Source organism: Bradyrhizobium sp. JHI2711 (genome assembly GCF_056156565.1).
The window spans coordinates 670037-892674 of the sequence record NZ_JBPZPT010000001.1 but is presented as its reverse complement, the minus strand read 5'-3'; the positions used below and the strand labels follow the sequence as shown (position 1 = coordinate 892674).

General features: G+C 64.3%; 216 protein-coding genes, 5 tRNA genes and 1 pseudogene (2 of these 222 running past the window's edge). 143 read left to right on the top strand and 79 right to left on the bottom strand.

Annotated features, from left to right (window positions below; genetic code table 11):
• Positions 1-753 carry the end of a DUF3971 domain-containing protein gene (locus ACTEK7_RS04285; protein ID WP_225146738.1) on the top strand. Its footprint begins 3054 nt before the window's first position, so 753 of the gene's 3807 nt are visible here — the last part of the coding sequence; its start codon lies off the left edge, out of view; the stop codon is at positions 751-753.
• Positions 754-918: 165 nt separating this feature from the next.
• On the opposite strand, the pseudogene ACTEK7_RS04280 reads toward ACTEK7_RS04285, so the two are convergent.
• The 4 genes and pseudogenes from ACTEK7_RS04280 to tyrS form a co-directional block, all read right to left on the bottom strand.
• Positions 919-2612 (bottom strand): annotated as a pseudogene (locus ACTEK7_RS04280) (methyl-accepting chemotaxis protein).
• Positions 2613-3001: 389 nt separating this feature from the next.
• Positions 3002-3412, bottom strand: coding sequence for a DoxX family protein (locus ACTEK7_RS04275; RefSeq protein WP_036000011.1), 411 nt, complete (start codon positions 3410-3412; stop codon positions 3002-3004).
• Positions 3413-3640: 228 nt separating this feature from the next.
• Positions 3641-4900: an MFS transporter gene (locus tag ACTEK7_RS04270; RefSeq protein WP_225146792.1), complete on the bottom strand. Its 1260-nt coding sequence runs from the start codon at positions 4898-4900 to the stop codon at positions 3641-3643.
• 97 nt (positions 4901-4997) lie between these two features.
• Positions 4998-6248: a tyrosine--tRNA ligase gene (gene tyrS / locus ACTEK7_RS04265; protein WP_225140345.1), complete on the bottom strand. Its 1251-nt coding sequence runs from the start codon at positions 6246-6248 to the stop codon at positions 4998-5000.
• A gap of 158 nt (positions 6249-6406) precedes the next feature.
• Here tyrS and ACTEK7_RS04260 point away from each other — a divergent pair, with 158 nt between their 5' ends.
• The 3 genes from ACTEK7_RS04260 (at position 6407) to ACTEK7_RS04250 (ending at position 8638) form a co-directional block, all read left to right on the top strand.
• Positions 6407-7510 (top strand): anhydro-N-acetylmuramic acid kinase, encoded by a 1104-nt coding sequence (locus ACTEK7_RS04260; RefSeq protein WP_225146741.1) that lies wholly within the window; start codon positions 6407-6409, stop codon positions 7508-7510.
• Positions 7511-7608: 98 nt separating this feature from the next.
• Complete coding sequence (locus tag ACTEK7_RS04255) at positions 7609-8304, top strand: glutathione S-transferase family protein (protein ID WP_225146742.1); 696 nt, start codon at positions 7609-7611, stop codon at positions 8302-8304.
• Between the two features lie 10 nt (positions 8305-8314).
• The gene (locus ACTEK7_RS04250) at positions 8315-8638 is read left to right on the top strand and encodes a DMT family transporter (RefSeq protein WP_225146743.1); all 324 of its coding nucleotides are present in this window, start codon (positions 8315-8317) and stop codon (positions 8636-8638) included.
• A 106-nt stretch (positions 8639-8744) separates the two neighbouring features.
• Here the strand turns inward: ACTEK7_RS04250 and ACTEK7_RS04245 are convergent, their stop codons facing one another.
• A complete protein-coding gene (locus ACTEK7_RS04245) occupies positions 8745-9392 on the bottom strand; it encodes an alpha/beta hydrolase (protein WP_035999994.1) in 648 nt (215 codons plus the stop codon).
• Between the two features lie 338 nt (positions 9393-9730).
• Positions 9731-10576 (bottom strand): LytTR family DNA-binding domain-containing protein, encoded by an 846-nt coding sequence (locus ACTEK7_RS04240; protein WP_474808490.1) that lies wholly within the window; start codon positions 10574-10576, stop codon positions 9731-9733.
• 194 nt (positions 10577-10770) lie between these two features.
• On the opposite strand from ACTEK7_RS04240, the gene ACTEK7_RS04235 reads away from it, so the two are divergent.
• The 9 genes from ACTEK7_RS04235 to ACTEK7_RS04195 all read left to right on the top strand — a co-directional run bounded on the left by ACTEK7_RS04235 (position 10771) and on the right by ACTEK7_RS04195 (position 19626).
• Positions 10771-11961, top strand: a complete 1191-nt coding sequence (locus tag ACTEK7_RS04235; RefSeq protein WP_225146745.1) for an acyltransferase family protein — start codon at positions 10771-10773, stop codon at positions 11959-11961.
• Positions 11962-12013: 52 nt separating this feature from the next.
• Complete coding sequence (locus ACTEK7_RS04230; protein WP_225146746.1) at positions 12014-13153, top strand: cysteine desulfurase family protein; 1140 nt, start codon at positions 12014-12016, stop codon at positions 13151-13153.
• A 113-nt stretch (positions 13154-13266) separates the two neighbouring features.
• The gene (gene sufB / locus ACTEK7_RS04225; protein ID WP_036022921.1) at positions 13267-14763 is read left to right on the top strand and encodes a Fe-S cluster assembly protein SufB; all 1497 of its coding nucleotides are present in this window, start codon (positions 13267-13269) and stop codon (positions 14761-14763) included.
• Positions 14764-14895: 132 nt separating this feature from the next.
• A complete protein-coding gene (sufC, locus tag ACTEK7_RS04220) occupies positions 14896-15648 on the top strand; it encodes a Fe-S cluster assembly ATPase SufC (RefSeq protein WP_035999976.1) in 753 nt (250 codons plus the stop codon).
• A 12-nt stretch (positions 15649-15660) separates the two neighbouring features.
• Entirely contained in the window at positions 15661-16965 is a 1305-nt protein-coding gene (gene sufD, locus ACTEK7_RS04215; protein WP_225146747.1) for a Fe-S cluster assembly protein SufD, read from the top strand.
• Entirely contained in the window at positions 16962-18209 is a 1248-nt protein-coding gene (locus tag ACTEK7_RS04210; RefSeq protein ID WP_036022923.1) for a cysteine desulfurase, read from the top strand. The genes sufD and ACTEK7_RS04210 overlap by 4 nt, the downstream gene beginning before the upstream one ends.
• The gene (locus ACTEK7_RS04205) at positions 18206-18577 is read left to right on the top strand and encodes an SUF system Fe-S cluster assembly protein (protein WP_018641712.1); all 372 of its coding nucleotides are present in this window, start codon (positions 18206-18208) and stop codon (positions 18575-18577) included. The genes ACTEK7_RS04210 and ACTEK7_RS04205 overlap by 4 nt, the downstream gene beginning before the upstream one ends.
• Positions 18578-18626: 49 nt before the next feature.
• Positions 18627-19037 carry a HesB/IscA family protein gene (locus ACTEK7_RS04200; protein WP_074447904.1) on the top strand — a complete coding sequence of 137 codons (411 nt, stop codon included), beginning with the start codon at positions 18627-18629 and terminating at the stop codon, positions 19035-19037.
• A gap of 166 nt (positions 19038-19203) precedes the next feature.
• On the top strand, positions 19204-19626 hold the full coding sequence (locus tag ACTEK7_RS04195) for a TfoX/Sxy family protein (RefSeq protein ID WP_057029081.1): 423 nt from the start codon (positions 19204-19206) through the stop codon (positions 19624-19626).
• 88 nt (positions 19627-19714) lie between these two features.
• On the opposite strand, the gene ACTEK7_RS04190 is transcribed toward ACTEK7_RS04195, so the two are convergent.
• The 3 genes from ACTEK7_RS04190 to ACTEK7_RS04180 form a co-directional block, all read right to left on the bottom strand.
• Positions 19715-20782 carry a GGDEF domain-containing protein gene (locus ACTEK7_RS04190; RefSeq protein ID WP_036033560.1) on the bottom strand — a complete coding sequence of 356 codons (1068 nt, stop codon included), beginning with the start codon at positions 20780-20782 and terminating at the stop codon, positions 19715-19717.
• Positions 20783-20946: 164 nt separating this feature from the next.
• Positions 20947-22455: a DEAD/DEAH box helicase gene (locus ACTEK7_RS04185; protein ID WP_035999958.1), complete on the bottom strand. Its 1509-nt coding sequence runs from the start codon at positions 22453-22455 to the stop codon at positions 20947-20949.
• 300 nt (positions 22456-22755) lie between these two features.
• Entirely contained in the window at positions 22756-23721 is a 966-nt protein-coding gene (locus ACTEK7_RS04180) for a helix-turn-helix domain-containing protein (RefSeq protein ID WP_225146748.1), read from the bottom strand.
• A gap of 201 nt (positions 23722-23922) precedes the next feature.
• On the opposite strand from ACTEK7_RS04180, the gene ACTEK7_RS04175 reads away from it, so the two are divergent.
• The 4 genes from ACTEK7_RS04175 (at position 23923) to ACTEK7_RS04160 (ending at position 28622) form a co-directional block, all read left to right on the top strand.
• Positions 23923-25437 (top strand): caspase family protein, encoded by a 1515-nt coding sequence (locus tag ACTEK7_RS04175; protein WP_225146749.1) that lies wholly within the window; start codon positions 23923-23925, stop codon positions 25435-25437.
• Between the two features lie 378 nt (positions 25438-25815).
• A complete protein-coding gene (locus tag ACTEK7_RS04170; RefSeq protein ID WP_225136016.1) occupies positions 25816-26247 on the top strand; it encodes a hypothetical protein in 432 nt (143 codons plus the stop codon).
• 211 nt (positions 26248-26458) lie between these two features.
• Entirely contained in the window at positions 26459-27676 is a 1218-nt protein-coding gene (locus ACTEK7_RS04165) for an FAD-dependent oxidoreductase (RefSeq protein WP_225136018.1), read from the top strand.
• A gap of 178 nt (positions 27677-27854) precedes the next feature.
• Complete coding sequence (locus tag ACTEK7_RS04160) at positions 27855-28622, top strand: outer membrane protein (RefSeq protein ID WP_036022935.1); 768 nt, start codon at positions 27855-27857, stop codon at positions 28620-28622.
• 110 nt (positions 28623-28732) lie between these two features.
• Here ACTEK7_RS04160 and ACTEK7_RS04155 read toward each other — a convergent pair whose 3' ends face one another.
• The 4 genes from ACTEK7_RS04155 to parE all read right to left on the bottom strand — a co-directional run bounded on the left by ACTEK7_RS04155 (position 28733) and on the right by parE (position 33170).
• Entirely contained in the window at positions 28733-29503 is a 771-nt protein-coding gene (locus ACTEK7_RS04155; protein WP_225146750.1) for an SDR family NAD(P)-dependent oxidoreductase, read from the bottom strand.
• Between the two features lie 21 nt (positions 29504-29524).
• Complete coding sequence (locus ACTEK7_RS04150) at positions 29525-29710, bottom strand: hypothetical protein (RefSeq protein ID WP_036000069.1); 186 nt, start codon at positions 29708-29710, stop codon at positions 29525-29527.
• A 193-nt stretch (positions 29711-29903) separates the two neighbouring features.
• Positions 29904-30686 (bottom strand): outer membrane protein, encoded by a 783-nt coding sequence (locus ACTEK7_RS04145; RefSeq protein ID WP_057029089.1) that lies wholly within the window; start codon positions 30684-30686, stop codon positions 29904-29906.
• Between the two features lie 441 nt (positions 30687-31127).
• Positions 31128-33170, bottom strand: a complete 2043-nt coding sequence (gene parE, locus ACTEK7_RS04140; protein WP_035999934.1) for a DNA topoisomerase IV subunit B — start codon at positions 33168-33170, stop codon at positions 31128-31130.
• 274 nt (positions 33171-33444) lie between these two features.
• Between parE and ACTEK7_RS04135 the strand changes: the two genes are divergently transcribed.
• On the top strand, positions 33445-33975 hold the full coding sequence (locus ACTEK7_RS04135; RefSeq protein ID WP_035999932.1) for a DedA family protein: 531 nt from the start codon (positions 33445-33447) through the stop codon (positions 33973-33975).
• Positions 33976-34028: 53 nt separating this feature from the next.
• On the opposite strand, the gene ACTEK7_RS04130 is transcribed toward ACTEK7_RS04135, so the two are convergent.
• Complete coding sequence (locus ACTEK7_RS04130) at positions 34029-35024, bottom strand: MBL fold metallo-hydrolase (protein ID WP_035999929.1); 996 nt, start codon at positions 35022-35024, stop codon at positions 34029-34031.
• Between the two features lie 391 nt (positions 35025-35415).
• On the opposite strand from ACTEK7_RS04130, the gene ACTEK7_RS04125 reads away from it, so the two are divergent.
• Together ACTEK7_RS04125 and argC are read left to right on the top strand one after the other, a co-directional pair.
• Positions 35416-36081: an FMN-binding negative transcriptional regulator gene (locus tag ACTEK7_RS04125; RefSeq protein WP_225146751.1), complete on the top strand. Its 666-nt coding sequence runs from the start codon at positions 35416-35418 to the stop codon at positions 36079-36081.
• Complete coding sequence (gene argC / locus ACTEK7_RS04120; RefSeq protein ID WP_036022938.1) at positions 36078-37061, top strand: N-acetyl-gamma-glutamyl-phosphate reductase; 984 nt, start codon at positions 36078-36080, stop codon at positions 37059-37061. The genes ACTEK7_RS04125 and argC overlap by 4 nt, the downstream gene beginning before the upstream one ends.
• Positions 37062-37177: 116 nt before the next feature.
• Here the strand turns inward: argC and ACTEK7_RS04115 are convergent, their stop codons facing one another.
• Both ACTEK7_RS04115 and ACTEK7_RS04110 read right to left on the bottom strand, forming a co-directional pair.
• Complete coding sequence (locus ACTEK7_RS04115; protein ID WP_225146752.1) at positions 37178-37576, bottom strand: MAPEG family protein; 399 nt, start codon at positions 37574-37576, stop codon at positions 37178-37180.
• Between the two features lie 122 nt (positions 37577-37698).
• On the bottom strand, positions 37699-39507 hold the full coding sequence (locus tag ACTEK7_RS04110; protein WP_225146753.1) for a PHA/PHB synthase family protein: 1809 nt from the start codon (positions 39505-39507) through the stop codon (positions 37699-37701).
• A 254-nt stretch (positions 39508-39761) separates the two neighbouring features.
• Between ACTEK7_RS04110 and ACTEK7_RS04105 the strand changes: the two genes are divergently transcribed.
• The 7 genes from ACTEK7_RS04105 to ACTEK7_RS04075 all read left to right on the top strand — a co-directional run bounded on the left by ACTEK7_RS04105 (position 39762) and on the right by ACTEK7_RS04075 (position 45784).
• Positions 39762-40037, top strand: a complete 276-nt coding sequence (locus ACTEK7_RS04105; protein WP_035999913.1) for a hypothetical protein — start codon at positions 39762-39764, stop codon at positions 40035-40037.
• Between the two features lie 228 nt (positions 40038-40265).
• Positions 40266-41486 carry an LL-diaminopimelate aminotransferase gene (locus ACTEK7_RS04100; protein WP_035999902.1) on the top strand — a complete coding sequence of 407 codons (1221 nt, stop codon included), beginning with the start codon at positions 40266-40268 and terminating at the stop codon, positions 41484-41486.
• A 28-nt stretch (positions 41487-41514) separates the two neighbouring features.
• Positions 41515-42831, top strand: a complete 1317-nt coding sequence (locus ACTEK7_RS04095) for a homoserine dehydrogenase (RefSeq protein ID WP_036022941.1) — start codon at positions 41515-41517, stop codon at positions 42829-42831.
• Positions 42832-42975: 144 nt separating this feature from the next.
• The gene (glpX, locus tag ACTEK7_RS04090; RefSeq protein ID WP_036022942.1) at positions 42976-43977 is read left to right on the top strand and encodes a class II fructose-bisphosphatase; all 1002 of its coding nucleotides are present in this window, start codon (positions 42976-42978) and stop codon (positions 43975-43977) included.
• A gap of 168 nt (positions 43978-44145) precedes the next feature.
• On the top strand, positions 44146-44865 hold the full coding sequence (locus ACTEK7_RS04085; RefSeq protein ID WP_225136022.1) for a haloacid dehalogenase type II: 720 nt from the start codon (positions 44146-44148) through the stop codon (positions 44863-44865).
• Positions 44866-45279, top strand: coding sequence for an ASCH domain-containing protein (locus tag ACTEK7_RS04080; protein ID WP_225136024.1), 414 nt, complete (start codon positions 44866-44868; stop codon positions 45277-45279).
• A complete protein-coding gene (locus ACTEK7_RS04075; RefSeq protein WP_225146754.1) occupies positions 45260-45784 on the top strand; it encodes a DUF4269 domain-containing protein in 525 nt (174 codons plus the stop codon). Before ACTEK7_RS04080 ends, ACTEK7_RS04075 begins: the two co-directional genes overlap by 20 nt.
• 62 nt (positions 45785-45846) lie before the next feature.
• Here the strand turns inward: ACTEK7_RS04075 and ACTEK7_RS04070 are convergent, their stop codons facing one another.
• Positions 45847-46818, bottom strand: a complete 972-nt coding sequence (locus ACTEK7_RS04070; RefSeq protein WP_225146755.1) for an MBL fold metallo-hydrolase — start codon at positions 46816-46818, stop codon at positions 45847-45849.
• A 218-nt stretch (positions 46819-47036) separates the two neighbouring features.
• Positions 47037-47702 carry a GntR family transcriptional regulator gene (locus ACTEK7_RS04065; protein WP_225146756.1) on the bottom strand — a complete coding sequence of 222 codons (666 nt, stop codon included), beginning with the start codon at positions 47700-47702 and terminating at the stop codon, positions 47037-47039.
• A gap of 116 nt (positions 47703-47818) precedes the next feature.
• Here ACTEK7_RS04065 and ACTEK7_RS04060 point away from each other — a divergent pair, with 116 nt between their 5' ends.
• The 8 genes from ACTEK7_RS04060 (at position 47819) to ACTEK7_RS04025 (ending at position 55684) form a co-directional block, all read left to right on the top strand.
• Positions 47819-48613, top strand: coding sequence for an enoyl-CoA hydratase/isomerase family protein (locus ACTEK7_RS04060; protein WP_225146757.1), 795 nt, complete (start codon positions 47819-47821; stop codon positions 48611-48613).
• A gap of 9 nt (positions 48614-48622) precedes the next feature.
• Positions 48623-49882: a CaiB/BaiF CoA transferase family protein gene (locus ACTEK7_RS04055; RefSeq protein ID WP_225146758.1), complete on the top strand. Its 1260-nt coding sequence runs from the start codon at positions 48623-48625 to the stop codon at positions 49880-49882.
• A 52-nt stretch (positions 49883-49934) separates the two neighbouring features.
• A complete protein-coding gene (locus tag ACTEK7_RS04050; protein ID WP_225146759.1) occupies positions 49935-50927 on the top strand; it encodes a tripartite tricarboxylate transporter substrate binding protein in 993 nt (330 codons plus the stop codon).
• A 177-nt stretch (positions 50928-51104) separates the two neighbouring features.
• The gene (locus ACTEK7_RS04045) at positions 51105-51587 is read left to right on the top strand and encodes a tripartite tricarboxylate transporter TctB family protein (protein WP_225146760.1); all 483 of its coding nucleotides are present in this window, start codon (positions 51105-51107) and stop codon (positions 51585-51587) included.
• Between the two features lie 12 nt (positions 51588-51599).
• Positions 51600-53138 carry a tripartite tricarboxylate transporter permease gene (locus tag ACTEK7_RS04040; protein ID WP_057029102.1) on the top strand — a complete coding sequence of 513 codons (1539 nt, stop codon included), beginning with the start codon at positions 51600-51602 and terminating at the stop codon, positions 53136-53138.
• The gene (locus tag ACTEK7_RS04035; RefSeq protein WP_225146761.1) at positions 53135-54139 is read left to right on the top strand and encodes a 4-hydroxythreonine-4-phosphate dehydrogenase PdxA; all 1005 of its coding nucleotides are present in this window, start codon (positions 53135-53137) and stop codon (positions 54137-54139) included. The genes ACTEK7_RS04040 and ACTEK7_RS04035 overlap by 4 nt, the downstream gene beginning before the upstream one ends.
• A gap of 136 nt (positions 54140-54275) precedes the next feature.
• Complete coding sequence (locus ACTEK7_RS04030; RefSeq protein ID WP_074447910.1) at positions 54276-54491, top strand: hypothetical protein; 216 nt, start codon at positions 54276-54278, stop codon at positions 54489-54491.
• Positions 54492-54622: 131 nt separating this feature from the next.
• Positions 54623-55684: a glycosyltransferase family 4 protein gene (locus tag ACTEK7_RS04025; RefSeq protein WP_225146762.1), complete on the top strand. Its 1062-nt coding sequence runs from the start codon at positions 54623-54625 to the stop codon at positions 55682-55684.
• Between the two features lie 188 nt (positions 55685-55872).
• Here the strand turns inward: ACTEK7_RS04025 and ACTEK7_RS04020 are convergent, their stop codons facing one another.
• A complete protein-coding gene (locus ACTEK7_RS04020; protein WP_225113566.1) occupies positions 55873-56949 on the bottom strand; it encodes a methyl-accepting chemotaxis protein in 1077 nt (358 codons plus the stop codon).
• Between the two features lie 286 nt (positions 56950-57235).
• Between ACTEK7_RS04020 and recJ the strand changes: the two genes are divergently transcribed.
• The 3 genes from recJ to ACTEK7_RS04005 all read left to right on the top strand — a co-directional run bounded on the left by recJ (position 57236) and on the right by ACTEK7_RS04005 (position 60865).
• Positions 57236-59077 carry a single-stranded-DNA-specific exonuclease RecJ gene (gene recJ, locus ACTEK7_RS04015; RefSeq protein ID WP_225146763.1) on the top strand — a complete coding sequence of 614 codons (1842 nt, stop codon included), beginning with the start codon at positions 57236-57238 and terminating at the stop codon, positions 59075-59077.
• An 83-nt stretch (positions 59078-59160) separates the two neighbouring features.
• The gene (locus ACTEK7_RS04010) at positions 59161-59970 is read left to right on the top strand and encodes an SDR family NAD(P)-dependent oxidoreductase (protein WP_225146764.1); all 810 of its coding nucleotides are present in this window, start codon (positions 59161-59163) and stop codon (positions 59968-59970) included.
• Between the two features lie 97 nt (positions 59971-60067).
• A complete protein-coding gene (locus ACTEK7_RS04005; RefSeq protein ID WP_225146765.1) occupies positions 60068-60865 on the top strand; it encodes an aldolase in 798 nt (265 codons plus the stop codon).
• A gap of 39 nt (positions 60866-60904) precedes the next feature.
• Here the strand turns inward: ACTEK7_RS04005 and ACTEK7_RS04000 are convergent, their stop codons facing one another.
• Positions 60905-61789: a LysR substrate-binding domain-containing protein gene (locus ACTEK7_RS04000; RefSeq protein ID WP_225146766.1), complete on the bottom strand. Its 885-nt coding sequence runs from the start codon at positions 61787-61789 to the stop codon at positions 60905-60907.
• A 108-nt stretch (positions 61790-61897) separates the two neighbouring features.
• Here ACTEK7_RS04000 and ACTEK7_RS03995 point away from each other — a divergent pair, with 108 nt between their 5' ends.
• Positions 61898-62587, top strand: a complete 690-nt coding sequence (locus ACTEK7_RS03995) for an FMN-dependent NADH-azoreductase (protein WP_225146767.1) — start codon at positions 61898-61900, stop codon at positions 62585-62587.
• Positions 62588-62637: 50 nt separating this feature from the next.
• On the opposite strand, the gene ACTEK7_RS03990 is transcribed toward ACTEK7_RS03995, so the two are convergent.
• Positions 62638-63867 carry a lytic murein transglycosylase gene (locus ACTEK7_RS03990; RefSeq protein WP_035999838.1) on the bottom strand — a complete coding sequence of 410 codons (1230 nt, stop codon included), beginning with the start codon at positions 63865-63867 and terminating at the stop codon, positions 62638-62640.
• A 193-nt stretch (positions 63868-64060) separates the two neighbouring features.
• On the opposite strand from ACTEK7_RS03990, the gene ACTEK7_RS03985 reads away from it, so the two are divergent.
• Entirely contained in the window at positions 64061-64312 is a 252-nt protein-coding gene (locus ACTEK7_RS03985; protein WP_035999836.1) for a hypothetical protein, read from the top strand.
• A 35-nt stretch (positions 64313-64347) separates the two neighbouring features.
• Here ACTEK7_RS03985 and ACTEK7_RS03980 read toward each other — a convergent pair whose 3' ends face one another.
• Complete coding sequence (locus ACTEK7_RS03980; protein WP_035999832.1) at positions 64348-64866, bottom strand: MarR family winged helix-turn-helix transcriptional regulator; 519 nt, start codon at positions 64864-64866, stop codon at positions 64348-64350.
• Positions 64867-64920: 54 nt separating this feature from the next.
• Here ACTEK7_RS03980 and ACTEK7_RS03975 point away from each other — a divergent pair, with 54 nt between their 5' ends.
• Both ACTEK7_RS03975 and ACTEK7_RS03970 read left to right on the top strand, forming a co-directional pair.
• Positions 64921-65400: a carboxymuconolactone decarboxylase family protein gene (locus ACTEK7_RS03975; protein ID WP_225146768.1), complete on the top strand. Its 480-nt coding sequence runs from the start codon at positions 64921-64923 to the stop codon at positions 65398-65400.
• A gap of 21 nt (positions 65401-65421) precedes the next feature.
• Positions 65422-65925 (top strand): cupin domain-containing protein, encoded by a 504-nt coding sequence (locus ACTEK7_RS03970; RefSeq protein ID WP_225146769.1) that lies wholly within the window; start codon positions 65422-65424, stop codon positions 65923-65925.
• A 29-nt stretch (positions 65926-65954) separates the two neighbouring features.
• On the opposite strand, the gene ACTEK7_RS03965 is transcribed toward ACTEK7_RS03970, so the two are convergent.
• The 3 genes from ACTEK7_RS03965 to efp form a co-directional block, all read right to left on the bottom strand.
• Entirely contained in the window at positions 65955-66941 is a 987-nt protein-coding gene (locus ACTEK7_RS03965) for a DUF808 domain-containing protein (protein WP_035999800.1), read from the bottom strand.
• 80 nt (positions 66942-67021) lie between these two features.
• Positions 67022-68623 (bottom strand): M23 family peptidase, encoded by a 1602-nt coding sequence (locus ACTEK7_RS03960; RefSeq protein ID WP_225146770.1) that lies wholly within the window; start codon positions 68621-68623, stop codon positions 67022-67024.
• Between the two features lie 45 nt (positions 68624-68668).
• Entirely contained in the window at positions 68669-69235 is a 567-nt protein-coding gene (gene efp, locus ACTEK7_RS03955) for an elongation factor P (protein ID WP_028136595.1), read from the bottom strand.
• 162 nt (positions 69236-69397) lie between these two features.
• On the opposite strand from efp, the gene epmA reads away from it, so the two are divergent.
• From epmA to ACTEK7_RS03940, 3 genes are all read left to right on the top strand, one after another.
• Complete coding sequence (epmA, locus tag ACTEK7_RS03950; RefSeq protein WP_225146771.1) at positions 69398-70450, top strand: EF-P lysine aminoacylase EpmA; 1053 nt, start codon at positions 69398-69400, stop codon at positions 70448-70450.
• Positions 70447-71541, top strand: coding sequence for a lysine-2,3-aminomutase-like protein (locus ACTEK7_RS03945; protein ID WP_225146772.1), 1095 nt, complete (start codon positions 70447-70449; stop codon positions 71539-71541). The genes epmA and ACTEK7_RS03945 overlap by 4 nt, the downstream gene beginning before the upstream one ends.
• 68 nt (positions 71542-71609) lie before the next feature.
• A complete protein-coding gene (locus tag ACTEK7_RS03940; RefSeq protein ID WP_035999808.1) occupies positions 71610-71864 on the top strand; it encodes a hypothetical protein in 255 nt (84 codons plus the stop codon).
• A gap of 62 nt (positions 71865-71926) precedes the next feature.
• Here ACTEK7_RS03940 and ACTEK7_RS03935 read toward each other — a convergent pair whose 3' ends face one another.
• The 6 genes from ACTEK7_RS03935 to ACTEK7_RS03910 form a co-directional block, all read right to left on the bottom strand.
• Positions 71927-73012 carry a 3-deoxy-7-phosphoheptulonate synthase gene (locus ACTEK7_RS03935; protein ID WP_057029112.1) on the bottom strand — a complete coding sequence of 362 codons (1086 nt, stop codon included), beginning with the start codon at positions 73010-73012 and terminating at the stop codon, positions 71927-71929.
• 234 nt (positions 73013-73246) lie between these two features.
• Entirely contained in the window at positions 73247-73825 is a 579-nt protein-coding gene (locus ACTEK7_RS03930; RefSeq protein ID WP_035999772.1) for an HdeD family acid-resistance protein, read from the bottom strand.
• A gap of 70 nt (positions 73826-73895) precedes the next feature.
• Complete coding sequence (locus ACTEK7_RS03925; RefSeq protein WP_036022963.1) at positions 73896-74936, bottom strand: PrsW family glutamic-type intramembrane protease; 1041 nt, start codon at positions 74934-74936, stop codon at positions 73896-73898.
• A 294-nt stretch (positions 74937-75230) separates the two neighbouring features.
• Positions 75231-75473: a hypothetical protein gene (locus ACTEK7_RS03920; protein WP_036022964.1), complete on the bottom strand. Its 243-nt coding sequence runs from the start codon at positions 75471-75473 to the stop codon at positions 75231-75233.
• Between the two features lie 97 nt (positions 75474-75570).
• On the bottom strand, positions 75571-76197 hold the full coding sequence (locus tag ACTEK7_RS03915; protein WP_036022965.1) for a pilus assembly protein PilZ: 627 nt from the start codon (positions 76195-76197) through the stop codon (positions 75571-75573).
• A gap of 149 nt (positions 76198-76346) precedes the next feature.
• Complete coding sequence (locus ACTEK7_RS03910) at positions 76347-77144, bottom strand: hypothetical protein (RefSeq protein ID WP_474807517.1); 798 nt, start codon at positions 77142-77144, stop codon at positions 76347-76349.
• On the opposite strand from ACTEK7_RS03910, the gene ACTEK7_RS03905 reads away from it, so the two are divergent.
• Positions 77143-77580 (top strand): hypothetical protein, encoded by a 438-nt coding sequence (locus ACTEK7_RS03905; RefSeq protein ID WP_225146773.1) that lies wholly within the window; start codon positions 77143-77145, stop codon positions 77578-77580. The genes ACTEK7_RS03910 and ACTEK7_RS03905 overlap by 2 nt on opposite strands.
• A gap of 653 nt (positions 77581-78233) precedes the next feature.
• Here ACTEK7_RS03905 and ACTEK7_RS03900 read toward each other — a convergent pair.
• Positions 78234-78308: transfer RNA gene (locus tag ACTEK7_RS03900), tRNA-Glu, on the bottom strand.
• 226 nt (positions 78309-78534) lie between these two features.
• Here ACTEK7_RS03900 and ACTEK7_RS03895 point away from each other — a divergent pair.
• From ACTEK7_RS03895 to ACTEK7_RS03885, 3 genes are read left to right on the top strand one after another with little or no spacing between them, the layout of a single operon-like run.
• Entirely contained in the window at positions 78535-78789 is a 255-nt protein-coding gene (locus tag ACTEK7_RS03895; protein ID WP_057029117.1) for a PilZ domain-containing protein, read from the top strand.
• A gap of 48 nt (positions 78790-78837) precedes the next feature.
• Positions 78838-79086 carry a hypothetical protein gene (locus ACTEK7_RS03890; RefSeq protein ID WP_225146794.1) on the top strand — a complete coding sequence of 83 codons (249 nt, stop codon included), beginning with the start codon at positions 78838-78840 and terminating at the stop codon, positions 79084-79086.
• Positions 79087-79091: 5 nt separating this feature from the next.
• Complete coding sequence (locus ACTEK7_RS03885) at positions 79092-79259, top strand: hypothetical protein (protein WP_036022969.1); 168 nt, start codon at positions 79092-79094, stop codon at positions 79257-79259.
• Between the two features lie 128 nt (positions 79260-79387).
• On the opposite strand, the gene ACTEK7_RS03880 is transcribed toward ACTEK7_RS03885, so the two are convergent.
• Both ACTEK7_RS03880 and ACTEK7_RS03875 read right to left on the bottom strand, forming a co-directional pair.
• On the bottom strand, positions 79388-80026 hold the full coding sequence (locus ACTEK7_RS03880; protein ID WP_225140725.1) for a glutathione S-transferase family protein: 639 nt from the start codon (positions 80024-80026) through the stop codon (positions 79388-79390).
• Positions 80027-80392: 366 nt separating this feature from the next.
• Complete coding sequence (locus tag ACTEK7_RS03875) at positions 80393-80845, bottom strand: VOC family protein (RefSeq protein ID WP_225146774.1); 453 nt, start codon at positions 80843-80845, stop codon at positions 80393-80395.
• 392 nt (positions 80846-81237) lie between these two features.
• Between ACTEK7_RS03875 and ACTEK7_RS03870 the strand changes: the two genes are divergently transcribed.
• Both ACTEK7_RS03870 and ACTEK7_RS03865 read left to right on the top strand, forming a co-directional pair.
• Positions 81238-81456, top strand: a complete 219-nt coding sequence (locus ACTEK7_RS03870) for a hypothetical protein (RefSeq protein ID WP_225147897.1) — start codon at positions 81238-81240, stop codon at positions 81454-81456.
• 245 nt (positions 81457-81701) lie between these two features.
• The gene (locus ACTEK7_RS03865; protein ID WP_225147898.1) at positions 81702-82151 is read left to right on the top strand and encodes a hypothetical protein; all 450 of its coding nucleotides are present in this window, start codon (positions 81702-81704) and stop codon (positions 82149-82151) included.
• A 129-nt stretch (positions 82152-82280) separates the two neighbouring features.
• Here the strand turns inward: ACTEK7_RS03865 and ACTEK7_RS03860 are convergent, their stop codons facing one another.
• From ACTEK7_RS03860 to ACTEK7_RS03840, 5 genes are all read right to left on the bottom strand, one after another.
• Positions 82281-83216: an AlbA family DNA-binding domain-containing protein gene (locus ACTEK7_RS03860; protein ID WP_225147899.1), complete on the bottom strand. Its 936-nt coding sequence runs from the start codon at positions 83214-83216 to the stop codon at positions 82281-82283.
• 9 nt (positions 83217-83225) lie between these two features.
• Entirely contained in the window at positions 83226-83948 is a 723-nt protein-coding gene (locus ACTEK7_RS03855) for a hypothetical protein (RefSeq protein ID WP_225147900.1), read from the bottom strand.
• Between the two features lie 207 nt (positions 83949-84155).
• Positions 84156-84950: a hypothetical protein gene (locus ACTEK7_RS03850; RefSeq protein WP_225147901.1), complete on the bottom strand. Its 795-nt coding sequence runs from the start codon at positions 84948-84950 to the stop codon at positions 84156-84158.
• Positions 84951-85344: 394 nt separating this feature from the next.
• Entirely contained in the window at positions 85345-86940 is a 1596-nt protein-coding gene (locus ACTEK7_RS03845) for a tannase/feruloyl esterase family alpha/beta hydrolase (RefSeq protein ID WP_225147902.1), read from the bottom strand.
• A gap of 279 nt (positions 86941-87219) precedes the next feature.
• Positions 87220-87879: an NAD-dependent epimerase/dehydratase family protein gene (locus ACTEK7_RS03840; RefSeq protein ID WP_225147903.1), complete on the bottom strand. Its 660-nt coding sequence runs from the start codon at positions 87877-87879 to the stop codon at positions 87220-87222.
• Positions 87880-88106: 227 nt separating this feature from the next.
• On the opposite strand from ACTEK7_RS03840, the gene ACTEK7_RS03835 reads away from it, so the two are divergent.
• Together ACTEK7_RS03835 and ACTEK7_RS03830 are read left to right on the top strand one after the other, a co-directional pair.
• Entirely contained in the window at positions 88107-88307 is a 201-nt protein-coding gene (locus ACTEK7_RS03835) for a hypothetical protein (RefSeq protein ID WP_225147904.1), read from the top strand.
• A complete protein-coding gene (locus tag ACTEK7_RS03830) occupies positions 88307-88570 on the top strand; it encodes a hypothetical protein (RefSeq protein WP_225147905.1) in 264 nt (87 codons plus the stop codon). The genes ACTEK7_RS03835 and ACTEK7_RS03830 overlap by 1 nt, the downstream gene beginning before the upstream one ends.
• Before the next feature lie 82 nt (positions 88571-88652).
• On the opposite strand, the gene ACTEK7_RS03825 is transcribed toward ACTEK7_RS03830, so the two are convergent.
• Together ACTEK7_RS03825 and ACTEK7_RS03820 are read right to left on the bottom strand one after the other, a co-directional pair.
• A complete protein-coding gene (locus ACTEK7_RS03825) occupies positions 88653-88805 on the bottom strand; it encodes a hypothetical protein (protein WP_157783960.1) in 153 nt (50 codons plus the stop codon).
• Between the two features lie 58 nt (positions 88806-88863).
• Positions 88864-89055 carry a DUF3072 domain-containing protein gene (locus tag ACTEK7_RS03820; RefSeq protein WP_225147906.1) on the bottom strand — a complete coding sequence of 64 codons (192 nt, stop codon included), beginning with the start codon at positions 89053-89055 and terminating at the stop codon, positions 88864-88866.
• A gap of 98 nt (positions 89056-89153) precedes the next feature.
• On the opposite strand from ACTEK7_RS03820, the gene ACTEK7_RS03815 reads away from it, so the two are divergent.
• From ACTEK7_RS03815 to ACTEK7_RS03795, 5 genes are all read left to right on the top strand, one after another.
• Entirely contained in the window at positions 89154-89387 is a 234-nt protein-coding gene (locus ACTEK7_RS03815) for a hypothetical protein (RefSeq protein ID WP_036022975.1), read from the top strand.
• Positions 89384-89608 carry a hypothetical protein gene (locus tag ACTEK7_RS03810; protein ID WP_085974320.1) on the top strand — a complete coding sequence of 75 codons (225 nt, stop codon included), beginning with the start codon at positions 89384-89386 and terminating at the stop codon, positions 89606-89608. Before ACTEK7_RS03815 ends, ACTEK7_RS03810 begins: the two co-directional genes overlap by 4 nt.
• A gap of 502 nt (positions 89609-90110) precedes the next feature.
• Positions 90111-90680: a DUF1236 domain-containing protein gene (locus ACTEK7_RS03805; protein ID WP_225147907.1), complete on the top strand. Its 570-nt coding sequence runs from the start codon at positions 90111-90113 to the stop codon at positions 90678-90680.
• Positions 90681-90791: 111 nt separating this feature from the next.
• Positions 90792-91223 (top strand): DUF2934 domain-containing protein, encoded by a 432-nt coding sequence (locus tag ACTEK7_RS03800; protein ID WP_474807503.1) that lies wholly within the window; start codon positions 90792-90794, stop codon positions 91221-91223.
• A gap of 546 nt (positions 91224-91769) precedes the next feature.
• Positions 91770-91976 (top strand): hypothetical protein, encoded by a 207-nt coding sequence (locus ACTEK7_RS03795; protein ID WP_036022978.1) that lies wholly within the window; start codon positions 91770-91772, stop codon positions 91974-91976.
• A gap of 86 nt (positions 91977-92062) precedes the next feature.
• Here the strand turns inward: ACTEK7_RS03795 and ACTEK7_RS03790 are convergent, their stop codons facing one another.
• Together ACTEK7_RS03790 and ACTEK7_RS03785 are read right to left on the bottom strand one after the other, a co-directional pair.
• Positions 92063-92365: a hypothetical protein gene (locus tag ACTEK7_RS03790; RefSeq protein ID WP_225147909.1), complete on the bottom strand. Its 303-nt coding sequence runs from the start codon at positions 92363-92365 to the stop codon at positions 92063-92065.
• Between the two features lie 115 nt (positions 92366-92480).
• Positions 92481-92972 carry a hypothetical protein gene (locus ACTEK7_RS03785; protein WP_225147910.1) on the bottom strand — a complete coding sequence of 164 codons (492 nt, stop codon included), beginning with the start codon at positions 92970-92972 and terminating at the stop codon, positions 92481-92483.
• 272 nt (positions 92973-93244) lie between these two features.
• On the opposite strand from ACTEK7_RS03785, the gene ACTEK7_RS03780 reads away from it, so the two are divergent.
• From ACTEK7_RS03780 to ACTEK7_RS03770, 3 genes are all read left to right on the top strand, one after another.
• The gene (locus tag ACTEK7_RS03780) at positions 93245-93541 is read left to right on the top strand and encodes an HU family DNA-binding protein (RefSeq protein WP_008558895.1); all 297 of its coding nucleotides are present in this window, start codon (positions 93245-93247) and stop codon (positions 93539-93541) included.
• A 402-nt stretch (positions 93542-93943) separates the two neighbouring features.
• A complete protein-coding gene (locus tag ACTEK7_RS03775; RefSeq protein ID WP_260347228.1) occupies positions 93944-94078 on the top strand; it encodes a hypothetical protein in 135 nt (44 codons plus the stop codon).
• A gap of 496 nt (positions 94079-94574) precedes the next feature.
• Positions 94575-94772: a hypothetical protein gene (locus ACTEK7_RS03770; protein ID WP_249788245.1), complete on the top strand. Its 198-nt coding sequence runs from the start codon at positions 94575-94577 to the stop codon at positions 94770-94772.
• Between the two features lie 13 nt (positions 94773-94785).
• Here the strand turns inward: ACTEK7_RS03770 and ACTEK7_RS03765 are convergent, their stop codons facing one another.
• On the bottom strand, positions 94786-94911 hold the full coding sequence (locus ACTEK7_RS03765) for a hypothetical protein (protein WP_036045606.1): 126 nt from the start codon (positions 94909-94911) through the stop codon (positions 94786-94788).
• A gap of 77 nt (positions 94912-94988) precedes the next feature.
• Positions 94989-95231, bottom strand: a complete 243-nt coding sequence (locus ACTEK7_RS03760; protein ID WP_225141873.1) for a hypothetical protein — start codon at positions 95229-95231, stop codon at positions 94989-94991.
• Between the two features lie 270 nt (positions 95232-95501).
• On the opposite strand from ACTEK7_RS03760, the gene ACTEK7_RS03755 reads away from it, so the two are divergent.
• Positions 95502-95786, top strand: coding sequence for a hypothetical protein (locus ACTEK7_RS03755; RefSeq protein WP_036045604.1), 285 nt, complete (start codon positions 95502-95504; stop codon positions 95784-95786).
• 98 nt (positions 95787-95884) lie between these two features.
• On the opposite strand, the gene ACTEK7_RS03750 is transcribed toward ACTEK7_RS03755, so the two are convergent.
• On the bottom strand, positions 95885-96049 hold the full coding sequence (locus ACTEK7_RS03750; RefSeq protein WP_167361660.1) for a hypothetical protein: 165 nt from the start codon (positions 96047-96049) through the stop codon (positions 95885-95887).
• 252 nt (positions 96050-96301) lie between these two features.
• On the opposite strand from ACTEK7_RS03750, the gene ACTEK7_RS03745 reads away from it, so the two are divergent.
• The 5 genes from ACTEK7_RS03745 to ACTEK7_RS03725 all read left to right on the top strand — a co-directional run bounded on the left by ACTEK7_RS03745 (position 96302) and on the right by ACTEK7_RS03725 (position 99604).
• Entirely contained in the window at positions 96302-97063 is a 762-nt protein-coding gene (locus ACTEK7_RS03745) for an SIR2 family NAD-dependent protein deacylase (RefSeq protein WP_225147912.1), read from the top strand.
• Positions 97064-97261: 198 nt separating this feature from the next.
• On the top strand, positions 97262-97924 hold the full coding sequence (locus ACTEK7_RS03740; RefSeq protein WP_157284234.1) for a cold-shock protein: 663 nt from the start codon (positions 97262-97264) through the stop codon (positions 97922-97924).
• Positions 97925-98039: 115 nt separating this feature from the next.
• Positions 98040-98525 carry a DUF192 domain-containing protein gene (locus tag ACTEK7_RS03735; protein WP_035999663.1) on the top strand — a complete coding sequence of 162 codons (486 nt, stop codon included), beginning with the start codon at positions 98040-98042 and terminating at the stop codon, positions 98523-98525.
• A 92-nt stretch (positions 98526-98617) separates the two neighbouring features.
• Positions 98618-98694: transfer RNA gene (locus ACTEK7_RS03730), tRNA-Pro, on the top strand.
• 715 nt (positions 98695-99409) lie between these two features.
• Positions 99410-99604 (top strand): hypothetical protein, encoded by a 195-nt coding sequence (locus ACTEK7_RS03725; RefSeq protein ID WP_036027955.1) that lies wholly within the window; start codon positions 99410-99412, stop codon positions 99602-99604.
• Positions 99605-99616: 12 nt separating this feature from the next.
• On the opposite strand, the gene ACTEK7_RS03720 is transcribed toward ACTEK7_RS03725, so the two are convergent.
• Entirely contained in the window at positions 99617-100789 is a 1173-nt protein-coding gene (locus ACTEK7_RS03720) for an OpgC domain-containing protein (RefSeq protein WP_225147913.1), read from the bottom strand.
• 253 nt (positions 100790-101042) lie between these two features.
• Here ACTEK7_RS03720 and ACTEK7_RS03715 point away from each other — a divergent pair, with 253 nt between their 5' ends.
• A complete protein-coding gene (locus ACTEK7_RS03715) occupies positions 101043-101348 on the top strand; it encodes an ETC complex I subunit (RefSeq protein WP_024337795.1) in 306 nt (101 codons plus the stop codon).
• A 37-nt stretch (positions 101349-101385) separates the two neighbouring features.
• On the opposite strand, the gene ACTEK7_RS03710 is transcribed toward ACTEK7_RS03715, so the two are convergent.
• Positions 101386-101784: a hypothetical protein gene (locus ACTEK7_RS03710; protein ID WP_225147914.1), complete on the bottom strand. Its 399-nt coding sequence runs from the start codon at positions 101782-101784 to the stop codon at positions 101386-101388.
• A gap of 182 nt (positions 101785-101966) precedes the next feature.
• Here ACTEK7_RS03710 and ACTEK7_RS03705 point away from each other — a divergent pair, with 182 nt between their 5' ends.
• A complete protein-coding gene (locus ACTEK7_RS03705) occupies positions 101967-102461 on the top strand; it encodes an Lrp/AsnC family transcriptional regulator (protein ID WP_225147915.1) in 495 nt (164 codons plus the stop codon).
• Between the two features lie 45 nt (positions 102462-102506).
• On the opposite strand, the gene ACTEK7_RS03700 is transcribed toward ACTEK7_RS03705, so the two are convergent.
• Complete coding sequence (locus ACTEK7_RS03700) at positions 102507-103535, bottom strand: AraC family transcriptional regulator (RefSeq protein ID WP_128261788.1); 1029 nt, start codon at positions 103533-103535, stop codon at positions 102507-102509.
• A 111-nt stretch (positions 103536-103646) separates the two neighbouring features.
• Here ACTEK7_RS03700 and ACTEK7_RS03695 point away from each other — a divergent pair, with 111 nt between their 5' ends.
• From ACTEK7_RS03695 to ACTEK7_RS03680, 4 genes are read left to right on the top strand one after another with little or no spacing between them, the layout of a single operon-like run.
• Entirely contained in the window at positions 103647-104819 is a 1173-nt protein-coding gene (locus ACTEK7_RS03695) for an isovaleryl-CoA dehydrogenase (RefSeq protein ID WP_225147916.1), read from the top strand.
• A gap of 24 nt (positions 104820-104843) precedes the next feature.
• Positions 104844-106448: a carboxyl transferase domain-containing protein gene (locus ACTEK7_RS03690; protein WP_225147917.1), complete on the top strand. Its 1605-nt coding sequence runs from the start codon at positions 104844-104846 to the stop codon at positions 106446-106448.
• A 4-nt stretch (positions 106449-106452) separates the two neighbouring features.
• Positions 106453-108456 carry an acetyl/propionyl/methylcrotonyl-CoA carboxylase subunit alpha gene (locus tag ACTEK7_RS03685; RefSeq protein WP_225147918.1) on the top strand — a complete coding sequence of 668 codons (2004 nt, stop codon included), beginning with the start codon at positions 106453-106455 and terminating at the stop codon, positions 108454-108456.
• A 1-nt stretch (position 108457) separates the two neighbouring features.
• Positions 108458-109369 (top strand): hydroxymethylglutaryl-CoA lyase, encoded by a 912-nt coding sequence (locus ACTEK7_RS03680; RefSeq protein ID WP_225147919.1) that lies wholly within the window; start codon positions 108458-108460, stop codon positions 109367-109369.
• Positions 109370-109478: 109 nt separating this feature from the next.
• On the opposite strand, the gene ACTEK7_RS03675 is transcribed toward ACTEK7_RS03680, so the two are convergent.
• The 4 genes from ACTEK7_RS03675 to ACTEK7_RS03660 all read right to left on the bottom strand — a co-directional run bounded on the left by ACTEK7_RS03675 (position 109479) and on the right by ACTEK7_RS03660 (position 113351).
• Positions 109479-110405 carry a dihydrodipicolinate synthase family protein gene (locus tag ACTEK7_RS03675; protein ID WP_225147920.1) on the bottom strand — a complete coding sequence of 309 codons (927 nt, stop codon included), beginning with the start codon at positions 110403-110405 and terminating at the stop codon, positions 109479-109481.
• A 73-nt stretch (positions 110406-110478) separates the two neighbouring features.
• Complete coding sequence (locus ACTEK7_RS03670; protein ID WP_225147921.1) at positions 110479-111459, bottom strand: TRAP transporter substrate-binding protein; 981 nt, start codon at positions 111457-111459, stop codon at positions 110479-110481.
• Between the two features lie 18 nt (positions 111460-111477).
• Positions 111478-112743 carry a TRAP transporter large permease gene (locus tag ACTEK7_RS03665; RefSeq protein ID WP_225140745.1) on the bottom strand — a complete coding sequence of 422 codons (1266 nt, stop codon included), beginning with the start codon at positions 112741-112743 and terminating at the stop codon, positions 111478-111480.
• Positions 112743-113351, bottom strand: coding sequence for a TRAP transporter small permease (locus ACTEK7_RS03660; protein WP_225147978.1), 609 nt, complete (start codon positions 113349-113351; stop codon positions 112743-112745). Before ACTEK7_RS03660 ends, ACTEK7_RS03665 begins: the two co-directional genes overlap by 1 nt.
• Positions 113352-113578: 227 nt before the next feature.
• On the opposite strand from ACTEK7_RS03660, the gene ACTEK7_RS03655 reads away from it, so the two are divergent.
• Entirely contained in the window at positions 113579-114262 is a 684-nt protein-coding gene (locus tag ACTEK7_RS03655; protein ID WP_036027964.1) for a GntR family transcriptional regulator, read from the top strand.
• Between the two features lie 103 nt (positions 114263-114365).
• Here ACTEK7_RS03655 and ACTEK7_RS03650 read toward each other — a convergent pair whose 3' ends face one another.
• From ACTEK7_RS03650 to ACTEK7_RS03640, 3 genes are read right to left on the bottom strand one after another with little or no spacing between them, the layout of a single operon-like run.
• Positions 114366-115724, bottom strand: a complete 1359-nt coding sequence (locus tag ACTEK7_RS03650; protein ID WP_035999621.1) for a TRAP transporter large permease — start codon at positions 115722-115724, stop codon at positions 114366-114368.
• Positions 115721-116275: a TRAP transporter small permease gene (locus tag ACTEK7_RS03645; protein ID WP_225147922.1), complete on the bottom strand. Its 555-nt coding sequence runs from the start codon at positions 116273-116275 to the stop codon at positions 115721-115723. Before ACTEK7_RS03645 ends, ACTEK7_RS03650 begins: the two co-directional genes overlap by 4 nt.
• Entirely contained in the window at positions 116272-117294 is a 1023-nt protein-coding gene (locus ACTEK7_RS03640) for a TRAP transporter substrate-binding protein (RefSeq protein ID WP_225125469.1), read from the bottom strand. Before ACTEK7_RS03640 ends, ACTEK7_RS03645 begins: the two co-directional genes overlap by 4 nt.
• Before the next feature lie 327 nt (positions 117295-117621).
• On the opposite strand from ACTEK7_RS03640, the gene ACTEK7_RS03635 reads away from it, so the two are divergent.
• A complete protein-coding gene (locus ACTEK7_RS03635) occupies positions 117622-117867 on the top strand; it encodes a pentapeptide MXKDX repeat protein (protein WP_036027965.1) in 246 nt (81 codons plus the stop codon).
• 115 nt (positions 117868-117982) lie between these two features.
• Here the strand turns inward: ACTEK7_RS03635 and ACTEK7_RS03630 are convergent, their stop codons facing one another.
• Positions 117983-118330: a DUF6481 family protein gene (locus tag ACTEK7_RS03630; RefSeq protein WP_036027966.1), complete on the bottom strand. Its 348-nt coding sequence runs from the start codon at positions 118328-118330 to the stop codon at positions 117983-117985.
• Between the two features lie 264 nt (positions 118331-118594).
• Here ACTEK7_RS03630 and ACTEK7_RS03625 point away from each other — a divergent pair, with 264 nt between their 5' ends.
• From ACTEK7_RS03625 to ACTEK7_RS03615, 3 genes are all read left to right on the top strand, one after another.
• The gene (locus ACTEK7_RS03625; protein ID WP_035999592.1) at positions 118595-118831 is read left to right on the top strand and encodes a hypothetical protein; all 237 of its coding nucleotides are present in this window, start codon (positions 118595-118597) and stop codon (positions 118829-118831) included.
• A gap of 76 nt (positions 118832-118907) precedes the next feature.
• Positions 118908-119144, top strand: coding sequence for a hypothetical protein (locus ACTEK7_RS03620; protein WP_225147923.1), 237 nt, complete (start codon positions 118908-118910; stop codon positions 119142-119144).
• A gap of 172 nt (positions 119145-119316) precedes the next feature.
• Positions 119317-120075 carry a hypothetical protein gene (locus ACTEK7_RS03615; RefSeq protein WP_225147924.1) on the top strand — a complete coding sequence of 253 codons (759 nt, stop codon included), beginning with the start codon at positions 119317-119319 and terminating at the stop codon, positions 120073-120075.
• A gap of 283 nt (positions 120076-120358) precedes the next feature.
• Here the strand turns inward: ACTEK7_RS03615 and ACTEK7_RS03610 are convergent, their stop codons facing one another.
• A complete protein-coding gene (locus ACTEK7_RS03610; RefSeq protein WP_035999590.1) occupies positions 120359-120520 on the bottom strand; it encodes a hypothetical protein in 162 nt (53 codons plus the stop codon).
• 163 nt (positions 120521-120683) lie between these two features.
• Here ACTEK7_RS03610 and ACTEK7_RS03605 point away from each other — a divergent pair, with 163 nt between their 5' ends.
• Positions 120684-120875: a hypothetical protein gene (locus ACTEK7_RS03605; RefSeq protein ID WP_225147925.1), complete on the top strand. Its 192-nt coding sequence runs from the start codon at positions 120684-120686 to the stop codon at positions 120873-120875.
• A gap of 282 nt (positions 120876-121157) precedes the next feature.
• Here the strand turns inward: ACTEK7_RS03605 and ACTEK7_RS03600 are convergent, their stop codons facing one another.
• Positions 121158-121385, bottom strand: coding sequence for a DUF2171 domain-containing protein (locus tag ACTEK7_RS03600; RefSeq protein WP_025036201.1), 228 nt, complete (start codon positions 121383-121385; stop codon positions 121158-121160).
• Positions 121386-121499: 114 nt separating this feature from the next.
• On the opposite strand from ACTEK7_RS03600, the gene ACTEK7_RS03595 reads away from it, so the two are divergent.
• Together ACTEK7_RS03595 and ACTEK7_RS03590 are read left to right on the top strand one after the other, a co-directional pair.
• Entirely contained in the window at positions 121500-122783 is a 1284-nt protein-coding gene (locus ACTEK7_RS03595) for a PLP-dependent aminotransferase family protein (RefSeq protein ID WP_109143820.1), read from the top strand.
• A 124-nt stretch (positions 122784-122907) separates the two neighbouring features.
• The gene (locus ACTEK7_RS03590) at positions 122908-123084 is read left to right on the top strand and encodes a hypothetical protein (RefSeq protein WP_225136774.1); all 177 of its coding nucleotides are present in this window, start codon (positions 122908-122910) and stop codon (positions 123082-123084) included.
• 79 nt (positions 123085-123163) lie between these two features.
• Here the strand turns inward: ACTEK7_RS03590 and ACTEK7_RS03585 are convergent.
• Positions 123164-123240, bottom strand: a tRNA-Arg gene (locus ACTEK7_RS03585).
• Between the two features lie 420 nt (positions 123241-123660).
• Here ACTEK7_RS03585 and ACTEK7_RS03580 point away from each other — a divergent pair.
• From ACTEK7_RS03580 to ACTEK7_RS03555, 6 genes are all read left to right on the top strand, one after another.
• A complete protein-coding gene (locus ACTEK7_RS03580) occupies positions 123661-128856 on the top strand; it encodes an alpha-2-macroglobulin family protein (protein ID WP_225147926.1) in 5196 nt (1731 codons plus the stop codon).
• Between the two features lie 5 nt (positions 128857-128861).
• Positions 128862-131033 (top strand): penicillin-binding protein 1C, encoded by a 2172-nt coding sequence (gene pbpC, locus ACTEK7_RS03575; RefSeq protein WP_225147927.1) that lies wholly within the window; start codon positions 128862-128864, stop codon positions 131031-131033.
• 50 nt (positions 131034-131083) lie between these two features.
• Positions 131084-132826, top strand: coding sequence for an ArnT family glycosyltransferase (locus tag ACTEK7_RS03570; RefSeq protein ID WP_036027969.1), 1743 nt, complete (start codon positions 131084-131086; stop codon positions 132824-132826).
• Between the two features lies 1 nt (position 132827).
• Positions 132828-133673: a phosphatase PAP2 family protein gene (locus ACTEK7_RS03565; RefSeq protein ID WP_225147928.1), complete on the top strand. Its 846-nt coding sequence runs from the start codon at positions 132828-132830 to the stop codon at positions 133671-133673.
• Positions 133674-133749: 76 nt separating this feature from the next.
• A complete protein-coding gene (locus tag ACTEK7_RS03560; protein WP_036027971.1) occupies positions 133750-134487 on the top strand; it encodes a glycosyltransferase family 2 protein in 738 nt (245 codons plus the stop codon).
• Positions 134484-134822, top strand: coding sequence for a lipid-A-disaccharide synthase N-terminal domain-containing protein (locus ACTEK7_RS03555; protein ID WP_025036223.1), 339 nt, complete (start codon positions 134484-134486; stop codon positions 134820-134822). Before ACTEK7_RS03560 ends, ACTEK7_RS03555 begins: the two co-directional genes overlap by 4 nt.
• A 65-nt stretch (positions 134823-134887) precedes the next feature.
• Here ACTEK7_RS03555 and metC read toward each other — a convergent pair whose 3' ends face one another.
• A complete protein-coding gene (gene metC, locus ACTEK7_RS03550; protein WP_036039383.1) occupies positions 134888-136072 on the bottom strand; it encodes a cystathionine beta-lyase in 1185 nt (394 codons plus the stop codon).
• A 397-nt stretch (positions 136073-136469) separates the two neighbouring features.
• Between metC and ACTEK7_RS03545 the strand changes: the two genes are divergently transcribed.
• The 7 genes from ACTEK7_RS03545 to ACTEK7_RS03515 all read left to right on the top strand — a co-directional run bounded on the left by ACTEK7_RS03545 (position 136470) and on the right by ACTEK7_RS03515 (position 148046).
• Entirely contained in the window at positions 136470-137486 is a 1017-nt protein-coding gene (locus tag ACTEK7_RS03545; protein ID WP_036027973.1) for an amino acid ABC transporter substrate-binding protein, read from the top strand.
• A gap of 25 nt (positions 137487-137511) precedes the next feature.
• Positions 137512-138717: an amino acid ABC transporter permease gene (locus ACTEK7_RS03540; protein WP_036027974.1), complete on the top strand. Its 1206-nt coding sequence runs from the start codon at positions 137512-137514 to the stop codon at positions 138715-138717.
• Positions 138714-140234 carry an amino acid ABC transporter permease gene (locus tag ACTEK7_RS03535; protein WP_225147929.1) on the top strand — a complete coding sequence of 507 codons (1521 nt, stop codon included), beginning with the start codon at positions 138714-138716 and terminating at the stop codon, positions 140232-140234. Before ACTEK7_RS03540 ends, ACTEK7_RS03535 begins: the two co-directional genes overlap by 4 nt.
• Positions 140235-140245: 11 nt before the next feature.
• On the top strand, positions 140246-140983 hold the full coding sequence (locus tag ACTEK7_RS03530) for an amino acid ABC transporter ATP-binding protein (protein WP_035999552.1): 738 nt from the start codon (positions 140246-140248) through the stop codon (positions 140981-140983).
• A 92-nt stretch (positions 140984-141075) separates the two neighbouring features.
• Positions 141076-143307 (top strand): O-linked N-acetylglucosamine transferase, SPINDLY family protein, encoded by a 2232-nt coding sequence (locus ACTEK7_RS03525; RefSeq protein WP_225147930.1) that lies wholly within the window; start codon positions 141076-141078, stop codon positions 143305-143307.
• 112 nt (positions 143308-143419) lie between these two features.
• The gene (locus tag ACTEK7_RS03520) at positions 143420-145690 is read left to right on the top strand and encodes an O-linked N-acetylglucosamine transferase, SPINDLY family protein (protein WP_225147931.1); all 2271 of its coding nucleotides are present in this window, start codon (positions 143420-143422) and stop codon (positions 145688-145690) included.
• 118 nt (positions 145691-145808) lie between these two features.
• Entirely contained in the window at positions 145809-148046 is a 2238-nt protein-coding gene (locus ACTEK7_RS03515) for an O-linked N-acetylglucosamine transferase, SPINDLY family protein (protein WP_225147932.1), read from the top strand.
• A 61-nt stretch (positions 148047-148107) separates the two neighbouring features.
• On the opposite strand, the gene ACTEK7_RS03510 is transcribed toward ACTEK7_RS03515, so the two are convergent.
• Positions 148108-149142 carry a cysteine synthase A gene (locus ACTEK7_RS03510; RefSeq protein WP_035999544.1) on the bottom strand — a complete coding sequence of 345 codons (1035 nt, stop codon included), beginning with the start codon at positions 149140-149142 and terminating at the stop codon, positions 148108-148110.
• 639 nt (positions 149143-149781) lie between these two features.
• Here ACTEK7_RS03510 and ACTEK7_RS03505 point away from each other — a divergent pair.
• The 7 genes from ACTEK7_RS03505 to ACTEK7_RS03475 all read left to right on the top strand — a co-directional run bounded on the left by ACTEK7_RS03505 (position 149782) and on the right by ACTEK7_RS03475 (position 160203).
• Entirely contained in the window at positions 149782-151266 is a 1485-nt protein-coding gene (locus tag ACTEK7_RS03505; RefSeq protein ID WP_225136749.1) for an efflux transporter outer membrane subunit, read from the top strand.
• A complete protein-coding gene (locus ACTEK7_RS03500; RefSeq protein WP_035999538.1) occupies positions 151256-152659 on the top strand; it encodes an efflux RND transporter periplasmic adaptor subunit in 1404 nt (467 codons plus the stop codon). Before ACTEK7_RS03505 ends, ACTEK7_RS03500 begins: the two co-directional genes overlap by 11 nt.
• A 37-nt stretch (positions 152660-152696) precedes the next feature.
• Positions 152697-155846 carry an efflux RND transporter permease subunit gene (locus ACTEK7_RS03495; protein ID WP_225147933.1) on the top strand — a complete coding sequence of 1050 codons (3150 nt, stop codon included), beginning with the start codon at positions 152697-152699 and terminating at the stop codon, positions 155844-155846.
• On the top strand, positions 155846-158947 hold the full coding sequence (locus ACTEK7_RS03490; protein ID WP_225147934.1) for an efflux RND transporter permease subunit: 3102 nt from the start codon (positions 155846-155848) through the stop codon (positions 158945-158947). Before ACTEK7_RS03495 ends, ACTEK7_RS03490 begins: the two co-directional genes overlap by 1 nt.
• A gap of 36 nt (positions 158948-158983) precedes the next feature.
• Positions 158984-159724 (top strand): tRNA-uridine aminocarboxypropyltransferase, encoded by a 741-nt coding sequence (locus ACTEK7_RS03485; RefSeq protein ID WP_036027982.1) that lies wholly within the window; start codon positions 158984-158986, stop codon positions 159722-159724.
• Between the two features lie 84 nt (positions 159725-159808).
• Positions 159809-159882, top strand: a tRNA-Cys gene (locus ACTEK7_RS03480).
• A 174-nt stretch (positions 159883-160056) separates the two neighbouring features.
• Positions 160057-160203 (top strand): hypothetical protein, encoded by a 147-nt coding sequence (locus ACTEK7_RS03475; RefSeq protein ID WP_167361661.1) that lies wholly within the window; start codon positions 160057-160059, stop codon positions 160201-160203.
• A gap of 79 nt (positions 160204-160282) precedes the next feature.
• Here the strand turns inward: ACTEK7_RS03475 and ACTEK7_RS03470 are convergent, their stop codons facing one another.
• Positions 160283-160492, bottom strand: a complete 210-nt coding sequence (locus ACTEK7_RS03470) for a hypothetical protein (RefSeq protein WP_036027983.1) — start codon at positions 160490-160492, stop codon at positions 160283-160285.
• A 264-nt stretch (positions 160493-160756) separates the two neighbouring features.
• On the opposite strand from ACTEK7_RS03470, the gene ACTEK7_RS03465 reads away from it, so the two are divergent.
• The 6 genes from ACTEK7_RS03465 to ACTEK7_RS03440 all read left to right on the top strand — a co-directional run bounded on the left by ACTEK7_RS03465 (position 160757) and on the right by ACTEK7_RS03440 (position 168315).
• A complete protein-coding gene (locus ACTEK7_RS03465) occupies positions 160757-161017 on the top strand; it encodes a hypothetical protein (RefSeq protein ID WP_025036239.1) in 261 nt (86 codons plus the stop codon).
• Between the two features lie 457 nt (positions 161018-161474).
• Positions 161475-162359: an ABC transporter substrate-binding protein gene (locus tag ACTEK7_RS03460; RefSeq protein WP_430516861.1), complete on the top strand. Its 885-nt coding sequence runs from the start codon at positions 161475-161477 to the stop codon at positions 162357-162359.
• A gap of 186 nt (positions 162360-162545) precedes the next feature.
• The gene (locus ACTEK7_RS03455) at positions 162546-164168 is read left to right on the top strand and encodes an amino acid ABC transporter permease/ATP-binding protein (RefSeq protein WP_225147936.1); all 1623 of its coding nucleotides are present in this window, start codon (positions 162546-162548) and stop codon (positions 164166-164168) included.
• 43 nt (positions 164169-164211) lie between these two features.
• Positions 164212-165453, top strand: coding sequence for an acetamidase/formamidase family protein (locus ACTEK7_RS03450; RefSeq protein ID WP_225147937.1), 1242 nt, complete (start codon positions 164212-164214; stop codon positions 165451-165453).
• Between the two features lie 134 nt (positions 165454-165587).
• Entirely contained in the window at positions 165588-167918 is a 2331-nt protein-coding gene (locus ACTEK7_RS03445; RefSeq protein ID WP_225147979.1) for an acetamidase/formamidase family protein, read from the top strand.
• A gap of 13 nt (positions 167919-167931) precedes the next feature.
• Positions 167932-168315 (top strand): RidA family protein, encoded by a 384-nt coding sequence (locus tag ACTEK7_RS03440; RefSeq protein WP_225136736.1) that lies wholly within the window; start codon positions 167932-167934, stop codon positions 168313-168315.
• A gap of 105 nt (positions 168316-168420) precedes the next feature.
• Here ACTEK7_RS03440 and ACTEK7_RS03435 read toward each other — a convergent pair whose 3' ends face one another.
• Positions 168421-168978: a hypothetical protein gene (locus ACTEK7_RS03435; RefSeq protein WP_225136733.1), complete on the bottom strand. Its 558-nt coding sequence runs from the start codon at positions 168976-168978 to the stop codon at positions 168421-168423.
• Between the two features lie 423 nt (positions 168979-169401).
• On the opposite strand from ACTEK7_RS03435, the gene ACTEK7_RS03430 reads away from it, so the two are divergent.
• The 7 genes from ACTEK7_RS03430 (at position 169402) to ACTEK7_RS03400 (ending at position 176008) form a co-directional block, all read left to right on the top strand.
• Positions 169402-170562, top strand: a complete 1161-nt coding sequence (locus ACTEK7_RS03430) for a PspA/IM30 family protein (protein ID WP_225147938.1) — start codon at positions 169402-169404, stop codon at positions 170560-170562.
• 10 nt (positions 170563-170572) lie between these two features.
• Positions 170573-171232 carry an OB-fold-containig protein gene (locus tag ACTEK7_RS03425; RefSeq protein WP_225147939.1) on the top strand — a complete coding sequence of 220 codons (660 nt, stop codon included), beginning with the start codon at positions 170573-170575 and terminating at the stop codon, positions 171230-171232.
• 23 nt (positions 171233-171255) lie between these two features.
• The gene (locus ACTEK7_RS03420; RefSeq protein WP_225147940.1) at positions 171256-172950 is read left to right on the top strand and encodes a flotillin family protein; all 1695 of its coding nucleotides are present in this window, start codon (positions 171256-171258) and stop codon (positions 172948-172950) included.
• Positions 172951-173157: 207 nt separating this feature from the next.
• Positions 173158-173526: a hypothetical protein gene (locus tag ACTEK7_RS03415; RefSeq protein ID WP_036027987.1), complete on the top strand. Its 369-nt coding sequence runs from the start codon at positions 173158-173160 to the stop codon at positions 173524-173526.
• A 137-nt stretch (positions 173527-173663) separates the two neighbouring features.
• Positions 173664-173738, top strand: a tRNA-Asn gene (locus ACTEK7_RS03410).
• 711 nt (positions 173739-174449) lie between these two features.
• Positions 174450-175526 carry an AI-2E family transporter gene (locus ACTEK7_RS03405; RefSeq protein ID WP_225147941.1) on the top strand — a complete coding sequence of 359 codons (1077 nt, stop codon included), beginning with the start codon at positions 174450-174452 and terminating at the stop codon, positions 175524-175526.
• A gap of 26 nt (positions 175527-175552) precedes the next feature.
• The gene (locus ACTEK7_RS03400; RefSeq protein WP_035999460.1) at positions 175553-176008 is read left to right on the top strand and encodes a potassium channel family protein; all 456 of its coding nucleotides are present in this window, start codon (positions 175553-175555) and stop codon (positions 176006-176008) included.
• Between the two features lie 49 nt (positions 176009-176057).
• Here the strand turns inward: ACTEK7_RS03400 and ACTEK7_RS03395 are convergent, their stop codons facing one another.
• A complete protein-coding gene (locus tag ACTEK7_RS03395; protein ID WP_225147942.1) occupies positions 176058-176741 on the bottom strand; it encodes a helix-turn-helix domain-containing protein in 684 nt (227 codons plus the stop codon).
• 304 nt (positions 176742-177045) lie between these two features.
• Here ACTEK7_RS03395 and ACTEK7_RS03390 point away from each other — a divergent pair, with 304 nt between their 5' ends.
• Together ACTEK7_RS03390 and ACTEK7_RS03385 are read left to right on the top strand one after the other, a co-directional pair.
• Positions 177046-177669, top strand: a complete 624-nt coding sequence (locus ACTEK7_RS03390; protein WP_036039437.1) for a response regulator transcription factor — start codon at positions 177046-177048, stop codon at positions 177667-177669.
• A gap of 170 nt (positions 177670-177839) precedes the next feature.
• The gene (locus tag ACTEK7_RS03385) at positions 177840-178208 is read left to right on the top strand and encodes a response regulator transcription factor (protein ID WP_225125442.1); all 369 of its coding nucleotides are present in this window, start codon (positions 177840-177842) and stop codon (positions 178206-178208) included.
• A 14-nt stretch (positions 178209-178222) separates the two neighbouring features.
• Here the strand turns inward: ACTEK7_RS03385 and ACTEK7_RS03380 are convergent, their stop codons facing one another.
• From ACTEK7_RS03380 to ACTEK7_RS03370, 3 genes are all read right to left on the bottom strand, one after another.
• Positions 178223-178807, bottom strand: a complete 585-nt coding sequence (locus ACTEK7_RS03380) for an invasion associated locus B family protein (RefSeq protein WP_225147943.1) — start codon at positions 178805-178807, stop codon at positions 178223-178225.
• Positions 178808-178932: 125 nt separating this feature from the next.
• Complete coding sequence (locus ACTEK7_RS03375) at positions 178933-179817, bottom strand: alpha/beta hydrolase family protein (protein ID WP_225147944.1); 885 nt, start codon at positions 179815-179817, stop codon at positions 178933-178935.
• 11 nt (positions 179818-179828) lie between these two features.
• The gene (locus tag ACTEK7_RS03370) at positions 179829-181517 is read right to left on the bottom strand and encodes an aspartate:alanine exchanger family transporter (protein WP_036028021.1); all 1689 of its coding nucleotides are present in this window, start codon (positions 181515-181517) and stop codon (positions 179829-179831) included.
• A gap of 132 nt (positions 181518-181649) precedes the next feature.
• Between ACTEK7_RS03370 and ACTEK7_RS03365 the strand changes: the two genes are divergently transcribed.
• From ACTEK7_RS03365 to ACTEK7_RS03350, 4 genes are all read left to right on the top strand, one after another.
• Positions 181650-182330, top strand: a complete 681-nt coding sequence (locus ACTEK7_RS03365; protein WP_035999481.1) for a YoaK family protein — start codon at positions 181650-181652, stop codon at positions 182328-182330.
• A gap of 173 nt (positions 182331-182503) precedes the next feature.
• Complete coding sequence (locus ACTEK7_RS03360) at positions 182504-185257, top strand: decarboxylase (protein ID WP_225147945.1); 2754 nt, start codon at positions 182504-182506, stop codon at positions 185255-185257.
• A 17-nt stretch (positions 185258-185274) separates the two neighbouring features.
• The gene (locus tag ACTEK7_RS03355) at positions 185275-186975 is read left to right on the top strand and encodes an aspartate:alanine exchanger family transporter (RefSeq protein ID WP_035999441.1); all 1701 of its coding nucleotides are present in this window, start codon (positions 185275-185277) and stop codon (positions 186973-186975) included.
• Between the two features lie 15 nt (positions 186976-186990).
• Positions 186991-187431 (top strand): hypothetical protein, encoded by a 441-nt coding sequence (locus tag ACTEK7_RS03350; RefSeq protein WP_035999439.1) that lies wholly within the window; start codon positions 186991-186993, stop codon positions 187429-187431.
• Between the two features lie 163 nt (positions 187432-187594).
• On the opposite strand, the gene ppk2 is transcribed toward ACTEK7_RS03350, so the two are convergent.
• Together ppk2 and ACTEK7_RS03340 are read right to left on the bottom strand one after the other, a co-directional pair.
• Positions 187595-188395 carry a polyphosphate kinase 2 gene (gene ppk2, locus ACTEK7_RS03345; protein ID WP_109143802.1) on the bottom strand — a complete coding sequence of 267 codons (801 nt, stop codon included), beginning with the start codon at positions 188393-188395 and terminating at the stop codon, positions 187595-187597.
• Positions 188396-188412: 17 nt separating this feature from the next.
• Entirely contained in the window at positions 188413-188865 is a 453-nt protein-coding gene (locus ACTEK7_RS03340; RefSeq protein ID WP_035999435.1) for a hypothetical protein, read from the bottom strand.
• 164 nt (positions 188866-189029) lie between these two features.
• On the opposite strand from ACTEK7_RS03340, the gene ACTEK7_RS03335 reads away from it, so the two are divergent.
• The 8 genes from ACTEK7_RS03335 to ACTEK7_RS03300 all read left to right on the top strand — a co-directional run bounded on the left by ACTEK7_RS03335 (position 189030) and on the right by ACTEK7_RS03300 (position 197001).
• Positions 189030-189455, top strand: coding sequence for a hypothetical protein (locus ACTEK7_RS03335; RefSeq protein ID WP_035999432.1), 426 nt, complete (start codon positions 189030-189032; stop codon positions 189453-189455).
• A complete protein-coding gene (locus tag ACTEK7_RS03330) occupies positions 189448-190683 on the top strand; it encodes an HlyD family secretion protein (RefSeq protein ID WP_036027994.1) in 1236 nt (411 codons plus the stop codon). Before ACTEK7_RS03335 ends, ACTEK7_RS03330 begins: the two co-directional genes overlap by 8 nt.
• Positions 190684-190901: 218 nt before the next feature.
• Positions 190902-192794, top strand: a complete 1893-nt coding sequence (locus tag ACTEK7_RS03325; RefSeq protein WP_225147946.1) for a sensor histidine kinase — start codon at positions 190902-190904, stop codon at positions 192792-192794.
• A 92-nt stretch (positions 192795-192886) separates the two neighbouring features.
• Positions 192887-193282: a hypothetical protein gene (locus ACTEK7_RS03320; protein WP_474807445.1), complete on the top strand. Its 396-nt coding sequence runs from the start codon at positions 192887-192889 to the stop codon at positions 193280-193282.
• Positions 193197-193832: an ABC transporter substrate-binding protein gene (locus tag ACTEK7_RS03315; RefSeq protein ID WP_345944081.1), complete on the top strand. Its 636-nt coding sequence runs from the start codon at positions 193197-193199 to the stop codon at positions 193830-193832. The genes ACTEK7_RS03320 and ACTEK7_RS03315 overlap by 86 nt, the downstream gene beginning before the upstream one ends.
• Before the next feature lie 112 nt (positions 193833-193944).
• Entirely contained in the window at positions 193945-195645 is a 1701-nt protein-coding gene (locus tag ACTEK7_RS03310; protein ID WP_225147947.1) for a DUF3300 domain-containing protein, read from the top strand.
• Positions 195642-196559, top strand: a complete 918-nt coding sequence (locus ACTEK7_RS03305) for a DUF2950 domain-containing protein (protein WP_225125430.1) — start codon at positions 195642-195644, stop codon at positions 196557-196559. Before ACTEK7_RS03310 ends, ACTEK7_RS03305 begins: the two co-directional genes overlap by 4 nt.
• Positions 196560-196566: 7 nt before the next feature.
• On the top strand, positions 196567-197001 hold the full coding sequence (locus tag ACTEK7_RS03300; protein WP_225147948.1) for a hypothetical protein: 435 nt from the start codon (positions 196567-196569) through the stop codon (positions 196999-197001).
• 21 nt (positions 197002-197022) lie between these two features.
• On the opposite strand, the gene ACTEK7_RS03295 is transcribed toward ACTEK7_RS03300, so the two are convergent.
• Positions 197023-197541 (bottom strand): GNAT family N-acetyltransferase, encoded by a 519-nt coding sequence (locus tag ACTEK7_RS03295; protein ID WP_225147949.1) that lies wholly within the window; start codon positions 197539-197541, stop codon positions 197023-197025.
• A gap of 153 nt (positions 197542-197694) precedes the next feature.
• Between ACTEK7_RS03295 and ACTEK7_RS03290 the strand changes: the two genes are divergently transcribed.
• From ACTEK7_RS03290 to fabI, 4 genes are read left to right on the top strand one after another with little or no spacing between them, the layout of a single operon-like run.
• Entirely contained in the window at positions 197695-199923 is a 2229-nt protein-coding gene (locus ACTEK7_RS03290) for a DUF3141 domain-containing protein (RefSeq protein WP_057029173.1), read from the top strand.
• Between the two features lie 29 nt (positions 199924-199952).
• On the top strand, positions 199953-200915 hold the full coding sequence (locus ACTEK7_RS03285) for a phosphate acetyltransferase (protein ID WP_035999408.1): 963 nt from the start codon (positions 199953-199955) through the stop codon (positions 200913-200915).
• Between the two features lie 5 nt (positions 200916-200920).
• A complete protein-coding gene (locus ACTEK7_RS03280; RefSeq protein ID WP_109145805.1) occupies positions 200921-202135 on the top strand; it encodes an acetate/propionate family kinase in 1215 nt (404 codons plus the stop codon).
• Positions 202132-202920: an enoyl-ACP reductase FabI gene (gene fabI / locus ACTEK7_RS03275; RefSeq protein ID WP_225147950.1), complete on the top strand. Its 789-nt coding sequence runs from the start codon at positions 202132-202134 to the stop codon at positions 202918-202920. Before ACTEK7_RS03280 ends, fabI begins: the two co-directional genes overlap by 4 nt.
• A gap of 18 nt (positions 202921-202938) precedes the next feature.
• Here fabI and ACTEK7_RS03270 read toward each other — a convergent pair whose 3' ends face one another.
• Together ACTEK7_RS03270 and ACTEK7_RS03265 are read right to left on the bottom strand one after the other, a co-directional pair.
• Positions 202939-203538 (bottom strand): hypothetical protein, encoded by a 600-nt coding sequence (locus ACTEK7_RS03270; protein ID WP_225140824.1) that lies wholly within the window; start codon positions 203536-203538, stop codon positions 202939-202941.
• Positions 203535-204461, bottom strand: a complete 927-nt coding sequence (locus ACTEK7_RS03265; RefSeq protein ID WP_225147951.1) for an alpha/beta fold hydrolase — start codon at positions 204459-204461, stop codon at positions 203535-203537. The genes ACTEK7_RS03270 and ACTEK7_RS03265 overlap by 4 nt, the downstream gene beginning before the upstream one ends.
• A 132-nt stretch (positions 204462-204593) precedes the next feature.
• Here ACTEK7_RS03265 and ACTEK7_RS03260 point away from each other — a divergent pair, with 132 nt between their 5' ends.
• Together ACTEK7_RS03260 and ACTEK7_RS03255 are read left to right on the top strand one after the other, a co-directional pair.
• Positions 204594-207101 carry an alpha/beta hydrolase gene (locus tag ACTEK7_RS03260; protein ID WP_225147952.1) on the top strand — a complete coding sequence of 836 codons (2508 nt, stop codon included), beginning with the start codon at positions 204594-204596 and terminating at the stop codon, positions 207099-207101.
• Positions 207102-207110: 9 nt separating this feature from the next.
• Entirely contained in the window at positions 207111-207995 is an 885-nt protein-coding gene (locus tag ACTEK7_RS03255; protein WP_109143791.1) for an alpha/beta fold hydrolase, read from the top strand.
• Between the two features lie 196 nt (positions 207996-208191).
• On the opposite strand, the gene ACTEK7_RS03250 is transcribed toward ACTEK7_RS03255, so the two are convergent.
• From ACTEK7_RS03250 to ACTEK7_RS03240, 3 genes are read right to left on the bottom strand one after another with little or no spacing between them, the layout of a single operon-like run.
• Positions 208192-208650 carry a MaoC family dehydratase gene (locus ACTEK7_RS03250; RefSeq protein ID WP_036039469.1) on the bottom strand — a complete coding sequence of 153 codons (459 nt, stop codon included), beginning with the start codon at positions 208648-208650 and terminating at the stop codon, positions 208192-208194.
• 12 nt (positions 208651-208662) lie between these two features.
• Positions 208663-209313: a 3-oxoacid CoA-transferase subunit B gene (locus ACTEK7_RS03245; RefSeq protein WP_225125424.1), complete on the bottom strand. Its 651-nt coding sequence runs from the start codon at positions 209311-209313 to the stop codon at positions 208663-208665.
• 4 nt (positions 209314-209317) lie between these two features.
• Positions 209318-209965 (bottom strand): CoA transferase subunit A, encoded by a 648-nt coding sequence (locus ACTEK7_RS03240; protein WP_035999395.1) that lies wholly within the window; start codon positions 209963-209965, stop codon positions 209318-209320.
• A 458-nt stretch (positions 209966-210423) separates the two neighbouring features.
• On the opposite strand from ACTEK7_RS03240, the gene ACTEK7_RS03235 reads away from it, so the two are divergent.
• From ACTEK7_RS03235 to ACTEK7_RS03215, 5 genes are all read left to right on the top strand, one after another.
• The gene (locus ACTEK7_RS03235; protein ID WP_035999393.1) at positions 210424-210603 is read left to right on the top strand and encodes a hypothetical protein; all 180 of its coding nucleotides are present in this window, start codon (positions 210424-210426) and stop codon (positions 210601-210603) included.
• Between the two features lie 142 nt (positions 210604-210745).
• Positions 210746-211408 carry a protein-L-isoaspartate O-methyltransferase family protein gene (locus ACTEK7_RS03230; protein WP_036028010.1) on the top strand — a complete coding sequence of 221 codons (663 nt, stop codon included), beginning with the start codon at positions 210746-210748 and terminating at the stop codon, positions 211406-211408.
• A 204-nt stretch (positions 211409-211612) separates the two neighbouring features.
• Positions 211613-212998 carry a TolC family outer membrane protein gene (locus ACTEK7_RS03225; protein ID WP_035999388.1) on the top strand — a complete coding sequence of 462 codons (1386 nt, stop codon included), beginning with the start codon at positions 211613-211615 and terminating at the stop codon, positions 212996-212998.
• Between the two features lie 303 nt (positions 212999-213301).
• The gene (locus ACTEK7_RS03220) at positions 213302-214066 is read left to right on the top strand and encodes a PopZ family protein (protein WP_057029343.1); all 765 of its coding nucleotides are present in this window, start codon (positions 213302-213304) and stop codon (positions 214064-214066) included.
• A gap of 151 nt (positions 214067-214217) precedes the next feature.
• A complete protein-coding gene (locus tag ACTEK7_RS03215; protein WP_225147953.1) occupies positions 214218-217094 on the top strand; it encodes a valine--tRNA ligase in 2877 nt (958 codons plus the stop codon).
• 92 nt (positions 217095-217186) lie between these two features.
• On the opposite strand, the gene ACTEK7_RS03210 is transcribed toward ACTEK7_RS03215, so the two are convergent.
• Positions 217187-217789: a DNA-3-methyladenine glycosylase gene (locus tag ACTEK7_RS03210; protein WP_036028025.1), complete on the bottom strand. Its 603-nt coding sequence runs from the start codon at positions 217787-217789 to the stop codon at positions 217187-217189.
• A 130-nt stretch (positions 217790-217919) separates the two neighbouring features.
• Between ACTEK7_RS03210 and lipA the strand changes: the two genes are divergently transcribed.
• The 3 genes from lipA to ACTEK7_RS03195 all read left to right on the top strand — a co-directional run bounded on the left by lipA (position 217920) and on the right by ACTEK7_RS03195 (position 220292).
• Positions 217920-218876, top strand: a complete 957-nt coding sequence (gene lipA / locus ACTEK7_RS03205) for a lipoyl synthase (protein WP_036028026.1) — start codon at positions 217920-217922, stop codon at positions 218874-218876.
• 6 nt (positions 218877-218882) lie between these two features.
• Positions 218883-219353: a type II toxin-antitoxin system RatA family toxin gene (locus ACTEK7_RS03200; protein WP_027542754.1), complete on the top strand. Its 471-nt coding sequence runs from the start codon at positions 218883-218885 to the stop codon at positions 219351-219353.
• 156 nt (positions 219354-219509) lie between these two features.
• A complete protein-coding gene (locus ACTEK7_RS03195; RefSeq protein ID WP_050996038.1) occupies positions 219510-220292 on the top strand; it encodes a mechanosensitive ion channel family protein in 783 nt (260 codons plus the stop codon).
• 6 nt (positions 220293-220298) lie between these two features.
• Here ACTEK7_RS03195 and ACTEK7_RS03190 read toward each other — a convergent pair whose 3' ends face one another.
• Positions 220299-220907 (bottom strand): CinA family protein, encoded by a 609-nt coding sequence (locus ACTEK7_RS03190; RefSeq protein WP_035999375.1) that lies wholly within the window; start codon positions 220905-220907, stop codon positions 220299-220301.
• A gap of 3 nt (positions 220908-220910) precedes the next feature.
• Positions 220911-222092 carry a bifunctional 2-C-methyl-D-erythritol 4-phosphate cytidylyltransferase/2-C-methyl-D-erythritol 2,4-cyclodiphosphate synthase gene (locus ACTEK7_RS03185; protein ID WP_035999374.1) on the bottom strand — a complete coding sequence of 394 codons (1182 nt, stop codon included), beginning with the start codon at positions 222090-222092 and terminating at the stop codon, positions 220911-220913.
• A gap of 277 nt (positions 222093-222369) precedes the next feature.
• Between ACTEK7_RS03185 and dusB the strand changes: the two genes are divergently transcribed.
• Positions 222370-222638 carry the 5' end (the start) of a tRNA dihydrouridine synthase DusB gene (gene dusB, locus ACTEK7_RS03180; protein WP_085968735.1) on the top strand. 733 nt of this gene lie beyond the right edge of the window, so the window shows 269 of its 1002 coding nt (coding positions 1-269); the start codon lies at positions 222370-222372; its stop codon lies beyond the right edge, outside the window.

Genomic DNA, 222638 nt, shown 5'->3' with positions numbered 1-222638 from the left:
GCGTTCACGCTGAGCGGCAAGATCGGCCGCGACACGCCTGTCGCTGCCGACCTGCGCGGCGGCCGTGCCCAGGGCAATCGCGAGGTGATCTACCTGCAGACCAACGACGCCGGCGCGCTGCTGCGTTTCACCGACACCTACACCAAGGCGGTCGGCGGCCAGATGGTGGTGGCGATGGAGCCGCCGTCTTCCGAGCCGAACGCCGCGCGCGAGGGCCTGATCAATGTCCGCGACTTCACCGTGAAGGGCGAGGCGCAGCTCGAACGCGTTGCCGCCGGCGCGCCGAACGGGACCGGGAATGGCGTCTCCTTCAGCGCACTTCGCGCCGAGTTCACGCGGCAGAACGGTGCGCTCACGGTCCGTGACGGCGTGGTCAAGGGGCCGATGATCGGTGCCACCATCGAGGGCTCGATCGACTATCCCGGCAACCAGGTCTGCATGAGCGGCACCTTCGTGCCGATGTACGGCGTCAACAACATCTTCGGCCAGATCCCGCTGTTCGGCATCTTCCTCGGTGGCGGCAACAATGAGGGGCTGATCGGCGTGACCTACGAGGTCGTCGGCACGCCAGCCGCGCCCGTGATGCGCGTCAATCCGATCTCGGCGATGGCGCCGGGCCTGTTCCGCAAGATCTTCGAGTTCAACACCGGCAAGCAGAACTCGCCGTTCGAGGAGTTCCCGTCGCATTCGAACGACGGCTCGACCGGATCGACGCGCCAGCTGTCGAGCGGTTGCACCCTCGCGCGGCGGTAGTCCCCACATTCCCAGGTGCTCGTCATGCCCGGGCTTCCCAGGTTTGTCCCGGGCATCCACGTTCTTCGTGCGGCGCGGCCAAAAACGTGGATGGCCGGGACAAGCCCGGCCATGACGAATGTGGCGATGCTTTCGCGCCAAACGTTTTGAGGCTGGAGCGGGGCGTCAGGCCGCGCGCACGCCCTTCAGGAATGTTCCGACTTCGCCGGAGAGCTGCTCGGCCTGCTTGGAGAGGTTGCTGGCTGCTGCGAGCACCATGCCGGCAGCGTTGCCGGTCTCGTTGGCTGCGGTGGAGACGCCGCCGATATTGGTGGTGACCTCCTTGGTCGCCTCCGCGGTCTGCGAGACGCTGCGGGCGATCTCGGCGGTGGCGGCGCCTTGCTCCTCGATGGCCGCGCCGATCGAGGTGGCGATGCGGCTGACCTCCTCGATGGTGGCGGTGATGCCGCCGATCGCATCGACAGCTTCCTTGGTGGCGCCCTGGATCTGGGCGATCTTGTCGCCGATCTCGCGGGTGGCTTCCGCGGTCTGGCTCGCCAGCGACTTCACCTCGGAAGCGACCACGGCAAAGCCGCGGCCGGCTTCGCCGGCGCGGGCGGCCTCGATGGTGGCGTTGAGCGCGAGCAGGTTGGTCTGCGCCGCGATGTTGGAGATCAGCTCGGCGACATGCTCGATCTGCTGGGCGCCGTCCGAGAGTGCGCGCACGATGGTGTCGGTGCGGCGGGCGCTGTCCACCGCACGTCCCGTGACCTCGGCCGATTGCGCGACCTGGCGGCTGATCTCGGTGATGGAGGAGGAGAGCTCCTCGGCGGCGGAGGCGACGGTCTGGACGCGCTGGCTGGCCTCATTGGCGGCCGAGCCGACCACGGCGGCGCGGCGATTGGTGCCTTCGGCGGTCGACGACATCGACTTGGCCGTGGTCTCCAATTCACCGGAGCCGGAGGCCATCAGGCCGACGAGCTGGCCGACGGAGGCATCGAAGCGGTCGGCAAGGGCGATCAGGGCCTCGCGCTTCTCCTGCTCGCTGCGGGCCTTGGCCGCGACCTGCTCGGCCTCCAGCGTGCGGGCCGTGAGCGCGGTCTGCCTGAGGATTTCGAGCGTCTCGGCCATGCGGCGATCTCGTCGCCGCGGTCGGTCTCCTCGACCGGCTTGTCGATGGCGCCTTCGGAAATCGCCTGCATGCGGTTCTTCTGACGGTCGAGCGCGCCGAGCACGTCGCGGGCGATCAGCCAGGACAGCGCCGCCATCAGCAGCATCAGGCCGATGCCGATGGCGCCAAGCTCCAGCGTCAAGGCGCGCACATCGGCGTCGATGTCGTCGACATAGAGGCCGTAGCTGATGATGACGTTCCAGGGCGCGAATTTGCGCGCGAACACGGTCTTGCGGACCGGCTCGGTCTGGCCGGGACGGGGGTAGAGATAGGAGGTGACGCCGCCCTGCGCAGTCTCGCTGCCGGCCTTGATGATGGCGTCGGCAATCAGCACGCCGTTTGAATCCTTGGCGCCGGTGATCTTGCCTTCGAGCTGCTGGTTGGCGCCGTTCACGACCAGGGAGCCGTCCGGATTGTAAACCACCGGATAGCCCTGGTTGCCGTTGAAGTTCATGCGGCGGCCGCGCTGGTGGAACAGGCTCTTGGCCTCGGCCGGCGTCAGCTTGCCGGCGGTCACTTCGTCCTGGAGCGCTTGGGCGTAGTTGTAGAGGAGTTCGACGGCGGTCCGCATCTGCTGGACGCGGTCCTCCATCATCCGGCTCTTGCTGAGCACGGCCGATACGCCGATGATGGCTGTGACCGTGAGAGCCGCAAGGCAGACCATGCTGGCAAGCTTGGTACGGATCTTCAGATGACTCAGCAGTTTCATCACAGCCCCTACGGAATGGTTGTTATTGCTCGCACCGGTAGCATGAAGTTCTTACCAATCATGAATGGAGGCATGCGGCGGCCTGCCGCGCGGACAGCGCAGGCGCGTGCGCAATCGTGCAGGCAAATCGCCTTGCCGATGGGCTCCAGTCGTTCCGCGAGAAGGGAATCGGTCTTGGGTTTTGGCAGCTAGACCGTCTGGACGGACCTGCAATGAATCGATTCGTTCATCGCATCATCATGTCTCTGCTGCTCGTCGCGGCCCTCGTTCTGATCTGGAATGTGCTGGGGACGCGCTGAGACGGCACCGGAGATCTGCCGGCGCCATCCTCGTGCTTAGCGGATGAGATGTGCTTCAGCGGGGCGCGGATGCGCCCGCCGGTCCGGCGGCTATTTCTTGCCCATCGCTGCGTCGACGCTGACCGGGCCTCCGCCCGCCGCCGAGAGATACAGGCAGGCGAAGCAGAACAGGATCGCCAGGGTGCCGTTGTTCAGCAGCGGCAGGAAGATCGGCGTCTCGCCCCTGAACATGTGGCCCATGAAGTAGGCGAAAGCCATTTCACCGGACAAGATGAAGGCTGCGAGGCGCGAGAACAGGCCGATCATGAGCAGCCCGCCAAGCACCAGTTCGAGCGCACCGGCGGCGCCGTAAAGCGACATCAGCTCGACCTTGGCGAACATTGGGACAGCCGGAAACTTGAACAGCTTGGCGACGCCGTACTGGAACAGCAGCAGGCCGGTGATGAAGCGAAACAGGCTCAGGAGAACCGGTTGAAAGCGAGTGAGATAAGGAAAGTCCATTGGTTTGCCCTCCATCCAATGCTGGACCCAATGCTGCGACTTGGACCGCATTCGCTTCCGCCTCGCAAGCCACCAGCATCAATTCAGCGCTGACATTTTCGTCATGTCGGACAAAACACCGCAAGGCGCCGCCACCAGCTGCACGCGACCCTCTTTTTTGCACGTTCGCCTCGCGCTCGTCCGTAGGATTCCGGTGAAACCAGGGTGTGCAGGTTACGTCGGGGAGACCTACTCCCGCAAAGCAGGGACGACCAGGAACGGAATCATTCCGAGGATCACGCTCGCAAGTGCGAAGACGAGCAGGAGATCGTAGCCGTGCGTGGCATCGTGGATCAGGCCGCCGCTCCATGAACCGAAGGCCGAGCCGAGGCCGCTGCCGATCGAGATCGTGCCGAAGATGGTGCCGACGCGTTTGCCGCGAAAGATCTTCATGGCGGTGGCGCTGATCAGCGGCCCGCGGGAGCCCATCATGCTGCCGAAGCAGACGACGAAACCGGTGAGCAGAATGACGTTCGGATAGTACTGCAGCAGCCAGAGCAGAACGATGCCGAGAATCGAGATCGCGTAGCTGAGCAGCACCGACGGCCGCCGTCCGATCAGGCCGTCGAGCGCGGAGACGCCGAGCATGCCGAACACCAGCACGATTCCGGAGAAGCCCCAGGCGGTCGCGGCCTGGAGCGGCGGAAAGCCGGCGTCGATCAGATAGGCCACGATCTGCGCCGCGATCGCATACATGCCGACCGCGGTGAAGAAGAAGGTCGAGAACAGCGCCCAGAATGCGTGGTGGCGCATCGCGCTCGCAAGCGTCCAGCCGCTGTCGACGAAGTCAGGATCGCTCTTCTTGGCGACGTGCGGCGAGCCGGCCGCGAACATGCGCCAGGGCAGCAGCAACAGCGGCGCCAGCAGCCCGAGCGCTGCAAAGCCGAACAGCTGATAGGTCTCGCGCCAGCCGAGATGATCGATCAGAAGCTGCGATGCCGGCAGCAAGGCCAGCACGCCGCCGCCCATCGCCGAATAGACCACCGCCATGGCGGTCGGCAGCTTTGGTCCGAACCAGCGACCGAGCAGGATCGAGTTCGGCACATTGCCGATGAAGCCAACGCCGATGCCGACGCAGATGCCGATCGAAAGCTGGAATTGCCAGAGCGCGTGCGCATGGCTCGCGATCAGAAAGGCCGAACCGAGCAGGAGCAAGCCGAGCGCATAGACGAGGCGTGGCCCGGAATGATCGAACAGGCGCCCGACCAGGGGTGCAGTCATGCCGCTGACGAGCCAGGTGAGGGAGTAGATCGAGACGGCCTGGGCGCGATCCCAGCCCAGGCTTTCCGAGATCGGCTTGAGGAAGACCGTGAAGCTCTCGCTCAAGCCCCGGCCAAGAACAGCCAGCGTGAAGCAGAGGCCGAGCACGACGAGTGCGGTGCGCACCGCGTCCCGCCGGGTGACTACGGCGCTATCCTTGCTCGCTTCCTTGGGCGTGTTCTGGTCCATTGCCGTCAGGGAGCGCGCATCCGTGCGCCATGACAAGCAGCGAAAAGCTCATGCGCCTATGCAGGCTTGATGAGGACGTGCTTCTTCCGATTCACTATCAATCGGAGCCTAGCGTCAGGATTCCTCTCTTCCTTTTCCCTGTGCTTAGCAACACGCGTCCGTCGTCATCGAAGTCTTCCCTCCGTAGGCGATATTGCGGATCGGTCACAACACGACCACCAAGGTTCATTGCGCCGTCCTTGATGTATTGACGAGCCTGAGCGTTTGAGCTCGAGAAACCAAGCTGCGTATTTGCTGCAGGCAGGGAGTCGCCAACCGAGACGATCAATACTGGAAGGTCAGTCCCGAAGCTTCCATATTCGTAGGTCTCCTGTGCTGTGCGTTCTGCTTGCTCTGCGGCAGACCTTCCATGCATCAACGCTGTGGCTTCCCTAGCCAAAATCTTCTTTGCTTCGTTGATCTCGGCGCCTTCGAGACTTGCAAGGCGGGCGATGTCGGTCTGGCGTAGAGTAGTGAAAAGTTTCAAAAACCGTACAACATCCGCGTCTTCGGTGTTGCGCCAGAACTGGTAATATTCGTACGGCTTGAGCATATCGGCGTTCAGCCAAACCGCTCCAGATGCAGTTTTTCCCATCTTGGCGCCAGATGCAGTCGTTAGTAGAGGGCACGTTAAGGCGAACAGTTGAGGTGTGCCCATTCGTCTGCCAAGTTCAATACCGTTGACAATGTTTCCCCATTGATCAGAGCCTCCCATTTGCAAACGGCAGTCGTAACGCTTGTTGAGCTCAACGAAATCGAACGCCTGTAAGATCATGTAGTTGAATTCGATGAAGCTCATCTCTTGGTCTCGCTCCAATCTGAGCCTAACAGAATCCATCGCGAGCATTCGATTGACAGAGAAATGCCTCCCGACGTCGCGCAGCATTTCAATCCAGTTTAGTCGAGTCAGCCACTCAGCATTATCTGGCATGATCGCGTCTCTGGGGCCGGATCCGAATCTGACAAACTCAGGTCTGAATGTGCGGCGGATAGCGTCCTTGTTTGCTTCGATTTGCTCATACGTGAGCAGCTTTCGCGTTTCATCTCGCCCAGAAGGATCTCCAACTCGAGTGGTGCCGCCTCCCATCAGCGTGATTGGCCGATTTCCATACTCCTGCAGCCAATGGAGCATCATTATTGATAGTAAGTGGCCGACGTGGAGCGAGGGCGCTGTGCAGTCATAGCCGACGTAGGCGGTCAGTTCCCCCCGCCTCGCCAAGTCATCCAATGGTTCAACCGGCGCTGAGATTTGATGGATAAAGCCGCGCCACTGCAGCTCTCGCAGAAAATCTGATTTAAATTCAGTCATTTGTGTGCGACTCGGATAGTTCCAAGTTTACGGTGATTGCCGCAAGTTGCGGAACCCTTGCTCCTCGGGCTCCGGCAGTCTAGCTCGCTGTGGCATTATAAGATGTACTTGGTTGATACAAGTCACGCGTCCAGCAGCGACGTCGAGGCGCGCTTAAGATGATGTTGACGGCACTCGGTTTGATGAGCGGCACCTCGCTGGACGGGGTGGATGTCGCGCTGATCGAGACCGACGGAAAGCAGGTGAAGGCGTTCGGGCCGTCCGGTTACCGGCCCTACGGCCCGGCCGAGCGCAACCTGCTGCGCCAGGCGCTGAGCGAGGCCGTGCATCTGCAGCAACGCGACGCCCGCCCGGGCAGTCTGGGCGATGCCGAGCGTGCGGTGACGCAGGCCCATGCCGAAGCGGTCGCGGCCTTCCTCGCCCAGAATCGGATGAGGGCGGAGGACGTCGACATTGTCGGCTTCCACGGCCAGACCGTGCTGCACCGGCCCGAGAGGCGGCTAACGGTGCAGATCGGCGACGGGTCGGCGCTCGCAAGGGCCATCCATATTCCGGTGATGCACGACTTCCGCGCCGCCGACGTCGAGGCCGGCGGGCAGGGCGCCCCGCTCGTGCCGGTTTACCACCGCGCGCTCGCCCATTCGTTGGAGCGCGAAGGGCCGACCGTCGTGGTTAATATCGGCGGCGTCTCCAACATCACCTATATCGACGGCAACGATGCGTTGATTGCCTGCGACACCGGGCCCGGCAACGCGTTGTTGGACGATTTCATGTACCGCACCATGAACCAGGCGTTCGATGCCGAAGGAAAGTTTGCCGCGCTCGGTAAGGTCGATGAGACCTGGATCGCGCGGGCGCTGGAGCTGCCGTTCTTCGCAAGTCCGCCGCCGAAATCGCTCGACCGCAACGATTTTGCGGCTCTGCGGCTCGGCGACGTGCTGCCTGCCGACGGCGCGGCGACGCTGACTGCCTTCACCGCGGCCGCGATCGCCCGCATCATTCCGCTGTTGCCGCGGCGGCCGCGCAGCTGGATCGTCTGCGGCGGCGGTGCCCGCAACCTCACCATGCTGCGGATGCTGCGGGAGCGGGTGGGCTCGGCCAGTGTCGAGGCCGCCGAAACGCTCGGCTGGGCCTCCGACGCCATCGAGGCCCAGGCCTTCGGCTTTCTCGCCGTCCGCGGCATGAAGGGGCTGCCGCTGTCTTATCCCGCGACCACGGGCGTGCCGATGCCGATGACCGGCGGGGTAATCGCGCGACCGTGACGATCACGCTCGGTTGATGCAATTGCATTGATCTTGACGAGTGGATGCAGATGCATCTATATTGGATGCAATTGCATCTAACCGTCGGGATCGTTGCCATGACATCGTCGCTTAATACGCCCGCTTCACTGAAACTGATCAGCCACAAGCTTTGTCCCTACGTGCAGCGCGCGGTGATCGCGCTGAAGGAAAAGGGCGTGCCGTTCGAGCGCATCGACATCGATCTCGCCAACAAGCCGGACTGGTTCTTGAAGCTCTCGCCGCTCGGCAAGGTGCCGGTGCTGGTGGTGACGACGGAGCAGGGCGAGGTCGCGCTGTTCGAGAGCAACGTGATTTGCGAATACATCGAGGAAACCCAAGGCGGCGCGAAGCTGCATCCGGTTGACGCGCTGAAGCGCGCCGAGCACCGCGCCTGGATGGAGTTCGGTTCGGCGATCCTCGGCGACCTCTGGGGCTTGGAAACCACGACCGATCCGGCGATCTTCGAGAGCAAGCGCCAGGCACTCGCGGCAAAATTCGTGCGGGTCGAGGCCGCGCTCGGCGCGGGCCCGTACTTCGCCGGCGAGGCGTTCAGTCTGGTCGATGCGGTGTTCGCACCTGTCTTCCGTTACTTCGATCTGTTCGACGAACTGACCGAGCACGGCATTTTCAACGACGTGCCGAAGGTGCGCGCCTGGCGCGCCGAGCTCGCAAAGCGCCCGAGCGTGCGCAGCGCGGTCGGGGCGGATTATCCGCAATTGTTGCGCGCCTTCCTCATTCGCCACGACGCGCATCTGCTCAAGCTCGCGGCGTGAGCCCCGTCCGATGTCGCAATCCCTTGCTTGGCTCATGCTGGTGATCGCGGGCCTGCTCGACGTCGGCTGGGCGATCACCATGAAATATGCCGAAGGCTACACGCGCGCCGGCTGGAGCATCGCCTCGCTCGTGCTGCTCGCCGCCTTCGTATTCCTGCTCGGGCGCGCCTTGAAGGTGCTCGAGGTCGGCGTCGCCTATTCGGTGTGGACCGGCATTGGCGCGGCTGGCACGTTCCTGATGGGCGTGGTGCTGTTCGGCGAGAGCTTGAGCGCGATGAAGCTTGCCGGCATCGCGCTCGTCTTGACGGGGATCGTCGCGCTCAAGCTGGCTTGAGCCGCGAACTCAGCCCGTAGCCCGATGGAGCGAAGCGCAATCCGGGTCTTCTTCCGTGGATAGAGTCTCCCGGATTTCGCGTCGCTCCATCCGGGCTACAGAGTTTTCACCGCACGTTGGCGAGGCGCATGTCGAGATAGGCCGTGATGGTTTCCATCAGCGGCTCGAGCTTGGAGTCGAAGAAGTGGTTGGCGCCGGGGATGATCTGCTGATCGATCACGATGCCTTTCTGGGTCTTCAGCTTCTCGACCAGCGTGTTGACGTCCTTGGGCGGCACCACCGCATCCTTCTCGCCATGCACGATCAGACCTGAGGACGGGCAGGGCGCGAGGAACGAGAAGTCGTAGAGGTTGGCCGGCGGCGCGATCGAGATGAAGCCCTCGACCTCGGGGCGGCGCATCAAGAGCTGCATGCCGATCCAGGCGCCGAAGGAGAAGCCGGCAACCCAGCAGGCGCGCGCCTCGGGATTGATGGTCTGCGCCCAATCGAGCGCGGCGGCCGCGTCGGACAATTCGCCGGTGCCGTGGTCGAACGCGCCCTGGCTGCGGCCGACGCCGCGGAAATTGAAGCGCAGCACCGAGAAGCCGCGATGGGCGAAGGCGTAGTAGCACTGGTACACGATCTGATGGTTCATCGTGCCGTGGAACTGCGGATGCGGATGCAGGATCATCGCGATCGGCGCATTCTTCTGCTTGGCCGGGTGATAGCGGCCCTCGAGGCGGCCGGCGGGGCCGGTGAAAATGACTTCAGGCATCGATGATCTCTGATCTAAGTCCCTTGGAGGTGATCCCTGCGCAATCGTCCGATTGTGGCTCTCGCAGCGTTGCCGCCGACGAGAGCACGGATGAAGGGTGGAGAGGCGCGCCCTCGGATGATGCGCGAGTGGCGCGCAGGTGAACTGACGCGCGCTTCTAACACAAGGCCAGGGTCAAAAAGCAAGCTTCTTCGACATCTCTCAATCAGCTCAAGAGCTTAGCCAGTCATTGCATTGTCATCTCTGGCTTGCCTGCCGCGACCTGGACCTGCCTGAATCAACCGAAGCACGGCAAGAGCCGGCCGTCCTGCCGAAGGGCGCTATCCAACTCATTGAAATCACGATTGTTTAGGGGGCGCCTGGGGGCTTCCCGCCGGGCCGGTTCGGCTTCCGAGCAAGGCGACCGCCGGCCGGTAGCGCCGGCTGCCGCCGAGCGTCTGGCCGTTGTCGAAGGCGAGCTCGAAATCCCCTGATGGCTTGAGGTCCACGCCGCGCACCCGGTCGAGATTGGCGAGCTTGGTCCGGTGGACGCGAACGATGGAAAAGCGCGCCAGCTCGCTTTCCGCCGCCGCCAGCGTCCCCCGGATGAGGTGCTGGGTGCCGTCGGCGAGGCTGTATTCGATGTAGTTGCCGGCGGACGCGACCCAGAGGATATCGCGCGGCACCACGCGAATGCGGCTGGTGCCGTCGCGCACCCAGATCAGATCGGGGGACGATGGCTGCGGCGGGGTGGGCGGCGCCGACGATGCGACTGCCGCGCTCTTCAGCTCACGCCGGCTTTCGAGCAGCCAGATCGTGGCGGCGATCAGAACAAAGGCCACGGCGTCTTTGCGGAATTCATACAGGACCGTCGCGAGCGAGAAACGGAAATCGTAGGCGCCGCCGGCGAGCCAGAGCGCGAGCTTCCGCACCCAGACCATGCCGGTGATGTGGAGGGTGGAGAAGCCGAGCAGGGCGATCGCCCCGATGGCCGCCTGGGCGGCGAGGCCGGGTGTCCGGCGCATGCGGCGGACCGCCAAAACCAGGATCGGCAGCAACAGCAGGATGACGGCGATGCTCGACATCTCCCAGAACAGCCGCCGGCCGATGTCGTAGCTGTCGCCGCGCCAGGCCGCGTCCTGGGCGAACGAAAACGCATTGACGATTCCGATCACGAGCGCGACGGCCGCAATCGCTGCCAACATCATCCGATCGCCGCTGCTGATCCCGAAATAGCCGCGACTCGTCCCAGCTGCCGGCGGCTCATCCCCTCGTGTCCGATTCTGATCCCAAACCGGCTCGACGCGCGCCGCAGGCGGAGCATTTTCGGTGTCAGCCATTTTCGTGTCAGTCCTGGCCCCAAAACCGCGTTCGTCGTCCCGTCAAGGAGCAGAATACCATGACAACACCACAGCAATCCCAAAGCTCTGAAAGGCGTATCGACCTGGATTGGGTGCGGATTTTAGCCTTCGCGCTGCTCATCTTCTACCACGTCGGCATGCTCTACGTGTCCTGGGGATTTCACATCAAGAGCGCGCACCGTCTGACGTGGCTGGAACCGGTGATGCTCTTCCTCAACCCATGGCGGCTGTCGCTGCTGTTCCTGGTGTCAGGGGTTGCCACCCGCTTCATGCTCGGAAAGTCCAGCCTCGCCTCGCTTGCCGGTGCGCGATCGGCGCGGCTCCTGATCCCGCTGATCTTCGGCATGCTCGTGATCGTGCCGCCGCAGGCCTATCTCCAGATCGCCGAAAGCCTCGGCTATCCCGCCGGCTTCTTCGATTTCTACGCCAGGCACTACTTCGCCTTCGGCGCGCAATTCTGTCCGAAGCCGTGCATCGTGTTGCCGACCTGGAACCACCTCTGGTTCGTGGTCTATCTGTGGGTCTACACCATGGCGTTGATCGGCGTGCTCGCGTTATGGCCGGCCGGAGCTGACTGGCTTGGCCGAAAGCTGGCTCGTGCGCTCACCGGCCCATGGCTCCTGATCGCGCCCTGCCTGCTGTATGCGGTCTGGCGCCTGGTGCTGTTCCCGGCTTTCCCATCGACACACGCGTTGTTCGGGGACTGGTACAACCACGCGGACCACGCCACGGCCTTCCTGATCGGTTTCCTGCTGGCCAAGCAGGAGGGGATCTGGCGCGAACTCGAGCGCCAACGCTGGGCAGCCCTGCTGGCGGCGGCCGCCTGCTTCGTTGCCTTCATCCTGGTACGCGCCGGCCTGTTTGCGCCGTCGCCCATGCTGAAGTGGTTCGCCGCCTCGGCCTATGGCTGTTATCAGTGGCTCGCGATCGCCGTCGTGCTGGGCTTTGCGCGGCGCGCCTTCACAGCCGACAGCCCGGCGCGGCGCTATCTGACCGATGCGATCTTCCCATACTACATCGTGCATCAGACCGCGATCATCGTGATTGCGCATCAATTGCATGGCAGCGGTCTGTCGGCCGGCATCGAAGCGTCCATTGTCATCGTCGGGACTGCGCTCACATGTGTGGCGACCTATGAGATCGTCCGGCGCGTTGCCTGGCTGCGGCCGCTGTTCGGGTTGCGCGCGGTGCCGCCAAGTGTTGCGAGGATGGAGCAGCAGCCGGCCTGACGAGCGCACGCCCTCCGATTGGCCGGACGACAAAAGGTGCTAAGAGGGCCAGATGCCGAACCGTGTCTACCTCGACTGGAATGCGACCACGCCGCTGCGCCACGAGGCGCGGGCGGCGATGGTCGCGGCCTTCGACCTGGTCGGCAATCCATCCTCGGTCCATGCCGAGGGGCGGGAGTCGCGGCGGCTGGTCGAAGAAGCCCGCGCGACACTCGCCGCCGCGGTCGGAGCGCAGCCGCGCAACATCGTCTTCACCTCCGCCGGAACCGAGGCCAATGCGCTGGCGCTCTCGCCGGGTTTGCGGGGCCCGTCCGGCGGACCCGTCGAGCGGCTGCTGGTCTCGGCGGTTGAGCACGCCTCGGTGCTGGCCGGCGGCCGGTTCCCGGCGGACAAGATCGGGCTGATCCAGGTCACGCGCTCCGGCGTGGTCGACCTCGATCATTTGAAGGCGCTGCTGAAGGGCGGCCCGCCAGCCCTGGTCTCGATCATGGCCGCCAACAACGAGACCGGCGCCCTTCAGCCCGTCACGGAGGCTGCAACCATCGTCCACGAGGCCGGCGGCCTGCTGCATGTCGACGCGATCCAGGCGCTTGGCAAAATACCGTTCGATATCAATTCAGTAGGCGCCGACCTTGCGACCTTTTCTGCGCACAAGATCGGCGGCCCCAAGGGGGTCGGCGCCCTGGCGATGGCGAATGGGATAAGCGGCCTTGAGCCGGTGCTGCGGGGCGGCGGACAGGAGTTCAGCCGCCGGGCCGGAACCGAGAACACTGCCGGGATCGCCGCCTTTGGCGCGGCGGTGAAGGCTGCGCTTCAGGCTCTGCCGGAAGATGTGAAGCGTATGGCAAGTCTCAGAGATCGCTTGGAAAATGGCGTCCGCGACGTTCCCGGCACGACAGTCTTTGCGAAAGACGTGGCACGGTTGCCGAATACCGTCCTTTTCACCGCACCAGGCCTCAAGGCCGAAACCGCCGTGATCGGCTTCGATCTGGAGGGCGTCGCGGTGTCTTCCGGCTCCGCCTGTTCCTCCGGTAAGGTCCAGCCGTCTCACGTCCTGTCGGCGATGGGCTATGATCCCGTAGTGGCCCAAGGAGCGGTGCGTCTCAGTCTGGGCTGGTCCACGGAACCGGCGGACATCAATAGGGCGTTAGAGGCTTGGCGAAAGCTTGGTAATACCCTACTTAAGGGTTGAGCGATGAAACACGGCTTGAACGGTTCTAAGCCCGTGCTTTCCGCAGAGAAATATCGTAATACTCGTCCGAGTTTGATCCACCGCGGTCCTTGAAACCGCGAGCGGAGGATGGAATGCCAGCCGTACAAGAGACGGTCGAGCGCGTGAAGCGCATCGACGTCGACCAGTATCGTTATGGGTTTGAGACCCTGATCGAGTCCGAGAAGGCCCCCAAGGGGCTGTCGGAAGAGATCGTCAAATACATCTCGCAGAAGAAGAACGAACCCGACTGGATGCTCCAGTGGCGGCTCGAAGCCTATCGGCGCTGGCTGACCATGCAGGAGCCGACCTGGGCCCGCGTCGACTATCCCAAGATCGACTTCCAGGACCTCTATTACTACGCGGCGCCGAAGCCGAAGAAGACGGTCTCCTCGCTGGATGAGATCGATCCGGAGATCCTGAAGACCTACGAGAAGCTCGGCATCCCCTTGCGGGAAGTCGCCATGCTCGAAGGCGTCGAGCCCAAGCCCGGCGAGGAAGATCCGGCCCGCCGCAAGATCGCGGTCGATGCTGTCTTCGATTCGGTCTCGGTTGCGACCACGTTCAAGGCTGAGCTGAAGAAGGCCGGCGTGATCTTCATGCCGATCTCGGAAGCCATACGAGAGCACCCCGAGCTGGTGCAGAAATATCTGGGCTCGGTGGTTCCGACCTCGGACAATTTCTATGCGACGCTGAACTCGGCGGTGTTCTCCGACGGCTCGTTTGTCTACGTGCCGCCGGGCGTGCGCTGCCCGATGGAGCTGTCGACCTATTTCCGCATCAATGAGCGCAACACCGGCCAGTTCGAGCGCACGCTGATCATCGCCGACAAGGGCTCCTACGTTTCCTATCTCGAAGGCTGCACCGCGCCGCAGCGCGACGAGAACCAGCTGCATGCCGCCGTGGTCGAGCTCGTCGCCCTCGACGATGCCGAGATCAAGTACTCGACGGTGCAGAACTGGTATCCCGGCAATTCCGAAGGCAAGGGCGGCATCTACAATTTCGTCACCAAGCGTGGCGACTGCCGTGGCGCCAACTCGAAGATCTCCTGGACCCAGGTCGAGACCGGCTCGGCCATCACCTGGAAATATCCGAGCTGCATTCTGCGCGGCGACAATTCCCGTGGCGAGTTCTACTCGATCGCGATCTCGAATGGCTATCAGCAGGTCGATAGCGGCACCAAGATGATCCATCTCGGCAAGAACACGTCGAGCCGGATCATCTCCAAGGGCATCGCCGCCGGCAAGTCGCAGAACACCTATCGCGGTCTCGTCACCGCGCACCGGAAAGCGACCGGCGCGCGCAACTTCACCGCCTGCGACTCGCTGCTGATCGGTGACAAATGCGGCGCGCACACGGTGCCATACATCGAGGCCAAGAACTCCTCGGCGACTTTCGAGCACGAGGCGACGACCTCGAAGATCTCCGAGGACGTGCTGTTCTACTGCATCCAGCGCGGGCTCAGCCAGGAAGAAGCGGTCGGCCTCGTCGTCAACGGCTTCGTCAAGGACGTGCTGCAGCAGCTGCCGATGGAGTTCGCGGTGGAAGCGCAGAAGCTGATCTCGATCTCGCTCGAAGGGTCGGTCGGCTAGCTCGGACCTCGTCCTGAAGAGGCCGCGCAAGCGGCCGCCTCGAAGGATGGATACCGGAAAGATTGCTGGCCTCAATCCTTCGAGACGCGCCCGCGGCGCTCCCTGGGATGAGGGGATAGATGGAAAAACATTATGGCTTTGCTTGAAGTGAAAGACCTCAAGGTTCGTGTCGAGGAGCGTGAGATCCTCCACGGGCTGACGCTGACCGTGAACGAGGGCGAGGTGCACGCGATCATGGGGCCGAACGGCTCCGGCAAGTCGACGCTCTCGCACGTCATCGCCGGCAAGCCCGGCTACGAGGTCACCGACGGCCAGATCCTGTTCAGGGGCGAGGACCTGCTGGAGATGGATCCCGACGAGCGCGCCGCCAAGGGCGTGTTCCTGGCGTTCCAATATCCGGTCGAGATCCCCGGCGTCACCACCATGAATTTCCTGCGCACGGCGCTGAACGCGCAGCGCAAGGCGCGCGGCGAGAGCGAGCTGATGGTGCCGGACTTCCTGAAGAAGGTCCGCGAAGTCTCGAAGTCGCTGAACATCCCGCAGGACATGCTCAAGCGCGGCGTCAATGTCGGCTTCTCCGGCGGTGAGAAGAAGCGCAACGAGGTGCTGCAGATGGCGCTGTTCGAGCCGAGCCTGTGCATCCTCGACGAGATGGATTCCGGCCTCGACATCGACGCGCTGCGGATCGCGGCCGACGGCGTCAACGCACTGCGCTCGCCGGGACGCGCGATGGTCGTCATCACCCACTATCAGCGGCTGCTGAACTACATCGTGCCCGACGTCGTGCACGTGATGTCCAGGGGGCGTGTCGTGAAGAGCGGCGGCAAGGAGCTGGCGCTGGAGCTGGAAGCCTCCGGCTATGCCCAATTCGAGGATGCCGCGTAAGGAATTTCTAAGATGAACGTTGCTGTGGCAAAGACCGGGAGCGGCCGCGCGGTGAGCGATCTCTTCGCCAGCGCCGAAGGCCGCCTGCCGGGTTCGCCTGACGTGATCGCGGCGCGCCGCGAGGCGTTCGAGACCTATGAGCGTCTCGGTCTGCCGCACCGCCGGATCGAGGAATGGAAATACACCGATCTGCGCGCGCTGGTCGGCGAGGTGCTGCCGCTGGCGGCCGTGCCCGATGCGACCGCGCTGAAGCGCGCCGCGGACGCGGTCAAGGCGCATGCCATCGCGGGCGCCCGCAAGCTGGTCCTGGTCGACGGCGTGTTCGCGGCTGAGCTTTCAGACGTGAAGGCGCTTGCGTCCGAGGTCGGCTTCAAGACTCTGCGCGAGACGCTGGATAAGGATGCCGGTCTCCTCAAGACCGCGTCCACCGATGCCGTGATCGCGGTCAACGCGGCGCTGGCGACCGACGGCGTGGTGCTGTCGATCGCGGATGGAACGCAGCTCTCTGCGCCGATCCAGATCATCCATGTTGCGACCGCCGCATCTGCCTCGGCTTTCACCCGCTCGCAGGTGGCGATCGGGAAGGGCGCCCGCGCCACCATCATCGAGAGCTTCGTCTCCGCCGGCGCTGCGGCCTACCAGGTCAACGACGCCGTTATCATCTCGGTCGGCGACGACGCCGACGTCGCGCATATCCGCCTGATGGACGATGCCGCCGATGCGGTGAACATCACCTCGCAGTTCGTTACCGTCGGCGCCAACACCAAGCTGAACGTCTTCAACATGACCAGCGGCGCTGCGGTCAGCCGCTTGCAGGGCTTCATTACGCTGGCGGGCGAGGGCAGCGAGCTCTCGGTCAACGGCGTCAACCTCCTGAAGAAGACCGAGCACGGCGACACCACGCTGGTGGTCGACCATGCCGTGCCGAACTGCGTCAGCCGCGAGATCTTCCGTGCGGTGATCGACGACCGCGCCCATTCGGTGTTCCAGGGCCGCATCATCGTCCGTCCCGACGCGCAGAAGACCGACGGCAAGATGATGACGCGCGCGCTGCTGCTCTCGGACGAGGCCGAGGCCGACAACAAGCCCGAACTCGAGATTTTTGCCGACGACGTCTCCTGCGGCCACGGCGCCACCGCCGGCGCGCTCGACGACAGTCTGCTGTTCTACCTGAAGGCCCGTGGCCTGCCGGAGAAGCAGGCCCAGGCGCTGCTGATCCAGGCCTTTGTCGGCGAGGCGATCGAGCAGATCGCCGATGATACTTTGCGCGAGCACGTGATCGGCATCGCCGAGCGCTGGCTGGAGCGGCGGTCATGAGCACGCATCCGGCGGTCAAGAACGGCGCCTATGACGTTACGCGCGTGCGCCAGGATTTTCCGGCGCTCGCCATGCAGGTCTACGGCAAGCCGCTCGTCTATCTCGACAACGCCGCCTCGGCGCAGAAGCCGAGTGCTGTGCTCGACCGCATGACGCAGGCCTATACATCCGAATACGCCAACGTGCATCGCGGCCTGCACTACCTCGCCAATGCCGCGACCGAAGCCTATGAGGGCGGCCGCACCAAGGTGGCGCAGTTCATCAACGCTGCGCGCACCGAGGAAGTCATCTTCACCCGCAACGCGACCGAGGCGATCAACCTGGTCGCGTCTTCGTGGGGCGCCCCGAATATCGGGGAAGGCGACGAGATCGTCATCTCCATCATGGAGCACCATTCCAACATCGTGCCCTGGCATTTCCTGAGGGAACGCCAGGGTGCCGTGATCAAATGGGCACCGGTCGACGATGAGGGTAATTTCCTCATCGACGAATTCGAGAAGCTGCTGACATCGAAGACCAAGCTGGTCGCGATCACGCAGATGTCGAACGCGCTCGGCACCATCGTGCCGGTCAAGGACGTCGTCAGGATCGCCCATGCCCGCGGCATTCCGGTGCTGGTCGACGGCAGCCAGGGCGCGGTGCATCTGCCGGTCGACGTCCAGGATATCGGCTGCGACTTCTACGTCTTCACCGGTCACAAGGTCTATGGTCCGACCGGCATCGGCGTGCTCTGGGCCAAGTACGACCATCTCGTCGCGATGCGCCCCTTCAACGGCGGCGGCGAGATGATCCGCGAGGTCTCGCGCGACGTCGTCACCTATGGCGATCCCCCGCACAAGTTCGAGGCGGGCACGCCGGCGATCGTCGAGGCCGTCGGCCTTGGCGCCGCCATCGACTACGTCAACTCGATCGGCAAGGAGCGCATCGCCGCCTACGAGGCCGACCTCACCGCCTACGCCCAGGAGCGCCTGCGCGAGATCAACTCGCTGCGGCTGATCGGCACGGCGCGGGGAAAGGGCCCCGTGATCTCCTTCGAGCTCAAGGGCGCGCACGCCCACGATGTCGCCACCGTGATCGACCGCCAGGGCATCGCGGTGCGCGCCGGCACCCATTGCGTCATGCCGCTTTTAGAGCGGTTCAACGTGACGGCGACATGCCGGGCCTCGTTCGGCATGTATAATACGCGGGAAGAAGTCGATCATCTGGCACAGGCGCTGCTGAAGGCGCGGGATTTGTTTGCATGAGTGACACGGCCGAAATCAAAGCCAATCCGATGGAGACCCATTCGGCATTGCCGCCGGAGGAGACCGAGCGGCTGACCCGCGAGATCATCGCCGGGCTCAAGACCGTGTTCGACCCGGAAATCCCCGCCGACATCTACGAGCTCGGCCTGATCTACAAGGTTGAGATCAAGGACGACCGTTCCGTGGACGTGCAGATGACGCTGACGACGCCGAACTGTCCGGCCGCCGGCGAGCTGCCGACCATGGTCGAGAACGCGGTGGCGAGCGTGCCCGGCGTCGGCGTGGTCGACGTCAAGGTCGTCTGGGAGCCGCCGTGGTCGCCGGAACGCATGAGCGACGAGGCCCGCCTCGTGCTGAACATGTGGTGACGCCCTCGGGCCGCATTGAATTCGCTCCGCAACGGACCACATAGACAACATGACCCAGATTTCGTCAGGCTCGACACCAGCATCCACTCCGAAGCCGCGGCGCCCGCGCCCGCAGGTGATGCGGCTGACGGATGCCGCTGCCCAGCGCATCACCGAGCTGACCCAACGCGCGGACTCGGAGATCGTGGGCTTGCGCGTCGGCGTGAAGAACGGCGGCTGCGCCGGCCAGTCCTACACGGTCGAATACGCCCACGACATCCGCCCGACCGACGAGGTCGTCGAGGACAAGGGCGTCAAGATCCTGGTCGATCCCAAGGCCGTGCTGTTCCTGCTCGGCACCGAGATGGACTACAAGGCCGACAAGATGCAGGCCCAGTTCGTCTTCAACAATCCCAACCAGGTCTCCGCCTGCGGTTGCGGCGAATCGGTCGAGTTGCGGCCGGCAAAGATCGACGGGTAGACTTTCCAGCGTCACTGCGAGGAGCCCGCGACAAAATTGCGAGCAATTTTGCGCTGGCGACAAAACAATCCAACCTGCCTCCGCGGCGGAAGTCTGGATTGCTTCGCTTCGCTCGCAATGACGGAAATGCTATGAAGGCTCACTTGCTTGCGCAGGGAAGCCTCCGATGGACCGCGAATTCCTGATCGACCTGTTCGCTGATTTCGGCCCGGTCACCATCCGGAAAATGTTCTCCGGCTACGGCATCTCCGCCGACGGCGTCAATTTCGCGCTGTCGCTGCGCGCCGGCCTGTTCTTTCGCGCCGACGAGACGACCATTCCCGACTTCGAGGCCGAAGGCTCGAAGCCGTTCCAGTATTCGACCCGCGCCAAGACCGTGGTTGTGAATTCCTACTGGGAGCTGCCGGCGCGCCTGTTCGACGATTCCCAGGAGCTTGCGCAATGGGCGAGGGCGGCGCTCACTGCCGCCCAGCGCGCCAAGGTGAAGAAGCGACCGAAGGCGAAGAAGGCGGCGGCGAAGAAGAAGGTTGCGCCGAAGAAGGGTGTGGCGAAGAAGGTTGCCGGGAAGGCGATGCGTAGGGTGGGTTAGCGCAGCGTAGCCCACCACTTCATACACCTTGATAGACAAGAGGTGGGTTACGCTGCGCTAACCCACCCTACAGATGCGAGGATGAACGTCACGCCACCCGGCTGTGGCTCTCGATCGCGAATTCCGGATCGGCTTCGCAGATCACGCGGTTGCGGCCGTTGCGCTTGGCGGCGTAGAGGCAGGCGTCGGCACGCTCGATCAGCGCGTCGGTGTCGTCGCCCTCCCTGAGCATGGAGACGCCGACGGAGATGGTGACGCGGCCGAGGATCTCGCCGGTCGATTTCTTCTTCAATTCCTTCGCCATCACGGCGCGGCGAATGTGGTCGGCCACCGTCAGTGCCTGGCGCATCGCGGTGTTGGGGAGAACGACCGCGAATTCCTCGCCGCCGTAGCGCGCCGTGATGTCCTGGCCCTTGATGGTCTGCTTCAGCGAAAGGCCGACGAGCCGCAGCACCTGGTCGCCGGTGAGATGGCCGTAGGAATCGTTGAACGACTTGAAGTGATCGATGTCGAACAGCAGCAGCGACAGCGGCTCGCCCGAGACGAGCGCGCTCTGCACTGCCATGCCGATCATGCGGTCGAAATATTTGCGATTTCCCAGGCCCGTGAGCGGATCGGTCAGGCTTTCGGCGCGGATCGCCTCCAGGCTCTGCTGGAGATTGCTGATCTCGTTCTTCGACAGCGTCAGCCGGTCTTCGAGCGCCTTGTTGGTCTCGCGCATCTCGCTGGTGGAGCGCAGCAGCGCCTCGACGATCGCCTTGACCTGGTCGCGGTTCTCGGCCGACGACAGTTTCTCGGTCGCATCCGACAGACTGGTATCGTAGGCCCCGGTCATGCCGAGCGCCTCGCCCAACACCTTCACGACGTCGTCGATCTCGCCGACGACGCGCGCGCCGACCTTGTCGATGCGGTCGGTGGTCTTGATGTGGGAGAGATAGGTCTCGTAGATCTGCTCGAGATCGGCCTCGGTCAGCTTGCCGCTGCGCGCCAGCGTCTCATTGATGATCTTGTTGAGCGGTGCGTTGTAGCCGGTGGCGTAGACGTACCAGATCTCGTAATTGCGGGGAATGGCCGTCTGTCGAAGCGATCGGATCTGACCGAGCGCCACCTCGGCGAACGCCAGGGTGCGTTCGTGTTCGTCGAGTACCTTGATCACTGAACATCCCCACAGCGGCCGACGCGCCATCGACCGCAGCAATCCTTAAATTATGTTCGTAGGCTAACGGACGATCGTGAACGCCCCGTAAATATACGTTCGCGGGGCATCCAAAAAATTGTAGATCGAGGATCTTCAACCGAAATCTGGCGCGCCAGCGCGCTTCAGGCGCCGGCGGGGGAGCGCACCGGCCGCAGAAGAAACGCCGGCAGATGCGAGTGATCGCCCGGCTCGCTGTCGATCTCGCGCTGGCGGCGCGGCTCGGGACGGCCGATCGAGGGCACATGCGACGAATTCGCTTGCGGGCGCACACCATTGCGCGGCTCGGATGATTGCCTGGCTTCGCGCGGAGGCCGTGCCTCGCGTGCCGGCCTCGCCTCGGGAGCCGCCCGTGCCTCGCCACGCGCCTCGCGCGGCTCGTGGCTGCGCTCGCGGTCATGACCGCGCCGCTCGCCGCGCTGCGGCTTGCCGCGTCCGCCGCGTGAACGCTCGCGGCCGCGCTGCTCGCGCGGACGCTCGCCTTGTTCGCCCGCTTCGGCGTGGACGTCATAGTCGCCTTCGGCGCGCGGAATGCTCTGGCCGATCAGCTTCTCGATCGCGGCCATCGACTTCTGGTCGAGCGGTGTCACGATCGAGATCGCGGTGCCGGTTCGGCCGGCGCGGCCGGTGCGGCCGATGCGGTGGACGTAATCGTCGGCGTGGTGGGGAACGTCGAAATTGAAGACGTGGCTGACCTCGGGAATGTCGAGGCCGCGGGCGGCGACGTCGGAGGCGACGAGGAGGGGCAGCTCACCCTTGCGGAACTGGTCGAGCGCGGCCATGCGGGCCGGCTGGTCCATGTCGCCGTGCAGGGCACCGACGCTGAAGCCGTGCTTCTGCAGCGATTTGTGAACGATCGCGACCTCGCGCTTGCGATTGCAGAAGATGATCGCGTTCTTGAGGTCCTTGGCCTCGCGTAGCAAACGGCGGAGCAATTCGCGCTTCTCGTGCGCCTCGCGGCCGGCGGGCACCTGGGCTTGCGTAACGGTGACGGCGGTCGTGGCGGGCTTGGAGACCTCGACCTTCTGCGGATTGTGCAGGAAGGCTTCGGTGATGCGCCGGATTTCCGGCGGCATGGTCGCGGTGAAGAACAGGGTCTGCCGCGTGAAGGGAACGAGCTTGCAGATGCGCTCGATGTCGGGGATGAAGCCCATGTCCAGCATGCGGTCGGCTTCGTCGATGACGAGCAGTTCAACGCCGGTGAGCAACAGGCCGCCGCGCTCGGTATGGTCGAGCAGCCGGCCGGGGGTGGCGATCAGCACGTCGACGCCGCGCATCAGCTTGGCATCCTGGTCGCCGAAGGAGACGCCGCCGATCAGGAGGGCGACGTTGAGCTTCTGGCCGGCGCCGTAGCGGTCGAAGTTTTCCTTCACCTGGGCCGCCAGCTCGCGGGTTGGCTCGAGGATCAGCGTGCGCGGCATGCGCGCCCGGGCGCGGCCCTTTTCGAGGATGGTGAGCATCGGCAGCACGAAGGCCGCGGTCTTGCCGGTGCCGGTCTGGGCGATGCCGAGCACGTCCTTGCGTGCGAGGACGTGGGGGATCGCCTGTTCCTGAATGGGGGTGGGGGTGGTGTAACCGGTGGCCGCCACTGCGGCGAGGACTTTTTCGGACAGTCCGAGATCTGAAAAGGACATTGAGCCTCTGGTCGAAACCGCCGTTCGGAATCGAGGGTAATAAGGCTGTCGCGTTCCACCCCGAAACGGCGCGCTCTCGAAGAAGCTGGGGGTGCTGACTCACGCGGACAAAGCGCAAGGCTCAGGAATCGCTCTTCGATCTGAGCCGCGTCGACCCGGAACATAGGCGGGAATTGGCCAAAGTCAATGGAGCGGGCGCGGGAAGAGCCTAAAAAGCCTGAGGTTTTTGCCCAAATCACGGGCGCGGCTGGGGTTTTCCCCCGAGCCCCCTCCGCCTGGCCGCAACCGCCAAGACAGCAGCTAACGGCCGTCCGTGCCTTTGGCCCGGAAATCACCTGGGGCCATGCCATAGGCGGCGTTGAACACCCGGTAATAGGTCGCCAGGCTCTCGAAGCCGCACGACGACGCGATGTCGGCGATCAGCCGTTCCGGCGCCTCGCGCAGCAGGCGGCGGCTCTGTTTCAGGCGCTCGTCGGTCACCGTCTGGGAAAAGCTCTTCTCTGCCATCTCGAACAGCATGTGCAGGTGACGAACGGAGACGCCGAGCAGGTCGGCCACCATGGCCGGCGCAAGATTGGGGTCCTGAAGGTGGCGCGCGATCAGCCGCTGGGACTGCGAGAGGCGGGCGGTCCGCAGTGCCTCCTGTCCCCGCCGGCTGCCGGGCCGCACGACGCCGCGCTCGATCAGCGCCAGATGGGCCAAAGCCTGGACCAAGGACGCCTGGACGGCAGAGGCCGTATCGTCCGTGGCGATTTCGTTGAGATCGGCAAAGCAGGCCGCGAGCAGGGGCGCCAGGGCCGGATCGTTGAAGGTCCGGGGCGCTAGATCGCGCATGCGCTTGTCCTGCACCGGGATGTGGCTCACGGGGATCTTGAGGATCCGCAGGTGGAAGCCCCCGGTGCCCAGCGGGGCGGTGCGGTACGGCAGGTCGGTATGGCTGGTGGCGAAGCTGCCATTGGCAATGGCAAAGTCGCTTGCGCGCATGCCGCCGAACCAGCCGCCGCTGCCGAGCTGTTGGTAGACGCAGATCGCCTCACCCGGGGCATAGGCGATGTCCGACGTGCTGCGCTCGACCGCGTAGGGCGAGGCCTTCAGCTCGACGAGGCCGGCGCCGCCCAGCTTACGCAGCGAGAATTCGCCGAAGAAGTCCGCGCGCCGCTCGCGCGCGAGCTCGGCGGTGACACCGAACAACCCCTTGGCGCGCACCTCGCGCCAATAGTCGAAGCGATCCTTCGGGTCGACCTCGTCCGTACACCAGTGCAACACGGCAGCCCCTCGCTTCCGGCGAAATTGTCCAAAAGGAAACAGATTCCAGCGGAATCGGCCATAGTCGGATCGTACAATCGGAGCCCCGGGGTCCTTGAACCGTCGTCAGGTCTGGGCCGACTATCACACAGCGGCAGGGGGTCCCATGAACTGCCGTTCGAAGATCGGCGGCAGGGCCGGTTCTGCAACGGGAAATTTGCGATGACGCGTCGGCTTTTCAGAATTCTGGCGGCCCTTGGCCTCGCGGCGGGCCTGAGCGGTTTCGCAGCGCCCGCCTGTGCCGAGAAGCGCGTTGCGCTCGTCGTCGGCAACAACGACTACAAGAACGTGCCAAAGCTGCTCAAGGCGGTCAACGACGCCCGCACCATGGGCGACACCTTGAGGCAGCTCGGCTTCTCGGTGATGGTCGCCGAGAACCAGAGCCGTCAGCAATTCTCCGAGACGCTGCTCGCTTTCGACAAGGCGATCGAGCCCGGCGACACCGCGTTCTTCTTCTATGCCGGTCACGGCTTCGAGATCGCGGGCCAGAACTATCTGCTGCCGACCGACGTGCCGGCGGCGACCGAAGGGCAGGAGGAACTGGTGCGCGACGCCTCGATCCTGGCCGACCGCATCGTCGAGCGGCTGCAGAACAAGAAGGCGCGGACCTCGATCCTGGTGTTCGACGCCTGCCGCAACAATCCTTTCGAGCGCAAGGGCACCCGAGCGGTTGCCGGCGCCGGCGGGCTCGCGCCGATGACCCAGTTGCCGGAGGGCGTGTTCTCGGTGTTCTCCGCGGGTCCCCGCCAGACCGCGCTCGATCGGCTCTCCAATGACGACGCCAATCCAAACTCAGTGTTTACGCGCACCTTCGCCAAGGAGCTGCTCAAGCCCGGCGAGAATCTGGTGCAGGTGGCGCAGCGTACCCGCCGTGCCGTCAGCGAGCTCGCCGACACCGTGAAGCACAGGCAGGTGCCGGTCTATTTCGACCAGATGGTCGACGATGTCTTCCTCAGCGGCCTCGCCAAGGACACCGCCGCGCGTTCGGACGATCCGCCGCCCACGAAGCTTGCGGCGCTACCGCCGGTGTCGGTGCCGCAGATGCCCAAGGAGGAGACCCTCAACGCGCCGATCGCGAGCTTCTCGCGTCACAATGGCGGCTGGAGCGTGACCTTCTCTTTCGCTGATCCGACGCTCGGCATTTCCTGGCGCATTGCAGGCACGGGCGATTTCCGCGAGACCGGGTTCATCGACACGCTCGATCCGCGCACCCGCAAGCGGATGCCGAACCCGTCGATCGAGCTGCCGCCGGATGCGCAGGCTGGCACGATCGAGGTCCGTTATGTCGATCAGTCCGGCGACATGCAGGGCCCGTTCCCGATCAGGTTCGATCCCGAGGCCGCGCTGATCCGCGACCAGCGCAAGATCCTCGACATGACCTCGACGAGCTGGCTGTCGTTCCGCGAGTTCAACGGGCTGCTCGTCTACTACACCCATCTCGTCTCCTACCGCTGCGCCATCCGCGAGGTGCGCATCGGCGTCGACAGCGCCGTGCCCAACCAGGTGCTGAAGATGCCCCCCTGCGACATGCGCGACCCCAGCGCGGTCAGCGCCGGCATGCCGCTCTACATGAAGCTCGCGCCAAGCACGAAATCAGTCTCGGTGGAGCTGACCTATCGCGACGGCAGCGTGTCGGAGATCAAGAGCTTCAGGAGCGCGAACCGGAGTAATAATTGACGTCCTGTTCGATTGTGACGGGATGATCTTGCGCAGCGGCCGAACTTAAATCGGACAAGCCAAGGTGAAAGTGCTAGAGCCGGGAATGACAAAATTCCTTATTGTCGCGCTCCTGACGACGCTTCCGGTTCTGGCTCAAACGAATCCAGTTCCCACAGCCCCACCTCTCACCGATCGCGAACGCGTCCAGGCGGACCGCGCGAAGGCTGCCGAGGATGAGAAGGGGGCTCCGGCCACGCGACCATGGGATCGCGACGCCGATGGCAAACGGCCGTGGGACCGCAAGTCGCCAAAGTCCTGAGACGCGAAGCTCGCTTCCCCCGCGGAAGGAACAACTCCTGCCGGGCTGGATTGTCTGCCAAACCAGGGAGACGATCCATGATCCGTAAATCCATCCTCGTCACGATCGCTTGTGCTGCGCTTTCGACGGCCGCCCTTGCTCAAGGAGGCGGTGGTGGCGGAGGCGGTGGTGGTGGCGCAGGTGCGGGTGCCGGTGCCGCGGCAGGCACGGGGACCGGCGGAGCCAGCGGCGGATCTGCGGCCTCATCGGGTGCCGGAATGGGGACGTCACCTAGCAGTGCCAATTCCGGGCCGTCGGCTCCCTCCGGCATGGGAACGCAGGGCACCACCACAGGCGCCAACATCAACACCAATAACAGCCCGACCAATCCCAACGTTCAAGCGCCGACTGCCGCCGGCAAGTCGCCCACGGCAGCTCAGGCCGAGCGAAACATGGGTGCGGGGCGTGCTCCGAATGGGGTGCCGATCGGCAGTCCGGGGTCCGGGACCAGCAACGAGGATCAGAAATAAACGAACGCGATTGTCACGGAAGGCCCGCACGAAGCGGGCCTTCCATTTGGCGCCGGTCTGCTGCTCCCAACCGGCATTGATCCACCTGCGCGCTGCATAATTAGGACTGTCTTTGACCTGAATCGCGCTAGTATCGGCGGACATCGCTTCATCGATACTCACCTCGCGGTTCGCGTCTGCAGTGACACCCAACCCACAATCTGACAGGACCATGAAAGTCCGCTGCTGCATCGTCGGCGGGGGACCTGCCGGCATGATGCTCGGTTACCTTCTGGGACGCGCCGGCATCGACGTCGTGGTGCTGGAGAAGCATGCGGATTTCTTCCGCGACTTCCGCGGCGATACCGTGCATCCGTCGACGCTTGAAGTGATGGATGAGCTCGGCCTGATCGACGGCTTCCTGAAGCTGCCGCACCAGCGCCTGCAAAAGATGGACGGCCTGTTCGGCGGCACGCCTGTGCGCATTGCCGATCTCAGCCGGCTCCACACCAAATACCCCTTCATCGCCTTCATGCCGCAATGGGACTTCTTGAATTTTCTGCGCGAGGCGGGCAGGCGCTTTGCCTCGCTCGAGGTGATGATGAGCACGGAGGCGATCGATCTGATCCGCCGCGGCGAGACGATCGCCGGCGTGCGGGCGAAGACGCCTGAGGGCATCATCGACATCGAGGCCGATCTCACCATCGCCTGCGACGGCCGGCATTCGACGGTGCGCGAGCGCGCCGGCCTTAGCGTCGAGGAGATCGGCGCGCCGATGGACGTGCTGTGGTTTCGCGCCGGCCGCAAACCCGACGAAACCGAGAACGTGTTCGCGCGGGTCGAACCCGGCAAGATGATGATCACCTTCGACCGCGGCGAATATTGGCAGTGCGCCTATGTCATCGCCAAGGGACAGTACGATGCGGTGAAGGCGAGGGGACTTTCGGCGCTGCTCGACGACGTCGTGCGCATGGCGCCGATCCTCCGCTCCGGCATCGCCGAGGTGAAGAGCTTCGACGACGTCAAGCTGCTCACCGTGGCGATCAACCGTCTGACGCGCTGGACGCAGCCAGGCCTGTTGTGCATCGGCGATGCCGCCCATGCGATGTCGCCAATCGGCGGCGTCGGCGTCAATCTCGCCGTGCAGGATGCGGTTGCGACCGCGAACCTCCTGGCGGACAAGCTGCAGCATGGCTGCCCGTCCGAGCACGAGCTCGATGCCATCAGGCGCCGTCGCGCGTTCCCGGTGAAGATGACGCAAGCTATGCAGGTGGTCGTGCAGAACAACATCATCAGTGGCGCCTTGCAGGGCGGCGACCGGCCGCTGAAGGTGCCGCTGGTCGTGCGCCTCATCACCGCGCTGCCATGGCTCCAGGGCATTCCAGCGCGCCTGCTTGCGCTCGGCGTGCGGCCCGAGCACGTGCATTTGCGCGCCGCGCCGCAATCCTAGCGGAGGACTTCGGTAGGGATAACGCGGCGTGAATTCGCGCGCGATGCGTTGCACGCTTGCAACATCGCCATCGGATTCACGGCGCGATGCGGGCCCAACCGCCACGTTAACCGTGTTGATTTCAATTTTAGTAAGAGCCGTCTGTGACCGTGCGTCCATCAAGGACACGGGGTGTACCATGCGTAATAAGTTGATTGCCGCCTTTGCCTGCACGACGGCTCTGGTTTCGACCGGCGCGGCCTCCGCCGCCGATCTCGGTGCGCGCTACACGAAGGCGCCCGCCTATGTCGAGCCGCTGTTCAACTGGACCGGCTTCTATGTCGGCGGCCACATCGGTGGCGCATGGACCAACCAGCAGTTCATCAACAACGGCACCGGCGCGGCGTTCGGCGATCTGCTGCCGGGAGAGGGCTATCGCCAGCGCAACGCGGGCGTCATGGGCGGCGCGCAGATCGGCTACAATTGGCAGGCCAACAATTACGTGTTCGGCGTGGAAGGCACGATTTCGGGTCTCGACAACAAGGGCTCGTTCACGAACACCGTGTTTGGCGCCGCGGATGACGTGTTCTCCTGGCGTACCAACGTGCTCGCGACCGTGGTCGGGCGCGCCGGCTTCGCCGTGCAGAACAACCTCTTCTACATCAAGGGCGGCTATGCCGGCGCGAACAACCGCCTCTCGGTCACCGACACCGTCGGTGTGGCGACGGGCTCGGGCGGACAAACCCATTGGGCCAACGGCTGGACCGTCGGCGCCGGCTGGGAATACGGCGTCACCCGCAACTGGATCGTCGGCCTCGAATACAATTACGCGGCCTTCACCAGCCAGACCTATCAGCTCGGCGGCACCTCCGGAAACTACACCTTCGATGCCAAGCCGCGCGACATCCAATGGGCCGTGGTGCGCGCGAGCTACAAGTTCGACGCACCCACCATCGCCCGCTACTGAGCACGTCGACGCAACGCGACCAACGATCAAGAAAAGCACTGCTCAATTCAAAAGCCCCGGCGTCGTCCGGGGCTTCTTTTTTGCGTTGTTGGATGGCGGGCAGGCCGGCTTCAGGCCATCACCGAGAATCCGCCGTCGACCGGGATCGCCGTACCCGTGACGAAATTCGACGCGGGCGACGCCAGGAACACGGCGATGCCGGCGAAGTCGTCGATGTCGCCCCAGCGCCCCGCAGGCGTGCGCGCCAGCACGCGCTCGTGCAGCCCCGAGACCTGCTGTCGCGCGCCGCGGGTGAGATCGGTGTCGATCCAGCCCGGCAGGATGGCGTTGACCTGGATGTTGTCCGGCGCCCAGGCATTGGCGCAGGCGCGCGTATACTGCACGATGCCGCCCTTGCTGGCCGCATAGGCGGTCGCGAAGCTCGCGCCGAAGATCGACATCATCGAGCCGATGTTGATCACCTTGCCGTTGCCGGACGCCTTCAGCGCCGGATAGGCCAGCTTCGAGCACACGAAGGCGCTGGTGAGGTTGGTGTCGATCACCTTGTTCCACTCGTCGAGCTCGAGCTCGTGCGGCGGCTTGCGGATGCTCATGCCGGCATTGTTGACGAGGATGTCGATGCGGCCGAACTCGCTGACGACACGGTCGATCATGGCTGCGACTGCCGCCTGGTCAGTCACGTCGGTGGCGACGGCGATCGCCTTCACGGCGCGCTGCCTGAGATCGGCCACGGCGGCGGCGGACTTGCTCTCGTTGCGTCCGACCACGGCGATGTCGGCGCCGGCATCGGCGAGGCCGCGCGCCATGCCGAGCCCGATGCCGCCATTGCCTCCCGTGACGATCGCGACCTTGCCGCGGAGATCGAACCGGCTGGATGTCATGCTTGGATTCCCTGAGTTCTTCTATTGGTTGCTCTGCCAGATCAGCACCAGCCCGAACCCGGCCATGGCTGCGCCATAGCCGGCCCAGTGCAGCTGGTTGACCATGAAGCTCGATCGCGGCCACGGAACCGTGCCCGTGCCCTGTCCGATCCAGAGCAGCCCGAGAGCGGTTGCAAACAGGCCTGCCACCAGCAGAAATCTGCGCATGCCTTCCTCCCATCGGTCCGCTTCTGTCGCCCTCCACGGCATCAACGACTGCCGCAGCCACGAAAACTTGCCGACAGACTAGCCGTAGCTCTGGTACGGACACAATGGGCCGTGGCCGCAAGGACGCTAGCTAGGCCCAAAACGAAAAAGCCCCGGCGATGCCGGGGCTTTGACGCTTGATCGTGAGATCAGATCAGTACTTCGCGACGACCGGACCGGTCCAGTTGAAGCGGTAGACCAGCGAGGTCGAGATCGTCTGGTTCCAGCTGTTGGCGCGGACGCTGTTGATGGTCGGGAGGTCGCCGATATCGGTGCGGATAGCCTCAGTCTTGGCATTGTAGAAGGCCGAACGGTACTCGGTCTTCATGAACCAGCCGGGCGAGGTGATGCCGAAGATGTTCAGGCTGTTCTCGACGCCGCCGCCGATGAACCAGCCGTGACGATCGTAGCCATTGAGGTGAACACCGGCCGGGGTACCGCCGAGCGTCGTGAAGTTGGTGCGGCCGAAGTGAGCGCCGGAGTAACCGCCGTTGACGTAGGAGAGAACGTTCGGAGCGACCAGCCAGCCGAGGCGCACGCCCGCGGCCCAAGAGGTCTCCAGCTTCTGGTTACCAGTGATGTCGAAGATCGGATCCTGGATGGTGGAGCGGATGCTGCCGAACTGAGCGTCGCCAAACACACCGGCGACCCAGGTGCCGCTGAACTGCCAGTCGTAACCAGCGCCGACCGTACCAAACCAACCGGAACCGCCCTGACGCTGGGTGATGGTCAGCGGGGTACCCGTGGCGGTGTCGACAATCTGCTGGTCAGCATTGGAGAGGCCGCCGCCGCCGCCGCCGAAGACGTAGAAGCCGGTCCAGTTGGCGACGGGCGCCGGCATCGGGGCCTTCGCGTAGGGACGGGCGCCCAAGTCGGCAGCCGAGGCCGTGCCGGTCATCGCCGCAACCGCGGTCAGAGCGAGCAATGTCTTCTTCATTTTAAATCCCCAAACCTTGTCGGCGCGAGCGCACTGAAGTCCGTGTCATCTGATGACCGGACTATAGACGGTTCTTGCCGAAATGCTGTTGCCGGACAGGCACAGTCGCCGGAAAACGCCGGTGTGGGGGTATTTTGCGGCGGCCTCGCCCAGATCTAGAAAAATTGTTATGTTTCAAGGCCTTGACCGAATTCTGGCGACTCGATTTTGAGTAAGGTTTCGTTAGCAAATTCGGTTTTGTCCGAGACGGAGGCAATCCTGCTCCCGGCCGCAGCATCCGCTGAGTCGCTGGCCGAGTCGCCGCGAGACGAATCCGGAAAGCAACGAAGATCCCGGCAGCACACAAGGCAAACTGGTCCGAAACGGCGGCCGCTGCCCCAAAGACACAGCCCCGGCTTTGGGCCGGGGCTGCGTTGGCGTGCAGCCGGTTTGGTTGCCGCCTCAAACGTCCAGCAGCTCGTCGCTGGCAAACTCGGCCTTGTCCGAGATGAAGGCAAAGCGCGCCTCGGCCTTGGTGCCCATCAGCCGCTCGACCGAATCCGCCGTGGTGTCGCGGTCGTCGGCCAGCAGCACCACCTTGAGCAGCGTCCGCCTGGCCGGGTCCATGGTGGTCTCCTTGAGCTGCGCCGGCATCATCTCGCCGAGCCCTTTGAAGCGGTTCACCTCGACCTTGGCGTTGGCGTTGAACGCGCTCTTGAGCAGCGCCTCCTTGTGCGCGTCGTCGCGGGCGTAGACCGACTTGGAGCCGTGGGTCAGCTTGTAGAGCGGCGGCACCGCGAGGAAGAGATGTCCCTCGTCGATCAGCCGCGGCATCTGGCGATAGAAGAAGGTGATCAGGAGCGAGGCGATGTGGGCGCCGTCGACGTCGGCGTCGGTCATGATGATGATGCGCTGATAGCGCAGATCCTCCTCGCGATATTGCGCGAGCGTGCCGCAGCCGATCGCCTGCACGAGGTCGGAGAGCTGCGCATTCGCCGTCAGCTTGTCCTTGCCGGCGGAGGCGACGTTGAGGATCTTGCCGCGCAGCGGCAGCACGGCCTGGGTCTTGCGGTCGCGCGCCTGCTTGGCGCTGCCGCCGGCCGAGTCGCCCTCGACGATGAACAGCTCCGAGCCCTCGGTGCCGGCATCGGTGCAGTCGGCGAGCTTGCCGGGCAGGCGCAGCTTCTTGCCGGCGGTCTTGCGCGCGGTCTCCTTCTCCTGCCGCCGCCGCAGCCGCTCCTCGGCGCGGTCGATGACGAAGTCGAGCAGCCGGTTGGCCATGTTCGGATTGCCCGACAGCCAATGGTCGAACGGGTCCTTCATCGCCTGCTCGACGATGCGCTGCGCTTCGGCGGTGGCGAGGCGATCCTTGGTCTGGCCCTGGAATTCGGGCTCGCGCACGAAGACCGAAAGCATCACGGCGGCGCCCACCATCACGTCTTCCGAGGTGACGGAGGCGGCGCGCTTGCCCTGGCCGACGCGCTCGGCGTGATCCTTCAAGCCGCGCAGCAGCGCGCTGCGCAGGCCGGATTCGTGGGTGCCGCCGTCGGGCGTCGGCACGGTGTTGGTATAGGAGGAAAGGAAGCCGTCGGCATCCGCGGTCCAGGCCACCGCCCATTCGCAGGCGCCGTGCGCGCCGTTGCGTCCCGACTTGCCGGAGAAGATGTCCGGATGCACCAGCGTGTCGGCGTGGATCGCGGCAGCGAGATAGTCCTTGAGGCCGCCCGGGAAGTGGAACGTCGCTTCCGCCGGCACGTCCTCTACGCCTTTGAGCAGCTCGGGCGCGCAGTTCCAGCGGATTTCGACGCCGCCGAACAGGTAGGCCTTCGAGCGCGTCATCTTGAACAGGCGCTGCGGCTTGAACGCGGCCTTCTGCCCGAAGATGTCGGTGTCGGGCTTGAAGCGCACGCGCGTGCCGCGGCGGTTGTTGACCTTGCCGAGGTCCTCGAGCTTGCCCTTGGGATGGCCGCGCTCGAAGGTCATGCGGTAGAGCTTCTGGCTGCGCGCAACCTCGACCTCGAGACGCGAGGAGAGGGCGTTCACCACGGAGATGCCGACGCCGTGCAGACCGCCCGAGGTCTCGTAGACCTTGCTGTCGAACTTGCCGCCCGAATGCAGCGTGCACATGATGACTTCGAGCGCCGACTTCTTCGGGAATTTCGGATGCGGATCGATGGGGATGCCGCGGCCGTTGTCGGTGACGGTCAGGAAACCGTCCGCACTCAGCTCGACTCCGATGAAGGTCGCATGCCCGGCCAACGCCTCGTCCATCGAATTGTCGATGACTTCGGCGAACAGATGATGCAGCGCCTTCTCGTCGGTGCCGCCGATATACATGCCGGGCCGGCGCCGCACCGGTTCCAGCCCCTCGAGCACCTCGATGTCAGCTGCCGTGTAATCGGCTTCCCCGCCACTGCGCGGCGCCGCCTTGACGGCTGTGCGGGGCTTCGGCTCGTCACCGCCGAAGAAATCGTCTTTTGCTTTTGGCTTCAACTGCTTGGACATATATCTTGATGGGTTTTGAGGGCCGCAGAAGCGGCGAATCGGTTAAGCCGACTATGCCACTTCTGACTTGGAAACGTTACCGTAGGGCGGACTGGGCGCTGTGGGTTGGGAGCGAATCCGGGCGATTTTACGCCGCAGCCTCGCCATTTCCCGGCAATTTGACGTGCCGGCTTGGTGATGTCTGGGTTTTGTGACTTGATGTCACACAAGTCCTTGGCTTACCAGTCCTTTTCATCGAGCAGCACCTTGAGACGGGGCGGGAAGGCTATTTTGGATGGAGCAGTTTGCGCACGCCCTCACTGACTTCGTGCGCGTTCACCAGGCTTGGGCAGCGCCAATCGTGTTCGTGCTGGCCTTCGGAGAGTCGCTCGCCTTCATCTCGCTGCTGGTCCCGGCCTGGGGCGCGCTGGTGGCAATCGGTGCGCTGATCGGGGTCAGCGGCATCAACTTTTTTCCGGTCTGGATTGCCGGCGCCCTCGGCGCGGCGCTGGGTGACTGGGTCTCCTACTGGTTCGGCTATCGCTACAAGGAGAAGGTCGCCGAGATGTGGCCGCTCTCGCGCTATCCGGGACTGCTCCCCAGAGGCGAGGCTTTCGTGCGCAGCTGGGGCGTCCCCAGCATCTTCATCGGGCGCTTCTTCGGACCCCTGCGCGCCTCGGTGCCGCTCGCGGCCGGCATCTTCGAGATGCCCTATTGGACCTTCCAGGCTGCAAACTTCGTCTCGGCCCTGATCTGGTCGGCCGTGCTCCTGCTGTTCGGCGACGTGCTCGCCAAGATCATGGAGTGGATCTGGCGGGTGATCTGACCGGGCAACGGGGCCGCCCGGTCAGGGCGTCAGGCCAAGCCTTCTAAGCAAGCCTACAGCGATGCGTTCCAGATCGCGGGGATCCAGCGATATCCGGAGCCGTCCTTCTCGACCCGGACGAGACCGGGGAAGGCGGCGTGGAAGGCCTGGATCGGCATCTTCTCGGCAATCGCCATGTCGTAGAGCTTGCGGCGCGTCTGCTGGGCCAGCGGCTTGTCGACGTCGGATGCGATGTTCCATTCGGGATGCTTCACGAACAGGAACGCTGCGCCCGCGGTGATATCCACCTGCACCAGCACCTTCTCGGCGCCGGAGGCGACGATGAAGGAATTGTGGCCTGGCGTGTGGCCGGGGCTCGCCACCGAGGTGATACCGGGCGCGACCTCCTTGCCGGCCTCATATTGTGTGACCTTGCGGCCCAGGGCATCGAACACGCGGCGAATGTTCTTGAAATTGTTCTCGAGGATCGGATTGCCCATCCCCTTGCTCATCTCGCCGTCATCCATCCAGAACTTCCATTCCACCGCCGGAACCATGATCTCGGCATTGGGGAAGGCGGGCTTGTTCTCGGCCGCCAGCAGGCCGTTGATGTGGTCGCCATGGAAATGGGAGATGATGACGGTATCGACCGCCGCGCGGTCGATGCCGGCGGCGGCGAGATTGTTCTGGAATTGGCCGACCTTGCCCTTCGACTGCGTGAACTGGTCGGGACCGAGCCCGGTATCGATGACGACGAGCTTCGGTCCGGTGTTGACCACGACCGGGTTGAAGGTGTGGGTGACCTTGTCGGCCGGCAGGTGGTGCTCGGCGAACACTTTGTTGATGTCATCCTTGCTGGCGCCGGCGGCGTAATTGTCGGTCAGATTGACGGTCGCAACGCCATCGCAGACCACCGTGACCTGGTGGGTGCCGACATTGTAGCGATAGAAGCTCGCATTCTGCTTCTCGGCCAGCGGCGCGGCGGCGCCCGCGGGCGAAATCTTCACGAAAGGCAGGAGCGCCGATGCGGCGGCGCCGGCTAGCGTTGCGCGACGAGTAATCTCGGTCATGGTGATGTCCTGAGGCTGGGTGCGAACGGCTCGGGGCCGGCGAAGAGGTTGTGTCCCGCCGGTCGTTCTCGAAAACCCCTACTTCTAGTGGAAATTCCACGGCGGGCCGATGACATCTGTGCGCGTCCTGCCGTCGCGCGTGCGGCATCGTGCCGTCCCACTGAACCGATTTGCTCTTGACCATGGAACCAGCTGCCATTATAGCCGCGCGCCATGATCAACGCCGCGACCATTCTGTTCGCCCGTCGCCGCCGCCGCAGCTTAGCGGTTTGGGCGGTCGATCGCGTTTGAGATCATCGTCTTTGCCGCTGGACCCGATCCGCGGCATCCTCTCTCCTGTCAGCGCGATCTGATCCGGCGGCCGCCTTAGGAGGCCCAGCAGGAGACCACGATGTACACGCCACCCTTTTTCAAGCAGGACCGCGCCACGAGCCTGAAATTCGCCGAGGAGCGCGGCTTCGGCACGATGTGCGCCTTCGACGGGAAGCGGCCGATCGCCTCGCCGTTGCCGTTCTATTTGACCTATGCCGCAGACGGCACGCCGCAGGCTGCCTTTCATCTCGCCCGTCACAATCCACTGCTAAAGCTGGCGGGCGGCGAGGCGTCGTGGCTGCTCGCGGTCAACGGCCCGGATGCCTATGTATCGCCGGACTGGTACGTCTCGCCGGATCAGGTTCCGACCTGGCTCTACCAGTCGGTGCATCTGAGCGGGCCGGTTCGGCTGTTGTCGGATGACGAGCTGGCGGTGCAGCTCGAGACGCTCAGCGCCAAATTCGAGAGCTGGCTGTTGCCGAAAAAGCCGTGGACGTCGGCCAAGATGACGGCGGGTCGGCTGGAGACGATGAAGAAAGGGATCGTTGGGCTGGTCATGACCGTTGAGGAGGTCGAAGGCAGCTTCAAGCTGAACCAGCACAAGTCGGAGGCCGATTATGCAGCGATCGCGAATGCGCTTGACGGCGGCGATGCCGATGCCAAGCGGATCTCACAATTGATGCGGCGGGCAAGGCCGCAGGTTTTCGCAGACGACACGAACATGCTCGAAGGGAGCGCATCATGAGCCTCGCTGACACCACCAAAGCTCCGGCCACCAGCGCGGCAAAGAAGCCGGCCACCGTCTTCGTCGATGGCGGTTCCGGTACCACCGGCCTCGGCATCAATGAGCGGCTGAAGCTCCAAAGCGACGTCGCGGTGAAGACCATTGCCGACGACAAGCGCAAGGATCCCGCGGCCAAGAAGGCGCTGATGGAGGAGGTGGATCTCGTCATCCTCTGCCTTCCTGACGATGCCGCCAAGGAAACCGTTGCCCTGGTCGACGGCATGGGGGCTCACGCGCCGAAGGTGCTGGATGCCTCGACCGCCTACCGGGTCGCGCCGGACTGGGCTTACGGCTTTGCGGAGCTGACGCCGGACCAGGCCGGCAAGATCAAGGCCGCGAAGAAGGTCTCCAATCCCGGCTGCTATCCGACCGGCGCGATCGCGCTGCTGCGGCCGATCGTCGATGCCGGCCTGCTGCCGCCTGATTATCCCGTCACCGTCAACGCGGTGAGCGGCTATTCCGGCGGTGGCAAGTCGATGATCGCAAGCTTCGAGGATGGCAGCGCCCCGTCCTTCGAGCTCTACGGCCTCGGCTTCGAGCACAAGCATCTGCCGGAGATGCAGCTCTATTCGAACCTGACGCGGCGGCCGATCTTCATTCCCTCGGTCGGCAACTACCGGCAGGGCATGCTGGTCTCGGTGCCGCTCCAGCTCGACACGCTGCCGGGCAAGCCCGGCGGCGCCGACCTGCAAGCCGCGATGGCAAAGCGTTACGCCGGCTCGAAATACGTCAAGGTGATGCCGCTGCAGAACGAGGCGAGCAAGGGCGGCCGGCTCGAGCCGGAGGCGCTCAACGAGACCAACATGCTCGAGCTCTACGTCTTCGCCAGCGACAAATATCACCAGGCGCTATTGGTCGCCCGGCTCGACAATCTCGGCAAGGGGGCATCCGGCGCAGCCGTGCAGAACATGCGGCTGATGCTCGGCCTGCCGGAGGAGTGAGGCAGGCCTCTATCCTCCGTCATTGCGAGCGAAGCGAAGCAATCCAGAGCTTCCACCGCGGAAATAGTCTGGATTGCTTCGTCGCAAGGGCTCCTCGCAATGACGTGGAAAGTGCTTCAAACCAATCCGAAGATCGCCAGCACCAGCACGGCCTGGGCGAAGAAGCCGACGGTGAAGGCGAGGGTGCGGAACACCGGAATTCCGAGCGCATAAACGATGATGTGCGCGATGCGCGACCAGAAATAGACGGCGCAGGCGAGCACCGTCCATTTCGTGGAATAGTCGATCGCGTTCAGGATCAGCACCAGCGGGGCGAAGATGACGAGGTTCTCGACCGCGTTGTCATGGGCGAACATCAGCCGGTTGGCCCACTCCGCCTGCGGCTTGTCGCCGCGCGAGGGGTTGGCCATGGCACCGCTCAAACCGCGAACCTGGCAGCGGTTGATGATGTAGGGAACCCACAGAACGCCCGTCAGGATCACCGTCAGTGTCAGCCAGAACAATTCGCGTGTCATAGTGCCGGTCCCCTGAGTCGTCGCTGGATTGAGGCTAGAGCATGATCCGGAAAAGTGAGTAGCGGTTTTCCGAAAAGATCATGCTCAAACAATTAGTCTATACGAAAGCCCGCCGGATTCCGCTATGCGCGAACTCTGACATAGCTGCCGGGCGCGTCCTCGATCGGCGGGAATGCTTCGCTGCCGACCGCACGCGCCGGGACTTCCTCGGGATCGAGCCCGCCCAGCCACTCCCGCCAGTCCGGCCACCACGAGCCCTTGTGCTCCACGGCGTCTTTCATCCACTGCGCGACGTTGACGTTCTTGATGTTGTCGTTGGTCCAATACTGGTACTTGTTCGCGGCCGGCGGATTGACCACGCCGGCGATGTGGCCCGAGCCGGACAAGACGTACTTCACCGGGCCGCCGAAGAACTGCGAGCCGTAGAGCACCGATTCCGCGGGCGCGATGTGGTCCTCGCGGGTGGCGAGATTGTAGACCGGCACCTTCACCTTGGAGAGATCGAGCAGGGTGTTGTCGAGCGCCATCGTGCCGGTGGAGAGCCGGTTCTCCAGGTAGCAATTGCGCAGGTAATAGGAATGGTTGGCCTGGGTCATCCGTGTCGCATCGGAGTTCCAGTGCAACAGGTCGAACGCGCTCGGCTGCTGGCCCTTTAGATAATTGCTGACCACGTAGGACCAGATCAGGTCGTTGGACCGCAGCATGTTGAAGGCCATGGCCATCTTCGAGCCTTCGAGCACACCGGCCGTCTTCATGTCCTGCTCGATCGCGGCGATCTGCTCCTCGTCGACGAACACGAGCAGATCGCCGGCATGAGTGAAGTCGACCTGGGCCGCGAAGAACGTCGCGGACGACACGCGCTGGCGGCGCTTCTCGGCGAGCCAGGCCAGCGTGGTCGCGAGCATCGTGCCGCCGACGCAATAGCCGGCGGTGTGCACCTTCATCTCGCCGGTGATCTTCTCGATCACGTCCATCGCCGTGAGTGGGCCTTCCTTCATGTAGTCTTCCCAGCCCTTGTTGCCGAGCCGCTTGTCGGGATTGACCCATGAGATCACGAAGACGGTGATGCCCTGGTCGACGCACCACTTGATGTAGGATTTCTCCGGCTTCAGATCGAGGATGTAGAACTTGTTGATCCAGGGCGGCACGATCAGGAGCGGGGTGCGCAGCACCTTCTCCGTCGTCGGCGAATACTGGATCAGCTGCATCATCTCGTTCTGGTAGATCACCTTGCCCGGCGTCGTCGCCATGTTGATGCCGACGACGAGATTGTCCGGATTGGACTGGCGGATCTTCAGCATGCCCTTGCCGGCGGCGATGTCCTCGGCCAGCATCTTCAGGCCGCGCGCGAGGTTCTCGCCGCTGGACGCCACCGTCTCGCGCAGCACTTCGGGGTTGGTCAGCACGAAGTTCGACGGGGAGAGCGCGTTGGTGACCTGCTGGACGTAGAACTCGGCCTTGCGGCGCGTGTGCGGATCGAGCCCTTCGGCGTCGCGCACCAGCTCCTGCGCCCATTTGGTCGTGAGCAGATAGAGCTGCATGACGAAGTCGAAGAACTGGTTCGACTTCCATTCCGGATCGGCAAAGCGCTTGTCGCGCGGCGAGGGCGCGATCGCGGGCTCGGCGTCCTGACCGGCCATGCGACGCACCGCCGAGCCCCACAGGTCGAGATAGTCCTTGGCAAGCTTGGTCTGGAGATCGGACGAGCGGGACGTGTCCGACAGCCAATATTCGGCGACCGACGTGAACGTCTTGACGACCTCGGCAAGCTCGGCCGGCGGGCGGTCCTGCACCTCGCCGCTCTCGCGCGGCTTGAGATAGGCGGCGAGCGCCTTGCCGCCGCTCTCCATCGCCCGCGCGACGTTCATCGCAAAGGCTTCGGCGTCGAACTTCGTCTCGGGTTTCGGCGTATCGGTCGTGGCCATACTCATGAGCAGAACAGTAACGATTCATTCCGTATTCGTCACCGCGAAGCTCGCATGTTTGACGTTAAACACTCTCGAAGATGTGTTGCACTGCGACAAATCTTCTTGGTTCCGTCACAATGGAGCCGCACGGCTCGGCTTGTTGGGCATCGGTTGTTTTCTCGCTCGCACCATTTGGGCAGCAATGGTTTGAGCTTGGGCACGGTCTTGGGTAAGCTTGCCCCGGGGCCGTGCATTGGGACGAGTAGGGGATTTCCCAAGTGTTGGCGTTGTGGGACCTGCAAAAGACGCTGCCGATCTGCGGCGCGGTGCTGATCGCGGCGCTCGCCCTGGGCGGGTGTTCGAGCCAACTCGCGGATCTGGCGCCCGCGGATGCGCCGCCGCGTACCAGGGAGCCCGGGAGCTATCTGCCCGTGCACGATCTGCCGCCGGATCGCGATCAGGCGATCATCCCGCTGGAGCAGCGCGCCAAGATCGAGGCCGAGCTCGCCGCCGCGCGCGATCGCCAGGCCGCTGCCGCCAAGGACGCCAAATAGGCCCGTGGCCGCGAGACTGCCAACGTAATCGCTGGCGCCTCCGCTTTGCCGTGCTAAAAGACCTCGGTTCAGCCTGGAGTCAGGGCGAACGACTTCAATCTTCGTTGCCGACGATTGCTCTAAGTATTTGATTCTGAGTAATTTTCGCGATGGAGCCTGAGTGCTTTCGTGCCGGCCCTCGCGGCCTGTCGATTCTGTCCTGACCGGTTGCCCGGAGCCCAGAGAGCCATGGAAGAATTTTACCGCATTCGCCGCCTTCCGCCTTACGTGTTCGAGCAGGTCAACCGGGCCAAGGCGGCTGCGCGCAATGCCGGCGCCGACATCATCGACCTCGGCATGGGCAATCCGGACCTGCCGGCGCCGGCGCATGTGCTGGACAAGCTGAAGGAGACGCTCGGCAAGCCGCGCACCGACCGCTACTCGGCCTCGCGCGGCATCCCCGGGCTGCGCCGGGCCCAGGCCGCCTATTACGCCCGCCGCTTCGGCGTGAAGCTGAACCCCGACACCCAGGTCGTGGCGACGCTGGGTTCGAAGGAAGGTTTCGCCAATGTGGCGCAGGCGATCACCGCGCCGGGCGACGTCATCCTCTGTCCGAACCCGAGCTACCCGATTCACGCCTTCGGTTTCTTGATGGCGGGCGGCGTCATCCGCTCGGTGCCTTCGGAGCCGACGCCGCAATTCTTCGAGGCGGCGGAGCGGGCGATCGTGCATTCGATCCCCAAGCCGCTCGCGCTCGTCGTCTGCTATCCCTCGAACCCGACCGCCTATGTCGCGAGCCTCGACTTCTACAAGGACCTCGTCGCCTTCGCGAAGAAGCACGAGATCCTGATCCTGTCCGATCTCGCTTATGCCGAGGTCTATTTCGACGAGAGCAACCCGCCGCCCTCGGTGCTGGAGGTGCCGGGCGCGATGGACTGCACCGTCGAGTTCACCTCGATGTCGAAGACCTATTCGATGGCCGGCTGGCGCATGGGCTTTGCAGTCGGCAATGAGCGCGTGATCGCCGCGCTCGCCCGCGTCAAATCCTATCTCGATTACGGCGCCTTCACGCCGGTGCAGGTCGCGGCGACCGCCGCGCTGAACGGCCCCGACGATTGCATCAAGGAGATGCGCGACACCTACCGCAAGCGCCGCGACGCGCTGGTGGAATCGTTCGGCCGGGCGGGGTGGGAAATCCCGGCGCCGGAGGCCTCGATGTTCGCCTGGGTGCCGCTGCCGGAAGCCTTCCGCAGCGTCGGCAGCATGCAGTTCGCGACCCTGTTGGTGGAGAAATCCGGCGTCGCGGTCTCGCCCGGCGTCGGCTTCGGCGAGCATGGTGAAGGATATGTCCGCATCGCCATGGTGGAAAACGAGCAACGGATCAGGCAGGCCGCGCGCGGCGTCCGCCGCTTCCTTGAAAGCGGCATCGAAACGTTGCACAACGTGGTTCCTCTCGCCAATCGGCGGTAATTCTCTTCTGCAGGTTTTCTGAAGTATCATGGTCGCACCGCTGAAAGTGGGCATAGCGGGGCTCGGCACCGTGGGTGCCGAGGTTATCCGTTTGATCGAAACACAGGCGCGCGTGCTCGCAGGGCGCAGCGGCCGGGGCATCCGCGTGGTTGCGGTCACAGCGCGTTCGAAGGCGAAGAAACGCGGCATCGACCTGCGCGGCTTCGATTGGGCGAAGGACCCGATCGCGCTCGCCACGCATCCGGAGGTCGATTGCTTCGTCGAGCTGATGGGTGGCGCCGGCGATCCCGCGCTGTCGGCGGTGGACGCTGCGCTCGGTGCCGGCAAGTCGGTCGTCACAGCAAACAAGGCGCTGCTCGCCAAGCACGGCCTCAAGCTGGCCAAGGCGGCTGAAAAGCACGGCGGTGCGCTGAATTTCGAGGCAGCGGTCGGCGCCGCGATCCCCGTCATCAAGACGTTGCGCGAAGGGCTTGCCGGAACCGGCGTCAACCGCGTCTACGGCATCCTCAACGGCACCTGCAATTACATCCTGACCCGGATGGAGCAGGAGGGCCTGTCCTTCGCCGAATGCCTCAAGGATGCCCAGCGGCTCGGCTATGCCGAGGCCAATCCGTCCTTCGACGTCGACGGCCACGATACCGCGCAGAAGCTCGCCATTCTCGCCAGCCTCGCTTTCGGCACGAAAGTTGCTCAAAGTGCGGTGTATGTCGAAGGCATCTCCTCCATCGCGCCGGAAGATCTTCGCGCCGCCGACGATCTCGGTTATCGGCTCAAACTGCTCGGCGTTGCCGTTCGCACCGCCAAGGGCATCGAGCAGCGCGTGCATCCGACCATGGTGCCGAAATCCTCCTCGATCGCGCAGGTGATGGGTGTCACCAATGCGGTCACGATCGATGGCGAAGGCATTCCGCCGATCACGCTGGTCGGCCCCGGCGCGGGCGGTGCCGCGACCGCATCCGCCGTCGTCGCCGACATCGCCGACGTCGCGCGCGGCATCCGCGCCAATCCGTTCGGCCGGCCGATCGGGCAGCTGCGCGACACCAAGAAGGCGCCGATGGAGCGCCACGAGGGCGGCTATTACATTCGCCTGCTCGCCCGCGATTTCCCCGGCACTGCGGCCGCGATCGCGACGCGGCTTGCCGAGCAGAAGATTTCGATCGAGTCGATCGTGCAGCGTCATCCCAATGGCGGCGCTGCGCCCACTGACGGCAAGGCTGTCCCGGTGCCCGTCATCCTGATCACCTATGCCACTCACGAGGATGCCGTGCGCCGTGCGCTCGCCGCCGTGCAGAAGGACAAGGTGATCAGCGGACGGCCGCAGGTGATCCGGATCGAGAAGAACTAGAGCATGACCTCGGAAAAGTGTGAGCGGTTTTCCGGTAAGGTCATGCTCAAGCCATAAGGCGGTCGTTCGTTCGAACGAACACCGGGCGTTGTGAGTTGATGCGGGCGGAGATTTCCGTCCCAAACGTTTCGAAGGAGTAAGCCGATGTCGACCCATATTGAAGTCCCCCCGCACGCCTTGCTCGAGCGCATTCTCACGCTGGAGATCGTGCGGGTGACGGAGCGGGCGGCGGTGTCGTCGGCGCGGTTGCGCGGCCACGGCAACGAGAAGGCGGCCGACCAGGCCGCCGTCGACGCCATGAGGCGCGAGCTCAACAAGCTGCCGATCCAGGGCACCATCGTGATCGGCGAGGGCGAACGCGACGAGGCGCCGATGCTCTATATCGGCGAGCAGGTCGGCCTCAAGGCAGGTCCCGAGGTCGATATCGCGGTCGACCCGCTCGAAGGCACCACGCTGTGCGCCAAGAACATGCCGGGCTCGATCGCCACCATGGCGATGGCTGACGGCGGCACGCTGCTGCACGCCCCCGACGTCTACATGCAGAAGCTCGCGATCGGCCCCGGCTACGACAAGGGCGTCGTCGATCTCGATGCCTCGCCGGCCGACAATGTCCGTCGCCTCGCCAAGGCCAAGGGCGTGAAGCCCGAGGGCATCACCGTTCTCGTGCTCGACCGTCCGCGCCACGCCGACATCATATCGAGCGTGCGCTCGACCGGTGCGGCCGTACGCCTGATCACCGACGGCGACGTCGCCGGCGTCATCCATTGCGCCGACCCCGACAACACCGGCGTCGACATGTATCTCGGCACCGGCGGTGCACCGGAAGGCGTGCTCGCCGCCGTGGCGCTGCGCTGCATCGGCGGCCAGATGCAGTGCCGCCTCATCCTCGATTCCGAGGAGAAGCGCGAGCGCGCCGCCAAGATGGGCGTCAACGATCCCAAGATGATCTACGGCATCGAGGACATGGCACGCGGCGACTGCCTGTTCGCCGCCACCGGCGTCACCACGGGCTCGCTGCTGTCGGGCGTCAAGTTCCGCAAGGACGGCGTGATCGAGACCGAGACGGTGGTGATGCGCTCCGTCACCGGCACCGTGCGCTACATCAAGGCCGAGCACCGCGAGCTGGCGAAGTTCCATCTGGATTGATCCAGGCAACAGCAACTGCCGTCATTCCGGGGCGACGGGACCGCGCGAAGCGAGCGGCCCGGAGAGCCCGGAATCCATCGGGCGGCAGACTCCGACGCGAAATGGATTCCGGGCTCGATGCTGCGCATCGCCCCGGAATGACAACAAGAACAATCCGAGGAAGCGCCCATGCCCGATCTCTCCGTCGTCAAAGCCCTCGTCTTCGACGTATTCGGCACGGTCGTCGACTGGCGCACCAGCCTGATCACCGACTTCATGTGGTGGGGAAAGCAGCGCGGCATCAGCGCGGATTGGACCGCGCTGGTCGACGGCTGGCGCGGCATGTACATGGCCTCGATGGACGACGTGCGCCAACATCCCGAGCGCGGCTACGTCATGCTCGATGACCTGCACCGCCGCTCGCTGGAGCAGCTGGTCGATCAATTCGCGATCAAGGGCCTCACCGACGCCGATCTCGATTACCTCACCAAAGGCTGGCACCGCCTGCATCCCTGGCCCGACAGCGTCACCGGCTTGACGCGGCTGAAATCTAAGTTCGTGATCTCGCCGCTCTCGAACGGCAACGTCGCGCTGCTCACCAACATGGCGAAGTTCGCCGGCCTGCCGTGGGACCTCATTATGTCGGCCGAGCTGTTCGAGCACTACAAGCCCGATCCGGAAACCTATCTCGGCGCAGCAAAGCTGCTCTGCCTCAAGCCGGAAGAGGTGATGATGGTCGCGGCCCACAATGGCGATCTCGCTGCCGCCCAGAAGAACGGATTGAAGACCGCCTTCGTGGCGCGGCCGACCGAATACGGCCCGCTTCAGAAGGTCGATTTCGAAGCAACCGGCAAGTGGGACATCGTCGCGAAGGATTTTGGCGGCATCGCCGATAGGCTCGGCTGTTAGGTGGGCAAGGGGATTCCCGAGCCGTATCAGCATCTGCGAACCTTCGCGTTCGGCGACAGTCCCGCGCTGGCCGACGAACTAGTCGAGCTCGTCGCCAAGGGCATCAAGACCGCGACGTGCAGCACCGAGGACGAGCCGAACACCTCTACGCCCGGTGAGCGCTGGGTCGTGCTCGACGGGCGAGGAGAGCCGCGCTGCGTCATCGAAACCATCGAGGTGACATACCGGCGCTTCAACGAGGTCGATGCAGCCTTTGCACATGACGAGGGAGAAGGCGACCGGAGCCTGGCTCATTGGCGCCGTGCCCATCAATCCTATTTCGGCAGGCTCGGGCGCTATAGCGACGACATGATGCTGATGTGCGAGCGTTTTCGCCTGGTCGAGGTCTTCGGCGATGCCGAGACCGATCGATAGCTACGAAGCCGCGATCGGCAGTTCGGGATTGCTCGACGAGCTGCGGGAGTTCGATCCACGCGTGGTCGGGACGCTGCCCTTGGGGCTCGCGACGACGACGAGTGACATCGATGTCGTCTGCCACGTTCTCGACGCGGCAGCTTTCGCCGAAGTGGTCTGGCGACGATACCGCTCGTGTGACGGGTTTGCGCTCTATCAATGGTGCTCCCGCCGACGGCCGGTGGTCGCCCGCTTCGAGTGGGACGGCTGGCCGTTCGAGCTGTTCGGCGATCCCAGGCCGGTCGATCAGCAGGAAGGCTGGCTGCACTTCGAAATCGAGCGGAGATTGCTCGCGCTCGACGACGGGCGTCTGCGCAAAGCCGTGGCCGACCATAGGGCGCGCGGGATGAAGACCGAGCCCGCGTTTGCCGCCGCGCTCGGCATTGCCGGGGACCCGTATTCCGCATTGCTTGCATTGGGCCGTGAGAGCGACGCCCAGCTGCGGGCCCGCCTGGAGTGCCTGTAAGGTTCGCCGCGTGGGACCGCACAGATCCGGGCGGCTCGCGCCGCCCGGATCTGAACTGACGGCTACAACGTCATCTGCATCGGTTGCGGATAGTAGCGGAAACCATCTCCGGCTTTGGCGACATGGCCATAGCCTGGCCAGGCGAAGTGATAGGACATCACCGGGATCTTGTTGGCGGCCAGCATCGTCAGCAGCTTGACGCGCGACTCCGCCGCCTGCTTCGGGTCGGAATCGTAGGAGAACTCCATCCGTGGCTTCTCCAGCAGCAGCACCGAATGGTGCGAGAGATCGCCGAGGAAGGCGAACGACTTGCCGGCCGACGTCACCATGAAGATGGTGTGGCCGACGGTGTGGCCGGGGGCCGCGATCGCCTGCACGCCGGGCAGGAATTCCTCGCCATCCCTGAAGAATTTGATCCGATCCCGGACCGGCAGCAGGTTCTTGCGGGCGTGGATGACGAAATCCTTGGCCGCGCTGCCGAGCTTGCCTTCGTCGGTCCAGAAGTCGAAATCGCTCTGGGCAATGTAGACTTGCGCGTTGGGGAACAGCGGCTTGCCGCCCTCGTCGACGATGCCGCCGATATGATCGATATGGGCATGCGAGCACACGACGGCATCGATGTCGCCCGGCTTGATGCCGGCCTCCGTCATGCTCTTCTGCTGCCGTCCGGTGCTGGCGCCGAACATCTTCGATGAGCCCATGCCCGTGTCGAACAGGATGAGCTTGTCACCGGTGTTCACGATCGGAGAGTTCTGTTCGAGCACGACATTGTCCGGCGACAGGAAATTGTCGGTCAGCATCTTCTTGACCTCTTCCTTGGGAACGCCGGTGAAGGTCCCGGAGGGATCGCCGAGCGGAAGCGGTCCGTCGGATACCACGGTCACCTCGGCATCGCCGAGAATGAAGCGGTGCCAGTAGGGCGTCTGGGTGCCGAGCTTGGGCGCCCGCGCCATCGCGCTGCTGCCGAGCATGGCGCTGGCGCCGAGACCGGCCCCGAGTGCGAGTAGGGACCGACGCGAGACATCGAATGTCATTCTTTTCCTCCGCTTTCGTCTTTTGTTTTGCGCAATCGTTGGCGCGGTAAGCGGCCGCCTGATCGGCCACGTGGCCGGAGGGCGGCGGAAAGCATGCTGCGCCGGTTGCGACAAGCTAGCAAGTGGAATTACCCGGTACGGCACGCTGAACGAGAACGATAGCCGGAGCGCGAAAGCGACGTGCAAAGGCAGGCTGCGCCAAGGCGCGGAATTGCGCTTTACGCAATTCTCAACGTGACGTCATTGCCTTCCGTCTCGGCAAAGCCCGCCTGCAGCACCTCTTCGCGCTTGTGACGCAGATGCGCACGCAGGATGTGGGCGAGCCCGACACCGTCGCGGCGCTGAAGCGCGTTCAGGATTGCCTCGTGCTCCTTCACGGCGAGCGCCCAGCGCTGCGCCGTCATCGGCGTGACATAGCGCGCGCGCCGGATGCGCGCGGTCACCGAGGCGTAAAGCCCGGCGAGCACAGGATTTCCCGCTGCGGTCACGATGGCTTCGTGAATGGCGCGATTGCCACGGTAGTACTGGATCAGTTCGCGCTCGCGATAATGCTGCACCATGTCCGCATGTGCGGCGGCGATCGCATCGATCTCGGCGTCGCTGATGCGCTCGCAGGCGAGTTCGCCCGCGAGAGCCTCCAAGCCCTGGCAGACCTCGAACAGGTCGCGCATGTCCTTGTCGGTCAGCTTTGCTGCCCGCGAGCCGCGATGCGGCAGCAACTGCACGAGCCCTTCCGCCGCCAGCACCTTGAGCGCCTCGCGCAGCGGCGTCCGCGAGATCTCGAGCCGCTCGCACAGCTCGCGCTCGGGAATCCGCGCGCCCGGCGGGATTTCGCCGTCGAGCAGGATGGCGCGGATGCGGTTGACGACCTCGTCGTGAAGCATGGCTCTGAGCTCAGTTTTGAATGCAAAACTGAACTTATACGCCCATATGGCCAAGTTCCAGCTTGAAAATCCAAAGTTTTGCATTCAAAAATGCAAAAACAGAAAGGTATGAGGAAATGGACCTGCAAGTGGCGGCAGAAGACCTCGTGTTCGAGCGCGACGGCGGCATCGGGCGGATCACCTTCAACCGTCCGCAGGCCCGCAATGCCTTCACGTTCGCCATGTACGAGCGGCTTGCCGCGATCTGCGAGGAGGCCAACCGCGACCATGACATCAAGGTGTTGGTGCTGCGGGGGGCCGGCGACAAGGCCTTCGCCTCGGGCACCGACATCAATCAGTTTCGCGAATTCAGGACGCCGCAGGACGCCATCGACTACGAGAACCGTATCGACCGCGTTCTGACCACACTCGAGCAATGCCGGGTCCCCACGATCGCGGCGATCAACGGGTTCTGTACCGGCGGCGGGGCGGGCATTGCCGCGGCCTGCGACCTCCGCATCGGCACAAAAGCTGCGAAGATCGGATTCCCCATCGCCAGGACGCTCGGCAATTGCCTGTCGATGTCCAATGTCAGCCGTCTCACCGCGCTGATCGGCGCCGCGCGCGTCAAGGATCTCATCTTCACTGCGCGCCTCGTCGACGCCGCGGAAGCCGCAAGTGTCGGGCTGCTCGGTGAGGTCGTCGACGATCTCGCCGCCCTTGAACGACGCGCCGACGAGGTGGCCCGGCTCGTCGCGAGCCATGCGCCGCTGACGCTGAACGCGACCAAGCAGGCTGTCAGCCGTCTGCAGCGCCGGCTGACGCAGGACGAGGGCGAAGACCTCATCCTGATGTGCTACACGAGCCAGGATTTTCGCGAAGGGCTCGATGCTTTCCTCAACAAGCGCGCGCCGCAATGGCGCGGCCAATAGGACGAGCCGATGCAAAGCGATCCATCGCAATCCACCTCTCGCCGTTCCGGACCGCTGGCCGGTCTCAAGGTCATCGACCTCACCCATGTCATGGCAGGTCCGACCTGCACCTTGATGCTCGCCGACATGGGCGCCGACGTCATCAAGATCGAGAAATGGCCGAACGGCGACGACACCCGCCATTCGGTGCCGCCGAAGATCGGGGACGAGGCGGCCTCCTTCCTGATGATGAACCGCAACAAGCGCGGCATCGTGCTGGACCTGAAGACCGACGGCGGCAAAGAGGTGCTGCGCCGGCTGATCGCCGATGCCGACGTGCTGGTCGAGAACTTTGCGCCGGGCGCGATGGAGCGCCTCGGCTTCGGCTATGAGGCGCTGCACGCGGAATTCCCGGCGCTGATCTATTGCTCGCTGTCGGGCTTCGGCCGCACCGGCCCCTACAAGCATCGCAGGGGGTTCGATCTCGTCGCGCAAGCCATGAGCGGCATCATGAGTTTTACCGGCGAGCGGCCCGACGGTCCGCCCGTCAAGTGCGGCCCGCCGCTGTCGGACATCACCGCCGGCCTGCTCGCGAGCATGGGCATCCTGGCCGCCTACACCCATCGCCTCAAGACCGGTGAAGGCCAATGGGTCGAGACCTCGCTTTATGAAGCCGCCTTGGTGCAGACCTATTGGCAGTCGACCATCGCGCTCGCCGCGGGCACCGCGCCGCGCGCGATGGGCTCGGCGCATCCGCTCAACGCGCCGTACCAGGCGTTTGAAGCCTCGGACGGCTGGCTCGTGGTCGGCGGCGCCAACAAGAAGCATTGGCTGTTGATGCTGGAAGCGCTCGGCGCGAGCGAGCTCGCCGACGATCCGCGCTTCGTCACCGGTGCCGATCGCATGGCCAACCTGAAGGAGCTCGAAGCCGTCCTCAGCGAACGCTTCCGCAAGCAATCGCGGGCGCATTGGCTCGCGGCGCTGGACGAGAAGGGCGTGCCGTGCGGCCCCGTGCACGACATGCTGGAGGCGCTGAGCGATCCGCAGACGCTGGCGCGCGAGATGGTCGTCGAGGTCGAGCACTCCACGCTCGGGTCCGTCAAGACGATCGGGCTTCCCATCAAGTTTTCGGAGACCCCGGGCAAAGTGCGATCAGGCGCACCGGTCTATGGAGAGCACACGAAAGAGGTTCTGGCCGAGCATGGGTTCGACCAGTCACGAATCGAAGCGCTCGAAAAAGAAGGCGCAATTGTCTCGGCCCTGGAAAGACGCGAGGAACACGTCGCCTGACCGGACGTCGATACGACAACAACAAAAGACAAAAAATCAGCTGGAGGAAATCATGGGTCGGACGTCAACATTTCTGCTCTCCGCAGCCGCAGCCGTGCTCGCCGGCACCATGCCGGCGCTCAGCGCCTGGCAACCGCAAAAGCCGATCGAGTTCGTGGCCACCGCCGGCCCCGGCGGCGGCACCGACAATCTCGCGCGCGCGGTGCAGAACATCATCACCAAGCACAAGCTGATCGAGCAGCCGATCGTCGTCGTCAACAAGAGCGGCGGCAGCGGCGCCGAAGGCTATGTCTACGGCAAGGCCTCCGCCGGCGATCCCTACAAGGTGATCTTCGGCACCTCGAATGCCTGGCAGCAGCCGCTCGTCTCCAAGGTCGCCTTCAACTACACCGATCTCACGCCGATCGCGGCGATGGCGCAGGACGAGTTCCTGCTCTGGGTCAAGCAGGACGCACCGTACAAGACCGCGGGCGATTATCTGAAGGCGGCCGCAGCGGGCGAATTCAAGATGGGCGGCGCGCAGTCCAAGGACACCGACGAGGTGCTGACGCGCATGATCGAGAAGGCCGGCAAGGTCAAGCTGACCTATATCCCGTTCAAGAGCGGCGCCGAGACCGCCGTGCAGCTCGCCGGCGGACACCTCGATTCCCACGTCAACAACCCCAGCGAAAGCCTCGGGCAATGGCGCGGCAGCACGCAGCGCCCGCTCTGCGTGTTCAGCCCGAAGCGGCTGCCGCAGGGGCCGAAGGTCACCGCGACGGAAGGCTGGGGCGACGTTCCAACCTGCGTCGAGCAGGGCCTCGACATCGACCAATATGAGCAGCCGCGTACCGTGTGGCTGCCCGGCAAGGTCACGCCGGAGCAGGCCGCGTTCTATGTCGACCTCATGAAGAAGGTGCAGGCGACGCCGGAGTGGAAGGACTACATCGAGAAGACCTCCCAGGTCGACACGTTCCTCACCGGTGCCGAGCTCGAAAAATTCATCAAGGAGGACCTCGAGCGCATCAAGCAGGTCGCGGGCGAGCAGGGCTGGCTGGTCAAGTGAGGCCGAGGATGCGCTTCGATCGCGCCGTCACCTGCAGCCGTAGTCCTCATCCTGAGGGCCCGCCGGAGGCGGGCGTCTCGAAGGATGGCCGCGGGTGCGATGTCGCCTGGAGCCGTCCTTCGAGACGCGCGCCAAAGCGCGCAGCTCAAGACGAGGACTGTTTCGCCGGAGCCGCCCATGATCTCCCGTCGCGCGCTTGAACTTGCGACCGCCGTGCTCACCGGCAGCTTCGGCGTGGCCGTCGTCGTCTCCAGCCTCGACAACGGCATCGGCTGGTCGAGCGCAGGCGTGGACGCCGGCACATTCCCGTTCCTGACCGGGACCATCGTCGTGCTCGGCAGCCTCTACAATCTGGTGCGAGGCGTGGTGCCGGCCGCGACGCTCGCAAACGTTCCCATCGCGATCACGTCGATCGAGCTGCGCCGGCTCGCCGGCCTGTTCGTGCCGGCTGCGATCTTCGTCGCCGCGATCCCGCTCGCCGGGATGTACGTCGCCTCCGCTCTCTATGTCTTCGCGGTGCTGGCGATCCCCCGGCATCAATCGGTGCCGCGCGCGCTCGCCATGGCAGGAGCCACGGCGCTCGCGCTCTACCTCGTGTTCGAGCGCATGTTCCAGGTCAGCCTGCCGCGCGGCGCGCTCGCTTCCGCGCTCGGGTTCTGAGGGAGCGGCGGGATGGACAATCTCCAGGAGCTCCTGCACGGCTTCACCATCGCGGTCACGGTGCCGCATCTGGTCCTGATGGTGGTCGGCGTGCTGCTCGGCATTCTCGTCGGCGTCTTGCCGGGGCTGGGCGCGCCTAACGGCGTGTCGCTGCTCCTGCCGCTCACCTTCGGCATGCAGCCGGTCTCGGCCATCATCCTGCTCTCCAGCATGTATTGGGGCGCGCTATTCGGGGGATCGGTGACCTCCATCCTGTTCAATATCCCGGGGGAGCCGTCGTCGGTGGCGACCACCTTCGACGGCTATCCGATGGCGCGCGACGGCAGGCCGACCACCGCGCTCGCGACCGCCTTCGGTTCGGCGGCGTTCGGCGCGCTGGTCGGCGTCATCCTGATCACCTTCCTCGCCTCCTGGGTGGCGCAGGCTGCGCTCGCGTTCGGGCCGGCCGAGTATTTTGCCGTCTATTTTCTCGCCTTTGCCAGCTTCGTCGGCATGGGCGGTGCGGCGCCGATCAAGACCGTCGTGGCGCTGGCGCTCGGCTTTGCCATCGCCGCCATCGGCATCGACACGGTCTCCGGCAGCGTGCGCCTCACCATGGGCGTGGACGAACTCGTCAAGGGCGTCAGCTTCGTCGTGGCGGTGATGGGCCTGTTCGGCATTGGCGAACTGCTTGTCGCCGTCGAGGAGGAATTTCACGCGCGCGCCGTCTCGTCCAAGATCGATTGGCGCGAGGTGTTTCGCGCCGTCGGCCGCCTGCCGCGGCACGGCGTCGCCCTGCTGCGCAGCGCCGCGATCGGATGCTGGATGGGCATCACGCCGGGCGGCCCGACCGCGGCCTCCTTCATGAGTTACGGTATCGCGCGGCGCTTTTCACGGCGCGGCCGACATTTCGGCACGGGCGAGGTCGAAGGCATCGTCTCGCCGGAGACGGCCGATCATGCCGCCGGGACCAGCGCGCTGCTGCCGATGCTCTCGCTCGGCATTCCGGGCTCGGCAACCGCGGCCGTGATGATGGGCGGGTTGATGATCTGGGGCCTCAATCCCGGGCCCATGCTGTTCGTGGACCAAAAGGATTTTGTCTGGGGCCTGATCGCCTCGATGTATGTCGGCAACATTGTCGCCGTCGCCCTGGTGCTGCTGACGGTCCCGGTGTTCGCCGCCCTGATGCGGATTCCCTTCGTGGTGATCGCGCCGCTGATCGTGATCATCTGCGTCGTCGGCGCCTATTCGGTGTCGAACTCCTATCTCGACGTCGTCATGATGCTCGGCTTCGGGGTCGTCGGCTATCTCTTCAAGAAGCTGTTCTATCCGCTGGCGCCGCTCGTGCTCGCGATCGTCATCGGCGACAAGGCCGAGGACGCCTTCCGGCAGTCGATGCTGATCTCCAAGGGATCTCTCGGCATTTTCTTTGCGAACAAGCTGGTGACGTGCCTGATCGTGGGCGGCATCGCGCTGCTGCTGCTTCCGCTTCTGTTGCAGCTGCCGCGGCTCTGGCGCAAACCTGCGTCGCCCGCCACCGATGCGCCAGTCCAGGAAAGGGCAATCATATGACCGCAAAGCCGCTGATTGTGCTGGCCATGGGAGATCCAGCCGGCATCAGCCCGGAGCTGACGGCCAAGCTCGTGGCGCAGGACGACATCCGCGCGCGCTGCCGGCTCGTCGTCATCGGCGACCGCCGCATTTTCGACGAGGGCGCGCGCATTGCCGGCGTCAAGCCGGAGCTGAAGATGCTAGAGCAGGGCGCCGATATTCGCGCAGCGCAGGAAGATGCGCTGTTCGTCGATCTCCGCCACCTCGACCCCAGAGAGGTCGAGCCGAAGAAAGCGACCCTTGCCAGCGGAAAATTTGCGCTGGCCAATTACAGGCATGCGCTCGAGCTCGGCCGCGACGGCCATGTCGACGCGGTCTGCTTCACCCCCTTTAACAAGCAGGCGATGCGCCTTGCCCGTGCCGAGTACGACGACGAGATCGCGTTCTCCGCCGAGGTCGTCGGTCTCAACACGCCGGCAAGCGAATTCAACGTGCTGGACCGGCTCTGGAACGCACGGGTCACCTCGCACATCCCGCTCAGGGACGTCGCTGCGAAGCTATCCGGCGAACGCATCCATCGCGCGCTCAGACTAACCGATTCCTGCATGCGCAACGCCGGCTTTGCGCGGCCACGCATCGCGGTCGCAGGCCTCAACCCCCATGCCGGCGACGGCGGCAATTTCGGCCGCGAGGAGATCGACGTGATTGCGCCGGTGGTCGCAGCAAGCCAGAGCGAGGGCATTGCCGCGGAGGGACCGTTTCCGGCCGACACCGTGTTCCTGCGCGCCAAGGCCGGCGCCTTCGATGCCGTGCTGACGATGTATCACGACCAGGGCCAGATCGCGATGAAGCTGATGGGTTTCGATCGCGGCGTGACCTTGCTCGGCGGCTTCCCGTTCCCGATCTGCACGCCCGCGCACGGCACCGCCTACGACATCGCGGGTCAAGGTATCGCATCGATTGGCGCCAGCCGCGCGGCGTTGCTGCTCGCCGCGGAGATGGCGGCGCGTCGTCTCGGCTGAACTTGCACGCGCGAAGGGAGCGACCGCTGATTGCGCTCGCCTTGCGCGCAGACTTAGACTTTAGGGAAAAACTGGAAACTTCCGCCGTCGCGAGGAGTTGGCGCCCCATGAACATCTTCCACGTCGGAGCTGGAACATGGTCGACGACAGCCCGCTACGAACAGCGGTGGACACCGCTTGGTGCGTGTACCTTGCCCGGCATCGCAGCGTCGATGCAGCGGATGGCCGTCGTTGCCTGCTCGAGCGTCATCTGCAAGGGAGGCGGGAAGCGCGCGAGAGTAACGGTGATGCCCAGGAACTCGCAGCATTCGGGCTTGCCTATCTCGAGCGGCTTTCCGATGACGAATGTTGAGGGTCATCGAGGGCGGTATCTGTCGGCTGGCTAGCGCGAGCGCAAGGCCGGATTGGACCTTGCTCGCGATTTCGAACCTTCTGTCTGCGGCCATCGTGCTGATCGTGCGTTCAGCGATATAGCGAGCTCCAATGCGTATCGCCCAGCTGGCTCCGCTTGCCGAAAGCGTCCCTCCGAAGCTCTACGGCGGCACCGAGCGGGTGGTAGCCTGGCTTGTGGATGAGCTTGTCGAGCTCGGTCACGACGTCACGCTGTTTGCCAGCGGTGACTCCCGAACGAGAGGCAAACTCCACCCGGTATGGCCACGCGCGCTGCGTCTCGGCCGGAAGGGCGCCGATCCGAACGCAGCCTGCGCGATGCTGCTGGAAGCGATCGCGAGACGAGCCAACGACTTCGACGTGATCCACGCCCATCTCGACTGGCTTCCGCTGCCGTTGCTCAGTCGCGTTGGCGTACCGTTCCTGACGACCATGCACGGCCGCCTTGACTTGCCTGGCTTGCCTGACGTGGTTCGGCAGTTCCCAGAAGCATGCTTCGTGTCGATCTCGGATCACCAGCGCCTGCCGCTTCCGGATGCGAAATGGATTGGGACGATCCAGCACGGGCTGCCGTCGGAGCTGTTGGACCCATCCTATGAGGAGGGATCCTATCTGGCGTTTCTTGGCCGTCTCACGGAGGACAAGGGTCCGGAGGACGCCATCCGCATCGCGCACGCAGCCCGGATGCCTCTTCGCATCGCCGCGAAGATTCCACGCGCCGAGACTGCCTACTTCAGGAAACACCTTGCGCCCCGGATCGACGGCGAGATGATCCAGCTTATCGGCGAAGTCGACGACGTGAGGAAGCAATCATTCCTTGGCGGAGCAGCCGCTCTGCTATTTCCGATCGCTTGGCCGGAGCCTTTCGGGCTGGTCATGATCGAGGCGATGGCGTGCGGAACGCCCGTGATCGCCTATCGCTCCGGCTCTGTCCCTGAGGTCATCGAGCACGGCCTAACCGGCTTCATCGTCGAGAACGAGGAGCAGGCGGTCAAGGCGGTCGGCGAATTGGGCAAGCTGGATCGAAGGAGAGTGCGCGCCCGCTTCGAGGAACGCTTCACCGCATACCGAATGGCGCGCCAGTACGAAGATCAGTACCGCAAGCTGGCTGCCGCGGCAGCTCGGAAGGTCAACACGCAAATGTCGGAAAGGTGAAGGGAGGCGGCGATGTCGCTGTGCTAGATCGCCACGCCCAATGAGGTGTCGCCGAGCCGGATTCCTTCTGTTTTGCCCGACGTGTCAAAGAATCTTCGCGCGTGCAAAAACAGCGAGGTAAGACAACCCCTTGGCTACTGTGCATGGGGTTGTTTTCGCGAGTTTTGATCGAGGCGGGCCCGCTCGCCTCACGCGCCGCAGACGATCACGCCGTACCAGCCGAGCCCGCGATAGGTCTCGTAGCCTGGGGTGGCATGGAACGCGACCAGTGTGCCCGTGCGTTCCTGATAGAAGCCGGAGCGCTGGCCGTTCAGCGACAGCGAGATGCGTTCGCTGAGGATGCCCTGGCCGTCGGAGGCCGCGATCACGCGAAAATTGGAATCGACGAGCAGCACGCGCGCCTTGTCGCTGTCGCCGACGCGCACGCCCTGCACGATGGCGCGGGCCTGCGGCTCCCAGTCGAAATGGATGGCGAGCACCCCGATCGGTGCGCCATGAGCCTGGCCGCCGGCGCGGACGCTGGCGCAATAGGTCGCGACCTGCGCATTGCCGAGCAGCGGCTGGTTCTCGACGTCGCCGGCGACATAATCGTCGCCGGAGCGAAGGCCTTTCGCATCGCGAAACCATCTGGTGTGGGCGACGTTCTGGCCGACGACGCGGAAGCGGTCGGCGCGGCCGTTGGCGATGACGTTGCCGTCGAGGTCGCAGAGCCAGAGATCGAGATAGACGGTGTAGGCCCCGAGGATCACGCCGAGGCGCTGCGAGGCATGGGAGACGGCCGCAGCACTGGGCGAGGCCGCGCAATCGACCACGGCGGAATCGGTCGCCCACCAGCGCACATCGCAGGTGCGTTCGTAGAGATTGCGGTCGATCAGCTCGATCGCGTTGAGCGACAGGTCGACCATGCGCTCGCCGCGGGAGCGCTGGCTCATGCGGTCGATCGAGGCGACGAGATCGCCGGTGCGTTTGGTCAATTGGGTCTCGAGCTCGCGGGCGATGGTCTCGACCTGCTGGCCGACGCCGCGCACCTCCTGCGCCACCACCGCAAAGCCCGCGCCTTGCGCGCCGGCGCGCGAGCTCTCGATCAGCGCGTTGAGCGCCAGCATCTTCATCTGGTTGGTGATCTGCTGGATCGACTTGGTCTTGTCGACCGCGATCTGGTTGACCTCGGCGGTGAGACGGTTGATCAGCGCGGAGATGTCGGAATCATCGTCCGCGGGCTCGGTGGCGATCGGCTTGGCTTTCAGACCCAGCGCAGCAGACATCGGGGACTTCCCTTGGCAATGAGGTCTGATCTGCAATGAACCCGGAACAACGACTTACAGATCGAATACGATTCTTTTTCGAGGATTCCGCCTAACGCCTGCTTAATTTGCTGTTTGACGGGATGCCTAAATGATAGTCAGTGCGCCCGTCGGGGCGGCCATCCACCGCTTTGTGCGGCCGGACCGTTGCAAATCCGTCCCGGATGCCGACCAATCCCCTGAAGCCAGTGACTCTGCGTTCGCGTGACCGCCTGGCCCTTCGAGTTCCCCAACATCTGCCTCTGTCATGACGCCGCCAGCCACCGCCTTGCCTATCGAAGCGCCCCAGGCCTTCCTGGGCGTGGCGCGCTCGCTCACCGACAAGCTGTGGCGCGACCGGCTTGATGCCCGCGGGGCAGCCCAGGCGCTCGCCATCGTGCAGCGGCACCAATTGCCGGAACTGCTGGCGCGGGTACTGGCGGGCCGCGGTGTCGACATCGACGCGGTGTCCGACTTTCTCGATCCGACCATCCGAAAGCTGCTGCCGGACCCGTTCACGGTGACGGAGATGGAGGCCGCTGCCAAACGCATTGCGGATGCCGCGACCAAGGGCGAGAAGGTTGCGATCTTCGGCGACTACGACGTCGACGGCGCGACCTCGGCGGCGCTGCTGGCCTGGCATCTGCGCCATTGCGGGCTCGATCCGCTGATCCATATTCCCGACCGGATTTTCGAGGGCTATGGCCCCAACACGGAAGCGGTGCGCGCGCTCGCGGCCAAGGGCGCCACGCTGCTGATCACAGTCGATTGCGGCACCACCAGCATAGAGCCGCTCGCCGAGGCCAAGCGCCTCGGCATGTCCGTGGTCGTGATCGACCATCACCAGGCTGGCACGGAGCTGCCGGTGGTGGATGCGCTGGTCAATCCGAACCGGCTCGACGATCTCTCCGGCCTCGGTCATCTCGCCGCCGTCGGCCTCGTGCTGGTGACGCTGGTGGCGGTCAATCGCGAGCTGCGCCAGCGCGGCTTCTGGACCAGCGAGATGCCCGAGCCCGATCTCCTGGGCATGCTGCATCACGTCGCGCTCGGCACCGTCGCCGACGTCGCGCCGCTGATCGGTCTCAACCGCGCCTTCGTCGCCAAGGGGCTGATCGCGATGCGGCGGCGCGACCATGTCGGCCACACCGCGCTGATGGACGTGGCGCGGCTCAATGGCCCGCCGGAGGCCTGGCATCTCGGCTTCATGCTGGGCCCGCGTGTCAATGCCGGTGGCCGTATCGGCCGCGCCGATCTCGGCGTGCGGCTGCTGCTCGAAGGCGACAGCGTCGAGGCAGCGCGGATCGCGGCCGAGCTCGACCGTCTCAACAGCGAACGTCGCGTCATCGAGCAGGCGGCGGAAGCCCAGGCCGAAGCCGAGGCGCTGGCCTCGATCGGGCTGGAGGACAAGCTCGCCGTCATCGTCACGGCCTCGGAAGGCTGGCATCCCGGCGTGGTCGGCCTCGTTGCCTCCCGCCTGAAGGAGAAGTTCTCGCGGCCGGCCTTTGCCATTGCGCTGGAGCCGGGGGGGATCGGCACCGGCTCGGGCCGCTCGATCGCCGGCGTCGATCTCGGCAAGGCGGTGCGGCAGGCGGTCGCCGACGGCATCCTGCTCAAGGGCGGCGGCCACGCGATGGCCGCGGGCGTGACGCTGCGCAAGGAGAAGCTCGCCGAATTCCGCGCCTATCTCGAGACCGCGCTGGCGCGCGACGTCGCCGAGGCGCGCCACGTCAACGAGCTCTATATCGACGGCGCAGTCACCGCCCGTGCGGTGACGCCGGAGCTTGCGGCGACGCTCAATCGCGCCGGTCCCTTCGGCAGCGGCAATCCGGAGCCGGTGCTGGCGCTGCCGGCGCACCAGCTCGTGTTTGCCGACGAGGTCGGCCAGTCGCATCTGCGCCTGCGCTTCAAGGCGGGCGACGGCGCCATCGTCAACGGCATCGCGTTCCGTTCAGTCGGCCAAAAGCTCGGCAATGCGCTGCTCGCCAATCGCGGCCAGCAGATGCATGTCGCGGGCTCGTTGTCGGTCGATCGCTACCAGGGCGCCGAGCGCGTGCAATTCCGTGTCGTCGACGTCGCGCTACCGGATCAGGGGCCATCCGTGATTAGATGATGCATGATCCGGAAAAGTGCGAAGCGGTTTTCCGACAACGATCAAGAGACAACGGTTCCAAACAACAAAAAAGGGAGTGAGGGATGGCAGGGCAGGTTGAGGGCAAGGTCGCATTGGTGACGGGCGGCGCCTCCGGCATTGGCGAGGCTACCGTCGAGCTGTTCGCACGCGAAGGCGCTACGGTCATCGCGACCGACATCGATGAGCTGAGGGGCCCCGAGCTGGTCAGGCGCATCACCAGGGAGGGCGGCAAGGCGATCTTTCTGGAGCAGGATGTCACCAGCGAAGAGTGCTGGATCGAGATCGTCGCCGAGATCGCAAAGCGCTTCGGCCGGCTCGACGTGCTCGTCTCCAATGCGGGTATCGGCATTTCGGTGCCGTCGATCGTCGACATGACGCTCGCGGACTGGCGCAAGCAGAATGCGATCAATCTCGATGGCGTGTTTCTTTCGGTGAAGCATTGCCTGCCCCTGATGCGCAAAACCGGCGGCGGCTCGATCGTCATGATGTCCTCGCTCGCCGGCCTGCGCGGCTCGCCCGGATTGTCGGCCTATTCGGCGACCAAGGGCGGCGTGCGGCTGTTCGCCAAATCCATTGCGATGGAGTGCGCGGCGGCGGGCGACGGCATCCGGGTCAACTCGGTTCACCCCGGCATCATCGACACCCCGATCTGGGGCAAGATCCCGACGGGGGCGGCCGGCGCCGGCCAGAACGCCCCGATCGATCCGGAGGAGCGCGCCAAGGTGGTGACGCCGCTTGGTCGTGCGGGCCAGGCGGCGGAGATCGCCTCGGGCGTGCTATACTTGGCTTCCGATGCCTCGCGCTACGTCACCGGCAGCGAGCTCGTCATCGACGGCGGCATGAATGCCGGCGGCGTGCCGCGGCGCGCTTGAGCTGCGCAGGGCAGGGTGGCGGCCGCAGGGGCTGACGCGCAGGCGCAGTCCCTGTACAACACTGGGCAGCTCCCGACCGAAAGAGGTGTCCTTCGCCATGGCGCACAGCCTTCACGCTTCTTCACCCGCGCCCGCGCCATTCCGTTCCAACCGGCCGGATCTCGCCACCGACGCGATCCGCACCGCGCGCGAGGATCTCGCCGCCTGCTTCCGCATGGCCGCGCGCAACGGCTTTGAGGAGGGCATCTGCAACCACTTCTCGGCCGTGGTGCCCGGTCATGACGATCTGTTCCTCGTCAATCCCTATGGCTACGCCTTTCGCGAGTTGACCGCGTCGAAGCTGTTGATCTGCGACTTCCACGGCAACGTGCTCGACGGCGAGGGCGTGCCCGAGGCGACCGCGTTCTACATCCATGCCGAGATGCACAGGCTGCTGCCGCGCGCCAAGGTCGCCTTCCACACCCACATGCCCTACGCGACAGCGCTGTCGATGATCGAGGGCGAGCCCCTGATCTGGGCTGGCCAGACCGCGCTGAAATTCTACGGCCGCACCGCGGTCGACCGCGACTACAACGGCCTCGCGCTCGACAGCCGCGAAGGTGCCCGCATCGCGTCCGCCGTCGGCGATGCCGACATCGTCTTCATGAAGCATCACGGCGTGATGGTGCTGGCGCCGACCATCGCGGAAGCCTGGGACGATCTCTACTATCTCGAGCGCGCCGCCGAGGTGCAGGTGCTGGCGATGTCGACGGGGCGGAAGGTGCTGCCGGTCGATCCCGCCGTTGCGGCGGAGACCTACAGGCAGATGCGCGAGGGCGATACCGAATCCGCCCGGCTGCATCTCGCCGCGATCCGGCGGCAGCTCGATGCGGAGGAGCCGCAATATCGGCACTGACCACGATGTCATGCCGCGGCGCGCGAGCTGCGCTGCGTATCAGCGGGCCGCGTCGAACTCTGACTTCAGCCAGTGTCGTACAGCCTCGACCGGCTCGGTGAGCGGCCGGTTGCGGCTGCGGACCAAGTGCAGCGAAGAGCCTTCCAGCTCCGGCCCGAATGGTGCGACCAGCGTTCCCTGCGAAAGTTCGTCGGCGACGAGCACAAGACTGTGCAAAGCGACACCGGCGCCGGCGACGGTTGCCTGGATGGCATGGGTTTCATCGCTGAAACGCACGCCGGCGCGCGCATCAACGTCGTCAATGCCGGCCGTCTTGAACCAGCGCCGCCAGGTCGGATTTCGGGCATCACGACGGTGCCAGTCGAAATGTAGCAGCGTTGCTGAGCGCAGGTCGCTCGGTCTTCGGATGCCCAAGCGCGGACTGACCACCGGTGCGAAACGATCGACCGTGAGAGGCTCGGCAATCAGATCGGGATAAGGACCGGAACCGTAGCGAAGTGCGAGGTCCGCGGTCGAATTGAGATCGGCCACCTCCAAGCTCGCAAGCAATGTGAGATCAATGTCGGCTCTGCTCTTTCGGAGCCCAGCAAGACGCGGCACCAGCCATTTGGCTGTGAAAGCCGGCGTCGCCGAAAGTGTGACCACCGCCCGGCGTCGCTTCCGGCTCAATCCCTCCAGAACACGCGCAAACGCATCAAAGCCGTCGCGCAGGACCGGAAGCAGGACCTGACCTTCCGCGGTGAGCAGAACCTGCCGCGTCCGGCGCTCGAACAGGCTGACCCCGACCGTCTGCTCCAGCTGTCGCACCTGATGGCTGATCGCGGTCGGCGTGACGTGAAGCTCATCGGCGGCGCGCTTGAAGCTGAGGTGACGTGCCGCCGCTTCAAATGCACGCAATCCCGCCAGCGGAGGAAGCCTTCTCATCGCGAACTCAAGGATGAATGCAGTTCATCCATAGGCTGAGCAACTTTCGTTTGTCAACGACGGGACCTGAACCGATCTATTGGGCAAATAGATGAGAGGAGTGCTGCAATGCAACTGCTACAAATCGATTCAAGCGCGCGGTTCGAGCCTTCAGATGCAAATCCGCGCGGTTCGCACACCAGGCGTCTGACTCAGCGTTTCGTCCAACGATGGCTACAGTCGCGGCCGGGGGATCGCGTCGTCAGCCGCGACCTCGGTCGCTTCGCACCGAGTCCGGTGACGGACGACTGGGTCAAGGCGGCCTTCGCGAAGCCCGATCGGCGCGAGCCATGGATGAGAGAGGCTTTGGCGGAAAGCGATGCGCTGGTCGACGAGTTGCTCACAGCTGATCTGATCGTCGCGGGCGTGCCAATGTACAACTTCGGTGTGCCAGCGCAGTTCAAGGCATACATAGATAACCTTGTTCGGGTCGGACGCACATTCGGCTTCGACCGATCATGTCCGGACAATCCATATTCGGCGCTGCTTGCGGGCATGGACAAGCGTCTTGTCCTGCTCGGCTCGCGCGGAGACTACGGGTACGATCCGGGCGGGCGCATGGCCGCCGTCAATCATGTCGAAGGAGCCGTCCGGGACGTGTTTGCCTTCATCGGGATCACGGCCTTCCACAGCATCGCAGTCGAGTACGACGAATTCGCCGACGAACGGTTGCAGGCGTCGATTGCCGCGGCCGAGCGTACCGTGGATGACCTCGTCGACGAGCTGCTGAAGCTGACAGAACAGCGAAACGCGGCTTAAGGGTCGGCTGCAGCTGCGGCGAGGCGCCAGCGCCGGCGCTTCCGGCCGTGCTAGTTGGTTTGCCGCAGCTTGGCCAGCACCTTCAGCCCGCCGTAGCCATCGGCTGGCGCGATCCCGACTTTCTGCTGAAACTCCTTGACTGCCTTCATGGTGTCGTTGCCGACCCGGCCGTCGGTGCCGCCCGTGTCGAAGCCGGCCTTGGTCAGGCGCGTCTGCATCTCCTGCACTTCGGCGAGCGTCAACGCACGCTCGGAGCCCGGGAAGGGCTGGATGAAGGGCGGAGCTCCCAGGCAGCGATCCCCGAGATGGCAGATCGCCAGCGCGTAGTTCATGGAAGGGTTGTAGCTCTTCACCGAGTAGAAATTCGGCCCGAGCAGGAAGGTCGGCCCGCCCGCAACCGGCGTCCACATCTGCGCGGATGCGTTGGGCTGCGGAAATGGTTGGCCGTCGGCACGCGTCACGCCGGCCGCTTGCCAGGCCGCATAGGTCCGACTGCCGCTCATGTTGGCGGGCGCGCGCACCTCGTAGCCCCAGTGCTCGCCGCGATGCCACTTGCCACGATTGACGAGATACTTTGCCGTCGAGCCCAGCGCGTCGTCGGGCTTCCCGAATGGCGAGACCTTGCCGTTGCCGTCATAGTCGATGCCCACATTGAGCCAGACCTCCGGCATCCATTGCGAATGGCCCATCGCGCCGGCCCATGATCCGCGCATGTCCTCAGGCGTGGACCAGCCCTTGTCGACGATGCGCAGTGCATTGATCAGCTCGGTCTCCCAATAGGCCTTGCGGCGCGGCTCGTTCCAGGCGAGCGCGGCGAGCGAGGGAAACACCGGCCTCATGTGGTTCTGCTGCACCAGCGGATCGCCATAGGCGGACTCGACGCCCCAAAGCGCCAGCAGCGTGCCGCGCTCGACCCCGAAATCGCGCTCGATGCGGGCGAACAGCGCCTCGTTGTTCTTCAGCGCGATCTTGCCGTTGATGATGCGCCAGTCCGAGACGCGGCGGTTGATGTACTGCCAGACCTGCTCGCGGAATTCGGGCTGGTTGCGCATCTGCGCGAACACGCTCATGTCCGGTTCGACCCGTCCCATCGCGCGCTGCCATGTTGCGGCGGAAATACCTTTTGCCATCGCGCGCGCACGAAAGCTCTCGCGCCATTCGTCGAAGCCGGGAGGCGCGGCGAGAGCGCGGGTGGGAAGCGCGAGCAAAGCGGCTGCACCGAGCGTCGACTGGAGCAGGGCGCGGCGTGTGTGACGGGGCGAGGAATCAGTGTGCTTCATGGGCACATTGTAGCCGGAAACATGGCACGCGTGAGTCGGTTCCGAAACGGCCGCGTGCGTCAACTCGGCCCGACCCCGTCGGTCGTTCCCACCGGAACAAGTGCCGCACTCCCGCATTCCCTCCACGCCAGGACGAGGAGAAGAGCCGGCCGTGGCGGGCCGTCCTTCCTGTTCATCGAAGCATCGGGGTGGAATGAAGATACGCACACATGCCGAAAGCCATATCGTCGAACTCGACGACGGATCGCAATGGAAGATCTTTCCCGGCGACCTCGCGACGACGCTGAGCTGGAAGCCCGAAACCGATCTGCGTCTGGAGCCGAGCGGTGAGCGGGTGAATTCGCACGTGCTGGTCAATCCCGCCGACCAGACCCGCGTGCGGGTGATCGCGGCCGACGAGAGCTGGCCGGACGGCGCAGTCAAGAACGCCTTGAAAGGCGGGTAGCACCAAGGGCCACGATAGCCGCGAATGCCGGCCGCCTAGTCCTCCTTAAGGTCAGCCGCGATTCCGGAAAGCCAACGCCGGATCGTGGTTTCCGCCTTTGAATCCAAATTGCGAGCGAGGCGCTTCTCCAATTCGAGCACACGCTGCCGGCACGCCTTCAGAAGCGTCGCGCCGCGCGGCGTCAGCGTCCATTGCTGGATGCGGCCGTGAACGGGATGAGGCGTCATCGCAATCGCGCCGTCGCGTTCGAGATTGCGGATGATGACGCCGACAGTCTGGGGCGTCAGGAAGGTGAGGCGGGCGACATCGGCTCCCGACAGGCCCGGATAGGCGTTCAGCATCGTCAGCACCGCGAATTGCGGCGAGGTCACGCCGAGATCGGCGAGCGTGCGTTCCATCGTCAGCCGAACGGCGGCGTGGGCTTGGCGCAGCAGGTAACCGAGATAGCCTTGCTCGCCGCGCTTGCCTTCGCCCGGTGCTGGAACGTGCACCGCACCGGCTGCAACGGCCTTGGGTCCCGATTGCGATTTCGTGACATTCGTCTTGCGCGACATATAAGTGCTCTTATAAGATGTCCGTGCTCTTATAATATGCCGAGGTGAATGGCAATGTCACACGCCCGCAGCGAATATGAAGATTTCAAGCGGATCGCGCCCGATGCGTTTGATCTGGTGCTGGCGCTGGGCCAGCTTGCGGCCAAGGCCGGCCTCGACAAGCAGCTGCTCGAGCTGGTCAAGCTGCGCGCCTCGCAGATCAACGGCTGCGCGTTCTGCGTGCAGCATCACGTCCTGCTGTCGGAACGGATCGGCGTTCCCCTCGACAAGCTTCATCTGCTCGCGGTCTGGCGCGAGGCGCCGATCTTTTCGCCGCGCGAGCGGGCTGCGCTCGCCTGGGCCGAGGCGCTGACCTGTCTGCCGGACGGCGTCAGCGAGGAGGTCTACATGGAAGCGTCCGGCGAATTCTCCGAGACTGAACTGACGTACCTGACCTCGGCGGTCGCCTCGATCAACGTCTGGAACCGGTTTGGCGCGGCGTTTCGCTGGACGCCTGCACAGCGGCCGGCGGCCGCCGTTGCAGCTTCGTCCTGACGGAGAGAGGGGAAAATCACGATGACAGCCATGAGCCTTTCGGCCCTGCAGTACCCGTTGCCGTCACGTTCGACAGCGTTCGCCGTCATCGCAGGATTAGTCTGCGCGCTGGCAATCGGCAAAGCTCTGCCGGTGACGATCGACAGCGTGTCCAGCGCCCTCGCGCCGCTCTGCGCGACGGCGGCGGAAGGCTCGCCGCTCGACAAGGTCGAGCCGATCGGCTCCTACGCGCTTCCGAACGTGCCCGGCAAGCGCGTTACCATCGTGCGCGTGTCCTATGGTCCAGGCGGGTTTTCGCGGCCGCATCGTCACTCCGGCTCCGTTACCGCCTACATCACCAAGGGCGAGATCCGCTCGCAGCTCGGCGGCGGCCCGGTCGAGACGTTCGGCGTCGGCCAGTCCTTCTTCGAACCGCCAGGCTCGACGCATCTGGTCTCGGCCAATGCCAGCATGACCGAGCCGGCGGAACTGATCGCGGTGTTCGTGGCGGATGAGGGCGCGCAACTGACGACGTTCCTGGAATAGGCTGCGCGCATCATCCGCAATGGCCGTGCTCAGGCCGATCGCGATCGCCTCAACCGCTTCCAGGCCGGCGCGAGTCCGTATTGGACGACCGGAATGGCGACTGCGCCGACGAGCAGTCCAAGCGCACCCGAGATGGCTGCCTCGACCGACCATTCGACGATGCCGGCAACGGATGGAAGGAGATGTGCGGCAGCCTCGGTTATGGCATGGACCGTGTGGCCGATCGCGGGTGGGCCGTACTTCTCGATGCCGTGCAGGATGATGCCACCGCCGACCCAGATCATGGCGGCGGTGCCGATCGTGCTCAGCACCGCCAGGAAAACGGGCATGCCGCGGACGAGCGCGCGCCCAAGCAATCGGATCGCGCCGCCGGCGAGCGAGGCGCCGTCGAACCGCGCGAGGGCGATGCCGGCATCGTCCGCTTTCACGATCAGGGCCACCACGCCATAGACACCAACGGTGATGAAGAGGCCGACCAGCGCCAGCACCAGCGCCTGCGTCCAGATGCTGCCCGCCGGGAGGGCCGCCAGCGTGATCGCCATGATCTCCGCCGACAGGATGAAATCCGTCTTGATGGCGCCAGCGACCTTCTCGTCCTCGACCGACTGGGCATTCAACGCAATCGGCTCGAGCTGAGCTTCGTGCTGGTGCGCATGATGCGGCATCACGGCTTCGAGTACCTTTTCGGCGCCTTCATAGCAGAGAAAGGCGCCGCCCAGCATCAGCAGCGGCGTGACCGCAGCGGGAAGGAAATAGCCGAGCAGCAGGGCAATCGGCAGCAAGATCAGCAGTTTGTTGCGTAGCGATCCGACCGCGATCTTGCCGACGATCGGCAGCTCGCGTTTCGAAGCGAAACCGATGACGTAGTTCGGCGTGACCGCCGCATCGTCGATGACCACGCCAGCGGCCTTTGTGCCTGCCTTGGCTGCCTGGCTAGCGACATCGTCGAGCGAGGCTGCAGCCACCTTTGCGATCCCCGCGATATCGTCGAGAAGACCGATCAGTCCGACACTCATCAACCCATCCTTCTTCGTTCGAGCGGGGGAGTGCGCGACCAGATGCGTCCTGCCCGCTCCAGCAACGAACCAGCACGCTGTCAGTTCTCCTCGCCGCCCGCTCCCTCGCGCAGGTCAGGCTTGAGCACGTCTTCCGGCAGCGCATGGGCCACCGGCTGCGCCGTGACCGCGATCTCCGGGCCGATCTCGCGGCCGCGCGCGCGGATCAGCCGTTCATAGGCCGAGACCAGCGTCGCGTAGGGGCTGACCCAGATCCAGCCATCGCGGGTGAACACCTGGACGTCGAAATGCAGGTGCATCGAGGTGCCGGCGGGACGGTCGAGGTAGTTCGAGATCACGCCGATCTTCTCGCCTTCGGTGACGATGCGGCCGTTGATGACGCCATCGGCGTTCATCGCATGCGGATTCATGTGCATGTAGCGGAAACGGATGTGCTCGGTGCAGCTATTGACCTGTAGCGTTGCGGCCTGGTCCTTGGCGCCACGGATAACGATCGCGTCACGCACGGCGACGACGCCGCGCCGCTTGGAATCGCAGGGCTCGCGGGCTTCGCCGGGTGGCGGGCAGTCGGCGGCGCGGATGTCCTCGCCCTGGTGGCCGTAACCTCCGCCGCATTGCCACACCTCGAAACTACGCGACTCGCAGAAATTGTCGCGCCAGGGATAAGCGGTCGGGCCTTCGCTCTTGTCGCGCTTGCCGAAGGATTGGGAGCGCACGAAGGCGGGCGCCTTCTCCAAGGGAAAGCGGATCTGGGCATAGGCCATGGCGTCGGGATGACCGCCCTGCTTGCGGTAGCCGGTGTTCGGAATGATGTCGCCGCTCGGCCGGTAGCTGAAATCCGGTGAACGCACCGCGGGCCGGTCGATAATGTTGGAGGCAACGTCCGCCAGGGGCCGCATGCGCTGGCCCCCTGCGACGCGCAGTGCCTTGAGGAAGCGCTCGGCGACTGGATAGGCCTCCTTGCAGGCGAGCCGCCGTGGCCTCGCGACACTGTCGAGGCACTGGATCGAGACCACATAGGCGGCGCCGAAGCGGGTGAAGGCGTAGCGCACATAGCCTTCCCGGATGAACCTGCGTAGATCCGGGTAGGTTGCGGCGAGCGGCTTGACTGGCTCGCCCTTGCCCCCGGCCGGATCGGCGATGTCGTAGAGCAGCGCCGAGCCCGTGATCTGCACCTCGACAGGCCTTGCGTAGACCCGGCTCGGCATGCCGTCGCCGGCACCCGGATCGAGCGAGAAGGTCGCGCTGTAGCCGGCAGGACCGGCATCGAACATGTCGGCGGGATTGAAGTCGCCCTGGTAGCGCGACAGCGCGAGCGTCGCCGGCGCGCCGCTACGCTGCGCATCGAGATACGCGGCGGCGTCGAACGGCAGCAGCACGGGGACGGGACTTCGGGTAATGCCGGTGAAGAAGCGCGAGGAGACCGCGTTGAGCTGCACCAGTGCCGGCATCGCGCGCGGATCGTAGCGCGGCACCGAACGACGCGGTGCGAAGATGAAGTCGCCCGCAATTTGCGGACGGCTGTTGATCTCGCTGCGAAGCTGGTCGAGCGCCGCGCGCCACTCGATGCGCAGGGCCGTCAGCGAGGGGCTGCGGAATTCATCCGCAGCGATCGGTGCAGCAACGAGGAGCGACGGCAACGCCAGGAGAAGCGAGACGAAGCGGAGACTGTTCCTGCCCACTGCTTCGCCCCCCGGCGGTACCTGTTCCGATCCTCGATGGCTCGTTTAGTCCTTAGCACGCTCGGAGTAGGAGCCGTCTTCGGTCATCACCACAATGCGCGTGCCGACCGAGATGTGCGGCGGCACGGTGGTGCGCACGCCGTTGGACAGCACCGCCGGCTTGTAGGAGGAGGAGGCGGTCTGGCCCTTGGTCACCGGCTCGGTCTCCACCACTTCCAGCGTCACGCGCTGCGGCAGTGCGATCGACACCGGATTGGTGTCATGCATCGACAGTTTGACGGTCATGTCCGGCTGGAGATACGCGGCCGCGTCGCCGACGACGTCCTTGGAAACCTGAACCTGGTCGTAGGTCTCGGGGTTCATGAAGTGGTAGCCATCGCCATCTTCGTAAAGGAAGGTGTAGTTGCGCTCTTCGATGGTGGCCTTTTCGACCTGGTCGGTGGTCTTGTAGCGTTCCGAGATCTTTACCCCGTCCGAGATTCGGCGCATTTCGATCTGGCTGACCGGGGTTCCCTTGCCGGGATGGATGTTCTCGGCGCTCACGACGACATAGAGCTTGCCGTCTTGCTCGATCACGTTGCCCTTGCGAATAGAACTGGCGATGACTCTCAAAGCTGTATTTCCTGCTTGCTTGGCCCGGCACCAGCCAGGACGTGGTCGAATTGCTGGGGGACTTGGGGCCTCAATTCGGACCTCGGCACCCGTTTCGGGCCGCAACATACTGATTTTGCCGTTGGATGCCAGCATTTTGCTGCCGGCTGGGGCGGTCGGTTGATGGCTGGGGACAAGCCGATGTCGCCGTTTTGGTCGCCCGCGCGCCACCTCGACCGACGGCCGTTCCTCCAGGCTAGGGGCGCCGTGACCGGAGCTTTGCGGGGGTTTTTCGCCGAACAGGGGTTTGTGGAGGTCGAAACCTCCGTTCTCCAGGTCTCTCCGGGCAATGAGACCCATCTGCACGCCCCCCGGACCGAGATCATGCGGCCCGACGGCAGCCGGGCCAGCCGATACCTGCGCACCTCGCCCGAATTCGCCTGCAAGAAGCTGCTGGCGGCGGGCGAGACGCGGATTTTCGAGTTCGCACGGGTGTTCCGGGACCGCGAGCGCGGCGACCTGCATCTGCCCGAGTTCACCATGCTGGAATGGTACCGGGCGGGAGCGCCCTATGATGCCATCATGGCCGATTGCGTCGTCGTGATCGCCCGGGCGGCGCAGGCGACCGGGATCGGGACCTTCTCCTTCCGCGGCCGAACCGCCGATCCCTTCGCCGAGCCGGAGCTCTTGACGGTCGCAGGCGCCTTCGCGCAGTTCGCCGGCGTCGACCTGCTGTCGACAATCTCGGGCGGCGAGGGTAACCGTGCGGCGCTTGCCGAGGCGGCAGCCGGGAAGGTCCGTGTCGCCGAGGATGACACCTGGTCCGACATCTTCAGCAAGGTGCTGGTCGAGCACGTCGAGCCACATCTGGGGCAGGGGCGTTTGACCATCCTGTTCGAATACCCATCTCCAGAGGCGGCGCTGGCGCGGGTGAAGACGGACGACCCAAGGGTCGCCGAACGTTTCGAGATCTATGCCTGCGGCGTCGAGCTCGCCAACGGCTTTGGAGAGCTGACCGATGCCGGGGAGCAGCGCAAACGCTTCAAGGAATCCATGACGGAGAAGCAGCGCCGCTATGGCGAAGCCTATCCGCTCGACGAGGATTTTCTGGCGGCGGTCGCCGCAATGCCGGAGGCGAGCGGTGTCGCGCTCGGCTTCGACCGGCTGGTGATGCTGGCGAGCGGCGCCACACGAATTGATCAGGTGGTGTGGACACCGCCTGCGGATGAGAGATGACAAAGACGAACCTTGCACGCACTCTGCGCGAACCTGCCGAGCTGGTAGCCGAGGGCCTGGTCCCCGCATCGGCGCTGCCGGCGCTCGAACGCGTCGCCGCGCGCTATGCCGTGGCGATCACGCCGGATCTGGTCGGGCTGATCGACGCGACGGATCCCGACGATCCCATCGCGCGGCAATTCGTTCCTGTTTCGGCCGAGCTCGAGGCGCAGCCGGGCGAGAATGCCGATCCGATCGGCGATCACCCGCATTCGCCGGTGGCGGGAATCGTGCACCGCTATCCCGACCGGGTGTTGTTCAAGCTCGTGCACGTCTGCGCGGTCTATTGCCGCTTCTGCTTCCGCCGCGAGATGGTCGGGCCCGGCAAGGAGAATGCGCTGTCGGAGAGCGCCTATCGCACCGCGATCGACTACATCCGGTCGCATGACGAGATCTGGGAAGTGATCCTGACCGGCGGCGATCCCCTGATGCTGTCGCCCCGGCGGATGAGCGAGATCACGGCCGACCTTGCGGCCATCGATCACGTCAAGATCATCCGTCTCCACACCCGTGTCCCGGTGGCCGAACCCGCGCGCGTCAGCGCGGAGATGGTTGCAGCCCTGAAGGTTGCGGGCGCGGCCACCTGGGTCGCGGTACACGCCAATCACGCGCGCGAACTGACGGGGGCCGCGCGCGATGCCTGCGCGCGGCTCGTCGATGCTGGAATTCCCCTGGTGAGCCAGTCCGTGCTTTTGCGCGGCGTCAATGACGACATCGCCGCTCTCTCGGATTTAATGCGAGCTTTCGTCGAATGCCGGATCAAGCCCTATTATCTGCACCACGGCGATCTCGCCCCGGGAACGGCGCATCTGCGCACGACGTTGGCAGAGGGGCAGGCCTTGATGCGGCAGTTGCGCGGGCGGGTGTCGGGCCTGTGTCAGCCGGACTATGTCATCGACATTCCCGGCGGTGCCGGCAAGTCGCCGGTGGGTCCGAATTACGTGTCGGCGGTGAAAAATACCGCAAACGAGACAAGTGAAGCGGAATCAGAAACGCGCTATCGTATCGTCGACTATTGCGGCGACGTTCATCTCTATCCGCCCGAGGCATGAGTGGCGATGGCATCGACGCTGACTTGAGTGCTGGGCTTGGACGCTGATTTGAGAATGGAGAAATGGACATGACGAAGATCATGCTGGCAGTATCGCTCGTGGTCTTGCTTGGCGGCGCGGCTGTTGCGCAGACCGGCGGCTCCAAGGGATCGACCTCAAGCGGCGCATCGTCCGGGTCGGTGTTGCCGGCGCCGGTCGGTCATCGCCAGCCGCGTGCCAGCGATGTGCCTAGCGAGAAGAATCTGAGCGATCCCAACGATCCGCTCAGCAAGGAAAACCAGGCGCTCGACAAGAAGATCAAGAGCATCTGCCGCGGCTGCTGAGGCTTTCACCTCTCCCCGTCGGGGAGAGGTGAGGAATGAGCCATCCCAAGCTCGGCCATCCGTCAGGCTGATCGCTCGTGCAGTCCGGCGCGCCGGATGTTGCGGCGGATTTCGACCGCGTCGGCGAGCTGCTCGAGCGTCTTCGACGTCGTTGCCCAGTCAATGCAACCGTCCGTGATGCTCTGCCCATAAGTGAGCGGCTTGCCCGGTACGACATCCTGCCGGCCGGCGACGAGGTTGCTCTCGATCATCACGCCCATGATGCGGCTCTCGCCGCCCGAGATCTGACGGGCGATATCGGCCATCACCAGCGGCTGGTTCTCCGGCTTCTTGCTCGAATTGGCATGGCTGGCATCGACCATCACCAGCGGGGCAACGCCGGATTTGGTCAATTCGTTGCAGGCCGACGCAACGCTTGCCGCGTCGTAGTTCGGCTCAGCTCCGCCGCGCAGGATGATGTGGCAGTCCTCGTTGCCGGCGGTCGAGGCGATCGCCGAGCGGCCGAGCTTCGTGACAGCCATGAAATGATGGGGATGCGAGGCTGATTTCACCGCGTCGGCCGCGATCCGCACATTGCCGTCGGTGCCGTTCTTGAAGCCGACCGGGCAGGACAGGCCCGAAGCCAGCTCGCGATGGATCTGGCTCTCGGTCGTGCGCGCGCCGATCGCGGCCCAGGAGACGAGGTCGGCGATGTATTGCGGCGTGGTCATGTCGAGGAACTCGGTGCCGGCGGGCAGGCCGAGATTGTTCACCGCCGCGAGCACGTTGCGCGCGAGCCGCAGCCCCTTGTTGATGTCGAAGCTGCCGTCGAGGTCGGGATCGTTGATGAGGCCCTTCCACCCGACCGTGGTGCGGGGCTTCTCGAAATAGACCCGCATCACGAGCTCGAGCTGATCGGCGAGATCCTCGCGAAGCTTTGCTAGCCGCTCGGCATAGTCGAGCGCCGCCTTGGGATCATGCACCGAGCAGGGGCCGACGACGACCAGAAGGCGGTCGTCCTGATTGCTCAGGATGGCATGGATGGCGTTGCGCGCGGCCATCACCACACGCGTCGCGGTGAGCGTGCGCGGGACTTCCCGCATCACCTCTTCCGGCGTGCTCAGCTCTTTCAGTTCGCGGATACGAAGATCGTCGGTCGTGCTCAGCACGGCGGGCTCCTGTCTGTTCTAGAACCTGCCGGCAATAAAAAAGCCGCCAGGTCGGGCGGCTGTTCGGACGTTTGCTGCAATGTTTCAGATTGAGCGCGATCCTCCCGCCGCCAGCGAGCTGTCGTAGCTAAAATACCAAAAATAGCTGGTGGCGACGGTGATCATGGAAAGGCCATATAGCGTGCCGCTGGCGCCTTGTCACCCCCCAATCAGAATGTGGAGCGACGAGGCGCCTCAGGTGTTGCCATTGCGTGCCGCCAGCGCCATGCCGATCAGGGTGGCGCCGCCGAACAGCAGGTTGATGCCGACGAGGACGCCAATGGCCCACTCCGCCGAGCTCGGCAGTCCCGTGATCACCATGAACGAGATCGCGATGTCGACGAGGCCCGAGATCAGCAGCCACGACCAGCGGCCGCTGAGCTCACGGCGGTGCTCTAGCGCGTACATGATGGTGGCGACGCCCTCGGCGAGGAAATAGGCGCCGAGCACGATGGTCAGCGTCAGCACGGCCTGCATTGGCCGGGCCAGCAGCAGCAGGCCGGTGAGCACAGCGAGCGCAGCCGAGATCAGCGACCACCAGAAGCCCGGCGTGCTGCGCGCCCAATAGGTCGCGATCAGTCCGCCGATGCCGCCGATCAGGAACATCCAGCCGAGGAAGATCGCAGTCGCAAGGCTGGCGAGCGGCGGCAGGACGAGCGCGGCAATGCCGAGGACGGCAAGCAGGATCCCTTCGAACAGAAAAGCCTTCCAGTGCGCCTTGACCGCCTGGTTCATCTCGGACTGGAGGCGGGCAAATTCCTCGGGCGATGTCATCGTCTGGCTCCGGAACGAGAGGATTGCGTCCCAATCTAGTGGGCCTGTCGCGCGTTCGCCATGCGTTGGATCAAGTGCCGCCGGGCGCCGACGAAAAGCCTTCCGCGTTGGTGCGAATGCGGTTGCGGCCGAGAATGTAGATAGCCGATGTGACAATCAGAAGCGCAAGGCCGAGCAGGATCGAGACGAAACCGATCGGAATCAGCGCCAGCGTCAGGTTGCGCTCGGGGTTGATCAGCCAGTGATGGATCGAGGTCAGGACGAAGGCGAGCCCGACGAACCCGATGCCGCCGCCGGCGAGCAGCAGCGCCCACATCCGGCGCAGCTGGCTGAGCCGCTCGCGCGCGACATCGGTTCGCGGCGCGTGGTGGCGCGCGACGCGCCGGACCAGGCGGATGGCGAAGGCGATCGAGCCGAAGCCGATCAACAGGCTCGCAGCGCCCAACCACATGCGGAGTGTCGGATCGAGATCGGGCATGCGCTGGAGCGTCAGCAGCGGGAAGTCGAAGGCCGTATGAAGCGCGAGCGGGCCACCGAAGATCAGCAGCCGGCTGGAGAGACGGGCCCAATCGCGATGGTGGCGGTTTGCGCCAAGCGCCGTGCCCGCGCGCGCGATGGTCAGGTAGGCGCCGGCGATGATGCCGAGCGCGCCGTGGAACGGCACGGTCAGGACGCTGCGCAGCGCGGCAAGCGAGCGCCACATGTCGGCGTGCTGGACCAGGTAGGCGAGATTCTCGTAGGCGGCGAAGCCGAGGCCGACCGCGGCGCCGTAGACCACGGTGTCCATCGGATTGGCAAAGGTGCGTCGCTTGGTCGAGGAGACCAGCACGATGGCGAGCACCTTGACGGCTTCCTCGGGCAGCGCGACGCCGAAGATCGAATGCATCGCCAGCGCCGCCCAGGGATCGTCGGGGGCGGCGATCATCTTGGCGAAGGGGGCGCGGGCGAGGCCCAGGAGCGAAATGCTCGCCGCCCCTAACAGGAATGCGGTCCAGACCTGGGCCGGCGGCCCCGGGCGTTCCTCGGCAGCGATGACGAGCCAGAGCAACAGCAGCGCCGGGGCGATAGCGGCAGTTCCGATGACGGTGGGGAGCGCTTCGATCAGGTACATTGGCGCCGAAAATAAGTTCCCTTGATCCGCTTATCTACGTTCTCCGATGCGACCATGTGTCATGCGCCGGCTGTCGGCTCCCTGAAGGTGCGCGACAGCTGCCGTTCATCCGGGCTCATTGTGGGGAGTAGAATACGAGCGCAATCAATCGCATGATGGCAGAAGCTCGCCAGTCACCGCAACGATTGCCCGGTGCGCTGCGGATCGAGATTTGCAAGCGAGCTCAAGGAAATGCGCGGGATTCCTCGATTCCTGGCGCATCTGCGCAGCGTGCCGGCTGCTGGCCTTGTCTAGTCAGTGCGTCGTGATCGCGGGCGGCGCGTCGGGTGCGACGTCGAAGGCGCCGAGATGGAATTCCTCGCCAGCGGACTCATGTGACCCGGAACGCTGCGCCAGCAGCGTGAACGCGGCGCGCGGGTATCGTTTCCAGATTTCGAGATCGCCGGCGGTGATGGTGAGCCAACCGAACGTGTACATGTAGCGTCCGGGCTCGGTGACCCGGCCGACCCTGTCCCAGGTGATCTTGTCGACTGCCATTCGGTCCCCCGATCGCAAGTCTGCAAAATGACGTCCGGCCCGAGGCACAGACCTGCAAAAGCTGATCCGGCATTGGGGCCGCTATAGGGCGGCGAATTCAGGCCGACTTCAGCAAGGGCGCGCGGACGATCAGGCGGACGAGGTCGTCCCGGTCCAGCTTTTCGGCGAATTTGACCGCAAAGCCGTGCTCGAACTTGCGGATCACCCGCCCGACACAGGCGCCGACCGCAAGCGGGGTTCCGACCACCGGATCATACTCGGAGGACACCGCGACGCCGGCCGTCGAGACGTCGATGATGAAGCACGGATGGCAGCTGCCGTCCGCGAGGGTCAGCACGGTGTGCGAGACTTGCGGAACGAAACGCGCGTCACGCCGCAGGTCCCGAACATTGACATCCTTCTGCTTCTTCTCGAGCCAGGTCAGCTTTTCCGACATCCAGGCGCGCCGCGCCCGCGTCATCTCGAGCTCCATCAGGAAGCCCGCCTTCAGCGTCGCGCTGATGGTGCCCTGGAATTCGCCGAAATCCTCGAAGTAGGAGGTCAAGCGCTCGCCGACCTTGCCGACCACGGGCACGTCCACGATCATCCGGAACGGCGAGACGCGCTTGGTCCGGCAGGCGAAGCTGCGGAGCTTGCCCTCGCAATCGTACCAGCGGGGCAGCGAGTAGCTGCCGCTGACCGTAACATCCACTGCTCGCTGCCTCAGGAAGTCTGCGACGGACATGAGCGCTGACCGGGGGTTCGGGTGATTGCCGTAGTTCCACGGTAGCGAGCAAATTCTAAGCAAATGATACTGCTGCCTAATAGCTGGGGTGAATTTTCGGTAAATGGCGCGGGTCGGCAGAGCAGCGGGAAGCGCGGCATAAGCGACGGCTAGCGAAGTCCGAACAGCACCAGGATAGCCAATGCGGCAAAGGCGAACTGGATCATCGTCCATATCAGTCCGTTCGGACGGATCTCCCATCGCAGGCGCGGCAATGCGTGCCGCAGCGCGAGCCCGGTCAATGCTTCGACGAGGGCGAGCAGAATGGCAATGCCGGCCAGGGAAGACCATGACTGGGTCGGAGGCAGCCAAGACGCGAGCCAGGCGGGAACCGAGGCTTTCAGGGGGCCGAGCAACGCGAACCATCCGAACCAGAATACAAAGCGCTTGACGATGTCCTGGCCGATCATTTCGGGCTCGAGGCGGATACCGATGCTTGCCAGCGCGCTTTCGATGCGCTCGCCATCGGTCAGGAAGAGAAAGGCACCGAGGTAGAGCGGAACGCGCGAATGGAAGAGCAGGGCGATGACACCGAACAGCACGATGTAGCCGAAGGCATCGCCGAGAATGTCAGCGACGGCCTGGCCTGACCGCTCCGGCGAGGGCGGCGTCAACGCCGCTTGGCGCTCCGGCAGTGATTGGATGTGGGCCATGTGCGCGAGCATCTTGGCGCGCCGGTCCGGCGCATGCTGGCGCGGGTGGCGCAGCCATGTGGGAAGCGCCGGCATCTGCGATGCGTCTGCAATGTCGGCTTTGAGCTGCGGCATGGGCCTCGACCGGTTACGACCTGACATTGGTCGGAGACGAGGGGCGAGGAGGTTCACGCTGCCGCGGCGGCTTTGCGCCTCTGGCGCCCTAGCGGAATCGAACCGCTCACTCCACCGTGAAAGAGATGAGAATAGGTCCATGGCCGTCCACCTCCGTAAAAATAGACATCGACAAGGCACAAACGAAGCTCAGGAAGATCCGCGGGCAGTGGCAAAGGAGAAGCCCATCACCCCCGCTGGCATCACGCGGCGCCGCAACGCCGCCAAGCGTCGGCGGCTACGCCTCCGGACACCGTTGGAGCGGCTCGACGCCGACGGCGCGTCGTCAGCGCTGAACAACAACCGGCGCCTGTTGTGGCTCGCGATCGAATGGGGATTGGAGCCAGCTCCTAAGGTCGGTCCCGCGCCCAGCGCCGAGCTGTGCGACTACTGCCGGAAGCACGGGATCAACTTCGACTGGATGCTCGACGGCGATCTAAAGGGCCTCAAGAGGACGATCGACGAACGCCGAGGGCACCAGAGGGCTGAGCGAGCCCTTTGGCGAGGTATGTCCAGCTCACGCCTGAGCACCAGCTGATCGTGACGGCCGAGATCAACCGCATCCTGGCGGAGCGCGACTAATGAAGCGCCATTGAGCAGGGCCCGCCGGTTCACGCTGGCGGGCCGTTCGTTTCGGGCATTTCCACGTGGAACAACCGGCCATTTGCAATGGAACCGGAATTAACATATGATATTTTTATTACAGTTTAGATTATTACAGTTCAGAGTTGTGTTCATTGAAACAGATTGCACCCCAGGGGCTCTGTCGGCGCCCCGCTCTCGTCACGCCTGAAATGGTTGCACTCGCGATCCTCGGGGGTCTGGCCCTGCTTGCTGTGCTTTGGGGGTGGTCGAGCCCACGAGTTGAAACGCCCCAGCACGTGGTCACAAAGCCCAATCCTCCTGATTGCTACTCAATCGGCAACAGGGTAGCCGCTGGCTGCTTCGAAAAAAAATAAATGAGCGATGCCGGCGGCTTGCCTCGCGGCGACCGCAGGTTGCACAGGAGGCGCGACCGGCCGCGGCTGATGACGCACCGCCCCGGGCTCAGGCGGTAAGCACGATGGCCCGCCGGTTCACGCTCGCGAAGCGGGGCGGCGATCGAGCCCCACGTCCATGGGTGTTCGCACGGGTTTATTGGCCACACATTGGACACGGCGGCAGAGTGGATCTTTGAGTGATTGATTTTGCTGGCGCTCCCTAGCGGAATCGAACCGCTCTCTCCACCGTGAAAGGGTGGCGTCCTAACCGATAGACGAAGGGAGCAAACGCAGGGCCCTGCCGATTGTCCCGGCACGGCCGCTGGCCGGCCGAACAGGGCCCGGCGGCTTGCAGCGGGCGAACGTATAGTGGCCTTTGCGCTCCCGGGCAAGCCGTTCGGGAAAGGTCTTTCGGGCCCGGTGGATAGCCCCGGGGCGCGGGATCATTCGGAGGCGATTTCAACGGTTTGTTAGCGTTCCCTGCGTAGCGCTGGACGGGGAGAATTTTGCCGATGCCACCGCCGAAGAAGCGCGCAGCCCGCAAGCTGCTGTCGCAGCACGCCTGGATCACGCTGGACGGCGGCTTTGCCGCGCGGCACTGCCTGGTCCAGGACATCTCGGATTCGGGCGCCAGGATCACCCTCGACGAGGACGCGAGCCAGCTTCCCGGCGTGATCCGGATGGCCTTTGCACGCGATGCGCGCACCGGGCGGAGCTGCCAGGTGGTCTGGCGCCGCGGCAAGTCGGCCGGCGTCAAGTTCCTCTAGCCGCGGCCGGCGATGGCGCGCGGGTCCGGTCCGGGCTACAAGGCGGCGATGCGCACGCTGCTTCTCATCCTGCTTTCCTTGTTGGCCACGTCCGCGACCGCGGCTGAGAGCCTGCGCCTGCCGCCTGCCGAGCCGCCGCAGGCCGGCAAGGCACTGCCGCTGAACGGCAGCACGGCCGGCAAGGCGAGGGCAGGCGCCTGCGCCGCCTACGGCCGGGGCTTCGTGATGGCCGAGGGCACCGGGACCTGCGTCAAGCTCGGTGGCTCGACCAGCGTCGACGCTGGCATCCGGCGCTGAAGCCCATGCCCGCGGATCTGGTGCGGCTCGACATCATCGTTCCCGTGCTGATGTATTGCGCGCTGCTGTGGTGGGTCGGCCGCGGCCTCAGCTGGACCGCGCGGCTCGCCACGGCTGCCGTGACTCTGGTGCTGATCGTCGTCGTGCTGCTGGTCGAGCGCGGCTGGCGCTAAAGCCTGAAACAAAACCGCGAAAACAACCCCATGCACAGTAGCCGTCAAGCGCGGCGGTGACGCCGCGGGAAGCGCGCCTAAACGCGGATTCCCCGCGCGATCGCCGCAGCTTAAGGCGCGCGAGGGGCTCACGACATCGGCGGTGCGACGAATTGCGCAAATCCCGGCCGCTTGCCGAGCTCGGCGAGCCAGCGGGTGAGGTGCGGCTGCGCCGGCCGGCTGATGCCCTCGACCCCGAGCCAGCGCCGCGCATAGGATCCGATCGCGATGTCGGCGAGCGTGAACGCATCGCCCTCGATGAAGCGGCGCGTGGCGAGCAGGCGGTCGGCGATGGCCCAGACCTCGGCGGCAGCATCGGCATCGCGCTGCACCTGGATCATATCGCGCTCGGCGGGTGCGGTGCGCACGATGCCCCAGAACACCGGGCGGTCGACCGGCTGCACCGTCGACAGGGTCCAGTCGAGCCAGCGGTCGACCGAGGCGCGCTGCCTCGGCGCCTCGGGATAGAGCGGCGTTCCGCGGCCATGCGCGAGGCAGAGATAGCGCATGATGGAGTTGGACTCCCACAGCACGAAATCGCCCTCGACCAGCGTCGGGATCCGCGCGTTGGGATTCATCGCCAGATAATCGGCCTCGCGCGTCTTGCCGTATTGCATGCCGGCATCGATGCGCTCGTAAGCCAGGCCGAGCTCGGTGCAGCACCACAGCACCTTCTGCACATTGACCGAATTGGCGCGGCCCCAGATCGTCAGCTTGGTATCGGCCATGAAGCTCTCCCCGCGGCATTGTTCGGTGTCGTAGCCTGGATGGAGCGAAGCGCAATCCAGGGCTGACAGTCCCGGATTACGCTTGCGCTCCATCCGGGCTACAGCTGCGGGTGATAGCGGAATTCGGCGCGCCGAGCGATGCGCGATTGCATCGTGCCCCTCATGCAAAAAGCTCCGCACGCGGCGGAGCTTTCATTGCAAAGTTCAAACTGACGCTCAGCGGCCGAAGAACAGCCACAACAGAATGATCACCGGGATCGGCACGCCAAGCATCCACAGCAACAGCCCTCTCGCCATCGCATCCTCCTCCAATCAGTTTCGTGAAAGGAGAACGCCGGGCGAGGGGCCTTGTTCCGGCCGGCGCGCTTACCAATGGCCGGTGTTCGGCATCGAGACCCACGGCTCCTGCGGCGGCTTCGGATCGCCCTTCTGCAGCAGCTCGATCGAGTGCAGGTCCGGAGAGCGGACGAAGGCCATGTTGCCGTCGCGCGGTGGACGGTTGATGGTGACGCCCGCCTTCATCAGCTTCTCGCAGGTGGCGTAGATGTCGTCGACCTCATAGGCGAGATGGCCGAAGAAGCGGTCCTCGCCATACTTCTCCTCGTCCCAATTCCAGGTGAGCTCGACCAGCGGCGCCCCACGCGTCGGCGGCTGCTTCTTGAGGGCATCGAGATCGTCCGCCGAGCACAGGAACACCAGCGTGAACCGCCCCTTGTCGTTCTCGATCCGCCGCACCTCCTTCAAGCCGAAAGCATCAACATAGAATTTCAGCGCGACATCGAGATTGCGCACGCGCAGCATGGTGTGGAGGTATCGCATGGGTGGGGCTCCCTGGGGGTGGAGGGTTTTGTCTTGGGCCGGGACGGCGGAGGAGGGATAGCAGGAAATGGGGAGGAGGGGCAGGGTGTTGCGTGTCAGCTCTTCAGGGGGCTTCGGGTGGTCAGTGCAGAATCTGGCCATGATGCAGTTCTCTCGTGATGCCGGCGTCTGTCCGCATGAGACCTAACGACCCTCGAGTGGGTGGTGTGGGGATAGCGCCCCAGGGGCGGGGCGATCGTTGAATGCAAGTCCACGGTCTGTGGATTTGCGGGGATAAACTAGACGTCGCTTTAGCTGTGAATAGGTCGAATAACTCGGATAAAGCGGCCAAATGACTGACCATCTGAAATGAGGTGCGTATCCATGGAGGTAGTGAGGCCATGGAGATTCGTATGAAGGATTATTTGAAACGCTGGTGGGACGGGAAGTATGTTCCGCCGCAGAACGACCCCGGCAGTTCGGTCATCTTCGTGCAGGGGAGCTACAGGCGCCACTGTACGTCGAAGCTGGCTCACGTTATCGCCGAGTTCTACCTCAAGCACTGGCAGTGGTGTTTCAGCGCGGCCTTCGCCGTCGCGGGGCTGGTCATCGCTGCTCTCAAGCTGCCGTAGCTTTCAATACTCCCGCACGCGAAGCGCCAGAAACACCATACCGCCAGCCCGGTGACGCACACCGCCACCAGCCGAACGAGGTTGGCGGCAGACGTTGCCCGCTCGGTGATGCGTCCCCAAAAGTCGATCTCTCCATTAGATTTAGGCCGGCAGTTAGTCAAAGGGTATCCTTTCTCCGTTTTGGATTGACCGACCTGCGGCGAACAAGCTTTGGTGTTGCTCATCGCTGGGGGGAGCCAATGAGAATGCAAGGGCCGGAAGTTTACGAGCTGTCGTTCACACCTACCGAGTTCACGGTGCTTTGCGCAAGGGGCACAAACCATTTCTCCGGCATCGCAACCAACGATCTGCCGAAACTTTACATCGCCAGCATCGACAAGAAGCCGATTTATGTGGGATTGACCAAGCAAAGCATCCGCAATCGGCTGCGTCTCGGCTGGAATGCCCAAGGCGAGGGTGGTTATCACGGGTACGCTTGGCGACATGGCAACGACAAAGCTACGCTGAGCGTCTGGTGCCATATGGATGCCGTTGACCGCAACGAGCGTGATATCGAGACGGTCGAAGCCGAAGTGGTTTTCCTGATCCGCTCAGCAGGGCAGTGGCCGGCATTTCAGACAGAGATCCACTTCCATCCTTCGACCGATATTCATCGGCAGGTGGCGGCTGATGTTTTGCGGCACTATCAGCTTTAGCCTTGGGCTGGTTGTCTTTCGCCGAGGTGCGGATTTCGTGACAGTGCATACTCAACTCAAACGGCAGTTTGGGAGTTTAGTGCACTGTCACCGTTATCCCGAGAGTGGCTACCTGATAGGGACTATCGACTAAGCTGTCCAAGGCTCCCAACTGAGGGTGAGTGCGTTCCCGCGTTTAGCGATATATCCTGTCGATATGGTGCTGTAGCCAGGCGTGGCAACTTCGACTCCGATACGGTAACTCATGTCGTCTGAACGGTGGGCGAGAGGGATTGCGATACTTGTTCCATTGCCCAAGCGGAATGTCTTTTCTCTAAAGAGGGGAAGGTGGTGAGGAACCACTAAGGCAAACTGGAGCTGCCTTATTTTTTTGCCGTCGGTAGTTGTGGTTTCGTCGACTGAGGTCCCCCCGCTCGATACAACGATGAGCCCTTCGTCAAGAAAAAGACTGACGTGAGTATAAAGGGCTGGGGCCGTAGAGCGATTTCCAATCCTTAAGTTCAAGGGAACGGGTCGGGAATGGGTGTCATTCGCCGACCACGAGATTATCTTCGGACGACTTGAGAACCAGATTTCCACGTAAGGTTCGGGAGTTGTGGCTCGATTTATTGCTTCGCGGATTTCGTAGTCTTCCATAATGTCGATGCGGAAGTTGCGGCGCCGGTAATACCTGCCATCCTTAGCTTGATGGACTGTTTTGGAGGCCGGGATAGTCAGAACGATGTAGTTATCGCCGTTTCCCGCCGGAACAACTTCTATTTTCAAGCCTCCAACAGGCGGCTTAATGTTCTGCTGGATAACCTGCTCAAACCAAAGACCGTCGAACGGCTTCGGCGAGACTCCGGCATCAAGCCCGGACGGCAGATGATCCTTCTCCGTCATCCCATAGACAATCTGCCCGCCGTTTGCGTTCGCCATGGCAGATACATCCTTCGCCATCTCGGCCTTCTTGCCGTCCGTGTTGTCGACGGAGCCGGATGCCTTGTATTCTAGGGCACTTGTCTCAGTAACTTGGTTGGTGTGGAGAGCCTCCAGATCAGCTCGAGTTTCCAGCTTGAGCGGCATCCCAAAACCTCATTCAGGCCGTTTTATCGTTCCAAAGATGACCTCTACGCACTCCTTGCATTCGACTAAGTCGGGAGTTGCCATGTTCACCTTCAGAGTGACCGGCTTTAACTTCATGTTATCCAGCACTTCCGATAATCGGTAGGCGCACGTAAATGCTGGACCGGTATCCTGCCCGACGTTGATGGTGACGCCGTCAGGAAACGCCGATTTGCTGTTGCGTCCACCCTCTAGATGCCAGCTGCCCAACCTGAGCAATGGGGGAATTTCGTTCGTCAGCTGTTGCGCGGAGTTGTCATTGGGTTTTGAGAACAGGCGACCTTCACAGTGCTTACCGCTGCCCACGTTGGCCGTTTGGCTATGAAGAATGTTCGATATGTGCCATCGCTTCGCGTCATCTAAACCAAAGAAGTTGCTGGCGGGACTGGGAGTAGCCGACTTTGGAACGGAGTTGAGTTGTCGTAGTGACTCCTGATAACGACGCTCCAACTCCCTGTACTGTTCCTCAGAAACATACCTATCCTGGCTTTTTTCCATCGGTGACCAGAGCGAACGTAGAGTGCTCGTAGCAACTCCCGTGGACAGAGCCGCAATTATCACCGATGCGTTGCGTGCCCATACGTCAACCTTCTGACTTCGGACCCAGGTCGGAATTCGATGAAGCCTGAAGAACTCGGCCCACCTGAGGAGGTTTGTTTTGGTGTCTTCTGGGGGCGTGCGTCCCATGGCCATTATGAGGCTCAACAGGGCTATGACACTCGCGACAACGGCTATCGAGGTTCTCAAATCGAGTGAAGACGGGTCGCTCATCGGTGTCCCTGCGATCGGAAATATATCGTTACGGTGACAGTGCACTCAATTCGCATTGTGCGCAAAACGCGCCCCGAACCGGACGGCGAGATCCGACAGTTTTGTGCACTGTCACCGTAATCCGGGAGTTCATGCATAGAATATCAATTCAATGAGGCGATCCCATTGGCTGACTGAACTCGGTTGAGGTTGCGCGCATATCTGGCGGAGCGCATTTTCGAAACTTCGAATCTTTGCCTTTCCTGCTGCGGGCGTACCTGTTTCGGCCGTCCAGATGCAGACCCCGGCTAGGTAGAGCGATATGAGCCACTTATCAGATTTGCCTTCCTGCTTTACTCCACGATCCACTTCGGGAGGCCATCCGCCGCCCGAGGAACTGTTCCCACGTGAAACAAAAAACATTCGCTTTTGAAGATTTAGGTGGACGCGAGCTCCTCGTCGGGACGAACGGAAGGACATAGCGCACAAGAGAACCAGCATTGGCACCGCCAGCACGGCATGGACGGTGGCGCCTACGATAAAGGATAATCCGAGGCTCAGGCCCAATCTAGGAAGTAGAACGGAGGGCTGCACAGTAGCTCTTCCACACTCGCGGAGTGTTAGCCGGACGCCCGGGTCGTAGTCCAAAATCCTCAAGCCGGGCGGAAACGGCAACTCGATTTCGCTCGGGCCTTCAAGTTGCGCATCTTTGGGCGGCGACGCTGGAATCTCTTCTCTTCCATGTGGCGGGTTCGGTGGTTCATCCAGCGGCGTTGATATGGGTGTAAGGACCTCGCGAACCTCGTCTTCGTCCGGCTTTGGCTTCGGCGGAAATCGCCACGCCAAGACGGCGACGAGTATTGAAACCATAGAAACCAGAACTCCACAGGCAGCGATAAAATCAGCTTGATTCAGCCCGAATGACGCACCAAACTTTTCGAACAATGCAGCCCCCTATGCTTCCGACATTATCGGGCCGCTTACTCGGCCTTTCAAGTCTTGGTTGCATTGTGTGGCCGTTGAAGCCGATGACGCGGTTCGCTGACTCAGGGCGATTTTCGGATTACGCTTAAATCGCGGGGTTATCAGCCCTATAGACCACCATTACGGTGACAGCCTGCTATTATGGCCATTACGGTGACATTGCACTCAATTGCATCAGCCGCCACCATTCGAAGTCTCTGCAAAGATGAATTGAGTTTACAGTCACCGTCGTTCGATGCGCGACGTTCTGAGCACGCTTCGGTGAGAGCGTGCTGGCATTGTCATGGTCCTGCCGCGTGCGCCGATCCTTGGCATCGAGTTCTACGGTGCGCATCTGGCCCGCGCACATCTCTCCCTACTTGCACTCAAAACTCGCCGCGCTCTCCGGATCGCCTTGGCCCTTGTACCGCGCAAGTTGCGGATAGGCGCACAGCGGCCGGCTGCGGCCGGGGAAGGCTGGTCCCGTCGCGACCACCGCGTCGGGTGCCTTGCCGTCTTCCACCCAGTTCACGACCGCGCTGAGGAGATCGAAACGATCGAGCGCTACGCCGCTCGAGCAGTGACCCATGCCGGGCACCAGGAAGGCCCGGCTCGATTTCTCCCGCACCAATTCCATGCCGCCGGAATCCGCGGCCATGCGCTCGTAGTAATTCACGGTGTCGTTCGCCGAGAACCAGGGATCGCTCACACCGTGGTAGAACAGCAGCTTGCCGCCATGGCCGAAGTAGCTCGAGAGGTTGGTCCAGTAGGCGGTGTTGGTGAGGCGATCCATCCCGCTCGCGTTGACCCGGTCTTCGAGCTGATCGACGTTGATGCTTTCCCAAACAGGCGGTCCGACCGGACTGCGCGCGCCCGTGGTCAGGATGCCGGGAATGGCGACGCCTTCGGCTGCCACGCCGCTGTCCCACGGGAACGGCGGGTAGACCTGCGTGCCGCGTGAATTCTTCGGTCCGGCAAACGCCTTCTTCAGGGCATCGACCTGCGGCGGCGCCAGGCAGGAATCCGTCTTGTCATTCGTCTTGTCGCCGTTGCAGGTGAGCACCGCGGGATCGAATTGACAGGCCTTGCCGTCGAAGATCAGGCCATCCTTGACGCCGTCTTTGGCGTCGCAGGCATCGAGGATCGCGTTCGCGATCAGCTTTCGCTCGCCCGCGGAAAAAGTCTTGGCGGGCTCCGGCTTGCCGGACGCATCTTTCGGCGCGATCTGGCTGAAGGCAGCGTTGGCCCAGGCGAGACCGATATTGGAATTGCCGGTGCGCAGCGCAGGCGCGCCGGCGACGATGCCGTCGAATTGTTCGGGATAGCGCGCCGACGCCAGCATGCCTTCGCGGCCCCCGGTCGAGCACCCCGTGAAATAGGAACGCTTTGCGGGCTGGCCATAGTAATGCGCGACGATCGCCTTGGCGGCCAACGTCACCTTGCCGACGGATGCATGGGCGAAGTTGAGCGCGGCTTCCTGGTCCTTCAGGAACGAGGCATCGAACACCGCGCCCTGATGACCGCTATCGGTCGAGACCACGGCAAAGCCGCGCGCCAGCGCTGGCACCTCGCCGGCCGCGTGGTAACCCAGCGGCGGCCGGATCGAGCCGTTCAAACCGCCGCCGCCCTGAAACAAAAACCGGCCGTTCCAGCGATCGGGCAGGGCAACGGCAAAGCCGATCGCGTAGGACTTGCCCTCGACCCCCACGCGCTGATCGATCACGCCATCCGCGCGGCAGTTCGGCGGCAGCGCCACCGATATTGTGGCCGGCGCCGGCGGTGACGGCTGCACGGTTCCGGGCGGCGCCTCCGGCACCATTTCGGCCTTGGTGACTGTTGCCGTCGATCCCGGCATCTTCCAGCCGGTCAAGTCAGCGCATTTGAGCGCAGGTGGTATGTTGGCCGAATTGTCGGCGCTTGCCGGCGAGATCGCAACGACCATGATGGCCGCGACTAGACCCAGGCCAGCCATCGCATCATTAAGCGCCACATTTCTTTTTCGCCGCATCGTTCCTCCCTGCCGTTTTTTAGATTTTACTGCGGTGCACGCAGCTCACCCTAGCCCCGGACGATCTGGTGCACCGATACTGCAACTATCTTGTGTTATTCGGGAGGTGCAGTCCAGCGGCGCAAGCTTTCAACCGCTCTCGCCCTTCGCCCTTTCCGATGAAGTCGAACGAAAAGGACGGCGGATGTTACGCCGCCTGCAGACATCGGTGCAGCAAGGGCTCAACCCATCTTACGCACTGCATCACGTTCGAAGCAGTGCCGCCATCTCTTTCCAATGATAGATACGCACCTTCTCGGTTTGATGCCGCGCGGCTTTGGCGATGACGTGCGCGATGTCGTTGCCGGCGAGCCCGCGATAGCGGTCGGCTGGGCCGACGAGCAGCGGATTGAGCAGGCTCCATATCGCGACGATGAGGCGTTCGCGCGGGCGGTCCTCGTCGCGCGCGCCGAGGATCATCGACGGGCGGAAAATATGCGTGTGCTCGAAATCGAGCGCGAGAATGTCCCGCTCCACCTCGCCCTTGGTCCTGAGATAGAACACGCCGGAGCCGGCGTTGGCGCCAACGGCCGTGACCAGAAACACCGACCGCGCGCCGTTCGCTTTGGCGATCTCGGCCGCCAACACCGGATAATCATGATCGATCTTGTAGTACTCGGCCTCGTCAGGGGTGTGCTTGCGCGTCGTCCCCAGCGCGATGAAGATCTCGTCCGCGACCAATTGGGATTTAAGTGCGGGCAGGGACGCGCGATCGCCGATCAGCACCGTGAGCTTCGGATGGCTCACCGCCAGCGGCTTGCGGGCCACCGCCACGACGCGCGAATAATCGGGACTGTCCAGCAGGTCGCGCAGCAAATGCGAGCCGATGAAGCCGGTTGCGCCGAAGACAAGTGCGGTTTTCATTCAAGCCATCGTTTTGGGTTGATGCCTGATCGCTTGTTGAAAGTCAGGGGAGTGGGGCACGAAGGTCGTGCAGGATGCGCAATATCCGGATTGAGGTTTCCGTTACGGTATAGGGCGCGACATGGCGTGCCGACAATGACGAACTCGCCGATCCCGGCCATTTGGCCATCGAGACACCGCGATGACCGTCTGTTGAACCGCGCCAGAGGTGGCGCCGACCAAACGCCATGGCCGCACTCGTTGCAGAACTCCTGTTCGATCTCGTCAGAGCCCTCGTGGGAAGCTGGCTGCGACAGGCTGTGGTGGCCATCTGTGCGTGGCTCGATACGAAGATTCACGGCCGCGCTGCACGCTTTGTCGTGGGCGGGCTTCTCGGGATCGCCGCTTTCTTCCTCATTCCTGTTATCGCCGGCCTGCTGGGTCTTTGATGCCCTCGATCAGGACGCACCTCGTTATCGCATTGGCCATCGGGGCGCTCATCTCGACGGTGCTCCTTGTCCTGGAGCCGCTGACCGACTTCGCACTTCTTTGGCTGGAATGGCCGGGCATCAGCGTAGCGTATTTTTTCCGGGGAGCGGTCGGAGGATCCACCTTCCTCGGCATCGCCATTTCCTGGGTCGTGAATGCGCTGACCTACGGTCTGGGTGCTTTCGTCATTCTCAGCGTCATCAAGGTGCTGAGGGAAGCATGAGGCGCTGGCTTCAAATGATGGAAAGATTGCGAGGGTTACTTTGATCCATGCGCGGCCAACTTCGCCGCCCATGCCCACTCCCTCACGCCGTCTCCTCGTCACCCTTGGCGACGATCTCGACTTCGAAATAGCCCATGTCGCGGAGCTCGGCGGCTTTCTTCTCGGCCGCTTCCCTTGTGTCTCTCTTCAGGATGATCTGGCCCGCTCCGTCGCGGGCACAAACGAAATAAGGCATTCTCGCTTCCCAATTTCGTTTGCATACGCACGGAGCCGGGTTCCCGCAATCCGACGGCTCACTGCTCCAGCCCGGCCTTTTGCCGCATCCTGTCGATCAGCTCGGAGGCCTCGGCCTTGGTCAGATCCTCCTCGGGCGGGTCTTCGTGAGCCTGCTCGGCGAGGGTCTTGAGATAGGATTCCTGGGCTCCGGTCATCGGGTCGTCGCCGGAAACCCAGTCCTTCGGGTCCTTCTGGGTGTTGTCGGCCATCGCACATCTCCTATTCCGTTTTCCGTAGAACGTCGGACTCGACTCTTCGTTCCGTTTTTGTTCTCATGCATCATATCTCAAATTCGCGAGGCGGAACAATGCCGGACCTGGACTTTCTCAGGCGGGAGATCGAACGGATGCGCATCCAGATGGGCAGGCAGAGGAAGGAGATCCTCCAGCTGCAGCGGGCGGGTATCGGCACGGCCTCGGCCGAGGCGCTGCTGTCGCGGATGGAGGCGAAGGTCGAGAGCCTGTGCGCGCAGCGCGACGCGCTGAAGGCGGCAGAGCCGCGCCAGACCAAGGGCAGGGTGCTCGGCGGGAGGACGTGGTGAGCAGGCGGTGGTTCGACGACGAGCGAGACCTGTCGCCCTTCCTGACTGCGCTCGAGGACGTTCGCCGCAGGGCGACGCGGGAAGGGTGGTGCTATGCCCACGTCCAGGCCATCATCGTCGCCATCGACCAGTACGCGGAAGCGGCGACAGGCAACCGCGAGTATTTCCTCAACAAGCCGGTTTCGATCGGGGACAACCGGAAGGCCGCGGACATTCCGTGAGCGTACACGCTCATCGGTAGATGAAGTCCAGCGAAGGCGCCGGATGCGAGTTGGCACGCGCTCGCCCGGTCGACGTCGTCACCGAGCATCGTGCCGACCTGACTTAGCCCGTGGGACTGATGTTCGGATCATCCGGTTCGGGCAATACGCCGCAACCGGGTGTCTTCTCCGTGTCGGTCAGCTCCGGCGTGGCGTGCGGACCGGCAGGGTGTGGCCTGCGTTCGGCCGATGCGTCCGCCGGGATTGACTGCAGCCTGGTTTCCGAGTTGCTCTGCATTGCTTCTGCCTGACTTGGTTCGAGCGCGAGCGTTCGCGGCGCGAGGCGGGCGATTGACTCACCGCCCTTCAGCCGGCCGTTGCGCAATTGCGGTTGCTGTCGGTACGCCGGTGCGGACGCAACGTTCCAATTTCAAGGACGTGCTCCATTCAGAGCCGTCGCTGAAGCTGTAGGAACGGAGGAGCAAGGCCCGGGTTGGCCCGAAGCAACTGGAGGCATCTCACGATGGTCAAGGATCTTCCTCGGGACGAAGAGCGAGAAGGCACACGCAAGGTGATGATGTGGGGATCGGCGGTCGCTGCAATCCTCTTTGTGGGCTTCGGGCTGTGGTTTGCGGCTCCCCAAATGTTCGGCGTGACCGACTACGTTGGACGCCCCTCGACCGGCGCGGACAACAGCGCGCCTGCGACCACGGTCGGCACGGGAGTTCCAACACAACGCGACGCAGTCAGCACCGCTGCCAAACAAGATCCCGCTGCAAATGAGGATTCGAGCGGCGCTCGCGCTCGCCAGATCAAGGAGAGTAGCCAGCCGGCAAACCTCTCCGCGCAACAACGCGAGCAGCTGCGCTCAGTCCTTTCGACATCGCAAGGCCCCGCAATGGATCGGCCGAATTTCGAGATGATGATCGGCACCTCGGTCCCGCGGCAGACCGAGACGGCGGACTTGCCGCCGGAGGTGACGCAGATCCTCAACGGGTTCTGGGGAGATCAGTACCTGATCGCGGGGAAGTCCCTCGTGATCGTCGATCATCATTCCCGCCGCGTCGCTGCGATCATTGCCGACGTGCGATGACGTCCGCGTTTTCGCGACGCCGTCCATGGTCCGCAACGAGGTGCCTCGTTGCGATGTTCCGGCTCCGGGAACGTTGTTTACTTGAGAGCTTGTTAACCGGCCGCGCCCAGGATGCCGCTCCAAATCGGAGGGACAGCGATGTCAGACTTGGAACAAGCGATCCGCGAGCGTGCATACCAGATTTGGATGGAGAGCGGTGGCGAGGACGGCCATGCCGAGAGGCATTGGCTCGAAGCCCAGCGCGAGGTTCTGTCCGCCTCGCTTGCCGCAGTCGCACGGGTCTCGAAGGCCGGCGCCGAAAAGCCGAAGGCGAAGCCGGCAGCTGCGCAAAAGAAGCGCCGCGCCGCAGGACGCTCGCGGCCGCTCGGTCGTGACACGCGCGCGCGCGAGGCCATAGGTAGGCATGCGCGCTTGTGGTTGCCGCGGATTAGCGGGGCGAGACGGAGGAGGGCGCTGACCTCGTGCGTTCCGGCGACGCGGTCTTGCGTCGCGGCGAAGGCCTCACGCGGCGCTTGCCGGACTTCGGACCAGCTTTTGGTGTGATCCCGTTCTGCTCGTCGAACTGCTTCAGCCAGGCTGCAATGTATCGCGGATCGTCGGGACAAAGCCGCTCGAGCAAACGAAGGTTCTGCGCTCTGAATTCCACAAGGGTTTTCGGCATCACGGCTCCTCAAACCCTGCCCGCCGCAAAAATTGCGTCCGGACGGCCGCCGGGTCAATTGCAAAGAGCGCTTGAAATCCCGAGCGAGCTGATGCAGCGCCAAAAGCGAAAACCCCGCCCTTGGGGAAGCGGGGTTCTCTGTCGAGGTGAAGCTTAGGGACGCTTCAACTGTAAGACGCGCGAGCGGCAAGAAAGTTCAAACGAAAGTGCGCCGCTTCGCTGGAACGTGGATGCGCCCGCGCCGGGCAATTACAAATCGGTAAGTCGGTTGAATATCGACGCCGAAAAACTATCTCTGCGTCAGGCGGCAGCGTAACAAGCCGCCCCTCAACTGACACCCAGCCGCCGCGCTCAGAAAAGGCGAAGCTGGGTCCTTTGACATTCTCCCGCTTAAGGTCCCGCCTCATTGGCCTCAGAGGCAAACGTCCATGGCTGCCCGCACCTACAACCACGAACGCTGGTCGGAAGACGACGACCGGCTGCTTCGATCCATGTGTGAAACCGGCAAGAGCCTGACGCTGATGATCGTGAAGCTGAAGCGACCCATCGCATCGATCAGGTCGCGCGCGATCGAGCTTGGCATCAATCTTCCGGGCACGCGGATCGGCCTGCGACGGAAGCGGCGAACGGCTTGAGCCGGCGCGTCAGGCAAAGTTGCTGAAGCGACCGCGATGATTCCGCCGCGCCGCTCTGCTGCGGAGCGGTGCGGCTGCGCCCAGGCTCAGGCCGCGATCCGGTGCTCGACGGGCGAGGTCAGGAACTTGAGCGCTTCGGCATGGGCCAGATCCGGAACCGCGATCGCCGTGTGGCTGTACATCGCGTGTGTGCGCGACGTCGCGATCTGGTCCAGGATCGCCTTGCCCTTGATGACGTGGAGGCCCATGCCGTCATCGACCGGGAAGATCGCCAGCACCACGTCGTAGGCCGCGATCACGGCCCTGAGCGCCTCGGCCTTGTCTTCGGCGACATCGACAAAAACACGAACATCTGCCGCGAGTTCACGCAGCTCGTTAAAATCCAGCACTTTGAGGATACTCCAACGCAACCAACCTGACAGAAGCTTGGTCGCGTTAGGTTACTGAAGCGTCAACAACGGATCGCCGGCCACAAGTTTCACGAACGAGGAAGCGCGATGCGATCTAGCGCTTGGCGCCCTCCTTGCGCAGCCTGGCCTCGGCGGCCTCGTCGACGAGAGTCAGGCTGGAGCCGTCATAGCTCAGCTTGAAACCGCGGCCGACGATCCAGGTCCAGCCCTCCCGGTCCTTGATGGCCGAGGCATTGAACTGCTCGGAGATCGATTTGACGGCAGTTTCCTGCGATCCCGGATTGTTCAGCGTCGCATTGACGCGCCAGATCGGATGCGTGGGGTCGGTCTCGTCGCTGTCGACGGCGACCTTGGCGCCGTTGATGTCGCACGCCAGCGTGTACGGACCTCGGCTCGGCCGGCAGAGATAGTGGCGTCGCGCGATGAGCTTGTTGGCCTCGTCGAATGTCATCCCGGGCGAGAAGCCGAACATGTCGGACTTTTTCACGAGGGCGAAGGACGCAGGCTTCAAGAAGCTAGGCTGGATCGCGACGAGGGCTGCGACGGCGACCACGATCAAACCTGCGATGACGATAGCGACCTTCATCAGAACCCCATCAGATACCTTTCCTGGCTTATAGCAGCCGCGGCGCTGTGCCAGGTTCGAGAAATTGCAGGTCCTAAAATTGCAGGTCCTGCAACGTCTTGCACAGGAAGTCGGGAACCTCGCGGAGCCCGTGCTTGCGTTTTCGGCCTCGATAGGGTCTAAGCCCGATCGCTTCATGACTTCTGGCATGAATCAGCAGCGCGCACTCGCGGGTCCGGCCGCGTCCCCAGCAGCAGAATTGCTCCGCGCACCCATTCAAAGGAATTCAGACCATGGCGAAGATGACGAAGACCCAATTGATCGATGCAATTGCCGAGGGCACGCAGCTTTCGAAGAACGACGTGAAGTCGGTGATCGAGTACATGGCGACGGTCGGCTACAAGGAGCTCAACGAGTCCGGCGAGTTCGTCATTCCCGGCTTCGTCAAGATGTCGGTCGTGAACAAGCCGGCGACCGAAGCCCGCATGGGCATCAATCCCTTCACCAAGGAGCCGATGCAGTTTGCAGCGAAGCCCGCCAGCAAGTCGGTCAAGGCCTCGCCGCTGAAGGTGGCCAAGGACGCCGTCTGACGTGCCGGCGATGTCGGTGCGGTGGGCTCATTGACGCGCCGGCGCAGCAATCGGGGGGCGAGGCTTCGTTCCCTCACCATCCTCATCCTCTTCACAAGAAAAAGCCCCGCGCTTTCGCGCGAGGCTTTTCTGGCTGACGGCGTTGGGATTTCAGCGCCTGGCCGACAGCCATGGCTTTAACCTAAAGTTGAAATCGCAAAAAGCAACAGCGCCGCCACGACGGAGTATGTTCGTCAGGCGGCGCTGCCGTGTAACTGGGCGCTGAAATCCCCAGCTTCCATAGGTGCTTGCCGCGCCGAAAAGGTTCAACGCCGCCCCCACCAAAATTTTACGTCCGGGGCTGGACTTTTTGTTCTCATTTTGTTCTAGTGAGGCGCCTTGATGGACCGTTGGAGGTTGCTCATGACCGTCGAAAAACAGCGCGAAGTGATCAGGCTCTGGAACGAGCTCAGAAAGGTCGAGGGCCCTGCGGCGGAGGAGCTGCGCATCCAGATCCTCGAATGCTTCTCGAAGGAGAAGCCGAAGCGGGCCGCCTGACTTTGTCGACGCCACGCGGCAACGCGCAAGCGCGATCCGCTCCGAGGGTTCGCGCTTGGTCTCTCGCCGCGCTGCTTGCCGGCGAAGAGTCTTCTCGAAGTTTTGTCGATGAAGAGTCTTGTTGCAGAAGAGACTTGTTGCAGAAGACACTCGTCGAAGAAGGGTCCTGCCGCGTCGACGGTGTGAGCGTGCGCGCTTCGTCGACGGTGTGAGCGTGCGCGCTTCATCGATCGTTAGGATTTGCTCTCCGCGCATTCTTGCGACTCCGATTCGTTCTTCGCGAACGAAACGGAGTCGAAGCTGGAACAAAGCCGGGCGTTCTTGCGCGCTCTCGCCGCGATGGTGCCGGATGCGTCTGGCTAACGATAGCTTATGCGGATGCCGATAACCCTATTCGGTTAGGTTAAAAGCCCAATCGCGTTGCGCTTGCTGCGCCTTGGGGTAGGTGTTCGGCAAAGACAAGCAAGAAACGCCTTTGCGCAAGCAGCAATTTGCCATGATGCCTTTTTCAGCTCCGTCCTTTTTCCAAGGCGACCGGCACACCTACCGGCGCGTCGCCGTCGTCGTCACGCTGTTCTGCCTTGCTTTCGTTGTGATCAGCTTCTCGCTGCGGCCGCAGGCCGAGGACACGCGCGTTGCGGTCAAGGCCGACCGTTTGGTGCGCACGGCAGGCCAAGCCGCGCGCGCCAATTAACGCCGCGCGCCAATTAACGCTCGTCGCCGCAACGGCGGTCATCGGCCGGCGCCTGCGGGCATCCGGCGCCGCGCGAGGCGAGCGCCACGAAGCCGGCATAGCCGGACAGGTTGAGCAAGACTTCGAGCCAGGCGGGCATATCTCTTTCTCTCCGCTCAGCAGGGAACGAGCTCAACGTCCGCGCGCATTCCTGGTTCCATACTCCCGCGAAGAAACTCAGAGCCGGGTGGACGGGTCGAGCCGGCGGCCGAGGGTCGCGACGGATTCGCTCGACGGCTGCTCCTTGAGGAACTCGGCGATGGCCTGCGCCAGCTCGCGGTCGCTCATCGGCGTCGGCGGCGGGCGCAGCGTGCCGACACCGAAGTTGCGGACGATCTCGTCGTAATGCTCATCCTCGGATCTGGGAACCAATTTGCGGATACGGGCCAGCAAGGCGGATAAGGGCAAACTCTCCTCCATGATTGTCGTCCCCGCTGGCAACCGTCATGGTCTGCTGCCATCTGCTCCCATGAAACTGAAAACCCCGCCAGCACCGCGGAGATGCTGACGGGGTCTTCGTGCTGTCGCCTCGACCCGGATGGCGGAGGCTCCCGCACTTGAGAGGCTAACCCCCATCTCGCCGTTTCGTTCCCGCTTCATCGACATTTCCTGACTGCGGGCGGGTTCCATCCATGCGCAACCATCGCAGGCGCTCGCCGTTGTCTCCGCGACACGCGAAGGAGGACAAGCATGAAGAAGACACTGGCAGTTCTGGCCACCATCGCGGCGGTCGGTGTGACCGCGGTCGCGGCGCCCGCGCCGGCTGAGGCGCGTGGCCGCGGCGGCATCGGCCCGGGCCTCGCGTTCGGCCTCGCCGCCGGCGCAATCACCGCGGGCGCAGTCGCGGCTTCTCAGCCCTATGGCTACTACGGTCCCCGCTACCGCTACTACGACGGTCCCGCCTATTACGGACCGGGTCCGTACGCCTATTACGGCGGGCCGTACTACCGTCACCACCACTACCGTCATTGGTAGTCGGCGAATAGCGAAAAGCCCGGAGCGGTGCTCCGGGCTTTTTTCATTCGCAGGTCTTGTTTACTCGCCCATTTTCGCGCTTGCCGGCGCGATGATGCCTACGGCCAGAGCGAGGGCCGCTCGACCTTGCGGGCATTCTCCAGCGTCGCCACGAAATATTCCTCGCGCTCGCGCTTGAACTTTTCCTGCGTGGCACGGAAGGCGGCGACACGGGCGGCGATTTCTTCGCGTTCGCGCTCTTTGCGTTGTTCGTCTTCGGTCATGTCAAATCCCCTCTACACCTGAGTATGTGCACATCCGAACTCAAGCACTGCCGCCGCAATCACGTTGAGTCGCGTCAACACATCCATTGGCACTTCCGAATGGGGCGTCAATGGGGAGGAGGCATTGCAGGATTGTGATATGCGAAGGTCGGAAGAAATTGCCGAGCGCATTGCGTTAGCGCTTGATAAGAGCGTCAACGATCTTGCCGCTTGCGCATGTTGCTGTCAGGCCAAACTATTCGGGAGGCGCGGTTGATCGCATCGGATGTGCAGAGCGGTATCGAACGGCTCGGCGACATGATCGCCGAGGCCGGGAGCATCGTGCCGTTCACCGGTGCCGGCATCTCGACCGAATGCGGCATACCCGACTTCCGCTCGCCGGGCGGAATTTGGACGCGTAACCGTCCGATCCCGTTCGACGAGTTCGTCGCGAGCCAGTCAGCGCGGGACGAATCCTGGCGCCGCCGCTTTGCGATGGAGGAGGTCTTCGCCGCAGCGAAGCCCGGCCGCGGCCATCGGGCGCTGGCATCGCTCTACCGCGCCGGCAAGGTTCCCGCCGTCATCACCCAGAACATCGACAACCTGCACCAGGCCTCCGGCTTCGCGCCGGAGCACGTGGTTGAGCTTCACGGAAATACCACTTATGCGCGCTGCATCGGCTGTGGGCAGGACTATCCGCTGGACTGGGTGAAGCGCCGTTTCGATGATGATGGCATCGCGCCCGACTGCACCGCCTGCGACGAGCCGGTGAAGACCGCCACGATTTCCTTCGGGCAGATGATGCCGGACGAGGAGATGCAGCGCGCGACAGCGCTGTCGCAGGCCTGCGATCTCTTCATCGCGATCGGTTCCTCGCTGGTGGTCTGGCCGGCGGCCGGCTTTCCGATCATGGCCAAGCGCGCCGGTGCACGTCTCGTGATCATCAATCGCGAGCCGACCGAGCAGGACGACATCGCCGACCTCGTCATCCACCACGACATCGGCGAGACGCTCGGGCCCTTTGTCGGCAATTGAGGCATCAATTTGATTCGCGGCTGTGCAAGCTGTTCATAGGTTCCGGCGAATCTCTTTTTTGTCTATGCGTCTCAACCGGGAGTGTTATCTTTTGAGTCGAAAGATTCGCGTCGCGTCGAATTGAGAACATTCTCTTAAGGCGCGTGATTCGGGCGCCGCCAATGTGGCGGGTTGCATGGCAGTGTGGGGTCCGGGGTTATGGGGTCGTCGGACGGATTTGAGTCCAAGAAGCTTGGAGTTCCCGGACAGGGCACCTCGCCAGGGCGATTGACGCCGGGCGAGCACGGCGGAGCCGGCCGCGACAATGCGCTCAATCCCTTCACCGGATTGGGCGAAGCCAGCGCCAACCTCGTCGAGGTCACCGGCGTCATCAAATGGTTCGACGCCTCCAAAGGTTACGGCTTCATCGTTCCCGACAACGGCTGGCCGGACGTGCTCCTGCACGTTACCGTGCTTAGGCGCGACGGCTTCCAGACCGCTTATGAGGGCGCCCGCATCGTCGTCGAGTGCATCCAGCGCGCCAAGGGCTACCAGGCCTTCCGCGTCGTTTCGATGGACGAATCGACCGCGATCCACCCGGCGCAGATGCTGCCGCCGCGCACCCATGTCACGGTCACCCCGACCAGCGGGCTGGAACGGGCCCAGGTGAAATGGTTCAACCGGCTGCGCGGCTTCGGCTTCCTGACCTGCGGCGAGGGCACCCCCGACATCTTCGTGCACATGGAGACGCTGCGCCGCTTCGGCATGACTGAGCTGAGGCCGGGCCAGTATGTGCTGGTCCGCTTCGGGCCCGGCTCCAAGGGCATGATGGCGGCCGAGATCCATCCCGAGACCGGATCGCCGGGATTGCAGTCGCACTAAGGCTATGACTTCCAGCAATTGTGAGCAGAGGCGCGCTGCAAGTCCGGCGCGCCTCTTCCTTTTCCGGCGGTCGCCGCGTAAGGACTGATTGAAGTCCCACGCAGCGAGAGCCCCGATGAATTCTGATCGAAAGGCTGCCTGGTCCGCTCTGAAGGGCTGGCTGGCCGCCATCCTCGTCATCGCCGGCTGGGCCGTCGCCGGCGCGCCGGCCGGCGCCGCGAGCTTCCAGCCGCTCGAGATCGTCACCAAGAACGGCGTGCAGGTGTTCTCGGTCGAGATGGCAACGACCCCGGAGGAGAAGGAGACCGGCCTGATGTACCGCAAGGAATTGGCCGACGGCAAAGGCATGCTGTTCGACTTCAATCCCGAGCAGGAAATCTCGATGTGGATGAAGAACACTTATGTGTCGCTCGACATGATCTTCATCCGCGCCGATGGCCGCATCCTGCGCATTGCGGAGAATACCGAGCCGTTGTCGACGAAGATCATCTCCTCCCGGGGACCCGCCCGGGCCGTGCTGGAGGTGGTGGCGGGGACGGCGCAGAAGTACGGCATCCGCCCCGGTGATCGCGTCGGCCACCCCCTGTTCGGCGGCAAATAGGACGGGCAGGGGCGATTGCGGCCCAGGCCGGCGGCTTTGGAAAGCTTGCTGGCGCTCCGGGAAGCGTGTATCGACGGGGCTCGCCGGACATTCGGGGTATAGCGCAGCCTGGTAGCGCGGCAGTTTTGGGTACTGCAGGTCGTTGGTTCGAATCCAGCTGCCCCGACCAGTCCCGGGCGGCGCTGGCCTAGAGGTCAGCATCCAACCGGCAATGGCCAGGCATCTACGCGTCCGGCCTCCGCTTCGCGCGGAAATCAGCAAAGCCTCATCGAACCTTCGCCCGTCGCGATAGACAAATCCGTGTTGGGGATTTCAGCGCCCAATGTCTAAACGGACGCCGCCAAGCGATGAATATTCCGCTTGCGCGGCGTTGCGTTTTGTCCGCCGCGCTCGTCAGTTCGAGGCGTACCAGCCGGGCGGAAATGGCACGTACGGCCAGGCCATCTGATTGTCGTTGGCGGCTTGCGGCGGCCGTTGCGACGCCATGCTCACGATTGGCGCGGGCGGGATCACGCGCAACGCGAGGCGCAGACGCGCACATTGCAATTTCATCATTGTCGTCCCCCCAGCAATCTACTTGCTTCCAAACGTCCGATCGTCTGCAAAGTTCAGTCTTAAAATCGCCCTGCGCCGAAACGGCGCGCCCGTCCTCAAATCACGGGCATTCTAGAAAAACCGGCGCGGGCTTTCAACCAAACGCGCCGCTCCATCCCAAGAAGTAAGGTTGATCGGCAAGGTTAAAGGCGAGCGGCTGTTGCGGCCGTTTGGCTGGCTGCTATCAGGTCGGTCCCGGCTCGCGATGGGCTGTCCATTCTGTGCCACCACAGATGATTGTTCGTCGCGGCGCGCGGATCAGCCTAAGTTCTGCGCCAGCGAGTTCTGCCATGTCTATTGACCGCAACATCGGGACCATCGGTCCGCAGTCAAACTGGACCGAGATCTGGCACCTCTGGACGGTGATCGTGCCGCGCCGCTCCATCAACGGGCAGTTCGTGCTCGGCAAGGTCTGGCGCCGCCATGACGGCCGCGACTGGATCTACAAGAAGTTCACCGAGTTCGACGGCGAAGAGGCGGCCTAACTGCCGCCTCTCTCAGGCCGCCTTCGCCTCCGCAGCCGGCTTGGCCGGCGGCGGCTTCAGCGGCTTGTCCTGCTTCTTCGACCACGAGATGTAATAAGCCACCGTCGTCATGATCGCGATGCCGGCGACGCTGACGAAGATCTGCGCGAGCAGCGACCCTGAGCTCATCGACAGCTCGAAATGACCGACGAAGGACAGGAACACGCCGACGCAGAACACGGCGAGCGACTGCTGGCCACAGACGATCAAGGGGTCGAACACCTTCCACTCCAGCCCCGGCCACTCCTTCGGCACGAAGCGGATCACCAGGATCACGATCACCACGAAGTGGAGGAAGCGATACGGTGCGAGGTTGGTCTTGTCATTGGGGTTGAAGGTCGAGAACAGCCATTCCGGGAACATGCCGCCGAAGGTGGGGAAACGGCCGGCCATGGTCATGACCAGCGCGAACAGGAGATAACCGAGGCAGACCCACAGCGTAACAGGCGAGTTGATCAGCGCTGCCGAGCGCCGCGCGCCGCCCATGGAGCACCAGGCGCCGAACACGAACAGCACCTGCCAGCAATAGGGGTTGAAGTACCACTGGCCGGCCGGATAGGCGGTCAGGTTCCAGCCGTTATGGCGCGCGGCGAGCCACAGCACGATCGACAGGATCATCGTCAAATCGGGCTTGCGCAGCATGAACCACAGCACCGGCGGAAACAGGCCCATCAGCACGATGTAAAGCGGCAGCACGTCGAGGTTGAGCGGCTTGAAGCGCAGGAACAGGCCCTGGCGCAGCGTCTCGGTGGCGTTGTCGACGAGGCCGGCGACGTTGAACTCGTTGATCATCTCGGAATCGCCGAAGCGCAGCGCGAGATAGCTGATCGAGGCGATGTAGATCACGAACAGGATGATGTGGGCGACATAGAGCTGCCAGACCCGCTTGGTCAGTCGGGTGGCACCGACGATGAAGCCGCGGTCCAGCATCATCCGTGCATAGACGAAGGAGGCGGTGTAGCCGGAGATGAAGACGAACAGGTCGGCCGCGTCGGAAAAGCCGTAGTTGCGGGTCGTGATCCAGTTCACGACGTTGTCGGGGATATGGTCGAGAAAGATCGCCCAGTTTGCGACACCGCGAAACAGGTCGAGCCGGAGGTCGCGACCCTTGTCGGGAAGTGTGGCGCTGACGTTCAGGAAGGCCATGCGTCGGGAGCTTTCAGAGAGGACAGAAGCACGGAGATCGATGAAACCGGGCCGCCAAACGGGGTCCCAGGATGAAACGCGGGTACGCAATTGTCACGGTGCAGCATAATGACTATACCGTTGGCGAGGGTTGCCGGGGCCGGAATCAGGATCAGTTCCCAACCGGCTTCTCTATACTATCCCCGAGATTTCCACCAACTGCCACCGTGACGCATCGAAATCGAACGGAAAGACCAAGAGGCCCGGACCAGTCATGACCGCACGCATTTTCAAGCCCGCCAAGAACGCGATGCAATCCGGCCGGTCCAAGACCAGGGAATGGCAGCTCGATTACGAGCCGGAGCAGCCGCGGTCGGTCGAGCCGCTGATGGGCTGGACCTCGTCGGCCGACATGAAGCAGCAAATAACGCTGCGCTTCCACAGCAAGGAAGAGGCGATCGCCTATTGCGAGCGCAAGGGCATCGCCTATCAGGTGATCGAGCCCAAGGAGTCGATCCGACGGCCGGTCGCCTATGCCGACAATTTCTCGTTCCGCCGCGGCGAGCCCTGGACGCATTGAGGGGCGGGCGGCCGCTCTGGAAACCCTGGCATCGGTTTCAGACCAGCTCCTTCCAGATCACCGTCGTGGAACGGAATGCGTACCGTCGATCGGCGAGCAAGAGGGGAAGATGCCAAGGAAGTCCAACTAAGATTACGGCGAAGGCGGCGACTGGCGCTCCGTATTCGGGGCGAGCTGCTGCGAACCGTATGCTGGCAATCACCAGCGTTGCGATCAGGTTGAGCGTGAACAAGGGAAAGGCCGACTGCCAAAGTCGCTCGGATAGTATCGGCCGCTGGAATGCGTAGCCAAACAAGCCGACAAGCTGAGCAATAGTCAGCGTCAGAATGACGTAGTCTGCCAACGGGTAGATCGGGTGCGGCCCATCGACGAGGATAAGGCCGACGCTCCCCAAGGTCGTAACGCCGAACAGCACAAAGTAAAGTTTCCAAAGCATCCCGCAGACCGTGCATTGCTGCGGCTCCTATAGCTCCGGGCGACACGTTTCGCAATTGCATCTACTGCGCGAAGACGCGTGCGGTAGCGCCACAAGATCGGCCAGGGATCCGTCCGGCCCTTGGCAGCCATTTCCCACCGTGCTTCGCTGCCCCGCATGACACGACCAGGACGAGGTGGGGTATGGGGGGGCGTGACCAGCTCGACGGCGTCGATCTGAAGATATTGTCCGAGCTGCAGCAGGATGGGCGGGTTCGCAACAACGAGCTGGCGCTGCGGGTCGGCGTGTCCGCGCCGAACTGCTTGCGGCGGCTGAAGTCGCTGTTCAGCCGCGGCGTGATCCGGGCGGTTCGCGCCGTGATCGACGAGCGGCTGCTCGGCTACGAGGTGGTGTCGTTCGTCTCGATCCAGCTCGGCAGCCAGGCCCAGCCGGTGCTGGAGGCGTTCGAGAGCTCGATCGCCGCAATCCCGCGCATCCAGCAATGCTGGCGGATTTCCGGCGACACCGACTATCTGCTCAAATGCGTGGCCCCGAGTGTCGAGAGTATGCGGCAGCAGCTCCTGCATTTCGCCGCGATGCCTAACGTCAAGAACGTGCGCAGCTTCCCCGTGCTCGGGGTTGCCAAGGACGTGCCGCTGCCATTGCAGGAGGTCGCGGTGGCAGAGCCGGCGGGGTAGGGCTCCGAATATTCCACGATCAAGTCTGAATCTCAGAAAAGCGCCTCAGCGATACCGCCCCCGAAACTCGCGCGGGGAGGTGCCGGTCCAGGTCCGAAAGGCCCGCGAAAAGCTCTTCTCGTTGCGGAAGCCGGCGATCTCGGCGATGCGCTTGATCGGCGTGCGGCCGCGCATCAGCTCCTGTTTGGCCAGCTCGAATTTCGCCTCCTCCTTGAGATCGCGCAGCGAGGTGGACTCCTCGCGCAGGCGGCGATGCATCGTGCGGGTTGATAGCGCGAGCTCGCGCGCGACGTCCTCGGCGCCGAGGACCCGTCCGCGCGCTTCGCGCAGCACGCGGCGGACGCGCTCGACCAGCAGGCGGTCGCGCCGGTACGGCAGCACGGTGAGCCGGAGCGCGCCCTTGAGCATGTTGTCGAGATCGGCCGCGCTGCGCGTCAGCGGTAGCGACAGATAGTGCTTGTCGAAGACGATGGCCGCGCGGTCCGCGTCGAAGCGGACGCTCCGGCAAAAGATGGTCGGATAGACCGAGACGTGGCCGGGCTCTGAGTAAGGAAACTCAGCCGCGCGGAGCGCGATCTGGGAGTCGACAGCCCAGCATGAGAAGCCGAGCACGTAGCGGAACAGCGTGACGAGGCAGAACTCGCGGAAGGGTCCGAGGTCACGGAGCTGACGGATCGACACGACGGCGGTCTCTTCGCCAACCTCGAGATCGAGCAGCACATCCTCTGTGACCAAGCGGTGATGCCGGCACCAGCGCTTGAGCGCGACCTCCAGCGTCGGTGCGGTGATCGAGGCCCGGCACAGCATGCCATAGGTGCCCCATGGCAGCCGGCGCGAGAACCAGCCAAGCGCCTCGTCATCGAGCTCGCGCATGGCATGGCCCGCCAGCGCTTCGAACTGGGCCGCGGTCACACGCCCATCAGGAGAATTCACAAGCTCCGGCGCGACCTGACCCCGGCTCAAGGCTTCGGCGGGATCGCGGCCGTAATGCTCGTACGCGGCCACCACGCCGCGGACGAAGGCGGCGGGCGTGACGGCGCGGCGCGGAATCGCGGTGGCGGCTTGAAAAGGCATCGGAATTCCTTTCGGAAATCCTCGCCAAGTTTGGCGGAAAATGCAACCTTTTCGACTGCAAGAGGGCCGGGACCGGGCTAGTTTCGGAGCCCAAAATACGGAGGACTCGCCTTGAACATCCCGAGCATCGATTTCGATCTGGGCGAAGACATCAGCCTGCTGCGCGACACCGTTCGTTCGTTCGTGGAGGCGGAGATCACCCCGCGTGCCGCCGAGATCGAAAAGGCTAATCTTTTCCCCGCAGACCTCTGGAAGCGCTTCGGCGACCTCGGCCTGCTCGGCATGACCGCGCCGGAGCAATATGGCGGCTCCAATATGGGCTATCTCGCCCATATCGTCGCCATGGAGGAAATCTCGCGCGGTTCGGCGGCTGTGGCCCTGTCCTACGGCGCCCATTCCAATCTTTGCGTCAACCAGATCCGCCGCAACGGCAATGACGCGCAGCGGCAGCGTTATCTGCCGAAGCTGATCTCAGGCGAATATGTCGGTGCGCTCGCGATGTCCGAGCCGGGCGCCGGCTCCGACGTGGTCTCGATGAAGCTGCGCGCCGACAAGCGCGGCGACCGCTACGTGCTCAACGGCTCCAAGATGTGGATCACAAACGGCGGCGATGCCGACGTGCTGGTGGTCTATGCCAAGACCGATCCGGAGGCCGGGCCGCGCGGCATGACCGCGTTCCTGGTCGAGAAGGGTTTTAAGGGCTTCACACACGGCCAGCATCTGGACAAGCTCGGCATGCGCGGGTCCAACACCTATCCGCTGTTCTTCGACGATTGTGAGGTGCCGGAGGAGAATGTGATGGGCAAGGTGGGCGAGGGCGTCAAAGTGCTGATGTCCGGCCTCGATTACGAGCGCGCGGTGCTCTCGGGCGGCCCGCTCGGCATCATGGCGGCCTGCATGGATGCGGTGGTGCCCTACATGCATGAACGCAAGCAGTTCGGCCAGCCGATCGGCGACTTCCAGCTGATGCAGGGCAAGCTCGCCGACATGTATGCGACCTGGCAGGCCACGCGCGCCTATGTCTATGCGGTGGGCCGCGCCTGCGACCGCGCCGACCACGCGCGCAGCTTACGCAAGGACGCGGCTGCTGCGATCCTCTATTCCGCGGAGAAGGCAACGTGGATGGCGGGCGAAGCAATCCAGGCGCTGGGCGGGGTCGGCTATACCTCCGAATTCCCGGTCGGGCGCCTGTGGCGCGATGCAAAGCTCTACGAGATCGGCGCGGGCACCTCGGAGGTGCGCCGCATGCTGATCGGCCGCGAGCTGATGGCCGAGACGGCTTAAGTCCTTCACCCCATTGGAAACACCATGCCGCTTCATTCCAGCATCGATCCGTCGTCATCAGATTTTGCACGCAATTCCGAGGCCATGCGCGGCCTCGTCGCGGACTTGCGTGAGAAACTCAGCGAGGTCGCCGGCGGCGGCGGCGAGGCTTCGCGCAAGCGCCACACCGCGCGCGGCAAGATGCTGGCACGCGAGCGCGTCGACCTCCTGGTCGATCCCGGGACCTCGTTCCTGGAGCTGTCGCCGCTCGCGGCCTATGGCCTCTATGGTGGTGACGTGCATTCGGCCAGCGTCGTCACCGGCGTTGGGCGCATCTCGGGCCGCGAATGCGTGATCGTCGCCAACGATGCCACCATCAAGGGCGGCACCTACTACCCGATGACGGTGAAGAAGCATCTGCGCGCGCAGGACATTGCGCGGCAGAACAATCTGCCCTGCGTCTACATGGTGGATTCCGGCGGCGCCTTCCTGCCGCTGCAGGACGAGATCTTTCCGGACGAGCGGCACTTCGGCCGCATCTTCTACAATCAGGCGCAGATGTCGTCGCAGGGCATTCCGCAGATCGCGGTCGTGATGGGCTCCTGCACCGCCGGCGGTGCCTATGTGCCGGCGATGTCGGACGAGAGCATCATCGTGCGCAACCAGGGCACCATCTTCCTCGGCGGCCCGCCACTGGTGAAGGCCGCGACCGGCGAGGTCGTCAGTGCGGAGGAGCTCGGCGGCGCCGACGTGCATTCGCGGCAGTCCGGCGTGACCGATCACTACGCCCAGAACGATGCGCATGCGATCGGCATCGCCCGGCGTATCGTCGGCACCCTCAAGCCTTCCGTGCGGCCGAACCTGAACATGCATAAGCCGCGCGATCCGCTGTTCGCGGCGGAGGAAATCTACGGCGTGGTGCCGGTCGACGGCCGCAAGCCGTTCGACGTGCGCGACATCATCGCCCGCGTGGTGGATGGTTCCGAGTTCGACGAGTTCAAGAAGCTCTACGGCACGACGCTGGTGTGCGGCTTCGCCCATATCTGGGGCTATCCGGTCGGCATCATCGCCAACAACGGCATCCTGTTCAGCGAGAGCTCGCTGAAGGGCGCGCATTTCATCGAGCTGTGCTGCCAGCGCGGCATTCCGCTGGTGTTCCTACAGAACATCACGGGCTTCATGGTCGGCAAGAAATACGAGGCCGGCGGTATCGCGCGCGACGGCGCCAAGTTGGTGACGGCGGTCGCGACCGCCTCGGTGCCGAAGTTCACCGTCGTGATCGGCGGCTCCTACGGCGCCGGCAATTATGGCATGTGCGGCCGTGCCTACGCGCCGCGCTTCCTCTGGATGTGGCCGAACGCGCGCATCTCGGTGATGGGCGGCGAGCAGGCCTCGATGGTGCTGAGCCAGGTCCGACGCGATAATATCGAGGCCAAGGGCGACAGCTGGTCCAGGGAAGAGGAAGACAAGTTCCGCGAGCCCATTCGCGCGCAGTATGAGAGCCAGGGCCACCCGTACTACGCGACCGCGCGTCTGTGGGACGACGGCGTGATCGATCCGGCCGACACGCGTCTCGTGCTCGGCCTTGGCCTCTCGGCGGCATCGAATGCGCCGCTCGAGCCGACGAAATTCGGCCTGTTCAGGATGTGATGTGATGGACCGCTCAAAACTCTACCGGCGTTTCCGCACGCTCCTGATCGCCAACCGCGGCGAGATCGCCTGCCGCGTTATCCGCACCGCCCGTGCGATGGGCCTGCGCACGGTCGCGATCTATTCCGAGGCCGATCGCGAGGCGATGCATGTCGCGCTCGCCGATGAGGCCGTATTGCTCGGGCCCGCCCGCGCCCGCGACAGCTATCTCAATATCGAGCGCTTGATCGAGGCCGCGCGCAAGACCGGAGCGGAGGCCGTGCATCCCGGCTACGGCTTCCTCTCCGAGAATGCCGAGTTCGCGCAGGCTTGTTATGACGCCGGCCTCGTCTTCGTCGGGCCGACCGCCGGGATGATGACGGCAATGGGCTCGAAATCCGGCTCGAAAGAGCTGATGGAGAAGGCCGGCGTGCCGCTGGTATCAGGCTATCACGGCGAGGCCCAGGACGAGGCGACGCTCGCCAAGGCGGCGGACAAGATCGGCTTTCCCGTGCTGGTGAAGGCCTCCGCCGGTGGCGGCGGGCGCGGCATGCGCATCGTGCGGTCCGCCGATGAGTTGGCGCCGGCGATCGTCAGCGCCAAGCGCGAGGCCAAGGCCGCCTTCGGCGACGACCGCATGTTGATTGAAAAGTATGTCGATAATCCCCGGCATATCGAGGTGCAGATCATCGGCGACAGCCATGGCAATCTGCTCTCGCTGTTCGAGCGCGAATGCACGCTCCAGCGCCGGCATCAGAAGGTGATCGAGGAGGCGCCATCACCGACGCTCAATGCTGCGCAGCGCGAAACCGTCTGCGCCGCCGCGCGAAAAGCGGCGGGCGCGGTGAACTATGTCGGTGCCGGCACCATCGAGTTCGTCTCCGACGGCAAGGACGTGTTCTTCATCGAGATGAATACGCGCCTGCAGGTCGAGCATCCCGTCACCGAGCTGATCACCGGCATCGACCTGGTCGAGTGGCAGCTGCGCGTTGCCTTCGGCGAGGCGCTGCCGCTCAAGCAGGATGAGATCAGGCTCAACGGCCATGCCGTCGAGGCGCGCGTCTACGCCGAGAACCCGACCAAGAACTTCATGCCGTCGGTCGGCAGGATCTCGACCTGGCGACTGCCGGCCGAGACGGGCGGCCTGCGTATCGACGCTGGCTATCGCGAGGGCGATACGGTCTCGCCGTATTATGACGCCATGCTCGCCAAGGTGATCGCGTGGGCGCCGACGCGGGACGTCGCGATCGAGCGGCTGAACCGCGGGCTGGAGGAGTCCGACGTCCGCGGCATCGTCACCAACATCCCGTTCCTGTCGGCGCTGATGACGCATCCGAAGGTGCGGGCGAATGCGATCGACACCGGCTTCATCGAGCGCGAGCTGGCGGTGCTGACCGCCGCGGCGCCGGCGCCCGGAGAGCTCGAGCTCTGCGCCGCGGCCGCCGCCATCGTCAACGAGGAGCGGCAGACCGCGCATGCGGAGGCGAGTTCGCCCTGGCAGACCTTCGGCTGGCAGCCGGTCGGTCGCCGCCAGCGCAGCTTTGCCTTCCGTGTCGGCCATGGTCCGGAGCAGAAGATCACGCTGAACTACGGCAGCGGACCGTCGACGCTGGTGATCGGCGAGCGCGAGCTGGCGTTCACGATCGCTGCGAAGGATGGCGGCTTCGACCTGACGCTCGACGGCGTCAAATCGTCAGTGGCAGCGGTCATCGATGGCCATGAGCTGTACCTGCGCACGCGCAACGGCCGCTTCGACCTGCATTGGGTCGATCCGTTCGGCGGCGAGAGCGAGGAGCATGTCGGCGAGGACAAGATCGCAGCGCCCTTGCCCGGCACGGTGGTTGCCGTGCTGGCAGAGGAGGGGACCAAGCTGGAGAAGGGCGCGCCGATCCTCACGCTGGAAGTGATGAAGATGGAGCAGACGCTGCGCGCGCCCTATGCCGGCGTGCTGAAATCCATCAAGTGCAAGGTCGGCGACATCGTGCAGGAGGGCGTCGAGCTCGCTATGGTCGAACCTGCAGGGGAATGAGATGAGCGATCCGGTCCGCATCATCGAAATGGGGCCGCGCGACGGCCTTCAGAACGAGAAGACGTCCGTCAGCGTCGAGGCGCGCATCGCCTTCATCGAGGCGCTCGTGGCGGCCGGGCTGGATACCGTGGAGGTCGGCGCCTTCGTCTCGCCCAAGGCTATCCCGCAGATGGCAAGCTCGGATGCCGTGCTGCGCGGCGTCGCGCATGTGAAGGGCGCCGAATTCCACGTGCTGGTGCCGAACGAGAAAGGCTATGACGCCGCGCGTGCCGCGGGCGCGAAAGTGGTCTCCGTGTTCGCGGCGGCCTCCGAGGGGTTTTCCCGGGCGAACATCAACTGCACGATTGCGGAGTCCATCGAGCGCTTCAAGCCGGTGCTGGCGCGCGCCAGGGAGGATGGCGTCAAGGTGCGCGGCTATATCTCCTGTGTGCTGGGCTGTCCGTTCGATGGCGAGATCAAGCCGAAGGCGGTGGCGGATCTTGCGCGCACGCTGTTCGAGCTCGGTTGTTACGAGATCTCGCTCGGCGACACCATCGGTGTCGGCACGCCAGCCAAGGCCAAGGAGATGCTGCGCGCGGTGGCCGCCAACATTCCCGCAGCCAGGCTCGCGATGCATTTCCATGACACTTACGGCCAGGCGCTCGCCAACCTCTATGCCGGACTGGAGGAGGGCGTCCGGGTCATCGACGCCGCCGCCGGCGGGCTCGGCGGCTGCCCCTATGCGCCGGGCGCGACCGGCAATGTTGCGACCGAGGACGTCGTTTACATGCTGGAGGGCATGGGCGTCAGGACGGGTATCGATATGGAGAAGCTGCTGGCGGCGACGAACGCGATGAGCGGCGTGCTGGGCAAGCCGCCCGTGAGCCGCGTGGCGTCGGCGCTGAACGCGAGGAAGAAGCGGGCGGTTTCCTAGTTCTCCGTCATTGCGAGGAGCGAAGCGACGAAGCAATCCAGGCTGCCGCTGCAGAAATATCCTGGATTGCTTCGCTTCGCTCGCAATGACGGTGGAACGAGCGCAGGACTCAAGCCGCCTTCAGACCGACATCCGGTAAACGCGGCCGGTTCTTCAGCGCCTTGGCCATCAGGGCCTCGACCTCGGCCTTTTCCTGCGGCAGCAGTGCCAGGCGGGGCGGGCGGGTCAGGGCGGTGCCGCGGCCCATGATGTGTTCGCACAGCTTGATGCACTGGACGAGGTCCGGGCGGGCATCGAGATGCAGGAGCGGCATGAACCATTCGTAGAGCGGCATCGCCTCGGCAAAGCGCCCGGCCTTGGCCAGGCGAAACAGCGTCTCGCCCTCGCGCGGGAAAGCGTTTGACATGCCGGAGACCCAGCCGACGGCGCCCATGGCGACGCTCTCGACGATGACGTCGTCGAGACCTGCGAACAGCACAAAGCGGTCGCCGACCATGTTGCGGGTGTCGACGAACCGCCGCGTATCGCCGGAGGAATCCTTGAAGCAGACCACGGTCTCGACATCGGCGAGCGAGGCGAGGATGTCTGGCGTAACGTCGTTCTTGTAGATCGGCGGGTTGTTGTAGAGCATCACGGGAAGGTCAGTCGCGGAGGCGACGGCGCGGAAATGCGCGGCGGTCTCGTGCGGCTTGGAGGAATAGACCAGCGCCGGCATCACCATGACGCCGTCGATGCCGACGCGTGCGGCTTCCTTCGCGGTCTCCACCGCAAACGCGGTGGTGAATTCGGCGATGCCGCACAGCACGGGCACGCGGCCCTTCGCGACCGACTTCGCCGCTTCCATGATCGCGACCTTCTCCTTGCGCTCGAGCGAGGTGTTCTCGCCGACCGAGCCGCAGACGATCAGGCCGGAGACGCCGTCGCGGATCAATCCGTCCATGACCTTGGCGGTCGCGTCGATGTCGAGCGAGAGATCGTCGTGGAATTGGGTGGTGACGGCCGGGAAGACGCCTTCCCAGGCAACGCGGCGGCTCATGGTTTAACTCCAGGGGTATGTGCCGGCGGGGGGCTGGAGCCGCCGGCTTTTGTGAAAGGGATGGGGAACGGGATCAGAGCGTCGCGCCGACCTTGCGCAGCTCGGCGAGGACGGGGGCCTTGGGCAGCCAGATCTTGTCGAACTCGGCAATCACGGCCTCGGTGTCCTTGGCGTCGACCTGGCGGATCGGGATCGGTGCTTTCTTGAAATTCTCGATCAGCGTGGGCTCGTTGCCGGCGAGCTCGTCGATCTGCGCGTCCAGCGTCGTCTTGATCGTTTTCGTGACCAGCTCGCGATCGGCGGCGGGCAGCGATTGCCAGACGCGGCCGGAGACGACGGCCGCCATCGGCATGAAGACGGCGTTCATCTGCAGGATCACCTTCGACACCTTGTCGAAACGCTGGTTCCAGGAGAATTCGAGATCGGCCTCGAGGCCATCGACTTGGCCGTTGGCCATCGCGTCGAACACTTGCGGCGTCGGGATCGGCGTCGGCGCCGCGCCGAGCGAGGAATAGAAGTCGCGATAGACCGGCGTCGGGTTGATGCGCAGCTTCATGCCCTTGATGTCGGCGAGCGAATTCAGGTCCTTGGAGGAGAACACCGCGCGCATGCCAGTGATGCCCCAGCCGAGCCCGATCGTGCCGGTCTCCTGCGGCAGCACCTCGAACAGCTTCACCGCCGCCGGATGCCGCACGAACTTGGCCACCGCCGGCGTCGAGCGCACAATGTAAGGCGCGTTGATCGCGGCGATGTGCGGCACGCGCGAGCCGAGCTCGGCGGCCTGGATGAAGCCCATGTCGAGCGCGCCGGACTGCAATTGCTGCATCATCGCGGTCTCGTTGCCGAGCTGGCCGGCGTGGAAGACGGTCAAGGTCAGGCGGCCGTTGGTGGCGGCCTTGAGCTCGTCACCGAATTTGAGCGCGGCCTTGTTCCAGGAATGGCCGTTCGGCGTGATCAGGCCGAGACGGAATTCCTTGGCCTGGGCGAGCGCCAGCGACGGGGCGAACACCGCGGCGGCACTGGCGGCGAGAAAGTGGCGGCGTGAAAGCGGCATCGTGGGACTCCTTTGGGCCTATTTGACGAGGATCAGCGAGAGCGATGGGTACAGCGAGAGCAGCACCAGGAGGATGCAGGCGATGACGAAGAAGGGCAGCGTCACCATGAACATCCTGCCGGGCTTGGCGCCGGTGACGGCGGCCGCGACGAAGAAGCAAAGCCCGACCGGCGGCGACAAAAGGCCGAGCACGAGGTTGATCACCACGACGACGCCGAATTGCCGGGGGTCGATGTGATAGATCTCGGTTGCGACCGGCAGCAGGATCGGCACCGTCATGATCAGGCCGGGAATGCCGTCGATCACAGTGCCGATCAGCAGCAGGATGACGTTGCAGATCAGCATGAAGCTGACCGGATCCTTGGCGACGGTCTGGATCCAGGCTGCGGTCTCCTGTGGCACCTTGCCGAAGATCAGCACCCAGGAGAACACCGCGGCGGCTGCGACCAGAAACAGCACGATCGCCGAATAGATCGCGCTGCGCAGCATCATCTGCGGCAGCTGCGAGAACTTGAATTCCTTGGTCCAGAACTTTCCGACCACGGCCGCAGCCACCGCGCCGACGGCCGCGGATTCCGTCGCATTGGCGAGGCCCCCGAGGATGGTGCCGACGATGACGATCGGGATCAGCAGCGTCGGCGAGGTCCGCAGGATGGTCATGACGCGCTGGCGCGGCGTCTGGTAGTCCGCGCGCGGATAGTTGTAGATGTAGCCCATCAGCGCGATGACGAGGCAGAACATCACGGTGAGGATGACGCCCGGGACGATGCCGGCGATCAGCATGTCGCTGACCGAGACCTGCGCCAGCACGCTGTAGACCACGAACATCACCGACGGTGGGATGATCGGGCCGAGCATGCCGCCATAGGCGGTCAGGCCGGCCGCGAAGGTCTTGTCGTAGCCCTTCTTCTCCATCTCGGGGACCATGATCTGCGCCATGATCGCGACCTGCGCGGTCGCCGATCCCAGGATGGACGAGATGAACATGTTGGCGAGGATGTTGACGTAGGCGAGCCCACCCTTGAGCGAGCCGACGAAGGCCATCGCCATGTCGACGATGCGCCGCGTGATGCCGCCGCCATTCATGATCTCGCCGATTAGGATGAAGAGCGGGATTGCGATCAGGCCGTAGCTGTCGACGCCGCCGAACAGCTGCAGCGGATAGGACTGGAACAGCACCGGGTTGCCCGAGGCGGCGATGTAGACGAGGCCGGCGAGGCAGAGGCAGAGGCCGATCGGCACGCCGACCAGCATGAAGGCCATGAAGGCTGCTGACGTGATCATCAATTGACCCCGTCGAGCTCGGAGAGCTGGAAGCCCTTCGGCGGCGTGCGCGGGACCAGCTCGAGATCTTCAAGCAAGTTGGCGAGACCATGAACGGTCATCGACACCGCGAAGATCGGCAGCGTCAGATAGAGCACCCAGGTCGGCCAATTCAGCGTCTGCGTGCGCTCGGTGTAGAGGAAGTTGAAGGTCTCGGCGGCGAGCTTACGCCCGTCGAAGCCGGCGCGGGCGAGGCCGACCGGGTCCATCCAGAGCACGCAGGTGACGATCAGGGCGACGCCGAACACCACGACGAGGCCGGTCGAGATCACTTTTGCAAATTTCTGGTGCTGAGCGGAAAGTCGCTCCGTCAGCATGGACACGGCAAAATCGAGCCGCAGCCGCGTCATCGCGGATGCCCCGATGAAGGTCAGCCAGACCACGCAATAGACGGCGGATTCATCGATCCAGTAGATCGGGAAATGCGAGTAGCGGGTGACGACATTCACCAGGATCAGCCCGGTGAGCAGGTACATCAGGCCCATCAGCGCGAGCCGCTCGCAGGCGAGCAGGGCGCTCGACATCCGGACGATCATGCGTCGGAGGCTGAGTGCGCGCGTGGCCGGCATGGTCTGCTCGATCATGAAAGAGGCCCCAACCCCCTGAAGATTTGTCGTGCGATTGCCAAATGTATAATTTATACATTTTGGGAGTCAAACGGAGTTTGCGGTCATTTCGGCGGCAGGGCGCGCGTTTGCTGGGCACTATGCGGCGCCCCGGCTTTTGCCGGGCAGCTCGACATGCAAGACAGGGACCGTGTCGGCCGCACGAGTCGGGAAGGACAACGGACGATCAGATGAAACAGCCTCTGAAGCATCGCACCCTGTCGGCTGCGATCGTCGACCAGCTCCGCCAGGCAATCCTCGACGGCTCCTATCCGGCCGGATCGCAGCTGCGCCAGGACGCGCTGGGCGAAGCCTATGGCGTCAGCCGCATCCCGGTGCGCGAGGCGCTGTTCCAGCTCGAGGCGGAAGGCTTGGTGCGCATCGTGCCGCAGAAGGGCGCCATCGTCTCGGAGCTGTCGTTGGACGAGATCAACGACGTGTTCGACCTCCGCCGTATCCTGGAGCCGCGACTGCTGGCGCAGTCGGCGCCGCGCTTCACCGCGCAGGATTTCGACGGGCTCGACGACATCCACCGGAGCTTCGAGAAGGCGATCAAGGCGCGCAACGTCAGTGAGTGGGGCCAGCTCAATGCCGACTTCCACATGGCGCTCTACGTCCACGCCCCGCAGCCGCGCACGCGCGCGATCGTGCTGTCGCTGCTGCAGACCAGCGACCGCTACACGCGGCTACAACTCTCCAACACCAAGTCGATGGGCATTGCCGAGAAGGAGCACGCCCATCTGATCGCGCTCTGTCGTGCGCAGAAAGTAGAGGAGGCCTGCCGCTTCCTGGAGCGGCACATCGAGGCCGTGCGCAAAGACCTGCTGCAGGTGGTGGCGAACGCGCCGAAGTCGCGGCGGAAGGAGAAATCGTAGGGTGGGTTAGCCGAAGTCGTAACCCACCGCTGTTCGTCTCCGCTGCGACAGAAGACGTGGATTACGCCTTCGGCTAATCCACCCTACAGGCCGGCGATCGCTTCTACCTGCTCCCGTCCGGCCCCATCACGAGGTCCGGCAGCCAGGTCGAAATCCCCGGCACCAGGCACAGCAGCAGCACTGCAAGCATCATCAAGAGCACGAAGGGCAGCGTACCCCAGATCACCTCGCGCAGGGGAATATCGGGCGCGACGTTGCGGATGACGAAGATGTTGAGGCCGACCGGCGGGTGGATCAGCCCCATCTCCATCACGATGGTCATGACGACGCCGAACCAGATGATGTCGAAATTGGCGGCGCGGAGCGGCGGCAGGATGATCGGTGCCGTCATCAGGATGATCGAGACCGGCGGCAGGAAGAAGCCGAGCACCACGACCATGACGAGGATCGCGAACAGCAGCTCCCAGCGCGGCAGGTGCATCGCAACGATGGATTCGGCGACCGATTGCGAGATGTGCAGATAGCTCATCACGTAGGAATAGAGCAGCGACATGCCGATGATCATCATCAGCATGGTCGATTCCCGGATCGTCGACTTCATGATCGGCGCGAGGTCGCTCGGCCGCCACACGCTGTAGATCGCAGCGATCAGCGCCAGCGCCAGGAGGCCGCCGAGGCCGGCGGTCTCCGACGGCGTGGCATAGCCGCCATAGAGCGCGACCATGACGCCGGTGAGCAGCAGCACGAAGGGGATCACGCGCGGCAGCACGCTGAAGCGTTCGGCGAGCGTGTACTCGTCACGATGCAAGATCGGAGCCTCCGGTCCGCCGTTCTTGTAAGCCACCTCGGCGGCGGCATATTCCTGGCGGAAGCGAACGACGGCATAGATGCCGAACAGCGTGACCAGCAGCAGGCCCGGCCCGATGCCGGCGAGGAACAGCCGTCCCAGCGACTTTTCGGCGGCGACCGCGAACAGGATCATCGTGATCGAGGGCGGCAGCAGGATGCCGAGCGTGCCCCCCGCTGCGATGATGCCGGCGGCGAAGCCGCCGGAATAGCCGCGCTTGCGCATCTCGGGGATGCCGGCCGAGCCGATCGCCGAGCAAGTTGCCGGCGAAGACCCCGCCATCGCCGCGAACAGCGCGCAGGCGAACACGTTGGCAACGCCGAGGCCGCCGGGCACGCGGTGCAGCCAGGCATGCAGCGCCAGATAGAGATCCTGGCCGGCGCGGGACTTGCCGATCGCCGCGCCCTTCAGGATGAAGAGCGGGATCGACAACAGCGTGATCGAGGCCATCTCCTCGTAGACGTTCTGCGTCACCGTATCGAGCGAGGCCGAGGGCATGAAGATGGCCATGAACACCACCGCGACCGCGCCGAGCGCGAACGCAATGGGCATGCCCGAGAACATCACCAGCAGCGTCACAATGCCGTAGGCGAGGCCGATGCCGAAAACGCTCATGGCCGCTTGGCTCCGGTGAAGGGCAGCGCAAGCTGCACGAGGATCTGGAGGCAGAGCAGGCTCATCCCAAGCGCCATCAGCGAGTAGGGGATGGCGAGCGGCGGCGACCACATCGAGTTGGAGACCTGGCCGTCGACATAGGCTTCGTGCGCCAGTGTCCACGACTTCCAGGTGAAGAAGGCGCAGAACAGGAACGTGGCGGCATCGACCAGCCAGAGCCGGACCTGGTTCGCGAATGGCGAGAGCAGGTCGACGAAGGCCTCGATGCCGATATGACCGCGGTTCTGCTGCACATAGGCCGCCGTCATGAAGGTCGCGCCGACCAGCAGGAACACGGCGGCTTCGTCCTGCCAATAGTTCGCGGCCTTGTACAGCGCGCGGCTGAGCACGCTGTAGCTCAGGATTGCACAGGCCGCGACAAGTGCGATCGCGGCGAACACGACGATGATGCTGTTGAGGACGGCGAGACCGCGATCGATCGCCGCCGCAGGGCCGGTCCCCGCGGCAACGATCGTCCGGTCGTCACGATCCGGAAGCGGACCGTGGCTCATGCTGCGACATCGATGGCGAGCTTGAGCAGGTTTGCGGCGGTCGCGGTCTTGGCGCTGTAGTCCTTCCACGCGGTGTCGCGGGCGATGTCGCGCCATTTTCCGACGGTGGCGGCGTCGAGCGCCGAGACCTTGGCCCCGGCCTTCTCATAGACCTTGGCGACCTCGACGTCGTCATCCTGCGCGCCCTTGCGGCCGAAGGCTTCGAGCTCGGTGCCGACCGCGAGCAGGATGTCCTGATGGTTCTTCGGCAGCTTGTCGAAGATCGCCTTCGACATCATCAGCGGCTCGAGCATGAACCAATAGGAGGCGCCCGCGCCCGAGGTCAGCGACTTCGCGACCTCTTCCAGGCGGAACGAGATCAGGCTCGTCGAGGAGGTGATGCCGGCATCGCAGGCGCCGGTCTGCATCGCCGCGTAGATCTCGTTCGACGGGACCGACAACACCGAGGCGCCGGCGGTCTGCAGCACCATGTCCATCTCGCGCGAGCCGCCGCGCACCTTGAGGCCCTTGGCGTCCTCCGGGGCGACGATCGGCTTGGAACGGCTGGCAACGCCGCCGGCCTGCCAGACCCAGGTGAGCAGGATGATGCCCTTGTCGGCCAGGAAGTCGGTCAGCGCCTTGCCGACGGGCTCCTTCTTCCAGCGCAGACCCTGGTCGTAGTTGGTCACGAGGCCCGGCATCAGGCCGATATTGGTCTCCGGCACTTCGCCGCCGGCATAGGGCATCGGATAGAGGCTGATATCGAGCGCGCCCTTGCGCATGGCGGAGAACTGCGCGTTGGTCTTGATCAGCGAGGAGTTCGGATAGATCTCGGCGGCAATGTCGCCATTGCTGCGCTTACTCACTTCGGCAGCGAACATGCGGCACAGCCGGTCGCGGAAATCGCCCTTGTCGATAGTGCCGCCTGGGAACTGATGCGAGATCTTCAGCGTGGTCGCGGCCTGCGCGGTGCCGGTGCCGAAGCGGAGAATGGCAGGTGCCGCGACGGCGGTCGCGAGCAGATGGCGGCGCGTGAACATGATGTAATCCCCTTGGGCGTTTCTTTGGGCGTTTCTCGGAGTGTTTTTGGCAGAGGTGATTTGAACTGGGTTCTTCGCGACCGCGGGGCCAATCCAAGCCGGTCTCCATCCGATGGTCTTTCATCTGATAGTTCGAGACAGAGTGCCGCGGCAAGTGCCGGTTGTGCTGCGCTGCAGCACATCCGATCCATGCGGGCTCGCCAATCAACGAGGGCGGCTGGCCGCAGAAATTTATCGATGGTCAGCGTAACAACGCCACACGGCTATCCGTCGAGACAGGATAGCGGCGTCCGTCGCTGACAAACAAATCACGAAGGAAGATGAACCATGACCATTCGCACCCGCATCGTGCTCGGCGTCTCGGCTGCCGCTCTCTCGCTAGGCCTCGCGTTTGCGCCGGCCGCCTTTGCTCAGGACAAGATGGGCAAGGATGATGGCATGATGAAAAAGGACACGATGTCCAAGGACGGCATGATGAAGAAGGACACCATGTCCAAGGACGACGGGATGAAGAAGGATCACATGTCGAAGGACGGCATGAAAAAGGACGACGGGATGATGAAGAAGAACTGATCCCGTCATCGCGCAACGCCCCTTGGGCGGGCCGCGTCCTCTCGAATTCCGGCGGCATTTGAGGCCGCCGGAATGATGGCTCAGTTCAAGTTCAATTGAACGTGACCAGCGCGTTTTACTTGCGCTTAGCCTTGCGGGCGGCGTAGCGCGCATCGCGCTTGGCCTTCTGCTCGGCCTCGAGCGCAGCCTGCTTCTCGGCGGCTTCCTCGGCTTCCCGCGCGATCCGCGCAGCTTCGGCTGCCTTGGCCTCTTCCTCGAGGCGCTTCTGCTCAGCCTTTTCGGCCTCGCGCGCGGCCTTTGCCTCGGCGCGCTTGGCCGCGAGGGCCTCACGCTCGGCGCGCTTCGCCGCCACCGCGGGATCATCGGGCCCCGGCTGCGACTTGAACTTGTTCAAAAGATTTTTGCGGGCGTCCTGCGCCGCCTTTTGCCGGTCTGCAAAGCCGGGTTCCCTGAATCCACTCATCGACGAGCCTTGTCTTCCTCGCTTTCGATCCTACATCGGTGCCTGTTGGTAAGTCGGCTGGGCATAGCAGGCGCCACGCGACGCAGAAGCGTGTACATCGGCGCGCGTCGCGAAGCCACCCATAATCGCAGCCGATCAGGTCAACGAAAAATCGCCCCCCGACGATCTCTCGTAGCCCGAAAAAACTGCCGAATTGTGATGTCCCTCATAAGGGAGCACATGGGCGACGCCTAGCGTCCGCCCCGTACGAGACGGAGCACGGGCATGACAATCTCAAGACCAAGCCTGAAGGCGCTCGCGATTGCCGTCGCCCTGGCAGGCGTGGCCGGCGCCGCGCTGCTGCTGGCTCGTCCGCAGCCCATCGAAAGTGCCGTGCTGGGAGCGGATTGGGAATGCACCCAGACCGCATTCGTGCTCACGAGCTGCGCACCGCGCGTTCAGGAGGCAATTCCGGCGGTCGAAACCTTGCGCAAGGATGCAATCCAGCAGACCCGGGGCTGAATTGGGCCGGACGATCCGGATGTGACGCGACGCCGCAGAGGTGGTAAAGCCAGCGCGCCAGCGTGACCAGGCGGCCATGTCGAAGCCAGAGTCCAGATCCGAACCGGGCGAGGAGCCCCATCCTCGACCGAACCGTCAGCCCAAGCCTCCGTCCGGCGGCGACCGCCGCGGCGCGCTGGCAGGATTGATCATCGCGATCGTGATCCTCGGCGTCGGCTGGTGGCTTGCCCGGGATCTGACGGCAGCCAGCAAGATGCAGGATTGTCTGATGTCCGGGCGAAGCAATTGCAATGTGATCGAGCCGGCTCGCTAGGCGCGCTCTACAGCATGGCCATGGGGCCGAAAAAATGCCCTGATCTTAATCATTTGTAACGGGACTTAGCCGATCAAGCAGGGCAGTGATTTCGGCCGGCATCAGCCCGGCGCGCGGCGATTCGCCGATCGCGCCCGGGATTCACGGCCATGAGAGCAGGGGGCGAGCACGCATGAGTGCGTCCAAACATCTGAAGATCTTCATTCCCTTGGTTTCGGCCACGTCGCTGCTCGCGCTGTCGGCGCAGGCGCAAGAGGCCAGGTCCCGGCAAGAGGTCGTCCAACCGCCGGCCGGGCCGGCAGCAGGCGCGCCGCCACAGGCCAATCCGCCCATGCGCAAGGGCCCTCCGCCGCAGCAAGCGACCAGGCCTGCGCAGCCCGGCGGTCAGCCCCATGCGGGTCACAACGCCGGGGGCCCGCCGCCCGGACGTCACGTCGCGCGCGGTCCTGCTCCCACACGTGATTGGGGTGGGCACACCTATCGCGGCAACCTTGCCTGGGAGGGTGGACGCTGGCGCCACGACGTCCGCCATGGCCGATCCGGCTGGTGGTGGGACGTTGGCGGCGTCTGGTATTATTATCCGCAGCGTTTGGCCGGCCCGCCCGCCTACATTTCAGAGGACTATATCGACGACGTGCCGGTGGTCTACGCCCGGCCTCCGGTGGCCTATGCGCCGCCACCTCCGCCGCCACCGCCGGCCGATCCCGGCGCCAGCGCGCTCGGCGGCGCGCTCGTCGGCGGCCTGCTGGGCGGACTGATCTCGGGCAATGCAACCGGGGCCGCCGCAGGCGCGGTTCTTGGCGGCGCGACGGGCGCGATTGCTGGCGCGACCGCGGCGTCCCAGCCCGGCTATTACTGGGCGCAGGGCACCTGCTACTACCGCTATCCGAACGGCCAATATGTGCAGGCCGATCCCCGCGCCTGCTATTGAGTTTTGCAGGCAGGATCGGACCATTGGAGGCGGGCTTCGGGCCCGCCTCATCCTTTTGCACGCCGGCGGTTGCTATGAATTGGCTCTGGTGCTCGTCGCCCCCTCAGTCAATTTCAAAGAAAAATGACGGGATGATTCGCGGGGGATGTGGTGCATGCTGGATGCCATCCAGATCAGCGTGGCGCTCTGGGCCATGATCGTTTGCGGCGGAATTAAACTCTCGCAGGCGTTGCCCTACCTGCTCTAAAACGGCGATCAGCTGGCAGGCCAATGCCTTGGTCGGTCAGGACACGAGCCAATCGAAGAATGCGATCGAGGCCCAGACCAGGCCCGCGATCCAGGCCACCATGACGACGCCGATGGTGCCGAGATAGGCGATGCCGAGCAGGTCCGCGCGATGTCGCTGCCTCGGGACGATGACTTCGGTTGCTGCTTTGCGTGTCATGACCGGACATCACCCATGAAGCCTGGACACGTAGTTTAGCGGAGATGTCGCGGACAGGCTGTGACGTGGTTCACAGACCGGTGCAGGAAGGCTGGTCGTTACCCCGCAATCATACGGACGAAATTGCCACGCACTCGTCCAGATGGCCGGCTAGAGTCTGCGCATGTACACCGAGTACGATCCGCAACATGAGGCCGAGGCCGCTATGAAGCGCGCCGCGGAGGCCGAGGGTGCCGACAGGCAACGGCTGATCCAGCTGGCCCTGGCATGGCACGAGCTCGCCCGCGATCTGCACGATGAGCAAGCCGGCCTCTCGCATCCAGCCGGGCGCAGGCCTTTGGCCCGAGAGCGCTGAGATGAGAAAAACCCCGTGCTCGGGGGACAAGCACGGGGTCCTTCAAAGCCGACCGGGGCTGGCGGGTCGGCACCACTCAGTTCGGTCATTCAACGCGCGGATCGCGCATTCGTTCCCGGTCAATCCGCAGCGCTGAAATCCGATCGCATTGCAGCGACCTTCCGCAGAAAGTCATCGTTAACGAATGCTCCGCGCAATCGAATTGCAGTCGCGATTCGTACTCGCGAACGAAGCGGAGTCGGACCGTGAACAAACAAAAAGCCCCCGCAGGGGCTCAGTGTTTTACGCAGCTTCGGTCTTCGGGACGGCGTCGGCATTCACCGACAGCTTGACCACGTCGCCTTCGACGGCGCCGACATATTTCGTGTCGATGTAGTGATGATGGTCCTTGTGACCTTCCGGGCTGTCCTTGCGCGTCAGCTTGATGCGGTTGCCCTCGAGACGATCGACGGTGCCGACATGTGCGCCGTCCTTGCCGATGATCTTCATGTGCTCTCTGATGTCAGCCATGCTGTCCTCCTTGCATGGCTTCAACTGCGAAGGCGCCGGTTCGTTGCAGCAGGCACGTTGGACCCGTTGGGATTTCCGGACGTTGACGCCTGATTGGATCTGTCAAGAAGCGCGATGGAGACCGTTCGGGCCTATCTGGAACGCAAGCACTGGGAACTCAGGCTGTTGAACGACGGCCTGAGAAACCCGCTCGATTTGGCGTCGCCGCGTTCCGTCGATGACGTCGTCAGGTCCAAATTCCAGATCACTGCCGCGCTCAGGGCGGAGCATGAATTACACGAGTGGAAGGCGACCGAGACCGCCTGGTCGCACACGGCCGATCCCGCCAGCGGGCCGTTCGAGTTCAGTTACGACTACCAGCGGGCCGATCTCACGGTACGCGGTCCGTCGTTCTACGAGCTCGACGGCGGCTGCACGAGCACGGCGATCTACACTGCCTCGGGGATGGCGGCGATCTCCGCGGTGCTGCTCGCCTCCGCGCGGATCGTCGCGAAGGCGGATATCCTGGTGCTGCCAGGCTGCTATGGCGAGACGCTGGAGCTGATCCGAAGCTTCATGCCGCATTTGCGGATCGAACCCTTGCCGCTGCCGCTCGGCGATGCGCTTGCACGGGTGAGCTCGCCGCGGATCCTGCTGCTGGATTCCTGCTCCGTCGCCGGCGCCATCGAGGCGGTGCTGCGCTGTGACGGCTCGGGCCTCGATCTCCTGATTTTCGATACGACGTGCTTCGCCGGCAGGTCGGGCCGCATCAGGCGAGTGGTGGGGTGGGCCAGGCGACACGGAATTGCGCTGGTGCTGGTGCGAAGCCACAACAAGCTCGATTCGCTCGGAGCGGAATATGGCCGCCTCGGCTCGGCCGTCTTCGTGCGCGGGCATGAGCGTCCACCGCGGGCAGGGGACGCTGAATGGTCACGTCTCGCGTTCGAAACGCGCAACGCAGTGCGGCTGCTCGGCGGCGCGGCATTGCCGGCCCACTTCCCGCCCTTCGCGGGCAGCGCGGCGTATTGGGCGCTGACGAAGCGGCGCGTGGCGGCGATCTTGCGCAACGGCCGCAGCTCGGCGCGATGCTTTGCCGCCGAGATCCCGGCGCTCTCGGCTCAGCTTCGCTTCGCTCACGGCCTCTACGTGACTCTTCGCGGAAGGCGCGCGCTCGACGAGGCGGCCGCACGGCAGGCTGCCGAGGACATGAGCTGCGAATTGCGCCGCGCGGGCTTTCCCATCCGCCACGCCGGCAGCTTCGGCTTCGATTTCGCCGCGACCGAGTGGTTTCACGACGCGACGACGGACCAGTACAGCGTCCGGGTGGCGGTGCCGGACCTGCCGACGGAGGTGTGGGACGATCTCACCGCGGCCATTGCGCGGTGGTGGCGGGGTCATCAGCGGGCAGGCTGTGGATAGACCGGAGGGCGGGCGCGTCGATCAGTCGACCGCCAGGCAATATTCTAGTCGCGGCTTGTCGTGACCGCGGCGCGCCCAGTCCTCAACTGCAAATGCAGGCTGACGTTGTCCCGTTGCGGCGCCAATGATCGAGGCCTGGACCACCTTGATGGGCCTCGTGACCGCATTGGTGCTCACCAAGCCCGCGTCGACCGCCAAATACGAGATCGCAACGACCGCGACCGCAGATGCGATCGCCATTCTCGTCAATTCGGATTGCTGCATTCCCAAACCTATCGGGCGCGTCTCACCCGGCGCTTAGATAGGGCTGATCGGCGCCGTTCAAAGGCCGGCATATGGTTACCCACGCGTTTGTGAACAGCGGCGGCGAGGCAACGAGCTGGCGATCCCGGCAGGACTCGAACCTGCAACCCGCGGAGTAGAAATCCGCTACTCTATCCAGTTGAGCTACGGGACCGTCTTGAACCGGCCGTCTTGAGCCGCCCGGATTGGGCGGCTGGCCGTTCATGTAGCATGCCAATATGAAAAAACTGGTGTTTCGCCAAGTCTGAACCGAACCGTTTTCCTCAGTGCGGCGACAAAGCGGAACGGTGGGGTGTCAGGGTGCCGGGTTGAGCGGCAGCGGACTGGACGATGGATCACATCGCCGGGAACGCTGAACAGCTTCCGGGGCACGGCCGCCGGTCGACTGGTCAGGTAGTGCTGCGCCATCAGGACGGCGTGCGTGGCGATATCTTGGCCGGTCTCCTCTGGGCTTACCTCTGTCATGGCGAACGCGACGCTTTGCACCTTCTGGTTCCATCGCCTTGAGTCCGTCACCTTTCCGCGCATTTCATTTGCCGCCGCGGCGTTCGTCCGCGCTTTCCGGGAGTCTTCAATGATCGGTCTCGTTCGCGCCGTCACAATCTGCGCCGCGCTAGCGCTCGGCCTTGTCACCGCGCAGGCCGCCGACAAGGCGTTCAAACGCGACGACCTCGCGGATTCCGCGATCAAGCTGGAGGCCCAGATCAAGAGCGAGGCGGGGCCGGTCGCCAAGACCAATGCGACGCTGAAGACGGACGCCGACGCCGCCTTCCGGCGCAATGATTACCGCACCGGCCTTTCGGTGCTCGGCCAGATCGCCGCGACCACGCCCGAGGATGCCGGCAACTGGCTGCGGCTCGCCAAGGTCATCTTCCAGATCTCGCCGAAGAGCTCGAGCGAGCAGACCTTCCTTTTGGAGCGCGCCTCGACGGCGGCCTATATCGCTTACATGCGCGCCGGCAATCCGGGCGAGGAGGCCGACGCGCTCGCCGTGCTCGGCAAGGCGCTGGCCGACCGCAAGCTGTGGCGGCCGGCACTGGATGCGCTGCGGCTGTCGCTCGACATGCGCGAGGTCGCCGAGGTCCGCGGCCAATATGAGAAGATGCGCGACGAGCACGGCTTCCGGCTGCTCGACTATACCGTCGACTCGGACTCGGCGAGCCCGCGCGCCTGCTTCCAGTTCTCCGAGGAGCTCGCCAAGCGCACCGACTTCGCGCCGTTCCTGGCGCTTGCAGGCCAGGACAAGCCGGCGCTGTCGGCCGAAGGCAAGCAGCTCTGCGTCGACGGGCTGAAGCACGGCGAGCGCTACAACATCAACCTGCGCGCCGGCTTGCCGTCGGCCGTGAAGGAGGGGCTGCCGAAATCGGCCGAGTTCAACATCTATGTGCGCGACCGCAAGCCGTTCGTGCGCTTCACCAGCCGTGCCTATGTGCTGCCGCGGACCGGCCAGCGCGGCATTCCCGTCGTCAGTGTCAACACGCCTGCGGTTAGCATCAATGTCTTCCGGATCGGCGACCGCAACCTGATCAACACGGTGGTCGACAGCGATTTCCAGAGGACGCTGTCGAAGTACCAGCTCAGCGAGCTCGGCGACGAGCGCGGCGTCAAGGTCTGGACCGGCGAGCTTGCGACTGCGACGACGCTGAACCAGGACGTCACCACGGCGTTCCCGGTCGACCAGGCGCTCGGCGAGCTCCAGCCCGGTGTCTACGTCATGACGGCCGCGGCGAGGGCCTCGGACGAGGACTACCAGCTCGCCACGCAATGGTTCATCGTCTCCGACCTCGGCATCGCCGCTTATTCCGGCAATGACGGCATTCATGTCTTCGTCAACTCGCTGGCGTCGACCGACCCGGTCGGCAAGGCCGAGGTGCGCCTGGTCGCGCGCAACAACGAGATCCTGGCGACGCGCAAGACCGACGATGCTGGTCACGTGCTGTTCGAGGCCGGCCTTGCGCGCGGCGAGGGCGGATTGTCGCCGGCGATGCTCACGGTCACCGGCGAGAAGGCCGATTATGCCTTCCTGAGCCTGAAGACCTCGGCCTTCGACCTGTCCGACCGCGGCGTTTCGGGGCGCGCGGTGCCCGCCGGCGCCGATGCCTTCGTCTATGCCGAGCGTGGCGTCTACCGTTCCAGCGAGACCGTGTTCCTCACCGCGCTGCTGCGCGACGGGCAGGGCAATGCCGTCGCCGGCGGGCCGATGACGCTGGTGGTCGAGCGCCCGGACGGCGTCGAATATCGTCGCGCCGTACTGGCGGATCAGGGCGCCGGCGGCCGCACGCTGTCCGTGCCGCTCAACTCGGCCGTACCGACCGGCACGTGGCGGGTGCGCGCCTTCACCGATCCGAAGGGAGCTTCGGTCGGCGAGACCACCTTCATGGTCGAGGATTATGTCCCCGATCGGATCGAATTCGACTTGTCCGCCAAGGACAAGCTGATCAAAGCTAACGCTCCAGTGGAGCTTAAGGCCGACGGTCATTTCCTCTATGGCGCACCTGCTTCGGGCCTGCAGCTCGAAGGCGACATGCTGATCGCGCCGGCGGCCGAGCGGCCCGGCTTCGCCGGCTACAAGTTCGGCGTCGACGACGAAGAGACCACCTCGAACGAGCGCACGCCGCTGGAGAACCTGCCGGAGGCCGACGCCAATGGCGTCGCGACCTTCCCGGTGACGCTGGACAAGCAGCCGGCCTCGACGCGCCCGCAGGAGGCACAGATCTTCGTCCGCATGGTCGAGACCGGCGGCCGCGCCGTCGAGCGCAAGATCGTGCTGCCGGTCGCGCCGGCAACGGCGCAGATCGGCATCAAGCCGCTGTTCGGCGACAAGAACGTCACCGAGGGCGACAAGGCCGAGTTCGACGTCGTGTTCGTCTCGCCGGAGGGCGAGAAGCTGCGCCGCGACGGCCTGCGCTATGAGCTCCTGAAGATCGAGTCGCGCTACCAGTGGTACCGCCAGAACAATTACTGGGAGTACGAGCCGGTCAAGTCGACCTCGCGCGTCGCCGATGGCGACGTCACTGTTACGGTCGACAAGCCGACGCGGATCTCGCTCACGCCGCAGCCCGGCCGCTACCGGCTCGACGTCAAGTCGAACGAGGCCGACGGCCCGGTGACCTCGGTGCAGTTCGACGTCGGCTGGTACTCCGACGGCAGCGCCGACACGCCGGACCTGCTGGAGACCTCGATCGACAAGCCGCAATATTCCTCCGGCGACACCATGACGGTGTCCGTCAACATCCGCAGCGCCGGCAAGCTCACCATCAACGTGCTCGGCGAGCGGCTGCTGACGACGCAGACCATCGACGTCAAGGAAGGCACCGCGCAGGTCAAGCTCCCGATCGGCAAGGATTGGGGCACCGGCGCCTATGTGGTGGCGACGCTGCGCCGTCCGCTCGATGCCGCCGCCCAGCGCATGCCGGGCCGTGCGATCGGGCTGAAATGGTTCGGCATCGACAAGCAGGCTCGCACCTTGCAGGTCAAGCTGTCGCCGCCTTCGCTGATCCGGCCGAATTCGACGCTGAAGATCCCCGTCAAGCTCGATGGGCTCAATCCGGGCGAGGACGCCAAGGTCGTCATCGCCGCGGTCGACGTCGGCATCCTCAATCTCACCAATTACAAGCCGCCGGCGCCGGACGATTATTATCTCGGCCAGCGTCGCCTCAGCGCCGAGATTCGCGACCTCTACGGGCAGCTGATCGACGGCATGTCGGGCACGCGCGGCCAGATCAAGTCCGGCGGCGACGCCGGTGGCGAGCTCCAGGGCTCGCCGCCTACGCAGAAGCCGCTCGCGCTCTATTCCGGCATCGTCACGGTCGCCGCCGACGGCTCGGCCGAAGTGAGCTTCGATGTTCCGGAATTCGCCGGCACCGCGCGCGTGATGGCGGTGGCGTGGACCGCGACCAAGCTCGGCCGCGCCAACACCGACGTCGTGATCCGCGATCCCGTCGTGCTCACGGCGACGCTGCCGCGCTTCCTGCTCAACGGCGACCGCGGCTCGGTCAACCTCGAGATCGACAATGTGGAGGGCCAGGCCGGCGACTACGTCATCAGCGTGAAGGCGGGCGGCCCGGTGAAGATGACCGGCAATCCCGCAACCACGGTGAAGCTCGCCGCCAAGCAGCGAAATTCGGTCTCGCTCGCGCTCGATGCGACCGCGGCGGGGCAGGCGACGCTCGACGTCGACATCAAGGGCCCGAATGGCCTCGCGCTGGTGCGTCACTATGCGTTCGACGTCAAGCCGGCGACGCAGGTGCTGGCGCGGCGTTCGATCCGCACATTGGCGAAGGGCGAGAGTCTGACGCTGACCTCGGACATGTTCTCCGATCTCGTGCCGGGCACCGGCGCTGTCTCAGTTTCGGCCAGCCTGTCGACCGCACTCGACGCGGCAACGATCCTGAAGGCGCTCGACCGCTATCCCCATGGCTGCTCGGAGCAGATCACGAGCCGGGCGATGCCGCTGCTCTATGTCAACGAGCTCGCGGCCGGCGCGCATCTTGCCATGGACACCGAGGTCGACCAGCGCATCCGCGACGCCATCGAGCGGCTGCTGGCGCGCCAGGGCTCGAACGGCTCGTTCGGCCTGTGGCTGGCCGGCGGCGACGATGCCTGGCTCGATGCCTACGTGACGGACTTCCTCACCCGCGCCCGCGAGAAGGGCTTTGCGGTGCCGGACGTGCTGTTCAAGAACGCGCTGGACCGTATCCGCAACTCCGTCGTCAATGCCAACGAGCCGGAGAAGGACGGCGGCCGCGATCTCGCCTACGGCCTTTATGTGCTCGCCCGCAATGGCGCAGCTCCGATCGGCGACCTCCGCTATCTCGCCGATACCAAGCTTGCCAACCTCGCGACCCCGATCGCGAAATCGCAGCTTGCGGCGGCGCTCGCCCTGGTCGGCGACCGCAACCGCGCCGAGCGGGTCTATGGCGCGGCGCTCGACAGCCTCGCGCCCAAGCCCGCGCTGGAATTCGGCCGCACCGACTACGGCTCGCAGCTGCGCGACGCCGCAGCATTGGTGTCTCTCGCCAGTGAAGGCAACGCGCCGAGGGCGACGCTGACGCAGGCGGTGTCCCGGGTCGAGACCGCCCGCGGGCTGACGCCCTACACCTCCACGCAGGAGAATGCGTGGCTGGTGCTGGCGGCGCGTGCGCTCGCCAGGGAGAACCTCTCGATCGAGGTCGATGGCCAGCCGGTCAAGACCGCCTTGTACCGCAGCTACAAGGCGGACACGCTGGGTGGCAAGCCGCTGAAGATCACCAACACCGGCGATGCGCCGGTGCAGGCGGTCGTCTCGGTGTCGGGCTCGCCGGTCACGCCGGAGCCGGCGGCGTCCAACGGCTTCAAGATCGAGCGCAGCTACTACACGCTCGACGGCAAGCCCGCCGACATCAGCAAGGTCAAGCAGAACCAGCGCTTTGCGGTGGTGCTGAAGATCACCGAAGCCAAGCCCGAGTACGGCCACATCATGGTGTCCGACTATCTGCCGGCGGGCCTGGAGATCGACAATCCGAACCTGGTGTCGTCCGGCGACAGCGGCACGCTGGACTGGATCGAGGACGGCGAGGAGCCGGAACATACCGAATTCCGCGACGACCGCTTCACCGCGGCCGTCGACCGGGCCTCGGATTCCAAGTCGGTCTTCACGCTCGCCTATGTCGTGCGCGCGGTCTCGCCCGGCAAATACGTGCTGCCGCAGGCCTATGTCGAGGACATGTACAATCCCTCGCGCTATGGCCGGACCGGCACGGGCAGTGTCGAGGTGCGGGCGGCGAAGTGAGTGAGATGAGCGAGGTCGAGCCACATACACGGGCATCCACGGCCGCGCCGGCGGTGGGTGTTGGCGTGGATGGCCGGGTCAAGCCCGGCCATGACGGGCGGAGGGGGCGGATCGCCTTTCGCCTTCTCTCCGCAGCCGCGCTCACCTTTATCCCCGCCATCATCGGCTTCGTTGGCTGGGTCTACTCGCTCGGCCCGCTCCCGCTCGACGAAGCCCGCCAGGTCTCAACCACCATCGTCGATCGCAACGGCAAACTGCTGCGCGCCTATGCGATGGCGGATGGACGCTGGCGGTTGCCGGTCGATGCCAGGACCAACGTCGATCCGACCTACCTGAAACTGCTGTTCGCCTATGAGGACCAGCGCTTCTACGCCCATGGCGGCATCGATCCGTTGGCGCTGGGGCGCGCCGCGTTGCAGCTGGGAACGCGCGGCCACATCGTCTCGGGCGGCTCGACCATCACGATGCAGCTGGCCCGTCTGATGGAGCCGCGGCGGCAGCGCTCGCTTTACGCAAAATTGCGGCAGATCGTGCGTGCCATCGAGATCGAGCGCAGCATGAGCAAGGAGCAGATCCTCGATCTCTATCTGGCGTTGGCACCCTATGGCGGCAATCTCGAAGGCATCCGCGCGGCGTCGATTGCCTATCTCGGCAAGGAGCCGAAGCGGCTGTCGCTGGCGGAGGCCGCGTTGCTGGTCGCGCTGCCGCAATCGCCGGAGACACGCCGGCTCGACCGGTTTCCGGAGGCTGCGCGCAAGGCGCGCGACCGCGTGCTCGACCGCATGGTCGAGGAGCACGTGGTCAGCGCCGACGAGGCCAATCAGGCCAAAGCGATGCCGGTGCCGAAACTGCGCAGGCCGATGCCGATCCTGGCGCCGCATGCCTCCGACGCCGCGCAGTCGACGGTCAAGGACGCGCCGATCATCAAGCTGACGCTCGATGCGACCTTGCAGAAGGTGCTGGAGCCGCTGGCGCGCGACCGCGCAATTGCGCTGGGTCCGAACATCTCGGTCGGCATCGTCGTGATCGACAATGAGAGCGGCGACGTGCTCGCGCGTGTCGGCTCGGCCGATTATTTCGACGAGAGCCGGGCAGGGCAGGTCGACATGACCCGCGCCATCCGCTCGCCCGGCTCGACGCTCAAGCCCTTCATCTACGGGCTCGCCTTCGAGGACGGCTTTGTCCATCCCGACAGCTTGATCGACGACCGCCCGGTCCGCTTCGGCTCCTATGCGCCGGAAAATTTCGACATGACCTTCCAGGGCACGGTTCCGGTGAGGAAGGCTCTGCAACTGTCGCTGAACGTGCCGGCCATCGTGCTGCTCGACCGCGTCGGCTCGAGCCGGCTGACCTCGCGGCTGCGGCAGGCCGGCGGCAACCTCGTCCTGCCCAAGGACGAAGCGCCCGGCCTCGCCATGGGGCTCGGCGGCGTCGGCGTGACGCTGCAGGATCTGGCCCAGCTCTATGCCGGCTTTGCCCGCCTTGGGACCACCAAGCCGTTGCGCGAGATTGTCACGGCCAAGGACGAGCGGGAGCCGCTGCGGCTGCTGGATCAGGTCGCAGCCTGGCAGGTCGGCAACGTCCTGCTCGGCACGCCCCCGCCGGAGAACGCCGCCCACAACCGCATCGCCTTCAAGACCGGCACCTCCTACGGCTATCGCGACGCCTGGTCGGTCGGCTTCGACGGTCGCATGACCATCGGCGTCTGGGTTGGCCGTCCGGACGGAGCGCCGGTTCCCGGCCTGATCGGACGCGTCGCCGCAGCGCCCATCCTGTTCGATGCCTTCGCCCGCAGCGGCAAGACGCTGGCCGCCTTGCCGAAGCCGCCCAAGGGAACCCTGGTCGCAAGCAACGCGAAGCTGCCGCTGCCCTTGAAGCGGTTCCGTCCGGTCGGCGAACTGGTGCGAAGCGGGGGCGAGCAGCCGCTGCATATCCAATTTCCGCTGAACGGCTCGCGGATCGACGTCGATCGATCGGGTGGCCGGGAGAGCGCGGCTATGCCGGTCAAGGTCGCCGGCGGCGTGCTGCCCATGACCGTCATGGTTAACGGCACCGCGCTCGGCGAGATCGACGGCCGCCGTCATCGGTTGATCGATCCGCCCGGCCCGGGCTTTGCACGGCTCACCGTGATCGACGCCACGGGCGCCGCGGACACAGTCGTCATTCGAATTCAATGACCCTGCCTTAAGCGGTTGTGGCCATGGCGGTTTCAGCGTAAGCGGAACCAATGGCCGAGACCTACCCCAGCCCCCGTTTTGGTGCCCCCCGCGAGTCGAAATCGCCCACAAATCCGGGCAGCGGGCTCGTGCGCATGCTCGACATCGTCACTGCCAGCCACCCGCGCGCGGTCGGCTTCCTGGTGCTGTGTGCGCTGCTGCTGTTCCTGCCGGGCTTCTTCACCATCCCGCCGATCGACCGCGACGAGGCACGGTTTGCCCAGGCCACCAAGCAGATGGTCGAGAGCGGCGATTATGTCGACATCCGCTTTCAGGAGGACGTCCGGTACAAGAAGCCGGTCGGCATCTACTGGTTGCAGTCGGCAACCGTCGAGGCCGCCTCGATGCTCAAGCTGCCGAAGGCCGAATTGCGGATCTGGGTCTACCGCCTGCCGTCGCTGATGGGCGCAATCGGCGCCGTGCTGATGACCTATTGGGCCGCGCTCGGCTTCGTCACGCGGCGCGCCGCGGTTCTGGCTGCGCTGATGATGTGCGCCTCGGTGCTGCTCGGCGTCGAGGCGCGCCTGGCCAAGACCGACGCCGTGCTGCTGCTCTGCGTGGTTGCCGCGATGGGCGCGATGGCGCGGGCCTATCTGTCCTGGCAGCGCGCCGAGGACGAGACGCATCCGCCCTGGAGCTGGCCCGCGATCTTCTGGACCGCGCTTGCTGCGGGCATCCTGATCAAGGGGCCGCTGATCCTGATGTTCGCAGGCCTGACCATCGTCGCGCTCGCGATCCAGGACCGCGACGCCTCCTGGCTGTGGAAGCTGCGGCCTGTCTGGGGCCTGATGTGGATGCTGGTGCTGGTGCTGCCCTGGTTCGTCGCGATCTTCTGGCGCGCGGGCGAGACCTTCTTCACCACCTCCGTCGGCGGCGACATGCTGAGCAAGCTTGGCGCCCAGGAATCGCACGGCGCACCGCCCGGACTTTACCTGGCGCTGTTCTGGATCACGTTCTGGCCAGGTGCGCCGCTGGCGGCGATGGCGGCGCCCGCGGTGTGGCGGGCCCGCCGCGAGCCCGGTGCGCAGTTCCTGCTGGCCTGGCTGATCCCGTCCTGGATCGTGTTCGAGGCGGTGCTGACCAAGCTGCCGCATTACGTGCTGCCGCTGTATCCCGCGATCGCGATCCTCACCGCCGGCGCGGTGGAGCGGCGCGTGCTGTCGCGCTCCTGGCTGATGCGCGGCTCGGCCTGGTGGTTCGCGATCCCCGCAGCCGCCTCCATCATCGCGGTGGTCGGCTCGGTGATACTGACGCGGCAGCCCGCTTTCGTAGCTTGGCCGTTCATCGCGGCCGCGCTGATCTTCGGTCTGTTCGCCTGGTGGCTGTTCGATACCAACCGCGCCGAGCGCTCGTTTCTCAACGCCCTGGTCGCAGGCCTGATGCTCGCCGTGACGATTTACGGCATCGTGCTGCCGTCGCTGACCCCGCTGTTTCCCAGCATCGAGATCGCGCGCGCGCTTCGCAACGTCACCTGCGTCGGACCGAAGGCGGCTGCGGCCGGTTATCACGAGCCGAGCCTCGTCTTCCTGGCGGGCACCCGGACCTTGCTCACCGACGGCTCCGGTGCGGCGGACTTCCTGCGGCAGGGCAGCTGCCGCTTCGCGCTGATCGAGCAGCGCTCGGAGCGCAGCTTCGTGCAGCGTGCCGAGGCGATCGGGCTGCGCTACAAGGTCGGCGCGCGCATCGACGGCTATAACTTCTCGCAAGGGCGCGCGATCTCGATCTCGATCTTCCGATCGGAAGGTACCGAATAGGATGCGGGCTCTGACCGACGTTGCAGCGCATGCCGGCTATCCTGCGCAATTGCTAGCGGTGTCCTGGCGCGCGCTGGCGCAGCTCGTGCGGCCGCCCTCGCACTCGCGCCGCGCCGAGGCCGCCCGGAAGCTGGCGCGGCATTCGCTGTGGCTTGCCGCGGCGGGTGCAGCGCTCGTCATCGTACTGATGGTCGCGTTCGATCAGACCGAGATCCTGCTGATGCCGCCGCGCGGCACGCCGAGCCTGTGGCCGATCCGCATCCTCACCGATTTCGGCAAGGACGAGTATATCCTCTCGGTGCTGGGGGCTGCGCTGGTGGTGCTGGCGCTCGTCGCGGCCGGGCTGCGTGGGAGCCGCCGCGCGCTGCTGCTCGGCTTCGGCACGCGGCTGCAATTCCTGTTTCTGTCGGTTGCCGTGTCAGCCTTCGTCGCCGAGATCCTGAAATATGTCATCGGCCGCGGACGTCCGTTCGTCGGGGGCAAGGCCAATCCGTTCAACTTCGTCCCGTTCGAGGGGACGGGGGCTTATGCCAGCCTGCCGTCAGGCCACGCCGTGGCCGCGTTCGCCCTGGCGTTTGCCGTCTCGGCACTGTGGCCGCGTCTGCGCGTCTTCATGTTCACTTACGCAATCGTGATCGTGCTGACGCGCCTGGTGTTGCTGGCGCATCATCCGAGCGACGTGGTCGCCGGCGCTCTGGTCGGAACGGTGGGCGCCATGGCCGTTCATTACTGGTTCGCGGCCCGAAAGCTCGGATTTGCCATCCGCGCCGACGGCACCATCGTGCCGCTTTCAGGGACGTTTTCCGACCGCCTCAAAAGGGTTGCCCACCGGGCATCCGCCCCATAAAAGCGGCTGCCTGCCGGACCGCCGGTTCCCTTGGGCAGGTCCTTTGGGCAGGTCAATTCCAACCACGAGCCTCGATTTGTCGACGTCCCAGCCTTCGGTGTCCATCGTTGTTCCCGTGCGCAACGAAGCCGACAACATCGCGCCGCTGATCGCGGAGATCGGCGCGGCACTCGATGGCCGCTGGCCCTATGAGATCATCTACGTCAACGACGGCTCGACCGACGCCACCGGCGAGCGGCTTGGCGCCATCATGAAGCAGCAGAGCAATCTGCGTCAGCTTCGCCATGCAAGATCGGGCGGCCAGTCGGCGGCCGTGCGCAGCGGCGTGCGCGCGGCGCGCGGAGAGATCGTGGCGACACTCGATGGCGACGGCCAGAACAATCCGGCCTTCCTGCCCGACCTGATCGCGGCGGTCGAGAAGGGAGCAGGGCGCGTCGGGCTCGCGGCCGGCCAGCGGATCGGGCGCAAGGACACCGGCTTCAAGAAATTCCAGTCGCGCGTCGCCAACGGCATTCGCAACGCCATCCTGAAGGACGGCACGCGCGACACCGGCTGCGGGCTGAAGGCGTTCCGGCGTGACGTTTTCCTGATGCTGCCTTATTTCGACGGGCTGCATCGCTTCCTTCCCGCCCTGGTCCGCCGCGAAGGCTACGACATCGCCTATGTCGATGTGATCGACCGGCCGCGCCATTCGGGCGTGTCCAACTATGGTTTCTTCGACCGGCTGTGGATCGGCATCATGGATCTCGCCGGCGTCTGGTGGCTGATCCGCCGCAAGAAGCCGACGCCAGAAGTGACCGAGGTGGACGCATGATCATTCAATACGGTCAGGCGCTGAGCAATTATCTCTATGACGTCTTCGTCGCCAAGTTCGACTTCTGGCTGGCATTCGGCCTGGTCGCGCAGCTGTTCTTCACGGCGCGCTTCCTGGTGCAGTGGATCGCGAGCGAGCGCGCCGGCAACAGCGTGGTGCCGATGGCGTTCTGGTTCTGCTCGATGGGCGGCGGGCTGATGACGCTGGTCTATGGCGTCGTCAAGCGCGAGCCCGTCATCATCCTCGGACAGTCGCTCGCGACCATCATCTATATCAGAAACATCATGCTTATCTGGAAGAACCGCGGCACCGCCTCGAAGACGCTGGACCGCTGATCCAGCGTTCGGCTCCGCTTGTTGAAGCCTGGCACGTTGCTAGGCGAGATGCCCAATCCTGATGCTCACATGGCCGCTTTGAGGGCAGCGAAGCCGCGGTCGAGATCGGCCTTGAGGTCGTCGGTGCTCTCGAGCCCGATGTGGAGACGCAGCGTCGGGCCGCCGGGCTCCCATTTGGTCGCGGTGCGATAGGCATCGCAATCGAAGGGAATTGCAAGGCTCTCGAACCCGCCCCAGGAAAAGCCCATGCCGAACAGCTTCAGCGTATTGAGCATGGTGTCGACCGCCTGCTGCGGCGCCGGCTTCAGCACGATGCTGAACAGGCCCGAGGCGCCGGTGAAGTCGCGCTTCCAGATCGCATGACCGGGATCGGTCTCCAGCCCGGGATGCAGCACGCGCGCAACCTCAGGCCTTGCCGCCAGCCAGCGCGCCATCTCGAGCCCGGAGCGATGATGTTGCGCCAGCCGCACCGACAGCGTGCGGAGGCCGCGCAGCGCCAGGAAGACGTCGTCGGGGCCGGCACAGACGCCGAGCAAGCGGATGCCTTCGGCAATCATCGGCCAGGCCTTGGCGTTGGCCGAGATGGTGCCGAACATGATGTCGGAATGGCCGCCGATATATTTCGTCGCCGCCTGCATGCTGATGTCGACGCCCTGGTCCAGCGAGCGGTGATAGAGCGGCGTCGCCCAGGTGTTGTCGTCGATGACGAGCGCGCCGCGCCCATGTGCGACTTCGGCGATGGCGCGGATGTCGGGCATCTCGAACGATTGCGAGCCCGGCGCCTCCACCAGAACGGCCCGGGTGTTGGGCTTGAACAGCTTGTCGATGCCGGCGCCGATCATCGGATCGAAATAGGTGGTCTCGACGCCGTAGCGGGTCAGCATGCCGTTGCAGAAATTGCGCGAGGGTCGATAGATGTTGTCGACAACCAGGATGTGGTCGCCGGCCTTCAGCACCGAGAGCAGGGTGGTGGAGATCGCCGACAGCCCCGACGGCACGATACCGACGCCGGCGCATTGCGGACCCTCCAGCGCCATCAGCGTCTCCTGGAACGCCTTGGTGGTCGGGGAACCGTGTCGGCCATAGGTGAACTCGCCGCGATGGGCGTGCAGGTCCTCTGCGGTCGGATAGAGCACGGTCGAGCCGTGGAAGACCGGCGGATTGACGAACCCCTTCTGCGCCTTGGTGTCGCGGCCGGAGGTGACCAGCCGGGTCTCGGCGTGCTGCTCTTGGGGGGACGAAGAATCCATGGGCCTGCTTTCAAAACCGCGTTTCCACCGGACGCATTGCGCCCCTGGGCCGGCCGAAAGGCCGCGGTCGTTAATAACAGAACACAGAAGAGTCCCGTCAACCCCTTGACCCGGAACGCCAGTCGTTCTGTGATGCGCAGGTGCTATTCAGTCGCCGCATGTTGAGGGGCCTGCCGCGACCTTCGATCCATTGCCTGACCGGACGTCGCGTCACAGCCAAGAGATGGCGGGCGCCGGCGGCGGGGATGAAGGTATGGCCTCCCGAGATCGGCGAGTGTTCGGCAAGGTTTTCCAGCATGACTCTTGCAAGGCCCGATTCTTGAAGGACCTGGCTTGGCAGAGACGATCCTAAGACAACATTCCTGACCTTGAGACGACCTTGAAAGGCCCAAAGCCCATGAAACGCGTAACCCTGGCTCTCTCCCTTGCTCTCGCCGCCGGCCTCACCGCCCAAGCCGCCGATGCGCAAACGCTCAAGACCGTCAAGGATCGGGGCATGGTGTCCTGCGGCGTCAGCCAGGGCCTGCCGGGCTTCTCCTCGCCCGACGACAAGGGCAACTGGACCGGCATCGACGTCGACGTCTGCCGCGCCATTGCCGGCGCCATCTTCAACGATCCGACCAAGGTCAAGTTCGTGCCGCTGTCGGCCAAGGACCGCTTCACGGCGCTGCAATCCGGCGAGGTCGACGTGCTCTCGCGCAACACCACCTGGACCATCTCGCGCGACACCTCGCTCGGCGCCAATTTCACCGGCGTGACCTATTACGACGGGCAGGGCTTCATGGTGAAGAAGTCGCTCAAGGTGAATTCGGCGCTCGAGCTCAACAGTGCATCGGTCTGCGTGCAGACCGGCACCACCACTGAGCAGAATCTCGCCGACTACTTCAAGGCCAACAACATGAAGTACGAGGTGATCGCGTTCGCCACCAACGACGAGACCGTCAAGGCCTATGAGGCCGGCCGCTGCGACGTCTTCACCACCGACCAGTCGGGCCTGTACGCCAACCGCCTCAAGCTCGCCAGCCCCAACGACCACATGGTGCTGCCCGAGATCATCTCGAAGGAGCCGCTCGGCCCGATGGTGCGGCACGGCGACGACCAGTGGTTCGACATCGTGAAATGGACGCTGTTCGCGATGCTCACCGCCGAAGAGCTCGGCGTGACCTCGAAGAACATCGACGAGAAGGCGAAGCTGGAAAATCCCGAGCTGAAGCGCGTGCTCGGCAGCGACGGCAATTTCGGCGAACAGCTCGGCCTGACCAAGGATTGGGTGGTGCGGATCGTCAAGACCGTCGGCAATTACGGTGAGGTGTTCGATCGCACCGTCGGCGCCGGTTCGCCGCTCGGCATCAATCGCGGTGTCAACAATCTCTGGAACAAGGGCGGTCTTCAGTACGCGCCGCCGATCCGCTGATCAGCCCTGATCGGCCGGCAGCGGCATGAGCACCGAGGCTCGAAAACCGCCGCCCCAGATCGCGCTGAAGATCCGGCGCATTCTGGGCGGCAAGGCAGGCTGGAACGGCGTTGCCGTCCAGTTTGCCTTCGCGGCGATCCTGGGCTGGATCGGCTACGAGATCGTCTCCAACGCGCGGGCCAATCTCGAGAACCAGCACATCGCCGCCGGCTTCGGCTTCCTCAGGAACAATGCCGGCTTCGACGTCAACCAGACCCTGATCTCCTATACCGGCTCGGACACGTTCCTGCGCGTGTTCGTGGTCGGACTGTTGAATACGCTCGTGGTCTCCGTGGTGGGCATTGTCTTCGCCACGGTGATCGGCTTCATCGTCGCGCTGTGCCGGCTGTCGCCCAATTGGCTGCTGTCGCGGGTCGGCGAGATCTATGTCGAGGTCATCCGCAACCTGCCACTGCTGTTCCAGATCCTGTTCTGGTACCTGGCGGTGCTCGCGGCCCTGCCAAATCCGCGGCAGAGCATTTCCCTGTTCGGCATTGCCTTCATCAGCAATCGAGGCCTCGTCATTCCCAGCCCGATCGGTCAGAGCGGTCTCGCGCCGTTCCTGGCGGTGCTGGCGCTCGGCATCGTCGCCTCACTGGCGCTGCGCGTCTACGCAAGGCGAGCGCTGTTTCAGCGCGGGCAGGTGATCCGCATCTGGCCTTCCGTGCTGGCCCTGCTGTTCGGGCTTCCGCTGGCCACGATGCTGGTCTTCGGTCTGCCTTTCACCTTCGAGCTGCCGCAGCTGAGGGGGTTCAACTTCGCCGGCGGCTCACGCATCATCCCGGAATTCGTGGCGCTGACGGTGGCGCTGGCGACCTATACCGCCGCCTTCATCGCCGAGATCGTGCGCGCTGGCATCCTGTCCGTTCACAAGGGGCAGATGGAGGCGGGATCTTCGCTCGGCCTCAGCCGCGGCGCCACGCTCCGCCTCATCGTCGTGCCGCAGGCCATGCGCGTCATCGTGCCGCCGCTAACCAACCAGTACCTCAATCTCACCAAGAACTCGTCGCTGGCGGTCGCGATCGGCTATCCTGACCTGGTGTCGGTGTTTGCCGGCACGTCGCTGAGCCAGACCGGGCAGGCGATCGAGATCATCGCCATGACGATGGGCGTCTATCTCCTGATCTCGCTCCTGACCAGCGCGATCATGAGCGTCTACGGGTGGCGTGTCAGCCGGAGCCTCGGCGCATGAGCGATGTCATCTCGTCCAGCTTCGTCCGCCAGGACCTGCTCGCCGAGCGTCCCGCGCCGGTGAAGACCACGGGCTTCATCGGCCTGATGCGCACGCGCCTGTTCAACTCGCCGACCAACATCCTGCTGACGATCGTCGGCGCCTTGCTGCTCTGGTTCACCATCGTTCCCTCCGTCAAGTTCCTGTTGGTCGATGCGGTCTGGAGCGGTAAGGACCGCACCGCGTGCCTCGCCGAGAACGCCGGCTTTGCGGTCGGCGCCTGCTGGCCCTACATCCAGGCGAAGCTCCCGCAACTGATCTACGGCTTCTATCCCGAGGCCGAGCGTTGGCGGGTGAACTTGACGCTGTTGCTTGCAGTGGTCCTGCTGTTGCCGCTGCTCATTCCGCGGCTGCCGGCCAAGAGCCTGAATGCCGGCTTGTTCTTCGTCGCTTTTCCGGTGGTGGCGTTCTTCCTGCTGCACGGCGGCGGCATCAAGGGCTTCGGGCTGAGCTGGACGGCCGGCCTGCTGCAATTGTTCGACGAGAGCATCGTCGGTGCCGGACAAGCGCTGATCACATCGAGCAGGACCTCTGCGGTCGGTCCGCTGCTGTGGGCGCTCGGGAGCCTCATCGTGCTGCTCGGTACGCTGATCCATTGGCTGATCTTTCCGCTCACCTGGCTGCGCGATTATCTCCAGGGCACGGGCCAGCCCGTCTGGGCGGATTTCGGCGTCACGGCCGCGATCGTCTGCCTGATCGCCTTCGTTCTCGGCGGTGGCGTTCGCACCGGCGGGCGGGCTCTGGCGTCGAGCATCGCCACCTTCATTGGCATCGCCATCGTCATCAGGCTGATGGATCTCGATCACGGCGGATTGCCGATCGTAACGACGAATCTGTGGGGTGGCCTCCTGGTGACGCTGGTGGTGTCCGTCACCGGCATCGTCACCTCGCTGCCGATCGGCATCGCGCTCGCGCTCGGCCGCCGCTCGACGATTCCCTTGATCCGGATCTTCTCGATCGCCTTCATCGAGTTCTGGCGCGGCGTGCCGCTGATCACCGTGCTGTTCTTCGCAACCTACATGCTGCCGCTGTTCCTTCCCGGCAATTTCACCGTCGACGGCTTGGTGCGTGCGCTGATCGGCATCGCGCTGTTCACCGGCGCCTATCAGGCCGAGAACGTCCGCGGCGGGCTCGCGGCCATCCCGCGCGGGCAGAGCGAGGCGGCCGCCGCCCTCGGACTGTCCTGGTGGAAGACGACCTCGCTGATCGTGCTGCCGCAGGGGCTGCGGCACGTCATTCCGAACCTCGTCAACAGCTTCATCTCGCTGTTCAAGGACACCTCGCTGGTCTCGATCGTGGCGCTGTTCGATCTGCTCGGCTCGCTGCGCGCCTCGTTCGCGGATCCGAAATGGTCGACGCCGTCGACGGCGTTCACCGGCTTCGCCTTCGCTGGGATCATCTACTTCCTGTTCTGCTTTGGCATGTCGCGATATTCCTTGTTCGTCGAGCACCGCCTCAACGCCCACCGCCGCAACTGATCGAGGCCACCATGTCCGAGCCCATCGTCAAGATTTCCGGCCTGAACAAATGGTACGGCGAATTCCACGTCCTGCGTGACGTCGATCTCGCGGTGCAGAAGGGCGAACGCATCGTGATCTGCGGCCCCTCGGGCTCGGGCAAGTCCACGCTGATCCGCTGCATCAATGCGCTGGAGGAATTCCAGGAAGGCGAGATCGTCGTCGACGGCATCGAGCTCGGGCCGAACCTCAAGCACGTCGACGCGGTCCGCCGTGAAGTCGGCATGGTGTTTCAAAGCTTCAACCTGTTCCCGCATCTGACCGTGCTCGACAATTGCACGCTGGCGCCGATCTGGGTCCGCAACATCCCCAAGAAGGACGCCGAGGTGACGGCGATGAAGTTCCTCGAACGCGTCAAGATCCCGCACCAGGCCAACAAGTTTCCGGGTCAGATGTCCGGCGGCCAGCAGCAGCGTGTCGCGATCGCCCGGGCCCTGACCATGAACCCGAAGGTGATGCTGTTCGACGAGCCGACCTCGGCGCTCGACCCCGAGATGGTCAAGGAGGTGCTCGACACCATGGTCGACCTCGCCGAGGAAGGCATGACCATGCTGGTCGTCACTCACGAGATGGGCTTTGCCCGCGAGGTCGCCAACCGCGTCGTGTTCATGGACGCCGGGCAGATCATCGAGGCCAACACTCCGAACGAGTTCTTCGCCGCCCCGCAGCACGCCCGCACCAAGCTGTTCCTGAGCCAGATTCTGCGCTGAGTCCGGCGACCCGTGGCCTCGCCGGTCTGACCGCAAGCCTGGCACCATCCGAATCGGCTTGCCTCTTTTCGGACCATCTCCGGAGAGAGACCTTGCAGAGCAGTGCTGGCGTGCGCGCATACCAGAATGCGCGACTGGAAAAGAAGCTGAAGAAGCAGGCGGACGCCGTCATGGCCTTCGCGATCGAGGCACTCGGGCAGGGCAGGCCCGATGAGGCCGAGATGCTCTGCCGCGAGATCTTGAAGGAGGTGCCGGATCATTTTCATGCCACGCATCTGCTCGGCCTGCGCGCGTTCGACGGCGGGCGGCTCGATGAGGCGGAATTCCTGCTCGAGCGTGCGATTGCGCTCGAGCCGCGTTCGCCCGATGCGCGCGGCAATCTCGGCGCCGTCTATTTCGCGCTGGAGAAATTCGCTGGCGCCCGCGCCTGCCAGGAGAAGGCCATCGCGCTCAAGCCGAATTGTCCGATCACCCTGACCAATCTCGGCAATACGTTGCTGCACATCGGCCTCGGCAACGAGGCGATCGGGCTGCACGAGCGGGCGATCAGGCTGAAGCCGGATTATGCCGATGCGTTTTGCAACCGCGGCATGGCGGAATTGATGACGGGCCAGTTCGAGCGCGCCAAAGCGAGCTTCGACCGTGCCCTGACATTTCAGCCATCTCACGCCGAGGCGATCGCGGGCAGGGGGATGGTCAGCCTCGAGCTCCGACACTTCGCGCAGGCGGGTGCCGCCTTCGACGCCGCGCTCGCGATCAAGCCGGGTTCGCCGCGGATTCTGTTGCAGCGTGGAAGGCTCAATTTGAGTTTAGCCCGGCTGGAGCAGGCGGCCGCGGACCTCGACGCGGCGCTGGCGCAATCGCCACGGCTCGAGCTCGCGCTGTGCTGGCGGGCGCAGATCGACATTCTCGCGGGCAACACGGCGCGGGCGATGGCAGGCGTCAAGACGCTGCTCGAGGTCAATCCGCAATCCGAGATGGGGTTGGCGCTTTTGGCGGCGTGCCATGTGAACCAGGGAGACATCGCGACCGCGCTCGCGCACCTCGACGCCGCGCTCGAGATCGCGCCGGATTTTCCGGAGGCGATCGGATACAAGATCTTCGTGCTGGACTACCTGCCGGAGGCCGATTTCGCCGCCCAGCAGGCCGCGCGGAAATACTGGTGGGACGCGATCGGCGCGAAGCTGCAGCAAAGGACGCTGGCGCCGCGGCCACTCGATCCTGACCGGCGGATCGTGATCGGATACGTCGCATCCGAATTCAGGAACCACTCGGCGGCATACTCTCTGTTGCCGGTGCTGCGCCATCATGATCACGCCCAGTTCAAGGTCGTCTGCTATTCCTGCTGGCCGGTGCAGGACGAGATGACGGAGAGCTTCAAGCCTCTCGCGGATGTCTTCGTCGATGCCGCACAATTGTCCGATGACGAGCTGGCCGACCGCATCCAGGCCGATGGCATCGATATTCTGATCGATGTCTCCGGGCACACGACCGGCAGCAGGCTTCATGTCTTCGCCCGCAAGCCGGCGCCGATCCAGGTGACGGGCTTCGGGCACGCCACGGGGACGGGCCTTCAAACCATGGACTACGTGCTCGCGGACCCGATCTTCATCCCGCAATCGGCGCGTCATCTCCTGGCCGAGAAGGTCCATGACCTGCCGTGCCTGATCACAATCGATCCGATCCTGGACATTCCGCCTTCAGAGCCACCCATGCTCCGCAACGGCTACGTCACTTTCGGGGTGTTCAACCGCATCTTCAAGATTTCAGACGAGGCCATCCGGGTGTGGTCGAACGTGATGCATGCGGAGAGGGGATCGAAGATCATCGTCAAGAACGGGCTGCTTGACGATCCATTGCTGCGCGATCGACTGGTCGCGCGGTTCGCGGCACAGGGCATCGCCGAAGAGAACGTCATCTGCATGGGCTCGACCTCGCGTCCCGAGCATCTGCGGGCCTTCGCGATGGTCGACATTTCCCTCGACACCTTCCCGCAGAACGGCGGCATCAGCACCTGGGAGTCCCTCTATGCCGGCGTTCCCGTGGTCGCCAAGCTCGGCAGCGGCGCTTCGTCGCGCGCCGGCGGCTCCATCGTTGCCGCCGTCGGCCTGGAGGACTGGGTCGCCGAGGATGACGCGGGCTATGCCGCGATCGCGTGCAACTACGCGGCGCAGCCGGCCTACCTGGCAAAGCTGCGGGCGGATCTGCCGGCTCGGATCGCAGCCTCGCCGGCCGGCGACGTCGAATTTTACACGCGCGAGGTCGAAGGGGCCTATCGCCGGTTCTGGCGCGATTATTGCGCCGCCGCCTCGGAGGTGGCGTAGGACGATTGCGCTGGGCCCCGGGAAATCCCGGAGGCGATAGGACTCCGGTGACCGGCAGGCCAAGCTCGCGAATCAGTTAGACTCTGCTGAGGGCATCCTCCGGAGATACACCTTGCAGAAGAGCGGCGGCGCGCGCGCGTTCCAGAATGCGCGATTGCAGAAGAAGTTGATGAAGCAGGCCGACGCCGTCATTGCCGCTGCGGCGAACGCCTATGGCCAGGGCCGATATGCCGAGACCGAGGCGCTGTGCCGCGAGATCCTGAAAGCCCTTCCGGATCATGTCGATGCCATGCACCTGCTCGGCATGTGCGCCCATGACGGTCGGCGCCTGGAAGAGGCGAGGGAGCTGCTCGAGCGCGTGATCGCGCTCGATCCGCGCCTGCACGATGCCCACAACAACCTCGCGACCGTGCATTTCGACCTCGGCAATTACGAGGAGGCGCGGCGCTGCCAGGAGAGGGCGATCGCGCTCAAGCCGAGTTTCGCCGTCGCATTGACCAATCTCGGCAACACGCTGATGCATATGGGGCTGTACGAACAGGCGCTCGAGATGCACGAGCGCGCCATCAAGATTAAACCGGATTATGCCGATGCGCTCTGCAATCGCGGCATGGTCGAGATCGTGCTTGGGCAGATCATGCGTGCCAAGGCGAGCTTCGATCGCGCCCTCCTGTTTCAGCCGCGTCACGCCGAGGCCATCGTCGGCAGCGGCATGGTCAGCATGGAGCTGCGGCACCACGAGGAGGCCGCAGCCAAGTTCGCTCAGGCCCTCGCAATCAAGCCAGGCGCGCCACGAATTCTGGCCCAGCGCGGACGGCTCAGTTACGAGCTGCAGCACCTGCAGGAGGCGCTGGCGGATTTCGATGCGGCGCTTGCGGTTTCGCCCAAGCTCGAGCTGGCCCTTCGGGGCAAGGCGCAGGTCTGCCTCGTCATGGGAAGGACCGCGCAGGCGATGGCGGCCGCAACGACCTTGATCGAGCGAAATCCTCGCTCGGAGATGGGGTTAGCGCTTCTGGGCTTCGCTTATTCGAACCAGGGAGATATGGAATCCGCGATTGAATATCTCGATCGCGCGCTGGCGCTCCGACCGGACTATGGAGACGCGATCAGAGGCAAGATCTTCTTGCTGGACTACCTTGCGGAGGCGGATTTCGCGGTCCAGCAGGCGGTGCGAAAGTCCTGGTGGGATGCAATCGGCTCGAGGATTCCGCAAAGGACGCTGCCGAAGCGGCCGCTGGATCCGGACAAGCAGATTGTGGTCGGATATGTCGCGGCCGAATTCCGACAACACTCGGCGGGACTCACCTTGCTGCCCGTGTTGCGCCATCATGATCACGCCAAGTTCAAGATCGTCTGCTATTACGCCTGGCCGGGGGCGGACGAGTACACCGCCAAGTTCAAGGCGCTGGCGGATGTCTGGGTCGACGCTTGGCAGATGTCGGACGACGAGCTCGCCGATCGTATTCAGGCCGACAATGTCGACATTCTGATCGACGTTTCCGGCCACACGACCGGCAACAGGCTGCAATGCTTCGCGCGGAAGCCGGCTCCGATCCAGGCCACCGGCTTCGGACACGCGACGGGCACGGGCATGCCGACCATGGATTACGTGCTCGCCGATCCCATTTTCATTCCGCCATCGGCCCGGCATCTGTTTCCCGAGAAGATCCACGATCTGCCGTGCCTGATCACGATGGAGCCGGTCACCAATCTAAAGCCCTCCGAGCTGCCGATGCTCCGCAACGGCTACGTCACCTTTGGTGTGTTCAACCGCATCTACAAGATCTCGGATGATGCGATCCGCGTGTGGTCGCGCATCATGCGGGAAGTGCCGGGATCGAAGATCATCCTCAAGCATGGTTTGCTCGACGATGCCCTGCTGCGCGATAGCCTGGTCGCACGCTTCATCGCACAGGGTATTGCGGAGGAGGACATCACTTGCCTCGGCACCACCTCGCGTGACGACCATCTGATGGCCTTCGACAAGATCGATATTTCCCTCGACACGTTCCCGCAGAACGGCGGCATCAGCACCTGGGAATCCCTCTACAAGGGCGTTCCGGTCGTGGCCAAGCTCGGCATTGGAGCCTCCTCGCGTGCTGGCGCCTCCATCGTGGCGGCCGTCGGCCTCGGCGACTGGGTCGCGGAGGATGACGACGGTTATGTCGAGATCGCCCGCAAGTTCGCCTCGCAGCCCGAATATCTGGCAAAGTTGCGCGCGGGCTTACCGGCCCAGATCGCAGCCTCGCCCGCCGGCAATGTCGAGATCTACACGCGTGAGCTCGAGGCGGGCTACCGAAAGTTCTGGCGCGACTATTGTGCCGCTGCCGCCGAGCACGGCGACGCTGCGGTCAGCGGGGCGGACGCACCTGGCGGCTCCTGAGCCGCATCCTGCAGGCGACCCCCGGGATATCCCGGACGGATTTCTGGTCCGGCAGCCCGGCCGGGTCGGTGCGCGAATCAGTTAGACTCGGCCTTGGGCCATCTTCCGGAGAGACACCTTGCAGAGCAGCGTCGGCGCGCGCGCATTCCAGAATGCGCGATTGCAGAAGAAATTGAAGAAGCAGGCCGACGCCGTCATCTCCGCCGCGGCGAGCGCCTATGGTCAAGGCAGATATGCGGAGAGCGAGGCGCTCTGCCGCCAGATCTTGCAAGCCGTTCCGGATCATTTCGACGCGACGCACGTGCTCGGCCTCAGCGTGCAGCAGGGCGGGCGCCTCGACGAAGCGCAACAGCTGCTCGAGCGCGCGATTGCGATCGATCCGCGCTCGCACGAGGCTCAGAGCAATCTCGCGGCCGTCTACTTCGTGCTTCAGAAATTGGAAGCGGCGCGCGCCTGTCAGGAGAAAGCGATCGCGCTGAAGCCGAGTTTTACCCCCGCCCTGGCCGGCCTCGGCAACATCCTGCTCCAGATGAACCTGCCCGAACAGGCCATCGAGGTCTACGAGCGCGCCATCAAGCTGAAGCCCGACTACGCCGACGCGCTTTGCAATCGTGGCGTGGCGGAGCTGGCGCTGTTCCGGTTTGACCGCGCCAGGGAGAGCTTTGACCGCGCGTTGTTGTTTCAGCCGCGCCACGTCGAATCGCTCATCGGCAAAGGCGTGGTCAGCATCGAGCTCAAGCGCTACGATGAGGCGGAGGCTGCGCTCGCAGCGGCGTTCGCGATCAAGCCCGATTCAGCGAAGATCTTGGCGCAGCGCGGACGCCTCAATTCGTCCCTGTCGCGGCTGGAACAGGCGGCCGCGGACTTCGATGCGGCACTTGCGCTTTCACCCCGGTTCGAGATGGCCTTGCGGGGCAAGGCGGAGGTCTCGCTCAGCCTGGGAAACACCGCACAGGCGATCCTGGCCTGCACGACCTTGCTCGAGCAGAATCCACGTTCCACGATCGCATTGGCGTTGCTGAGCTCCTGTTTTGCAAATCAGGGAGAAATCGCGTCCGCAATCGAACATCTCGACGCCGCGTTGGCGATCTCGCCGGATCCAGACTTGATGGCGCGGAAGATCTACTATCTGGACTTTCTCCCCGACGCCGATTTCACGATCCAGCAGGCGACGCGACGGTCCTGGGGCGAAGCGATCGGTGCCCGCGTGCCGCAGAGGAAGCTCGCCCCCCGGCAGCTCGATCCCGCCAGGCGGATCGTGATCGGCTATGTTTCCGCCGAATTCTGGTATCATTCGGCGGCGTTCGGCTTGCTGCCGGTGCTGCGCCATCACGATCACGCCAGCTTCGAGGTCGTCTGCTATTCGTGTTCGCCGACACGAGATGCGATCACAGCCGAATTCAAGTCGGCGGCAGACGGCTGGGTCGATGCCTGGCAGATGTTCGACGAAGAACTGGCCGATCGTATCAAGGCCGACAAGGTCGATATCCTGATCGACGTGTCCGGGCACTCGTCGGGCAACAGGCTTCAGGTCTTCGCCCGCAAGCCGGCTCCCATCCAGGTCACGGGCTTCGGGCACGCGACCGGTACGGGCCTTCGGACGATGGACTACGTGCTCGCGGACCCGGTCTTCATTCCGCAATCGGCGCGGCATCTGCTGGCCGAAAAGGTCTATGACCTGCCGTGCCTGATCACGATCGATCCCATCCTCGATGTGCCGCCTTCGGAGCTTCCCATGCTCCGCAACGGCTACGTCACCTTCGGCGTGTTCAACCGCGTCAACAAGATCTCGGACGAGGCCATTCGCGTGTGGTCGAACGTGATGCGGGAGGTGGCCGGATCGAAGATCATCATCAAGCATACGCTGCTCGACGATCCCCTAGTGCGCGACGGCCTTCTCGCGCGCTTTGTCGCCCACGGGATTGCCGAGGAGAGGATCACCTGCCTCGGCTCGTCCGAGCGCGCCGATCATCTGCGAGCCTTCGCGCTGGTCGATATTTCGCTCGATCCGTTTCCGCAGAACGGCGGCGTCAGCACCTGGGAATCCCTCTATGCGGGCGTTCCGGTCGTCGCCAAGCTCGGCCACGGCGCATCCTCGCGCGCCGGCGGCTCCATCGCGGCCGCCGTCGGTCTTGACGACTGGGTGGCCGAGGACGACGAGGGCTACGCCGCTATCGCGTGCAAATTCGCTGCCCAGCCCGCGCATCTGGCAAGGCTGCGCGCGGAATTGCCGGCCCGGATCGCGGCTTCGGCCGCGGGTAATGTCGAAACCTACACGCGCAGGGTCGAGGAGGGTTACCGCAAGTTCTGGCGCGACTATTGTGCCGCGGCCTCGGAAAGCGGGGAGGTCGCTTAAGCCGGCCGAACCGCGCAGATTTTGTGGATCTGCGCCTTCGGCCCGAGGATGCGCGTGACGATCAGACGAAGGGCGGCTTGATGTTGCTGCGCTTCTCCAGCCATTCCGGCACCGGCAGGTTCTTGGCGCGCATGAAGTCGGCATTGAACAGCTTCGACAGATAGCGGCTGCCGGAATCGCACAGCACGGTGACGATCGTCTTGCCGGGCCCGAGCTGCTTCGCAAGCCGCATCGCGCCGACGACATTGATGCCCGTCGAGCCGCCGAGGCACAGACCTTCATGCTGGAGCAGTTCGTAGATCGCACTGACGGCGTCGGTGTCGGGAATGAGATAGGCATCGTCGACCTTGGCAGTCTCGACGATCGCGGTGGCGCGGTTGAGGCCGATGCCCTCCGTGATCGAGCCGCCCGGCGTCGCCTTGGGATCGCCGGTCCTGAAATATTCGTACATGCCGGCACCGTGCGGATCGGCGCAGGCGATGCGGATGTTCTTGTTCTTCTCCTTCAGATAGCGGCTGACGCCGGCGAGCGTGCCGCCGCTGCCGACCGAGCAGACGAAGCCGTCGACCTTGCCGCCGGTCTGCTCCCAGATCTCAGGCCCCGTGGATTCGTAATGCGCCTTGGCGTTGTCCAGGTTGTTCCATTGGTCGGCGAACAGCACGCCATTGGGCTCGGTCTTGCGCAGCTCGTCGGCGAGCCGCCGGCCAACATGCTGGTAGTTGTTGGGGTTGGCGTAGGGAAGGGCCGGCACCTCGATCAGCTCGGCACCGCAAAGCTTCAGGAAATCCTTCTTCTCCTGGCTCTGCGTCTCCGGGATCACGATCAGGGTGCGGTAGCCGCGCGCGCTCGCAACCACGGCAAGGCCGATGCCGGTATTGCCGGCGGTCGCTTCCACCACCAGCCCGCCGGGCTTCAGCTCGCCGCGCTTCTCGGCCTCCAGGATCATCCATTTCCCGGCGCGGTCCTTCACCGACTGACCGGGATTCATGAACTCGGCCTTGCCCAGGATAGTGCAGCCGGTCAATTCCGAAGCCTGCTTGAGCTTGATCAGGGGGGTGTTGCCGATGGCTTCGACAACGTCGTTGCGAATGGTCATGTCGGGGAAAATCACTACCAAGGGGTTGATCGGCTTTGGCCCGAACCTAGTGCTTGGGAGGCCAAAGGGGAAGGCTTTTGCGCTGCGGCGAACCCGACCGAAACGCCCGCGGAAACAGTGATATGCCTGCAGTAGGAAATGGCCCAACCCCGGCCCGTGCACGAAACGATTGCGCTCCCGATCAACGTTGTTGCGACCAATTCTTGCCACGGGCGAAACGGGTCGCGACAGGGCGCGTGTCCTGTTCGCGGGGGATTGTCTAGAAATGCGGTTGTCCCTCGGTGGTAAGAACCTCAGCCGCCGCAGCGGGAGAGGCGAAGCGAACCCTGCAGCAACGGGTGTGGCCGCGATATCACATGAAATCTTGGTAAGCTTGCTTACGTTTCCCAATGTTTCGCCATGAAGAAAGTCTCTGCGACACAGGCGCTTTTCGCATTCTTGTCAGTTCGCTCCCGCCTCGTTGGCACGGGCATCTCGCAATTGCGGCACTGTCCCGCCGTTCCGCGCCCGGCTAGTATGAAGCTCAGGTTCCGCAGAAAGCACCATTACTGTGAGCGCGTCGTCTAAAGCCTCCCGACCATCCCGCCGCGAATCGGTTAATCCGGCAGCGTTGCGGCGGCTTGATCTGCCCGGCGGGGGGTGGATGTGACACAGCAAGTTCCAGTGGTCGCCGCGCGGCGGTCTCTCGGTTCTGCATTCGGAGCGCTGCGCGCGGCGCGATGGATTGCGGTCCTCTGCCTCGCCGCCGGCTCGGGGGCGTGCGTGCTGACCCAGGATCTTCCCGATCCCGCGCTCGACGTTCCCACACATTACAAATATGCCGGCAAGGGCGACGCACCGCCGTCGCTGGATTGGTGGCGCGGCTTCCGCTCTGCGGAGCTGGCGCAGCTGATGGAGGAGGCGCAGACCGTCAATCTCGACATTGCCGCAGCCGTGGCGCGCATTGTCCAGGCCGACGCGCAGGCGCGACAGGCCGGCGCGGCGCTGCTGCCGAGTGTCTCGACAGGCGGATCCGAAACCTATTCGCGCACATCGGGCTCGAGCGCTTCGGGACTGTCCATCGGCGGACGCGAGGTCGTCAATTATTCGGCCTCGCTGAGCGCGAGCTATCAGCTCGATTTCTGGGGCCAGAACCGCGACGCGCTGCAATCGGCAGAGGAGACGGCGAACGCCAACCGTTTCGATCGCGACACGGTCGCGCTGACCACGCTCGCCGCCGTCGCCAACGCCTATTTCCAGGTGCTGGCCTCGCAGGACCGCATCAGGACCTCACAGCGCAACATCGCGAGCGCGCAGCGCATCCTCGATGCGGTGAGGGAGCGCCGCAGGGCCGGCACCGGCACCGATCTCGACGTCGCCCAGCAGGAGAGCGTGCTGGCGAACCAGAAGGCGCTGGTGCCGCCGTTGCGCCAGACGCTGGACCAGAACGTCAACGCGCTCGCCGTGCTGGTGTCGCGGCCGCCGGAGAGCGTGCGCGTGCACGGCGGCTCTCTGGACCGGATCGCGATCCCGCGCGTGACGCCCGGCCTGCCGTCGGAGTTGCTGACGCAGCGGCCGGACATCCGCCGACAGGAGGCGCAGCTCGCCTCGGCCACCGCCAACATCGGCAATGCCCGGGCACAATTCTTTCCGACCATCCAGCTCACCGGCAATGGCGGCTACCAGAGCTCGGCGCTGGTCTCGCTGTTCCAGCCGCATGCGGCCTTCTTCCAGCTCGTCGGCAGCGCGACACAGCCGATCTTCGACGGCGGCAGGATCCTCGGCAATTTCGAGTTGGCCAAGGCGCGGCAGGACGAGCTGCTGCAAACCTATCGCAAGACCATCATCCAGGCCTTTGCTGACGTCGACAACGCGCTGTTCTCGATCAAGCAGACCACGATCAGGCTGCAATTGCAGCGCGACGTCGTCGCCGCCTCGCGTCGCGCCTTCGATCTCTCCGAGCAGCAATTGCGCGCCGGCACCGCCGACATCGTGACCGTGCTCAACACCCAGCTGACCCTGTTCCAGGCGGAAGACGCGTTGTGGCAGGCCCAACTCGCACGGCTTCTGGCCATCGTCAGCCTGTACCAGGCGCTCGGCGGCGGCTGGGAGCCGCGAATGGAGAAACCGGTCAATGCTCTTTAAGCCGGACACCAAGCAAGGCGCGCGAGAGGGGACAGCGAAGCGATCGCGCGGCCGCAGCTTCGTCATGACCCTGATCACGCTCGCGATCCTTGGCGGCCTTGGTTACGTCGGCTGGATTGCAATGCAGCAGCAGCAGGCGAACAACCGCAATCAGCGCCCCGATCTACCGGTGCCGGTGCTGGCGGCGAGCCCGCGCATCCAGGACGTGCCGGTTTATCTCGACGGCGTCGGCGCGATCCGCGCGCTCAACACCGTAACCGTGCGCTCGCAGGTCGACGGCAAGCTGATCGCGGTCAACTTCACGGAAGGCCAGGACGTCAAGAAGGGCGACGTGCTCGGCGAAATCGATCCGGCGATCTATCAGGCTCAGTACGACCAGGCGGTTGCCAAGAAGGCGCAGGATCAGGCCCAGCTCGCCAACCAACGCATCGACCTGGCGCGCTACGAGCAGCTCGCGGCCTCCAACGCCGGCTCCAAGCAGCAGGCCGACACCCAGCGTGCGTTGGTCGCGCAGACCGAGGCGCTGGTCAAGGCCGACCAGGCTGCGATCGACAACGCGGCGGCGACGCTGAGCTACACCAAGATCGTGGCGCCGATCTCGGGCCGCGTTGGCCTGCGCCTGGTCGACCAGGGCAACATCATCCATGCCTCCGACACCACGGGCCTCGTGGTGATCACGCAATTGCAGCCGATCGCGGTGTGGTTCAGCCTGCCGCAACAGCAGATCATGCGCGTCAACGCGGCGGCAGCGAAGGGGCCGCTCGCGGTCGACGTGTTCGGCAATGACGGCATCACGGTGATCGATACTGGCAAGCTCACCGGCATCGACAACCAGGTCGACCAGACCACCGGCACGCTCAAGCTCAAGGCCGAATTCCCCAATGCCAATTACCAGCTCTGGCCGGGCCAGTTCGTCAATGTCCGCCTCAAGGTCGAGACCTTGACGCAGGCGCTGGTGGTGCCGACCTCGGCGGTGCAGCGCGGCCCGATCGGCACTTTCAGCTACGTCATCGGCGCGGACAACATCGTCTCGGCCAAGCCCGTGACGGTGACCCAGCAGAACGAGCATGACGCCGTGATCGCGAGCGGCCTGTCGGCGAGCGAGAGGGTGGTCACCACGGGCTTCGCAAATCTGTCCGACGGCTCCAAGGTGATCGTCGGCCGCGATGACCAGACTCCGTCGGCCGATCTTGCCCCACGCAAGCGCTCGCGCGCACCGGACGCCCAGAAGAAGGATGGTGCTAACGAAGGCCAGAAGGACGGGCAGAAGGACGGCCAAGCCAAGGACGGCGAGTTGCGCGCCAAGCGCAAGAGCAGTGAAGGCGACCAGAAGGGGCAGACGGGACCGGCGCCGGGGCCGGGGGCATCGGAAAGTGGAGCCAAGCAGCCATGATCCCGACAACAGCCGCTTGAAGCGGCAGGCATAACCCATGGGTGTCTCCGAACCCTTCATCCGCCGGCCGATCGCGACCTCGCTGCTCGGCATCGCGCTTCTGATCGGCGGGCTGCTCGGCTATTTCGCACTCCCGGTCTCGGCGCTGCCGCAGGTCGATTTCCCGACCGTGCAGGTGACGACGCAGCTGCCGGGCGCGAGTCCGGACGTGATCGCCTCGCTGATCACCGCGCCGCTGGAGCGGCAGCTCGGGCAGATCCCGTCGCTCTCGGCGATGAACTCGACGAGCTCGTTCGGCGTCAGCCAGATCTCGCTGCAGTTCGAGCTCAACCGCGACATCGACGGGGCGACGCAGGACGTGCAGGCCGCGATCAATGCCGCCGCGGGCGTGCTGCCGAGGACGCTGCCTTACCCGCCGACCTACGCCAAGGTGAACCCGGCGGATGCGCCGGTGATGACGCTGGCGCTGCGCTCGGACACGATCTCGCTGCGGGTGATGAGCGACATCGCCGACACCATTCTGGCGCAACGTTTGAGCCAGATCTCCGGCGTCGGGCGCGTGTCCGTGCTGGGCGGGTTGAAGCCGGCCGTGCGCATCCAGGCCGATCTGGCCCGCCTTGCAGCCTACGGCATCGCGATGGAAGATCTGCGCACCGCGATCGCCAATGCCAATGTCTCGGGGCCGAAAGGCTCGCTCGACGGCGCGCAGCAATCCTACATCATCGCCGCCAACGACCAGATCGCGGCGGCTGAAGCCTACAAGCCCGTCATCATCGCCTATCGCAACGGCTCGCCGGTGACCATTGCCGACGTCGCCCAGATCGTCGACGGCCTCGAGAACGACCGCACCGGCGGCTGGTACCAGGGCACGCCGGCGGTCATCCTCGACATCCAGCGCCAGCCCGGCGCCAACGTCATCGACGTCGTCAGCCAGATCCGCGCCGAGATCCCGAAACTGCAGCGCGCGATCCCGGCCGGCGTGAATCTCACCATCGTCTCCGATCGCACCGTCACCATCCGCGCCTCGGCGCGCGACGTACAATTCACGCTGGTCCTTGCCGTCGTGCTGGTGACGCTGGTGGTGCTGCTGTTCCTGCGTTCGTTGCGCGCGACCGTGATCGCCGGCGTCGCGCTGCCGCTGTCGCTGATCACAAGCTTCGGCATCATGTATTTTGCCGGCTTCAGTCTCGACAATCTGTCGCTGATGGCGCTCACGATTGGCACCGGATTCGTTGTCGACGATGCCATCGTGATGATCGAGAACATCGTGCGCCACATGGAGAATGGCGACGGCGCGATGGAAGCCTCGCGCAAGGGCGCCAGCGAGATCGGCTTCACCGTGATCTCGCTGACGGTGTCGCTGATTGCGGTCTTCATCCCGCTCCTGTTCATGTCGGGCCTGGTCGGGCGCATGTTCCGCGAATTCGCGCTGACCTTGACGATTGCGGTCGTGACGTCGGCGGTGGTCTCGCTGACGCTGACGCCGATGATGTGCTCGCGGCTGCTCAAGCACGCGCACGAGGAGCTGGCCGTGCCGGGACTGGCCGCGATCAGCCGCTTCATCGACCGCACGGTCGACGCCTATCACGGATCGCTGTTGTGGGTGCTGGAGCGCCAGCGCGCCACGCTGGTCGTGACCTTCGTTACGCTGATCGCGACCCTGGTGCTCTATGTCGTCGCGCCCAAGGGCTTCCTGCCGCTGCAGGACACCGCGTCGATCACGGCGGTGACGGAGGCGGGGCCCGACGTGTCGTTTGCGGAGATGAAGAGGCGGCAGGCCGAGGCGGCCGAGGCCATCAGGGCCGACCCTGATGTGGTCGGCGTGGTCTCGGTGATCGGTGCGGGCTCCGTCAACCCGACCACCAATGTCGGCCGCCTCGTCATGAGCTTGCGGCCGCGCGGCGAGCGCCGCGACGATGTCAGCGTGGTCGTGACCCGGTTGAAGGAGCGGGTCTCCGGCATCCCCGGCATGACCGTCTATTTCCAGCCGGTGCAGGACGTGCAGATCTCGACCCAGTCGAGCCGCTCGCAATACCAGTACACGCTGACCGGCACCGATGCGACGCTGGTCTCGGAATGGGCGCGCAAGCTGGTTGCGGAGATGCGGCGCGATCCCTTGTTCCGGGACGTCTCCTCCGAGGCGCAGGAGGGCGGCCTGCGGGCGCAGCTCGATGTCGACCGCACGCGCGCCGGCCAGCTCGGCGTGAGCCTGCAAGCAATCACCGACACGCTGAACGACGCCTTCGCGCAGCGGCAGATCTCGACCATCTACGGTCAGGCCAACCAGTACCGGGTGGTGCTGGAGGCGCTGCCGATGTATCAGCGCGATCCCTCCATCCTGTCAAAGCTCTATCTGCCGGGTGCCGCGAGCGCCACCGCGGGCGCGCCCAATGCCCAGGTGCCGCTGTCAGCCGTGGCGACGCTGAAGCGGACCACGGCGCCGCTCGCGATCTCGCATCAGGCGCAATTCCCGTCGGTGTCGCTCAGCTTCAACCTGGCGCCGGGCGCGGCGCTCGGCGATGCCGTCGAAGCCGTAAAGGTGATCGAGACCCGCATCGGCATGCCGGGCAGTATCGTCGGCGTCTATGCCGGCGACGCCGCCGAATTCGCCAAGGCACTCGCCGGCCAGCCCTGGCTGCTGCTCGCCGCCGTCATCACGATCTACATCGTGTTAGGGGTGCTCTACGAGAGCTATATCCATCCGATCACGATCCTGTCGACGCTGCCCTCGGCCGGCGTCGGCGCCATCCTGGCGCTGATGCTGTGCGGACAGGACCTCTCGGTGATCGGCCTGATTGGCATCATCCTCTTGATGGGTATCGTCAAGAAGAACGCGATCATGATGATCGACTTTGCGCTCGAGGCCGAGCGCGGGCGGGGCATGTCGCCCAGTGAAGCCATCGTGCAGGCCTGTCTGTTGCGCTTCCGTCCGATCATGATGACGACGTTGGCGGCGCTGTTCGGGGCGCTGCCGCTCGCGATCGAAAGCGGCACCGGCGCCGAGCTGCGCTTTCCGCTCGGCATCTCCATCATCGGCGGCCTGCTGCTCAGCCAGCTCCTGACACTTTACACGACGCCCGTGATCTATCTGGCGCTCGATCGTATCAACCGTCGCCTCGAGCAGGCGCTGCCGCCGGCTGGATCCGGCGGCCCGCCGGTCGCCGGCGCGACCGAGGGGATGCAGTGATGGCATCGATCTCGGAGCCGTTCATCCGCCGCCCGGTCGCGACCACGCTGCTGTCGATCGGGCTGTTCCTGCTGGGTGTCGTCGCCTATCGGTTCCTGCCGGTCGCCTCGGTCCCGAACGTCGACTTTCCCGCCATCTTCGTCTCCGCCAGCCGGCCCGGCGCCGATCCGTCCGTGATGGCGGCGACGGTGGCGTCGCCACTTGAGCGGCGGTTGGGAGAGATCGCCGGCATCAACCAGATCACCTCGACCTCGAGCCTCGGCACGACCAGCATCCAGCTTCAGTTCGACATCGGCCGCAACATCGACAAGGCCGCGCGCGACGTGCAGGCGGCCATCAACGCCGCGATGGTCGACCTGCCGAGCGACTTGCCGACGCTGCCGCGTTTCCGCAAGGCAAACACGGCCGGCGCACCCATCTTCGTGCTGGCGTTGACCTCCAAGACGATCTCTCCGTCGGCGATCTACGACGTCGCGGATAGCGTGTTGGCGCAACGCATCTCGCAGGTGCCGGGCGTCGGCAACGTGTCGATCTCCGGCGCCGACCAGCCGGCCGTGCGCGTGCAGCTCAACCCGGTTGCGCTGTCCAATGCTGGAATCGCCACTGACGACGTGCGAACCGCGATCATCGCCGCCAACGCGCTCGGCCCCGTCGGCATCTTCGAAGGCGAGCGCCAGAGCGAGACGCTGTCGCTGAACAAGCAGATGCGCACGGCGAAGGAATTCCGCGACATCGTCATCAAGAGCTCGGGCAATAATTTCGTGCGGCTGTCGGACGTCGCCGACATCGAGGATTCCGTCCGCAACGTCCGCTCGATCGCCTGGTTCAACAGGCAACCGGCGGTTCTGATCCAGATCACCAAGCAGGGCGATGCCAACGTCATCGACACCGTCGACCGGGTCAAGGCGCTGATCCCCGAGCTGAAGCAGTGGATCCCGGCCGGTGTCGAGATCTCCACCCTGGTCGATCGGACCGGCACGATCCGCGCCAGCGTGCTGGACATGCAATGGACGCTGCTGGCAACGTCCGTCCTGGTGATGGTCGTCGTGTTCGTGTTCCTGCGGCGGCTGACGCCGACCATCGCGGCCGGCATCTCGGTGCCGCTGGCACTCGCCGGGACTTGCGCCGGCATGTGGGTCGCGGGCTTCTCCATCGACAACCTGTCGCTGATGGCGCTCGCCATCTCCGTCGGCTTCGTCGTCGACGACGCCATCGTCATGATCGAGAACATGTTCCGCAACCTCGAGCAAGGCATGCGGCCGTTCCGCGCGGCGCAGGAGGGCGCCAAGCAGATCGGCTTCACCGTGGTCTCGATCAGCCTGTCGCTGATCGCGGCCTTCACGCCGCTGATCTTCATGGACGGCGTCGTCGGTCGGCTCCTGCGCGAATTTTCGCTGACGCTGACCTTCGCCATCCTGGTCTCGACGCTGGTGTCGCTGACGGTCACGCCGATGATCTGCGCCCATTACATCCGGCAGGCCACCTCCGGCACGGCAACGCTGTTCGACCGCATCATCGAAGGCGCGCTGTCGCGCACCATCGTGTTCTACGCCCGCACCCTGCGCACCGTGCTGGAATTCCCGCTGCTGACGCTGCTGGTGTTCTTCGCCACCATCGCGCTCACGGTGACGCTCTACATCAAGGTCCCCAAAGGCTACTTTCCCACGGACGATTCCGGCTTCATCATCGGCGCGACGCGCGCCTCGGCTGACACCTCGTTCCAGTCGATGCTCGGCCTGCAGCAGCGGCTCGCCGAGATCGTGATGAAGGATCCCGCCGTGGCCGGCATCGGCTCGACGGTCGGCAGCGGGGGCCCGGGGCCGGCGACTTCGAACCGCGGCACCATGTTCATCAGCCTGAAGCCGCCGGAGGAACGTGGCCACGTGTCGACTGAGGTCGTGATCGAACGGCTCAGGCGCGCACTATATCCCGTGCCCGGCATCCGCCTCTTCATGTTCGCTGCCCAGGACGTGCGGGCCGGCGGGCGTCAGAGCGATTCCGACTACCAATATACGCTCACCAGCACCGATCTCGGCCTGTTGCAGAAATGGGCGCCGATCGTGGCCAAGCGCCTGGAGAGCGTGGAGGGCATCACCGACATCTCCAGCGATCGCGATCCCGGCGGGCTGCAACTGACGCTCGCCATCGATCGCCAGAAGGCGTCCGCGCTCGGCGTCAGGGTCCAGGACATCGACAACGCGCTGAACAACGCTTTCGCACAGCGGCAGATCTCGATCATCTACACCCAGCGGAACCAGTACATGACCGTGCTGGAGATCGACCCGAAGTTCCAGGTCGACCCCTCCAATCTCGATCGCATCTACGTCGCCGGCGCGGGAGATGCGCAGGTGCCGCTGTCGGCCGTGGTGCGCGCGACGCGCGGGCTCGCTGCGCTCGCCGTCTATCATTCGCAGTCGTTCCCATCGACCACGGTGTCCTTCAACCTGATGCCGGACGTGCCGCTTCAGGCGGCGACCCAGAACATCCAGCGCGCGGTCGACGAGTTGCACATGCCCGAAGGCATTCGCGGCAGCTTCGACGGCAATGCCGGCGATTTCGCCAGGACCAGCGGTCGCCAGCCGCTCCTGATCCTCGGCGCTCTGGTCGCGATGTATATCGTGCTCGGGGTGCTCTACGAGAGCCTCGCCCATCCGCTCACGATCATCTCGACGCTGCCCTCGGCCGGCTTAGGTGCGCTGCTGGCCTTGCAGCTCACCAACACGCCGCTGACGGTGATCGCCTTCGTCGGCATCATCCTCTTGATCGGCATCGTCAAGAAGAACGGCATCATGATGGTGGACTTCGCGCTCGATGCCGAGCGCCAGCGCGGCCTGTCCTCGGCGGAGGCGATCTTCGAGGCCTGCCAGGCGCGCTTCCGCCCGATCCTGATGACGACCATGGCGGCGCTGTTTGCCGGCATTCCGCTGGTGATCGCGACCGGCCCCGGCACGGAGCTGCGCCGCCCACTCGGCATCACCATCATCGGCGGCCTGTTCGCCTCGCAGATCCTGACGCTGTACACGACGCCCGTAATCTACCTCCTGATCGACCGCCTGCGTCGTCGCTCCGAACCGCGTCCGCTGGCTGCACCGGCGGAATAGGTTGTTGAGCAGCCGCTCCAAGCGTATAGCGGCCCCATGTCCAAGCCGCCTGAGACCGCCGCCGCGCCGGCCGAGCCGATCCCCGAATGCCCGCATTGCCAGAAGCCGATGCCGCTCTGCATTTGCGACAGCGTCACGCCGATCGAGAACCGGCTCTCGCTGCTGATCCTCCAGCATCCGCAGGAGCAGGACAGGGCGCTCGGCACTGCGCGGCTGCTGACCAGGCATTTTGCCGATGCAACGGTGCGGGTCGGCCTGTCCTGGCCGAGCCTGTCCAAGGCGCTGGGACGGCCGGTCGAGAATGCTTCGCACTGGGCGGTGCTCTATCTCGGCTCGGCACGCGCGGCCGATCTCGAGGCCGAAGGAGAGATCGTCGCGCTCAACCGCAAGGGCGAGATCGCGGAGAACCAGCGCGCGATCCTCGGCAAGCTCGAAGGCGTGGTGCTGCTCGACGGCACCTGGAGCCAGGCCAAGGCGCTGTGGTGGCGCAATCCCTGGATGCTGAAATGCCAGCGCGTGATCCTCAATCCGGCACGTCCCTCTCGCTACGGGCGCTTGCGCAAGGAGCCGCGCCGCGACGGCCTCGCGACCATCGAAGCCGCCGCGACGATCCTCGCCGCCCTCGAGCGGCGCCCTGATATCGCCGAGACGCTTCATGCCAGTTTCGAGCGGATGCTGGCTCGCTACCGCGAGGTCCAGGCCGAGATGCCGGAACTGGCACCCAAGCCCGCGCCCAAGGGCCGCCGGCGCGACTTCCGGCGCGGCAAGCGCGCCTGATTTCGGCTGGACATTTCGCTGTGCTACCCGCGGGCCGTGGGGTTGCCTAAGCCATTGATCACCTATATTGGTCCGCCCTTACGGGGCCACGTGGCGGAGTGGTTACGCAACGGTCTGCAAAACCGTGTACACCAGTTCAATTCTGGTCGTGGCCTCCATCACAAGTCTCTGATTTTCCGCAAAATTTGGACTTATAGGCGGTTCCGCCGAGCCGCAGCTCCAGTGAGCCACCGGGTTTGCCCGGGGCTTGGCGGAAAGGTGCGATTCAGGTCCTCTGGCATAGACTTCGCATCTGCGAAAAGACGCATCCAAACCCTGGAGCTGGAGAGCACGTGGGCGACGTCGTTCGATTTGTCCCGAAATCCGAGCTGGAGCGGGCCCGCCTCATTGCTGAGGCGCGCGCGATCTATGACAGCATCTTCCCGCCGGCTGCACCCGACCGGGCGCCGCAGCAGGGCGAGGAACGCGTCAAGACTTGATCGGGGCTGCGCCGGTCCCCGGCGCTCGGTCATGCCGAACCGCCCGAAAGGCGGACGCATCGGTTCACTTCAAGTGGCCTCAGCAGGCCGCGTACCAGTCGTCGGGGAAGGGCAGGAGGGGCCAGGCGCCCTCGTTGTCATTGGCAGCCTTGTTATTGGCAGCCTTGGGCGTCGTGTCGAAACTCCACGAGCGGGGCACGTATTGCTCCACCGGCACGGGCGCGAAATCCTCAAAGACCATGGCGTCCCGGACAGCATCCAGCAGCAGATTAAATTCGGCTTCGCTCATCACACCCTCGCAGAACGCGGACGGCGCAATGTCGCAAAGCCGGTTTGTTTCCGGATTGACCCGATCGTTCGTATTTTAACGATGCGGCGATCGGGACCCGAATGGTTAGCGATTCCTGAAAATCCCCGGGGCAACCCTATGTGCCCGCCGCCGCGCAGCGGGCGTGAAGGAGATCACATTCCCCGCGGTTTATTTCTCGTAACCCCTTTTGCACCGTACGGCCAATGCAGGCCGGAGCGGGCAGTGCAGAGCGGGAGACTGGTCATGAAGGCGAGGTTCTTGCGGTTTGCGGGCGTGAAGAGCCGGGCGCGGGGCGCCTCGACGGTCGGGCTGTTCCTGACGCTGTTTGCCTCCGCGGCTCATGCACAGGGAACGGCGGAGCAGCGGCGGGCCTGTACCCCCGACGTCTACCGGCTCTGCGCCGGCGAGATCCCCAACGTCCGCGCCATCACCGCCTGCCTGCGCCGCAACCGCGCGAGCCTCAGCGAGGCCTGCCGATCCGTGTTCGACCAGGCGGGCGGCTGAACGGCCCGGCTTGTGGGCTTGTGCGCAGCAAGTGCCTCGCAGGGGCTCGCGAATCCGTCACAGGCGCCCTGTGAATATGCTGTGGATTTGCTGCGGATGCTGGACGTGGATGCTTCGTACCTTCATCGCATCTTGGTCGCCAATCGTCATATCTGCGTCAAATGAGCTCACCGAATGATTCGGCGGGCCGGCAGATCGCTGCTGCGGCCGAGAGCATTTCGTAATCCCCCGAATTCGGAATCCCTCACCTGCGTCGCGGTCCGCGGACAGTTTTTGGGCAACCGTTTGCCCAAATGCCGGGCGCGCTCCGTCCAAATTTTTGTACGCCCGCGGACAAGCTTTTCACCGCCCACTCCCGCACGCTTCCTCCCCGATCACTGGAGCATGGCAGACGCCATGACATTTCGGAGGAACTGGCGAGATGGAGAAGTCGATTTGGCCCCAGGCGCGGCGGGGAATGGCGCGCGCATCATTGCCGCGGTGCAAGCTCATGCTCGGCGCCGCCATTGCTTTCGGTCTCGTCGTTGCCTCACCGCTGAGCGCGCAGGCCGCAGCGCCCGCTGCCTGCGCCGCGCTTCAGGAAAAGTATCCGGACTGGAAGGGCAAGACGCTCGTCAATGCCATCAACCCGCACACGCCGGGCTATGAGACGATCGATCCGAAGGATCCCAGCAAGTATATCGGCTTCGACATCGATCTCGGCGAAGCCATCGGCGAATGTCTCGGCTTCAAGCTGACCTACAAGGCGGTGACGTTCGCGGCGCTCCTGACCACGCTTGCCGCCGGTCAGGCCGACATCGTGATCTCCGACATCTACGCCACCAAGGAGCGCGCCAAGGCGGCCGACTTCATCACCTACTCGAAGGTGTTCGATGGCGTGCTGGTCGCCAAGGGCAACCCGAAGGGCATCAACGGCATCAACCTGTCGCTGTGTGGCGCCGCTGCTGCCGAGAACACCGGCTATGTCGAGGTACCCCTGATCCAGGCGTTGATCCCGGAGTGCAAGAAGGCCGGCAAGCCGGAGCCGACCATCCAGCTTTACGACAACAACGCCAATTGCATCCAGGCGATTCTGGCCGGCCGCGCCGACACCTACATCAACGACGTCAACACCGTCGACAGCGCCGTAAAGGCCTATCCGGACAAGCTGGAGAAGGCGGTCGCTGTGACGATCCCATACTCGGTCGGCATCGCTGTTCCCAAGGGCAAGCCGAAATTTCGTGACGCCGTGCTCGCTGCCCTGATCGAGGTGCAGAAGGCGGGCACGCACATGGCGCTCCTGAAGAAGCATGGGCTCGATGTGAACAACTTCATCGAGCCGGAAATTCTCACGGCTGACTGACTGAGCGCGGTCGACTTCTCCCCGACGGGGAGAGGTCGGCGCGAAGCGCCGGGTGAGAGGGCGTAACCTCTCATCCGGATCGCATCGAACGATGCGACGTAGCCGAAGCTTCGCTTCGAGAGGTGGCCTGTCCTCGAGGCGCCCGTCTTCGACCAAACCCGATCCCGTTCTCATGACTGTCGACTGATGTCGCTGTTCCTTCATTACCTGAGCATGCCGTATCTGCTCGCGGGCATCGAGCTCACCCTCGAGGTGACCGCCCTCGGGCTCGGCGGCGGGTTGATCCTCGGATTGATCCTCGCCGGCATGCAGCTGTCGCGCTTCTGGCTGCTGGCGGCGATCGCCCGGGCCTATACCGTGATCTTCCGCGGCACGCCGCTGATCCTCCAGATGGTTTTCGCCTACGACGCGCTGCCGCATATGGGCATCAAGCTGCCGGCCGTGCTGGCGGCAGGCCTTGCGCTCGCCTGCAACGAGGCGCCGTTCATTGCGGAGATGCTGCGCGCCGGCGTGCTCGGCGTCGACCGCGGCCAGGTGACGGCGGGGCAGGCGCTCGGCATGACGCCGTCGGTGCTGATGCGCAGGGTCATCGCCCCACAGGCGATCCGCACGATGATTCCGGCCTTCGGCAATGAGGCGGTGAGCGCGTTGAAGAACTCCTCGCTCGCGTCTGTTATCGCGGTGCAGGAGCTGACCTTGCGCTCGACCCAGCTGGCATCTTCGACCTTCGACTTCTTTTCGATCTTCTTTGCCTCGGGGCTGCTCTATCTCGTTCTGACCACGGCCATCAGTGTCATCCAGCTCCTCGTCGAATGGTGGCTCGACCTCGACCGAACCACACGCCGCGAACGCAAGCTCGCCGATTATCTGCCGTGGCGCCGCGTCGACCTCGGCACCAAGTTCGAGCTTGCCGCCGTGACCGCCGCTGATCCGGAGCCTGCACAGCCAGCGCCCGGCGATACGCCGCCGCTGGCCTTGACCCGTGAGGAGCGCGCCCGTCGCGCGGCGACGATCGCGCGCAACAATATCGCGGTCGAGACCAAGGACCTCACCAAGAGCTACGGCGGGCAAAAGGTGATCAACGGCCTCGACTTGACCGTGCGTGTGGGCGAGGTGGTCGCGTTGCTCGGTCCCAGCGGCTCCGGCAAGAGCACGCTGCTTCGCTGCATCAACCATCTGGAGAACTGGGACGCCGGCACGGTGCGCGTCGGCGGCCGGCGGCTCGGCTTCGGCGAGAATGGCAAGTCATTGTCGCCGCGCGCCATCGCCAACGAGCGGGCCAGTGTCGGCGTTGGCATGGTGTTCCAGCAATTCAACCTGTTTGCTCACCTCTCGGCGAAGGAGAACATCGCCGGGCCCTTGCGCTGGGTCCACGGCATGACCCGGATCGACGCCGACCGCCGCGCCACCGAGCTGCTCGACCGCGTCGGGCTGTCGCACCGCGCCGATGCGCTGCCGCGACATCTCTCCGGCGGCCAGCAGCAGCGCGTCGCCATCGCCCGCGCGCTGGCGCCCAATCCGAGCGTGCTGCTGCTGGACGAGCCGACCTCGGCGTTGGATCCCGAGCTCGTCAATGAAGTGCTGGAGGTGATCCGCCGCCTCGCGATTGACGACGGCCTCACCATGATCATCTCGACGCACCAGATCCGCTTTGCCGATGAGGTCGCGGACCGTGTCGCTTTCCTGAGCGGTGGCACCATCGTCGAGGAGGGGCCGGCGCACGAGGTGCTCTCCAATCCACGCAATCCGCTGACGGCGCGTTTCCTCAGCGTGATGGAGGCCGACAAGACTCCGGAGACGGTGCGATGAGCCCTCTCTCCACCCTGTGCAAGATCTCCGAAAAGGTCACGTCATGAAGCATGTCACGCTGCCGGTTTCACCGAAAACCGTCCATTGGGGCTATTTCTCCAAAACGGTCACGCCGGCCCTGACGCTGCGCTCGGGAGACCGGGCCACGATCGAGACGCTGACCCACCACGCCAATGACGATTACGAGCGCATGATTCAGGGCGATCCCGGTGCCGAAAGCGTGTTCCTGTGGACGCGCGAGCACAAGGCGGTGGCGCGCCGCGGCTCGGGCCCGACGAAAGGCCCGTTCTTCCGCGGCGCGGGCGAGGGGATCGGCGTGCACTTGCTCACCGGCCCCGTTGCGATCGAAGGCGCCGAGCCCGGCGACATTCTGGAGGTGCGCATCCTCGATATCAGGCCGCGGCCGAGCTGCAGTGCCTGTCATGCCGGCCGCTGCTTCGGCTCCAATGTCGCGGCGAACTGGGGTTTCCACTATCACGACCTGATCGAGGAGCCGAAGCCGCGCGAGGTCGTCACCATCTTCGAGCTCGACACCTCCGGCGAGCCCTATGCGAAGGCCGTCTACAATTACGTCTGGACGCCGCAGACCGATCCTGACGGCATCGTGCACCCGACCATCGACTATCCGGGCGTGCGCGTGGACCATGCCACCATCAGGAAGCGCGAGAAAATCCTTTCCGGCGCGAAGGTGCCGGCGCGGCTGCATTTCGGCACCATGGGCCTTGCGCCATCGGAAGCCGATTTCGTCAGCTCGATCCCGCCGAGCTATACCGGCGGCAATATCGACGACTGGCGCATCGGCAAGGGCGCGCGGATGTTCTATCCGGTCGCGGTCCCCGGCGCTTATTTCTCGGTCGGCGATCCCCATGCCGCGCAAGGCGACAGCGAGCTCGGCGGCACCGCAATCGAGACCTCGCTGACCGGCGATTTCGAATTCATCCTGCACAAGAAGGCCGACCTCGGCGGCACCAGCCTCGAAGGCCTCGACCATCCCATGCTCGAGACCGATCATGCGTGGTCGTTCTACGGCTTCACCTATCCGAATTATCTGGCCGCGCTCGGCGCCAACGCGCAAACTGAGATTGCCAATCACAGCAGTCTCGACCGTGCGATGCGCGATGCGTTCAGGAAGCTCCGCCGGTTTCTGATGACGGTGCACCGCCTCAGCGAGGACGAGGCGATCTCGCTGATGTCGGTCGGCGCCGATTTCGGCGTCACGCAGGTGGTCGATGCCAATTGGGGCGTCCACGGCACGATCAGAAAGAACATTTTCCGCTGCGAGTAATGCATTGAGACGCAGACTGTTTTCGGGATGAGCAGGTGACAAGCGGAGACCATTTGCGGCCCGTCGCAGCGACGGAGGACCGCGTGCGTCTGGCACAGAGGTTGCTTCGATCGACCGCAATCTGGGTCGATCCGATGAGCTTTCGCCCGTTCACGAGCGAGTCCTACACGCAAGACGACCGGCCCGAAGCCTGGCGGGACGTGCTTGCGGCGGTCGGCCTGCAGCCGGCAGGCGGCCATTCCTTCTTTGACGGGCATGCTACCGCCTCCCATCGCCAGACCGCCGGCGTTGCGCTGACGCGCATGGCCGCGGGCGCGCAGAGCGTCGGTCCGCTGGCACGAGCGAACGAAGACCTGCCGATCGCGCTGATGCCGGTCGAGGATGGCATGGTGTTGAAAACCGTCGGCGGGCACCGCATCGTTCCCGTCGGTCATCTCGTGATGCTGCCGCGCGGCGGCGACTGGAGCATCGTGTTCCAGCGGGACATGCGCGCCATCGTGCTGTCAGTCACCTCCGAGGCGCTGCACGGACGCCTTTCCGGTAAGCCGCGGCTCGGCGAGCCGCGCGTCGTTTCGCCCAGCGGCTTTGCCGAGGTGTTCTCGCGCCTGCTGGACGCGACCGCGCGCACGCTCGACACTTTGAGCGATTCCGAATGGAATCTGCTTGCGCAGTCGCTCGTCGATCTTCTCCTGACGCTCGCGCATCAACTGGCGGCATCGACGTCCGACGCCGGGGCGAGCGCGACGCAGGCCGCGCTGCTGCACCGGATCTGCCAGACCATCGAGCGTCGCCTCGACGATCCCGATCTGGTGCCCGCGCGTGTCGCGCAAGCCGAGGGCATTTCCGAACGTTATTTGCAAAAGCTGTTCGAGACGGTTGGCGACAATTTCACCCACTATGTTCGCGAGCGTCGTCTCCAGCGCGCCTGGGCGGATCTGTCCAGTCCGTCAGAGGCGCATCGCTCGATCTCGGAGATCGCCTACGCCTATGGCTTTGGCGACTCCGCGCATTTCAGCCGCGCCTTCCGCCATCGCTTCGGCCTGCCGCCGCGCGAGTTCCGACAGCAGGAGGCCGAGCGGGCGACCGTGCAACATGGCGTCGCCGGCCAACGCGGCTGGCCGCAGGAGGCGCTGGCGCAATTGCGCGCGCATCAGAGTGTGGAGGCCCGCAGCAGCGTCGCCTGCGCCGGCGCCGGGGAGCCGACCACTGCCGAACGCCGTCATCACCATCTCCCGGTCGAGGCCAGCCGCGTTCATTGGGGCTATTTCAGCCGCTCGCTGCCGCCGCAGATCGAGATCGCGTCGGGCGATACCATCACCATCGAGACGCTGACGCAGCACGCCTCCGACGATCCCGAGTTGATGATATCAGGCGATGGCGCCGCAGAAAGCGTATTCGGCTGGACACGGAGCAAGAAGAACGTCGACCGCCGCGGCGCCGGCCCGATGGATGCCAGCGTGTTCGGCCGCGGTGCCGGCGAGGGGTTTGGCGTGCACATCTGCACCGGGCCTGTCGCGGTGAAGGACGCCCAGCCCGGCGATGTACTGGAGGTGCGCATCCTCGACATCGTGCCGCGGGCCAGCCGCAATCCGAGCCATGCGGGCCGTGTGTTCGGCTCCTCTGTCGCAGCGTGGTGGGGCTATCACTACAACGAGTTTCTCGGCGGTCCCAAGCCGCGCGAAGCCGTCACCATCTATGAGATCTTCGAAGACGCCGAGATGCCGCACGCCCGCGCGCTCTATTCCTATCGCTGGGAGCCGCAGACCGATCCCTTCGGCGTGGTGCACGCCACTTACGACTATCCCGGCGTTCCCGTCGCACCCGGTACGATCAAGCGCCGGCACGCCGTGCTCGACGGCATCAAGATTCCTCTGCGCCCGCATTTCGGCGTCATCGCGCTGGCGCCGCGCGAGCTCGATTTCGTCGATTCCGTGCCGCCGTCCTACTTCGGCGGCAATCTCGACAATTGGCGGCTGGGGAAGGGGGCAACCGTCTATCTCCCCGTCTCGGTCCCCGGCGCGCTGCTGTCAGTCGGCGATCCCCATGCCGCACAGGGCGACGGCGAGCTCAGCGGCACCGCGATCGAATGCTCGATGACCGGCACCTTCGAGGTGATCCTGCACAAGAAAGCTGATCTCGCCGGCCGTCCTTTCGCCGATCTCTCCTATCCCCTGATCGAAACCGAGAGCGACTGGGTGCTGACCGGCTTCAGCCACCCCAACTATCTCGCGGAATTCGGCGCGCAGGGGCAGAGCGAGGTCTACGCAAAATCCTCGCTCGATCTCGCCATGAAAGACGCTTTCCGCAAGATGCGGCGCTTTCTTATGAACGTCAAAGGCCTCAGCGAGGACGAGGCGATCGCGCTGATGTCGGCGGCGGTCGATTTCGGTGTAACACAGGTCGTCGACGGCAATTGGGGCGTGCACGCCATTCTCAGCAAGCGCCTCTTTCAGGACGCATCTTAACCAGGACATCCAAGTGAAATTCCACATGATCAGCGGCGGACCGAAGCCGGTCGCGCCCTTCAGCCACGCGGTGGAGACCGACGGCTTCGTCTTCGTGACCGGCCAGATGCCCGATACGCCGCAGACGCCGGGCGTGCTGCCCGAGGGCATCGTCGCGCAGACGAAGGCCGTGATGGAGAATTTGAAAGTGGTTCTCGCGGGCCTCGACCTCGGCCTCGAGCACGTCGTGATGACGCGGATCTATCTCACGCGCTTCAAGGAAGACTATGCGGCGATGAACGAGACCTATCGGACGTACTTTCCGCCGGATCGCCTGCCGGCCCGTACCTGCGTCGGCGTCACCGGTCTGGCCTATGATGCGCTGATCGAGATCGATCTGGTGTGCCGGAGGCCGTGAAAGGGAACCGTCGATAGGGGCGAATCTTTTGCTTGCTTGTTGGATGAAGGCTCAAGATCGCGCGTTGGGCAGCACCTCAGTTTGAAACTTGCGACTTGAGTTGCTTCACAGCTGCCGCCGAAGGTTCTCTCGTTCCGTCTCGAGGGTATTGATCTCATTGTTCAGATGTTTCTCAAGTTGGGTATACGATGTGGACAGGTTAGTGCAAAGGTTCTTCACAGCGGACGGTCTATTCTTGTCGAGCCACACGGCTCTCTGCTCGCTGGCGTAAGCCGCCATTCCCCGGTGGCAGTAGAGGAGTGTCTCGAAGTCATCCATCGCTTTTGTGGGCATACTCTCGACGACCTTCCATGCTTCGTCCAATTCGGAGGCAGAAGGCCACGCCTTCAGCACCTGCTCAAGTTTGTCGGGGTCAGGCTCGCCCTTCGCAAGCCAGGCGGTCAGGGTCTTTGCTACGTCGTCGAGATGGCCGGCGCGCGACCGGAGCCGCAAACATACGCCAAGCTGACTGCTCACGCGTTGGAACGCGGCGGCTCTGCGGTCAACGTTGATCTTCGCCATTCCCACAATGAAGGCGACTCCTGCGGCGACGAGAGCGATAGTTGCGGAGAGCGCCGGCTGGAAGTCTTTCGCAATATCGTAGAGACCGTGGTTACAAAGCATGACAGGCCTCACTCAATCAAAGATAATAAATATGTAATTTTGCACGCGTGAATGGGGCTGTCGAGGGCGTCGCGGTTGCCGGACAAGGAGAGGGTGAGGGGTTTCTCTTCGCTCAAGCCATCCTACGAATGCTGGTTCAGCGCAGCTTTCTGGGTCCGGGCTCTACGCCGCAAACGCCTTTGGCGCTGCAGCTTGTCCGGGACATGAGAGCGGTGGGGTCGGTTGACAGTTGCCGAACGCTCCGCGCATTTCGTCTCAAATTGCAACCGGCGCGTGCAAGAAGTCTTGATCGGCCGTGAGCTAGGGGTGATCGACCGGCCTTGAACGCGGGCCCGGACCGCCGCGACTAATCGACAGAGTGCATAGGGATCAGCGGAACGTGATTAAGCTTCCTCTTCACTAAAGCACCAAAATGGTGCTTTAGTGCTTTCCATGAGCCAATCGCCCCGATACGCGCCGTCCGCACTGCGTTACCGGCTTGCCCCTGACCCGGCCGCCAAGGCCGCCATCGAGGCGACATTCCAGGCCTATGACCGCATGATGGAAATCCTCGACGAGGTGGCGCGGATCCACAATGTGGGTTCCAATGTGGTCCTGCTCCATGCCCATGCCTATGAGCCGATCCGCAAACAGACGGCGCTGCCTTCGCGGCTGGTGACGTTGGGGCTGCGCGACCGCGCGGAGTATCGCGCCGCGCAAGGGCGCCGCCTGCCGCTCGACGACAAGCTCGCGAAGATCAAGGGGCCCGCCACCATTTCGATTGCGACCGTGCAAGGGCGCTTCAGCGTGCCCTTCGACTACGCCGGCTATGCCGAGGGCTGGGGGCAGAGCGTGCCGGCGCGCCTCATCCGCACCGACGACGGTTTCGAAGTTCACTACGGCGTCACGCCGAACAGCCTGCCAGAGGAGGAGAACGCCATGGATACCATCGCTGCCGCTCCCGACAATTTCCTGTCCCGAGTCGGGCGCCTGATTGCCGGGATCGCGTACGATGCGATCGAGCAGGCGGAGGGCAAGAACAAGCTGAAGGTGGTCGGACAGGCCATCCGCGAGATCGAGCGCGCCGAGACCGAAGCGCGCGATGCGCTCGCCGCTGCCCGGGCCGAGGAATATCGCCTCAACGCGCGCCGCAGCGAGATCGAGCGGGCGATGACCGATCTGACCGCCAAGATCGAGGCCGCGATCGCAGACGGGCGCGATGATCTCGCCCGCGCCGGCATCGCGCGGCAAATGGACCTGGAGGCGCAGTTCGAGGTGCTCTCTCGCGCCATCGACGAGAACAACGAGAAGATCGAGCAATGCGTCACATCGCTCCGCGCAGTGCTGTCGGCGCTCCAGGATGCCGAGCAGCGCCGCGCCGATCTCGAAAAGAGCGAGGCACAGGCCAGCCCACAGACATCGTCGTCGCGGAAATCCGGCGGCACCTCCGCTGCGGCGAAGGCGCTGCGGGCGGGCAGGGCAGTGGCACGGGCCACCGGCGTGCCGCCGGGAATTCCTTATTCGAGCGACATCGACGAGCTGAGCACGCTCCATCGCGACAAGGAAATTGCAGCGAGGCTGGCCCGGTTGAAGTCGGGCGGCTGAGTGCGGTGTCATGAGCGCTCTGCTCGAACACATCATGGCGCCTGAGGTCAGGCCGTTCGCGATTGCGGCGGCCATGATCGTCATCGTCGGCTCGGTCGAGGTGATCTCGATGCTGATCGGGGCCTCCTTGAGCGAGATGCTGGGCACCAACATCGATTTTGCTCACCCCAGCGACAACGGCGTGCTCAACGCCATCTCCTGGATCAATGTCGGCGGCGTGCCGCTGTTGATCTTCCTGCTGCTGCTGCTCGGCGCCTTCTCCATCACCGGATTCCTGATCCAGGACCTCGCGCGAATGGTTGCGGGTCCCTTACCGGCGACGGTCGCCTCGGTCGGGGCCGTCGTGGTGTCGGTTCCGCTTGTGCGCGCCGCCAGCAGGACCATCGCGCGGGTCATTCCCAAGGACGAAAGCTACGTCGTCGGCCTCGGCGATCTGGTCGGCCGCATCGGGGAGGTCGTCGTTGGCCCGCTCGACCAGGGGCCGCCCGGCCGCGTCAGCGTCGCCGACATCCACGGCAACCGCCATTTCGTCTCGGCGGTCGCGGCGCCGTCATCGGGACCTTTGCCGCAGGGAACCATGGTCCTCCTGGTCGACCGCGACGGCACGCGCTTCGTCGCGGTGAAGGCCGACGATGAACTCAAGCCGTCCAACCCCACTCTAAGCAATTAGCAAGTCCCACAGCGGAGAAAGCCATGTTCGACATCGCAGTCCCGGCCGTGATCGGCGTCGCGCTGATCGTCGTCCTGGGGATCGTCTTCACCATCCTCTACAAGCGCGCCACCCGCGACGAGGCCTTCGTGCGCACCGGGCTCGGCGGCAAGAAGGTCGTGCTCGACGGCGGCGCCATGATCCTGCCGATCTTCCACTCCTATGCCAGCGTCAATCTGAAGACGTTGCGCCTCACCGTCGAGCGCAAGGAGCGGGAATCCCTCATCACCAAGGATCGCCTGCGCGTCGACATCGTTGCCGAGTTCTACGTCCGCGTCCGTCCCGACGAGGAGAGCATTGCGCTTGCAAGCCAGACGCTGGGCGCGCTGACCAACGATGCCGAGGCGCTGCGCAACCAGGTCGAGGCGAAATTCGTCGACGGCCTGCGCTCGGTCGCCGCGACCATGAGTATCCTGGAGCTCCAGGAGAAGCGCTCGGACTTCGTCAAGCACGTGCAGTCCACGGTCGAGTCTGACGTGAAGTCGAACGGGCTCGAGCTGGAATCGGTGTCGCTGACCAAGCTCGACCAGACCGACGTCAAATTCTTCAACCCGGAGAACTTCTTCGACGCCGAGGGTCTGACCCAGCTCAAGACGGTCACCGAAACCCGCCGCCGCGATCGAAACGCGATCGTGCGCGATAACGAGGTGGCGATCGCGCAAAAGGACCTCGAGGCGCGCCAGCAGACCCTCGGGATCGAGCGGACCAAGAAGGAAGCCGAGCTGTCGCAGGAGCGCGACATCGCCAACAAGACGGCGAGCACCCGCGCCGAGGTCGCGACCGCGACGCAGACGGCGCGTCTGACCGAGGAGAACGCTCGCATCGACACCGATCGTGCGGTTGCCGAGAAGGAGGCGGGTGCCAAGCAGGTCAAGGAAACCGCGGTGATCGAGTCGGAGCTGGCGATCAACAAGCGCAAGACCGACGCCCAGCGCGAGATCCAGATCGCGACGCAGGAGAACGAGATCCAGATCGCGGCGAAGAGCAAGGAGACGTCGGAAGCCGTCGCCGAAGCCAAGACCGCCGAGGCGCTGGCCGTCTCCGCGGAGGAAAAGGTCGTCACCGCGCGCGCCATCGAGGTCGCCGATCGTGCCCGCCTGACCCAGGTGCTGGCCGCACGCACCGAGGCCGAACGCAAATCGACCGAGCTGATCGTCGCGGCCGAGGCCGAGAAGAAGGCCTCGCTCGATCGCGCCGAAGCCGTCAAGACGCTGGCCACCGCCGAAGCCGAATCCAACAAGATCAAGGCGGTCGGCGTTCGCAACATCGGCGAGGCGGAAGCCGCCGTCATCACCATGAAGAACGAGGCGCAGAACAAGCTCGGCAACAACGTCATCGATTTCGAGATCGCCAAGAAGCGGATCGAGACCATGCCGTCCGCGCTGGCGGAGATGGTGAAGCCGATCGCGAATCTCAAGGATGTCCGCATCCTGCACACCGGCGGCGCGTTCGGCGGCAACGGTGCGAGCGGAGGTAATGTCGGCTTCGGCGAAGGTCTGGCCGGCGAGCTGCTCAAGGTCCATGCGCTGCGTCCGATGATCGACGAAATCCTGCGCCAGAGCGGCTTTGCGCCGGACGAGGATCCGGTGAAGGCGCTGGTCGGCGCCGTGACCGGAAAGAGCAACGGCGCGGCCGTGCCGGCGCCGCTGCCGGAGAAAACAAACGCCGCCGAACTATGAATGCCGGTTCATTGCTGCGGAGAATTCGAAGCGATAAACAGGCGGGGCGCGTCTCGCGTCGCGCGAACGTTCCGGAGCGCGGATCGATCGTGTCTTGAATCGGTCGATCTCGCTCCGGACGAGTCTTGAGGCAACGTTTTGTTTGCCACGGCGCCTGCGTCGATCGACATCGGGCGCCGAGACCTGTTTCGATCGGAGAATTTCACAATGAAGCATTTTCTGTCCGGATTGATCGCGATCGCCCTTTCGATCGCCGCCGCGCCGTCGCTTGCGGCCGATGCCCGCAACGTCACCGTGGTCAACGAGACCGGCTATGCCATCAAGTTCCTGGGCTTCAACGCGCCGGATGACGGGCTGGACGAGTGGGAGAACGAGCTCGACAAGGTGTTGCAGAACCAGGCCAGCACTTATGTCGAGTTCGACGACGACGATGAAGGCTGCGTCTGGAACATCCGGGTCGACTGGAAGAACTATGACGAGTCGGTGCTGTGGAAGAACGTCAATCTCTGCAAGCTCACCGCGCTCCGCTTGCGCTACGACCCCGGCACCAAGACCACCTCGTTCCTGGCGGAATAATCCTCGCCCGGTCCCGGCCGGAGGAGCGGCCATTCCAGGTCCCTCCGAGCGCGTTGCGGATGATGACGAATTCGTCCTTTGCAAGCGCAAGCGGCTTTGTTATACGCAGCCGCGCGCGAACGAACGGTTCGCCCTTTTCCTCGGTAGCTCAGCGGTAGAGCATCCGACTGTTAATCGGATGGTCGCTGGTTCGAATCCAGCCCGGGGAGCCATCAGGCTGTTTCCAAGCCTTTCAAAACACTCCAGAACTAAGCAAGCCCTAGGGGTAAGCCACTGAAAAATCAGGGGTTTCAACGTCTCGTTCTGTTCTGCCACTTCCGCCGTGGTCCGGAGCGGCTGGGGATATGGAGGGGGTAGGGGCCTTGTACCCCCAAATTGCCCCTCGGGATCCCCCCAAATTCCGGCGACGGCGTTGGAATAAAGTTCCAAAAGGCACTCTCTGATCGGGTCGTCCTGAGCGCCAAGTCCGAATCGAAGGAATGAAAGCCGGCCGATACCTCCAGAGCCCTGGCCCTCTTGGTCGTGACCAGAAAGAACAGGCCGCCGGGCGGAGCGGCCGATATAGCTCGGCCGTACCCGCCATTAGCCTCCAGACGGGCACAGCAATCGAGATCATGGGCTTTGCCGTCGGTCGGAGCTATGTCGAGATCAATCCGTTCGTCGGCGTCAACTTCACGACTGCTTGCTCAGGTCCAGCACCGGGGCATACTCGCGGGCGGTGGACCGCGCAATCTGCGCCGAGACGCAACTGGCTGCGCGCCTGTTGCCGATCTCGCTAGGTGACCGATCGCCTGGCTTGATCTGGATCAAGCCTCCTCGGCGGGCCGCCCCGCTAGCTTTTCAGCAGCGGTCCGTCGACCTGGAGGCAACGACCCTTGAAAACGCTTCGCCAGCTCCTGTCCGCGGAGGACATTGTCCAGGTCGTGATCCGGCTGGGCTTGCTCGGGCTGCTGATCTTCTGGACTTTCCTGGTGATCCGGCCTTTCGTGCCGATCCTGAGCTGGAGCGCCGTGTTGGCGGTGGCATTTCATCCCGTCTTCGCCTGGCTCGCCCAACGCCTCGGTGGCCGTCCCCGGACAGCCTCAGCCGTTCTCACCCTGATCACGCTGGGCATCGTCATCGGTCCCGCCGCGTGGCTCGGCCTCAGTGCAGTCGAAGGGATCCGGGACCTTGCGGCCCAGATCGGCAGTGGCGATCTCGCGCTCCAGGCCGCACCGGAGCAGATCAGGAGCTGGCCGTTGATCGGTCCTCAGCTCTACGCGATCTGGAACGAGGCCTACACGAACATCCGTGCGGCGCTGCGCGAGGTGGCGCCGTACTTGAAACCGCTCGCCGGAGTGATGCTGTCGTTTGCCGGTGACACCGGAATTGGCATGCTCCAATTCCTGCTGTCGGTGATCGTCGCGGGCTTTCTGCTCCCGCACGGCGCGCAGCTCGTCGCCGCGCTGCGCGGCTTCCTGTTGCGCGTCGTGCCCGGCCGGAGCGAGCACTTTCTCGAGCTCGCCGGCGCAACCATACGCGCCGTCGCGCAGGGCATTATCGGCGTCGCTATCCTTCAAGCCTTGCTGGCGGGCATCGGCTTCAAGCTCGCAGAGATCCCAAGCGCGGGACTGCTCGCGGTCGTCGTGCTCTTGCTGTCGATTGTCCAAATCGGCGCCGGCCCCGTTCTTTTCCCCGTGCTGGTCTGGATATGGGTGGACAAGGACGTGACCGTCGCCCTGCTCTTGACTGTCTATCTGGTCGTCGTCGGTCTGCTCGACAACGTGCTGAAGCCGCTCCTCATGGGGCGGGGCCTGACGACGCCGACGCTGGTCATCCTGATCGGGGTCATTGGTGGTACGCTCGCGCATGGAATCATCGGACTGTTCATTGGGCCGATCATCCTGTCGGTGGCCTGGGAGCTCGCGACCGCATGGACAGGAATCGACGGCGCTGCGTCAGCGCGGGTCGATCAGGAAACCGTTGTCGCAAAGGAAACGATCGAGGCACGGTTGGCCTAGGCAGAAATGAGGTTTGGTTCACCCCGATGATGCTCCAATTCCTTGTCGGCACGCTCGTCAGCGTGATCAATATCGGAATCCACGCGCTCGTGACGGTGGTCGCCGTCACGGTGGCCCGCAGTGCCGTCCCGCGCCATACCAAGCGGCCGCGATTGCACCTCATGAGCGTCATGATCACGATCGCCGTCGTGTTGAAGATCGCCCACATGATCGAAATTCTGATGTGGGCGGCGACCTATCATATCGTGCACGCGGCGACCGCCGACGCGGACATGCTCTACTTCGCGTTCGTCAACTACACCACGCTCGGCTACGGCGACATCACGCCGGTGCCCGAATGGCGGCTGATTGGCCCGCTGACCGCCATGAACGGCGTTCTTCTGTTCGGCTGGTCCGCCGCCATCCTGTTCGAGGTTTTGCTCAGGACGCTCGACCATCTCGGGCTCACGGAAAAACCCGGCGCGGACCTGCCGGGCACCTGAGCCGCGGCGATCGCGACCATCGCGGATCGCGAACCGGCATTTCGCCGGTTCACGGCTGCAGATCGAGGCCTGCGAGCTGGTGCCGGTCGAGGAGCACGATCTGGCGCTGGGTGTTGCCGATGAAGCCGAGCACGCCGAGTTCATGCAGCCGCGACAAAGCCCGCGAGACGGTCTCCAGCGTCAGGCCGAGATAGTCGGCAATGTCGCGTCGGGACATCGGAAGCGCCATGACGCCGGCAGCCGTCAGGCGCTTGTCCATTTCGAGCAGGAATGCGGCGACGCGCTCCAGGGAGGTCTTGCGGCCGAGCAGCAGCATGTGGTCTTCAGCATGCTGGAGGTTGTTCGTGGTCATGCTGAGCAGGTTTCTGGCTACCATGGCATCGCTCTCGGCCACGATTTCCAGGCTTTGGCGTTTGATCAGCCGTACCGTGGTGTCGACGATGGCTTCCGTCGTGAAGCGGTGCTCGCTGCCGTTCTCGAGCCCGAAAATGTCGCCGACGAGGTGAAACGCGCCGATCTGCCTGCGCCCGTCCGACAGCAGCTTGTAGCTTCGCACCGCGCCGGACTTGACCTGATAGACATACTCGGCCGGCTCCTTCTCGCCGTAGATCTCGGAGCCTTTTCGGTAGGAAAATTCGCTTAAATTGACCAGGGCATTTGAATGAGATGCCATGCCGAGGTCGCGGAGGGTATTGGGACGCAGCGTGGAATCCGTCGTGATGCGAACGAACATAGGCCAACTCCTCAGCTTTCCGCCGAATTGGTCTGTCAGACGAAATACTTTGCCGGAAATGCGCCGCGCTATCCCACTCCCGCCGAAGTTGATTTTCGGCCAAGGAAGTATTCTTATCCATTGTCCCAAGGTTCAGTGTACCAAAGGACAGCACTGGTGATTGCTGCGCTGGATGAGAATCCTCCACCGCAGGGAAGATGCGACATATTGCGAAGCAGATATTCCGACTTTCAAACGAGAAAATCGCTTTGAAGAACGACAAGGACGCCGAGCGTCCTGATCAAGTTGGGCGAGAGGTAGGAAGTTGCCAGGCCTTGTTCACGTTGTTGACGACGACGAGTCGTTTCGGACCGCGATCGAGCGCCGGCTAAAGCTCGCGGGATACGAGGTCGCGACCTACGCCTCGGCGCTGGAGCTCCTGGACTCGGCGCCGGATGACGGGCAGGCGGGATGTATCCTGCTCGACGTGCGGATTCCGGGCCTGAGTGGTCCCGACCTGCAGGCGCGGTTGGCTGCGGCGGGGTCGATGCTGCCCATCGTCTTCCTGACCGGTCATGCCGACACGCCGACGACCGTGCGCGCGATCAAGGCAGGTGCGGAAGACTTCCTGACCAAACCGATATCCTCCGAACAATTGCTCGAAGCGATCGAGCGCGCGCTGGCTAGTCAGCGGACGGCGCGCGCCCAGGCCAGCAGGCTGGATGCGTTTCGTGGTCATCTGGCCACGCTGACGCAGCGCGAGCGACAGGTGTTCGATCTGATCGTGCGCGGCAGGATCAACAAGCAGGTCGCGCATGAGCTGGGGACCACCGAACGCACCGTGAAGGCGCATCGCCATCAAGTGATGGAGAAGATGCAGGTTCGCTCGCTGGCGGAACTCGTTTCGATCGCAGAGCGTCTCGGAATGCTCGATCCGGACGAACGCTGACGGCTCCGGGAAGACGCGAGGTTCCCTGAACGTGCCTGTCCCAAAGGACAATGCCGGGGCGTGTTGACAGTGCGCGACGCGCTATGTGCAATAATGTACATACGCACACGCGAAAGCGCGGAGCTATCGTATCCGATATCCCACTGTCGTCTTCCGGAAAGGCAATCGCTTTGCCCCTGCGCGAGTCCGTCTTCGTTGTCGATGACGATCCGTCCATGCGTACCAGCATGGACAGGCTGCTGCGAGGATACGGCTTCGCCACGACCCTGTTCGACACGGGAGGGGCCTTGCTCGATCATGACAGGTTCCACACCGCGATCTGCATCATCCTCGACATCAATCTGGGTGCAAGGTCTGGCATCGAGGTGCGGCAAAGCCTGACCGAGAAGGGCATTGCGGCACCGGTGATCTATGTCACCGGCAATGACAGCCCGGCAAACCGCTCGGCCGCGATTGCCTCGGGCTGCATCGCCTATCTCATCAAGCCGTTTGCGGCGCAGTCTTTGATCGAATCGGTCCAGCGCGCCCGCGTCTTGTAGCTCCACGACGGCCGTCATTCTTCGACATATTGCTCGAGTATCCTGGTCGGCGCCCCCTTATGGGCGGAACCGAATTGCGCGAGCGGAATCGAAGTCGTCACGGCAAGAAGATTGGAGTCGACGAGTTCGAGCAGAAGCGTTTGACCGTTTTCCATCTCCGAGATGATTTTTGGCGTCACGACGTCCGCCGCGACGCATAAATTGGTGAGACACCAGGTATAAGGAATGCGGAACGCGGCGCCATGGTCGACGGCCAGTTTCGGTGCTTGCTGCAGGTACATTCCGACCGGCACGAAAAGTTGCAGGCGGGCGGTGGGCGCGTCCTCCCGCTCGATCAGATCAATGCGCACGGCTGTTTGCCCGGTCGCGAACCGGCCAGTGATCGAGGTTCGGCAGAGGGACGGCGCGCCGCCGGCCTTGAAGCACAATTTCTGCCAGCTGCCATAGGTGATGTCGTTCGCTTCGCGCTGGCCGCGCGTTGCGAATTCGGGGGGCTTCCCGGATTGCGCCGCCTTCGGCGACGCGACACTCGAGGTCGTGGCGCTCCCGACCAATGCAACCATCAAGAGGCCAGAGAGACAATCAAGAGCACGAGCCATCGCTGCAACTCCGAAATTCCTGAAGCGCGATGCGATCAGGATGAATCGTGATCGCGCTTTAGATTATTGTTCGAGCATGATCTCTTCGGAAAACCGCTACACACTTTTCCGGATCATGCTCCAGTTCAGTTCTGCGCATCGAGAAACCTGGCAACCAGCGGCGACCAGAGCGGGATTGCGTCCGGCGAACCGATGAAGAAATGTCCCTCGTTGCCGAACGGGGGCATCAGGTGATATTCGGCCCGGCCGCCGGCGCCGATGAAGGCAGCGTGCATGCGCTTCGATAGGTCGGGACCGAAATACGTGTCATTCCCCGTGTAGATCCACAGCATCGGCACGCGCGATGTACGGCCGAAATCGGCGGTGGCCTCGACCAGTCGGTCGGGCGCGCAATTGTTGTTCGGCTTGCCGTCGACGCGTCCGCCGCGGCCTCCGGCAAAGACGATGATGGCCTTCACCTGTGGCGGGTTCACGCTCGAAAGGGCGATCGAGGCCCAGCCGCCGGCAGACTGGCCGACCACGATCACGTCCTTCGGGATGATCCGCTTCTCGGCGGCCAGATAGTCAATGATCCAGAGATCGACCTGGGCGACCGCGAGGCCGGCATCACGGAAATTGGGATTGGCGCACTTCCCGATTTTCGAGAAGAACGGGCCGAACATTCCGCGTTCGGGGATGTCGATTGCCTGCGCGCCATAACCGCTGCCCACCGGGGCCACCACGAGATAGCCGCGCCTCGCAAACCATTTGGCGGCGTCGCGAAATTCGACCAGAGGGAAAAGGCTGCGCTGGGTCGCGTCGAGCGAGACACCGTGATTCATGATGACGAGCGGGAACGGACCGTCGCCGACCGGGCGCACCAGATAGGCGAACATCGGCAGCGGCAGGGGCAGCGCCCAGATTTCCTCCTGGATGCGGACCTCGTCCGCGGCGTGCGTGGGCGATGCGGCCACGAAAACGCTGAGCAAGGTGATCGCGAAAAAATGGAGCAATGCAGGTCCGCGTCGCATCCGGGCCTCCCTCAACCTGAATAGGTTGCGGCCACGACGATCGGGCCGAGCACCGTGAGGACGACATTGCCGACCGCGTAGGGGACGGCGACGCCGAGCACCGGCGTCTGGCTCTCGGCAACGTCGCAGGCGCCGGTGACGGCGGCATCGACCGTCATGGCGCCGGCGAGCGCACCGCAGGTCACGACCGGATTCATGCGCAGCAGATAATAGGCAACCAGCGTTCCCACCGTCATCGGGACCAGCGTGACGACGATGCCCATGCCGACCAGCAACAGACCGTGCGCCTGGATCGCCGACCAGGCGGCAAGGCCGTTGCCGAGTCCGATCGCCGCGATGAAGCCGCCGAGGCCGATGTCGCTCAGGGTCTGCTGCGCCGCGGGCGGCATTGCGCCGATGCCCGGCCTGCGCGAACGCAACCAACCGCAGACGAGCCCGGCGATCAGCGCGCCGCCGCCGCCACCGAGTGTCAATGCGACAGTGCCGATTTTGAAGCTGGCAAGGCCGGCCAGAAGACCCACTGCGATGCCCGCAGCGAGAAAGGCGATGTCGGTGCGGTCGCTCGTATTCAGAGCGTGTCCCACTGGCGCCGTTGCCCGCGCGATATTGCCGGTGCTGCCGACCAGCGTCATGACGTCGCCGAGATAGACGCGCGTATCGGGACCGAGCGGCACTTCCCGCCCCATGCGCGTCAGCGCACGCAGGAATACACCGCGTGCATTGTCGCCGAGCCGGTCAACGATTTCGCGCAGTGAGCGGCCGTGCAGCTGGCGGTTCTCAACGAGCACTTCGATCACATTGCCGGGCAGGTTGCGCAGCAGTTCCCCCGCGTCGATCTCGGCCCCGAGGATCGGCTTGGCCGCGACGATCGCGGCGGTCGGACCGGCGATGACGATGTCGTCGCCGGCCTCGAGCACGGTATCCTGCTGCGGCTTGATGTCGGCCCCGCTGCGCACGATCCGCTCTACGACCGTGCGGCCGCCGATCTCCGCCTCGATAGCACCGATGGTACGACCTGCGCCGGCCGAGACGCGATAGGCGCGGGCCTGGAATTTGCGATAGGACAGGTTTTCCGTCTTTGGCGGCGTACCGCCGGCGAGCTCCGCCTCGAGCTTCTTCGCCTCCGCCTTCAGATCGATCCGCATCAGCCGCGGCGCGACGAATGGCACGAACAGGAGCGTCAGGATGTAGCCGAGCACGTAGGTCACCGCATAGCCCGCCGCGATGTTGGCTTCCTGCTGCTTCAGCACGTCGCTCGGCAGGCCGAGCTGCGCCAGCGCGCCGGATGCGGTGCCGATCACCGAGGATTGCGTCAGCGCCCCTGCCGTCAGTCCTGCCGCTGTTCCCGTATCCAACGTGAAGACACGCGCGAAGATGAGCACGAGCGCGAGCCCCGTGGCGCCGATCACCAACGCCAGCACGACCTGTGCCAAGGTCCGCACGCTCAGCGAGGCGAAGAATTCCGGTCCAGAACGGTAACCGATCGTAAAGACGAACAGGCTGAACAGGATCGCCCGGAGGATCGGCGGGAACGTGAAGCTCCCGAGCTGTCCGATCAGCACGGCGACGATCAGGATGCAGGCGGTGGTTCCGATCGAGAAGCCGCGGATCCTGATGCGGCCGAGGATGGTACCGATCGCGATCGCGAGCAGCAGGAATATTTCCGGTGCGGTGGCGATGATCCACCTGACGGTTTCCATGGCATTCCCCCGGCGCTTTGGCGCGATTTGATTGGCGGCGGCGAGATGTTGCTTGATCCAGATCAAGCCTTCGCGGCGACGTGGCGGCGGCTATGACGCGATGGAATGTTCGCGACAGCCCATATTGCCGTCATGAGTACCCTGAACGTCACAACCGGTGCGATCCGCCGCGACGAGACAGTCGAGATCGTCCTGCTGCTCGCCTTTGTCGGCGGCTATATCGACGCCTATACCTGGATCATCCACGGCGTGTTGGCGAATGCCCAGACCGCCAACCTGATCTTCCTGTGGATTCACGCGATGGCGGGCAACTGGGCGAAGGCGCTGCACTTCGTGCCGCCAATCCTGGCGTTCGCGGTCGGCATCGTGCTCGCAGCCTGGCTGCGCCGCGCAACGGGCGAGCGGGCCAGCGCGGTCAGTACGTTGATCGAGATCCTGCTGTTGATAGCGATCGGCATCTTGCACAATAGGTTGCCCGATTTGGCTGGAACGCTCGGTATTTCCGCCGTGGCAGCGATGCAGGCCGCAATGTTCGTCAAGGTCGAAGGCACAGTGTGCAGCACGGTGATGATCACCAGCAACATGCGTCAGGCCATCGAGAACGTCTTCGCAGTCGCAGCAGGCGGCGCACCACTCGGAACGCTGCGCCGCTCGGGCATTTTCATCGCGTTGTGCGTCGTGTTCGGCTTCGGTGCCGCCGCCGGAGCCTTTGCAACCAAGAGCGTCCCCGATCTCGCGCTGGGCCTGCCGGTCGTCGCGCTGTTGATCGTGCTGCTGCGCTGCGAAGCGCTACGTTCGCAGGAGGGGAGATGAGCGCGCCAATGATCAGGTGAGCGTCGCACAACGAACGGCCTGATCTTTTCGTGTTGCGCTGCGAACGGCACGGCGTCGGCCCGCAGAATGCACGCGACCGTTGACTTGGATCAATGGAGCGAGCCGCGCCGCACCCACGATCCGCATCACCTTTAGAGGATCGGGAGAGAGAGATGTCCAAAGACGCCAAGCCCGCACAGAAGCGTATCGACCAGTTCTTTTCCGGCCCGGGCGCGCGGGCAGACGACTGGCGCGACCTTGTGGAAGCAGCAAAGACCTGGGCGCGCGTCGGCAATCGCACAGCCTATGACGCGGCGTTGTCCGATCTTTCGATCATCGAAGAATTTCACGGCTATCCCGGTCCGCACCTCATGGCGGCGCTGCGGGAAGCAACAGTCGCCGGCGACGGTGCATCATCGTTCGCCCTTGCGACGAGAATTGCCCAGGCACTGGCGACGCGATCCTTCCGCCAACATGCCGGTGACTGGAGCCCCAAGGACGACGGCAACGGCGATGCGCCCGAGCTCGCGCCGCCGGCCTTTGGCGCGCACAGCGCGCGCAGGCCGTATTTCGAAACCCTGATCGTCACCGGCGTATCTTCCAGCCAATGGCCGGCGCTGGCCGCGGAATGGCGCAAGCTGCGGCGCCCGGTCGACGCGTTCATCTATGAACCTGTGATCGTCGGCAGCCTGGAGGACGCTTTCTGTGCGACGATGCTCAATCCGAACATCGGAGCCGTCATCATCAACGAGGGCTTTGGCCTGCGTTCGCGGCACGATGCACCGGTGTTGCGCTCGATCATGGCCTCGGCCGGTCTCAACGACGAAACCGACGCTTCGGCGCTGCGGCTCGCCCAGATCATCAAGCGCGTCAGGCCCGAGCTCGACCTTTACATGATCTCGAACCGTGACGTGGAGGAGCTCGCCGGCAATCCCGAGGCGGACGTGGTCCGCCGCATCTTCTATTCCGTTGAAGAGCTGCTGGAACTCCACCTATCGATCCTCGAAGGCATCCAGGATCGCTACGACACGCCGTTCTTCGACAATCTCAAGAAATACGCCCAGCGTCCGATCGGCACCTTCCACGCGCTGCCGATCGCCCGCGGCAAGTCGATCTTCAAGTCCGACTGGATCCGGGACATGGGCGAGTTCTACGGCCCGAACCTGTTCCTGGCCGAGAGCAGCGCCACCACCGGCGGTCTCGACAGCATGCTGGAGCCGACCGGCAACATCAAGAAGGCGCAGGAGAAGGCGGCGAGGGCGCTCGGCGCCGACCGCGTCTTCTTTGTTACCAACGGCACATCGACGTCCAACAAGATGGCGGTGCAGGCGCTGCTCGCGCCCGGCGACATCGCGATTGTCGACCGCAATTGCCACAAGTCGCATCACTACGGCATGGTGCTGGCCGGTGCGCAGCCGCTCTACGTCGAAGCCTTCCCGATGACGGAATATTCGATGTACGGCGCGGTGCCGCTGAAGACCATCAAGCAGGCGCTGCTGGGCGCCAAGGCTGATGGCCGGCTCGACCGCGTCAAGATGGTCGACCTCACCAACTGCACGTTCGACGGCCATATCTACAACACACGGCGGGTGATGGAGGAATGCCTCGCCATCAAGCCCGATCTGATCTTCCTGTGGGATGAAGCCTGGTTCGGCTTCGCGCGTTTCTCGCCATTCCTGCGCCGCCGCACCGGACTTGGCGCGGCCAACGAGATCGAGGCATGGATGCGCGATCCCAAGTCGGTCGCGGCCTATGAGAAGCAGCAGGCCGAGCTCGGCAAGAACCCGTCCGACGAGGTGCTGCTCAAGACCCGGCTGATCCCGGACCCCCGACAGATCCGGCTGCGCGTCTACCAGACCAACTCGACCCACAAGTCGATGTCGGCGATCCGCCAGGGCTCGATGCTCTCGGTCAAGGACGTCGAATTCCACACCGTGGAGCAGCAGTTCAAGGAAGCGGTGTTCACCCACGCCTCGACAAGTCCGAACCAGCAGCTGATCGCGAGCCTTGACATCTCACGGCGGCAGATGGAGCTGGAGGGCTATGGCCTCGTCGCCAATGCGATCGAGATCGCGTTCGCGATCCGCCAGGCGGTCAACAACAACCCGCTGATCTCGAAATATTTCCGCATCCTCGGTGCCGACGCCATGGTGCCGGCGCAGTACCGCCAGAGCGGCTTCACCGACTTCCTCGCCCCCGGCGTCAACTGGGCGAACACGCTGAAGAGCCTGGACGAGGACGAGTTCTGCCTCGACCCGACCCGCATAACGCTGGTATGCGGCACGGCCGGCTATGACGGCACGCAGTTCAAGGGCATTCTCGCCAACGAGTACAACATCCAGGTCAACAAGACCTCCCGCAACTCGGTGCTGGTCCAATCCAACATCAACAACACTCGCAGCGACGTCGCGCATCTCGTTCGCGTGCTCGCCGAGATCGCGGGCGAGCTCGACCGCGGCCTGGCCCAGGGCGGTGCCAATGCGCGAAAGACCTTCGAGGCACGGGTGACGAGCCTCATGAAGGACGTGCCCGATCTGCCGAACTTCTCGCATTTCCACCCGAGCTTCCGCGGCGATGCTGGCACCAAGACCAACGAGGGCGACATCCGCAGCGGCTTCTACGCGGCCTATGACGTCGCCGGCTGCGAGCACATCCGCCTCAACGATCCCGAGATCGACCGGCGGCTGAAGGCCGGGCCCGAGCTCGTCTCGGCCAACTTCGTGATCCCGTATCCGCCGGGCTTCCCGATCATGGTGCCCGGCCAGGTCATCACCCAGGAGACGATCGACTTCATGCGCAAGCTCGATGTGAAGGAGATCCACGGCTACGACGCCAAGGAAGGGCTGAAACTCGTACGGACGGAAGCCTTGGCCAAGCTCGGCAGGCCAAAGCCCAGCGCCCAGCCGAAGCTCAAGGCCGCGTCATAGGTCGGGAGGGGACGAACATGCAGGCATTTTTCCAGTTCTTGCAACAGTACCCGTATCTGCTGCTGTTCTTCGTGGTCGGTCTCGCCGTCTATATCGGCCGAGCCAGCATCAAGGGTTATGGCCTCGGCATGGTCGCCGGTGCCATCGTGGTCGGCGCGGGCATCTCGGTCTGGGCATCCAGCTATGGCGTGAAGCTGGAGTTGAACAACTTCGCCAAGAGCCTGTTCTACTATCTCTTCATGTACGGCGTCGGCCTGCGCGTAGGTCCGTCCTTCGTCAACAGCCTGCGGGGCGACGGGATCAAATTCTTGTTCCTCGCGGTGGTGTCGAGTGTGATCGGCCTGACCCTCGTCGTGCTTGGGGCGAAGCTCTTCGCATTGCCGCCCGGTGCGGCTGGCGGAATGCTGGCGGGATCGCAGACCATGTCGGCGGCGATCGGCTCGGCCGAGCAGGCCGTCACGTCGGGAGTCGTGAAACTGCCTGCCGGGATGAAGCCCGAGGATGCCTCCGGCATGATCGCTTTGTCCTACGGTATTACCTACATTTGGGGCACCGTCGGCATCATCCTGATCTGCAAATACCTGCCGCGCTGGTGGGGCGTCGATGCCAAGGCCGCCGCCAAGAAGTATGAGCAGGAGTTCGGCGTCAAAGATCTCGAAGGCGGCGCCCTGACCGGCTACCGTCAGTTCGGTCTGCGGGCCTACCGGCTGGAGAATCCTGCGACGATCGGGATGAGCATCGCCAAATTCCGCACGGTCAATCCCGAGTACCGTATCGTCAATGTCGGGCGCAATGGTGAGCCGCAGGGGGCTGATCCCGAGCTCGTGCTGCAGAAGGGCGATATCGTCGCGCTGGGCGGATCGACCGAGCATCTGACTGAGAAGATGGGCCTGATTGGTCCGGAGGTCGCCGATGCCAAGACGCTCGGTATACCCATGGACCAGGCGGAAATCGTCGTCTTCAACAAGGACGTCGTCGGGCGGACCTTCGAGTCCTTCCGCGACACGGCCATCGCCGGCCAGCTGCAGGTGACCAAGGTCGAGCGGGGCGGGGTGCAGATCCCGGCCGGTCTCAAGACCAAGCTGGAGCGCATGGACATCGTCTCGGTGGTCGGCCTGAAGTCGGCGGTCAACGAGCTCGGCGAGATGTGGGGCCGCATCGCGCGCGCCAACACCTCGACCGACTTGCTGACCCTGTCGGTCGGCATGATCATCGGCTTCCTCATCGGCATGATCGAATTCCCCGCCTTCGGTGCCAAGGTCGGTCTCGGCAATGCCGGCGGGCTGTTGCTGTCCGGCGTGATCGTGTCCTCGGTCGTGTCGCGGCTGCGCTTCTTCGGCAATACGCCGAACGCGGCGCGAAACGTGCTCGAGGATCTCGGCCTCGTTGTGTTCGTCGCGATCGTCGGGGTCAATGCCGGCGCCGGCCTGTTGGCTCAGCTCACCGGCGCGCTCGCGCTCAAGATCTTCATCGTCGGCTTCATCGCGTGCACGATCCCGCCGTTCATCGTCTGGGCGATCGGCTTCCACGTCTTCAAGATCAATCCGGCGGTGCTGATGGGCGGCGTTGCCGGCGCGCGGTCGCATTCCGGCCCGTGCCGCGAGGCCGCGGTCGAGATCCAGAGCTCCGTGCCCTGGATCGGATTCCCGGTCGGCTATGCCGTCTCGGGCATCCTTCTCACCATCTTCGGCTACTTCGCGATGATCCTGGCTCAATAAGGGGAAGAAAACGTCATGAGAAAACTGTCCTTCGGCGCCGTCCTGGTCGCTTCGCTCGCCGCTGTTGCCGGCTTTAGCACGTCCGCGCGTGCCGACACCGGCCAGGTCGCGGTCGTCTTCACCAAGGGTGGCTTCATCGTCGGCGCCGGTGGCGGTGAGGGCGTTCTGGTCTACCGGGGCAAGAAATACCCATTCACGGTGTCTGGCATGAGCGTGGGCCTCACCATCGGAGCGTCGACCACGAAGTTCGTCGGCCGCGCGCTCAATCTAAAGGGGCCGGCGTCGATCGAAGGCTCTTATGCCGTGGGAGGAGCGGGTGGGGCAATCGCCGCAGGTGCCGGCGCCGTTCAGTTGCAAAACAGCAATGGCGTGATCCTCCAGCTCAGCGGCCCGCGGGTCGGCGCGGAAGTATCGGCTGCAGTCGGTGGCGTCACGATCCGCCTGAAATCGAGTTGAAGGGGTCGTATGGCCATTGAGCGATCGACGGCAGCGTCGGGCCCCTAGGGCATGATCCGGAAAAGTGTGTAGCGGTTTTCCGAATAGAACATGCTCAAACAACAACCTAAAGCGCGATGACGATTCATTCCAATCGCATCGCGCTTTAGCGGCCTGACGCTGCTCAATAGCGCTGCGCGACGAAACTCATTTTCTTGAGGCTGGCCTGGTCGTTGTAGCGTCCCTTGTCGGAGCGCTTCGGCAGTTTGATCTTGTCCTTCTTGATGCGCTTGAAGGGGATGGCGCCGAGAAGGTGCGCGATGCAGTTGAGCCGCGCCCTTCGTTTGTCGTCAGAGCGGACGATGTTCCAGGGCGCATCCTTCGTGCTGGTCTTCTTCAGCATCAGGTCGCGCGCGCGCGAATAATCGTACCAGCGACGGAAGGATTCCAGGTCCATCGGACTGAGCTTCCACTGTCGGACCGGGTCGTCGATGCGGGCCTTGAAACGGCGCTCCTGCTCGTCCATGCCGACCTCGAGCCAGATCTTGATCAGGATGATGCCGCCGTCGATGACGTATTTCTCCATCTGCGGGCACAGGTTGAGGAAACGCTCGTGCTCGGCGGGGGTGCAGAAGCCCATGACGTACTCGACACCGGCGCGGTTGTACCAGCTCCGGTCGAAGATCACGATCTCGCCGCCGGCCGGAAATCGCTCCATGTAGCGCTGGAAGAACAATTGTGTCTTCTCGCGGTCGGACGGCGCGGGCAGGGCGACGACCCGGAACACGCGCGGGCTGACCTTCTCGGTGATCGCCTTGATCGTGCCGCCCTTGCCGGCGGCGTCCCGACCCTCGAACAGGACGATGACCCGGAGCTTGTTTTCCCGCACGTAGTCCTGGAGATGGCACAGCTCGACCTGGAGCTTCTCGAGCTCCTTCTCGTAATCCTTCCGCTTCATCCGCTCCGCAGGGCCGTCCTTCGCCATGCCGATCCCACCTGTTGCTAATCGTCCCAGGAAATGGTCACGCCGATGTCGCCGGGCACGCCGCCCGGAAAATCGATGATCTGATAGGCGATGCGATAGCCGCGCGGTTTCAGGTAATCGGTCCAGAGCTGGAAGATCTCCTTGGGAATTCCGGTCAGGGTGTTCTCCCAGCCCTTCTCCATCTGATTGATGGCGCGGCCCTTGTCCGTGCAGAGCGAATTGGGGAAGCGATAGACCAGCACTTCCGTGAGGCCGTTGCGCACCGCGCGCTGGATCACGGTCGAGGCGAGCTTGATCTTCTCCTCCTCGGTCTTGCCCGAGGGCTTGCTCAAGCGCTCGATCAAGGCGCGCTTCTCCGCCTCGGCCGCGGCGGCAAGGCGCACATATTCCTCCGCCTTTTCGGCTTCCTTGAGGGCGGCTTCCTTACGAATCTGGGCTGCGCTGGGGATGAGATCGTCTAGGCCGGGCATGGCGGGCGGCTCCTGATGGTTGTCCAATCAGCATGCGGCTGACGCTAGGGTTGGCCCTGACGTGTTCCCTTGACTCAAATCAAACAAACGCGAACATACCCGAACACAGTGCCGCCCATGGACGTTTTGACCGGGAGAGACGTTTGAGCGAGCAGCTTCATCCGATGGCACCGCATCATCTGCCGTTTTATCTCGCACCGGGGAGCGGGACCGATACGCTGATGGTGGTGATGGGCGTATTCCTGATCGGGGCCGTGCTCTGGGTCGGCACGCTCTACTGGAAACTGCACAGCCTGCCCGAGCGGATGGCGCACAAAACGCATAAACTGCAGTTCGAGTTAGTCGCCGTGCTCGGCCTGATCTCGCTGTTCACGCACATGCACATCTTCTGGATCGCCGGACTGCTCCTCGCAATGATCGATCTTCCGGATTTCGGCACGCCGCTGCGCAGCATTGCCGGGTCCGTCGAGAAGATCGCCGACGCGACGCCGGCCTCCGATGCGGAGGAAGTCCAGGCTGAGGCGGCCGTCGCACCGCCCCCCGCGGACAAGCCGGGACCCGCCAAGGAGAAGGAGCGCAGTCATGCTTGAGCTGCTGATCTGCTCCCTCGTCACGATCCTTCCGGACTACCTGTACCGCCGCTACGCCCAGGGCAAGCGCTTCGGGAAGGAAATCACCTTCTTCTCGGTCTGGTACGAGCTGCGCTGGGGCATCACCGCCTGCCTGATGCTGACGGTGTCGCTCATCACCATGATCTTCTACTTCCATCCGGCGACATCGTCGGCGACGCTGTACTTCCGCACCGTGCCAATTCTGCCCGAAGGCTCGGGCCGTGTTGCCGAGGTCAAAGTCGGCTTCACCGCGCCCGTCAAACAGGGCGATGTGCTGTTCACGCTCGATAGCTCGAAGCAAAAGGCTGCGGTCGAGACCGCCAAGCGGAAGGTGGCAGAAGTCGATGCCGCCATGCAGACGGCGCAGGCCGACGTGGTCAAGGCCGAGGCGCAGCTCGGCGAAGCGAGGGCCAACTACCAGCAGGCCAAAGACGAGCTCGAGGTCAAGACCGAGCTCCAGCGCCGCAATCCCGGCATCGTTCCACAGCGTGACATCGACAAGCTCCAGGTGCTGGTCGATCAGCGACAGTCCGGCATCGACGCCGCGACGGCGGCGAAGCAGTCAGTGTCCTTGCAGGTCTCGGCTCTGCTGCCGGCCCAGAAGGCCAGCGCCGAAGCCGCGCTCGACCAGGCGCAGGTCGATCTCGACAAGACTTTCGTACGCGCCGGCGTCGACGGGCGGGTCGAGCAGTTCCTGGTTCGCCCCGGCGATGTCGTCAACCAGCTGATGCGTCCGGCCGGTGTTCTCGTTCCGGAGGGCGCGGGCCGCAAGGCGCTCCAGGCCGGTTTCGGCCAGATCGAGGCGCAGGTCATGAAGACCGGCATGGTGGCGGAAGCGACCTGCATATCCAAACCCTGGGTCATCATCCCCATGGTGATCACGACGGTGCAGGACTACATCGCGGCCGGACAGTTTCGCACCGGCGAGCAGCTCATCGATCCGCAGAATGCCGTCCGTCCCGGCACGATCCTGGTTTTCCTGGAGCCGCTCTACAAGGGCGGTCTCGACGGTGTCACGCCGGGCTCGAGCTGCATCGTCAACGCCTACACCAGCAATCACGAGGAGATTTCGGCCAAGGACACCTCGACCAGCCGGAAGATCGCGCTGCACGTCGTCGACGGCGTCGGCCTCGTGCACGCGCTGCTGCTGCGGATCCAGGCGCTGTTGCTGCCGATCCAGACGCTCGTGCTGAGCGGCGGGCATTGAACGAGAGAAGAGTACGGACGAGACGTGGTCTCCGAAAGTCGTCCTCGCCTGCCATTTCGGCCGCAGGCGCCTATTATGCGCCGTCCTGCGCGCAAGTCGTGGGCGCCTATGGCCGCGTCGTCACGCGCTGCTGAGGCCTGCCTCGGGGGCTGTCCGTATGGTGCGATTCCAGCTATTATTGCCTGGAAAGCAGCTGCCGTAAGCTGTGAGGGTGCAGCATGAGCGGGGGCGCGTGCATAGACTGGCTGAAGCCACGGCTCGCGGCTGCGCTCCTCTGTTTCGGCCTGCTCGTGGCCGAGTGCCTCTCGGCCGGGCAAGCCGGTGCGGTCGAGCGGAGCCGGCGCGGCGAGCTCAAACGCGTGCTGTTGCTGCATTCCTTCGGCCGCGAGTTCCGGCCGTGGAGCGAATATGCGCGCGACATCAAGGCTGAGCTCGAGCGGCAATCGCCCTGGCCGCTCGATATCCAGGAGCACGCGCTGCTCACCGCGCGCTTCAACAACCCTGGTCCCGAGGCGCCGTTCGTCGAATATCTACACTCGTTGTACCAAGGTGCGGTGCCGGACATCGTCTTGAGCATCGGCGCGCCTGCCGCCCGGTTTGCGCAGAAATATCGCGCCAGGCTGTTCCCCGATGCGCCGTTGATCCTCTCCGCGGTCGAGCATCGGCTGATTAATCGCACCGACCTCTGCGACAACGATGTCGTAGTGGCCGTCCGCAACGATTTTGTCGCGGCCTTCGACAACATTCTTCAGGTCCTGCCCGATACAAAATCGGTTGCGATCGTGGTCGGAGCTTCGCCGCTCGAGAGGTTTTGGACGGAGGAGCTGAAGCGGGAGCTGAAACCTTTTGCGGAGCGGATCGAACTCGTTTGGTACTCGGATTTGTCGTTCGAGGAGATCCTGAAGCGCTCATCGAAGCTCCCGTCTCACACCGCGCTGTTCTGGGGGCTGATGTCCGTCGATGCGGCCGGGGTGGTCTATGAGAGCGACTGGGCGCTGCGCAGCCTGCATGCCGTCGCGAACGCCCCGATCTTCTCCTACCAGGAGCCGTTCTTCGGCGAGAGCACGGTCGGGGGACCGATGCACTTGATTGGGGAAACGACGTCGCGGACCGTCAGCGCCGCGATCGGCATTCTCGGCGGCGCGAAACCGGCGAGCATCAATTATGAGCCGATCGCCTTCGCCGCGCCGCGTTACGACTGGCGGGAGCTGCAGCGCTGGGACATCAGCGAGAGTCGCCTGCCGCCGGGAAGCACCATCCTGTTTCGCGAGCCGAGTATCTGGCAGCGCTATCGCTGGCAGATGCTGATGATCTCGGCCGTGTTCCTGATCCAGGCGGGACTCATCAGCGGGCTCCTGCACGAGCGTCGCCGTCGACAGGTTGCCGAAGTCGAGTCGCGTCAGCGGCTGACGGAACTTGCCCACGTCAACCGCTACTCGGCGGTTGGCGAGCTGACCACATCGATTGCGCATGAATTGAACCAGCCACTCGGATCGATTTTGACCAATGCGGAAACCGCAGAGCTCATGCTCAAGGCCGCCCAGCCCGACCTTGTCGAGATCCAGCAGATCCTCGCCGACATCAGAAGGGACGACCAACGGGCGAGCGAGGTGATCCGCAGGCTGCGCAGCGTTCTGAAAAAGACCCCGTTCGAGGTCAAGCACATCGAGCTCAACGATACAGTGCGCGAAGCAATCGATCTGGTGAAGGCCCTCGCTCAGGGGCGCCGGATCACGTTGAGCTATGTGCCGGCTCTGGCCGGCCTTCACGTCAAGGGAGATCCGGTCCAGATTCAGCAGGTCATTCTCAACCTGATCATCAACGCGATGGATGCGATTTCCGATGCGGACGCCGGAAAGCGGGAGGTCAGCGTGTCGACGCTCAGCACCGGCAATCAGGCCGAGATCAGGATCGCCGACACCGGGCCCGGAATACCCGCCTCCGATCTCGCAAGCCTGTTTGATCCGTTCTTCACGACCAAACCGCAAGGCATGGGCATGGGCCTTGCAATCGCCAGAACCATCGTCGAGGCCCATCACGGCACGATCGCTGCTGCGAACCAGCCTGCGGGCGGCGCACTCTTCACGATCAGGCTTCCGACCGCTCGCTGAGCGGGCGGTATCTTGATCTTGATCAAACATCACGGCGCTGAAGCCGTTCTCTCTCGATCGCATGACGAGTACGACAGGCGAGCGTGAGGCGTATGAGACGTCGTGACTTCATGACGCTGGTTGGTGCTGCTGCTGCGTTGCCGGTCCTGGCGAAAGCCCAGGACCGAATGCCCGCCGTCGGCGTGCTGACGGGCAATGTCGCTGGTGATCCCGGCGCGCAAATGCGCGTGGATGCCTTTCAGCAGGGTCTCACCGATCGAGGCTGGATCGCCAACCAGAACTACCGCCTGGAGGTGCGCTGGCCGGGCCCCGATCCGGCGCGCCAGAAGTTGGAGGCTCTCGACCAGTACGGGATCAACACGGGCGCTGCGCGATGCAACGCAACGAATTCCGATCGTCTTCGTGGGGCTTTCCGATCCGGTAGGGACGGGCCTTGTCGCCAATCTGGCCCGGCCGGCCGGAAATTTGACCGGCTTTTCGCTTTATGAGCATTCGATGAGCGGGAAGTGGCTCGGCCTTTTGAAGGACATGGTGCCGGGGATGAGCCATGCGGCCCTGCTGTTCAATCCGGAATCGGCACCCTACGGACCGTTCTATGTTCAAGCGGCGCACCAGATGGAAAGCCGTCTCGGCCTCAAGATCGCCGGTGCGAGCGTTCGCAGCGGTCCGGAGATGGCGGGAGCGATCGAGACGGCGGCGCGCACAGGCGGCGGCCTCGTCGTGCTGCCGGATGGCGGCTTCTTCGGATCCCACAGCGCGATGGCCATTGCATTGCTGGCGCAGCGGCGCGTGCCCGCCATCTTCGCAGTCCGTTTCTACGCGTCGAATGGCGGGCTGATGTCGTATGGTGCAGATCTGACCCAGCAATTTCGTGATGGCGCCGGCTATGTCGACCGTCTCCTGCGCGGTGCCGATATCAGCACTCTCCCGGTGCAATTTGCCACCAGGTTCGAGCTCGTCATCAACATGAAGACGGCCAGGGCCCTCGGCCTGACGGTGCCGAACCGGCTTCTGCTGGATGCCGAGCTGATCGAATGATCATTCGATCTTGCGCTGCAGCAGCCCCGACTGCCTCGTTTCGTTGATCTCGATCAACAAATGCTTGCGCCCCGGCTTGATCCTCCCGCACTGAAGTCCGAGGGAGGATGTGATGTTTCGTTGCGGCAAGACCCTGATGGCGCTGGCGCTGTTGATGGCAACTTCGGTCGCCGCAATGGCGCAGACCCCAACGACGCCTGCAGCCCCGGCCCCGCAGGCGCAGCCTGCCAGCCCGCCCGCACCGGCGGCCGAGCTCCTGAAGCCCGAGCAGCTCGAGGCCCTCGTCGCGCCGATCGCGCTTTATCCGGACGAGTTGCTCGCCAATGTACTGGCCGCCTCGACCTATCCGCTGGAGGTGGTGCAGGCCGACCGCTGGCTGAAGGAGCGCAAGAGCCTGAAGGGCGATGCGCTGAAGACGGAAGTGGAAAAGCAGGGCTGGGACGACAGCGTCAAGGCGCTGGCCAGCACCGCCGATGTCCTCGCGATGATGAGCGAGCAGCTCGACTGGACCAAGAAGCTGGGCGATGCCTTCCTCGCCCAGCAGCCCGACGTCATGGACGCGATCCAGCGTCTGCGCACCAAGGCCTATGACAACAAGAAGCTCGTCACCACCAAGCAGCAGAAGGTCAGCGTCCAGTCTCAGGAAGGCAAGCAGGTCGTCGTGATCCAGCAGGCCGATCCCGCGGCGATGTACGTGCCGTATTACGACCCGGCGACGGTCTACGGCAGCTGGCCCTATGCGGAGTATCCGCCCTATTATTGGGGCTACCCGTCTTATATCGGCGCCGGCGTGGTCGCGGCTGGCATCGCGTTCGGCACCGCCTGGGCGATCGGACGCTGGGGCAATTACTGGGGCGGCGGCTGCAACTGGGGCAACCGCAACGTCTATGTCAACCATCGCACCACGAACATCGGCAATGGCTGGCAGCACAATCCGGCGCATCGCGGCGGTGTGCGCTACAACAACAGCAATGTTCAGCAGCGCTTCGGCAACAACAATCTGAAGGCCGGCGTGTCGGACCGGATGGATTTCCGCGGCCGCGACGGCAACCAGGTGCTGCGCCCCGACCAGGGTGCCGGGGACCGGGCGGGAGATCGTGCGGGTGATCGCGGCGGTCCAGGAGATCGCGCAGGAGATCGCGCAGGGGATCGCGCAGGGGATCGCGCCGGCAATCGTGGCGACCGTCCGGGCGCGGGCGATCGCCCCAGCGCAGGGACGCGCGACCGGCCTGGCGGCGGCGATCGTGCCGGTGCCGGTGATCGTGCCAAAGGTGCGACCAAGGGCGGTGGCGATCGCGCCAAGGCTGCGAACCGCGCCGGTGGCGGTGCGGCCAATCGTGGCGGCGGCAGTCGCGGCGGTGCCATGAACGTCTCCTCCGGCCGCTCGGCGGCTGCAGCATCCGCGCGCGGCCGCGCCAGCATGGCGAGCATGCCGCGCGGTGGCGGCGGCGGACCAAGCTTTGCCGGCCGCGGCGGCGGTGGCGGAATGGCGATGCGTGGCGGCGGTGGGGGAGGCGGCTTCCGCGGCGGTGGCGGTGGTGGTCGGCGTTCCGACGCAGCGCTGAAGCATGATGTCGTCCTGCTCGGTCATCTCTCAAACGGCCTCGGCTATTATCGCTTCAGCTACGTCGGCAGCGACAAGGCCTATGTCGGCGTCATGGCGCAGGAGGTCGAGCAGGTGATGCCCGATGCCGTGACCCGCGGTGGCGACGGTTATCTTCGCGTTTATTACGAGAAGCTCGGGCTGACGTTCCGCACCTATCGCGACTGGCTCGCAGGCGGCGCGAAGATTCCTGCGGAGGTGATGCCATGACCGGCATGAAATCGTTTAGCCGTGCGCTGATACCCGGCGTCCTCGCGCTCGCGCTGCTCGGATCGGCCTCTCTCGCACAGGAATCCTACAAGACACCGGAAGAGGCCGCGTCTGCGCTCGCCGCCGCGGTCAAGAGCGGCCCGAAAGACATCTTGAAAGTGCTCGGCAGGAATGCGGAGGACATCGTGTCGTCCGGCGACGAGATTGCGGACAACGACATTCGGGCGCGTTTCACTGCGATGTACGACGCCAAGCACGGCATCAAGGCGGAGGGCAACAAGACCGCCACCTTGATGCTCGGGCCGGACGATTTTCCGTTTCCAATTCCGCTGGTCAACACCAGGACGGGTTGGGCGTTCGACACCGACGAGGGACGCATTGAGGTGCTGCGCCGTCGCATCGGCCGCAACGAGCTCGACGCGATCCAGACCGCGCTCGCCTTCGTCGACGCGCAAAACGAATATGCGGAAAAGGACCGCGGCGAGGGCGTCGGCGTCTACGCGCAGCGCATCTCCTCCTCGCCCGGCAAGAAGGACGGCCTGTTCTGGCGCGACGACAGCGACCCGAGCCCGCTCGGCGCGCTCGCGGCCGAAGCAACGAAGGAGGGCTATCGCGGCGGTGATGTCGGGCCGACGCCCTATCACGGCTATTACTTCCGGATTCTCAAAGCGCAGGGGCGGGATGCGCGCGGCGGTGCGCTCAACTACGTCGTCAAGGGCAAGATGATCGGCGGCTTCGCCCTGATCGCCTGGCCCGCGGAATACGGCAATTCGGGCGTCATGACCTTCCTGGTCAATCATGACGGCGTCGTCTACCAGAAGGATCTCGGCAAGCGCACCGAGTTCATCGCCCAGCGCACCACGTTGTTCAATCCCGATGAAACCTGGAAGAAAGTCGATGCCGCAAAACCCTGAGCCGCGCATGCGCGCATTTCGCCTGGTCGCGCTGCTCCTGCTCGCGCTCGGGCTGACCCTGCCGGCGGCGCCGTCCTTCGCGCAGGCCACCGGTCAGGTCAGAGTGAAGATCGTCAAGGCGGGCCTCCTGGCCGGCGGTGGCGCCGGCAGCGGCGTGTTGACGTACCGGGGCAAGACCTACCCCTTCAACGTCAGCGGCGTGAGCCTGGGCATCACGGTCGGTGCAACGGTCGGCCGCCTCGACGGCTGGGCATCCGGCATCCGGGAGGTCAGTGACTTCGCCGGCAACTACAGCTCCGTCGGCGGCGGCTTTGCGCTGGTCGGCGGCGCCAATGGTGTGCACCTGCGCAATGAAAAGGGCGTCACGATGGTGCTGCAAGGCCCGAAGGCGGGACTCGAGCTGGCGGCCAATATCAGTCGGATCACGATCGCTTTGAGGTGAGGCTCAAGCCGGGCGCGCGGATCAAAGCGTGAGCGACAGGTGCACCGTTCTCGGATCGTCACTCCGCGCGAGCTTGAAGCCCGCCTTCGCGAACACGCTGCGCATGGGCATGTTGTCGGACAGAACCTCGGCTGTGAGCTCTCTTACGCCTTGTTCGCGCGCGATCTCTGTCAGGTGCTTCAGCAATAAGGAGCCCACCCCGCGACCTTGCCAGGCATCCACCACGACGAAGGCCATCTCGGCCCGACCGGACTCGACGATGACGTACCGGCCGCCGCCGATAATGGCGTATCGACCCTGTTCCTCGGCGAGAGCGGCCAGCGCAACGTGATTGCTGAAATCCACGTCCATGAAGAAGGCACGCTCCTTCTCCGAGAAATGCCGTTTCAAAACGAAGAACCGGCTTTGCAGCGATTGCGGTCCAGTGCGCGCAATGGCAGCGAGCATGTCCGCCTCGTCGCTGGCGCGAAGCGCGCGGATCTCGGTCGGAGTGCCGTCCTTCAGGACGGTTTGCACGCTATAAGTTGCAGCTTGTGACATGCCGATGTCGCTCGTCCAAAGCGGTCCAGCCGCCTCTCATGCCTCAGTATGCGGGATAAACGCCTCCCAAGCGTGCAGATCATCTTGACCTAGATCAACGTTCGTCCTCGCTCCAAGCCGTCAATTGGCCGAGGCGACGAAGAGGTCGAGAACATGTCCATGCACAAGATGCAAATTCCGGGCGGTCCCATGTCGGGGCTGGTCGCCTCGGCAGTCGAATACCTCGTCGATGCGGGACAGCGCAGTATCCTGTTCCTGGATATCATGCGCCGGCGCGGGGACCAGTACAGGGAGCACCTCGCGCAAACCGCCCCGCATGTTCTGCAATATGCGGCGGAGTTGATCATCGACGGGCGCCAGCTCGCCGAACCCGTCAATTACGCGCTGGTGCGCATCGTTCCGCCCGCCAACGTCGAGATCGACATGAACCGGCGGCCGTTCGTCGTGGTCGATCCGCGTGCGGGCCACGGCCCCGGCATCGGCGGCTTCAAGGCCGACAGCGAGATCGGGGTGGCGATGAAAGCAGGCCATCCCTGCTACTTCATCGGATTCCTGCCGGACCCGATGCCCGGTCAGACCATCGAGCGCATCGCGCGTGCCGAAGCCATCTTCATCGAAAAGGTCATGAGCCTTCACCCGGATGCCGACGGCAAGCCCTGCGTGATCGGCAATTGTCAGGCCGGATGGGCCGTCATGATCCTGGCCTCGCTACGTCCCGAGCTATTCGGCCCGCTGATCATCGCCGGCGCGCCGCTGGCCTATTGGGCCGGCGTGCATGGAAAATATCCGATGCGCTACTCGGGCGGGCTGTTGGGCGGAAGCTGGTTGACGGCCCTGACCTCCGATCTCGGCGCCGGCAAGTTCGATGGTGCTTGGCTGGTGCAGAACTTCGAGAACCAGAACCCGTCGAATACGCTCTGGACCAAGCAATACAACGTCTATTCCAAGGTCGACACCGAGGCGGATCGTTACCTCGAATTCGAGCGTTGGTGGGGCGGCCACGTCAACCTGAACGCCGAGGAGATCCAATTCATCGTCGATGAGCTGTTCGTCGGCAACAACCTCGCGGCCGGCAACATCGAAATGTCCGATGGCCGGAAGGTCGACCTTCGCAACATCAGATCCCCGATCGTGGTGTTCTGCTCGGAGGGCGACAACATCACGCCGCCGCAGCAGGCGCTGCATTGGATCCTCGATTGCTATGCCGATGTCGATGAGATCAGGGCCTATGGCCAGACCATCGTCTACACCGTGCACCAGAACATCGGCCATCTCGGCATCTTCGTCTCCGGCGGCGTCGCCAAGAAGGAGCACGCGGAATTTTCCAGCAACATCGACCTCATCGACGTTCTGCCGCCCGGACTCTATGAAGCGACGTTCGAGGCGAAGGATGAGGAAACCGCAAGTTCGGATCTGGTCGTCGGCCAGTGGGTGATGCGCTGCGAAGCGCGGACGCTCGACGACATCCGCGCCATGGGCGGCAATTCGCCTGAGGACGAGCGACGCTTTGCCACCGCCAAACGAATCTCGGAAATCAACCTGGCGGCCTATCGAAAATTCGTCCAGCCATGGCTCAAGCGCATGGTGACGCCACAGATGGCCGAATGGGCTCACAACATGCATCCGCTGCGGCTGCAATACGAGCTGTTCAGCAGCCAGAATCCTTTCATGGCGACGGTGAAATCATTGGCCGAGAAGGCCGCCGAGAAGCGCAAGCCGGTCGCCGCGGACAATCCGTTCCTGGCGTTCCAGGAGCAGATCTCGAAGCAGGTCGTTCACGCCCTCGACAGCTGGCGCGATTCACAGGAGGCGCTCAGCGAAGCGATGTTCCTCAGCGTCTACGGATCCCCGGCGCTCCAGGCGGCGGTCGGGATCGATCCGACGTCCACGCCGTCGCGTCGGCGTGAGATGTCCGCCGAGCATCGCACCATGCTCGAGAAGCGCATTGCCGAGCTGAAGTCGCGGATCGGTGAGGGCGGCCTCCGTGAAGCGGCGTTGCGCGCTTTGCTCTATGTCGGCTCGGCACGGGGGATGGTGGACGAACGCAGCATCGAGGCTCTGCGCCGGGTCCGCCGGGATCATGGCGGCGCACGCATGTCTCTTGCCGAGTTCAAGATGCTGGTACGCGAGCAGTTCTTCATGCTGCTGCTCGACCGGGAAGGGGCGCTCGCTGCAATCCCGAAATTGCTGCCTGACGACATGAACGTTCGCCGCGCAGCATTCGAGGCGATCGAGCAGGTGCTGTCGGCCAGTGCGGATGTCACCGGCGAGCGCGCCAACCGGCTGCGGCAGATCGCCGGCCTGTTTGGCCTCGACACCGCGGAAGGTGCCGAAAGGGCGTCGAACGTTGCCCCTTTCGATCCCAAGGCGAAGGCGTCGTAACGCGAGTTGCAAGGATCGGGAGCGACATCATGTCAGCAGATGCGACGGCCACGCAGTCTCCCAGCAAGTATGATCGCCTGATCGCGGCGGCCAGGGCAATCCCGCCGACGCCGACCGTCGTGGTGCATCCCTGCGATGAGACATCCTTGCGCGGCGCCGTCGACAGCGCGTCTGCCGGCATCATCCGGCCGCTCCTGGTCGGACCGGAGCGGAAGATCCGGGATACGGCTGGCACGTTCGGCCTGGACATCTCGGGTTATGAGATCGTGGATGCCGCGCACAGCGACGAAGCCGCGGCGAGGGGTGTCGAATTGATCCATGCCGCGCGCGGCGAACTGCTCATGAAGGGCAGCCTTCACACCGACGAGCTGATGCGAGCCGTCACGGCCAAAGTCGGGGGATTGCGCACCGATCGGCGCATCAGCCACGTTTTCGTCATGGATGTGCCGGCCTACGCCGAGACGATCTTCGTCACTGACGCCGCAATCAACATCTTCCCCGATCTGGACGCCAAGCGGGACATCATTCAGAACGCGATCGATCTCTACAATCAGGCGGGCTTCGGCAAGTCGCCGCGGGTGGCCATCCTTTCCGCGGTCGAAACCGTCACATCGAAGATTCCATCCACGATCGAGGCCGCGGCGCTCTGCAAAATGGCGGATCGCGGCCAGATCACGGGCGGCGTGATCGACGGGCCGCTGGCGTTCGACAACGCGATCGACCTCGAATCCGCGCGGATCAAGGGCATCAAGTCCGAGGTGGCCGGCCGTGCTCAGATCCTGGTCGTGCCCGACCTCGAAGCGGGCAACATGCTGGCCAAGAACCTCGCCTATTTCGCCAAGGCCGACGGCGCCGGCATTGTGCTCGGCGCGCGCGTCCCCGTCGTCCTGACCTCGCGTGCGGACAGCCCAAGAGCGCGGATGGCGTCCTGCGCAGTTGCTGCACTTTATGCTCACGCGCGGCGCCAGAAGGCGCCGACAGTCGCGGCGTGACCGCCATGGACAGCATCCTCGTCGTCAACGCCGGCTCATCGAGCGTCAAGTTCCAGGTCTTTGCGGTCGAGGGTGAGGGCGTTCTGCGCCGCCTGATCAAGGGGCAGGTGGACGGCATCGGCAGCCGTCCGCGCTTGCGGGCGAGCAGGGCAGGCAATGATCCCATGGCGGACCGGGCCTATCCGATCGAGGCCATTCCGGACGTGCCGGCGGCGATGCAAGTCGCGGGGGAATGGCTGCGGAACGAGGCGCGCATCCATCCATTGGCGGTCGGGCATCGCGTCGTTCATGGCGGGCCGGATCATGAGCGGCCAATTCTCGTCGATCATGGCGTGGTGGCACGGCTAGAACGCTTCGTCACGTTAGCGCCGCTGCATCAGCCGCACAATCTGGCGCCGATCCGCTCGATCCTGGCTAATTTCCCGACGATACCCCAGGTCGCGTGCTTCGACACCGCGTTTCACCGCACGCACGGTCCGCTGGCCGATCATTACGCCATCCCCTACCAGCTTCACGCCGAAGGTGTGCGACGCTACGGCTTTCACGGGCTCTCCTATGAGTACATCTCCAGGACCTTGCCCCAGATTGCGCCAGAGGTCGCAAAGCGCCGGGTGATTGTCGCCCATCTCGGCAGTGGCGCGTCGATGTGCGCGATGAAGAATGGGCTGAGCGTCGAGAGCACGATGGGATTCACCGCGCTCGATGGGCTGCCGATGGGCACGCGCCCGGGCCAGCTCGATCCGGGCGTCGTGCTGTACCTATTGTCCGAGAAGGGGATGACGCCGTCGAAGGTGCAGGATTTTCTCTATCGCGATTGCGGATTGAAGGGGCTTTCCGGGCTCAGCAACGACATGCGCGAGCTGGAGGCGAGCACGGATCCGCAAGCGAAGCTGGCGGTGGACTATTTCGTCTATCGCATCGGCCTCAACGCCGGAATGCTGGCGGCGGCGTTGCAGGGGATCGATGCCTTCGTCTTCACCGCCGGCATCGGCGAGAACTCGAGCGGCATCCGCGCGCGTGTGGCGGAGCAGCTCGGCTGGCTTGGCGTGGCACTCGACCCAGCCGAGAACACGCGCCATTCGCGGCTGATATCGGCAAAGACGAGTCTCGTTCCGGTCTACGTCGTCCCGACGGACGAGGAGCTCATGATTGCGCAGCACACGCTGACGCTGTTGATGAACGGCCAATCGCCCAACCCCAGACAAGAGAGGGTGTCATGATTACAGTATTTCCGGACAGCAAGGTCGCACTAAAGGGGAAGAAGGGCCTCGTCGTCGGCATCGCCAACGACCAATCGATCGCCTGGGGCTGCGCCAGGGCGTTTCGCGCGCTCGGAGCCGATCTCGCCGTCACCTATCTGAACGACCGCGCCAAGAAGCACGTCGAGCCGTTGGCGCAGGCCCTGGAAGCGCCGATCTTCCTGCCGCTCGACGTCATGGTCGAAGGCCAGACTGAAGCGGTATTCGAGCGGATCAAGTCGGAGTGGGGGCAGCTCGATTTCCTGCTTCATTCCATCGCCTTTTCGCCGAAGGAAGCATTGCACGGCCGCGTCGTCGACGTCGGCCGCGACGGCTTTCTGAAGACCATGGACGTCTCCTGCTGGTCGTTCCTGCGGATGGCACATCTAGCCGAACCCCTGATGAAGAACGGCGGCACGATGTTCACCATGACCTATTACGGCAGCCAGATGGTGGTGGAGAACTATAATATCATGGGCGTTGCCAAGGCGGCGCTCGAAGCCGCGGTCCGCTATGCCGCTGCCGAGCTCGGTCCGAAGGGCATCCGCGTGCACGCGATCTCGCCAGGGCCGCTCGCCACCCGCGCGGCCTCGGGCATTCCGGAGTTCGATGAGCTAATGGACAAGGCGCAATCCAAGGCGCCCTCGCGCAGCCTCGTCAGCATCGACGATGTCGGCAACGCCACCGCGTTCCTGGCGCTCGACGGCGCCAAGCTGATCACCGGTGGCGTGCTCTATATCGACGGCGGCTATCACATCATCGATTGAGCGCGCAATCGCGCGTTGTCATGCCGGCGGTACGCCGATGCCGATGCACTCGAGTAATTCGCGCCAGAGCTTGCGGACGTCGGCGTGACGCTGCGCGAGCGCCGCACTGACCGCGTCGCGATGCGGCGCAAGGTCTGTGCTCTTCAGAAACAGAATCTGGGCCTGCAACAGCCGGCCACTCTCAAATTCGATCCGGCGTAGCGCCATAACAAAAGGATCCTGCGCATTGGCCTCGATCGGTAGGATCGCAGCCGGCCGTATGCCGGCATGCACGGCGTGGGCAAGCGCTGCGAGGTGAATCATTTGGGCAAGGCGAGGGTCTGCGATCCCTTCGACCGGTGCAGGCAGCCAGGCGGACTCCCATGAGGCGAGCATGTAACCCAGGGAAGGATCCAGCACCCAGGACGTGGCGCGCAGCAGCAGCGAGACGATCTCGGTCTCGCGATAAAATTGAGCATTCAATTCGGTCTGCCATGCCGCGTCGAGCCTCGCGGGCAGCATGAAAGCGAATTGCCGAGCCAGGGCGCCGTGCGCCGAAATCAGGAATGCTGCGACCTTCGTCTGCTGGTTCGGTGGAATGCGACCGTCCGGCGCGACGGGACCGAGGAAGCCGCTCATGGCAGCGCTCGCTTGACCGGGATGGCACGCAGATGATCGTAGCCGGCAGGAAACGGCGTGAGCTCGCCGCCGGGCTGGTCCGGCGCCACCCAGACCGCTTGATTGCCCTGCCAGCGGCCGGCCAGCACGTCTTCGGCAAAGCGCGCCAGCAGATCGGCGGTCAGTGCCCCTTTCTCCAGCGTGAAGGCGTGATAGGCCCTGGGGATGATCACCAATGAGCTGTTCTGAATCTCGACACGCAATGTTTCGTGGAGAACCCGCGGCGTCAGGAAATCGAACTCGCCGTTGAGAATCATGGTCGGAACGGCGATCGCGGACAGGCGCGGCGTGAGCGGCTGGAAGTCGAGGAAAGATTCCATCAGGTTTTGCAGCGCGTAGACGTCGTTGACCAGCCAACCTTGCCGCTTCACGCTCTCGAGCTTGTCCAGCAGTGGCTTCAGCCATTGGTCCGAGAGGTTCATGGGCAACAGGAGATCCTGGAGGTAACTCGTGCCACCGAGGATCAGGCCGGTCCGCAGCGCATTGCCAAGCAGCAAGAGTTGCGGCGACAGCTCCGCAAAGCAGCTCATCGGCACCAGCCCGGCCAGCCGCTTGCCATGCTCGATCGCATATCGCAGCGCGATCAGGCCGCCAAAGCTGATCCCGCTCAGAAAGATCGGACCGTCCCCGAGTTCGTCGATGAGGAGGCGCAGTGCAGCGACTTGATCGTCCTGGCTGATGAAGAGCCTCGGCTTGTCGGAGGCGCCCTGGCCGAGAAGATCGAAGGTCGCAACGCGAAAGCCTCGCGCCGACAAGGCCTCGCGATAGGCGCTCCACAGCTCGGAATATTGCGTCAGCCCGTTCACGAGAACATAGGCCGGTGCGCCCGCCGGCCCGTCGAGCTCATAGCGGATCCGATATGAGCCGTGGCTGAGTAAGGGCATCGCGAGGGTATCGCCGGTCTTTTGATGCCCGCGATCCTCGATTCCTCCGAGCGGATTCCATTGAGCTAGATCAAACCTTCCCCGGCCGCCCTGCCTAGCGTTTCAGGAAAATCTTCCAGGGAGGATCGCATCATGGCCGGACGAGATGCGTTGAATCGTTGCCTGTTGAGCCTGATCGTGCTGCTGCTCGGAACGGCGATCGCAACCGCACAGCCTTTCACGCGCCGTTCGTCGCAGGTGCAGCATGACGGGCTGAAGAAGACCTACGAGATCGCCAACTTCCGCCTGGGCGGCAAGTACGACCTGACCGACCCTTCCAAATGGGAGAACGGCGGCGAGGGCGGCGTCACGCTGGAATCGCTCGGGGCCGGCAAGCTGCGCACGGCTTACATCGCCGTCGGCAACGCAAGGCGCAACGCGGCGGGCGAGATCACCAATGCCATCGTGATCAACTCCTATTATTCCGGCGATTCCACCGACATGTACGAACAGTGGGTCAAGGGTGCGGCGTTGTCGGGTGGCGTACCCATCATTGGTCCGGGCCGGCCGATCGATACGGATCGTTACTATGTCATCATGGTCGATCCGCTCGGCACTTGGGGCGCGAGCAAGCCATCCGACGGCCTAGGCATCAAGTTTCCGCAATACAGCTACTACGACATGGTGCAGGCGAACTACCGCCTGCTGCGCGACGAGCTGAAGGTCGCGCGCGTCGCGCTGGTGACCGGCGTCTCCATGGGTGGCACGCAGACCTACGTCTGGGGCGTGATGCATCCGGAATATGTCAGCGCCCTGATGCCGATCGGCGGCACCACGCAATCGGATGGCGACGACCCCGTCGGCAACTGGACCTTCCAGATGATGACGGCCGCGATCCAGGGCGATCCGGTCTGGCAGGCGACCGAGGGCGATTATTACAAGCTCCCGAAGGAAAAGCATCCGGTGCCGGGCGTGGCCTTCGGCTGGTCGATCCTCGGCATGACGGGTTATGACTTTTCCTTCCGCACGACCCAGAACTGGGCGGCGGTACAGCCCGAGATTTTCTATTGGGATCCGCCGAACGAGAAGGCCGGCCTCAACGTCACCAATCGCGCCAAGCTCTACGACGCCGTCGACCTCGTCTGGCGCAATCGGGTCGGCGAGACCCATAACGTCAATCCCTATCTCGGTCGCATTCAGGCTCGCACGCTGGTGATGCACATCACCAACGATCTCTGGCTCAACTTCAAGCTGGCGCAGAAGGCCGTTGATCGTGTGCCCGGCGCTGACCTCATCGCACAGGAGAGCCCGGTCGCGCATTACGGCGTGTTCCCGATCATCAATCAGCGCAAGAACGATCCGAAGTTCGTCACCTTCATGGATGACGTGGCGGCCCTCGATCGTGCCCAGAAATTCGTCGACAAGAACTATCGCGTGCCCGACGTCGCCCAGACGATCGATCCCAAGAAGTCGTTCTGGAAGGCCTACGTGACCTATCCCTATCCGGTCAAATTCGGCAGTGCCAAGGACAAGAGCGGCAATTCCTGGGAAATCGGCTACATGGACGAGTATGCCGGCACCGACAAGGATCCGAAGGTGCTCGTCATCATCCACGGCAAGGGCGCGTTCGGCGGCCATTACGGCAACATCATGCAGTATGCGCTGCGCAGCGGCCTGCGCGTGATCGTGCCGGACCTACCGCATTACGGCATGTCGGGGCCCGGCAATCTCGACAAGAATCCCGCTCGCACCATGCAGGACATGCGCGAGGTGATCTACGACCTCGTGGTCAACCAGCTCGGAGTCAAGAAGGCGTACTATCTCGGCCACTCGCTCGGCGGCCAGTTCGTCGTGGGCTACGCCCTGACCTGGCCTGATGCGGTGCAGGGCCTCGCCTTGGAGGCGCCGTCCGGCCTCGAGGAATATCCGCGCGAGATCACCATTGCCAAGGACAAGAAGGCGCCTCTGTTCGCCGACGGTCTCGGCCGAGACTTCGACAAGTGGAAGCAGGTCTGGGACCAGACCGGTATTCTCGCTGCGGAAAAGGCGCGGAGCGAGCAGAACGTCCGCGACTTCTTCTACTTCAAGAAACGTGATCCGGACACCGGCGTGGTATCGGCTGCGAAGAGCGGATACTTCTTCAACGACAGCGAATATGCCCGTTTCCATACCGAGCAACGCGCCGGGCTTACCAAGGGCAACCCGAAGGAGCTCGATCAGTGGTGCAACGTCTTCATCTTCGACATCTACACGATCGGTGCTGAGCTCCAGCAGGATGACCCGAAGAACCTCTATGAGCGGGTCACCCAGATCAAAGCGCCGATCTTCCTGGCGTTCGGCGACAAGGAGCCGTTCATTCCGACGCCTGCGTTCAACGGCCTGACGGACCTCGGCCGCGACGTCATCACGCCGTTCATGACGCGTATGACCAATGCCGGCAACCGGCCGATGCTCAAGATCTATCCGGAGACCGGACACTTCATCCACACCGATAATCCAGTGGAATACGCTGCCGATGTCGTGGATTTCGTGACCAACGGGGAGGTGGACACATCATCGCCGCTCGGAACCGATCGCATGATCAAGGGCGCCGTCGTCTCTGCCTTGCCAGTGGCGCCGACACCGCCTGGAGCGGCTCCGACGGCTGGCCTCAACAAGTAGGGCCCGGCGATGCCAAGGGTGCAGGCGGGCGAACTCCGACTCGGCTGGCGGGAGTGGGGAGGAGGCGACGTCACCGTCGTCTTCATCCACGGAAATCTCGCCAGCAAGGACTGGATCGAGCTCGCCGCGCCATTGTTTCCGATCGGGCTCCGTGTGGTTGCAATCGATTGGCGCGGCTGTGGCGACAGCGACCGGCCGAAGCCGTCGGCCGACTATTCCAACTACTCCATGCGGCAGCACGCCGAGGACATGCTGGCGGCGCTCGATACGCTCGGGATCGGCTATTGCCATCTCGCGACACATTCCACCGGCGGCATCATCGCCGCCAGAATGCTGCTCGAGCAGCCGCAGCGCTTCGGCCGTGTGTTCGCGCTCGATCCGGTAACGCCGCTCGGCATGGCCTTCGATGCCGATCAGATCGGATTATTCAGGGCCATGATGTCGAGCAAGGAGCTGACGCGGTCCGTGATGGCTACAGCCGCTTCTTCGCTGTTCGTCCCGGAGAGCATGGGGCCGAACATGGTCCCTCGCTTTCGCGAGGGGCTGGGAGAGATCCAGACGCTGTTCGATCGGATCATCGAGCAGACCTTCGGCGTATCGGAGGGGATCTGGATCGGCACGCCGGTGAACCTGACGCGGGAGAAGGAGAGCCGTGAGCTGGAGCGCCGTATGTCCGAGATCCGGCATCCGCACCTCGTGTTGTGGGGCGAGCGGGACGGTTGGATCGCGCCGGCCGATCTCCGTGCTATGGCCGAAGCGATGCCGGATTGCCGGCTGGTCATCGTGCCAGGCGTAGGGCATTCGATGAACCTCGAATCGCCGGCACTTTATGCAGGCTATTTCGGCGCCTGGTTCGGAGGACGTGCCGCGTCACCATCCACGGCGCCAAGCTGATCCCCGGCGGGGCCTCGACGTCGACGGCGGCCACCACATCGTCGATTGACGCGCTGAGCAGTCCGGGACCCATGATCGATGGTGACATATTGCCAGTGTTTTGCCCGACGGAGCAACCGGTTCCGGGCGAACAGGAAACATCCGTCAAATCAGCCCCATGTCTACTGTGCATGGGGTGGTTTTTCGACTCTTTGACTCAGCGATAGTGCAGAGCGATCAATTCGGCGACACAGGCCGGCCTTTTGCCGCCCTCGATCTCGATCACGAGGTGGTAGTTGACGCGCAGCCCGTCCGGCGGCACGTCCTCCGCTTCCGCGATCGTGACCCGGCCGCGCAGCTTCGAGCCGGCCGGAACCGGCGCGAGATATCGGATGCGGTCAGCACCGTAATTCAGCGTGTTGCGCAGCCCCTTCAGGCCGATGACCGAGCGGATGAACAGCGGGGCAAGGGCAAGCGAGAGCAGGCCATGGGCGATAGTCTTGCCGCCCGGCATCTCCTGCTTGGCGCGCTCCTGGTCGACATGGATCCACTGCTCGTCGCAGGTCGCCTCGGCGAACTGGTTGATGCGGTCCTGCGTGATCTCGATCCAGTCGCTGGCGCCTATCTCGGTGCCGATTGCGGATTTGATCTCGTTGAAGTCGCTGAATATTCGCATGGGTTGACCTGTTCAGAGCTTCATTTCCGGAACATTGTCGGGAATGGCGAGTTCGGCCTCCGTCAAGGCCATGACCTCGCCGATGCTCATGCCGGGTGCTGTTTCCAGCAGCGTCGCCTTGCCATCGGGAAAACCGATCACGGCCATGTCGGTCACGACAAGGTTGACAGGGCGTGCCGAGGTCAGCGGCAGCGAGCATTTCACCACGATCTTCGACTTGCCCTTGGCCGCGTGCTGCATGGCGACGATCACGCGCTTGGCGCCGGTGACGAGGTCCATTGCGCCGCCCATGCCCGGGACCATCTTGCCCGGAATCATCCAGTTCGCGAGATGGCCATGCGCATCGACCTGGAGGCCGCCGAGCACGGTGACATCGACGTGGCCGCCGCGGATCAAGCCGAACGACATCGCGCTGTCGAAGGTGGATGCGCCCGGCAGCGCGCTGATCGGGCGTCCGCCGGCATCGGTGAGCGTCGGATGCGCCATCCCCTGCTCGGGAATCGGCCCGGTGCCGATCAATCCGTTCTCGGACTGGAAGAAGACCTTCAGGTCCGACGGCACATAATTGGCGACCAGGGTCGGAATGCCGATGCCGAGATTGACGAGATTGCCGCTCTTCAGCTCCTTGGCGACACGCCGGGCGATGATGATCTGGGGATCCATGATGTCACCCGTTGGTGATGAGATAGTCGACGAGCGGCGCGGGGGTGACGACGTGATCGGGCGCGATCACGCCGACCGGGACGATATGCTCCGCCGTCACGATGACGGTGTCGGCCGCCATCGCCATGACCGGGTTGAAATTGCGCGAGGTGAGGGCGTAGGCGAGGTTGCCGAGGTAGTCGGCGAGGAAGGCGTGCACCAATGCGAATTGCGCCCGCAGCGCCGTTTCCAGCAGGAACGGCTTGCCGTCGACTTCGATCTGGCGCTTGCCTTCGGCCACCAGCGTTCCGACCCCGGTCGGCGTCAGCACCCCGCCGAGACCGCACCCGCCGGCGCGGATGCGTTCGACGAAGGTGCCTTGCGGCACGAGGTCGACCGCGATCTGGTTCGCCAGCATCTGCTGCTGCGCCTTCGGATTGAGACCGATATGCGTTGCCGTCAGCTTCGACACCAGTGCCTGATCGAACAGCTTGCCGACGCCCTTGCCGGGCGTGGCCGCGTCATTCGAGATCAAGGTCAGACCCGTCTTCCTCTGACGCACGACTTCGTCGAGCAGCCGCTCCGGCGTTCCAACTCCCATGAAGCCGCCAACCATGACGCTGGCGCCCGCCGGGATCATCGCAACGGCTTCTTCGACGGAAACAGCCTTCATGATCGAAACTCCCGGTCGCCCGACGATGGGCTGAAGGGCGGTAATGTGTGGATGTTGGCGGGCGGGCGACGGGCTCCCTTGATATGGGTCAAGGGCCTCTGGATCATTGCGCGCCGTCAGCGCGCCCTTCTCCAACGTGAACGCATGGTAGGCCTTGGGAATGATTTGGGAACCTCGACGCTGAGGCGCGCTAAAAGGCTCAAGAGAAACCGACGCTTCCGTAACAAAACCGGATCCAGTCCGGAGAGCCGAATCTTACTAAATTCAAAAGCTTGCCCTTGCATCCTGATGCTGCGTGCTATGTGCTTTGCCTGAAATCTAGAGCGAAGCACCGGGGTGCAGCACGGAATCGCGCTCGAACACCTGTGCGTCGGCGAGGTCCCGCCATTCGGACGGCGCCAAAACGACTCAATTTACGTCGAGCGTGGATCTGCCGGACACTCGCGGAGCTGATTCCCATGCCAGACAACAAGGTCGACCGTTCTGATTTGGCCCCCTCGATTCTGCCGGCCGGCATCCCCGAGCTCAGCGACGATGAATGCCTCGCTTGTCTCGCGCGCGCAGTCGAGGCGCCGGATTCGGCGCGGCTTGACGAGGTCGCTGGCCTCATTGGCCGCCTGGCAGTCGCCATCGAATAGGGCCGGCCCGGCCCTCCCATCAGGAGAGGTTGCGGAGGGCGAAACGCGCATCGCCAACCGCTATGTTGCGTTTTGACCGAGCATGCTCCAAAAGATGCCGCGATTTTTCTCCGCGGCATCGTCCGCATTGCAGGGTCCGCAAATGTCCGGTTTTTCGACCGCGCGCCAAAAAATGGTCGATGGCCAGGTGCGCACCAATGACGTCACCGACCGTCGTGTTCTCGATGCCATGCTCACGGTGCCGCGCGAGGCCTTCGTGCCGGCCGGCCGGCAGGCGCTGGCTTACCTCGATCTCGACCTCGACGTCAGCGAAGGCGCCGCCAAGCGGTTCCTGATCAAGCCGGCGCTGACCGGCAAGCTGCTCCAGGCCGCCGAGATCGGCGCGGATGACAACGTGCTGGTCGTGGGCTGCGCCACCGGCTATCTCGCCGCACTGGCCGCCAAGCTCGCGCGTCAGGTCACGGCGACCGAGTGCGATTCGGCTTTGGCGGCCAAGGCCAGCGACGCCTTCGCCGCCCAGGGGCTTGCCAATGTCGCCTGCAAGGCGGCGGCCTGCACCGAGGGGGACCCTGCTGCTGCCCCCTATGATGTGATTCTCCTCAACGGCGCGGCCGAGGTGATGCCGGAAGCGCTGCTCGGGCAGCTGAAGGAGGGTGGGCGCCTGGTGGGGGTGTCGGCCGAATCGAGGCCGCCGCGCGCCACGATCGTGACCCGTACCCACGGCGAATTCGGTCATCGGACCCTGTTCGACGCCGCCGCCCCGGTGCTTCCCGGGCTGGAACGGGCGGCTGCCTTTGTCTTCTGACGGCCCCAAAGCCGCCCCAAATCCCGTTCTGAATCAGAAGTGTGGCCGGGATGCTGCACGCGAAGAGTTTCCACTGAGAACCACCCCCAGGTAGTTCCGTCGCGCTTGACCGCGTCCTATGTTGCGGCGGGGCAACGACTCCATTGGTACGGTACCCCGGCTCGCGGGCACGAGCCGGGCGCTAGAACGAACGGAATTTCACGGATGCATGGGGTGAAGCTCTTCACCGGAGCTGCGGTTTCGGTCCTGCTGCTGGCGCTTGCCGGGCCGACACCTGCCTTGGCGGATACGATCGAGGGCGCGCTGGTGCGCGCCTATCAGAACAACCCGCAGCTCAACGCACAGCGTGCCCAGGTGCGCTCGACTGACGAGGGCGTGCCTCAGGCCTTGTCGGGCTATCGCCCGAGGGTCAATCTGACAGCGACCGGTGGCTATTCATATCAAGATTTGCAGAGTGCCCCGGGGACCAACTCAGTCTACGGAACGAGGGTGCCTCGCAGCATTGGCGTGACGGCGACACAGACGCTCTACAATGGCAACCAGACCGCCAACCGGACCCGCGCGGCGGAGAGCCAGGTGTCCGGTACGCGTGAAGCGCTGCGCGGTATGGATCAGAGCGTACTGCTGAGCGCCGCGACGACCTACATGGACTATCTGCGGGATGCCGCCACGCTCGAAGTCCAGCGCAGCAACGTGCGCGTCCTCGAGCAGACACTGAAGCAGACCCGCGACCGCTTCAATGTCGGCGAAGTGACCCGCACCGACGTCGCCCAATCGGAAGCGCAACTGGCGGCCGGGAGGACCCAGGCGCTCACCGCTGAAGCGAATCTGACGACGACCCGCGCGAACTACCGTCGCATCATCGGCAACGAGCCCACGAATCTTGCGCCCGGCTCGCCTGTCGATCGGTTTCTGCCTCAGACGCTGGCTTCCGCCATCGAGCTCGGCCTGATCGAGCACCCCAACGTGACGGCCGCCATGTACGGCATCGACGTCAATTATCTGCAGGTCAAGATCAATGAAGGAGCGTTGCTGCCGACACTTTCGGTTCAGGCAACGGCCCAGCGGGCCGACGAACAATCCTTGATTCAGATGCGTTCGTACACCGCATCGGCGATCGCGCAGCTCACCGTGCCGATCTATAATGGCGGTGGTGAATATTCGCTGATCCGCCAGTCCAAGGAGAACCTGGCGCAGCAGCGGCTCAACCTCGAAACGACTCGCGACCAGACCCGCGCGACCATTGTGCAATGGTGGGGCTCGCTGCAGGCCACCAAGGCGCAGGTGCAGTCGGCTCAGGCGCAGGTGACGGCGTCCGAGATCGCCCTGAACGGCGTCCGCGAGGAGGCCAAGGCCGGCCAGCGCACCACGCTGGACGTGCTCAATGCGCAGCAGGCGCTGGTGAACGCGCGCGTTGCGTTGGTGACCGCGCAGCACGATCGCGTGGTCGCATCGTATAACGTCCTCGCGGCGGTCGGGCGTCTATCGCCGCAGGTCCTCGGCCTTGCGACTACGACCTACGACCCCAGCGTTCACTATCATCAGGTGCGGGACAGCTGGGCGGGTGTGCGCACGCCTGACGGCCGCTGATTCCCGTAATCATCCGGTCGATCTCGCCAATAGCCGAGGTCGACCGGTGCTTTGCTTGCAATCGTCAAAATCCCTGACATAGCCTTGCCAAGATGATGCGGGTCGATTCGCCCGCGTTGATGTCGTGTGCGTAACGCTTCGGCGCCGGGGGCAGGGGCGCACCGCTGCGCGTCGAGCCGTGATCTGGGGACAAGTCGGGCTGCGGCGACGAAAATGGCGGACCCATCGTTGCGGAACCGGCCAATCCTGCCGTGCTTGGTGTAAAACAACGCATGCGAGGGCGTTGATGATGTGGAGTCGGAGATGACGCAGCCTGCAAAGGTCACAGAACCCTCGATGGAGGAGATTCTGGCCTCGATCCGGCGCATCATTGCCGACGACGAGGCAAAGCCCCCGCCGGCTGAGGCCGCCAAGCCCGAGAAGGCTGCTGCGCCCGCCGCGCCGCCGAAGCCGCAGGCGATGAACGACATTCCGCCATCCAAGGTCGCTCCGCCTAAACCCGCCGCCGAGAAGCCGGCACCGCCGCCGGCTGCAAAGCCGGCGCCGCCACCTGCGCCGGCGCCCGCGGCGGACGCATCCAACAGCCAGGACGATATCGACGCGTTGCTGGCGGGTCTCGATGCGGCCACACCTACGCCGGAGGTCCGCGCGCCCGAGCCAGAGCCCGAGCCTGAGCCCGACGTGCTCGAACTGACCGACGACATGGCGATGGACCCGACGCCACCTCCGCCGCCGCCGACCTTCCGCAAGGTCGAGCCACGCGACGATCTCGAATTCGCCGAGCCGCCGCGTCCCGCCCCGCCGCCGTCCTACGCGCCGGTGGACTTCGACGCGCCGCCGCTGCCCCCGCAGCAGCCGATCCTCGCGCAATCGACGGTCTCCGCGGTCGAATCCGCCTTCAACTCCCTGGCCCATACGGTGCTCAGCAGCAATGCGCGGACGCTGGAGGACCTGGTCAAGGAGATGCTGCGGCCGATGCTGAAGTCCTGGCTCGACGACAACCTGCCCGGCCTCGTTGAACGCATCGTGAAGGCCGAAATCGAGCGGGTCTCGCGCGGCGGCCGCTGAGGGCGGCCGAAGGGCCCTCATAAAGCCCGGCTTGGGCGTCATATTCGGGCCCCGGACCGGGCTGGAAAGCGCTGTTGCCGCCTCGTTTTCCCTGACCTTTTCGTTGACTTTTCGTTGACTTGGCCCCCTCGCGCGGCTTTCTAGCAGCCCCATGATCGAGAAAAATTACCAGCCCGCCGATATCGAAACTCGCATGTCCGTGGTGTGGGAGGACAGCCTTGCGTTCAAGGCTGGCCGGCCCGACCGCCGTGATGCCGTGCCCTTCACCATCGTGATCCCGCCGCCGAACGTGACGGGCTCGCTGCACATGGGCCACGCCCTCAACAACACGCTGCAGGACATCCTTTGCCGGTTCGAGCGCATGCGGGGCCGCGACGTGCTGTGGCAGCCCGGCACCGATCATGCCGGCATCGCCACCCAGATGGTGGTCGAGCGGCAGCTGATGGAGCGCCAGCAGCCCGGTCGCCGCGAGATGGGCCGCGAAAAGTTTCTGGAGCGGGTCTGGCAATGGAAGGCCGAGAGTGGCGACACCATCATCAACCAGCTCAAGCGCCTCGGTGCGTCCTGCGACTGGTCGCGCGAGCGCTTCACCATGGACGAGGGCCTATCGAAGGCCGTCGTCAAGGTCTTCGTCGAGCTGCACCGCGAGGGCCTGATCTACAAGGACAAGCGGCTGGTGAACTGGGACACCAAGCTGCTCACCGCGATCTCCGATCTCGAAGTGCAGCAGACGGAAGTGAAGGGCCACCTCTGGTATCTGCGCTATCCGATCGAGGGCAAGACGTTCAACCCCGAGGATCCCTCGAGCTTCATCGTGGTCGCCACCACGCGCCCCGAGACCATGCTCGGCGATACCGGCGTGGCCGTCCATCCGGAGGACGATCGCTACCAGAAGCTGATCGGCAAGAATGTCGTCCTGCCGCTGGTCGGCCGCAAGATCAAAATCGTCGCCGACGAGTATTCCGATCCCGAGAAGGGATCGGGCGCTGTGAAGGTGACGCCGGCGCACGACTTCAACGATTTCGAGGTCGGCAATCGCCACGGGCTGCGCCGGATCAGCGTGCTCGACAGGGAAGGCTGTCTCGATCTCCTCGACAACGAGGATTATCTGCGCGACCTGCCCGAAGGCGCTGCGCAATTCGCCGAGGAATTCCACAAGGTCGACCGCTTCGCTGCGCGCAAGCGCATCGTCGAGCGGCTGGAATCGTTCGGCTTCGTCGAACGGATCGAGCCGCACACCCACATGGTGCCGCACGGCGATCGTTCCAACAGCGTGATCGAGCCGTATCTGACCGACCAATGGTACGTCGACGCCAAGACGCTGGCGAGACCGGCGATCGCGGCGGTGCGTTCGGGCGAGACGACCTTCGTGCCGAAGAACTGGGAGAAGACCTATTTCGATTGGATGGAGAACATCCAGCCCTGGTGCATCTCGCGTCAGCTCTGGTGGGGTCACCAGATCCCGGCCTGGTACGGCCCTGACGGCAAGGTGTTCGTCGCCGAGACCGAGGAGGAGGCCATCAGCCACGCGCTCGGCTATTACGTCGAGCAGGAGGTCATTACGCCCGAGCAGGGCCGCGAGATGGCGCTCGACCGCAACAAGCGGGAAGGCTTCATCACGCGCGATGAGGACGTGCTCGACACCTGGTTCTCCTCGGCGCTGTGGCCGTTCTCGACGCTCGGCTGGCCCGACGAGACGCCCGAGGTGCAGCGCTATTATCCGACCAATGCGCTGGTGACCGGCTTCGACATCATCTTCTTCTGGGTCGCCCGCATGATGATGATGGGTCTGCACTTCATGAAGGAAGTACCGTTCTCGACCATCTACATCCACGCCCTCGTCCGCGACGAGAAGGGCGCCAAGATGTCGAAGTCGAAGGGCAACGTCATCGATCCCCTCCACCTGATCGACGAATACGGCGCCGACGCGCTGCGCTTCACCCTGGCCGCGATGGCGGCGCAGGGGCGCGACATCAAGCTCGCCACCAGCCGCGTCGAAGGCTACCGCAATTTCGCGACCAAGCTCTGGAACGCGTGCCGGTTCGCGGAGATGAACCACTGCGCCGTGCCTGATGGTTTCGAGCCGGCGACGGCAAAGGAGACGCTGAACCGGTGGATCGCGCATGAGACCGCCCACACCACGCGCGAGGTGACCGAGGCGATCGAAGCTTATCGCTTCAACGATGCAGCCGGCAGCATCTATCGCTTCGTCTGGAACGTCTATTGCGACTGGTATGTCGAGCTCGCCAAGCCCGTGCTGCTCGGTCCGGACAACCCTGCCAAGGACGAGACCCGCGCCATGGTCGCCTGGGCGCGCGACGAGATCCTGAAGCTGTTGCATCCCTTCATGCCCTTCATCACCGAAGAGCTGTGGGAGGTGACGGCCAGGCGCGAGGGCCTGCTCGCATTGGCGCCGTGGCCGCTGAAGCCGGTCGAGCCGACGCCGGAGCAGCTCGCGATGCTTGCGGCGACCACGGGACCGACCGATGCGCTCGTCTCGCCGGCCTGGGTGCTGCCGATCTTCGATCATGCCGACTTCACCGATCCGGCTGCCGAAGCCGAGATCGGCTGGGTCATCGACCTCGTCACGCAGATCCGCTCGGTGCGCGCCGAGATGAACATCGCGCCGGCAACGCTGACGCCGCTGGTGCTCGCAGGCGCTTCGGCCGAAACCAAGGAGCGCGCGCCGCGCTGGGCCGATGTCATCAAGCGTATGGCGCGGCTGTCGGACATCTCCTTCGCCGACCGCGCGCCCGACGGCGCTGTCCAGCTGCTGGTGCGCGGCGAGGTCGCCGCGCTGCCGCTCAAGGGCGTGATCGACGTCGCCGCCGAGCGCACGCGTCTCGACAAGGAGATCGGCAAGGCCGAGGCCGACATCAAGCGCGCCGAGTCGAAGCTGGCGAACGAGAAGTTCGTCGCCAACGCGGCCGAGGAGGTCGTCGAGGAGGAGCGCGAAAAGCGCGAGACGGCGCTGGCGCGCAAGGCGAAGCTGCTTGAGGCGATGGAGCGGCTGAAGCAGGCGTCTTAGAGCATGATCCGGAAAAGTGTGCAGCGGTTTTCCGGAAAGATCATGCTCAAACAATAACCTAAAGCGCGATGATGATTCATCGCGCTTTAGGCTTATTTCGGAAACGGCTTGCTCAAAAACTTCGAGCCCCTGACGCCATAGCGCCAGGGCAGCTCGACCGCCTTGGTGATGCCGATGCGGATGCCGGTTGCGACCTCGACATCCTCGGTTCGCGCATGCAGCGCGATGGGAGGCCGGTCCAGCGGCAGGGCGTTGTGCGCGATGGTGATGCCGAGCGCCTCGGTCAGCTTGCCAGGGCCCGAGCACAGCGCACGCACCTCCTGCAGATGCCGGCGTCGGCGCATCGCAGCCAGGCCATGCGTCGGCTCCAGCGCACGGATCAGCACGGCGCTGGCCGAGCCTTCCTCCTCGCAGACGAAGTTGACGCACCAATGAATGCCGTAGGAGCGGTAGACATAGGCAAAGCCAGGCGGGCCAAACATGACCTGGTTCCGCTGCGTCGGCCCGCGATAGGAGTGCGCCGCCGGGTCGGTATGGTGATAGGCCTCGACCTCGACGATGATCCCGCCGACGCCGTCAACGAGCATGGTGGCGCCGATCAGGTCGGGCGCGACCTCATGGACGCTGCGTCCGAAGAAGGCGCGCTTCAGGGGCTTGCCTAGCCGCGGTGGTGAAGCGTTCGAGATTGGAGCCATTCGAGGTGAGAATCGCCGGATAACGGAGCAAGATATTGCCCATATCTGCCATGTTCCCTGAAGCGGGGCGAGCCGGGTTGCGATGCCAGGCCAGACCGACTAGGTAGGACCTGAACAGACCGGACACCCCATGGTCGTTATTGTCGATACCATCTCGAACCCGCTGCGCCCGCGCCACCCCGAAAAGGTGAACCGGCCCGATTCCGCTTCGCCGCCGAAGCCGGACTGGATCCGCGTGCGCGCGCCGAACACCCGCGGCTATGCCGATACCCGCAACATCGTGCGCGCCAACGGCCTGCATACGGTGTGCGAGGAAGCGGGCTGCCCGAACATCGGCGAGTGCTGGGACAAGAAGCACGCGACCTTCATGATCATGGGTGACACCTGCACCCGGGCCTGCGCCTTCTGCAATGTCAAGACCGGCCTGCCCAATGCACTGGACGCGGCCGAGCCGCAGCACGTCGCCGAAGCCGTGGCCAAGCTCGGCCTCGCCCACGTCGTCATCACCTCGGTCGACCGCGACGACCTCACTGACGGCGGCGCCGAACATTTCGCTCGGACCATCCGCGCGATCAGGGCCGCGTGCCCCTCGACCACGATCGAGATCCTGACGCCCGACTTCCTGCGCAAGGAGGGGGCGCTCGAAATCGTCGTTGCGGCGAAGCCCGACGTGTTCAACCACAATCTCGAGACGGTGCCGTCGCGCTATCTCACGGTGCGGCCCGGCGCGCGCTACTTCCATTCGATCCGGCTGCTGCAGCGGGTCAAGGAGCTCGATCCCACCATCTTCACCAAGTCCGGCATCATGGTCGGCCTCGGCGAAGAGCGCCACGAGGTGCAGCAGGTGATGGACGATCTACGCTCGGCCGACGTCGACTTCCTGACCATCGGACAATATCTGCAACCGACCCGCAAGCATCACGCGGTGATGCGCTACGTGCCGCCGGACGAGTTCTCGTCCTACGAAAAGATCGCCTACACCAAGGGCTTCCTGATGGTGTCGGCAAGCCCGCTCACCCGCTCGTCGCATCATGCCGGCGAGGATTTCGCGAGACTGAAGGCTGCGCGGGCAGCTCACGCCCGCTGACGTACCATGCATCGAGTTTCGAGCAAGCACCGTGTCAACCACAGCGCGTCCGAGATGTTTGATCTGGTCGCCGATGTCGAGCGCTACCCGGAATTCGTGCCGCTGTGCAGCGCGCTGAAGGTGCGCCAGCGCATGGCGAAACCCGACGGCACCGAGGTGCTGGTCGCCGACATGACGGTGTCGTTCAAGCTGGTCAAGGAATCCTTCACCAGCCGCGTGACGCTCGACCGCGCCAATCTGAAGATCCTGGTCGAATATCTGCAAGGTCCGTTCAGGAATCTGGAAAACCGTTGGACGTTCGAGCCCAAGGGCGAGGGCGTCTGCGACGTCGGCTTCTTCCTCGCCTACGAATTCAAGAGCCGCATGCTGGCGATGCTGATGGGCTCGATGTTCGATGCCGCCTTCGCGCGGTTCTCGACCGCGTTCGAGAAACGGGCGGACGCGATCTACGGCCGGCCAAAGCTGGCGTCGACGTAGTCGCGATCAGCACTGCTCTCTCCACCGCTCGCAATGACAATGGAGCGGCGGGCGTGCCCTCCCAATCCAACATCGCTCCGTGTTCCCCATCAGCATCCACCGGGATCATTTCGCATCGCGGCGCGTTCTCAACCGACTGACCGGGTTGGAGCCGTCATGACCATCAATTTCGACACGCTGAAAGCTTCGCTTGTCCTGTATGGCCTGAACGCGATCTACGCGGTCCTGCTGCTCGCGGTCGGCTGGTATCTGTCCGGCGCGATGCAACGCTTCGTCACGCGCGTCCTCAGCGTGACCCACCGCGTCGACCCGCTGGTGACGCTGTTCGTAGGCAGCCTTGCGCGCTATGGCGTGCTCGCGGTCGTCGGCATCGCCGTGCTGCAGCTGTTCGGCATCCAGACGGCGAGCCTCGTTGCCGTGCTGGGCGCGACCTCGCTCGCCATTGGTCTTGCCTTGCAGGGCACGCTGTCCAATCTCGCCGCCGGCGTGATGCTGCTCTTGTTCCGGCCCTTTCACATCGGCGACGATGTCGAGGTCGCCGGCAAGGCGGGCAAGGTGAGATCGCTGTCGCTGTTCATGACCGAGCTGGTCGCGCCCGACAACACGCAAATCCTTTTGCCGAATGGACAGGTCTGGGGCGCGGCCATCATCAACCACAGCGCCTATCCTGGCACGGGCGAGATCAAGGTGACGTTTCCGGTCCCCGCCGGCGCCGTTCCGGCGCTGGCCGATCGCATCCTGAAGGAGCTTCGCAAGGATTCCCGCATCGACGATCAGGCGCAACCTGCCGTCTCCGTCAGCAAGGTCCTCGATGTCGCCAATCCCGCCGCGCCGATCCTGGAATTGACGGTTAGCGCCAAGGCGAAACCGTCTGAAGCTGGCGCGGTCAAGCAGTGCGTGCTCGATCATGCGAGCGCGCTGCTTGCCACGGCCGCCTGAGACGATTTATCCCCGCGGCGGACGTGGCGGCCTGCGTTTGACCACATGCCGGCGCGGTGAGCGCGTCACACGCGGGCGCAGGCGGCTGGCGGCGGTGCGCTGCGGCTTGGCCGCGACTTGCGGGCCGCGGGCCAGATCCATCAGCATGCGCAGCGCCTCGACCACGGAGCGGGCGCGCACCGCGCTGCGGCCGATGGCGCCGAAGCGGTGCTCGCGGTGGATGATGCGGCCGTCGCGCGCGGCGGCGGCGAAGTGCACGAGACCGACCGGCTTGCCGGGCGTGGCGCCGCCCGGGCCGGCGATGCCGGTAATGGCGACCGCGAGATCGACATCGGCGCGCTCAAGCGCACCGATTGCCATTGCGGTCGCGGTCTCCTTGCTTACGGCGCCGAAATTGGCCAACGTGCTCGCCTCGACGCCAAGCATCGCGCGCTTGGCCTCGTTGGAATAGGTGACGAAGCCGCGGTCGATGACATCGGACGAGCCCGGGATGTCAGTCAGTGCGCCCGCGACGAGACCGCCGGTGCAGGATTCGGCCGTTGCGATCGTCAGCTTGCGCATCCGGCACAGATCGAGCAGCGAGCGGGAGAGGGCGCGTGCGTCGCTGCCGCCCATGGCCTAGACGCCCCAGGGAAGGCGGATGGTGGCGCTCGCGGTCGCCGCGATGCCTTCCTCGCGGCCGGTGAAGCCGAGCCGCTCGCTGGTGGTCGCCTTCACTGCGATGCGCGAGATGTCGACGCCGGAGATCTCGGCGATGCGCGCGCGCATGGTGTCGCGCAACGGGCCGATCTTCGGCCGCTCGCAGATCAGCGTGACCTCGAGATTGGCGACGCGGCCGCCGCGCGCTGCGACGCGCTCGATGGCATATTTCAGGAACTGGTCGGAGGAGGCGCCCTTCCACTTCGCATCGCTCGGCGGGAAGTGCGAGCCGATGTCGCCGTCGGCGAGAGCGCCGAGAATGGCGTCGACCAGCGCATGCAGGCCGACATCGCCGTCGGAATGAGCCAGGAAACCCTTGGTGTGCGGCACGCGCACGCCGCAGATCATGACATGGTCGCCTTCGCCGAAGGCGTGCACGTCGTAGCCGGTGCCGGTCCTGATGTCGCCGAGCTGGGCGGCCAGGCGCGCTTCCTCGCGCACGAAATCCTCGGGAGTTGTGAGCTTCATGTTGGCAACATCGCCTTCAAAGGTTGCAACCGTCAATCCTGCCCATTCGGCAATCGCGGCATCGTCGGTGAAATCCGAGCGTCCATCCCTTGCCGCACGACGATGCGCCTCGAGGATGACGTCGAAACGAAAGGATTGCGGCGTCTGTGCGATCCGCAAGGAAGCGCGCTCCGGCGTGGCCTCGACGTTGCCGCTTTCGCCGGTGACCTTGATGGTGTCGGTGACGGCAACGGTGGGGATCGCAGCGCCGGTGCGGCTCGCCGCCTCGATCGCGCGCGAGATCACGCCTTCCGAGACGAAGGGGCGCGCGGCGTCGTGGATCAGCACGATGTCCGGATTGTGCTTGGCCAGCGCTTCGAGGCCGGCGAGCACCGAAGCCTGCCGCGTCGCGCCGCCATTGGTCGGTGGCTCGTGCCTGAGCCCTGCGACCGCTGCGGTGAACATGGCGCTGTCGTCGGGGTTCACCACCGGCTGCACCGCGAACACCTCAGTGTGACCGCTGAAGGCTTCCATGGCGCGGCGGATCACGGGCACGCCGCCGATCTCGCGATATTGCTTCGGCCCGCCGGCGCCGGCGCGCAGTCCACGCCCGGCTGCGACGAGGACGACCGCGGTGCGCTGTGATTTCGCCATAGGACTCAAATACTCAATTGCTAATGAAAGAGCAGGGGGTGATTTGCCGGCATGCCTCTAGCACGGCAGGCCCGCAAAAAAAGGGGGTTTCCCCGGATTGTGGGAAACAGCATTTTGCTGCAGTGCACTTGAAAGATCTACAGAACTGTCTAAACTGTAGGCATGACGCTTGACTGCACAAGAATTGTGCGCAAGATAGATCATGGCAGGCGCGATGAGGCCCTGCCCAGTCAACGGGACCCCTGTGACCGGCTCGGCAGTATCAGGCTCTAAGCCGTTGAAAATAGGCGATATTGAAGTCGCCACCCCGGTCTTCCTGGCGCCGATGTCGGGTGTGACTGACTCGCCCGTCCGCCGGCTGGCCGCCGAGCTTGGGGCTGGTCTCGTTGTGTCTGAAATGACCGCTAGCGATGAGCTCGCCAATGGCCACCGGATGTCCCGGTTGCGCTGCGAAGCCACTGGCATCGGCCCGCATGTGGTCCAGCTCGCCGGCTGCGAGATGCATTGGATGGCCGAAGGCGCCCGGATCGCCGAAGCGGAAGGCGC

Excerpts from the sequence above, each read along its gene's own strand:
- ACTEK7_RS03680 (WP_225147919.1), top strand. The coding sequence starts at position 108,458 with ATGAGCGATCCGGTCCGCATCATCGAAATGGGGCCGCGCGACGGCCTT.
- ACTEK7_RS03415 (WP_036027987.1), top strand. The coding sequence starts at position 173,158 with ATGAAGCATTTTCTGTCCGGATTGATCGCGATCGCCCTTTCGATCGCC.
- ACTEK7_RS03970 (WP_225146769.1), top strand. The coding sequence starts at position 65,422 with ATGACAGCCATGAGCCTTTCGGCCCTGCAGTACCCGTTGCCGTCACGT.
- ACTEK7_RS03235 (WP_035999393.1), top strand. The coding sequence starts at position 210,424 with ATGCCAGACAACAAGGTCGACCGTTCTGATTTGGCCCCCTCGATTCTG.
- ACTEK7_RS04020 (WP_225113566.1), bottom strand. The coding sequence starts at position 56,949 with ATGTCTGCTGCGCTGGGTCTGAAAGCCAAGCCGATCGCCACCGAGCCC.
- ACTEK7_RS03310 (WP_225147947.1), top strand. The coding sequence starts at position 193,945 with ATGTTTCGTTGCGGCAAGACCCTGATGGCGCTGGCGCTGTTGATGGCA.
- ACTEK7_RS04235 (WP_225146745.1), top strand. The coding sequence starts at position 10,771 with ATGACAACACCACAGCAATCCCAAAGCTCTGAAAGGCGTATCGACCTG.
- ACTEK7_RS03465 (WP_025036239.1), top strand. The coding sequence starts at position 160,757 with ATGAAGGCGAGGTTCTTGCGGTTTGCGGGCGTGAAGAGCCGGGCGCGG.
- ACTEK7_RS03370 (WP_036028021.1), bottom strand. The coding sequence starts at position 181,517 with ATGGAAACCGTCAGGTGGATCATCGCCACCGCACCGGAAATATTCCTG.
- ACTEK7_RS03355 (WP_035999441.1), top strand. The coding sequence starts at position 185,275 with ATGCAGGCATTTTTCCAGTTCTTGCAACAGTACCCGTATCTGCTGCTG.
- ACTEK7_RS03905 (WP_225146773.1), top strand. The coding sequence starts at position 77,143 with ATGGCCGTCCACCTCCGTAAAAATAGACATCGACAAGGCACAAACGAA.
- ACTEK7_RS03255 (WP_109143791.1), top strand. The coding sequence starts at position 207,111 with ATGCCAAGGGTGCAGGCGGGCGAACTCCGACTCGGCTGGCGGGAGTGG.
- tyrS (WP_225140345.1), bottom strand. The coding sequence starts at position 6,248 with ATGACTGAATTTAAATCAGATTTTCTGCGAGAGCTGCAGTGGCGCGGC.
- recJ (WP_225146763.1), top strand. The coding sequence starts at position 57,236 with ATGACGCCGCCAGCCACCGCCTTGCCTATCGAAGCGCCCCAGGCCTTC.
- ACTEK7_RS04070 (WP_225146755.1), bottom strand. The coding sequence starts at position 46,818 with ATGACATTCGATGTCTCGCGTCGGTCCCTACTCGCACTCGGGGCCGGT.
- ACTEK7_RS03335 (WP_035999432.1), top strand. The coding sequence starts at position 189,030 with ATGGCACCGCATCATCTGCCGTTTTATCTCGCACCGGGGAGCGGGACC.
- ACTEK7_RS03500 (WP_035999538.1), top strand. The coding sequence starts at position 151,256 with ATGCTCTTTAAGCCGGACACCAAGCAAGGCGCGCGAGAGGGGACAGCG.
- ACTEK7_RS03350 (WP_035999439.1), top strand. The coding sequence starts at position 186,991 with ATGAGAAAACTGTCCTTCGGCGCCGTCCTGGTCGCTTCGCTCGCCGCT.
- ACTEK7_RS03625 (WP_035999592.1), top strand. The coding sequence starts at position 118,595 with ATGACAATCTCAAGACCAAGCCTGAAGGCGCTCGCGATTGCCGTCGCC.
- ACTEK7_RS04125 (WP_225146751.1), top strand. The coding sequence starts at position 35,416 with ATGTACACGCCACCCTTTTTCAAGCAGGACCGCGCCACGAGCCTGAAA.
- ACTEK7_RS03965 (WP_035999800.1), bottom strand. The coding sequence starts at position 66,941 with ATGAGTGTCGGACTGATCGGTCTTCTCGACGATATCGCGGGGATCGCA.
- ACTEK7_RS03760 (WP_225141873.1), bottom strand. The coding sequence starts at position 95,231 with ATGGAGGAGAGTTTGCCCTTATCCGCCTTGCTGGCCCGTATCCGCAAA.
- ACTEK7_RS04245 (WP_035999994.1), bottom strand. The coding sequence starts at position 9,392 with ATGCCTGAAGTCATTTTCACCGGCCCCGCCGGCCGCCTCGAGGGCCGC.
- argC (WP_036022938.1), top strand. The coding sequence starts at position 36,078 with ATGAGCCTCGCTGACACCACCAAAGCTCCGGCCACCAGCGCGGCAAAG.
- ACTEK7_RS04205 (WP_018641712.1), top strand. The coding sequence starts at position 18,206 with ATGAGTGACACGGCCGAAATCAAAGCCAATCCGATGGAGACCCATTCG.
- ACTEK7_RS03765 (WP_036045606.1), bottom strand. The coding sequence starts at position 94,911 with ATGCCCGCCTGGCTCGAAGTCTTGCTCAACCTGTCCGGCTATGCCGGC.
- ACTEK7_RS04055 (WP_225146758.1), top strand. The coding sequence starts at position 48,623 with ATGCAAAGCGATCCATCGCAATCCACCTCTCGCCGTTCCGGACCGCTG.
- ACTEK7_RS03785 (WP_225147910.1), bottom strand. The coding sequence starts at position 92,972 with ATGAAGGTCGCTATCGTCATCGCAGGTTTGATCGTGGTCGCCGTCGCA.
- ACTEK7_RS03720 (WP_225147913.1), bottom strand. The coding sequence starts at position 100,789 with ATGGCCTTCCTGAACGTCAGCGCCACACTTCCCGACAAGGGTCGCGAC.
- ACTEK7_RS03605 (WP_225147925.1), top strand. The coding sequence starts at position 120,684 with ATGTACACCGAGTACGATCCGCAACATGAGGCCGAGGCCGCTATGAAG.
- ACTEK7_RS03600 (WP_025036201.1), bottom strand. The coding sequence starts at position 121,385 with ATGGCTGACATCAGAGAGCACATGAAGATCATCGGCAAGGACGGCGCA.
- ACTEK7_RS04250 (WP_225146743.1), top strand. The coding sequence starts at position 8,315 with ATGTCGCAATCCCTTGCTTGGCTCATGCTGGTGATCGCGGGCCTGCTC.
- ACTEK7_RS03225 (WP_035999388.1), top strand. The coding sequence starts at position 211,613 with ATGCATGGGGTGAAGCTCTTCACCGGAGCTGCGGTTTCGGTCCTGCTG.
- ACTEK7_RS03750 (WP_167361660.1), bottom strand. The coding sequence starts at position 96,049 with ATGACCGAAGACGAACAACGCAAAGAGCGCGAACGCGAAGAAATCGCC.
- ACTEK7_RS03580 (WP_225147926.1), top strand. The coding sequence starts at position 123,661 with ATGATCGGTCTCGTTCGCGCCGTCACAATCTGCGCCGCGCTAGCGCTC.
- ACTEK7_RS03795 (WP_036022978.1), top strand. The coding sequence starts at position 91,770 with ATGGCTGCCCGCACCTACAACCACGAACGCTGGTCGGAAGACGACGAC.
- ACTEK7_RS03815 (WP_036022975.1), top strand. The coding sequence starts at position 89,154 with ATGCCGGACCTGGACTTTCTCAGGCGGGAGATCGAACGGATGCGCATC.
- ACTEK7_RS03780 (WP_008558895.1), top strand. The coding sequence starts at position 93,245 with ATGGCGAAGATGACGAAGACCCAATTGATCGATGCAATTGCCGAGGGC.
- ACTEK7_RS03375 (WP_225147944.1), bottom strand. The coding sequence starts at position 179,817 with ATGCGACGCGGACCTGCATTGCTCCATTTTTTCGCGATCACCTTGCTC.
- ACTEK7_RS03800 (WP_474807503.1), top strand. The coding sequence starts at position 90,792 with ATGCCGCTCCAAATCGGAGGGACAGCGATGTCAGACTTGGAACAAGCG.
- ACTEK7_RS03645 (WP_225147922.1), bottom strand. The coding sequence starts at position 116,275 with ATGAGCCACGGTCCGCTTCCGGATCGTGACGACCGGACGATCGTTGCC.
- ACTEK7_RS03470 (WP_036027983.1), bottom strand. The coding sequence starts at position 160,492 with ATGAGCGAAGCCGAATTTAATCTGCTGCTGGATGCTGTCCGGGACGCC.
- ACTEK7_RS04135 (WP_035999932.1), top strand. The coding sequence starts at position 33,445 with ATGGAGCAGTTTGCGCACGCCCTCACTGACTTCGTGCGCGTTCACCAG.
- ACTEK7_RS03690 (WP_225147917.1), top strand. The coding sequence starts at position 104,844 with ATGCCGCTTCATTCCAGCATCGATCCGTCGTCATCAGATTTTGCACGC.
- ACTEK7_RS03845 (WP_225147902.1), bottom strand. The coding sequence starts at position 86,940 with ATGGCTGGCCTGGGTCTAGTCGCGGCCATCATGGTCGTTGCGATCTCG.
- ACTEK7_RS03285 (WP_035999408.1), top strand. The coding sequence starts at position 199,953 with ATGTCAGCAGATGCGACGGCCACGCAGTCTCCCAGCAAGTATGATCGC.
- ACTEK7_RS03855 (WP_225147900.1), bottom strand. The coding sequence starts at position 83,948 with ATGGCCATGGGACGCACGCCCCCAGAAGACACCAAAACAAACCTCCTC.
- ACTEK7_RS03860 (WP_225147899.1), bottom strand. The coding sequence starts at position 83,216 with ATGCCGCTCAAGCTGGAAACTCGAGCTGATCTGGAGGCTCTCCACACC.
- ACTEK7_RS03570 (WP_036027969.1), top strand. The coding sequence starts at position 131,084 with ATGGCCGAGACCTACCCCAGCCCCCGTTTTGGTGCCCCCCGCGAGTCG.
- ACTEK7_RS04260 (WP_225146741.1), top strand. The coding sequence starts at position 6,407 with ATGATGTTGACGGCACTCGGTTTGATGAGCGGCACCTCGCTGGACGGG.
- ACTEK7_RS03770 (WP_249788245.1), top strand. The coding sequence starts at position 94,575 with ATGATGCCTTTTTCAGCTCCGTCCTTTTTCCAAGGCGACCGGCACACC.
- ACTEK7_RS03675 (WP_225147920.1), bottom strand. The coding sequence starts at position 110,405 with ATGAGCCGCCGCGTTGCCTGGGAAGGCGTCTTCCCGGCCGTCACCACC.
- ACTEK7_RS03660 (WP_225147978.1), bottom strand. The coding sequence starts at position 113,351 with ATGCCGGCCACGCGCGCACTCAGCCTCCGACGCATGATCGTCCGGATG.
- metC (WP_036039383.1), bottom strand. The coding sequence starts at position 136,072 with ATGGATTCTTCGTCCCCCCAAGAGCAGCACGCCGAGACCCGGCTGGTC.
- ACTEK7_RS03640 (WP_225125469.1), bottom strand. The coding sequence starts at position 117,294 with ATGTTCACGCGCCGCCATCTGCTCGCGACCGCCGTCGCGGCACCTGCC.
- ACTEK7_RS04060 (WP_225146757.1), top strand. The coding sequence starts at position 47,819 with ATGGACCTGCAAGTGGCGGCAGAAGACCTCGTGTTCGAGCGCGACGGC.
- ACTEK7_RS04195 (WP_057029081.1), top strand. The coding sequence starts at position 19,204 with ATGGACCGCGAATTCCTGATCGACCTGTTCGCTGATTTCGGCCCGGTC.
- ACTEK7_RS04005 (WP_225146765.1), top strand. The coding sequence starts at position 60,068 with ATGGCGCACAGCCTTCACGCTTCTTCACCCGCGCCCGCGCCATTCCGT.
- ACTEK7_RS03895 (WP_057029117.1), top strand. The coding sequence starts at position 78,535 with ATGCCACCGCCGAAGAAGCGCGCAGCCCGCAAGCTGCTGTCGCAGCAC.
- ACTEK7_RS03620 (WP_225147923.1), top strand. The coding sequence starts at position 118,908 with ATGTCGAAGCCAGAGTCCAGATCCGAACCGGGCGAGGAGCCCCATCCT.
- ACTEK7_RS04110 (WP_225146753.1), bottom strand. The coding sequence starts at position 39,507 with ATGAGTATGGCCACGACCGATACGCCGAAACCCGAGACGAAGTTCGAC.
- ACTEK7_RS03220 (WP_057029343.1), top strand. The coding sequence starts at position 213,302 with ATGACGCAGCCTGCAAAGGTCACAGAACCCTCGATGGAGGAGATTCTG.
- ACTEK7_RS03395 (WP_225147942.1), bottom strand. The coding sequence starts at position 176,741 with ATGTTCGTTCGCATCACGACGGATTCCACGCTGCGTCCCAATACCCTC.
- ACTEK7_RS03490 (WP_225147934.1), top strand. The coding sequence starts at position 155,846 with ATGGCATCGATCTCGGAGCCGTTCATCCGCCGCCCGGTCGCGACCACG.
- ACTEK7_RS04065 (WP_225146756.1), bottom strand. The coding sequence starts at position 47,702 with ATGCTTCACGACGAGGTCGTCAACCGCATCCGCGCCATCCTGCTCGAC.
- ACTEK7_RS04095 (WP_036022941.1), top strand. The coding sequence starts at position 41,515 with ATGGTCGCACCGCTGAAAGTGGGCATAGCGGGGCTCGGCACCGTGGGT.
- pbpC (WP_225147927.1), top strand. The coding sequence starts at position 128,862 with ATGAGCGAGGTCGAGCCACATACACGGGCATCCACGGCCGCGCCGGCG.
- ACTEK7_RS03940 (WP_035999808.1), top strand. The coding sequence starts at position 71,610 with ATGACGAAGATCATGCTGGCAGTATCGCTCGTGGTCTTGCTTGGCGGC.
- ACTEK7_RS03835 (WP_225147904.1), top strand. The coding sequence starts at position 88,107 with ATGGCCGCACTCGTTGCAGAACTCCTGTTCGATCTCGTCAGAGCCCTC.
- ACTEK7_RS03305 (WP_225125430.1), top strand. The coding sequence starts at position 195,642 with ATGACCGGCATGAAATCGTTTAGCCGTGCGCTGATACCCGGCGTCCTC.
- ACTEK7_RS04035 (WP_225146761.1), top strand. The coding sequence starts at position 53,135 with ATGACCGCAAAGCCGCTGATTGTGCTGGCCATGGGAGATCCAGCCGGC.
- ACTEK7_RS03665 (WP_225140745.1), bottom strand. The coding sequence starts at position 112,743 with ATGATCACGTCAGCAGCCTTCATGGCCTTCATGCTGGTCGGCGTGCCG.
- ACTEK7_RS03725 (WP_036027955.1), top strand. The coding sequence starts at position 99,410 with ATGTCTATTGACCGCAACATCGGGACCATCGGTCCGCAGTCAAACTGG.
- ACTEK7_RS03710 (WP_225147914.1), bottom strand. The coding sequence starts at position 101,784 with ATGCTTTGGAAACTTTACTTTGTGCTGTTCGGCGTTACGACCTTGGGG.
- ACTEK7_RS03300 (WP_225147948.1), top strand. The coding sequence starts at position 196,567 with ATGCGCGCATTTCGCCTGGTCGCGCTGCTCCTGCTCGCGCTCGGGCTG.
- ACTEK7_RS03270 (WP_225140824.1), bottom strand. The coding sequence starts at position 203,538 with ATGAGCGGCTTCCTCGGTCCCGTCGCGCCGGACGGTCGCATTCCACCG.
- ACTEK7_RS03530 (WP_035999552.1), top strand. The coding sequence starts at position 140,246 with ATGTCCGAGCCCATCGTCAAGATTTCCGGCCTGAACAAATGGTACGGC.
- sufB (WP_036022921.1), top strand. The coding sequence starts at position 13,267 with ATGCCAGCCGTACAAGAGACGGTCGAGCGCGTGAAGCGCATCGACGTC.
- ACTEK7_RS04170 (WP_225136016.1), top strand. The coding sequence starts at position 25,816 with ATGATCCGTAAATCCATCCTCGTCACGATCGCTTGTGCTGCGCTTTCG.
- ACTEK7_RS04150 (WP_036000069.1), bottom strand. The coding sequence starts at position 29,710 with ATGCGCAGATTTCTGCTGGTGGCAGGCCTGTTTGCAACCGCTCTCGGG.
- epmA (WP_225146771.1), top strand. The coding sequence starts at position 69,398 with ATGGCTGGGGACAAGCCGATGTCGCCGTTTTGGTCGCCCGCGCGCCAC.
- ACTEK7_RS03435 (WP_225136733.1), bottom strand. The coding sequence starts at position 168,978 with ATGCTTTGTAACCACGGTCTCTACGATATTGCGAAAGACTTCCAGCCG.
- ACTEK7_RS03595 (WP_109143820.1), top strand. The coding sequence starts at position 121,500 with ATGGAGACCGTTCGGGCCTATCTGGAACGCAAGCACTGGGAACTCAGG.
- ACTEK7_RS03445 (WP_225147979.1), top strand. The coding sequence starts at position 165,588 with ATGAGCTTTCGCCCGTTCACGAGCGAGTCCTACACGCAAGACGACCGG.
- ACTEK7_RS03920 (WP_036022964.1), bottom strand. The coding sequence starts at position 75,473 with ATGGCAGTCGACAAGATCACCTGGGACAGGGTCGGCCGGGTCACCGAG.
- ACTEK7_RS03825 (WP_157783960.1), bottom strand. The coding sequence starts at position 88,805 with ATGCCTTATTTCGTTTGTGCCCGCGACGGAGCGGGCCAGATCATCCTG.
- ACTEK7_RS03195 (WP_050996038.1), top strand. The coding sequence starts at position 219,510 with ATGACCATCAATTTCGACACGCTGAAAGCTTCGCTTGTCCTGTATGGC.
- ACTEK7_RS03775 (WP_260347228.1), top strand. The coding sequence starts at position 93,944 with ATGACCGTCGAAAAACAGCGCGAAGTGATCAGGCTCTGGAACGAGCTC.
- ACTEK7_RS03535 (WP_225147929.1), top strand. The coding sequence starts at position 138,714 with ATGAGCGATGTCATCTCGTCCAGCTTCGTCCGCCAGGACCTGCTCGCC.
- ACTEK7_RS04155 (WP_225146750.1), bottom strand. The coding sequence starts at position 29,503 with ATGACATCCAGCCGGTTCGATCTCCGCGGCAAGGTCGCGATCGTCACG.
- ACTEK7_RS04275 (WP_036000011.1), bottom strand. The coding sequence starts at position 3,412 with ATGGACTTTCCTTATCTCACTCGCTTTCAACCGGTTCTCCTGAGCCTG.
- ACTEK7_RS03740 (WP_157284234.1), top strand. The coding sequence starts at position 97,262 with ATGGGGTCGTCGGACGGATTTGAGTCCAAGAAGCTTGGAGTTCCCGGA.
- ACTEK7_RS03975 (WP_225146768.1), top strand. The coding sequence starts at position 64,921 with ATGTCACACGCCCGCAGCGAATATGAAGATTTCAAGCGGATCGCGCCC.
- ACTEK7_RS03910 (WP_474807517.1), bottom strand. The coding sequence starts at position 77,144 with ATGGACCTATTCTCATCTCTTTCACGGTGGAGTGAGCGGTTCGATTCC.
- ACTEK7_RS03755 (WP_036045604.1), top strand. The coding sequence starts at position 95,502 with ATGAAGAAGACACTGGCAGTTCTGGCCACCATCGCGGCGGTCGGTGTG.
- ACTEK7_RS03245 (WP_225125424.1), bottom strand. The coding sequence starts at position 209,313 with ATGGATCCCCAGATCATCATCGCCCGGCGTGTCGCCAAGGAGCTGAAG.
- ACTEK7_RS04050 (WP_225146759.1), top strand. The coding sequence starts at position 49,935 with ATGGGTCGGACGTCAACATTTCTGCTCTCCGCAGCCGCAGCCGTGCTC.
- ACTEK7_RS03990 (WP_035999838.1), bottom strand. The coding sequence starts at position 63,867 with ATGAAGCACACTGATTCCTCGCCCCGTCACACACGCCGCGCCCTGCTC.
- ACTEK7_RS04165 (WP_225136018.1), top strand. The coding sequence starts at position 26,459 with ATGAAAGTCCGCTGCTGCATCGTCGGCGGGGGACCTGCCGGCATGATG.
- sufD (WP_225146747.1), top strand. The coding sequence starts at position 15,661 with ATGAACGTTGCTGTGGCAAAGACCGGGAGCGGCCGCGCGGTGAGCGAT.
- ACTEK7_RS03400 (WP_035999460.1), top strand. The coding sequence starts at position 175,553 with ATGATGCTCCAATTCCTTGTCGGCACGCTCGTCAGCGTGATCAATATC.
- ACTEK7_RS03635 (WP_036027965.1), top strand. The coding sequence starts at position 117,622 with ATGACCATTCGCACCCGCATCGTGCTCGGCGTCTCGGCTGCCGCTCTC.
- ACTEK7_RS03260 (WP_225147952.1), top strand. The coding sequence starts at position 204,594 with ATGGCCGGACGAGATGCGTTGAATCGTTGCCTGTTGAGCCTGATCGTG.
- ACTEK7_RS03885 (WP_036022969.1), top strand. The coding sequence starts at position 79,092 with ATGCCCGCGGATCTGGTGCGGCTCGACATCATCGTTCCCGTGCTGATG.
- ACTEK7_RS03650 (WP_035999621.1), bottom strand. The coding sequence starts at position 115,724 with ATGAGCGTTTTCGGCATCGGCCTCGCCTACGGCATTGTGACGCTGCTG.
- ACTEK7_RS04025 (WP_225146762.1), top strand. The coding sequence starts at position 54,623 with ATGCGTATCGCCCAGCTGGCTCCGCTTGCCGAAAGCGTCCCTCCGAAG.
- ACTEK7_RS03715 (WP_024337795.1), top strand. The coding sequence starts at position 101,043 with ATGACCGCACGCATTTTCAAGCCCGCCAAGAACGCGATGCAATCCGGC.
- ACTEK7_RS03185 (WP_035999374.1), bottom strand. The coding sequence starts at position 222,092 with ATGGCGAAATCACAGCGCACCGCGGTCGTCCTCGTCGCAGCCGGGCGT.
- ACTEK7_RS03655 (WP_036027964.1), top strand. The coding sequence starts at position 113,579 with ATGAAACAGCCTCTGAAGCATCGCACCCTGTCGGCTGCGATCGTCGAC.
- ACTEK7_RS04185 (WP_035999958.1), bottom strand. The coding sequence starts at position 22,455 with ATGTCCTTTTCAGATCTCGGACTGTCCGAAAAAGTCCTCGCCGCAGTG.
- ACTEK7_RS04230 (WP_225146746.1), top strand. The coding sequence starts at position 12,014 with ATGCCGAACCGTGTCTACCTCGACTGGAATGCGACCACGCCGCTGCGC.
- ACTEK7_RS04145 (WP_057029089.1), bottom strand. The coding sequence starts at position 30,686 with ATGAAGAAGACATTGCTCGCTCTGACCGCGGTTGCGGCGATGACCGGC.
- ACTEK7_RS04030 (WP_074447910.1), top strand. The coding sequence starts at position 54,276 with ATGGTCGACGACAGCCCGCTACGAACAGCGGTGGACACCGCTTGGTGC.
- ACTEK7_RS04210 (WP_036022923.1), top strand. The coding sequence starts at position 16,962 with ATGAGCACGCATCCGGCGGTCAAGAACGGCGCCTATGACGTTACGCGC.
- ACTEK7_RS03190 (WP_035999375.1), bottom strand. The coding sequence starts at position 220,907 with ATGGGCGGCAGCGACGCACGCGCCCTCTCCCGCTCGCTGCTCGATCTG.
- ACTEK7_RS04130 (WP_035999929.1), bottom strand. The coding sequence starts at position 35,024 with ATGACCGAGATTACTCGTCGCGCAACGCTAGCCGGCGCCGCCGCATCG.
- ACTEK7_RS03670 (WP_225147921.1), bottom strand. The coding sequence starts at position 111,459 with ATGCCGCTTTCACGCCGCCACTTTCTCGCCGCCAGTGCCGCCGCGGTG.
- ACTEK7_RS03870 (WP_225147897.1), top strand. The coding sequence starts at position 81,238 with ATGAAGGATTATTTGAAACGCTGGTGGGACGGGAAGTATGTTCCGCCG.
- ACTEK7_RS03890 (WP_225146794.1), top strand. The coding sequence starts at position 78,838 with ATGCGCACGCTGCTTCTCATCCTGCTTTCCTTGTTGGCCACGTCCGCG.
- ACTEK7_RS04045 (WP_225146760.1), top strand. The coding sequence starts at position 51,105 with ATGATCTCCCGTCGCGCGCTTGAACTTGCGACCGCCGTGCTCACCGGC.
- ACTEK7_RS04100 (WP_035999902.1), top strand. The coding sequence starts at position 40,266 with ATGGAAGAATTTTACCGCATTCGCCGCCTTCCGCCTTACGTGTTCGAG.
- ACTEK7_RS03200 (WP_027542754.1), top strand. The coding sequence starts at position 218,883 with ATGCATCGAGTTTCGAGCAAGCACCGTGTCAACCACAGCGCGTCCGAG.
- ACTEK7_RS03420 (WP_225147940.1), top strand. The coding sequence starts at position 171,256 with ATGTTCGACATCGCAGTCCCGGCCGTGATCGGCGTCGCGCTGATCGTC.
- ACTEK7_RS03295 (WP_225147949.1), bottom strand. The coding sequence starts at position 197,541 with ATGTCACAAGCTGCAACTTATAGCGTGCAAACCGTCCTGAAGGACGGC.
- ACTEK7_RS03685 (WP_225147918.1), top strand. The coding sequence starts at position 106,453 with ATGGACCGCTCAAAACTCTACCGGCGTTTCCGCACGCTCCTGATCGCC.
- ACTEK7_RS03630 (WP_036027966.1), bottom strand. The coding sequence starts at position 118,330 with ATGAGTGGATTCAGGGAACCCGGCTTTGCAGACCGGCAAAAGGCGGCG.
- lipA (WP_036028026.1), top strand. The coding sequence starts at position 217,920 with ATGGTCGTTATTGTCGATACCATCTCGAACCCGCTGCGCCCGCGCCAC.
- ACTEK7_RS03280 (WP_109145805.1), top strand. The coding sequence starts at position 200,921 with ATGGACAGCATCCTCGTCGTCAACGCCGGCTCATCGAGCGTCAAGTTC.
- ppk2 (WP_109143802.1), bottom strand. The coding sequence starts at position 188,395 with ATGGCGAAGGACGGCCCTGCGGAGCGGATGAAGCGGAAGGATTACGAG.
- ACTEK7_RS04040 (WP_057029102.1), top strand. The coding sequence starts at position 51,600 with ATGGACAATCTCCAGGAGCTCCTGCACGGCTTCACCATCGCGGTCACG.
- ACTEK7_RS03700 (WP_128261788.1), bottom strand. The coding sequence starts at position 103,535 with ATGCCTTTTCAAGCCGCCACCGCGATTCCGCGCCGCGCCGTCACGCCC.
- ACTEK7_RS03230 (WP_036028010.1), top strand. The coding sequence starts at position 210,746 with ATGTCCGGTTTTTCGACCGCGCGCCAAAAAATGGTCGATGGCCAGGTG.
- ACTEK7_RS03875 (WP_225146774.1), bottom strand. The coding sequence starts at position 80,845 with ATGCGATACCTCCACACCATGCTGCGCGTGCGCAATCTCGATGTCGCG.
- ACTEK7_RS04255 (WP_225146742.1), top strand. The coding sequence starts at position 7,609 with ATGACATCGTCGCTTAATACGCCCGCTTCACTGAAACTGATCAGCCAC.
- ACTEK7_RS03865 (WP_225147898.1), top strand. The coding sequence starts at position 81,702 with ATGCAAGGGCCGGAAGTTTACGAGCTGTCGTTCACACCTACCGAGTTC.
- ACTEK7_RS03930 (WP_035999772.1), bottom strand. The coding sequence starts at position 73,825 with ATGACATCGCCCGAGGAATTTGCCCGCCTCCAGTCCGAGATGAACCAG.
- ACTEK7_RS03980 (WP_035999832.1), bottom strand. The coding sequence starts at position 64,866 with ATGTCGCGCAAGACGAATGTCACGAAATCGCAATCGGGACCCAAGGCC.
- ACTEK7_RS03615 (WP_225147924.1), top strand. The coding sequence starts at position 119,317 with ATGAGTGCGTCCAAACATCTGAAGATCTTCATTCCCTTGGTTTCGGCC.
- ACTEK7_RS03485 (WP_036027982.1), top strand. The coding sequence starts at position 158,984 with ATGTCCAAGCCGCCTGAGACCGCCGCCGCGCCGGCCGAGCCGATCCCC.
- ACTEK7_RS03330 (WP_036027994.1), top strand. The coding sequence starts at position 189,448 with ATGCTTGAGCTGCTGATCTGCTCCCTCGTCACGATCCTTCCGGACTAC.
- ACTEK7_RS04175 (WP_225146749.1), top strand. The coding sequence starts at position 23,923 with ATGACGCGTCGGCTTTTCAGAATTCTGGCGGCCCTTGGCCTCGCGGCG.
- fabI (WP_225147950.1), top strand. The coding sequence starts at position 202,132 with ATGATTACAGTATTTCCGGACAGCAAGGTCGCACTAAAGGGGAAGAAG.
- ACTEK7_RS03265 (WP_225147951.1), bottom strand. The coding sequence starts at position 204,461 with ATGCCCTTACTCAGCCACGGCTCATATCGGATCCGCTATGAGCTCGAC.
- ACTEK7_RS03840 (WP_225147903.1), bottom strand. The coding sequence starts at position 87,879 with ATGAAAACCGCACTTGTCTTCGGCGCAACCGGCTTCATCGGCTCGCAT.
- ACTEK7_RS03250 (WP_036039469.1), bottom strand. The coding sequence starts at position 208,650 with ATGCGAATATTCAGCGACTTCAACGAGATCAAATCCGCAATCGGCACC.
- ACTEK7_RS03360 (WP_225147945.1), top strand. The coding sequence starts at position 182,504 with ATGTCCAAAGACGCCAAGCCCGCACAGAAGCGTATCGACCAGTTCTTT.
- ACTEK7_RS03455 (WP_225147936.1), top strand. The coding sequence starts at position 162,546 with ATGTCGCTGTTCCTTCATTACCTGAGCATGCCGTATCTGCTCGCGGGC.
- ACTEK7_RS03340 (WP_035999435.1), bottom strand. The coding sequence starts at position 188,865 with ATGCCCGGCCTAGACGATCTCATCCCCAGCGCAGCCCAGATTCGTAAG.
- ACTEK7_RS03495 (WP_225147933.1), top strand. The coding sequence starts at position 152,697 with ATGGGTGTCTCCGAACCCTTCATCCGCCGGCCGATCGCGACCTCGCTG.
- ACTEK7_RS03290 (WP_057029173.1), top strand. The coding sequence starts at position 197,695 with ATGTCCATGCACAAGATGCAAATTCCGGGCGGTCCCATGTCGGGGCTG.
- ACTEK7_RS03565 (WP_225147928.1), top strand. The coding sequence starts at position 132,828 with ATGCGGGCTCTGACCGACGTTGCAGCGCATGCCGGCTATCCTGCGCAA.
- parE (WP_035999934.1), bottom strand. The coding sequence starts at position 33,170 with ATGTCCAAGCAGTTGAAGCCAAAAGCAAAAGACGATTTCTTCGGCGGT.
- ACTEK7_RS03540 (WP_036027974.1), top strand. The coding sequence starts at position 137,512 with ATGAGCACCGAGGCTCGAAAACCGCCGCCCCAGATCGCGCTGAAGATC.
- ACTEK7_RS03705 (WP_225147915.1), top strand. The coding sequence starts at position 101,967 with ATGGGGGGGCGTGACCAGCTCGACGGCGTCGATCTGAAGATATTGTCC.
- ACTEK7_RS03945 (WP_225146772.1), top strand. The coding sequence starts at position 70,447 with ATGACAAAGACGAACCTTGCACGCACTCTGCGCGAACCTGCCGAGCTG.
- ACTEK7_RS03985 (WP_035999836.1), top strand. The coding sequence starts at position 64,061 with ATGAAGATACGCACACATGCCGAAAGCCATATCGTCGAACTCGACGAC.
- ACTEK7_RS04240 (WP_474808490.1), bottom strand. The coding sequence starts at position 10,576 with ATGTTGGCAGCGATTGCGGCCGTCGCGCTCGTGATCGGAATCGTCAAT.
- ACTEK7_RS04000 (WP_225146766.1), bottom strand. The coding sequence starts at position 61,789 with ATGAGAAGGCTTCCTCCGCTGGCGGGATTGCGTGCATTTGAAGCGGCG.
- ACTEK7_RS03380 (WP_225147943.1), bottom strand. The coding sequence starts at position 178,807 with ATGGCTCGTGCTCTTGATTGTCTCTCTGGCCTCTTGATGGTTGCATTG.
- ACTEK7_RS03450 (WP_225147937.1), top strand. The coding sequence starts at position 164,212 with ATGAAGCATGTCACGCTGCCGGTTTCACCGAAAACCGTCCATTGGGGC.
- ACTEK7_RS03555 (WP_025036223.1), top strand. The coding sequence starts at position 134,484 with ATGATCATTCAATACGGTCAGGCGCTGAGCAATTATCTCTATGACGTC.
- ACTEK7_RS03610 (WP_035999590.1), bottom strand. The coding sequence starts at position 120,520 with ATGACACGCAAAGCAGCAACCGAAGTCATCGTCCCGAGGCAGCGACAT.
- ACTEK7_RS03425 (WP_225147939.1), top strand. The coding sequence starts at position 170,573 with ATGAGCGCTCTGCTCGAACACATCATGGCGCCTGAGGTCAGGCCGTTC.
- ACTEK7_RS04010 (WP_225146764.1), top strand. The coding sequence starts at position 59,161 with ATGGCAGGGCAGGTTGAGGGCAAGGTCGCATTGGTGACGGGCGGCGCC.
- ACTEK7_RS03545 (WP_036027973.1), top strand. The coding sequence starts at position 136,470 with ATGAAACGCGTAACCCTGGCTCTCTCCCTTGCTCTCGCCGCCGGCCTC.
- ACTEK7_RS03460 (WP_430516861.1), top strand. The coding sequence starts at position 161,475 with ATGGCGCGCGCATCATTGCCGCGGTGCAAGCTCATGCTCGGCGCCGCC.
- ACTEK7_RS03830 (WP_225147905.1), top strand. The coding sequence starts at position 88,307 with ATGCCCTCGATCAGGACGCACCTCGTTATCGCATTGGCCATCGGGGCG.
- ACTEK7_RS04085 (WP_225136022.1), top strand. The coding sequence starts at position 44,146 with ATGCCCGATCTCTCCGTCGTCAAAGCCCTCGTCTTCGACGTATTCGGC.
- ACTEK7_RS03805 (WP_225147907.1), top strand. The coding sequence starts at position 90,111 with ATGGTCAAGGATCTTCCTCGGGACGAAGAGCGAGAAGGCACACGCAAG.
- ACTEK7_RS03215 (WP_225147953.1), top strand. The coding sequence starts at position 214,218 with ATGATCGAGAAAAATTACCAGCCCGCCGATATCGAAACTCGCATGTCC.
- ACTEK7_RS03325 (WP_225147946.1), top strand. The coding sequence starts at position 190,902 with ATGAGCGGGGGCGCGTGCATAGACTGGCTGAAGCCACGGCTCGCGGCT.
- glpX (WP_036022942.1), top strand. The coding sequence starts at position 42,976 with ATGTCGACCCATATTGAAGTCCCCCCGCACGCCTTGCTCGAGCGCATT.
- ACTEK7_RS04270 (WP_225146792.1), bottom strand. The coding sequence starts at position 4,900 with ATGGACCAGAACACGCCCAAGGAAGCGAGCAAGGATAGCGCCGTAGTC.
- ACTEK7_RS03365 (WP_035999481.1), top strand. The coding sequence starts at position 181,650 with ATGAGTACCCTGAACGTCACAACCGGTGCGATCCGCCGCGACGAGACA.
- ACTEK7_RS03925 (WP_036022963.1), bottom strand. The coding sequence starts at position 74,936 with ATGTACCTGATCGAAGCGCTCCCCACCGTCATCGGAACTGCCGCTATC.
- ACTEK7_RS03735 (WP_035999663.1), top strand. The coding sequence starts at position 98,040 with ATGAATTCTGATCGAAAGGCTGCCTGGTCCGCTCTGAAGGGCTGGCTG.
- ACTEK7_RS03880 (WP_225140725.1), bottom strand. The coding sequence starts at position 80,026 with ATGGCCGATACCAAGCTGACGATCTGGGGCCGCGCCAATTCGGTCAAT.
- ACTEK7_RS03820 (WP_225147906.1), bottom strand. The coding sequence starts at position 89,055 with ATGGCCGACAACACCCAGAAGGACCCGAAGGACTGGGTTTCCGGCGAC.
- ACTEK7_RS03510 (WP_035999544.1), bottom strand. The coding sequence starts at position 149,142 with ATGACCATTCGCAACGACGTTGTCGAAGCCATCGGCAACACCCCCCTG.
- sufC (WP_035999976.1), top strand. The coding sequence starts at position 14,896 with ATGGCTTTGCTTGAAGTGAAAGACCTCAAGGTTCGTGTCGAGGAGCGT.
- ACTEK7_RS04160 (WP_036022935.1), top strand. The coding sequence starts at position 27,855 with ATGCGTAATAAGTTGATTGCCGCCTTTGCCTGCACGACGGCTCTGGTT.
- ACTEK7_RS04115 (WP_225146752.1), bottom strand. The coding sequence starts at position 37,576 with ATGACACGCGAATTGTTCTGGCTGACACTGACGGTGATCCTGACGGGC.
- ACTEK7_RS03320 (WP_474807445.1), top strand. The coding sequence starts at position 192,887 with ATGAGACGTCGTGACTTCATGACGCTGGTTGGTGCTGCTGCTGCGTTG.
- ACTEK7_RS04200 (WP_074447904.1), top strand. The coding sequence starts at position 18,627 with ATGACCCAGATTTCGTCAGGCTCGACACCAGCATCCACTCCGAAGCCG.
- ACTEK7_RS03590 (WP_225136774.1), top strand. The coding sequence starts at position 122,908 with ATGATCGAGGCCTGGACCACCTTGATGGGCCTCGTGACCGCATTGGTG.
- ACTEK7_RS03915 (WP_036022965.1), bottom strand. The coding sequence starts at position 76,197 with ATGTCCGTCGCAGACTTCCTGAGGCAGCGAGCAGTGGATGTTACGGTC.
- ACTEK7_RS03210 (WP_036028025.1), bottom strand. The coding sequence starts at position 217,789 with ATGGCTCCAATCTCGAACGCTTCACCACCGCGGCTAGGCAAGCCCCTG.
- ACTEK7_RS04075 (WP_225146754.1), top strand. The coding sequence starts at position 45,260 with ATGCCGAGACCGATCGATAGCTACGAAGCCGCGATCGGCAGTTCGGGA.
- ACTEK7_RS03240 (WP_035999395.1), bottom strand. The coding sequence starts at position 209,965 with ATGAAGGCTGTTTCCGTCGAAGAAGCCGTTGCGATGATCCCGGCGGGC.
- ACTEK7_RS03995 (WP_225146767.1), top strand. The coding sequence starts at position 61,898 with ATGCAACTGCTACAAATCGATTCAAGCGCGCGGTTCGAGCCTTCAGAT.